Genomic DNA, 207,029 nt, shown 5'->3' with positions numbered 1-207,029 from the left:
GTCGCCTGCTTGTGAAGATGGATCAGCATGGTCGCACCCCGTCCCGAATGTCCCTCAGAACCGATCCTGCCATGAAAAACGCGGATCGCCGAGGGTCTATGTGATCATCCGGGATGGAACAACTATCGCATAGGCACAATCACCTCGCCCATGCCCTCGCCTGTCGCATCTGGGTTGAATCGGTCGTGGGCTTCCTGCGTCTAGATCTCGCCGCTCTTGATCGTTCCCCAAATCAGAGGGCCGTGCCTGTCCAGAACCTTGAAGCAACATCAGCGATTGCGGACATTGAACAGCCTGCAGCGAAGGTCTGAAAAGTCCCGCACAGCCAACATCCACGAAACGCCGCCCCCGCAGATTTCTGCGCGAGCGGTCCTCCGTTAAGCCCCTGTTGCCCTGGGCTCCATCCGGGGCGTTTCAACACATCTGGCAAGGGGCTTGGGTCAATCCCGGTCCCGTGTCTTTGCCCGAAGCGCAATCCGCACAGGGTGCATGGCCCGCAGGGGCGTTTCGGATTGCCAAAGACGCGGGGAGGGTCGTCTCTGGAGGGTCGTCTCTTCAGCCCCGCATCCGCGCAAAGAACCGCTGCAACAGATCTTCCGCCTCTGTCGCGCCGATACCATCATAGACCTCGGGCACATGATGCGCCTGCGTATGGGAAAACACCCGCGCCCCATGCGCCACGCCGCCAGATTTCGGATCCGAGGCGGCGTAATAGACCCGCGCGATGCGGGCGGCGGCAATGGCGGCGGCGCACATGGCACAGGGTTCCAGCGTGACATAGAGATCATGGCCGGTCAGCCGCTCTGACCCGGCGGCGGCACAGGCGGCGCGGATCGCCAGAATCTCGGCATGCGCGGTGGGGTCATGCAACTCGCGGGTGCGATTCCCCGCAAGCGCGACCACCTTGCCAAAGGGATCAACAAGCACCGCGCCGACCGGAACCTCGCCCCGTTCGGCCGCCGCGCGCGCCTGTTCCAGCGCCTTGTCCATATGGGATCTGAACACCATGCCCCCTTCCCTGCCCGGCATTCAACGCTTTCGCAAGCCCGCCTGATCGGCTAAGGCCGGGATATGAGCACCCAACCGCCCCCCGACACGCCCGACACGCCCGAAGGCGACCGCATTGCCAAGATTCTGTCCCGCGCTGGCGTCGCCTCGCGCCGCGAGGCCGAGCGCATGATCGAAGCTGGCCGCGTCAGCGTCAACGGCAAGGTCATCGACAGCCCGGCGCTGAACGTCACCGACAGCGACCGCATCGTGGTGGACGGCAAGCCGCTGGCCGCCCCCGAACCCGCGCGCCTATGGCTGTATCACAAGCCCTCTGGCCGCGTGACCACCGAGCGCGACGAGTTGGACCGCCCGACCATCTTCGACGATCTGCCCGAAGAAATGCCGCGGGTGATGAGCGTTGGCCGCCTCGATCTGAATTCCGAGGGGCTGTTGCTGCTGACCAATGACGGCGCGATCAAGCGACAGCTGGAACTGCCCAGCACCGGCTGGCTGCGCAAATACCGGGTCCGGATCAAGGGCCGCCCCAAGGACGAGGATTTCGAGCCTCTGCGCAAGGGCATCACCATCGACGGAGACAAGTTCCAGCCGATGATCGTCAGCGTCGACCGGCAGCAGGGCGCGAATGCCTGGCTCACCATCGGGCTGCGCGAGGGCAAGAATCGCGAAATCCGCCGCGCCATGGAAGAGATGGGCTTTTCCGTGAACCGCTTGATTCGGATTTCCTACGGGCCGTTCCAACTGGGCACCCTGAAAGCCGGGGCCGTCGAAGAGATACGGCGGCGCGTGATGCGCGACCAGCTTGGGCTCGACAGCCCCGATGACGTGAATACACCGCCCGATGGCGGCCACGCCAAACCGCGCCTGCGCCGCGATGTAAAGCCGGGTGTAAAGCCCGGCACAAAACCCGGCGCGACCCCGTGGGAAAAACCGCGCTCCGGCCCCGGCGGCAAACCCAGTGGCAAACCGGGAAGCGGCAAACCGGGCGGCAAGCCAAGCTACAGGCCCGACGCACGCAGCAGCGGCGGCCCCAGTGCAAAACCGGGCGCAAAACCGGACACCAGATCAGGCCCCAAATCCGGTCCCCGATCCGGTGCGAAACCCGGCCCCAGATTCGGCGCAAAACCGGGGGCAAAACCCGGGGCAAAACCAGACACCAGATCCGGCCCTCGTCCGCAGGGCAATCGCCCGACGAAGCCGCGCCGGGGCTGACATCGCCGCGCGTTGACGCATCAACCCGCCACTTCCCCCTAGCAAGCTCGCCCCGCATCGCTTACCTTTTGACGGTAACGCTAGGCTAAGGGGGCCCGATGTCGCCGACCGGATTGCAGAAAATCGCTTATGCGGCGCTGTTGATACTGCTGTTCGGGGTCGCGTCCGGCTGGCTTGGGGGGCTTTAGGCCATGGCGCAACGCTTTGGTGGAAAATTCAGCCCCGAGCCCGGCACCAATTCCGGAGCAGACCCCACGCCTGACGCGGATGCCCTACCGCCGCGCGGGGCCTATCACGGTGCGCAGATCGATCCGGTCGGCGCGCGGGCCAATCTGCTGTTCCTGCCCGCCGTGCTTTTGGTGTTTCTCTCACTTGGCGGCGGTGCCGTCTCTCTGGTGCTGGGCCTTGCGGCGGCGGGGGCACTGACGCTGGCGGCGTGGCTGTTGCGCGAAGGGCTGCGCGCCGAGGCCGCCTATAGCGCCCGCAAGGTGGCGCGGCGTCCGGCGCTGCCGCGCAAGATGCTGGCAAGCATTTTCACCGGCCTTGGGGCCGGGCTGGCCGCCTACCAGAACGAACCGGGGTTTCTGGCGCCGCTTCTTTATGGCGGGGCCGCCACCGTGCTGCACGGGCTGGCCTTTGGCATCGACCCGCTGCGCGACAAGGGGATGGAGGGGATCGACAGCTTTCAGCAAGACCGCGTCGCCCGTGCCGTGGCCGAGGGAGAGAGCTATCTCTCGGCGATGAGCGAGGCGGTGCGCCGCGCCGGCGACCGCCGGATCGAGGCGCGCGTCGAACAGTTCCAGAAAATCGCCCGCGACCTGTTTCGCACGGTTGAGGAAGATCCCCGCGACCTGACCGGCGCGCGCAAGTACATGAGCGTCTATCTGATGGGCGCGCGCGACGCGACGATCAAGTTCGCCGATCTCTACGCCCGCACCCCCGATCAAAAGGCCCGCGCCGACTACGCTGCGCTGCTGGACGATCTGGAACAGAATTTCACCGCCCGCACCCGCAAGATGCTGACGGACAACCACAGTGACCTGACCGTCGAAATCGAGGTGCTGCGCGACCGGCTAAAGCGCGAGGGCGTCCGCCTTGACTGACCGCAATTCCCTTTCAATGAGGATCCTGTTTCATGTCTGAGAAAACCCGCAAACAGGCCGAGGATACTCTGGCCGAAATCGAAACCGTAACCGCCGTCGTCCTGCCCGACCCCTCCGGCGATCTGGTCGTCCTGGAGGACGCCGGTGAAGAGGTCGGCACCGAAATCCGCAAACGGATGAATGAGATCGACATCGGCGACACCAATTCGATCGTCGCCTTCGGCTCTGGCGCGCAGGCCGAGTTGCAAGAGATCAGCCAAGCGATGCTGTCGGGCGTGCGCAACAAGGATGTCGGCCCCGCCGGCGACAGCCTGCGCACTATCGTCACCGCGATCCGCGGCTTCTCGGTCTCGGAACTGGACGTGCGGCGCGAGCGCAGCTTTTGGGAACGGCTGCTGGGCCGCGCCGCCCCCTTTGCCAAGTTCACCGCCCGCTATGAAGAGGTGCAGGGCCAGATCGACCGCATCACCGACGATCTGCTGAAACATGAACACACCCTGCTCAAGGACATCAAATCGCTCGACCTGCTCTATGGCAAGACGCTGGATTTCTATAACGAGCTGGCGCTTTATATCGCGGCGGGCGAGGAAAAGCTGGCCGAACTCGACCGCAGCGACATCCCCGCCAAGGAGGCGGAGGTGCAGGCCGCCGCCGAAAAAGATCAGGTGATGAAGGCGCAGGAGCTGCGCGATCTGCGCGCTGCGCGCGACGATCTGGAACGCCGGGTGCACGACTTGAAACTCACCCGCCAAGTGACGATGCAATCGCTGCCCTCGATCCGGCTGGTGCAGGAAAACGACAAAAGCCTCGTGACCAAGATCAACTCGACAATGGTCAACACCGTGCCGCTGTGGGAAACCCAGCTGGCGCAGGCCGTCACCATCCAGCGCAGCGCCGAGGCCGCCGTCGCCGTGCGCGCTGCCAATGACCTCACCAACGAGCTGTTGACCTCCAACGCCAAGAACCTGCGCCAAAGCAACAAGATGATCCGCGAAGAGATGGAGCGCGGCGTGTTCGATATCAACGCGGTGAAACAGGCCAATGCCGATCTGATCGGCACCATCGAGGAAAGCCTGCAAATCGCCGACGATGGCAAGGCCAAACGCGCCGCCGCCGAGGCCGAGCTGAAAAAGATGGAGGCCGAACTGCGCGACACGCTGGCCTCGGCCAAGGCGCGCAAGACCGGGCTGGGCGATACCGCCGGCACTGCGGTTCCGGGCTGATCTGCTGATGCGCGGGCTGCGCCACATATCGCACCGGGCGGGCGTTGTTTTGGCCGGGCTTGTCCTGGCCGGGCCGCTGCTGCTTTCGGGCTGCGACGAGACCGGTCCGCGCAGCTCGCCCCTGCCGCAGGCGCGGCCCGCTGCATTGGTGCCGCAAACGCCCGTCCCGCGCACCGGCGAAAGCCGGGATCTGGCGCGCTATTACCGCATCGTGCAGAACGATCTTCTCACCCGTGGGCTGCTGCGCACCGATGGCGGCGGACCGGACACGCCATTCTCTGCCGACGATCTGGTGCGCGATTTCGAGACCATTGCCTTTTTCGACGAATACTCGCGCGGCACCACGACGGCACGCCGCACCCGTGGCTCCGAAGGGGAACTCAGCCGTTGGAGCGCCCCGGTGCGCATCGGCGTGGAATTCGGCGCCAGCGTACAGCCCGCCCAGCGCACCCGCGACGCCAACGACATCACCGGCTATGCCAACCGGCTGGCCAAGATCACCGGCCACCCGATCTCGGTCCTGCGCGATGCCGGCCCCGGTGCGAATTTTCAGGTCTTCGTCGCGGGTGAAGATGACCGCGCCTATTTCCAGACCCGCCTGAAACAACTCATCCCCTCGATCAGCGCCGAGGAACTGGCGCTGTTTCGCAATCTGCCACGCTCGTTCTACTGCCTTGTCATCGCCGTCTCCGGCAGCCGCACCCCCAATACCTATACCCGCGCGGTGGCGCTGATCCGGGCCGAACACCCCGATCTGGTGCGGCTGTCCTGCATCCACGAGGAACTCGCGCAGGGGCTTGGCCTGCCCAATGACAGCCCCGAAGCGCGCCCGTCGATCTTCAACGACGATGACGAATTCGCGCTGCTGACCAACCACGACGAACTGCTTTTGAAAATGCTGTATGATCCGCGCCTGAGACCGGGCATGACCGCCAGTGAGGCGCGCCCGGTCACCCGGATCATCGCCCGCGAATTGATGGGCCAGTCGCTGTGAGCGTCTGGGCCGAAGTGATAGAAAAAGGATCGGTCTAATGGGAATTTTCGACTTTCTCACCGGCGAATTCATCGACGTCATTCACTGGACGGACGACACCCGCGACACCATGGTCTGGCGCTTCGCGCGCGAGGGGCACGAGATCAAGTACGGCGCCAAGCTGACCGTGCGCGAGGGCCAAGCTGCCGTGTTTGTGCATGAAGGCCAGCTGGCCGACGTCTTCACCCCCGGTCTCTACATGCTCGAGACCAACAACATGCCGATCCTGACCACCCTGCAACACTGGGATCACGGCTTCAAATCGCCGTTCAAATCCGAGATTTATTTCGTCAACACCACCCGCTTCAACAACCTGAAATGGGGCACCAAGAACCCGATCATGCTGCGCGACCCGGAGTTCGGGCCAACCCGCATCCGCGCCTTCGGCGCCTATACCATCCGGGTCAAGGATCCGGCCCGTTTTCTGATCGAGATCGTCGGCACCGATGGTGAATTCACCATGGACGAAATCAGCTTTCAGATCCGCAACATCATCGTGCAGGAATTTTCCCGGGTGATCGCGGGCTCTGGCATCCCGGTGCTGGACATGGCCGCCAACACGGCGGATCTGGGCAAGCTGATCGCCGCCGAGGTCTCGCCCGCGGTGGCGCAATACGGGCTCGAGATGCCCGAGTTCTATATCGAGAACATCTCGCTGCCGCCGGCGGTGGAACAGGCGCTGGACAAACGCACCTCGATGGGGCTGGCGGGCGATCTGGGCAGGTTCACCCAGTATTCCGCGGCCGAGGCGATGACAGCAGCCGCCTCCAACCCCGCCGGTGGCGGCATGGCCGCCGGGCTCGGGGCTGGCATGGGGCTGGCAATGGCCAACCAGATGGCCGCGCAACAGGGCCAACCCGGCCCTTGGGGCGCCGCTCCGCAGCAGCAGGCCCCGCAAATGGCCCAGCAGCCGGCGCAGGCTGCCCCGCCTCCGCCCCCGGTGGAACATGTCTGGCATATCGCCGAAGGTGGCCAGACCAGCGGCCCGTTCTCCAAGGCCGATCTAGGCCGGATGGCCGGCGCGGGCGAGCTGACGCGCGAAACCTATGTCTGGACCGCGGGACAGGACGGCTGGAAATACGCCGAGGACGTACAGGAGTTGGCGCAGCTTTTCACCATTCTGCCACCGCCCCCGCCCGGCGTCTGATCCGCCGCTTCCTTTCACCGGAAATATCCCCGCCGGAGGCCTGAAATCCCTATGTCCGACGTCGCCCTCACAGCCCCCGCCGCTGCCGAGCACCGCTTTCCCTGTGACCAATGCGGCGCCGACTACCGCTTTGATCCGGCGCGGGGCCTGTTGGTGTGCGATCACTGCGGCCATGAGGAGGCGGTGGGCACCAGCCCCTGGGGCGGGGCCAAGCTGCGCGAGTTGGATTTTGACGCGGCCCGCGCCGGGCGGCTCGATGCGGGCGAGACCGAGGACACCCGCGTTCTCTCCTGCCCCAATTGCGGTGCGCAGGTCGAATTCGATCCCGCCACCCATGCTGCCGAATGCCCGTTCTGCGCCACCCCGGTGGTCACCGACACCGGCATCAGCCGCCAGATCAAGCCGCGCGGCGTGCTGCCCTTTGCGCTCGACGAGCGCAGCGCGCGCAAGGCGATGACCGATTGGCTCGGGCAGCTGTGGTTCGCGCCCAACGGCCTCAAGGACTATGCCCGCAAGGGCCGCAAGATGCAGGGCATCTATGTGCCCTACTGGACCTTCGACGCCGACACCAAGTCACGCTATCGCGGCGAACGCGGCATCGTATATTACGAGACTCGCACCGTGATGCGCGACGGCAAACGGGTGCAGGAACAGGTGGCCAAGGTGCGCTGGACCCCCGCCGCGGGGCGGGTCGCGCGGTTCTTTGACGATGTTCTGGTGCTGGCCTCCAAAAGCCTGCCGAAACGCTATACCGACGCGCTGGAGCCTTGGGATCTGCCGGCGCTGGAGCCCTACCGGCCGGAATATCTGGCCGGGTTCCGGGCCGAGGCTTATACCGTCGAACTGGACGAGGGCTATACTCAGGCGCGCGACCACATGGCGCGGGTGATCGAACGTGATGTGCGCTTTGATATCGGCGGCGACCGCCAGCGCATCCACAATATCGACACCGATGTCGCCAACGTGACCTTCAAGCACATCCTGCTGCCGGTCTGGCTGGCAGCGTACAAATATCGCGGCAAAACGTACCGTTTCGTCGTCAACGGTCGCACCGGGCGGGTTCAGGGCGAACGCCCCTGGTCGGCGATCAAGATCACCATCGCCGTGGTTCTGGGGCTGATCGTCGCCGGTGGCATCGGCTATGTGGTCGCGATGAACCAGTAAGCGCACGGCAGACAGTCTGCGCCGCGCCCCAGCGCCCCGAAGGAGGAAAATACATGACCCTGGACGATCTTGATGCGCTGATGGCACAGCGTTTTTCCTGCCGCGCCTATCGCCCCGACCCGGTGCCGCGCGAAACCATCGAACAGATCGTCGCCGCCGCCAGCCGCGCGCCCTCGTGGTGCAATGCCCAGCCTTGGCATCTAAGCGTGACCAGCGGGGCGCAGACCGACGCCTTTCGCGCTGCGTTGCGAGAGCAGGCGCAGGCCGGTGGGCATGATCCCGACCTGCCCTTTCCCGACAGCTATCCCGGCGTCTATCGCGAGCGGCGCCGCACCTGCGGCTGGCAGTTGTACGAGGCGGTAGGCGTTGGCAAGGGCGACCGCGCGGCATCAAGCCGGCAGATGATGCGCAACTTCGACCTGTTCGATGCGCCCCATTGCGCCATCATCTCCAGCCCGGCAGAGTTGGGGCCCTATGGCGCGCTGGATTGCGGCGGCTTTGTCACCGGGTTCTGCCTTGCCGCGCGGGCCGCCGGTGTCGCCACCATCCCGCAGGCGGCGGTGGCCTCGTTCGGCCCGTTCCTGCACGAGTATTTCGACATCCCGCAGGATCGGCTGGTGCTTTGCGCGATCTCCTTCGGCTATGGCGTCCCCGAGGATCCGGCCAACGGGTTCCGCACCGGGCGCGCGCCGGTGGCTGATATCGTCGATTGGCGCGGATGAGCGATCCGCTGATCCTGTGTTGCGGCGAGGCGGTGCTCGACATGGTGCCCGCCACGCTGGTCGGGGGTGGTGCCGGCTTTCGCCCGGTCCCCGGCGGCGGTGCGTTGAACTGCGCCGTGGCGCTGGCGCGGCAAGGGGTCGCGGCCGGGTTCGTCGGGGCGTTGTCCAGCGACCCGGCGGGGGCGCGGTTGGCCGCCCATATGCAGGCCGAAGGCGTCTCGCTGGAACTGGCCACCCGAACCGATCACCCCTGCCCGCTGGCGCTGGCGCAACCGATTGCGGGGGGAACCCGATTTGACCTCTATGACAGCGGCAGCGCCGGCGCGCTTTATGCCGCAAGCGATTTGCCCGACCCCTTGCCGGACAGCACCCGTGCGCTGGTTTTCGGTGGCATCAGCCTGATCGCATCCCCGGCGGCAGAGGCGTTTGAAACACTGGCGCGGCGCGGTGCCGACACCCGGCTGATCTGGCTGGACCTCAACATCCGCCCCGGTTTGGTACGCGCGCCCGAGCGCTATCGCGCGCGGCTGATGCGGATGGCGGCGCTGGCCGACGTGGTCAAGGTCTCGGACGAAGATCTATGCTGGCTCGGGCCGGGGGCGCTGGATGATCTGCGCCGCCTCGCGCCGCTTGTGCTGCACACGCGGGGTGAAGACGGCGCCACCGCCCATTGGGCGACACAAAGCCTCACCCTGCCCGCCCCTCGGGTGCAGGCGGTCGATACGGTGGGGGCAGGCGATATTTTCAACGCGGCGGTTCTTGCCGATCTGGCCCGCTCCGGGCTGCTGGCCAAACCGCTGGATCTGCCTGAGCCCACATTGCGCGCCGCGCTCGCCCATGGCATCCGCTGCGCCAGCGACAGCGTCACGCGCCCCGGTGCCGACGCGCCCAAAGAAAAGGAAACCCCATGCGCGCCCTGATCCAACGCGTCAGCGAGGCCAGCGTCACGGTCGATGGTGACATCATCGGAGAGATCGGCTCCGGCCTGCTGGTCCTGATCTGCGCCATGCAGGGCGATACCGAGGCGCAGGCCGACAAGCTTGCCGCCAAGATCGCCAAGCTGCGCATTTTCAAGGACGAGGCCGACAAGATGAACCGCTCGCTGCTGGATGTGGGCGGCGCGGCGCTGGTGGTCAGCCAGTTCACGCTGGCCGCCGATACCCGCAGCGGCAACCGGCCCGGGTTTTCCACCGCCGCCCCGCCAGCGGAAGGCGCACGTCTGTATGAGTATTTCACCGCACAGATGGCGGCGCAGGGGGTCGAGGTGGAGACCGGGCGCTTTGCCGCCGACATGAAGGTCGCGCTGGTCAATGACGGGCCGATCACGATCTGGATGGAGGTCTGAATGGACCGACGCAGCACCGCGCTTGCGCTCTGGCAGGCTGGCGTGGCCGCCGTGGGCGGAGAGGCCGCAACGCGGGCGGCGCTGGAGCAGGGCACCCGCCCCGACCGTATCCTCGCCGTCGGTAAGGCCGCCGGGGCGATGACCCGCGCCGCGCTGGATAGGTTTCCCGGCGTGCCCGCACTGGTCGTCACCAAGGATGGCCACGGGGCCGGGCTGCCCGAGGGGGTGGAACTGATCGAGGCCGCCCACCCGGTGCCCGATGCCCGCAGCCTGCGCGGCGGCAAGGCGCTGCGCGAAGCGGTCGAGGCGCTGCCGGAAGGCTCTGAGCTGTTGCTGCTGGTCTCGGGCGGGGCCTCGTCTTTGGCCGAGGATCTGGCCGGGGGCAACACGCTGGAGGATCTCGCCGCGCTCAATCGCCGCCTGCTTGCCACCGGGCTGGACATCACTGCGATGAACGCAGAGCGGCGTAAGCTGTCGCGGATTAAGGGCGGCGGGCTGCTGGCGCGGTTCCAAGGCGCGCGGGTACGGGTGCTGGCGATCTCGGACGTGCCGGGCGATGATATCGCGGTGATCGGCTCCGGGATCGGCGCCGCGCCCCCTGCCCCCGCCTTTGCCTATGACGCGCAGATCGTGGCCAGCAATGCGCACGCGCGCGCGGCGGCGGCGTTCGAGGCGCGGGCGCACGGCCTTGTCGTTCTGGCGCAGGACGAGGCGCTGCACGATGAGATTGGGGCGCTGGCGACGCAACTGGGGGCGCGGCTGCGCGCGATGGGGTCTGGCGTGATGATCCTGGGCGGGGAGCCAACCGTGGTGCTGCCCGAACATCCCGGACGCGGCGGGCGCAATCAGGCGCTGGCGCTGGCGCTGGCACGAGAGATCGCGGAGCGCGACGATATCACCATCGTCGTCGGTGGCACCGATGGCACCGACGGCCCGACCGAGGCCGCCGGCGGTATCGTCACCGGCGCCACATGGGGGCCGGGCGCAGAGGCGGCGCTGGCCCGCGCCGACAGCGGAACCTATCTGGACAGCAGCAACGCCCTGCTGATCACCGGCCCGACCGGCACCAACGTCATGGACCTGGTCATCGCCCTGCGCGCTTGACAGCTTACCCGTGCAACGTGAACAGTCGGCGCATGGAGGCGACGCCGAACACTCTGCGCGCGATCGAGGAGCTGCCGGATCTGGGAATTCCCCTGTCCGATGGCTGTCGCCTTTCTGCGCGAGTCTGGCGCCCGGGGAATGCGGGCGACGACCCGGTGCCGGTGATCCTCGAATATCTGCCCTATCGCAAACGCGACGGCACCACCGCACGGGATGCGCTGACGCATCCCTGGTTCGCCAAGCGCGGCTATGCCTGCGTGCGGGTGGACATGCGCGGCAGTGGCGACAGCCAAGGGCTGATGGAGGATGAATATACCCAGCAAGAACTCGATGATGCGGTCGAGGTGATCCATTGGCTGGCCGCGCAAGACTGGTGCAGCGGCACGGTGGGGATGATGGGGATCAGCTGGGGCGGGTTCAATGCGCTGCAGGTCGCGGCGCTGCAGCCCGCGCCGCTCAAGGCGATCATCACGCTGTGTTCCACGGTCGACCGGTTTGCCGATGACATCCATTACAAAGGCGGCTGCCTCCTGAACGAAAACCTCGGCTGGGGCGCGACCATGTGGTCGCACTCCTCGCGCGCGCCGGACCCGGCGCTGGTCGGCGAGGCTTGGCGCGAGATGTGGATGCAGCGGCTGGAGAGCGAGCCCTTTCTACCCGCCACATGGCTGCGCCACCAGCGACGCGATGCCTATTGGTGCCACGGGTCGGTCTGCGAGGATTACGCAGCGATCAAGGCCCGGGTGCTGGCTGTGGGCGGCTGGGGCGACGCCTATAAGAACGCGGTGCCGCGGATCGTCGAGAACATCCCCGGTGCCAAGGGGATCGTCGGACCCTGGGTGCACAAATACCCGCATTTCGCCGTGCCCGAGCCGCGCATCGGCTTCCTGCAAGAAGCGCTGCGCTGGTGGGATCGCTGGCTTAAAGGGATCGACACCGGCGTCGAAGGTGACCCCGATTATCGCGCCTATCTGATGGACGGGCTGCGCCCCGCCACTTGGTACGCCGAGCGCCCCGGACGCTGGATCTCTGAGCCCGAGGGCGCGACATCGCATATCCCGATTGAAACGCTGCACCTGAGCGAGGCCGGGCTTTGCGACACCCCCGGCCCGCTTGCCGCGACAGTGCGCTCGCCGCATCATTGCGGCATGGCGGCGGGCGAGTATTGCGCCATCTGGCTGGGCCCCGAGATGCCCGGCGACCAGCGCTGCGACGACGCGCTGTCGGCCTGTTTTGACACCACGCCACTGGCAGCGGATATGGATATCGTCGGCGCGCCGGTGCTGCATCTGCGGCTGCGCGCGGATCGGCCGCAGGCGCAGATCGCGGTGCGGCTAACCCATGTGCACCCGGACGGGGCGTCGGCCCGGATCACCTATGGGGTGCTGAACCTGACCCATCGCGACGGGCATCGCAAGCCGCGCCCGTTGGAGCCGGGAAAAAGCTATGACATCGCCGTCCCACTGGACCAGATCGCCTATCGTCTGCCCAAGGGGCACCGGCTGCGCGTTGCCGTCTCATCGGCCTATTGGCCGCTGATCTGGCCCAGCCCGCAAAGCGCCGAACTGACGCTGGAACAGGGCCGGATCGACCTGCCGGTGCGCCCCACCGCCAGTGGCGCGGACTGCGCCTTTGCCCCGCCAGAGGCAGACGCGCCATGGCAAACCCGCCCGCTGCGCGCAGAAAGCCATATCCGCCGGATCGAGACCGACATGGTCTCGGGCACCGTGACGCTGGTGATCGAGGATGACTTTGGCAAGCACGAGGATCTCGACCACGGGATGATCGGCGGAACCATCGCGCGCGAGCGCTGGAGCATCCGCCCGGATGATCCGCTGTCCGCCCGGGGCTGGTGCCACTGGAGCGATGAACGCGCGCGCGGCGACTGGCAGACCCGGACCGAAACCACCTGCGAAATGTGGTCCGACGCCACGCATTTTCACCTGCGCGCCACACTCGAAGCCTATGAGGGCGAGGTGCGCGTCCACCACCGGGAGGTCGCAGACAGCATATCGCGTGACGCAAACTGACCATTTTCCGGGAATAAGGGTTGCGACACCTCTGTAAATGAGCGACGTTTGACGCAATGGTCAATAAACCTGCGCGTGAGACGTAGAGAACAAAAATGGGAGACCAAAATGCATAACAATCTGAAATTTTTCGCCAACAGCGTCATCGCGGGCCGGATGACACGGCGCGAATTCATGGGCCGCGCGGCTGCGCTGGGCCTGACGGCTGCGGCGGCCAACACCCTGATGTCAAAGGCGGCTTATGCTGCCGGACCTCAAAAGGGCGGCACCATCAAGGTCGGGGTTCAGGGCGGCGGCGCCTCTGACAGCCTTGATCCGGCGCTGGCGGCCAACTCGACCATGCTCCAGATCCTGCGCATGTGGGGCGAGCCGCTGCTCGAACTTGCCGACGAAGGCGGGCTGGTCGGCAAGGTTGCCGAAAGCTACAGTTCGACCCCGGACGCCAAGACCTGGAGCTTCAAGATCCGCTCGGGCATCACCTTCTCGAACGGCAAGCCCGTGACCGCCGAAGATGTGCTGGCCACGCTGGAACGCCATTCCGGCGAAGACACCAAATCCGGCGCGCTGGGTCTGCTGCGCGGGATCAAGAACATGAAGGCCGAGGACGGCGTCTTTGTGCTGGAACTGGATCAGGCCAACGCCGACCTGCCCTATCTGATGGCGGACTATCACCTGATAATCCAACCGAACGGCGGTAAGGACGACCCGACTGCGGCGATTGGCAGTGGTCCCTATGTGCTGAAATCGGCAGATACGGGTGTGCGGTTCGTGTTCGAAAAGAACCCGAACCATTGGGACAGCAGCTTGGGCCATGCCGAGACCATCGAACTGATCGTGATCAATGACGACACCGCGCGCGTCGCGGCGCTGCAATCGGGTCAGGTCGACATGATCAACCGGGTGCCGCCGCGCACCGCCGGGCTGATCGCGCGCGCGCCGAACATCGAGGTGCGGTCGAAATCCGGCCCGGGCCACTATGTGTTCATCGCCCATTGCGACACGACGCCGTTTGACAACAACGATGTGCGCATGGCGCTGAAATACGGCATCAACCGTCAGGAAATGGTCGACAAGATCCTGTTCGGCTATGGCTCGGTTGGCAACGACACGCCGATCAACGCCGCCTATCCGCTGTTCACCGAGCTTGAGCAGCGCACCTATGACCCCGACAAAGCCAAGTTCCATATGAAAAAGTCGGGCTTTGACGGCTCGATCCTGTTGCGCACCTCGGACAACTCCTTTCCCGGGGCACCTGACGCGGCGGCGCTGTTCCAGCAAAGCAGCGCTGCAGCGGGCATCAATCTGGAGATCAAGCGCGAACCGAACGATGGCTATTGGTCGGAAGTGTGGAACGCGAAACCGTTCTGCACCTCGTACTGGGGCGGACGCCCGACCCAGGACCAGATGTTCTCGACCGCCTATCTGTCGACCGCCGACTGGAACGACACACGGTTCAAGAACGAAAAGTTCGACCAGTTGCTGGTCGCCGCCCGCGCCGAGTTGGACGAGACCAAGCGCAAGCAGATGTATGCGGATATGTCGCTGATCGTGCACAATGAAGGCGGGTTGATCTGCCCGATGTTCAACGACTTCGTCGACGCGACCAGTGATCGCGTGATGGGCTGGGGCGGTGGCACCTCTGGCTATGAGCTGATGAACTTCTACGCTCCGATGAGAATGTGGGTGGCCGCCTGACATGGGCTCTGCGTTAAAACTGGTGGCCCAGCGCGTTGCGCTGGGCCTTCTTCTATTACTGCTGGTCTCCGGGCTGATTTTTATCGGCACCCAGTTGCTCCCCGGTGACGTCGCCCAATCCATTCTCGGCCAATCCGCCACCCCCGAGGCGCTCGCCAACATGCGCCGCGATCTGGGCCTGAACGAGCCCGCCCTTACCCGGTATCTCAGCTGGCTTTTCAATGCACTGCAGGGCGATCTGGGCACTGCGCTGACCAATGGTCAGGACATTGCAGACAGCATCTCCGGACGGATGAAAAACACGCTTTTCCTTGCCTTCTGGGCTGCGATCATCGCGGTGCCGCTGGCAATCTTTCTCGGTCTGCTCGCCGTGCGCTATCGCGACCGCTGGCCGGACAAGATGATCTCGGCGGTCACGCTGGCCTCGATCTCGATCCCCGAATTTCTGATCGGCTATGTCATCATGTATGTCGTCGGGGTCAAGCTGCGCTGGTTCCCCTCGGTGGCGATGATCAATGACGGCATGAGTCTTGGCGAAAAGCTGTCGTCCATCGCGATGCCGGTGATGGTGCTGACGCTGGTGGTTCTGGCGCATATGATGCGCATGACCCGCGCCGCGATCCTCAACGTGATGCAATCGGCCTATATCGAAACCGCCGAGCTCAAAGGGCTGAACCGGTTTCAGGTGATCTTTCGCCACGCCTTCCCGAATTCGGTCGCGCCGATCGTCAATGTCGTGATGCTGAACCTGGCCTATCTGGTGGTCGGCGTCGTGGTGATCGAGGTGGTCTTTACCTATCCCGGGATGGGACAATATCTGGTCGATCACGTCGCCAAGCGCGACGTGCCGGTGGTGCAGGCCTGCGGGCTGCTGTTTGCCGCCGTCTATATCGGGCTGAACATGGTGGCCGATATCGTCTCGATCCTGTCCAATCCGCGATTAAGGCATCCCAAATGAGCCGGATTCCCGTTGCCGCCGCGGTCGGCCTGTTCTTTACCGCGCTTTACTTTCTGGCCGCGATCTTCGCGCCGCTGCTGGCCCCCTATGGTGTGGCCGAGGTGGTCGGCGACGTGTGGGAGCCGTCAAGCGCCACGCATTGGCTGGGCACCGACAATATCGGCCGCGATCTGCTGACGCGGCTGATCTATGGCGGGCGCACCACGATCTTCATCGCCACGACCGCCACGATCCTCAGCTTTACCACCGGCGCGACGCTGGGCTTTCTCGCCGCCGTTCTGGGCGGCTGGGCCGATCAGGTGATGTCGCGCGCGATTGATCTGCTGATGTCGATCCCGACGCTGATCTTCGCCCTTGTGGTGCTCTCGGTCATGCCGGTCACCCTGCCGGTGCTGATCCTGGTCATGGGGCTGCTGGATTCCACCCGCGTCTATCGGCTTGCCCGCGCCGTCGCCGTGGACATCAACGTGATGGATTATGTCGAGGCCGCCAAGCTGCGCGGCGAGGGACGGGTCTGGATCATATTCCGCGAGATCCTGCCAAACGCGCTGTCCCCGCTGGTGGCCGAGATGGGGCTGCGCTTCATCTTCATGGTGCTGTTTGTCTCCACCCTGTCGTTCCTTGGGCTTGGGGTGCAGCCGCCCGCCGCCGATTGGGGCGGCATCGTCAAGGAAAACAAGGACGGTATCGTCTATGGCATCCCTGCAGCCCTGCTACCCGCCGTCGCCATCGCCACGCTGGCGATCTCGGTGAACCTCGTGGCCGACTGGATCCTGAACCGAACCACATCGCTAAAGGGAGGGCGCGGCTGATGAGCGACGCAATGCTCGAAATGCGCGACCTGCGGATCGGCGCCACCGCCTACCCCCCCGGCGAGCCGCCGCAGGACATCGAAATCGTCCACGGCATCTCGTTCACCTTGCAAAAGGGCAAGGTGCTGGGGCTGATCGGCGAATCCGGCGCGGGTAAATCCACCATCGGGCTGGCCGCCTTGGGCTATGGCCGTGGCGGGGTGAAAATTACCGGCGGCGAAGTCTGGATCAATGGCCGCGACATCCTCAAGGGCGGGTTGCGCGGGCTGCGCAAGCTGCGCGGCGCCGAGGTCACCTATGTGGCACAATCGGCCGCCGCCGCCTTCAACCCGGCCAAGAAGCTGATGGAGCAGGTGATCGAGGCCGCGGTGCATCACAACCGTTGTAGCAAATCCGAAGCCGAGGCGCGCGCGGTCGAACTGTTTGCCAAGCTCGGCCTGCCCGATCCCGAAACCTTCGGAAACCGCTATCCGCACCAGGTCTCGGGCGGACAGCTCCAGCGCGCCATGACTGCGCTGGCGCTCTGCCCACAGCCCGACCTGGTCGTCTTCGACGAACCCACCACCGCGCTTGACGTGACCACCCAGATCGAAGTGCTCGCCGCGATCAAGGAGGCGATCCGCGACACCGGTGTTGCCGCGCTCTATATCACCCACGACCTTGCCGTGGTGGCGCAGGTCAGCGACGACATCATGGTGCTGCGCGATGGCGACAAGGTGGAATACGGCCCCACCGACCAGATCATCAACGCCCCGCAAGAGGACTATACCCGCGCGCTGGTCTCGGTGCGCTCGATCAACCACGAGGAAAAATCCCCCACGCCCGATCCGGTGTTGCGCGTCTCGGGCATCTCGGCGCGCTACAAGGGCACAAGCTTTGACGTGCTGCACGATATCTCGGTCGATCTGCACCCGGGCCAGACACTGGCCGTGGTGGGGGAAAGCGGCTCGGGGAAATCGACACTGGCGCGGGTGATCACCGGGTTGTTGCCGCCCAGCAAGGGCGAGATCGAGTTTTCTGGCCGGACCCTGTCACCGGCGCTGGAAGGTCGCCCGCGCGAGGATCTGCGCGAGTTGCAGATGATCTACCAGATGGCCGATGTGGCGATGAACCCGCGCCAGACCGTGGGCACCATCATCGGTCGCCCGCTGGAGTTCTATTTCAACATGCGAGGCGCGGAAAAACGGCAGCGCATCAAGGAACTTCTGGAAGAAATCGAAATGGGGGACGGCTTTCTCGACCGCTATCCCGCTGAGCTGTCCGGCGGGCAGAAACAGCGCGTCTGCATCGCCCGCGCGCTGGCAGCCAAGCCAAAGATGATCATCTGCGACGAGGTGACATCGGCGCTCGACCCGCTGGTGGCCGACGGCATTCTCAAGCTGTTGCTGAACCTGCAAAAGATCGAAGGGGTGGCCTATCTGTTCATCACCCACGATCTGGCCACGGTGCGCGCCATCGCCGATTCCATCGCCGTGATGCATCGCGGCAAGGTGGTGCGCTATGGCCCCAAAAGCCAGGTGCTGAGCCCGCCATTCGACGATTACACTGACCTTCTGCTGTCTTCGGTGCCCGAGATGAAACTGGGCTGGCTGGAAGAGGTGATCGCCCACCGCAAGATGGAGAGCGCCGGAAATTAGGCCGGGCGCGGCCCCCTCCGTCCTCTTCTTCTTGGTACAAATACTCCGGGGTCCGGGGCAGCGCCCCGGTCCCTCCTCCAGCCACACCTTCCCCGTCCTCCCCCTTCGCACGATCGACACGGACCAAACCCATGCAAAACAAACTTCTTCTCATCATTCTCGACGGGGTTCCCTGGCGCAATTGGCGCCGGCTGTTTGGCAATCTGGAAGGCTGGATCGCCAATGGCGACGCGCAGGTGTGGAAGATCCGCGCCGTACTGCCCTCGATTTCAGCCAGTTGCTATGCCTCGATCCACACCGGCGTCGTGCCGGCCGAACATGGCTGCACCGGCAATGGCAATGTGTTCCGCCTCAGCCATCCCGACGTGTTTTCCCAGGTCCGTCAGGGCGGCGGCGTGACCGGCGCGGTGGCGCATTCCTTTTGGTCGGAATTCTTCAACCGCGCGCCTTTTGATCTGGTGCGCGACATCGAATATGACGAACCGGACAGCGAAACGATCAACCATGGCCGGTTTCACACCATGACCGGCTATGGGCTCATCAACCAGATGACGCCCTCGGATGTGGATCTGTTCGCCACGCTCACCAACCTGTGCCAGCGGTTCGGGCTGGATTACGGCATGCTGCACACCTGCACGCTCGACAGCATGGGGCACCGGTTTTTCCACGACTGTCAGGAAATGGACCACGCCTGTGCGGTGATGGACGAGATGCTGGCCCCCTTCATTTCAAAATGGCGCGCAGCGGGCTATGAGATCATCGTCACCGCCGATCACGGACAGGACGCGCGCGGCCATCATGGCGGCCGCGACCCGTTGCAGCAGGAGGCGGCGCTGTACTATTTCGGACCGGCAAAGGGCCCGGCTGAGGGGGTGGTTCTGGACCAACTTCAATTGGCACCAACGATCCTGAAACGGCTCGGCGCTCCGATCCCCGATACAATGAAAGCGGCCCCGTTCCTCAGCTGAGGATAAGCTGTGGACAACGTTAGTTAGCAAGTTCTGACAAGGTGTTACGTGAGCGACCTGGCCCGATGACAGGGCGGGTTCAGGTGGTCACGTCGCTAGCTTCTGTGGGTAACTTTCTGACTAGGTGCGTTTCATTGCATTTCGACAGCTGACCTACATCAACCTGTGGATAAAATGACAGGAGATGATCGAAATTGAAAACCCGGCAATCCCCTCGGCCTTCGGTCCGCGCCCGCCAACCCGGTGCCCGCCGTTTAGTCGTAGGGCCAGATCCCCTGCCCCAGCGCCTCGATCGCCACCTCGATCCGCTCGAAACTGTCGCTGGCCCGGGTCGACATGCTGCGCGCGCGCAAAAAGCCGTGTACCAGCCCCGTCTCGTTGATCCAATGGACCTGTCCGCCCGCCGCCCGCAGCAGTTCTGCATAGGCCCGGCCATCATCGCGCAGCGGATCGCAATCGGCGGTCACGATCACCGTGGGCGGCAGAGCGGAAAAATCACTGTCCTGCAACGGGGCGTAGGTCGGATCGCCCACCGGCGCTGCCTGCCCCTCGGCCAGACGGATGTTCTCGTAAAATCGGACCTCTTCCAGCGTCAGCATCGGGGCCTCGGCATTTTCCTGATATGAGGGCGCGCTGCCGTCACCGCCAAGCCCGGGATAGATCAGAACCTGCCCCAGAATCCCGCCAAGCCGCCCGCGCGCATGATGCGCCACGGCGGCGGCCAGATTGCCACCGGCACTGTCCCCGGCCAGCACCAGATCATCGCCAAACGCACGCGCCGCCCATTGTGTCGCGCTCCAGCAATCCTCAAACGCTGCCGGGTGGGTGTGTTCAGGCGACAAGCGATAATCGACCGCAACCACGCGATAGCCGGTGCGCGCGCAGATCTCGCCGCAGACATCATCGTGGGAGTCGAGCCCGCCCACCACGAAACCGCCGCCGTGGAAGTACATCACCGTGCACCCCGGATCGCCCGCGCTATAGATCCGCACCGGCACGCCGTCGGCGACAACATCGCGCGCCTCGACGTCCATCGGTCGGTCCTGATGAAAGGCCCGGCACATGGTGTCATAGGCGCGCCGCTGGTCCGCGATGCTGCCCTCGACCGTGTCTTCCGGATAGCTCTCGGCGGTCTTGTGGATAAAAGCCCAAGTCTGGGCGTCAATCAGCGCCGCATAGTCGCGCGCGCCGCTCACTGCTCCCATTCCCAGGGGCGGGTAAAGTTACCCAGAACATGTGCCACCTCCTCCTCGTCCGCGCCATGGCGGCGCAGCTGCGCCACCAGCCCGCGGGTCTTGTCATCGCTCACCGAGACAACGCGCGCCTGCAGCTCTGCCGCTTCCAGCGCGGCGTCATAAACGCGGGTGATCGCCATCTTGCGCAGATCGGGTTTGAACACCTTGCCCACCGCCGTCTTGGGCAGCTCGTCGAGGATGCCGATGAACTTGGGCCGCGCGGCGCGCTCGTGCACGTGCACCTTGCAATGCTCCATCAGCTCTTGTTCGCTGACGGTCGCGCCTTCGATCAGTTCGACATAGACGCAGGGCATTTCACCCGCATAGGCATCGGGTTGGCCGATGGCCCCGGCAAAGGCCACGGCCTCATGCGCCAGCATCGCCTCTTCGATCTCGCCCGGGTCAATATTGTGGCCGCCCCGGATGATCAGATCCTTGGCCCGCCCGGTGATCCACAGATAGCCGTCCTGGTCGATCCGGCCCAGATCGCCGGTGCGCAGGTATTTACCCTCATAGAACAGATCGACGTTCTTGTCGGCCTCGGTATAGGTATGGCCGGCATAGACCCCCGGGTTGGAGATGCAGATCTCGCCAATCTCGTCGGAGTTGCATTCCCGCGGGCCGTCGGCGGTGCCGCGCATGATCTTCACATCCGTATAGGGAAACGGGATCCCGATCGAGCCGACCTTTTTCTCGCCGTCCGGCGGATTGCAGGAGACGAGACAGGTGGCCTCGGTCAGACCATAGCCTTCGACGATGGTCACGCCCGAGGCGCTTTCAAACCGTTTGAACAGCTCCAGCGGCATCGGTGCTGACCCGGAAAAGGCGGTTTTGACCGACGATATATCCGCATCCACCTTGCGCTGCATCAGCGCCGAAACGGCAGTGGGCACGGTGATGATAAAGCTGATCTTCCAGCGTTCGATCAGTTTCCAGAAATTGTCGAACACGCCGTCGCCGCGATAGCCTGCTGGCGTCGGGAACACCACATGCGCGCCGGAGGCAAGCGAGGCCATCACGATCACGTGGCAGGCAAAGACGTGAAACAGCGGCAGCGGGCACATGATGTTGTCTTTCTCGGTGAACAACATCTCGTGACCGAGCCAACCGTTATAGATCGCGCCGGAGTATTTGTGCTGCGCCACCTTGGGCATGCCGGTGGTGCCGCCGGTGTGGAAATAAAAGCCGACGCGATCTTTGCCGCCATCGTCAAAGGCCAGCTTTTTCGGCTGTTTTGCCAAGGCCTTACTGAAATCCATATAATCGGCATGGGCGACCAACGCCTTGCCTTCCAGCTTGGGCCGGGCCAGCGGCACGATCCAGGATTTCGGCGGGGTGAGGTAGCGGTTGAGGTCGACTTCCAGCACGGTGTCCACGTTCGGGGCGTGGCGCACCGCCTCGACCACCTTTTGCGGCACGTCGGTCTTGGGGAAGGGTTTGAGCGTGACCACGACCTTGGCCCCGGTCTCGCGCAGGATCGAGGCGATCTGTTCCGGTTCCAGCAGCGGGTTGATCGGGTTGACGATCCCTGCGATCGCGCCGCCAAGGATGGTCAGCAGCGTTTCCGTGCAATTGGGCAGGACGCAGGCGACCACGTCAGTTTCACCGATGCCGAGCGAACGGAACAGGTTTGCAGTTTGGCACACCTTTTCGAGCAGTTGCGACCAGGTGAGCGTTTCCGCCTTGTCCTTGGGGCCGGAAAAGATCTGATAACTGACCGCGTTGTTGTTGGGAAACTTATGCGCTGTTCCGGCCAGCATGTGATAGAGAGTCTTGGGCAAATCGCGCTCGCTCCAAGGCATCTCGTTTTCGATGGCAAGCCGATCTTCCATTCCGGCAAACGTCATTCCAGCGTCCTCCCAGACCACCCTCATTCCTTGTCGACAAGGATGATTGGAAACCCCATGAGGCGCAAGGTCAGGCGAGCGGGAAACAGCCCCCCTTGGCGGGTGACGTGACGCCAAGTTCCGTTACGGAACAAGGGGTTTAGGACCCCGGAGATATATTTTGCCGCTCCGGCCACCACGCCAGCCACGGCCCCGAAGGCCCACGTCGGGGAATTTGAGCGCCGTTTTGTACATTTGGCTTCCCCGTCCCCACCGGGGACCCGGGCGCCGAAAGGCCCCTATTGCGCCGCCATCGTTCCGTCGGTGAATTGCAGCCGGGCCAGCCGGGCATAAAGCCCGCCGCTGGCGACCAGTTCGTCATGGGTGCCCATGGCGACGATGCGACCCTCTTCCATCACCACGATGCGATTGGCCTTTTTCACCGTCGCCAGCCGGTGGGCGACGATCAGGGTGGTGCGGCTTTGGCTCAACTCATCGACGGCCTGCTGCACCGCGCGTTCGCTTTCGGCATCCAGTGCGCTGGTGGCCTCGTCCAGCAACAGCACCGGCGCGTCGCGTAGGATGGCGCGGGCGATGGCGATCCGCTGTTTCTGCCCGCCCGACAGCATCACGCCGCGTTCGCCCACATAGCTGTCATAGCCTTCGGGCAGCGCGCTGATAAAATCATGCGCTGCCGCAGCCTTGGTCGCGGCCTCGACCTCGGCGTCGGTGGCGTCGGGGCGGCCGAAACGGATGTTGTCGCGGGCCGAGGCGGCAAAGATCACCGGGTCTTGCGGCACCAGCGCGATGGCACGGCGAAAATCGTCGCGTGTCATGTCGCGCAGCGCCACACCGTCCAGCCGGATTTGCCCCGAGACGGGATCGTAAAACCGCAGCATAAGCTGGATGATCGTGGTCTTGCCAGCACCGGAGGGGCCGACAAAGGCCACCGTCTCGCCCGGTTCGATATGCAGCGACACCCCGTCAAGCGCGGCGACCTCAGGGCGGGCCGGATAGCGGAAGGTGACCCCGTCAAAGGCGATCTCGCCCCGCACCGGGCGCGGCAGCGTCGCGGGTTGGGTGGGGTCCTGCACCGCGTCGTCGGCGTTGAGCAGTTCCACCAGCCGTTCGGTGGCCCCGGCGGCACGCTGCAACTCGCTCCAGATTTCGGAAAGCGCGGCGACCGAGCCCGCAACCAGCACCGAATAGATCAGGAATTGCACCAGCATGCCTTCGGACATGACACCGGCGCGCACGTCGCGTGCCCCGATCCAAAGCACGCCAACGATGCCGGTGAAGACCAGAAAGATCACGATCACGGTCAGCAGCGCCCGGGTCAGGATGCGCCGTTGCGACACCTGATAGGACATTTCTGTCATCTCGGCAAAGCGGGCGCGGCTGGCCCGCTCATGGGTGAAGGCCTGAACCGTCTGCACTGCGCCCAGCGCCTCGCCCGCGTTGCCGGAGGAGGCGGCGATCCAGTCCTGATTTTCGCGGCTGATGGCGCGCAGCTTGCGGCCCAGCACCAAAATCGGCACCACCACCGCCGGCACGATCAACAGCACCATGCCGGCAAGCTTGGGCGAGGTCAGCAGCATCAGCCCCAGCCCGCCGACGAACAGCAGCATGTTGCGCAGCGCGATAGAGATCGAAGAGCCCAGCACCGATTGAATCAGGGTGGTGTCGGTGGTGATCCGGCTCAGAACTTCGCCGGTCATGATCTTTTCAAAGAACTGCGGGCTCATGCCGATCACGCGGTCGAACACGGCCTCGCGGATATCGGCCACCACCCGTTCGCCCAGCTTGGTCACCAGCGCATAGCGCAGCCCGGTGCCCACCGCGAGCAAACCGGCGATGCCAAGCGCGGCAAGGAAATAGTGGTCCAGCAACTCGCCCGAGCCGGTGCGAAAGTTGTCCACCACCCGGCGCACCGCCAAAGGCAAGGTCAGCGACACCATCGAGGTAAAGACCAGCGCGACAATAGAGGCGAGGATCAGCCAGCGATAAGGCCGCATGAAGGGCCAAAGCGCCCCCAGAATCCCGATCTTGCGCGACCGCGCGCGATCCTCCTGTGCGCCGGGTGCGGCGGGGGGGGTGGATCTGGAAGTGGATGCGCGGGCCATGGTGGCTCCTTCATCTTGGGTCGGGTGTATTGGGGGGCGGGCGGCTGGGCCTGCCCGTATGCAGTGGCCCGTTTCATGGCCGCGTGGGCGGCAAGGGTCAAGGGATCAGTTGCCGCGCCAGCCTCCCCGACGGACATGAGCGCGGCGAGGTGACCACCCGGTCGTGACAAGACCGCCGCGTTTACGCTCCGTTTTTCCGGCCTGGACAGGCTTAGATCGGCTGCTTTCGCGTCTTGCGGGTCAGCCGGGCAAGTCCGACGGCCAAAGCCGTATAGCCGAACGCCAGAGCAACCTGCGTTTGTATGGCGCCTGCAATGTCATGCGCCGTGGCCCCCATCTGATCGACAGCGACAAAGGCCGAGATGGCCGAGGACGACGGCACAAGCAGCGACAGGTCATGCAGGTACTCCGGGATCATTTCAACGGGCCAGGAAATCCCTGAGAGAAAGAACAACGGCATCCCCATCACCACGAGGAAGAACACCACCCCTTCGCGCCACGGAATGGCCAGAGCGATGGCAAAACCCATTGCGATGCAGGCACACAGGAACGGCACCGCAAGCAAAAGCAGCGTTCCAAGATCGCCGGTGCGCGGAATGCTATAGAGAAACGGCAGCAACATCTGCGTGAACATGACCCACAGCAGATACAAGCCAAGATAGGCAAGGATCGTGGCCCACATTCGACGACCGGAGGGCAGCTTGCGGCCCGCGTGCAACAGACCGATCCCCATCATAAGGGTCTGTTGCAGGATCAGAACAAAGGCCGCAGGAACCACATAGCTGGCGTAGCCCCCTTGCGGGTTGAACACAGACACGCTGGTCACCGCCACAGGGGACAGCAGGGTGCGCGCGAGACCGTCATCCACCCCCCTCGCGGTGAGGCGCGCGTAATTCACCTGAGCCCCCATCGTGCCCGCCACTGTCGCGACGGCCTTGACCACATTGGAGTAGATCAACAGATAGCTGCCATCACCAAAGGCCGCCACCGGCGAAGGGCGGCTTGCCAGAATGTCCGCCTCGAACCCGTCGGGAATGACAACGACACCGTAGACATCGCGCCGAAAGAACGCGTCCCGTGCGACGTCCATATTGGACACCGACAGGGTGACATCGACCCATTCGGTCACGTCCATCTCGCGCACAAAGGTTCGGCTGGCGCTGGAGTTGTCTTGATCGATCACCACGACGGGCACGTCGCGCAATACCTCACCGACATAGGGCTGCGGATACAGGACGCTATAGATCAGGATGCCGACGATCATCGTGGATCGCGCGTTCTCGTCCCCCAACAGCCTGCGAAGCGCCCCGAGGACGTCGGAGAAAAAGCTGCGCAGCTTGCTCATGCCCTGCCCTCCTGGATGTCGGTGGTTTGGTTTACGGTGGCTTGGGGTTCGGCGGCGAGGTCGGGAACGCCGTTTTCCTCGGCCGCTGGCGTGGCGCGCATGGTCTTGTAGGTCATAATCCACAACAGGCCCGCGAACACCACGAGCTGCGCCAGCAACCACAGCAGAGACGGGATCGAGTATTCCAACGGCGCGCCGCGCAATGTCTGATCGGTGCGCACCTCAAGATAGGGGGTCAGCGGTATGATCGCGGCCCAGCCCTGCGCAAACAGCGTCATGCCAAAGCGCGGAAAGCTGACCCCGGCAAAGCCGAACGACGGCGCAACGAGAAGACCCATCATCCCAAGGCCGTTTGTCGTGTCCTTTGCCAGCAGGGCAAGGAAGGCGCCCAGCGCCTGACAGGCCAGAATGAACATGAACCCGTTGAGGAAGAACACGAAGATATTGCCGCGAAAGCTTGCGCCAAAGAAGCTGAACAGCACCACGTCGCCAATCAGCATCACGAGCGAGCCCATGATGGTATAGGGCAGAAGCTTGCCCAGAATGGCGCGGGTCGGCGTGCCCGACAGCCGCAACAGCCGCGCCATCCCGTTCGACGAATGATGTTCGCGCGAGAACGACAAGACCGCCGTGGCACAGATGAAGATCTGCATCACGGTCGGCATGACCGAGGACAACAGGAACTGGATGTAATCGAGCGAGGGGTTGAACAGCGGGCTTTGTTGCACCGGGATCGGCGTCAGCAAATCCATCGCCACGTCGGTGCCGATGCCCTGCGCCTCGAGCAGGCGCAGCGATACCCCTGCCGAGAAGGTCGCGACCGACGTGCGCATGCTGCGCGCGACGATGCCCCCCGCCGTCAGCAATTGGCTGTTGGAGAAAATCACGATCTCCGGTCGTTGCCCCAGCAACAGATCATGCTCCATCTCGGCCGGGATCATCAGGATCGCATAAGCGCGCTGCGCCACCAGCGCCTGACGCGCTTCGGTGAGCGTCGTAAGCTGCTCGACAACCTCGACATCCGCAGCGGCATCGACCATGCGCACGACCTGCCGCGACAGGGGCGAGCCATCCAGATTCACCACCGCGACGGGCAAATCACGCGGCAGCCCCGGCGCAAAGACCGCTGCCAGTGCGAAGAACAGGATCAGCGGCAGCGGCACCAGCATGAAGGCAAGCGCAGGGCGCGTTGCGATCTGGTGCAATTCCCGCCGCAAGATGCGCCGGAAGCCGGGTGGAAGATGCGGATGTGCCACGCGATCACAGACCGCTGCGGGTCGTGGCGGGCCAATCGACAAGAACGCTCATCCCCGGGCGCAAACCATCGACCTGTTCAACCGGTTCGGCGCGCACCGAAAAGGTCCGAAGATCAAAATCTCCGGTGGCTTTGGTGGCCCGCCAGTTGGCATAGCTGCCCTGAACGTTGATGGCGGTGATCGTTGCATCTATGGACGCTGTGCCCTTGCCCAAGGCCGGCACGCGCACCTCCAACGGCTGCCCGATTTTCAATCCTTCCAGCAGATCTTCGCGCAGGTTGAAGGTGAACCACGCGTGATCGATATCGACGATCGAGATCAGTGGCGCGCCCGCACTGAAAAGCTTTCCCACTTCCGAGGTGCGCGTCGTCACCTCGCCGTCAATGGGGGAAACAACAGTCTTTTCGTCAACGTTTGCCTTGATTTGCATCACATTGGCTTCGGCTTGCGACACCTGCGCGTCGGCAACCGCTTTTTGTTCCGCACTGGCCCCGTTGCGCGCCTGATCGAGATTGGCCTTTGCCGCGGCTTGCGCCTGAATTGCGGCGGTCAGCGCGTTGGCGGATTGATCGAACCCGGCCTGCGACACAACCGAACCGCTGCGCAATTGGGTAATCCTGTCGAAACTGCTTTGCGCCAAGGTCACATCCGCTTCGGCCTTCGCCAATTGCGCCTCGGCTGCGGCAATCGTTTCCGGGCGGGTCGAATAGGCCAGATCGCGATTGGCCTTGGCAACATCAAAGGCGGCCTGCGCGGTCGCAAGCTGCGCATCAAGCTGCGCGCTTTCCATGTTCACCACGATATCACCAGCGCTAACGCGGTCCCCGACACCGACCGGCGTCTGCGACACCCGCGCCGTGATCATCGCGGACAGATCGATGCGCGTCGCCTCGACCTCTCCCTGCACCAGATAGGTCGCAGGCTGACGCACCGTCCAGACCAGATAGCCAGCGGCCGCGGCAACGGCGAGCACAGCGATAACTGCGGTTCTATTCACGTTCATTGATCGACCTCGGGACTCTGGGATACATTTAGGAAAAGAGCAATTTTCTAAATTCATTCCAGCGCGTAAGTCAATGCCAAAATGCACAGCCCAACACGGGGGCATGACGGGTGCATGATGGGCGCATACCTGCCCCGGACCGGTTCACCTTGATTTAGGAAAACATCCGTTTTTATAATAAGGTCCAAGAGGAGCCCGACATGACCGACCAGAAAGCGACCCCGAAAAAGCGGTCCCGAGGCCGCCCGACGCTGCGCACGGAGAAGGAAACTCACGCTCTTTTGATCAAGGCAGCGCGGGCTGCGTTCCTGACCAAGGGCTATTCCGGCACCAGCATCGAAGCCGTGGCAAAACAGGCGGGGATGTCGACGCGCACGATCTACAAGACGGTTTCGAACAAGGCGAGCCTGTTTCGGCTTGTGGCAGACCACGCGATCGAAACCGGGATCGCGCATCTCAACGAGCCCTTTGAGGCGACAACCCCCGAAAGCGCGATTCGGGCATTGGCCCGGGCCTATACGCAGCTTGTGCTCGGCAAGAACGGGGTGCTGACGGCCCGCGCGGTTCTGTCCGAACAAGCCAAGTTTCCAGAGTTTCGCGACAAATTCCTGTCCTCGATCCAACAGGTTGCCGAGGCGTTTGATCGACGTTTTGTGGCGCTTTGTTCCGCTTTGTCGGGCGTTGAAGGGGCCGACGTCGAAGAAGCGGCAGCCCTGTTGCGCAGTCTGATAAATGGCGCACAGAGGGCCGCCATCCTTGACCCCCAGTATGAAGGACCCGCCGCAACCTTGGCAGACTGGTCGGATAAATGCACAGATTTCACGCTCAGGGCGCTCCGTTCAGGGCCGGAGTAACGCCCCTCCCCCGCCCGTCACGCGCGTTTTGTCCCCTTGCAACGTCCCCCTTAAAAAGACGACACCCTTTGCAAGACAGTGACCGATACGACCAAGCTTTCCGGCGCAAACCGGAGGAAGGACCGAGCGATGCCACATGATCACGCCCACGAGCACACCGTCCCGGCCGATCTTGGGCCGGCTTTCCGCTGGGCGGTGGGGCTGAACAGTGGCTATGTCCTTATCGAGGGCGCGGCAGGGTTCCTGACCGAGTCGCTGGCACTGCTGGCGGATGCGGCGCATAACCTGACCGATGTGGCGGGGTTGCTGATCGCTTGGGGCGCGACGGTTCTGGCCAAACGTGTCGGCAGCAGCACCTATACCTTTGGCTATGGGCGCGCCACGATCTTGGCGGCGATGCTCAACGCCGTTGCCATCCTGATCGGCGTCGTGCTGGTGATCTGGGAGGCGGCGCACAGGTTCGGCACGCCGGTCGATCTGCCCGGCGGCACGATCTTGTGGGTCGCGCTGATCGGGATTGCGGTCAACACCGGATCGGCACTGTTGTTCATGCGCTCGCAAAAGGGCGATCTGAATGCCAAGGGTGCGTTCCTGCATATGGCCGCGGATGCGCTGGTGTCGGTGGCCGTGGTGGTGGCCGCCGCAGGCATTCTGCTGACCGGCTGGACATGGCTTGACCCGGTGGTGGCGATTGGCGTCAGCCTCGTGATCGCGATAACGGCTTGGGGCCTGCTGCGCGACTCGCTCAGGCTGGAGCTTGACGGGGTGCCCGAGGACATCGACCGTCAGGCCCTTGTCGACTGGCTGAGCAACCAGCCCGGCGTCAGCAATGTTCATGACCTGCATATCTGGGCGCTTTCGACCACCCGGACCGCGCTGTCGGTTCATCTCGTCTGGACGGGGGAGGACGGCGACGCGTTGATCCACCACCTGTCCCACGAGTTGGAAGAGGATTTCGGCATCAACCACGTGACGATCCAATTGGAGACCGTCGGCTGCGATGCTGCCTTTACCTGCGATGCGCAAGCGCCCGTAGGGGCAAAGGTCGCGGTTTAGACGTCAGCGATCCGCGCAGCCTTAACCCGCAACGAAACGAGTCCCGGGCTTGGGCGGCGTTTCCTGGCCCCCGGCAAAGCATTGCGCCGTCTCCATCCAGCGCCGCGCCACCGGGCCGGAGACCCTGAGCGCCGTATCGGCGATGTTGCGGGTCTGGGTGACCACCTGGGCAAACTCCACCGCCGCGCCTTCGATCAGGTCGGATGATGTCGGATCGCCATAGTCCCAGATCACGCCAGAGGGCGCGGTCAGGCGCAGGCGCGGCATCTGTTCCGGCACTTGCAGCCCCTGCGCCTTGTGCGACCAGCCAAATGTATTCACGCCCAGAACCACGATATTGCGAATCCGCTCAGCCACCGGCCGCGCCACCCCCAGCAGGTCAAAAAGCTCTTGCCCGTGGGCCCATGTCTCCATCTGCCGCGCGGTGATGGAAGAGCGCGCCGACATGTCCGGCCCGGCCCATTTCACCCGCGTTTTGGGATCGACCTGCGCCCAGCGCGTTGCCATGTCGCGATATTGTGTCTGCCATGCCGTGAACAGGGCCGTGCCACGCTGGGGTACGGCGGCATTCTCGAACGTGCGCATGCCGCGTTTCATCATGTCCGGCAGGGCCTTGCCGATGCGGGCGTCGAACTCGTCGGGGTCGCTCAGCGACAGGTCGGCCGCGCGGTTCCAGAAATACAGATGCACGATTACATCGTTCACAGTCCAACCCTTGAACTGGGTTGCGCGCCCCCAATCCGCATCGGGCAGGTCGGCCAGCAACGCCGCCAGCGCCTCGCTCTCATCCAGAAAATCCTGTGCCTGCTGCATGCTCACTCCTCCGGTTCGAATTCGATCATCGCATCAAGGCCCGCCGCGTCGCAAGTAGGGGGGCAGGATCACCGCCCCCCTTGGAACCGCGCGTCAGAACCGCGCCTCGAGCTTGATATAGACGCTGCGGCCGGGCTCGTTCACCTGGGTCAGGGCCGGGTCGAACAGGTTCGATCGGCTCAGGTGGTTGGCATAGGTGCCATCGGTCACGTTGTTGACCCCGGCCAGAAGCACGGCGTTTTCGCTGACCTCATAGCTGCCGAACAGGTCAAGCGTGGCATAGCCCGGGGTCTGGCCGGGATCACGCGACGCGTCGATCCGGGTCTGGCTGGTGGCCCAGTTTACCCGCGCGCCCGCGCGCCAGGCATTCTGGCCGTAGGAGGCCGTGATCTGCCCGTTCAGCGGCGGGATCTGCGCCAAAGCGCGGTCGTCGCTCGTGTTTTGACCATAGGTATAGGTCGCATCGCCCGCGATCATGAAGCCGTTGCGCTCCCACGCCCCCGAAAGCTCGACCCCAGCCAATTGCGCCGTGACATTGCGATAGGTGGTCACACCGGCCACCGAGAAGGCATCGCGCAGGATGAAATCCTCGACATGATCGGCATAGACCGAGGCGTTCATGCTCCAATTGTCGCGCGTGGTCTCGACACCGAAATCAAGCTGGTAGTGTTTTTCCGGTGCAATGTCGGGATTGCCGACCCAATTGCTGCGCGCCATGGCGCGTTCGTTGGCATCCGCCGTGCGGACCGAGCGCGATAGCCCGGCAAACAGGGTTGTCTCGCCGCTGAGCGCATATTCCAGCCGCGCCAGCCCGCCGATGTTGTCCTCGGTCCGGGCGCTGTCGAAGGTGGTGCCATATTGCGCCGTGTAATAGGCGTTGGGCGCCATCAGCGAGCCACCAGGCACCGTGGCCGCCTCACCGGCACTCGCCTTGACGTGGTCATAGCGCAGGCCCAGTTGCAGGGTCGCCCTCGGGCTGAGCTTGGTTTCGGTTTCGACATACAGGCCGGTCTGGGCGATCTCGACATCCGGCCAGATGTTGAACCGCGCCGTGGCCGGGTTCGAGGCTTCGATCATCGGGATCATCACCGGCATGCCGCCATAGGCCATCGCGTTGCGGGTGTTGGATTGATAATCGACCCCGATCTTGGCGGTAGTGGTGCCGAAATCCAGTTGCGCCTCAATCTTGCCACCGGTGGTGTCCGAGGTGGTGGGCGTGCGCATCGCCATCGCGCCCACCGGCCGCAGCGAATAGTTGTCCATCACATGGTCGACCTCGGTGCGATAGAGGTTGCCCTCGATCCGGCGCAGCGCGCCCATGTCCAGATCGATACCACCACGGAAGCGATAGACATTGGTTTCCGAGCGCGGGCTGTCCATGCCAGCCCCGGCAAAGAGCACATCCTCGGCCAGATCGCGTTCGATATCAAAGGCCAGATCCAGACCGTTGTTCGCATAGCCCAACGTCAGCCCGGTGCTTTGCTGATCATAGGCGCTGCGGATTTCGGTGCCGGACCCGTCGGTATAGTTGCCCGCCGAGCGTTTGTCGGCAGAGCCCTTGAGGTAGAACCCCTGCCCCAGATCAAAGGTGACGGTGCCGCCGAATTCGCTGGTGTCGGAGTTCGAGCTGAAACCGGAATGAAACTCCGCTTCCCACGGCTTGTCTGCGGCCAGTTCGGGGGCGTCGCGCTCCAGGATCACGGCACCACCGGTGCCGCCAGGCCCATTGGTTACGCTGCTGTAGCCGCGTTCGACCACCACGCGGTCGGCACGGGACAGGGCGGCGGTGGAGGTCGGCGGGTCCATCCGGTTCGGGCAGCCACCATAGGTGAAGGACCCCGCGTCGATGATGTTGAGCTGGTTCTGCTGCTGGCCGCGAATGATGATCTCAAGCGCATGCCCGCCCATGCGCCCGGCGGTGACGCCGGGCACCGCGCGCAGCGCCTCGCCACCATCTATGCCCGGGGCGACGCTCATGCCGCCGGGGACGAATTCATAGGAGGACGCGCCGGCGACCTCGGTTTCGACATCGACGGTAATAGGCGGCAGCGAGATCAGTTCGCCGTCGGGGTCGGGTCGGGTGGCCTGTGCCACGGCGATGCCGGACAGTGAAGACAGCAGTAAAGCAGACGCGCCCAAGCGCACCGGAATGGTGGAGGTCATTTCATTTCCCTTTGAGTATCGTTGAACATCCGCGCGCCGTGCAGGGTGATGGCCTGCCGGGCTTAGATCGGGCACCGGAGCGGTGCCGAAAACAGGGTTCAGACGGTCAAAGGGGGCGCGCGGATGGCGCGGGTCTGGACGGGCCGCTCCGGGTGGGGCCGCACGCGGGACGCCAGCGGATAGCGGACCGGGTGAAACTCGGCCGCCGCGCAGGCGCGCGCGGGCTGGTCGAACAAGAGCACGGCCCCGACGATGCAAAGCGGGCATTTCGCCCCCTGCGCCGCGACGGGACGCTCTTGCGGAGAGCCATCCGACAGATCCAGCGTGATGGTCTGAAATCCGCCGTCGGCGCAGATGACAACCTCGGCGCCCGCGCTGCCCTGTGCGGTCGAGGGCGGCACATGCATGAGGGCGAACTGGAGCGTCAGCAATAGCGCGAGACCGGCCGGAATGATCCCGCCGATTCCCGCTCTGATTGTTCGCCAGATTCTCATGGCGCGTGTTGTGCACCAACGCATGTGTCCGCTGCAACGCGCAAACATCTCGGTATTGCAATATGGCCACAGGTCCGGTGTCGATTTCATGCGCGCCATGAAGTCCAAAGGCGCGACCAACGCCTGGCGCATCGCCCAAAGGCTGGCGTTTCAGTTCATCAACCAAAGATTATGTCAGCCCGAGGCGCTCGATGCGGCGCTGTACGGGGAACAATTCAAACAGGAAATAGTCGCCGTAACTCTCTCGCCACCAAACACCGAAAGGGAGACCAAAAAGGGGAGTTTTCCGTTCGCGCCGTTACGGAGACAGCGGATATATAAGGAAATTTGTATTTAATGGTGCCCCCACACGGACTCGAACCGCGGACCTACTGATTACAAATCAGTTGCTCTACCAGCTGAGCTATAGGGGCTCGGCGCCCGAATTAGCGACATTTACGGGGCGCATCAAGCATCAATCTGCGCTCAGCCCCGGGGGATCGTCGGCCGGGTCGCTCCCCCTTGGGGGGCGAAGACGTTTGACTGACCCAAGCCAAGGCGCTAACCCAATGGGGATATGACAGAAAAGCCGGGAGCCTGCGCGCGGAATGAAGATCATTTTCCATACCGGAGCCCATTGCACGGATGACGACCGTCTCCTGAAGGCCCTGCTGCGCAACAAGGAAAGCCTGTCACAGCACGGCATCGCGGTGCCGGGGCCGGGGAAATACCGCCATTTGCTCAAGGACACCTTCCACGCGATGAATGCCGGTCCTGCCTCCGAGGGGGCGCGCGATGTTTTGATGGATGCGATACTTGATGATGAGATCGCCGATCGGCTGGTCCTGTCGAACGAACATTTCTTCGGCTCGCAGCGCTATGCGCTGGATGATGGCGAACTTTATCCCGACGGGTCCGACCGGGTCGCCAAGATGCAAGAGCTGTTCCACACCGATCAGATCGAGCTGTTCATGGCGATCCGCAACCCGGCCACCTTCCTTCCGGCGATCCTGCGGAAGGCAAGCGATCAGCGGATCGCCGCAACGCTGGGTCAGACCGATCCGCGTAGCCTGCGCTGGTCGCATCTGTTCCGCCGCATCCGCGACGAGGTGCCCGCGGTCAAGATCACCGTCTGGTGCAACGAGGATCTGCCGCTGATCTGGGGCGAGGTGGTGCGCCGGCTGGCGGGGCTTGCGCTGGACGAAAAGATCGCCGGCGGGTTCGACCTTTTGTCCGATATCATGAACACGGAAGGCATGCAGCGCTTTCGCGTCTATCTGCACCAGAACCCGGTGATGACCGAGGGGCAGCGGCGCCGGGTGATCGCCGCCTTCCTCGACAAATATGCTATCGAGGACGAGGTCGTCGAAGAGCTTGACCTTCCGGGCTGGGATGATGCGCTGGTAGAGGAAATGACCGATATCTACGAGGCCGATCTCGACCATATCGCCGACATTCCCGGCGTTCGGATGATCCTGCCCTAAGCCACCGGAACGGATAAGCCGCGCATGACCGACGCCCCCCTCCCCGAGGTTTCCCCGACGCTGCGATTGCGCGTGCTGTTCGACGGCGGGGGCTGGCTGGGCCCCGGCAAGGCCGACCTGATGGAACTGATCCGCGAGACCGGCTCGATATCGGCCGCCGGGCGGCGCATGGGCATGAGCTACAAGCGCGCCTGGTCCCTGATCGAAGAACTCAACACCATGTTCCGCGCCCCCCTGGTGCAAAGCGTGCGTGGCGGCGCAAAGGGCGGCGGCGCGCAGTTGACCGAAATCGGCGACAAGGTGCTGGCGCATTATCGCACAGCAGAACGGGCCGCAGCCAAGGGCGCGCGCGCGGATCTCGATGCGCTCGCGGCGTTGCGGCCCGATATGTCTGGCGGAAAATAACGCTTGCAATAGGACGTGCCCAAAGCGATATCTCCAAACGGACATATCGAAACTTACCCGGAGGATCCGCAATGCCCCGTCCCCCGCGTGCCGCGCTGCTGTCGCTGTCGCTCGTCCTGTTCGGTGGTGGTGCCGCCCTGCAGGCTGGCACAACCACCGTCTTTGCCGCCGCCAGCCTGAAGAACGCGATGGACGAGGTGGCCGCCGCCTATCAGGGGGAAACCGGCAACCAGATGTTGCCCTCCTTCGCCGGCAGCTCAAAGCTCGCCCGCCAGATTCAACAGGGCGCACCGGCGCAAATCTTTGTCTCGGCCAACCCCGGCTGGATGGATCTGCTGGACCAGGACAGCCTGTTGGCCAAGGACAGCCGCACCGATCTTCTGCTCAATGCCATCGTGTTGATCGCCGGCCCCGGCGCGGAGGCTGACCTTGCCATCAAGATTGACCCACAGACCGATCTGGTCGGCGCATTGCACCAGGGTCATCTTGCCATGGCGCTGGTCGACGCGGTGCCTGCAGGCATCTATGGCAAGGCCGCGCTGACCTCGCTGGGCCTGTGGGACGGTGTCGCCGACCGGGTGGCGCAGGCCGACAACGTGCGCGCCGCCTTGCGGCTGGTGGCCTCGGGCGAGGCCCCGCTCGGCATCGTCTATGCCACCGACGCCGCCGCCGACGCCTCGGTCCGCGTGCTCGATACCTTTCCTGCCGACAGCCACCCGGCCATCGTCTATCCGGCGGCGATCCTCAAAGAGGGCGACAGTGCCGAGACCCGCACCGCTTTCGGTTTTCTCACCGGCGACACCGCGCGCGCGATCTTCTTGCGCCACGGCTTTGGCGTTGCGGGTGACTAGGGCATGAATGATTGGCTCGGCCCCGAGGAATGGCAAGCGGTGGCGCTTTCGCTGAAAGTGTCGTTCTGGGCCATCGGGCTAAGCCTGCCCTTCGGCATCCTCACCGCCTATGCGCTGGCGCGCTGGAGCTTTCCGGGCAAGCAGGTGCTGAACGGGGTGATCCACCTGCCGCTGATCCTGCCCCCGGTCGTCACCGGCTATCTTCTGTTGCTCACCTTTGGCCGACGTGGCCCGGTGGGGGGCTGGCTGGAGCAGGTCTTTGGCCTCGTCTTCGCCTTTCGCTGGACCGGGGCCGCATTGGCCGCCGCGATCATGGCCTTTCCATTGATGGTGCGCTCGATCCGACTGGCAATCGAGGCGGTCGATCCCCGGCTGGAGCAAGCCGCCGCCACCCTTGGCGCGCCGCAGATCTGGGTCTTTGCAACGGTCACCCTGCCGCTGATCCTGCCCGGTGTGATCGCCGGTGCGATTCTGGGGTTTGCCAAGGCGATGGGGGAATTCGGCGCCACCATCACCTTTGTCTCCAACATCCCCGGCCAGACCCAGACCCTGCCCTCGGCAATCTATACCTTCCTGCAAGTGCCCGGTGGCGACACCGCCGCGCTGCGGCTGGTGGCGGTGTCGGTCGTGGTTGCAATGGCGGCGCTGACGGTCTCGGAGATCCTCGCGCGTCGGGCCGCCCGCAGGGTGGCGGGCGCATGAGCCTTGAGGTCGACATCACCCGCCCCCTCGCCGGCTTCGATTTGCGCGTGGCCTTCGAGGCGCCGGGGGGCGTGACCGCGCTGTTCGGTCGCTCCGGCGCGGGCAAGACCACGGTGATCAACGCCATCGCCGGGCTGGAGCGCCCCGCCACGGGGCGGATCACCCTTTCGGGGCAAACCCTGTTCGATGCACAGGCGCGCGTGAACCTGCCGGTGCACCGGCGGCGGCTGGGCTATGTGTTTCAGGACGGGCGGCTGTTTCCACATCTCTCGGTGCGCCAAAATCTCACCTATGGCCAACGCTTCGCGCCACGCGGTGCGACCGGGCCGGGGCTGGACGAGGTGGCCGATCTGCTCGGCCTCGCCCCCCTGCTCGATCGCCGCCCCGGCGCCCTTTCGGGCGGAGAGAAACAGCGCGTCGCCTTTGGCCGTGCCCTGCTGGCACGGCCCAGAATGCTGCTGATGGACGAACCGCTCGCCGCGCTGGACGCCGCGCTCAAGGAGGAAATCCTGCCCTATCTGGAACGACTGCGCGACCAGATCGGGCTGCCAATCCTCTATGTCAGCCATTCCGTGGCCGAGGTGGCGCGGCTGGCCACCAGCGTCGTGGTGTTGGACGCAGGCCGCGTCGTGCGCGCGGGGCCGGCGGAACAGGTGCTGTCAGACCCCACCATGGTACGCCAGTTCGGCCTGCGCGAGGCGGGCGCGGTCCTGCCCGCGCAGATCACCCGCCACCACGGCGACGGGCTCACCGAACTGGCGGTGTCGGGCGGGCGGCTGTTCCTGCCCGAGATGGACCAGCCCGCTGGCACCCACACCCGGGTGCGGATCCTTGCCCATGACGTGATCGTCGCCGATCACGCGCCACTCGGGCTGTCGGCGCTGAACCTGCTGCCGGGCACCGTCGTGACCCTGCGCGACGGTCAAGGCCCCGGCGTGATCGTCCAGATCCAATGCGGCAGCGACCTGCTGCTGGCACGCATCACCCGCCGCTCTGCCGAGGCGCTGCGCCTGGCCCCCGGGCGGCCGGTCCATGCGGTGATCAAAACGGTCTCGATCGCCCGCACCGACGTCGGCGCCGGCTGAAAGCCGCAGGTCACAAACCCTGAAGACAAGGGGCTCACCCCCTCCCCCGGAAAGCAACGGTCGCGCCCCAGATTGCCCGCGCCCCGGCTTCTTCTTGTTACAAATACTCAAAGAAACCGCCTGCCCCCCAGCGAAACGCACAAAGTAAAAGACAGCTTCCCCGGCTGACCTCACCCCACGCGCGCGATGTCTACAGCGCCGATCCGCAAGGCAAGCGCGCGATAGACCGCCACGGCTTGCTCAAGGGCTGCGACGGAAATGCTTTCGTCGATGATATGGGCGTCCGACGGGCGACCGGGGCCAAAGCCAATGGTAGGCAAGCCGCGCCGCCCTGCCGCCTCTGATCCGTTGGTGCAGAACTCATAGCGGCCCGGCTGCGGCGAAAGCCCCAGATCGGTCAGACAGCTCTGCACCGCGCGCACCAGCGGGTGCGTCTCCGGCGTGTGCCAAGCCGGCAGGTCGCGGGGAAAGCGGAATGAAATGCCGGTATAGCTTTGATAATCGCTGGCCGAAACCTCGACCGTGAAGGCCACCGGGTCGATCGGGGCCAGGGCCGCGCGGATCTGCTGCATCACCGTCTCTGCCGTCTCGCCCACGCCGGTGCGCCGATCATAGCGCAGGCTGACCTTTGAGGGCAGCGCCGAGATCGACGGGTACGGGGCGCTGATGATGTCGGTGGGCACCAGCACCATCTTGCCCAGAACCGGGTCGGTCGGCATTTCCAGCGCCGCCAGCGCCAAGGTGGCCCGTGCGGCCAGTTCGATTGCGTTGACCCCACGCTCGGGGAAAGCGGCATGGGCGGGGATGCCCGCCACATGCACCAGCACCTCGACACAGCCACGCTGGGCGATCTTCAGCTCCAGATCCGAGGGTTCGCAGATCACCACGGCCTCGGGGGCATGGGTGTCGAGCACAGGCGACAGCGCGGCGCCCTCGATCACCTCTTCCATCACCGAGGCGCTGACCGCGACGCGATGGCTCAGGTCGCCGGTGCGGGCCGCCTCGGCCACGCCGCAGATCGCGGCGGCCAGCGGGCCTTTCATGTCGGTGGTCCCGCGCCCGTGGATCTGCCCGCCCTGCACGTCGCCGGAAAATGGATCGCGTGACCACAACCCGCTGGCGGGGACCACGTCCATATGGCCGTCGAACAGCAGCTTCACCGGGGCGTCGCGCGGACCGACCAGCCCGGTCACATTGCCCAGATCGTCGGTCACGATCTTATCAAAGCCCAAGGCCTGCATCGCCGCGCGCACCACGTCCGCGACCGGCGCTTCCTGCCCCGCCATCGCGCCTTGCTGCACCAACGCGCGGGTCAGGGTGACCACATCGCAGCCCTGTTCAAACCGATTTGCCATGATCCTTGCCGTCCCTAGGCGTTCGCTGTGCTGGGGTGCGCGGTCAACAGGCTCTCTGCGGTGACTTTGGCGCGGGTGCTGTCACGGGCCTCGGCCCCGTCGCAGATCGGGGTGTAATCGCCGGGTTCGCGGTGCAAGGCAAAGTTGAATACGTTCTCGCGCAGCTCCTTGCAGCGGTCGAGGTCGATCTCTGCGGTGGCAATCTCATCGCCGACCCCTTGCGTCAGGGCGATGATTTCCCCGGTGGGCGCGATGATGCAGCTGCCGCCGATCAGGTCGCAGTCTTCCTCGCGCCCGGCTTTTGCCGTGCCGATCACCCAGCAGCCGTTGGCATAGGCGCCCGCCTGCATCGACAGGTGGTTGTGGAAATCCTGCAGGTGGTCATGTTCGGGGGCCTGCGGGTAGTGCGACGGTGTATTATAGCCCAGCATCACCAGTTCCGCGCCCCGCAGCCCCAGCACCCGGAAGGTTTCCGGCCAGCGGCGATCATTGCACAGGCACATGCCCATCTTGCCGCCCATCGCCTCGTACACCGGAAAGCCAAGGTTGCCGTGCTCGAAATAGCGTTTTTCCAGATGTTGGAACGGGCGCCAGTCCTCGGGGTTGAAGTGCCCCGGCAGGTGCACCTTGCGATACTTCCCGACGATTTCGCCGCTGTCATCGACGATGATCGAGGCGTTGTAACGGTGCTTTTCGCCGCCCTCCTCGATCAGTTCGGCATAGCCCAGATAGAACCCCACCCCCAACCGCTTGGCGGTCTCGAACAGCGGTTGAGTGTCGGCATTGGGCATCTCGGTTTCATAGAAACGGTCGAGCTCTGCCTCGTCCTCGATATACCAACGCGGGAAAAAGGTGGTCAGCGCCAGTTCCGGAAAGACCACCAGCGTCGCGCCGCGGGCGTGGGCCTGTTCCAGCAGCGCGATCAGACGCGCCACGACCGAGGCGCGGGATTCGTCCCGTGCGATCGGGCCAAGCTGGGCGGTTGCGGCAATCAGTTTGCGGCTCATGTTCGTTATCCTTGATTTTGCGCGTGGCCGGCGCGTGTCAGCGCCACCTCCGCGAGCAGGGCAACACCGGGCGCGATCTGCTCGGGCGCGGTGAATTCGGTGATGTTGTGGCTGATCCCGTCCCGCGACGGCACGAAGATCATGGCCGAGGGACAGTTGGGCGCGAACATCTGCGCGTCATGACCGGCACCAGAAGGCATCTGGCGATAGCTGAGACCCAGCCGCGCGGCCCCCTGCGCGACTTGCGCGACCAGATCGGGGTCAAACGCCACCGGTTCGAACCGGGCCAATGTGCGCCGGCTAAGGCTGCAGTTTTCCAGCGCTGCCAGATCCTCGGCATGGGCAAAAAGCCGGGCCTCGGCCTGTTGCAACAGCGCCTCGTCGGTGTGGCGCAGATCGACGGTCAGCGTCGCGCGTTCCGGCACCACGTTGACAAGGTCGGGGGCGAACTCCATCCGACCCACGGTGGCGACCTGCGGCGGACCAAAGTCACGGGCGATGGCGCGAGCCTCCAACGCGACACCGGCAGCAACGACACCGGCGTCGCGGCGCATCGCCATCGGCGTGGTCCCGGCATGGGCCGACGCGCCGGAGATGGTGAATTCGCTCCAGGAAATGCCCTGCACCCCGGTCACCACGCCGATGGCAAGGTCTTCCGCCTCGAGCACCGGGCCCTGTTCGATGTGCAGTTCCAGATAGGCGACCGGCGCCAGCGCGCCAACGGGTTCAGATCCGCGCGCGCCGATCGCATCCAGCGCCGCCCCGACCGTCACCCCGTCGATGCCGATTTTCGCCAGCATCTCATCCAGATCAAGCCCGCCCTGCGCCACGCCAGAACCCATCATGTCGGGGGCAAAGCGCGCGCCCTCCTCATTGGTGAAAAAGGCGACCGCGACGGGGCGGTCGGTTTTGATCCCGGCGTCGTTCAGGCTTTCGATCACTTCCAACCCGCCGAGCACCCCGAGCACCCCGTCATACAGCCCGCCGGTGCCGACCGTGTCGATATGCGACCCCATGACCACAGGCGCGCCATCGGTGCGCCCCGCGCCATCGGGGCGAATGGCCCAGGTATTGCCGATCACGTCGCTATGGACCTCAAGCCCAAGATCGCGAAACCAGCCGGTGACAAGCGCGCGCCCTGCCGCATCTTCGGGCGTGAGCGCAAGACGTTTGCACCCGCCACCGGGCAGCGCACCGATCTTCCCAAGCTCGAAAATCCGCCCCATCAGGCGGTCGATGTTGATGGCGACGCTCATGCCTGCGCCCTCACCGCATCGCCGCTTTTGCCGACAAGGTGTTCATAGACCTCCGGGTCGCTGTCGCCCTCGGTGCCAAAGACCAACACCCGCGAGTGCGGGCCCAGCCCGACCGTCTTGGCGGCCTCGGGATTGCCCATCAGCGCGAGGAAGGCGGCAAGCCCGGCGACGGCGGATTCCCCCGCCACGAGGACCGGATCGCCCGGCAGCGGATCGGCCAACCGGCGCATCATCGCCACCGCATCATCATCGGCGACAGAAACCACGGCGCAGGCCAGTGGTTTCAGAACGTCCCACGCCAGCAGCGAGATTTCACCACAGGCGAGCCCCGCCATCAGCGTGTCGAGATCACCCTCGATGGCCACCGGCCGCCCGGCGCGCAGGCTCTCAAGCCAGCAGGCAGACTCCTCGGGGTCGGCCAAGATGATACGCGGAGCGGTTTCTGCCCCGTAGCGACGACGCAGATGTGCCGCGACGGCGGCTGCGGCCCCGCCGACGCCGGTCTGCATGAACACATGGGTCGGCGGTTCGAACAGCTCATCCGCGGCTTCGGCGGCCATGAGCTCATAGCCTTGCATCACGTCCTTGGGAATTTCGGTATAGCCCGGATAAGAGGTGTCAGAGACCACGAACCAGCCCTCGGCCTTGGCGGTTTCATCGGCCTCGCGGACGCTTTCATCATAGTTTCCGGCGCAGCGGCGCACCTCGGCGCCATAGGCTTCGATCGCGGCCTTGCGGCCCTCGGAAACGGTGGCATGAATGAAGATCACGCAATTGCAGCCAAAGGTGCGCGCGCCCCATGCGACCGAGCGGCCATGATTGCCGTCGGTGGCGCAGCAGACGGTGATCTGCGACAGGACATCGGCGTGGGTGCCGGAAAGGATCTCCGCGACGTCAGGTTCTGCAATCCCCTTGCGCTTGGCGATTTCGCGGCTGAGCAGGCGCAGCACGGCATAGGCACCGCCCAAAGCCTTGAAACTGCCAAGACCGAACCGTGTGCCTTCGTCCTTGTAGCACAGCGCCGCGACCCCGGCCTCTTGCGCCAGCGCAGGCAGGTCTTGCAGCGGCGTCGGCGCATAACCCGGCCAAGCGGTGATCGTCTTTTGCGCCAGCGCGAAAGCGGTGTCGTTCAGCACGGCGTCCTGCTCCGGCCCATAGGGCGCGTCGGGGGCGAAAAACCCGTTCAGCACGAGTTCCGTGGTCGCGCCCTGTCCGAGCGCGTTGTGGTATTTGATGGGGTTTGACATGGGCACTCTCTCTGGTCTTTCGGAAACCGGCCTGCAGGCGGGCTGTACGCAGATAGATAGGTGGGGAAGCTGCAACCGGGCGACCCAACGGGCCGCCCGGAGTATAGGACGGATCAACCGTCGATCAAAACTTGGCGTTTTCCGCCGCGATCGACTCCATCATCGCGTTGAGCAGCGTCATGCCTTCCTCGCCATAGCTCTGTTCGATCAACTCGCGAACGGCAGGCTGGGCCGCTGCGGCGAATTTCGCGATCTCCTCGGAGGAGACGACATTGACCTCCATGGTTTCCATCAAGGCCGGCAGACCTTTGTCAGAGGCTTCCAGCACCCGGCTCATCGAACGACCGGCGTCGGTGGCCACATCCGCCGCCCAGGAAACCAGATACTGGTCTTCGGGGCTGAGGCTGGCAAAGAAGTCTGCGTTCATCGTCCAGATATAGGGGGTGATGATGTGGTTGGTGATCGAGAGGTATTTCTGCACTTCATCGAGGTTGGTGAAGGCAATGGTCGGCACCGGGTTCATCTGACCGTCGGCAACGCCGGTTTGCAGGGCGGTATAGACCTCGGCCCAGGCCAGCGGCAGCGGCTTGCCGCCAAGCGAGGTGATCATCGCCTCATGGGTGGGCAGGGTCATGGTGCGGATGCCCAGCCCCTTCATGTCCTCGACCGTCTCGATCGGGTGTTTGGAGTTGGTAAAGGCAAAGAACCCACCGGAATCGAGCAGACCCAGAACCTTCAGCCCGGTCTTGTCCTCAAGATCAGCGGTAAAGGCGGTGCCAAAGCTGCTGTCCTTGTCGATCACCTGCGAGGCGACGCCGATGTTCGGAAAGGCGAAGGGAATGTCGAAAATGCCCACGGCAGGGAAATACGGCGCCATGCCACCGGAGGAGGAAATCGTGCTTTCCACCAAGCCGGCGCGAACCTGATCGATCACCTCGGCGTCTTTGCCAAGCTGGCCGTTGGGGAACAGCAGCACTTCGATCCGGCCGTTGGAATTCGATTCGACCAGCGATTTGAACACCGTCGTCATGGCCCCGGAGTGGCTGCCAAAGGCTTCCTCGGGGTTCAGATGCGACAGGCGGATGGTGATGTCGGCGGCAAAGGCCTGTCCGGCCAGACAGAGACCGGCCAGCGCGGACGCCGAGAGTTTCCAGAGTTTCATGAAAGATCCTTTCCTGTTGGGAATGTCGTTTGCTGGTGTTGCTTCAGAACCCGAGCAACCTCGGGACGAAGAGGGTAAGATCCGACCAGAAGGCGACGACAAGCAGCACGCCGACCTCGGCCAGGATAAAGGGCCAGAGTTCACGGGTGATCGCCTCGATCTTTTCGCGTGTCACCGAGGACAGCACGAAAAGACAGGCGCCCACGGGTGGGGTCATCAAAGAGATGTTGAGCGCGAGGATGATCATGATCCCGGCATGCACCGGGTCCATGCCGATCTGCACCGTCAGCGGCCCCAGCACCGGGGCAAGAATGATCAGCGTCGCGTTGATGTCCATCACCAGACCGATCAACAGCAGCAGCAGCAGGATCAGCCCGATGATCACGTTGGGATTGTCCGAGATCGACAACAGCCCCTTGGCCACCATCTGCGGGATCTGGTTGAAGGTCATCCACCAGCCAAGGATGGTGGCCGCAGCGATGATCAGAAAGATCACCCCGGTGATGCGGGTCGTGCGCACCGCGATGTCATACAGATCGCGCCAGCTCAGCGCGCGATAGATCACGCCACCGACGAACAGCGCATAGGCGACGGCGATGGCGGCGGCCTCGGTCGGGGTGGCGAAACCGCCAAGGATCGAGCCAAGGATGAACACCGGCAGGATGGCGGCAAAGATGCCTTCGCGCAGCGCCTGAGCGATTCGTTTCAGGCTCGGGCGGGAGGCGCTTTTGGGCAGGTTCTTTCTGCGCGCGGTAAAGGCGATCACCGCCATGCAGATCACGCAGATCAACAACCCCGGCAGGATGCCCGCCGCGAACAGCCCAGAGATCGAAACCCCCATGATCGAGCCGTAGATGATCGCCAGCGTCGAGGGCGGGATGGTCGGCCCGATGATCGACCCGGCGGCAGTGACGGCGCAGGCATAGGCGCGGGTATAGCCGGCCTTTTCCATCGCCGGCACCAGCGTGTTGCCGAACGCCGCCGCATCCGCCGTGGCCGATCCGGTGATCCCCGCGAACATCACCGAGGCCACCATGTTGGAATGCGCCATGCCGCCGCGCAGCCAGCCGACCAACGCATCGGCCAGCTTCACCAGCCCCTGCGTGATGCCAGAGCGGTTCATGATCTCGCCGGCGAGAATGAAGAAGGGCATGGCGAGAAAGGGAAACAGGTCAAGCCCGGCAAACAGCCGGTCCGGCGCCATCGCCAGAAACCGCGTCCCCATCTCGGCAATGCCGATCAGACCGGCGATACCGATGGCAAAGCCCACCGGCATCCCGAAGGCGAGCAGACCGAAAAAGGCGAGAGCGACAAAAAGCGGGCCCATTATTCTTCTCCTACCGGAACGATGCTGGCGCCGGTGGTTTCGGGCGGCTCCGGGTTGAAAAAGTCGCGTATCCCGACAAGGACGATCTGAATGCAGGCGAGCGCCGCCGCCAGCGGCACACCGGCAAAGGGCACGCCCTTGGGCATGCCGTAGATCATCGTCACCCGGGCAAAGCCGCGGATCGTGAAGCCGATGCCATAGAGGAACAGCACCAGAAAGAACCCAAGCGCGAGCAGATCGAACGCCAGCGCCAGCCCGCGCCGCATCTGGGCCGGCAGACGTGAGAACAGGAATTCGACCCCGATATGTTCGCGATGCGCGATACCGCTTGAGACCGCCAGCAATGCCGTCCAGATCATCAGATAGCGCGCAAGTTCTTCCGTGAAGCTCAGCGGGAAGGGCAACAGCCGCCGCGCCAGAATGCCCAGCCAGACATCAAGCACCAGCAAAACCAGCAGCAGAACGCAAAACCGTTCGACAAACCAATTGACTTGGCGGCTCCACTGTCCTGTTTTTTCGGCTATGTCTGTCATGTGCTTGCGCGATCCTGCCGCTGGTGACGCTTGGGGGGCGATATTGCTTGACGTAAGTGAAAACTTATTTTCTTGTGTTATCAAAGTAAGAAAATACGTTTTCTTTGACGAGGATTGCAAATGCCCACTAATGAGGCAGAAATTCGCCCGGAATCGCTCCTGAAGCGTATTCATGAGGCATATTCCGCGCTTCCCGGAGGGGAACGGAAGGTTGCGGATGCGATTCTCAACGCGCCCTCTGAAATGGCGGTCTGGACCGCCTCCGAACTCGCCGGGCATGCCGGGGTGTCCAACGCGACGGTCAGCCGGATCATCCAGCGTCTGGGATATCGCAATTTCGAGGCCGCCCGACAGGATGCGCGCAAACTGCGCGAGATCGGATCACCGCTGTTCATGAACGAAAAGGCGGATCTGGCGCAGGACGACGGCCCCTATGGCGGGTTGGTGCGCGCCGAGACCGAGATCATCGAAGCCACCCTGTCACGGCTTGACATGGCCATGTTGCACGAGGTGGCCGAGGCCATCGCCGGGGCGCGCCAGATCCGCACGCTGGGGTTTCGCAACAGCCGCTTTCTGGCCGACTACTTCACCGCCCAGATCGTACAGATGCGCCCGAACGTGGCGCCCTTGGTGCTGGACGGGCAAACCGTGGCCGAGGGCATCGCGGGCCTTGGCGAGGGTGATGTCGTCATTGTCATTGGCCTGCGACGGCGTCCGGCGCGGTTTTCGCGACTGGTGCAAGCGATCGCAGCGCGCAAGGCGCGGCTTGTGCTTTTGGCTGACAGCAGCCTTCGCGAGGCACCGGCCTATGCCACATGGGTGTTCGATTGCGTGGTCGACACCTCGTGGTCACGCGATTCCTATGTCGGGGCTCTGGCGCTGTTGCGGCTGCTTGCGATCGAATGCGGCACCGCGCTTGGTGAGGCTGGACGCCAGCATCTCAACACGGTCGAAACCCTGCGCGAGGACCTTGACGAACTTGAAATCCTGCCCGGCGCGCTTTGAGCGCCCCACCGGGAAAGCCCTGAAGGCTGGGCAAGGACTGGGCAAAGACTGGCCCGATATACCGCCTACAAAAGACATGCGCCCGCCGACAAGCGACGGGCGCAGACCAGCGCAGCGGGGAAAACCGCACTGGCAACAATTACGCTGGCAACGTATCAGCTTTCGCGCAGCCCCGCCTCGCGCAGCAGCGGCATCACCTTGTCGATGAAGTAGGGCAGTTCATCGCGGAAATTCACGAAGGAAACCGTGGTTCCGGCAAAGCCCACCTCGGCCATGCGCCCCATCTCTTCGGCGATATGTTCGGGTGTCCCAACCAGCGGATAGGTGCCCGCACCGGCCGCAAAGCGCTGACGATAAAGCTGATAGGCCTCCGGGTCGTGCGAACTGGAATTTTTCTGCTTGCCGGCGGTATAGATGTCGAGGCTCTCCTCGTCCGCCATCTGGCGCGAATAATAGTCGTAATAATCCTCGGCCTCGGCCTGGGTCGGGCGGCAGACCACATGGCAGGTGGTGAAGACCCCGACGTCGCGCCCCTGCTCGGCCGAGCGCTTTTTCATGTCTTCCAGCGGCTCGCGCCCCTTCTCGATCTCGGTGAAGGTGGTGAAAAGGTAATCCACCGCCTTCGCCGCGAAGTCCCGCCCCGGCGGCGAAAAGGCGGCGTTCAGCGTCACCGGGCGCGGTTGCTGCACCGGGCGCGGTTTACCCGACACCTTGCTCAACTGGTAATATTCGCCGTCATAGTCGAACGGCGCATCCTCGGTATAGATCCGGTTGATGATATCGAACCACTCCATCCCCTGATCATAGCGGTTCTCGATCATCTTCAGACCGAACAGGTCGAACTCTTCGGGATTCCAGCCGCAGACAATGTTCAGCCCCGCCCGCCCGTTCGAGGCGTGATCCAGCGTTGCCAGCGCCTTGGCCGCGAAGACAGGATGCACCATCGGCACATGCACCGTGGAGAACAGCGCAATCTGCTTGGTGATCCCGGCCAGGGCCGCGGCAAAGGTAAAGGTCTCGTATGACAATTCACGGCTGTTCATCTCACCGCCAAAGCCCTTCCAGCGGGCAATGGGCAGTAGAAAATCCAGCCCGCCCTCGTCGGCCATGCGGGCGACGGCGGCGATATCGTCCCAGGTGGCCGGCCAACGTTCCGGCACCTTGGTCAGTGCCAGCCCGCCATCGGCGTTGAACGAGAAGACGCCGATCTTGAATTTATGGGGGCCCTGCATGGGGTGAACGGCGCGCGCCGGGGTTTCGCTGGACATAGGCTTTCCTTTCCTGTCGCGGACGCTGCAGCCATTGACCCGCACAGGCCCTCCCCGCCGATGTCGACGCGGGAACCATGTAGAGCGTCCTATTTTCTGTATACTTTAAAGAAATGTTTGAACCGCAAGTCAATCATGATATTTCATCCATTCAAGACGAAACCCCACTATTTGGCCAGCTTTTTAACCACGCAGCAACAGGCGGCAGGCTGAATCCGAAGAAATGGGCGAAAAACAGTATCCTGTTTTGACCCAAACGAGAGGATAGACATGGAAACCTTTGGCCAAGACCTGCGCCGGAGCCTCTATCGCGGGCGTGATCCGGCCCGTGCGGTCGACATCCGAGATCTGCGCGCCATGGCGCGGCGGCGGCTGCCGGCTTTGGTCTTTGAATATCTCGAAGGCGGCGCCGAGGAGGAGTTGACGCTCAGACGCAACCGCGCCGCCTATGACGACATCGCCCTGATGCCCCGCATATTGCGCAGGGTGGGGGGCGCCACGCTGGCGGGCGATCTTCTGGGCCGCCCGGCACCGCTGCCGGTGGCCGTGGCCCCCACGGGGTTTAACGGGCTGCTCTGGCCGCAAGGGGATATCGCGCTGGCCCGGGCCGCCGCGGCCGCTGGCCTTCCCTTCACCCAAAGCACGGTATCGAACGACCCGCTGGAGGCGGTCGCGGCGCTGCCCGGCCTGCGGCACTGGATGCAGCTTTATGTCTTCCAAAGTCAGGCTGCCGTAGAGATGTTGCTGCGCCGTGCCGAGGCAGCCGGGTCAGAGGCGCTGGTGCTGACAGTCGACGGCAGCGTGTTCGGCAATCGCGGCTGGGACAAGCGCAGCTATCGTGCGGGCACCGATCCGACACTGGCCCGCAAGCTGGAGATGCTGCGGCACCCACGCTGGATGCTGGACCTGATGCGCCACGGCACGCCAAGGTTCGCAACGCTGGCCGAGGCACTGCCGGACGGGAAATCCGACATGGTCAGCGCCGCAACATGGCTGCGCGAACAGACCGACCCCGATCTCGACTGGGACCGGGTGGACTGGCTGCGCCGGCACTGGCCGCGCCGGTTGATCCTCAAGGGCCTGCTTGCGCCGCAGGATGTCGAAATGGCGATCCGCCACGGCGCCGATGCCGTGGTGCTCAGCAATCACGGCGGCCGCCAACTCGACGGCGCCCCCTCTCCCATCGAGGTTCTGGCGCAAGCCGTCCCGATCGCCAAAGGGCGGCTCAAGCTTTTCGTCGACAGCGGCATCCGGCGCGGCAGTGACATCGTCAAGGCGCTGGCGCTGGGGGCCGACGGGGTTCTGGTGGGGCGCGCCGCGCTTTATGGCTTGGGGGCTGCCGGCACCCCGGGCGCAGGGCGCGCGCTCCACCTCCTGCAGGAAGAGGCAGAACGCTGCGCCGCGCTTTTGGGCTGCCCCAGTCGCGCGGAGTTGGACGATAGCTGCCTGTTTCGGCAGCCGGAATGATCCACCCTCATTGCAACTCGTTTACATAGCGATGCCGCGCGGTACTGGCCTCATGCAGGGCAAGGATCACCGGCGCATTGAGCTGATCATAGACCGTCTCTTCGATCACCAGTATCGGCGCGCCGGGCTCCAATCCCAGCTCGGCGGCCACCTCGGGCGTCGCCGCCTCTGCCGCCAGTTTCTCACGCACGGCCGAAATGCGCAGGCCGCCCGCCTCGATCAAATGGGTGTAGATCAGCGTCGGCATCTCCGCGACCTCACGCGGCACCACCGGGAACCGGGTGGGCGACAGCGTATAGTGATCCAGCATCGCTGGCAGCCCCTCGACCATGCGCAGGCGGTCGATCCTCAGTACCTCCTCGCCCGGCGCGATCCTCAGCCCCGCCGCCTCTTCGCCCGTGGCCGGGCCCGCTGTCACCTTCAGCGTACGTGCCACCGCCCGTTGCAGCCCGCCGTCCAACCCATGCAACCGGAAATACTGCAGCAGAAAGCGCAGACTGATCTGCGGCGTGCGGTCGGTCACCACGGTGCCGGTCTTGCGTCGGCGCGCCAGCAGCCCCTCCTTGGTCAGGTCATTGAGCGCGCGGCGCAGCGTCCCCACCGCCACACCGAATCGCTCGGCCAATTCGATCTCGTTTGGCAGCACCGTGCCCGGCGGCCAGCGCCCCTCGAAAATCGCCTCGGTGATCTGGCGTTTGACCACCTCGTACAGCGGCACGGCCTTGGGCGCAGCGTGCGTCGGCCAGAGGCTGGCGTCAGAAGAGTCATCTGTCATACACGTTCTTGCCTTTCGCTTTTATATATCTTATATAGTAATAAGAAAATCTCTTCAACCAAACCCCAGTCAGCAGCGGGATGAAATCGCATCATGACAGATAATCAAAGCCTGTTCACGTTCTGCGGCAGCGATAGCGCCGGCTCGAAAACCTCGGTCCTGATCGACCATACAGCGCGTGAGCTGGGGCGATTGACGCCGGTGACGATTCAGGCCGCCAATATTGCCCCCTTCATGCAGGTGCGTCTGGGCCAGACCCGCAATGACCTGCCGCCAGAGGCCAGCGCGATCCTTGATGGCATTGAGCAGGCCGATCTTCTGGTGGTGGGCTCCCCGGTCTACAAGGGGTCTTACTCCGGGGCGTTCAAACATGTCTTTGATCTGGTCGATCCGGACCTGCTTCTGAACAAGCCGGTACTGATCTGCGCCGCCGGTGGCGGCCAGAAACATGCGCTGATGGTCGAGCATCAACTGCGCCCGCTGTTCGGCTTTTTTGGCGCCGCCACCGCGCCCATCGCCATCTATGCCGGTGCTGCTGATTTCGCCGAGGGCAAGGTCTGCGACCCCGCGCTGGTCGACCGCATCACCCTCGCGGCCAAGGGATTCGCCCGCATGGCCGGACACCGGGCCGCCGCGCCCGCCACCGGTGCCCCCAGCGCCATGGCGTGCGCAGGCTAACCCCTCCCCCTCGCCACAGGATCTCCAAGATGAAACAGCTCAGACTCGGCCTGTCCATGTTCCGCATGGGTTATCATGTCGCCGCATGGCGCCACCCCGGAAACCAACCCGACGGGTCAATGGATCTGGCCTATTTCCGGGGCATCACCCAAGCCGCCGAAGCGGCCAAATTCGATCTGGTCTTCATGGCCGACGAGCTGGCGATCCGGGGCGCGGACAATCCCGCAGGGTCGCGCTGCCGCTCCAGCCATGTGGCCGAGCTGGAACCGATCACGCTGCTGTCGGCGCTGGCGCCGCTGACCGAGCGGATCGGCCTCGTGTCCACCGGGTCCACCACCTATAGCGAACCCTTCAACCTGGCGCGTCAGGTCCTGTCGCTGGATCACATGAGCGGCGGGCGCGCCGGCTGGAACGTGGTGACCTCCTGGGGCAAGGAAGATGCCCTGAACTTCGGCCATATGGACACGCCAGACTATGACACCCGCTATGACCGGGCGTCCGAATTCGTCGATGTGGTACGGGGGCTGTGGAACAGCTTTGACGCCGATGCCTTTATCCGCGACCAGAAATCGGGGATCTTCTATGACCCCGACAAGATGCATGAGCTGAACCATCAAGGACAATTCTTCAGCGTACGCGGCCCGCTACATATGGCGCGCAGTCCGCAGGGCGAGCCGGTGATCTTCTTTGCCGGCGATTCCGAGGCCGGGCGCGCGGTGGCGGCACGGGCGGCGGATGTGGTCTTTACCGCCAAGCAAGACCTTGCGGATGCGCAGGCCTTTTATGCCTCGATCAAGGACCGGCTGCCCGGGCTGGGCCGCGACGACGAGGATCTGCTGATCATGCCGGGGCTGATGCCCATTGTCGGGCGCACCAAGGCCGAGGCACAGGCCAAGTACGACGCCTTGCAGGCGCTGATCGACCCGCGCGTCGGGCTTGCCTCGCTTTACGACCGGCTGGGGGATCTGTCCGACTATGATCTTGACGGGCCGGTACCAGAGCCAAAAGACCCCGCGTTCCGCAGTCGGGCCGAGGGGATGTACAAGCTGGCCCAGCGCGAAGGCTATACCATCCGCCAACTTTACACGACCTTGGCCGCCGGGCGCGGGCACCGGATGGTGATCGGCACCGGCGAAGAGATCGCCGACGAGATGCAGCTCTGGCTGGAGACGCGGGCGGCGGACGGGTTCAACATCATCCCCACCCATCTGCCCGATGCGCTGAATGATTTCACCGAGCTGGTGCTGCCGGACCTGCAAAATCGCGGGCTGTTCCGTACAGAATACGAGGGCGCCACCCTGCGCGAAAACCTTGGCCTACCGGTGAAATCCCTACGCTGAGGGTTTCGGAGGTCAGCGAAAGCTTCGGGGTCAGCCCGCGAAGCTTTTCCCCGGATTCAGGATGGCCTTGGGGTCAAGCGTTGCCTTCACCGCGCGCATCAAGGCGATCTCGGCCTCGGAGCGGGTGTGACTTAGATACGCGCGTTTGATGGCGCCGATCCCATGCTCTGCCGAAACGGAGCCGCCGCAATCGCGGATGGCGTCATAGACAAAGGTTTTCAGCGCCGTCTCGGCCAATGTATCCGAGGACTCTGGCAGGGCGACCACCAGATGCAGGTTGTTGTCGCCGATGTGACCATAGGTCAGCGCCCGCGCCCCGGGCCAGCGCGCGGCGATCCCCGCCTCAAGCGCCGCAACGGTTTGCGACATCTGGTGCAGCGGGATTGACACGTCAAACGGCACAATGGGGCCAAGGACGGTCGAAAACTCGGCCACGCTTTCCCGAATCGCCCAAAGCCTGCGCCCCTCCTGCACCGATTTCGCCAGCACGGCATCGGTAAGGATCCCCTGTTCCAACGCCTCGCCCAGCGCCTGTTCCACCGTCTCGCGCAGGGCGGTGGCGGCGAACCCCGTGGCCTCGATCAGCACATGCGGACCGCCAGCGGGCAGCGCCAGCGCAACGCCCGCGCCCTCGGACATGCAGGTGTAAAAGCTGGGCCACATCACCTCGAACCCGGAAAGCTGCGGCCCAAGCGCGGCGCGGACATGCACCAACAAGGCGATCACCGCATCGGTATCGGCTGCGGCGCAGAGCGCCGTTTCAGAGGCCACCGGCGCCGGCTGCAGCCGCAGCACACAGCGGGTGATCACCCCCAGCAGCCCCTCGGACCCGATGAAAAGCTGTTTCACGTCAAGACCCGCGTTGTTCTTGATCAACCCCAGCATGTCGCGGATCACCGTGCCGTCGGCCAGAACGACCTCAAGCCCCAGCACGTGGTCGCGGGCCATGCCATAGCGGATCACCGTATTGCCGCCAGCATTGGTGGCAATCACGCCGCCCAATTGGCAACTGCCGCGCGACCCGATGTCGATGCCCAGCATCATCCCGGCGTCCCGCGCGGCGGATTGCGCCGCCTCCAGCACCACGCCGGCCTCTGCCACGATCTGCGCGGCCTCGCCATCCACCGCCTCGATCCGTGTCATCCGTTCCAGCGACAGCGCCACCGCGTCAGCGCGCGGATGGGCGGCGCCGGAAATGCCGGTGCGTCCGCCCTGCGGCACAACCGGGACGCCTTCGGCATGGCAAAGCGCCATCAACGCTGACACCTGTTCGGTGTTGCGCGGCCGCACCAACGCCAGTGGGCGGGTCCGCGGCAACCCGGCCCAGTCACTTTGGTAGCGTTCGGCGATATCATCGCCCAGCGCCACCAGATCGGGGCCAAGAGTGTCGAGGAGCCGTTGCGTGAAGCTTTCGGTCATTGCGTCACCTCCGCTGGGGGCAGCTCCAGCACGATCTTGCCGCGTGCGTGGCCGGAATCGCTAAGCGCCTGCGCGCGGGCGAAATCGGCGAACGGCAAGAGGGTAAGCGCCGGGGTGATCTTTTGCGCCGCGACCAGTTCAAGCATGGCGGACATCGCGACAGGATCGGGAGCGATCTGCACCAACGCGTGCCGGATGTCGCTGCGCAGGGCGGAGGCATCGAACGGCATGGCGTTGAGATAGACCAGCATCCCGTCCGGGCGCAGCACATTTGCGCTGGCCAGATGCACCGCGCCACCCACCAGATCATAGACCACATCGAGATCCGAGAACTCGGCGGAAAAATCGGCCTCGTCATAGGCCACGACATGATGCGCCCCAAGACCAAGCACAAAATCACGGTTGGCCGCCGAACAGGTGGCGAAAACCTCGGCCCCGCGCGCGCGGGCAAGCTGCACCGCCAGATGCCCCACGCCCCCGGCCCCGGCGTGGATCAACACGCGCTGCCCGGGTCGAACATCCGCCACCTCGACCAGCGCGCGCCACGCGCAGATCCCCGCCAGCGGCAGCGCGGCGGCGGCACTTGGATCAACGCGGTCCGGCACCAAAGCAGCACAGGAGACAGGCACCACCACCTCCTCCGCCCAAGCCGCCTGCCCGCGCGCGCTCAGCAGGCAGACGAGACGGCCCAGCCATGCCGGATCGACCCCGGCGCCGACCTCTTGCACGCAACCGGCCCCGTCGCGCCCGGTGCCAGCGGGCAGATCGCCACCCCCAGCCACCGCGCCCAAGGCCCCGGCGCGCAGCTTGCCATCCACCGGGTTTGCACTGACCGCGCGCATCGCGACGCGGATCTCTCCCGGCCCACAGGTGGGGCGCGGCAGATCCACCAGCTCCAACACCTCTGGCCCACCGTGGCGGGCATATTGCACCGCCTTCATGCGCTCAGCTCCTCAACCTGCGGCGCGCGAACGCCTTTCGGCACGGCGGCCAGCAGGCTGCGGGTATAGGGATGCTGCGGATCGGAGAACACCACCTCGGTCTCGCCATGCTCGACGATTTCGCCCTTCGACATCACCAGCACCCGGTCGCAAAGATACCGCACCACCGCGAGATCATGCGAGATGAACAGCATGGAGAACCCCAGTTCTTCGCGCAGACGCAGCAACAGGTTCAGAAGCTGCGCCTGCACCGAGACATCAAGCCCCGATGCGATTTCGTCCGCGATCAGCAGGCGCGGCAGACGACACAGCGCGCGGGCGATGTTGACCCGTTGTTTCTGACCGCCCGACAACTGCGAGGGGTAGCGCGCCGCCATTTCCTGCGACAATCCGGTGTCAGACAGCAAATCGCGGATCCGCACCTCCAACGCCTCCGCCGTCAGGCGCGGCCCGCCGACCTCCAGCGCCTGCGCGACGATGCTGCCCACCTTGCGGCGCGGGTTCAGCGCCGATTGCGGGTCCTGAAACACGATCTGCATCTGTTTCTGCCGCCAGTCCCGAGTGCCGCCATCGGTTCCGATGATGTCGCGCCCCAACAGTTGCAGCGTGCCGGAGGTCGGGGTTTCCAGTCCGATCAAGGTCCGGGCCAAGGTGCTTTTGCCGCTGCCGCTTTCGCCAACGACGCCGACAAATTCCGCATCCCGCACGATGAAATCGGCGGCCTTCAGCGCGTGAAAATGCGACGCCCCGCCAAACAGCCGCCAATTGGTGACAAAGCTTTTGCTCAGCCCGCGCGCCTCAAGGATCTTTTCGCTGCCCCGGGCCGCAACGGCGGGCGCGGGTGGTGGCGTGATCCCCTCGGTGGCGAAGCTTTTCCAGCAGGCCGAAACATGGCCCGGCGCGACCTCTGCCAGACCCGGTTCCTGCGTATGGCAGGTGTCGTCTGCCAACGGGCAGCGGGTGGCGAACCGACAGCCCTTCAGATCGGCGATCGCCTTCAGCCCTGGCATCCGTTCGGGCAGCAGATACAGCCCGCGCGGATCTCCCGTCACATCCGGCACCGCCAATTCCAGACAGCGGGTATAGGGGTGGGCGGGGTCGCGAAACAGCACCTCTGCCGGACCATATTCCGCCTGCCGCCCGGCATAGAGCACGATCACATCGTCGCAAATCTCGGCCGCCAGCCGCAGGTCGTGGGTGATGAAGATCACCGCCGTGCCGTCGCGCTTTTGCATCTCGCCGATCAGGCGCACGATGCGCGCCTGCACCGAGACGTCAAGCGCGGTGGTCGGCTCGTCCGCGATCAACAGGCGCGGACGGCTGGCAAAGGCCATGGCGATCAGCACCCGCTGACACATGCCCCCCGACAACTGATGCGGATAGCGGTTGAGCAACGCGCGCGGCTCATGCAGATGCACCGCCTCCAACTCTGCCGCCGCGCGGTCCTTCCAGCCAGCGCCGCCCTTGCCGATATGCTCCAGATGTTCGCGGAACTGCTGGCCGATGGTCAGCACCGGGTTCAGCGCCGACAGTGGCTCTTGCGGAATAAAGGCGATGTCACGCCCCAACAGGGAGCGGCGCCGTTCGGGCGCCATGCCCACCAGGTCCTCGCCATCAAACAGCAATTCGCCGCCGGTCACGGCAAAGCCGGGCGGCAACAGCTGGGCAATGGTGCGCCCGATCATCGACTTTCCGGCGCCGGATTCACCCACCAACCCCACCGTCTTGCCCGGCTGCAGCTGAAAGGTAAGCTCGCTCACCGCATCAAGCGTCGAAGTCTTTGAGGTCAAGCTGACGGTCAGCTGTTTTACATCAAGAAGGGCCATCTTACGCGCGCTCCGTCTGGGTCAGTCTGGTGTCGAGCGTCCGGCGTAGCCCGTCGCCCAGAATGTTGAAGCCGAACACCGTCACGAAGATCGCGAGGATCGGCAGGACCAGCACCCAGGGCGCCGAATAGATGTCGGCCCGCGCATCCGCGATCATCTGGCCCCAGGCCGGAATCTCGGCGCCCACGCTCATCCCGACGAAGGAAAGGATCGCCTCGACCACCACGGCGACGCCCATTTCAAGGCTCATCAGAGTGATCAACAGCGGCAGGGTGGCGGGCAGGATTTCCCGCGTGATGGTGCGCCAGTGGGAAAAGCCCAACAGCCGCGCCGCCGCCACATAGTCGCGTTGCGCCACCACCATCACATCGCTGCGCAGCACCCGGCAGAACCGGGTCCAGTCAACCAGAATGATGGCAAGGATGACATTCTGCAGCCCGGCGCCCAGCCCCACCATCAGGATCAGCGACAAGATCACCGGCGGGAAGGACAACCAGATCTCGACCACGCGACCGATCACCCAATCGACCCAACCGCCGAAATAGCCAGCAATATGCGCCAGGATCGACCCCAGAACCATCGCCCCAAGCGCCCCGCAGACCGCAACCGTCAGCGCGATACGCGAGCCAAAGATCAGCCGCGACAGCACACAGCGACCCAAGCTGTCGGTGCCAAAGGGAAAGGCCCAGTCGCCGCCCGGCAACCAGACCGGCGGCACCAGAATTGCCAGAATGTCTTGCTCGGTCGGATCGTTGGGCGCCAATAGCGGCGCGAAGACCGCACACAGGACCAACCCGGTGACGATCACCAACCCGGTGATGACGCGGCCTGAGCGGAGCCAGTTGAAACGTTGCGCCATGCTCACGCCTCCCTCAGTTTCGGGTTCAGCACAAGGTAAAGCACATCCACCACGATGCTGATCAGCAGCACCATCACGCAATAGGTCAACCCGACGGTCTGGATGATGGGCAGATCGGCGTTGCGGATCGCATCCACCATCAGATTGCCCATGCCGGGATAGGAAAAGATGATCTCGACCAGCAAGGTGCCGCCGAACAGGAACCCGAACTGCACCCCCATCAGGCTGAGCGTGGGCAGAAAGGCGTTTTTCAACGCGTGACGGATCAGGATGCGGCCCTCGGAGATCCCGCGCTGGCGGGCCTGATGAATGTAATCCTCCTGATAGACGTCCATCAGGCTGGAGCGCAGGATGCGCATGATCGGGGGCGCGGCGGAAAGGCCAAGCGCCACCGAAGGCAGGATCATGTGCCGCAGCGCATCCATGAAGGTCGCCATGTTGCCTGACAGCAGGCTGTCGATCAGCAGGAACCCGGTGATCGTCTCGGGCCGCGCGACCCCCGACCCCAACCGCCCGATAAAGGGTAACAGGTCCAGTGAAACGCCGAACAGCAGCATGAAGAACAGGGCCCAGAGAAATTCCGGGATCGACAGCAGCGCCACCGAGCCCAGATCCAGCCCCACCTCGACCGCGCCGCCACGAGCATAGAACAACCAGAGCCCGCCGAGCACGCCAAAGACGGTGGCGAACCCCATCGCCATCACCGCCAGTTCGATCGTCGCCGGCAGCGTGTCCAGCACCAGTGTGGACACCGCGGTGCGGAAATGGATCGAGGTGCCGAAATCGCCCTGGATCATATCGCCGAACCAGATGCCATATTGCTGGATCAGTGGCAGATCCAACCCCATCTCGATCCGCATGGCGGCAATCTCGTCATTGGTGGCATTGGGTGGCAGCGACATCGCCGCCGCATCCACCGGCAGCAGCCGCAGCACGCAGAACAGCAGCAACGACACCATGATCAGCGTGGGAATGACGGTGAGAAGCCGCCGCATCAGCAGCTTCACGACAGGTCCGGACATAAGGGGTCTCCGGTGAGAGAAAGGGAAAAAGGTCCGACCCCGGCAAGGATCGGACCCGCGTTTCAGGGCTGAGTGATCAGCCCCATTTCATCGAATTGCCCAGCACCCAGCCATTGCGATAGATGCGATAGTCCAGATCGGATTTGCGCACCAAGGTCTGCACGCTTTGCAGCAGCGGGATGGCCGCGCCCATCTCGGTCGCCTCGCGGTTCAGCGCCTGATAGCCAGCGATGCGTTTGGCGTAATCCGGTTCCCCGAACAGGCGCAGCACCTCGTCGCCCGGCTTCTCTGCCTTCCAGGACGAAAACGGCATCTTGGGGTTCAGCAGATAGCCGGTAAAGATCTCGGGATCGCCGGTCGCATTGTCCCAGGAATACAGCGTGGCAGGGGGCAGCTTGTGGCCGCGGTTCAGCTCGAAATACTTGGCGTATTCGATCACCTCCAGTTCGACCTCGATCCCGACCTTTTTCCACATTTGCAAAAGCGCGCGGGCGATGTCGTAGTCCGAGGGGAAATGGCCATTGGTCGTGGCCATCGTGAACTTTGCCGGATTGTCGGCCGAGAAGCCGGCCGCCGCCAGCAGTTCCTTGGATTTCTCGGGATCATAGGCGAATTCATAGCCCTCGACATAGCCCGGCGTGCCCGGAGGCGAGACCACCGACAACGGCACCGCCGCGCCACCGTAGAAAGCCTTGGAAATCGCCGCCTTGTCGATGGCGTGATGCGCGGCCAACCGCAGGTTCTGTTCGGCAAACTCGCCGTCATGGCGCATCTGCAACAGGATCACCCGGGTGATCGCGTTGATTTCGCCGGTCAGCCCTTCGGTCTTGTCCAGACGCAGGGTCTCGCGGACGGGAATGTTGATGGTCAGGTCGGCCTGCCCGGACTGCACCGCCGCGACGCGGGCCGAGGTGTCCTTGATCACATCGACGGTGATCGTCTTGATCTCGGGCACGCCGCCCCAGTAATTTTCGTTCCGCTCGAACACAAGACGGGAGTTCATCTGGTAATCGACCAGCTTGTAGGGGCCGGTGCCGATGGGGGCGTCACGGAACCCGTCCACGCCAACCTCTTCCATATAGGCCTTAGGCACCACATAGCTGCCCATGAAGGCCAGCCATTGCGGCGCGGTCGGTGCCGGGCTGCCAAAGCGGAATACGCCCGAGGTCGGTGAGATCACCTCGATATCGGTAACATGGCGCCAGCTGTTGGCGATATCCAGTTTGTGGCCGGCCTTGATGCGCTCATAGAACGTATAGCGCACATCCTCGGCGGTCATCGGCGCGCCATTGTGGAAGGTCACATCGTCGCGCAGCGTGAAGCTGAGTGACAAGCCATCCTCGGCCAAAGACCATTCGGTCATCAGGCTCGGGATCAGCGTCAGATCCGGATCCTGTCCGACCGGCTGGTCAAACACCAGTTTGAACAGCGGCTGCGCGTCGGGCGAGAACCGCTGGTTCGGATCCCAGGACGGCACGTCCGAGGGCCAGGCGATGGTCACCATATCCCGCCCGGCTTGGGCCAGAACGGCAGAGCCGGGCAAAGCCGCCCCTGCCACCCCGATACCGAGGAGTTGCAGGATATTGCGTCTGTCGAATGTTGTCATTTTTCTTGTCTCCCTGTCAGATTGATCACCGGCAATGCGTTGGCCAGCGTCACGGAATAGCCCGAATTATTTGAGCAGTCGTCTCTTCATCAGATGATGTGTGCAGAGCCCATCTCGCGGCGGCAGCACCCCGGAATGCGCCCGCAGCCGATCAAGCACCGGGCTTTCCATCGCGGCGCAGAACGCGGCGACATCATCGAAACTCACTTCGTTGCCCACCAAGTAGCCAGCGGGCGTTGCACCCTGCGGGCCCCCCTCGATCGGCTCGAAGCCCAGAACGCGGCGAATGCCGGGGAAATCCGCCTGAATCGGCAGATGGCCCGCCAGATATTCGGCAACAAATCCCGGGGCGTCGTCACAGGGCAACCGGTAGCGCACCACATAGCTGACCGCGCTGTCCCGGCTCATATTGTCGCCGGGCAGCGGGGTGCGGTGGCGGCGAAAACAAGCCGCCGAGGCCTGAACACCACCGGGGCGCGCGGCCAGCGCCGCCATCAGGACCGGGGAACCGAGCGCCGCCAACAGATCGGCCCGCTCGGCAAAGCCCAGAACAATCATCGCGGCGGGCACATCGGCATCATGGAACCGTACCGCTGCACCAAGATCCTCGATCGGCGCGAAAGACTCGCACAGAATAACTGCGGGCAGCGCGGCCAGCGCGGCCCCGTGCCGGGCAAGCCATCCGGGCAGCTCAGCCGATTGATCGGAGACACTAAGCTCAAGACCCCACATGACAGATTCCACGCTCCAAACAGTATCCAGTTAAGGCAAGGCTATCTGGGTTTCCCATTGTGTCAAGTTTAAATATGCGCCCCGAATCCACCTTTCCCAACGGGGATTTTGCTGTATTCTCCTGTAAATTCGCCATATTAATCGACTAGACGGGTCGACATCATTCCAGCCGGAGGAAACACGTGACACATAATAGTATACTGTTTTCGAGGAAAAATACGGCATGACAGCGCCCGACTTTGAAAGGATCCGCCCGATCGAAACCGCCAACCGCGGCCAAAGCCTGCGGCGGCAGATCTATCAGGACCTGCGCGAAAAACTTCGGCACGGCGAAATCGGGGTCGATGAAAAACTGGTCGATGTCGACATCGCCAAGGCGGCGGGCGTCTCTCGCATGCCGGTCCGCGAGGCGCTGCTACAACTGACCATCGAGGGCCATCTCGTCGGCACCACCCGTGGATTCGCCCTGCCCAATCTGACGGACGAGGATGTCGCCAACATCTTCGAGGTGCGCAAATTGCTGGAACCGCGCGCGGTGGCGAATGCCACTTACGATCTGGACGATGCCGGGCTGCAACGCCTGCGCGCCGCCGTTGAGCTTACCCGCGAGGCGGTCGCCAAGGGCGACTCCGAGGCGCTGAGCGAGGCAAATATTATGTTCCGCGAAACCTGGATCGCCGCCCTGCGCAACCGGCGCCTTGCCGCGACGATCCTGCGTTTCGCCGATCAGGCCCATGTGGTGCGCCGCGACACGCTGGGCAAACCCGACACCCAACAGGTGGTGCTTGACGGGATGACCTCCCTGCTTGACGCCTTCGAACGGCGCGACGCAATGGCGGCGCATGATCGCATGGTCGCCTTCGTGCACGAGGCCGAGACAAGCTATTTCGGCGGGCATTACGCCGCCAAACAAGACAAACAACCGGGAGACCCCAGTGATGAGTGACATTGCCGCCGACCAATTGCGGTCGCATCTAAAGGCCGGTGAGCCGGTCGAATTGTTCTGGTTCTCCACCGGCTCCCCCGCCTTGGTGGAAATCGCGGCAGCGGCAAAGCCGCAAGCCATCATGCTGGACGCGCAGCACGGGCTGTGGACCCGCGAGGGGCTGGAATGGACCGCCGGCCAGCTGGAAGGGCGGGTTCCGCTTCTGATCCGCACCACCGATCTGGGTGCGCCCGCGGTCACCTCGGCCCTGGATGCCGGCGCCATCGGCGTTCTGGCCCCAATGGTCGAGACCGCGGATCAAGCGCTTGCCTTTGTCGCGGCCGCCCGCTTTGCCCCCGAAGGGCGCCGCTCCGGCGGCGGCATCCGGCCGTTGAAGTCCGATTTTGCCCGTTACTATATGGAATCGCGGGCCCAGACCGTGGTCGGCGTGATGATCGAAACCCGCGCAGCGCTCGAGAATGTCGAACAGATCGCGGCGGTTCCCGGATTGGATTTCCTTTTCATCGGCACCGGTGATCTGGCGCTGTCGATGGGCGAATTCCCCGTCCCCAGCCCCGCCTATGAAGCCGCGCTGACCCATGTGCGCGAGGTTGCCGCCGCCGCCGGGCTCCCCTGCGGGATCTTTACCGGCGATGAGGTCGATGCCCGCCGACGGATCAAGGAAGGCTTCTCCATTGCCGTGAGCGCGAATGATATCAGCGTTGTCGCAAAGGGCTTCGCAACCGCAGCCCCACTGCGCGACACCGGACCCGACCGACCAGCCGCCTGAGCCGACCGGCACATCCCGCCCCCTGACGCAAATCGGCGTTTCGCACCGTTCAGCCCTGTCTTGGACCTCGGGCTTGCGGCGCGACGTCCGCGCTCCCGAGGAACGGCGCGCGGGCGCCGCGGCATCGCGGGCACGTCCAGACCGGCGGCGCGGAAGGGCCCGTCCCCCGGTCATTTCAGGCCAAGCGAACGATCTTGACGCTGCCGGGGCGTCCAGTCGGCCCAGCCCTGCGACCCTATATCCCCCAACGGCACGCCCCTCCGCGCCTTGTCTTTCATGTGGGAAAGCGCGAAAGACAGGGCGCGGAAAGAAGCAGCCGGTCCAAGCTGGGTTGGCTTCGCCCTTACGAACGAGGAATTCAGATGTCGAGTAGCGACCGGATAGCCAGCGACGCCCTGCGCGCCAAGATCACCACCGGCGAAGAGGCGGCAGCCCTTATCCCTTCAGGTGCCACGATCGGGATGAGCGGGTTCACCGGCTCCGGGTATCCCAAGGTCGTGCCCCGGGCGCTGGCCCACCGCATCGAAGCCGAACATGCCGCCGGCAATCCTTTCAAGGTCAAGGTCTGGACCGGCGCGTCAACCGGGCCAGAGCTCGACGGTGCGCTGGCCAAGGCGGACGGGATCGAATTCCGGTTTCCCTACAACTCGGATCCGATCGTGCGCGAAAAGGTCAATCGCGGCGAGATGGATTACTTCGACATGCACCTCAGCCAGGTTGCCCCGATGGTTTGGGAGGGCTTTCTCGGTCCGCTCGACACCGCCGTGATCGAGGTCGCAGGCATCCGCGAGGATGGTTCCCTGATCCCGTCGTCCTCGGTTGGCAACAACAAGACCTGGATCGACTGCGCCCGCCAGATCATCCTTGAGGTCAACAGCTGGCAAAGCCCCCATCTGGAAGGCATGCACGACATCTATTACGGTACGGCCCTGCCGCCCAACCGCGTCCCGATCCCCCTGATCCGGGCCGACGACCGGATCGGCGAGCCCTATCTTCGGTGCGATCCCGACAAGGTGGTCGCCGTCGTCAAGACCGAAGCCCCAGACCGGAACGCCCCCTTTGCGCCGCCCGACCAGACCGCGCGCGCAATCGCCGGGCACCTGATGGAGTTCTTCCGCCACGAGGTCGCCCGCGGACGGCTGCCGCAATCGCTTCTGCCCTTGCAATCAGGCGTCGGCAATATTGCCAATGCCGTTCTTGCCGGCCTGGTCGATGGTCCGTTCGAAAACCTCTCGGCCTTTACCGAGGTTCTTCAGGACGGCATGTTGGATCTGATTTCCTCCGGTCGCCTGCGGGTCGCTTCGGCGACGGCCTTTTCGCTCAGCCCGGACGCGGCGGCGCAGCTCAACGCCGATATGGCGCGCTATCGCGACAAGATCATTCTGCGCCCGCAAGAGATGTCCAATCACCCCGAGCTGATCCGCCGCCTCGGCTGCCTTGCCATGAACGGCATGATCGAGGCCGACATCTTCGGGAACGTCAACTCGACCCACATCATGGGCTCGCGCATCCAGAACGGCATCGGCGGCTCGGGCGACTTTGCCCGCAATGCCTATGTGTCGATTTTCCTGACCCCGTCGATTGCCAAGAATGGCGCGATCTCGGCCATCGTGCCGCAGGCCAGCCACGTCGACCACATCAGCCAGGACGTGCAGGTCATCGTGACCGAGCAAGGGCTGGCCGACCTGCGCGGTCTGTCGCCCAAGCAGCGCGCCAAGGTCATCATCGAAAACTGCGCCCACCCCGAATACCGTCCGATGCTGCAGGACTATTTCGAACGCGCAAAGAAAGGCGCCTATGGCCTGCAATCGCCCTCGCTGCCGGGCGAAGCGTTGAGCTGGCATCAAAGGTTCATGGACACCGGAACGATGCATCTGGGGTGAACATCTGAGCGTCCTGTTCCCTCTCGCGTATCAATCCGGCGGGAGCAGGTCGCGGGAAAACGGGGCCGTTCAAGACGCGGGTTCAAACCTCTGTTGGGAGGCCCCCGACCTTCCGCACGGCCTGAAACAGGGCGACGCCTGACGCCGCCCTGCCCCCCTTACTCCGTCACAGTCAGGCCCAGCATCCGCCACACCTGCATGCCGCCACGGTAATAATGGATCTTGTCAGCCGGATAGCCAGCCTCGATCATCCGCCGCGCCGCCGCCGGTGACTGGCCACACCACGGCCCGTTGCAAAACAGCGCCACGGGCTTGGCGTTGGCACAGTCGAACCCCTCGAAATCAGGTTCGCAGCCCAGTTCGCCCAACCGGTCTGCGGCTTCGGTATAGGGGATGCTGATCGCCCCGGGGATCGAGCCGCCCTCGAAATCGGGCCGCACGCGGCCGTCAACGACCACCGCGCCGGGATCCTGCAACATCGCGATCAGCTCCAACTCGCCAATCGTCGTCACCCCGTCGGCAGGGGTGATCGGTTGAATGCAAAAGGGCGGGCAGGCGCGCGAGGTTTGCGCCCAGACGCCTTCGACCTTGTTGTCGTTGTCCTGGATGCGCGACACCGTCGCGGTTCCCCCCTCGGGCAAGGGCACCTGCGCCTGCATCATGTCCTTGGTGATCCCGACAGGATCAGCCCATGCCGGCGCCGCCAACGCGAGCCCCGCCAATACGCAAACAACTGTTCTCATAGCGCCCTCCCCCTTTTATGTTGCTCCTCAGGCTTTAGCGTACCACATGCACCGCGCATTTGGCATGGCGCACGACTTGTGTCGCGGTCGAGCCCAACAGCAGATCCTGCATTCCGGGCCGGTGCGACGCGACAATGATCAGGTCAGGCTTGTTGGTTTCCGCCCAGTCCAGGATCGAGCGACCGGAATGGCCCTCGATCACCACGGCGCGGGCATTGGGCAGCTTGGCCGCCATCGCTTCCAGCTCGGTCTGAACCGCGGTGCGGGCCTCGGTCAGATAGTCCTCGGGCATATAGGAAATCGCATAGCCCGGGATATGCTCGACCACGTGCAACAGCGTGACCTGCCCCTCGGGCGTTCCCAGAATTTCGGCCAGCTTCATCGGTGCCGTCACATCGCGTTCAGAGTCAAAGGACACTGGAATCAGGATGTTATGATACATGTTGTTCTCCTTGTTCATTTTGTTCAGTCTGCGCCGCGCGGCGCACAACCGGCCTTGATCCACATCATATGGCCCCGTCGGTTGAACCCTGCACGGGAGGATGTTTCAATCCAGAGTATTGCGATTTGGCGAAATTGAAACGCCTTTTCTGCGCAAGCGGAACCACGGCCCCGCCGCTGGACGCGCAAAAGGAAAGACGCCGCGGGACAGGCGCGGGCGGTTCGGCTGCGCTCACCAGACCTTCGACGAGACGACAACCGCCCCGTTGAGCGCGAACACCGGCTAGGGCGCAAGACAAAGGCGCGGGCCCGGAACCATGGACAAAGCCCACACCCAATACGTCACTCAGGGGTCAGCGCCGAAAGATATGCCTCTGCGCTTCAGACCTGCTGGCGGCGGACGGGGCTAACCAGCACAATGAACAGCACAGACGGGCAACCCAGCTCACCCGCCCGACTTACCCAAATGTCGCCGCCACCTCATACATCACCGGCTCGAAACTCTTGCACAGCTCGTTGATCGCGCGGTTGCGCTTGCGCATCTCCGGGGTGCGCAGCATGGCCTGAAAATCCTCGCGCCGGGCCCATTGCGAATAATTGGCAATGCGCGTCTGCGCGTCGTTCACGTGCAACCCCGCCGCGATGAAACCGGGCTGTTTCGAGATGAATACACCATAGGCTTCGGTCAACGCATCCAGAGCATCCTGGCAGGTGGCCGGCGTCATCTCAAAGGTGGTGATGACAGTCTGCACGCTGGTGTCTTTGGAAATATTCGGCATCGTCTTCTCCTCGTTCGAAGTTTCAACCTATCACAGTCGATCCAGCGCCGTCTGCACTTCCTGCACCAACCGCGACACCTCGTCATGGGCGGGGCCTTTCGGGGTCTCCAGCGCGGCGCGCCCCTGCCCCAGCGTCTCGGCATAGGTCACACGGTTGGCCAATACGGTCTTGGCAATCTCGGTGCCCAGTTCGGCGGCCTTGCTGGCGACGTCGGCGGCCAGCCGGGTGCCTGTGCGGGTCCGCGTCAGCACGATCATCGCCGGCACATCTTCGCGCGCGGCAAGATACAGCGCCATTTCCACCGCCCAAAGATCCAGATGCGACGAGGCCACCGGCACCAGCACCAGATCGCTGGCCCGCAGCGCCGGACGCAGATCGCTGTCGGCCTTGGGTGGGGTGTCGATGATGACGATGTCATGGGCCTGCGCCAGCTTGCGCAACTCATAGCTCACGCCCCAGGCCGAGGCGGTGGAAAAGGTGATCTCGGGCGTATTCGCCAGCGCGCCACCGGCGCCGGCCTCCAGCGCCTCCAGCCGGGTCATGAACCAGCGCCCGGCGCTGCCCTGCGGATCAATATCCATCAGCGCCACGGACTTGCCAGCGCGGGCAAACCCCACCGCCAGATTGACTGCCAGCGTGGTCTTGCCAGACCCGCCCTTCTGCTGTGCGACCGTGATCACATGTGCCATCGAGGCCTCCGCATGATGCCGCATCGCAGCATAGTCCAGGCGCGGCACAACGCAAACGAATTCCGCGCCTCCGGCCCTAACAGTTCATTAACCATCTCCCCCGACCCTGCCAGAGAAGGAGCCCAACATGCGCCGCCTTGTCCTGTTTCTGATCGCCGCCCTGTGCACCACCGGCACCGGTGGTCCAACTGCGGCCGGGGCCTGGCTGCGCGAAACCGGCCGGGGATTTCTCTCGACCACCGGCACGCTGCGACAGGGCGACCCCGACGCCTGGCAGGAGGTCTCGATCTCTGCCGAATACGGGCTCGCGCCAAGCCTCACGATCGGGGCCGATATCAACGAACGCCCCGGCATCGCCGGGCACGCGCTGCTGTTCGCCCGGCTGCCGCTGTCGCGCCCCGACGCCCGCGCCCAACTGGCCGCCGAGGCCGCATTCGGCGGCCACCACTGGCGCGCGGCGTGGGATCCGATGTACCGCCTGACGCTCTCCTATGGGCGCGGTTTCACCCTGCGCCGGGGGGCTGCTGGCTGGCTCTCGCTCGATGCCGCCTATGAGCGCCGGCTCGGCATGGACACCCCGATCTACAAGCTCGACGCTACCCTTGGGCTATCGGAACCGGGTCGCCTGCGCCCGATCCTGCAAATGGAAACCGCCCTTGTCCCGGGTCAGCCGCTGACCTGGGCAGTGACGCCCGGCGTCCTTTTCGACAGCCGCCGCGACGCCACATGGCTGCTCGGGGTAGAGCGCAAATCCGCCAGCCGCGACACCCTCGGCCTCAAGATCGCCCTGTGGCGCTGGTTCTGAGCGATCCGGTTGCGCCCTCTCCCGTCGCGCCCTAGACAAGCGCAATGACTGATCCGATCCGCCCCATCCGCCCCACCGATGACGCGGCGCGCCAGATCGCCCGCACCCTGCTGCACGACGCCCGCTTTGCCGCCCTTGCCGTGGTGCTGACGGATGGTGCACCGATGGTCACCCGCGTGGCCTTTGGCCTGTCGCACGCAGGCGCGCCGCTGACCCTCGTTTCCGACCTTGCGGCCCATACCCAAGCCTTGCGCGCCAATCCTGCCTGTTCGCTCCTGATCGGCGAACCCGGGCCCAAGGGCGATCCGCTGACCCACCCGCGCCTGACGCTACAGGCTCGCGCCCGCTTCCTCCGCAAGGGCGCGGAGGGCTACGACGACCTGGCCGCGCAGTATCTGCGCGACCACCCCAAGGCCAAACTTTATATCGGCTTTGCGGATTTCAGCTTTGCACTGTTCTCGCCCAGCGCCGGGCACCTCAACGGCGGCTTCGGCAAGGCGTTCCGACTGACGCCCGCCGATATGGCCCTGCCCGGCTGAAAAGCGGTCTCAGGTAAAACGCGGCCTCAGGTATCAATCCGCAGACTGACCGCGACCTCGCCCTTCACCGCCTCTGACCAGACCAGCTTGACCATGTCGCCACGCGCCCCCTGCTCCAACTCGACATAGGGCAGATCATGCACCGTGTCGCCGCTGCCGGTCTTGACCGCATCCAGCGCCACGATCCCATCGACGCCGCGCGCCCGCGCCTCGAAGGGCAACTCGCCCCCGGCCTCGACGGTCCATGTCTTCGCCGTGCTGCTTTCCTTGTGGCGCACCCGCAGCGGGTTCATCACCTGTGAGGAGACCGCGTGATAGGTATTGCCAGCGAAAGTCACGTTCTTGAACCGGGTGAAATCCAGATCGGCAAAGCTGGTATCGACCCGTTCGGCCCGGTCGATGGTGCCGTTGATACTGCGGAACATATTGCCGGTCACATTCACCCCGTTCAGGTAATGGCCAGACCCATGCGGCTTGATCACGATATAGCTGAACCAGGGCGCCACATCGCCGGACAGAAAGATATTGTCGGCAATGCTCAGCGCGCTGAAGGAAAACCCGCTGACGAAATCAGGCGTGGAATCATGTTCGTTGGTCCACTCGATGAAACAGTTGTCGACGTAATTGCTGGTCAGCGTGCTGCTGCAATAGCTTGCCGTCAGAACCAGCCCACCGGTGCGCACCCCATCCGAGACCCCGTCGCCCTGAAAGAAATGATTGCCTGTCACCACGCTGTTGCTGCCCGCCAGTACCGCGAAATGACGAAACTTCTCGGCCCGGTTGTTGCGCAGCTTGACGTCATTGGCATTGGCGTTCAGCGCGATGGAGCTGCGATCGGCCACGTCCTCGGCATTCTCATCCGACAGGAACTGGCAGCGGTCGATCAACATCCCCTGACAGCCGGTCCCGATCGAGGTCACGCCACGATCCTTGGGCCGGCTGATGAAACAGTCGCGCAGATGAAACGCCACCCCCGTTGCCGCCAGCCGAAGACCGCTGCACAGCCCCTCGCATTGCACCTCCACATCCGAGAGAGAGAACTTGCTCAGATTGGTGAAGCCGCTGAAATCCAGCATGTATTTGAAATCACGAAAGGTGAAGGTCTGGGTGCCCACCGCATCATACAGCGGCGCGCTCAGGGTGATCTCCTGCGCGCCGTTGCGCTTGTCGGTGACATAGACCTCGCGGCCCACGCCAACCCCCTCGACCAGCGCCCCCACCGACACATTGGCCACATTGGTCACATTGCTCAACGTCTTGGAGCTCGACAGCGAATAGGTCGCCTTCGAGGTGACCACATCGGTGCTCCACCCCGCCCCGGCGCTGGCCTCCAACTGACCGTTGCGGATCACCCGGCGGGTGGAATAGCTGCTCTTGTTGGGCACCGCCGCCTGCATGTCGATCGGCGCCGTCACCGTCACCTTGCGCCCGCCCATGTCCAGACTTTCATGATCTGCATTGTTCAACAGCGCCTGAAACGCCTTTTTGAAACCCAGCTCCTCATTGCCGAAGGCGGCGATATAGTGCGGCAGATCAAAGCTTTTAGTCAAAAGCAGCATCTTGTCCGCCGGCATGCTCACCGTGCCCTCAAAAGCCACCTCGGCCTCCAGCGTCACCGTCTCGGCCAGATAATAGCTGCCCGCCGGCACGAACAGTCGGCGGCCATCGGCATCGGCATCGGCTGCCGCAAAGGCGGCACTGTCATCGGTCACCCCATCGCCCCGCGCGCCATAGTCGCGCACATCCACCTGACTCAGCATATCGCGCAGGAAGATGCTGGTGACATCGGTGATCTCGATATCGTCGATGCGCACCACACCGCCGTTGGCCCCGGTCAGGTCGATCCCGAAATATCCGTATTCCGCCGCCATGCCCCAAACCATGTCGACCCCGCCGCGATCCCCGCTGCCGACAATGGCGCGCAGCTCGACCACCTCGCCATAGCTGCTCAGCGTGACCGCCGCCGCGGTCTCGCTCAGCCCGCCCACATGACCGCCGGATTTGCCCGCCCAACCGGCGATCCGCACCGTCGGCAGCGCCCCGCTCAACGCCTTGATCCGCACCGTGATCTGCAAATAGCAGCCCGGGATCAACGGTGTCTTACCCATATGGCGCAGCTGTTGCGTGGTCTCGGTTTTCTGCAGCTCCAGACAACCGGCGAAATCCTGATCCGCAGAGACAAAGGCCGCGTTCACCGCCCCATCATAGGTATCCGATCCCGGCGTGCCGTCGCCGCTCGACCAGACATCCAGACCCTCTGCAAAGACCGGCGGCATCAACACCACGCCCTCAGTAATCGCCTTGTTCATGAAAATCCCTTTCCAACACCCACCCGGAGGCCATTCCGGTCGGCGCAAACGGGTATAGAGAACGGATTAACACCGGCTGAGACCACCGTTACGGTCCCCCCATGACATCCTCTAGGGACACGGACCCATGGCCTATCGCATCACGCGGCGCGACCGCAGCCTGCAAACGGCACTGCGCCGCATCGCGTGCGAGCAAATCGACGCGGCCCTTGCCGAGTTGACAGCGCCGGATGCCGACCCGAACGTGGCGATCCACCAGACCCGCAAGCATTTCAAGAAACTGCGCGGGTTGCTGCGGCTGGTGCGCCCCGGCTTTGACGGTTACGCCCGCGAAAACGCCGTGATCCGCGATCTGGCGGTCAAGATGTCAGGTCCGCGCGACACCGGCGTACTAATCGAAACCCATGACAAGCTGATGATCGACGTCTCCGATCCCGCCCGGTTCGCCCCGCTGCGCGCGCATCTGCTGGCGCAGGCCGCCAAGGGGGCCGAGGCGGACAGCCCACTGCCCGCCGACCTGTGTGCCGATCTTTGTGAGGCGCTGCAGGCGCTGCGCGAGCGGTCCGCCGACTGGCGCCTCAGGGGCAAGGACAGGGCCATTCTGCGTGCCGGCCTCACCCTGACATGGACCCGCGCCGCCACCGGCTACCGGGCCGCGCGCAAAGATCCCAGTGTCGGGGCCATGCACGAATGGCGCAAACGTGTGAAATACAACTGGTACCACAGCCGCCTGCTGCGCGACATCAACGCGCGCCGGATGCAGCCCCACCGCGACGCGGCCAAACAGCTTGCGGGCGTGCTGGGCGATCATCACGACATCGCCGTCTATCTGGACAGGCTCGATCACCTCGCCCGCGCCGTACCGCCCGCCGTCGTCGCCGGGCTGATCGCGGATCTGAAATCGCACGCCATCGACCGCAAAGCGGTGCTAGAGACCCGCGCCTTCGCCCTTGGCAAGACGATGTTGTACAAAAAGCCGGGGAAACTCCCCAAACGCTGGACTCGCTGGTGGCGAAACTGGCGAAAGGGCTAGGCCCTCAGCCCAGCTCCCCGGCCAATGCCTTGTCGATCAAGGCCACCGTCTCGGCAACACCGTAAAGCGCGATGAACCCGCCGAACCGCGGCCCCTGCGAGGCCCCCAGCAGCACCTCGTACAGCGCCGTGAACCAGTCGCGAAGCGGGTCGAACCGCTCGCGCCCAACGCCATAGACGATGGATTGCAACGCCTCGTCCTCGACCGGCCCGTCATAGGCGGCCAAGGCATCACGCAATTCCACCAGCGCCTCGCGCTCAACCTCTGTCGGCGCACGATAGACCCGGTGCGGTTTGACGAAATCCTCGTAATACTTCACCGCGAACCCGGCGGCGGCATCCAGATCGGGATGCGTCTCGGGGCTGGCTTCGGGCGCATAGCGGCGCATGAATCCCCACAGCGTCTGCTTGTCCTCGGCCGAGGCCACCGACGCAAGGTTCAGCAGCATCGCGAACGGCACCACCATATTGCTTTGCGGCACATCACCGCTGTGGATGTGATAGACTGGATTGTTCAGCCGTGCCTTGGCGTCCTGCCCGGCATAGGCGCGCAACTGTTGGTGATACTCGTCTACCGCCTTGGGGATCACGTCAAAGTACATCCGCTTGGCGGTCTTCGGCTTTTGATACATGAAATAGCTCAGGCTTTCGGTGCTGGCATAGCTCAGCCATTCATCGATGCTGATCCCGTTGCCCGAGCTTTTCGAAATCTTCTGGCCGTTCTCGTCCAGGAACAACTCATAGGAGAAATGCTCCGGTTTGCGCTGGCCCAGAATCTCGCAGATGCGGTCATAGATCGGCGTGTTGGTCGAATGGTCCTTGCCATACATCTCGAAATCGACACCCAAGGCCGCCCAGCGCGCGCCGAAGTCCGGCTTCCACTGCAGCTTGACGTTGCCGCCAGTGACCGGCAGCGTCCATTCCTTGCCGTCCTCATCGTCAAAGGTCACGGTATAATCCTGCGCGTTCACCTCCTTCATCGGCACGTACAGAACGCGCCCCGTCTCGGGGTGGATCGGCAGGAAGATCGAATAGGTCTGGCGACGCTCTTCGCGCAGGCTTTTCAGCATCACCTTCATGACGTCGTCGTATTTGTCGACCGCGCGCTTCAGCACCTCGTCGAACTTGCCCGAGCCGTAAAACTCGGTCGCCGAGTAGAATTCATAATCGAACCCGAAGGTATCCAGAAACCGGCGCAGCATGGCGTTGTTGTGATCGCCAAAGCTGTCATGCGTGCCAAACGGGTCCGGCACACGGGTCAGCGGCATTTGCAGATGCTGTTGCAACATCTCCTGGTTCGGCACGTTGCTTGGAACCTTGCGCATCCCGTCCAGATCGTCGGAAAAACAGATCAACCGGGTGGGGATGTCGCAAATCACCTCAAAGGCATGGCGGATCATCGTGGTGCGCAGAACCTCGCCAAAGGTGCCGATATGGGGCAGCCCTGACGGCCCGTAACCGGTCTCGAACAGGACATAGCCCTTTTCCGGCGGCGTCTTCTCATACCGTTTGAGCACCCGGCGCGCTTCTTCAAAAGGCCAGACTTTCGATTGCAGTGCAGCTTCGCGCAGGTCCGACATCATATTCTCCGAAGGGTCTGGGCCGCGCATTCGCACGCGACCATGCGCCGCTACCTATTGTGCTGGCGCTGGCGCGTCAATATTCTGCACTGCAACATGCGCAAGCCAAAGGAGCGCCCCGTGACCAATCCAGACCAGAACGTGCTAAGCGCGCAGGACTGTCTCGTTGCCCTGATGATCGCCGTTTCCGCCTCTGACGAAAACATCCGAACCGCCGAGCTGGTCAAGATTCAGGCCGCGGTCAATCACCTGCCGGTCTTTGCCGGCTATGATATCGACCGGATGAACATCATGTCACAGATGGTGTTTGACCTGTTCGAGCAGGAGGACGGGCTGGACGCCCTGTTCGGCCTGATCCGCGACGACCTGCCCGAACGCCTGTTCGAGACCGCCTATGCGCTGGCCTGCGATGTCGCCGCCGCCGACGGCAAACTGGCCGAGTCCGAACTGCGGCTGCTGGAAGAGATCCGCTATGAGCTGAACCTCGACCGGCTGCACGCGGCAGCGATCGAACGCGGCGCCCGCGCCCGTCACCTGACCTGATCCGCCCCTGCGGCCCCGGTCAAAGCGCATCGGGGCCAGCGACAACACATCACGCCATGCGCGTGGTGTGAGCAAACCTCCGAGCGATCCGGCTCTGGTGTCATCACCGCAGGATCGGCGGCTTGTCCGGGTCGCTGCCCGGGGCGGCGGGGGCGATCCGCTCGGGCATCTGCGGCTGCGGCAGATCAAAGCGCAACCCGACAGCGGCAAGTTTGGCCGTCACCGCCGCCTCACCGGTGAAAAAGCCCACATCCATCGCCCCGGCCTCGATCCCGGAAAAGGTCAGCGCCTCGCTCGCGGCATTGGCCAATGCACCGCGCGCAGGTTCCAGCGCATCAATGAAGCCCAACAAATGCCCGCGCCCACCGGTGGCATCAACGGTGCCCACCAGATACGCCGCCTGCGCCAACCCTGCGGCGGTGGCGAGCTTTGCATCCAAGGCTGCGATCAGCGACTCGGGCAGGCCGGCCGGCGCGGTGAATTCCGCGAACCGCGCCTCGGTCTCTTCCGGCGCGTTGCCCAATGTCTGCTGCAACCAATCCATGGCCTCTGCCGGCACCAGAATTGCGGAGGGCGCAACGTCTAGGTTGAGCCCCAGCCCGATCCCCTGCCCGGCCAACATCTGCGCCAATACCCGCCCCGACAACGCCACATAGGGCGCCGGGTGGCCGGTGAATTGCGCCAGCCGGTCCTCGCGATCAAAGGCCAGCACGAAACGCCCGGCCTCCAGCGTGAACAGCTCGGGCGAGACATTCTCGCCCTGCGCCTCTTCGGTCAGCAACAGGAACAGCTCGGCATCGGCGACCCGTTCATAAAACCGCAGCCGCGCGGCGCCATCCTCGGGCTGGCCTTCCATCGCCGCGTGGGCGGCGTCGATCGGTGTTTCAGCGTTCATCATTCAGCACCTCTTGCACCCGGCTCCGCAGCACCGGCAGCAGCTCGGCCTCGAACCAGGGGTTTTTCTTCAGCCATGCGGTATTGCGCCACGACGGATGAGGCAAGGGGAAGACGCGCGGCGCATGGGCGCGCCACTGAGCCACAGTATTGGTCACCGGGGTATTGGCCCCCATGTGCCAGCGCTGCGCATGCCCGCCCACCAACACCGTCAACTCCACCTTGTCCAGCGTCGCCATCACCCGCCCGTGCCAAGTTCGCGCACAGATCGGCGGCGGTGGCAGATCGGCCTTGCGATCGTTGTAGCCTGGGAAACAAAAGGCCATCGGCACCACCGCCACGCGGGTCCGGTCATAGAAGGTCGCCGCATCCATCCCCAGCCAGTCGCGCAGCCGGTCGCCGGACGGATCCGTGAACGGCCGCCCCGAGGCCTGCACCCGCGCGCCCGGGGCCTGACCGGCAATCAAAATACGCGCCGAGGGGCGAAACCACACCACCGGGCGCGGCACATGCGCCGTCGCGGTGGCCGCGAACCGCTCTGCACACAGGGTGCAGGATTCGATCTCGCTCGCAAGATCCCGGGCCAGATCCGCCGCCTTATCCGCCGCCGTGCTCATTGCTGCTCTGACGCTGCCATAGTGAAAACACCCCTCACGCAAGGTTTCCAAGTTGGAAACAGTATTCCTACCTCCAATTCAGGCCTATCTGCACAGCAATCCAGTCCGCATCACGGCCCGGACGAGGTTCCTTGCCCCATTTCGGCCCTAATCTTGTTGGCTTTTTGTTTCACGTTTCGACATAATGTGGCCAAATTCGGATTGTAGGCCGTTGATACTCCTCTGTGAAGGAGGGCAGGCCAGAGCAAAAGCCAGAGCGCAAAAACAGACAGGGGCCCCCGCGACTGCATCGGCAGCACCGGATAAAAACATGCTTGAATTTGAAAACGTCAGCAAATCCTACTGGACCGGCACCCGCCGCAAAGTGATCCTTGACCAGGTCTCTTTCCGGGTCGAGATCGGCCGTTCGCTGGGCATTCTTGCACCCAACGGCACCGGCAAGACCACGCTGATCAACATGATGGCGGGGCTGGAAAAACCCGACGAAGGTGAAATCCGGCGCGGGTGCAAGATCTCGTTCCCGCTCGGTTTCATGGGCGGGGTGGTCAGCCGGGTTTCCGCGATGGAAAACAGCCGCTATATCGCCAAGCTCTATGGCATGGATCCCGATTACGTCGAGGCCTATTGCCGCTGGCTTTGCAATCTGGGCGAATACTTCGATCAACCGATCGGCACCTATTCGTCGGGAATGCGGGCGCGGTTTTCATTTGCGTTGATGCTGGCGCTGGATTTTGACATCTATTTGATTGATGAGGGTATGCCGAGCACCACTGACGTGGAGTTCAACCGAAAGGCCGGGGCCATCCTGAAGGAACGGCTGCGCACGACCACCATCGTGATCGTATCGCACCAGGCCGCCACACTGGAAAAATTCGCCCGCTCCGCTGCGGTTCTGATGAACGGCAAATTGCACATGTTCGATACCTTGGAAGAGGCAAAACAGCTTTATGACTACGAAACCCAAGGCTAAAAAATTCCGCATCCGCCGCAATCCCGCCCCTGCGCAAAGCACCGCGCCTGAGGGCGCGAGCAGCGGCAGCACCGCCGGCATCGAACCGCCAGCGACAGAGCGACTGCGCCCGCGCGCCGTCCCGACGACGCCAGTGGCGAACGCGGACTCGGCTGCGCCAGAGTCTGCCGCGTCTGCTGCGTCTGCTGCGCGCGCGACCCAAAGCACACCGCCCGAGCCGACCCCAGCCGCCGCCCACAGCGGCCAGGTATCTTCGGCCCGTGAGACCACCACCGAGGCGGCGATTGATGGCATCCGCCGCGAGGGGCTGACCGGGCGCCAGTTGCGCATGGCGCGTCGTGTGGCGCAAAAGCACAATCTGCCGGCCACATCAGATTTCGACGCGGTTCGCCTGCTCCGGCAGCAGGGCATTGACCCGTTCCAGCGCTCCAACATGCTGGAACTGGTGGTGCCCAACAGCGCCGCAGGGCAGCATGCCGACGACAGCCCCCCGAAAGAGCACGTCCAACTGCCGCAGACGGTGCCCGGCGATAAACAGACCCTGCCCTCGACCGAGCTGAGCCCGGCGCAGGAACGCGATCTGGAAATCGGCACGATCCAGCGAGATCTCGCGCGGCGTCGGCACAAGAAAATGGTCCTGTTGATGACCCGGCTGGCATTCTTCGTGATGCTTCCGACGGTCTTGGCGGGCTGGTATTTCTATGCCGTGGCCACGCCGATGTACGCCACCAAATCTGAATTCCTGATCCTCAAGGCGGACAATACCGGCGGCGGAACCGGGCTGGGCAGCCTGCTTAGCGGGACCCAATTTGCCACCAGTCAGGATTCGATCGCTGTGCAGTCCTATCTGCAATCCAAGGACGCGATGCTGCGTCTGGACAAGGACGAAGGGTTCAAGGCGCATTTCACACAAGACTGGATCGACCCGATCCAACGCCTGCCCGAGACCCCGACAAACGAACAGGCCTACAGGGTCTATTCGAAATTCGTGAGCATCGGCTTCGACCCGACCGAAGGCGTGATCCGTCTGGAGGTGGCCGCCGCCGACCCCGAAATCAGCGCCAATTTCGCCCGCTCGCTTCTTTCCTACGCGGAAGACCGGGTGAACCGCCTGAGCGAGCAGAAAAGATCCGACCAGATGCAGGATGCGCTCACCAGTTTCGACAATGCCCAGGAGGAGCGGCGCAAGGCGCAAGAGGCGCTGGTCGGCTTGCAGCAAAAAGGCGCAATCCTTGATCCGGAAGGCGTGATCGCAACGCTGCGCGGACAAATCAACAGAATCGAGATGCAGCTTCAGGAAAAGCAACTCGAACTGGCCGCGCTGATGGACAACAGCCGCCCCAACAAGGCCAAGGTCGATGGCGCGCAAGGGGATGTGCGCCGGCTGGAGGCGTTGCTGTCGCGACTGAACAAACGGATGGTCGATGCCTCTCAGGGCGAAAATTCGCTGGCACAGCTCAGCGTGCGGATCCAGATGGCGCAGGCCGACCTTGCAACCCGCGACATGATGCTGCAATCCGCGCTGCAACAGGTGGAACAGACCCGGATGGAGGCCAACCGCCAAGTGCGCTATCTTACCACCTCGGTTGAACCGGTCGCCAGTCAGGATCCCGCCTATCCGCGCAAGTTCGAGAATACGATTTTGGCATTCCTGATTTTTTCCGGTATCTACCTGATGATCTCGCTCACCGCGTCAATTCTCCGGGAACAGGTAACCTCATAGTCTCATGAAACACGTAGACGTCGCCGGTCTGACGATCGGGAATGATCGGCCATTGACCGTCATCGCAGGCCCTTGCCAGCTTGAAAGCCGTGACCATGCGCAGATGATCGCTGGTCAAATGAAGGAAATCTGCGCCGCCGCCGGCGCGCAGTATGTGTTCAAGGCATCTTACGACAAGGCCAATCGCACGTCGCTTGGCGGCAAGCGGGGCATGGGAATCGATGCCGGGCTCGCGGTGCTTGATGATATCCGCAAGACATTCGCCATTCCGGTGTTGACCGATGTCCACACCGAGGAACAATGCGCCCGCGCCGCCGAAGTGGTCGACATCCTGCAGATCCCGGCTTTCTTGTGCCGTCAAACCGACATGCTGCTTGCTGCGGGACGCACCGGCGCCGTCGTCAACGTCAAGAAAGGGCAGTTTCTCGCCCCTTGGGAGATGGGCAACATCATCACCAAGATCGAGAGCACGGGGAACACCCGCATCCTGCTGACCGAACGCGGCACCTCTTTCGGCTACAACACGCTGGTGGCGGATATGCGATCGCTGCCGATCATGGCGAAAACCGGCTATCCCGTGGTGATGGACGCCACCCATTCGGTGCAACAGCCGGGCGGCCAAGGCGGCTCGTCCGGCGGGCAACGCGAATTCGCCCCCGTGATGGCCCGCGCGGCCGTCGCGCTGGGGGTTGCCGCCGTGTTCATCGAAACCCATGAAGATCCCGACACCGCCCCCTCGGACGGGCCCAACATGATCCCGTTGGACCAGATGGGCGCACTGATCGACACGCTGATGCGCTTCGACGCATTGGCCAAGGCCAACCCGATTGAAATATGAGATTTGAGGACAAGACCGTATGACCCGCCCGCTTTACGAGGTGACGCCCAATACTTGGGATTTTCTGAAACTTCCGATGATCAAGCCGACCGGCTTTCGCGAATATGACGCCCGCTGGAAATACCCGGAAGAGATCAACCTCCCCGGCATGACCGCGCTGGGCCTTGGCCTTGGCACCCAGATGCGTCGCCACGGCATCGCCCCCGTCATTGCGGTGGCCAACGATTACCGCGACTATTCGCTGGCGATCAAGAACGCGCTGATTCTCGGGTTGATGCAGGCCGGCATTCACGTCAAGGACATCGGCCCGGCCGTGTCACCAATGGCCTATTTCGCCCAGTTTCACCTAGACGTACCGGCGGTGGCGATGGTCACGGCCAGCCACAACCCCAACGGCTGGACCGGGGTCAAGATGGGCTTTGAACGCCCTCTGACCCACGGCCCGGACGAAATGTCGGAACTGAAGGAAATCGTGCTGTCAGGCCACGGGGCCCAGGCCCCCGGCGGCGGCTATGAATTCGTCGAAGGGGTGAAAGAGGCCTATCTCGACGATCTGGTCGGCGACTTCAAGATGACCCGCAAGCTCAAGGTGGTCTGCGCCACCGGCAACGGCACCGCCAGCGCCTTTGCACCCGAGCTGTTCGAACGCATCGGCGTCGAGGTTGTGCCCAGTCACAACGACCTTGACTATACCTTTCCCCACTACAACCCGAACCCCGAAGACATGCACATGCTGCATGACATGGCGAAAACCGTGCTGGCCAGTGACGCCGATCTGGCGCTGGGGTTCGACGGGGATGGCGACCGCTGCGGCGTGGTCGATGACGAGGGCGAAGAGATCTTTGCCGACAAGGTGGGCGTGATCATGGCGCGCGATCTGGCCAAGATCTATCCCAACTCCACCTTTGTCGCGGATGTGAAATCCACCGGGCTGTTTGCCTCCGACCCGGAACTGATCAAGCACGGGGCCAAGGCCGATTACTGGAAGACCGGGCATTCCCACATGAAACGCAGGGTCAAGGAACTTGGCGCGCTGGCGGGCTTTGAAAAGTCCGGCCACTACTTTTTGGCCGAGCCGATCGGGCGCGGCTATGATTGCGGCATGCGTGTCGCGGTCGAGATATGCAAGCTGATGGAGCGCAACCCCGACATGTCGATGTCGGATCTGCGCAAGGCCCTGCCCAAAACCTGGTCCACCCCCACCATGTCGCCCTATTGCGCCGATGGTGAGAAATACGATGTGCTGGCCCGTCTGGTGCAGAAACTGGTCGCCAAGCACGAGGCTGGCGAGACCGTCGCAGGCCGCGCCATCAACGAAGTGGTTACCGTGAACGGGGCCCGCGTCATCCTCGACAACGGCTCCTGGGGGCTGGTGCGCGCCAGCTCGAACACGCCCAATCTGGTCGTGGTCTGCGAAAGCGCACAGAGCGAGGACGAGATGCGCGCCATCTTCACCGATATCGACGCGGTGATCCGCACCGAACCCTCGGTCGGCGATTACGACCAGCGGATCTGACGCCCCCGATGATTTGAACAGCGAAAAGGGGCGAGCACCCTCGCCCCTCTTTTCTGGCCTCCTCTTTTTCTGGCCGAAAATACTCTCGCCGAAGGCACGCGCCGCAGGCGCGTTTCCCGGTCCCCATCCTTCCGACCTCAGTCGCTGCCAAACAGTTTCTTGAGCTGTTTGGCAGCCTCATCCTCCAGCCGGTCCTTGATCGCCTCTTCTGTGCTCTGACCGTCCTCGATCGTCAGATTCAGCTTTTCCTGCAGCTTCTCCTTGGCCTTCTGCTCCAGCTTGTCCTTCTGCTCCTCCAACCGCACCTTGGTGGCGGCATCCAGATCAGGGCGGATGCGCGGGTTTGACCACGGCCCGGTAAAGCGCACCGGCACCTGCAACCCGGTGCTGCCCTCGCTCTCAAAAGCGGTCGGGGTGACCAGATAGTCCAGATCACGCGCCCCGAGACCGACGCGCCCGGCGCCGGCGACCTTGAAGCTGGACAACAGCAGCAACAGATCGTCGTTCTGCAGGTTGCCCCCCTCGATCCGATAGCTAGCCTTCAGACTGTCGAACACCGTGGTGCCCCCCGTCACAGCGCCAGAACGGAACAGCTTGTCCAGATCGATCCCCGAGATCACGCCGCGCCCCACCGACAGGCTCCCTTCCCCGGACAGCGACCGCATGATCGCATCCACCGAGGCACCGGAGCCCAGAAACGCGACACGGGCCTCGCCCTTGCCGGAAAACCGATCAATCCCCACGAGGTCGCGCAGAAGCGCGGTCATATCCATGTCCTTGGCGCTCAGATCGCCGCGCACCGAAAAGCCTTTGCGTGCGTTGGCGACAAGCTCTCCGCTCAGGCTGCCGCCAAAGACGGCGGCGGGGTTCAGCTTCAGCACCGCGCGCGACCGCTCCAGCGTCAGCGCCGCCTCGGTCGGCCCCAGCTTGACCGTGCCGGTATCGATGCTCTGTGCGTGCAGCTTGATCACCCCATCGACCAGCCCCAGCGCACTGGCGTCGATCGGGGTCTTGGACCAGCCGTCCTCGCTGCCGCCGCCGCTACTGCCGCTGCCGGTGCTCTCGCCGCCGCCCAGTGCCGACAGATCCAGCGCTCCGGCGCTCAGCTCTGCCACCACCCGCGGGGTTCCGGCCAAGGTCACATCCGCCGCGCCGGTGATTTTGTTCTGATCCAGCACCAGCGCCAGATCGCGCAGCGACAGGCGGCCATCGGCGGTATAGGTGGCATTCGTCGTCAACTCGGCCGAGCGGCCCGCCCCCTTGGGCAAATCCACCGCACCCAGCCCGAGGGCCGACATCAGGGCGGCAGTGTCCGGGCTCTTGGCGGTGACGCGCCCGGCCGCTGCGCCTGCGAGACTGGCCCGCCCGTCAAACTCCAGCCGGGCCTTGCCAAGACTGGCGCTGGCACTCAACGGCACAACCTTGCCGGCCAGCAGCCCCTCCATCGCGGTGATCCGCGCCGTGAGGTCGATCGCCGCCCCGTTGTGGCTGAGCCGCGCAGTCACATCCGCCGCCTCCTGCCCATGGGGCCAGTCCAGAACCAGATCGAGCGGCCCCAAGGCCACCGGCGCCGCCCCGGCATCAGAATAGAACAGCCGCGCGCCGGTCAGTTCCAGCCGATCCAGCGTGATCGGTGGCACCGTGGTGCTGCCGGTCTCGGACGTGGTCGCGGACGCGTCCGTGCCGAACACCCAATTTCCGGTCCCGTCGGCACGGGTGGTCAGGTTCAATACCGGCCGCTCGGCCACGATCCGGGTCACCCGTACCGTCCCCCCGATCAGCGCCGCCGCATCCACGCCAATCGCCAACCCGTCGGCTTGCAACATCGGCTCCGCCCCGGCCCAATCGGCATTGGCCAGCGTCACCGGCCCGGTCTCGGCCCCCAGCACGGGCCAAACAGAGACCTGGACACCGCCCTCGATACGCACCGCGCGACCGGTTTGCGCCTCGATCTGATCGGCAGCGATCTGCGCTATGCGCTCGGACGGCAGAAAAAGAATGCCCACCACAGCCAAGGCCACCGCAACCAGAACGATCGCGATGATGCGAAAAATCCACTTCATTTAATCTTTACCCTCTACTCGAAATTGCGCCCAGCTTAGCCCCTGTACCGCGCGGTGCAATCGCGGCGACACATTTTGCCCCCTTTGCAGTCGGCGCGCGCCCCTTTATATCCGCGCAATGACCAGCAACCCGCCCGAACTACGCCCCGACCTCGCCCCCAAGCTTCGCATGGCCGAAAAGCCGCGCGCGGGTCAGCCCACCATCGGCATGGTGTCGCTGGGCTGCCCTAAGGCGCTGGTGGACAGCGAACGCATCCTGACGCGCCTACGCGCCGAAGGCTATGACGTGTCGCCCGACTATGCCGGGGCCGACGCGGTGATCGTGAACACCTGCGGCTTTCTCGACAGCGCCAAGGCGGAATCGCTCGATGCAATCGGCGAGGCGTTGCAGGAAAATGGCAAGGTCATCGTTACCGGCTGCCTGGGGGCCGAGCCCGATTATATCCGGGAGCATCACCCGCGCATTCTGGCGGTGACCGGACCGCATCAATACGAACAGGTGCTTGATGCCGTGCACAGCGCGGTGCCGCCCGATCCAGATCCCTTTGTCGATCTTCTGCCAGCGGCAGGGGTGAAGCTGACGCCACGCCATTTCAGCTATCTGAAAATCTCTGAGGGCTGCAATCACAAGTGCAAGTTCTGCATCATCCCCGACATGCGCGGACGGCTGGTATCGCGCCCGGCGCACGCGGTGCTGCGCGAGGCCGAGAAGCTGGTCGAAGCGGGCGTGCGCGAACTCTTGGTTATCTCTCAGGATACAAGCGCTTACGGGCTGGATCGAAAGTATGATACCAACCTGTGGAAAAACCGGGAGGTGCGCAGCCATATCACCGATCTCTCGCGCGAGTTGGGTCAGCTTGGCGCTTGGGTGCGGCTGCACTATGTCTATCCCTACCCTCATGTGCGCGAGCTGATCCCGCTGATGGCGGACCCCAAAAGCGGGATCCTGCCCTATCTCGACATCCCGTTCCAACACGCCCATCCCGACACCTTGAAACGGATGGCGCGGCCAGCCGCCGCGGCGCGAACGCTGGACGAAATTGCCGCCTGGCGCGCGATCTGCCCCGATATCACCCTGCGCTCAACCTTTATCGTCGGCTATCCCGGTGAAACAGAAGAAGAATTCCAAACCCTGCTGGACTGGATGGACGAGGCTCAGCTCGACCGGATCGGGTGTTTTCAGTATGAAAATGTCGCGGGCGCACGCTCGAACGACTTGCCCGATCACGTCCCCGGTGAGGTCAAGCAAGAGCGCTGGGACCGTTTCATGCAAAAGGCGCAGGCGATTTCAGCGGCGAAACTCGCGGCCAAGGTCGGTCGCCGCTGTGATGTCATCGTGGACGAGATGGACGATGACGCCGCCACCTGCCGCACCATGGCCGACGCGCCAGAGATCGACGGCAACCTCTTCATCGACGAAGGGTTCGAGGCACTTACCCCCGGCGATATCGTCACGGTAGAGGTCGATGAGGCCAGCGATTACGATCTCTGGGGGCGCATCATCAAGACCTGAGACGCTGAGTTATCCACAGTCCGCAGGGCTGTGGTGTTCATTTCTCAATAATTTCCGGCTTTACCCCAATCTCTGGCAGCTACGCCCCCAGCATCAATGCGGGCGCTGCATCTGGCGCAACTCGGCCAGAATGCGTGCGTGGGCGCAATAGGGCGGCGGCGACGCCGGCCAATCGGTCTGCTGCGCCAGCCATGTCTCGCAGGCGGCGCGGCATCCCCTCACCTGACATTCCGCGATCATCTCGTGATAGTCTGAAACTCTCAGGCTGCCATTGGCAATTGCGTGGTTCAGGTTGACCCCCGCCACCCGTGCAACCGAGCGTGTCAGCCAGAAATGATGATCCGTCTTGTCGTTCTCGTCGGTTTCAAACCCAACTAACATTCTACCCCTCCCTTTTCCGCGCGCGCCTTGGCGCGGACCTCCAATTCCTCGAACTTGCTCAGATTCAGGCAATTCTCAGGGGGGCAGGTCACTTTTTCATGGCTGTCGAGCCAGGCGTCACAGTGATCCGCCCAGTCGCATCCCCGGCAGATTTGAACCATTTCGGCCCATTCCTTTTGACTCAGATCCCCCGCCTCATAGGCGCCGATCAGATCCGTATCCGTCGCCTTGCCCATGCGTCCAACCAGCCGGACATGCGCCATGATCTGTCCCAGTACTGCGGTCATCCGTCCCTCCCCGCCTCAGGCCGCGCCCTGCCGCAGCCGGGCCATCAGGTCACGGTTTCGGCAGTATGCGGGGGCCACCTCGACCCGGGCCGCCACAAGCGACGCACAATGCGCCGGATTGTTGCAACCGGTACAGCGCAGCACGGCATCCGAAATCTCGTCTATCGTCACCCGCCCGGCCAGCGCGGCCTCTTCCAGATCAGCACCGAGCGCGCTGACCATCTGATCCACCAGCGCGGCGTGGCGTTTGAGTGTGTCTCGATCCTGCATCTCCGGGCTCTCCTTGCGCGGGCGGCTACCGCATCAAAATAGCAAACCCGCCCGCAGAGCCCCTTGATGCAGGTCAACCGTTGTTCAACTCGGGAATCTCGAGATAGGCGCGCACCGCGTCCTGCACCCGGCGGAACCGATCGCCGCCCAGTTGCTTGCCGCCATACCAGCGGGTGACGATGATCAGATGATTCTCCAGCCCGGCCCGCTCCAACATGCGCAGGATCACCATCCCGGCCCCGGATTCGCCGTCATCGGACTTGAGCGCGCCGGTCGGCAACACCGCCCCCCATGTGTTATGCGTGGCCTTGGCATAGGCGCGGTCGGCCTTCAGCGCGGCCAGTACGGCGTCCACCTCGGCCCGGCTGCGCACCGGCGCACCGCTGACCGCATAGCGCGAGCCGCGATCGCTCAGGATCACGCCCAGCCGAGTCAGTTCCGGCGGGCTCATCCCGACAGCCCCGGAGTTTGCAGGGCCCGCATGGTTTTCTGCACCACCCAGAGCCGCTCCGCGTTGGGCGGATGGGTGCCAAGGAACCGGTCACCGGGATCGGGCAGCCGGGAAAAATAAGCGGCCCCGCGCAGCGGATCATACCCGGCCTCATAAGCGATCTTCGTGCCAAGCTGATCCGCTTCCAACTCGAAATCCTTGGAAAAGCTGCGCGCGCCCACCGCCGCGCCGATCTCTTGCGCGCGGCGCACCGTCTCGGGGTTGGCCCCGTCTCGTGTGGCGAGATCGCCAAAGATCGCCGCCCCCGCAGCGGCATAGCGCGCCTGCCGGTCGAGATGGCCCAGAATGTGATGCGCCGTCTCGTGGCTAAGGACAAAGGCCAGTTCATCCGCGTTCTCGGTGCTGTCGATCAGCGTGACGGTAAACAGGATCACCGGCCGCCCCAACCGATCGACGGTCTGATAGGCGTTCGGCTCATCGCTCGGGTTCGGATCGACCCGGATCAAAAAGTCGCAAATCACCCCACTGGTGCGGCTGTGGCATTCGCGTTCTGCCACCGGCTCGACCGCGGCCACCACCTCGGCAAAGTTACGCCGGGCGCGCAGCGCCTCCTGCCCCAGCCCCGGCCCAGATGTGGGCACGGTTGCACAGCCAGCGACGAGTAACGCGGCCATCAGCATCAGAATGCGGAACATCGCGCACAGCCTCTTTCCCGGATCATCCGAACCGACCTTAGCAACAGCGCATCAACGTCGCCAGCCCCGCCCTGCGGCGACGATCGCGCTTGCAAAGCCCGGCGCGGAGCGGCACAGTTTTTTCATGTTTACAATCGAACACGAATTCGACGCCACGGTCATCACACTGGTCGACGAGGGCGAGCGCCCCTTGCAGGAGGACGTGACCATCAACGCCTTCGCTGAATGTGTCACGCTCGAACAGCTTGATCCGCGCACCGATCAGGTCCAGAAAATCACCCTGTCACCAGAACAGCTGCACGATCTGGCCGCCGCGCTGGATCTGCCCGAAGGGGTGTATCAGCTGCGTCAGGTGCCCGCCGATCAGGGCGACCAGAGCAGCTGAGGCTTACCCGACATAGACAAACACTTTGTCGCGCGCCGTCTGGCCGCGCCGCAGTTCCAGCCGCGAGGGCGCCACGCCCATGGCCGCAGCAAGCAGCGCCTGCACAGCGGCATTGGCTTTGCCATTCTCCGGCACGACCGTGACCGTGGCGCGCAAGCCATCGCCATCGCGCGTCAGGCTGAGACGCGAGGCCTTGGGGGTGACACGCAGGGCGATCTCGGTGCCCGGTTGCGCCAGATCGCTCAGGTCAGGAAGATCACGGATCTTGGGTTTTGCCATATCCCTCTATAACGCCGGAGCAGGGGCAAGGGCCAGAGGCGACGGCGACGGAGTTGCCGGCCTTCAGAATTCGTGCCCACGCGGTCCGCGATAATAGGCGCGACGCGCAGCACGTTCGGCGGCGCTTAGACCCGGCGTCGGCGGCGCCCCGGCGAATTCCCCCTGACCAAGCGAAGGATCCGGCACAGACACCGGCGCAGAAACAGGTACGGGCGCGTGCACGGGCGTACAGGCCGCCAGAAAAGCCGTCAAACCAATGGCTATGACCCTTTTGCGCATTCCAACTCCGCTCTTTGGACAAGGGGGCCTTTGGACATGGGGGCCGCCCCCTTTGCTGCAATTTATCACCACCAGCCCAAGGTGCGCCACACAATCGCGTGACAGTCCAGCCAAAGGCCACGCAACGCTTTCGCGCCTTTTCCTCTTGAAACTCACCTCCCCCGCCCTGAAATTGGAGGGGAACAATGTAAATAGGTTTCACATATGCCCGATCCGAACCCCGCCGCGCTGGACTTCCTACTCAGCCGCCGCTCGCGACCCGCCAAGACGCTGCGCGCCCCTGCCCCCAGCCGCGAAGAGCTGGAACCGCTGTTGCGCGCCGCCGCACGCAGCCCCGATCACGGCAAGCTGGAACCGTGGCGTTTTATCGTGATCGAAGCTGGCGCGATGCCCCGGTTGGCCGATCTGGCCGAGACCCGCGCCCATGCCCTGCATAAGGACGAGACCGATACGGCCAAGGCCCGCAACCAGTTCGATCAGGGCCATCTGGCCGTTGCCGTGATCGAGGTGCAGAAACCCTCGGAAAAGATCCCCGCTATCGAACAAAGCTATTCCGCCGGTGCGGTCTGTCTGGCGCTGCTCAACGCCGCGCTGGCATCGGGCTGGGGCGCCAACTGGCTGACGGGCTGGATTTCCCATGATCGCACGTTCTGCGAAACCGGGCTGGGTCTGGCCGAGCATGAGCGCATCGCGGGCTTTATCCATATCGCCACAGAAACCAACGCGCCGCCCGACCGCCCCCGCCCCGATCTCGACGCGATCACGACCTGGGTGAGCCAGTGATCTTTCATGCGTTTTTTCTGGCCTTGGGCCAGATCGGCGATCGGCGCTTTCGCAAGGTGCTGTTTCTGGGCATCGGGCTGACTTTCGCGTTGCTGGTGGCGGCCTATGCCGGTTTTCTGGTCTTGATCCAGGTGCTGGTCGGAGAGGAGGCCACCCTTCCCCTGCTGGGCGAAGTGCGTTGGCTGAACGAGTTGCTCAGCGTCTCGTCGTTCTTTCTGATGATCGTGCTGTCGGTGTTCCTGATGATCCCCGTCGCCTCGGCCATCACCTCGATGTTTCTGGACGAGGTGGCGCAGGCGGTCGAGGACCGGCACTATCCGTCGCTGCCACCGGTGCCCAAGGTACCGTTCTGGGATGCGCTGCGCGACACGGTGAACTTTCTTGGTGTGCTGATCGGGGCCAACCTGCTGGCCTTTATCCTGTATGCCCTGTTTCCGCCTGCCGCGATGTTCATCTTCTGGGGGCTGAACGGCTTTTTGCTGGGACGGGAATATTTCACGCTGGCCGCGATGCGTCGGCTGGGGCGCCAAGGGGCAAAGGATCTGCGGGCCCGCTATGTGGGAACACTATGGGCCGCCGGAACACTGATGGCGATCCCGCTCTCGGTGCCATTGCTGAACCTGGTGATCCCGATCTTGGGGGCGGCCACGTTTACCCATATCTATCACCGGATCGCCGCACGCGAGCAACGCGCGCGACCAACCTGACCGACTGGCCTGACCGACTGGCCTGAACAACTGACCCAATCGACAAACCTGCGGTCCCCGGCCTCGGCTGGGGCCGCGTCCCAGTTCAACTTAGTCGAGCGGCGGCATCCGGTGCATCCAGTCGATATCGCGCACCGTGATCCAGCCCGACAGGATGATGGTGGCGATCACGGCCCAAAGCACGGTGGCTATGACAGTGGTGATCCAAGCCTTTTTCTTCAGATGATGATGCTCCGGCGCACCGGCATGAGTCCCCGGCATCACCTCGCCCACGTCCCCTTGCGTTTTCAGCCGGATCGGGATGGCGATGAAGAAGGTCATAAACCAGATGACCGCATAGAGCACGATAGCGGATGTAATCGACATGGGGGCCTCCTTCGGCGCGTGCGGGGTGGTGGCCCGACCCGGGCCACCTCAAAACCTGGGTTCAGACCTGTTCGAGTTCCACCAGACAGCCGTTGAAGTCTTTCGGGTGCAGGAACAGAACCGGTTTGCCATGGGCGCCGATCTTGGGCTCTCCAGTGCCCAGAACGCGGGCTCCGGTCGCCTTGAGATGATCGCGCGCGGCGAGGATATCATCGACCTCATAGCAGATGTGATGGATGCCGCCCGCCGGGTTCTTTTCCAGAAACCCCTTGATCGGGCTGTCCTCGCCCAACGGATACAGCAGCTCGATCTTGGTGTTGGGCAGTTCGATGAATACCACGGTGACGCCGTGATCCGGCTCGTCCTGCGGTGCGCCGACCTTGGCGCCCAGTGCGTTGCGGTATTGCTCAACGGCCGCTTTCAGGTCGGGCACGGCGATGGCTACATGGTTCAGGCGGCCGATCATGGCGGATCTCCTCGCAGCTTGGATTGTGTTTGTCCGGGTTATGCGGGCTCGACAGGCCAAGGGCAAGTGGGCGCGGCATCGAGCCGCGTTAACCCGTCCTTAGCCCGCACGCCCTAGCGTATCGGCAGCATCTGAAAAGGACGCCTGCACATGGACGACACGGACCCCATTGCCCAGCCCGGCCCGCAGGGGGATTCGGGCCGGCCCCTGCTGGGCCTGACCGTATTGGCGGTGGAAGACAGCACCTATGCCGCCGAGGCCTTGCGGCTCATGTGCCTGCGCAGCGGAGCCCGCATTCGCCGCGCCGATTGCCTGAAATCGGCCCGCAAGCACTTGCAGGTCTATCAGCCCACCGTGTTGATCGCCGATCTCGGCCTGCCCGACGGCTCAGGCCTGCACCTGATCGAGGAACTGGCCGCCGCCTCCCCCCGGATCAGCGTGATCCTGGGGCTCTCCGGCGATAGTTTCGGCGAAGAAACCGCCATCGCCGCCGGGGCTGACGGGTTTCTGGCCAAGCCGATCCCCTCGCTCGCCCGATTTCAGGCCGAAATACTTGGTCACCTGCCCATCGCGCTGACCGCCAGCGATTTCGACCTCCCCGAGGTGGGGCCCATCCACCCCGATCCGCTGGCCTATCGCGACGACATGGCCCATGCCGCCGATCTGTTGAGCGACAGCGAACAAGGCAAGATGCTGGACTATGTGGCGCAATTCCTGCGCGGCGTCGCCCGCAGTGCCGAGGATACAGCCTTGGTCGAGGCCGCCAACGGGCTGGCGCAGGCCCGAGCGCAAGGCGCGCCGCTGGCCTCGGCGACGGCGCGGATCGCCGGTCTTGTCCAGCAACGGCTGCGCGAAGCGCGCCCACTCTGAGCCCGGCCCCGCCTGCGGCTCCGGCCCCGACTGCAGAAAGCCACCTTAGCGCAACAGGCGCGGATCGTCGCCCATGTCGAGCCCGGGAAACACGCTGCGCTCCAGCCCCGCCCGGTCCAACCCGGCCACCCCGCGCAGAATCCAGGCGGCGGCGGCCCGCACATCCCCCGTCGGCATCAGGTCGCGCCGATCATACAGCGACGCCTCGTCCAACCCCGGCCAGCGCCCATGCACCTGCCCACCGCGCAAGGCACCGCCAGCCAGCACCATTGCCCCGCCGGTGCCGTGATCGGTGCCGCCGGTGCCATTCTCGTGCACGGTGCGGCCAAACTCGGTCATCGCGACAACGGCGGTCTTGCCCCAGACCTCGGCCCCGACGCCGTCTTTCAGCGTGGTGATGGTCTCGGCCAGATTGCCCAGCGCGCCGCCCAGCACACGGCCTTGGTTGCGATGCGTGTCCCAGCCATTGATCGAGAAAGACACAACCCGGCTATCCCCGCGCAACTGTTCGGCGGCGAACTGGGCCACCGGAACCATGCCCTTGCCAGCGGCGGCGCGCGGCGGCTGCATCATCCCTTCCCCGTCGTCCCCCCCTGCCATGTCCCCGACCACGGCCATCGACGTCCCGCGCGACAGCATCAACGCCTCGGTTAAGGCCGGGTGGAACAGCGGGTCGTCCTGCATCACCATCTCCATCAGGCGTTCCGCCTGCGGGCTCATGCTCAGCTCGGCCTCGGGCGACCAATCGGCCACCGGGGCCTGACCTGCGAGCACCTTCATCTCGCCATGTCCCAGCGCAAAGGCGGTCTGCGCCTCCACCCCCGGCACCAGTTGCAGCATCCGGTTCAGCCAGCCATCCCGCACCATGCCCAGATCGGCGGTGCCGGCTTCCAACAGATCCTGCCCGTCGAAATGGCTGCGCTTGTCGCGATAGGGGGTCGAGACCGCGTGCACAAAGCCCAACTCGCCCCGTGCCCAAAGCGGCATCAGCGGTGCCAGCGCCGGGTGCAGCGCAAAGAATCCGTCAAGATCAGAGGCCCCCCGCGTCGGCCCCCCGGCCAGATCGCGGCGCAGCGCGCCATACCCCGGCGCGCCATAGGGCTGCACCACGTCCAGCCCGTCCATGCCGCCGCGCAGGATGATCACCACCAGCCGGGTGTCCCACGGCGCGGCGGCATAGCTGACCCGGGTCAGGAACGGGCTGGCCGCCGCCGAACAGCCCAGCACAGCGCTGCGGGCAAGAAAGGCGCGGCGGGAAAGCGTCTTGATCATCGCATCCTCCTTTAACGGCGTTGAAACGCCGGGGCCGACAGGATCAGCCCCACCGCCTCGGCCCGGGTTTCGGCCGCGCGCGCGGCAAAGCGGACCGGCTCGGGCGCCGTCGCGCCCAGCGCATCGGTGACGAACTGGCGCGGATCGGGCAGCTCTGGCAACAGCCGGCGCGGCACCGCCATCGCCCAGCGCAACCGCGCCGACAACCCCTGCGGCGTCACCCATGCGGTGTCCTCCTCGGACCACCCATCCGGGCCCGACGGGCGTTGCCAGCTCTGCCCCATCACCCCTATCGGCTGAACCAACAGCCGGTTTGTCTGCCGCACGGGCGCGTCCTGCAAACGGTCCTGCGGCACCGCCAGTGCCCGGCAGGCGGAGGCGACGAAATCAAACGGCGGTTTGACGTTGCCCGGGCCGTCGTCCCAAGCCGCGGGATGCTCCAACATGGCGGTATAGACCGCGCGCAGATCGCCATCGGTGGCCAGAAACCGCGCTGCCATGTGATCGACCAACCCCGAATCCGGCGTGTCGGACACAAAATGTACAGCCAGCTTGCGTGCAATATGATCCGCCGTCGCCGGGTGCACCGCCAAATCGCGCAGCACCTGCAACACCGGCTCCAACCGGGCCGGATCACCACCGTAGCTGCGGCCAAGAACGCTTTCGCTTCCCGGCTCGGCGCGGCGCTGGTTGAACTGCAGCGCGCCGGTCTTGCTGATGCCCAGCCCGGTAAAAAGCTCGGCCAACTGCCGCACGTCTGCTTGGGTATAGGGGCCATCCACCCCCAGCGTGTGCAGCTCCATCACCTCGCGCGCGAGGTTCTCGTTCAGCCCGCGCAGTTTGCTCTGACGTTGGGCATAAACGCTGCCCGGCCCAACCGAGGTTTGCTGGTCAAGATAGGCCAGCATCATCGGATGGGTGACCGCCGCGATCAGAAGATCGGCAAAACGGCCCGACAGGTTGGGTCGGATCGCCGCGTCGATATAGATCGAGGTCGCGCTGCGTTGCGGCGCGCTTTTGCCAACGGTGGTGAAATGATCGGCCCAGAACAGCGCCAGACGTTCGCGCAATCCCTGATCGGTCAGGCTCCAGCGCAACACGGTCTGACCAAAGCCGCGCACCCTATCCTCGTAAAAGGTCCGGTTTACCGCTGCGGCCTGTTTCGCAAACGCCTCGGCCCGCGCACCGCTGGACGTGCGCCGTTTCTTGCGCAGATCCAGCCAATGCGCCCGCCGCGTGATATAGGCGTCATAGGACAGCATCGGAAAACGATCCGCCATCGCATCGGGCCCGTCGAGCCCGGCCAGCAGCACCGACAGCGAAGACGGTGGCGCAATCTGCGGCGACAGACCGCAGCCAAAGCGGATTTCAGCACGTTCTGGGGAAAAGTTCACGTCAGGGGACCACACGACTCAGGTTGCGTCACGTGCTTTTACCCTAACCCGACGCGCGGCCCCGTTCCTAGTAAAACGAGCCGCGCGTTGGTCTGTCTTGCGTCCGTCGGCAAAGCACCGCCGGCGGGCCTAGTCCTCGCGCGGAATAACCCGCAGGCCCAGATCCATCAGCTGATCGCTGGTCGGATCGCTGGGCGCGTTCATCATCAGGTCTTCGGCGCGCTGGTTCATCGGGAACATGATGACCTCGCGGATATTGGCCTCATCGGCCAACAGCATCACAATCCGGTCGATACCTGCGGCGCAGCCGCCGTGCGGCGGGGCGCCGTACTGAAACGCATTGACCATGCCACCGAACCGCTTGCGCACCTCGTCCTCGCCATATCCGGCCAGTTCAAAGGCCTTGAACATGATTTCAGGCCGGTGGTTCCGGATCGCGCCCGAGACCAGCTCATAGCCGTTGCAGGCCAGATCGTACTGATAGCCCAACACCTCCAGCGGATCGCCATCCAGCACGTCTCGTCCGCCTTGGGGCATCGAGAACGGGTTGTGGCTGAAATCGATCTTGCCAGTTTCTTCGTCTTTTTCATACATCGGGAAATCGACCACCCAACAGAACGCAAAGCGCTCCTTGTCGGTCAGTCCCAGCTCTTCGCCGATGACGTTGCGGGCGCGCCCGGCAACCGCCTCGAAACCAGCCGGCTTGCCGCCAAGGAAAAAGGCCGCATCGCCCAAGCCAAGGCCAAGCTGTTGGCGGATCGCCTCGGTCCGCTCCGGGCCGATGTTCTTCGCCAGCGGACCGGCCGCCTCGACGCCGTTTTCACCGGCGCGCCAGAAGATGTACCCCATCCCCGGTAGGCCCTCTTTCTGGGCATAGGAATTCATCCGGTCGCAGAACTTGCGGCTGCCCCCTGTCGGCGCAGGAATGGCGCGGATCTCGGTTCCGTCCTGCTCCAGAAGATTGGCAAAGATGGCAAAGCCCGAGCCCCGGAAATGGTCCGAGACATCCTGCATCTTGATCGGGTTGCGCAGGTCGGGCTTGTCAGAGCCATACCACTGCGCCGCGTCCTTGTAGGAAATCTGCGGCCAGTTCTGATCGACCTTGCGACCGCCGCCGAATTCCTCGAACAGGCCCCGGATGACCGGCTGGATGGTGTCGAACACATCCTGCTGGGTGACAAAGCTCATCTCAAGGTCGAGCTGGTAGAAATCGGTCGGGCTGCGGTCGGCGCGCGGATCCTCGTCGCGGAAACACGGCGCGACCTGAAAATATTTGTCGAACCCCGACACCATGATCAGCTGCTTGAACTGCTGCGGTGCCTGCGGCAGGGCATAGAACTTGCCCGGGTGCTGACGCGAGGGCACCAGAAAGTCGCGCGCGCCCTCGGGGCTCGACGCGGTGATGATCGGGGTCTGATATTCGCGAAAGCTCTGATCCCACATCCGGCGGCGAATGCTGGCCACCACATCCGAGCGCAGGGTCATGTTGTGCTGCATCGCCTCGCGGCGCAGATCAAGGTAGCGATAGCGCAGGCGCGTCTCTTCCGGGTATTCTTGGTCCCCGAACACGATCAGCGGCAGTTCAGCGGCCTGCCCCAGCACCTCGAGATCGCGGATATACACCTCGACCTCACCAGTGGGGAGCTTGGCGTTGATCAGATCGGGCGCGCGGGCCTTGACCACGCCGTCGATGCGCACGCACCATTCGCTGCGCAGCTTTTCGACCCCATCAAACACCGGGCTGTCAGAGTCGCACAGCACCTGGGTGATGCCGTAATGGTCGCGCAGGTCGACGAACAACACCCCGCCATGATCCCGGATCCGATGGACCCAGCCGGACAGGCGAACGGTCTGGCCGACATCGGCGGCAGTGAGGGCGGCGCAGGTATGGCTGCGATAGGCGTGCATCGGGTGGTTCCCCTCGAGCGATCAAAGTGGTCATAAATATCGCGCCGATACACCGCGCCGGACAGCGAAAGTCAAGGGAACAACATCTGCCGCGCCCGGTTTCGCAGCGGTATTGGGAATTTCAACGAGGTAGTGTAACGTTTTTCAGAACAAGGAAACAGCGAACCGGAGAGCCGGAGCTATGCCCATGTGGAAGACCATTTTTGATCGTATGCTGTCGCGCCTGATCCAGACAGGCCAGTTGCGCGTCACCTATCCTGACGGCCAGACAGCGACCTATGGCACGCCCCCCGCCCCTACTGGGGCCAAACGCACCCCGGCCAACGCCCCCCCGACCGAACTTGCCGCGGCGGTCCGGATCGCCGACGAGGCGGCGCTGCGCGCGCTTTGCCTGAACCCCGAGTTGGCGCTGGGGGAATGTTATATGAACAAGACGCTCGAGGTCGAGAAAGACGATGTCGAGGGGCTGCTGCGGGTATTGCTGCGCAACCGTCGACGCACCGACCTGCCGCTCTGGGCGCGGACCTATTCCGCGCTGCGCTATGGCGCGCAGAACTGGCTGCGGCGCAATACGCCGGGGCTCGCCCGCAAGAATGTCGCTCACCATTATGACATTTCCGACGATCTCTACCGGCTCTTCCTTGATGCGGACATGCAGTATAGCTGCGCCTATTTCCGTGACCCCGACCTGTCGCTGGATCAGGCCCAAGAGGCGAAAAAAGCACATATCGCCGCCAAACTTCGGATCGAGCCGGGCATGCGCGTGCTGGATATCGGCTGCGGCTGGGGTGGCATGGCGTTGACGCTGGCGCGCGACCATGGCGCCCATGTCACCGGCGTCACCCTGTCAGAGAACCAGCTCGCCACCGCACAGCGGCGCGCCGCCGAGGCCGGGGTGGAGCACAAGACCGAATTCCGGTTGCAGGATTATCGCGATCTCAGCGACAGCTTTGACCGGATCGTGTCCGTGGGCATGTTGGAACATGTGGGGGTGCCCTTCTTTGGCGACTATTTCGCGCAGGTGGCCAACCTGCTTGACCGCGATGGCGTGGCCCTGATTCATACCATCGGCAGCCACGCTCCGCCGGCGGCACAGTCTGAATGGATCAACAAATACATTTTTCCCGGCGGTTATATCCCCTCATTATCACAGCTTGCCCCGGCGTTGGAACGTTCCGGGCTCTGGACGCAGGATATCGAGATTCTTCGCCTGCATTATGCCATGACCCTGCGCCATTGGCTGACGCGCTTTGACGCCAATTCCGACATCGTGCGGCAAAATTATGATGACCGGTTCATCCGCATGTGGCGCTATTATTTGATCGCCTGCTACATGACCTTTGAAGAGGAACATCAGGCCGTGTTCCAGATCCAGCTTGGCCATCGCCGTGACGCCGTACCACTGACGCGGGACTATCTTTATGCCGACCCTCCCCGCGCCGATGTGCACGAAGCGGCAGAGTAAGTAGCAGAATAAGTAAAAGAGAAAAGAACACCCCAAGGCGCGCCTCCGTCCCCCGGGGAGCGGCAAGACCCTGCTGATCCTCGAAAATTTGAATGAAGTGCGACATGTCAGTCCGTTGCCAGACTCGCCAATTCAAACATACTGGTTCTCGTCGGTGTAATCTCGATTACAGAGTACACTTTTGATTTGTTGTATATTTTATCTCGGTCATCGCACCGGGAGATGGTGCGGCAGCCGTATTTCTTTGGAATGGGAGTCCAAACATGAAAATTTACCTAGGTGAAGACGGCGTTGATGACGTCCTGTCCGGCTCGCTGTTCAATGACCAACTCATCGGTCTCAGCGGTGATGATGTCTTGCTCGGCCATGTGGGCGACGACATTCTCGAAGGCGGCGACGGTAACGACGTGCTGGTCGGCGGCATTGGCGACGACCTGATGCTGGGCGGCGCCAACCGCGATGTCTTTGAACTGACCCAAGGCGATGACACCGCCTTTGGTGGCGACGGCAACGACCATTTTGTCGTGAACGGGTTCGCCGGCGATCATGTGGTGATCACAGACACCGCAGGGAGGAAGGACACGATCGATTTCTCGGGCGGCATTACCGGTGCGCGCATCAACATGAACGCCGGCGCCATCTCGACCGTGGATGATCGCACCATCGAACTGACCGGCCTGTCCGATGATGGGGAGCGGCCGCTGGAAATGGTCCTGCTGGAGGATCTGTCCGGATCGTTCGGCGACGATATCACCACCGTGAGCGGTCTGGCTGACGACCTGATCACGGCGATATCCGGTCTGGCAACCGATGTGGAGCTTGGCCTGGCCAGTTTCATCGACAAGCCGATCTCGCCCTTTGGCAGCACCTCGGACCATGAATATCAGACCGCACTGGGCCTGACCGCCGACTATGACGCTTGGAACACCGCACTTGACGCGCTGGTGCTGGGCAGCGGGTCCGACGGCCCCGAATCGCAGCTGACTGGCTTGATGCAAGTGGCGCTGCGGACGGCAGAAGTTGGCTGGTCCAGCGAAGCGACCAAGGTTGTCGTTCTGGCAACCGATGCCGTTCCGCACTATGCTGGCGACAACCCTGTGGCCCCGAACAATGGCGACGACGTCACCGATGGCCCCAGCAATGACGGCACCGCAGAGGACTATCCGACCCTTGATCAGGTCAAGGATGCCCTGCTGTTGGGCGGGATCGTCCCGGTCTTTGCCGTGTCCGACTTTGGCACCTCGGTCACCGAGGCCTATCAGGACATTGTCGACTACTTCGGCTTCGGCACGGTCGTTGCGCTCAGCTCCGACAGCTCGGACATCATCGACGCGATCGAAGGCGGTATCTCTGAGGCCACCGACACCCTGATCGAAAACGCGATCGGCACCGATTTCCGCGATGTCATTGAGGGCAATACCGCCGACAACCTCATCAAGGGCCGGGCCGGCAACGACAAGATCAGCGGCGGCAAAGGGGCTGACGAGCTCCTTGGCAATGCGGGCAAGGACACGATGTACGGCAACAAGGGCAACGATCTGCTCGACGGCGGTGCCGGGAAAGACACCCTGTTTGGCGGTGCTGGCAAGGACGTATTCCAGTTCAAGGCTGCCAACATGGCGAAGACCGATATCGTCAAGGACTATGTGGACGGCACCGACTCGTTCCGCGTTCTCGACGACATCGTGCACAGCTTTGACGAGATCGGTGTCACCGCCGATGGAAGCGATGTCATTCTTGACCTTAACGGCAACAATTTCGCCAAGGTTCTGAACACCGACGTGGCCGACATCGACGCGTCCGACTTCTCCTTCGGACTGGCATAAGCCGCCGATCCCAGATAAAGTCAAACACTCCGATCCCCCCGCTCCGGCGGGGGGATTTCCATGCCCGGACAGCAGCCCGGACACCCGCTTGGACAGCTTCGCACACCCTGCCATGCAGGCGCGGCGCGCCCCCCTTGCACCTTTCCCTTCCATCCCTATAAAGCGGATCAATTTGAGCACGCCCCGCCGGGGGCGACTCATGCGAACGCGACCAGATTGAAGGAACAGGCCATGCCGAAAAGAACCGACATCCAGTCGATCATGATCATCGGGGCCGGCCCCATCGTGATCGGACAAGCCTGTGAATTCGACTACTCCGGCGCTCAGGCCTGCAAAGCCCTGCGCGAAGAGGGATATCGCGTCATTCTGGTCAACTCGAACCCGGCCACGATCATGACCGACCCCGGGCTGGCCGATGCCACCTATATCGAACCGATCACCCCCGAGGTGGTCGCCAAGATCATCGAAAAGGAACGCCCCGATGCGCTGCTGCCCACGATGGGCGGACAGACCGGACTGAACACCTCTCTGGCGCTGGAAGAGATGGGGGTGCTGGCGAAATACGGCGTCGAGATGATCGGTGCCAAACGCGATGCCATCGAGATGGCCGAGGACCGCAAGCTGTTCCGCGAGGCGATGGACCGGATCGGTCTGGAAAACCCGCGCGCCACCATTGTCACCGCCCCCAAGAAAGACAACGGTCGCGCCGACCTCGAGGCTGGCATTCAGATCGCGCTCGACGCGTTGGACGATATCGGCCTGCCCGCGATCATCCGGCCCGCCTTTACCCTCGGCGGCACCGGCGGCGGCGTCGCCTATAACCGCGAGGATTACATCCATTTCTGCCGCTCCGGCATGGATGCCTCGCCGGTCAACCAGATCTTGGTCGATGAAAGCCTGCTGGGGTGGAAGGAATTCGAGATGGAGGTGGTCCGCGACAAGGCGGATAACGCAATCATCGTCTGTTCCATCGAAAACATCGACCCGATGGGCGTGCACACCGGCGATTCGATCACCGTTGCCCCGGCGCTGACGCTGACCGACAAGGAATACCAGATCATGCGCAACGGCTCCATCGCCGTGCTGCGCGAGATCGGGGTCGAGACCGGTGGCTCCAACGTGCAATGGGCGGTGAACCCCGAAAATGGCCGCATGGTCGTGATCGAGATGAACCCGCGGGTGTCGCGCTCCTCCGCGCTGGCGTCCAAGGCCACCGGCTTTCCCATCGCCAAGATCGCCGCAAAACTTGCCGTCGGCTATACGCTGGACGAGCTCGACAACGACATCACCAAGGTGACCCCGGCCAGCTTCGAGCCGACCATCGACTATGTCGTCACCAAGATCCCGAAATTCGCATTTGAGAAATTCCCCGGCGCCGAGCCTATCCTCTCCACCGCGATGAAATCGGTGGGCGAGGCGATGGCGATCGGTCGCACCATTCATGAATCGCTGCAAAAGGCGCTGGCCTCGATGGAATCGGGCCTAACCGGCTTTGACGAGATCGAGATCCCCGGCGTCGCCGTCGACCCGTGGGAGGACGTGGGCACCGACAAGGCCGCCGTCATCAAGGCGATCAGCCTGCAGACCCCGGACCGCATGCGCACCATCGCCCAGGCCATGCGCCACGGGCTTAGCGACGTGGAAATCCACGGCGTCACCATGTTCGACCCGTGGTTCCTGGCCCGCATCCGCGAGATCGTCGAAACCGAGGTCGAGCTGCGTAAATCCGGCCTCCCGCTCACCGAAGCCGGGCTGCGCCAGCTCAAGATGATGGGCTTCACCGATGCCCGTCTCGGGGCACTGACCGGCCGGGACGAGGCCAACGTGCGCCGCGCGCGCCGCAACCTCGGGGTTTCGGCCGTGTTCAAGCGGATCGACACCTGCGCCGCCGAATTCGAGGCGCAGACCCCCTATATGTATTCCACCTACGAGGCCCCGATGATGGGCGAGGTCGAATGCGAGGCGCGTCCCAGCGACCGCAAGAAGGTGGTGATCCTGGGCGGTGGTCCGAACCGGATCGGTCAGGGGATCGAGTTTGACTATTGCTGTTGCCACGCCTGTTTCGCGCTGACCGACGCGGGGTACGAGACGATCATGATCAACTGCAACCCCGAAACCGTCAGCACCGACTACGACACCTCTGACCGGCTGTATTTCGAGCCGCTCACCTTTGAGCACGTGATGGAGATCCTGCGGGTCGAGCAGCAGAACGGCACCCTGCACGGGGTGATCGTACAATATGGCGGCCAAACTCCCCTGAAGCTGGCCGATGCGCTACAGGACGAGGGCATCACCATTCTGGGCACCACGCCCGACGCCATTGACCTGGCCGAAGACCGCGAACGGTTCCAGGATCTGGTCAACCAGCTGGGGCTGAAACAGCCGGTGAACGGCATCGCCTCGACCGACGAGCAGGCGCTCCAGATCGCTGAGTCGATCGGCTTTCCGTTGGTGATCCGCCCCTCCTATGTGCTGGGCGGGCGCGCGATGGAAATCGTGCGCGACATGGACCAGCTCAAACGCTACATCAGCGAGGCGGTTGTCGTCTCGGGCGACAGCCCGGTTCTGCTTGACAGCTATCTGTCGGGCGCGGTGGAACTGGACGTCGATGCGCTGAGTGACGGGACCGACGTGCATGTCGCCGGCATCATGCAACATATCGAAGAGGCTGGCGTCCATTCCGGTGACAGCGCCTGTTCGCTACCGCCCTATTCCCTGAGCGCCGAGTTGATCGAAGAGATCAAGCGCCAGACCTATGCGCTGGCGCGCGCGCTGCACGTGGTCGGCCTGATGAATGTGCAATTCGCGATCAAGGATGATGAGATCTATCTTATCGAGGTGAACCCACGCGCCTCGCGCACGGTGCCCTTTGTCGCCAAAGCCACGGATTCGGCGATCGCGTCGATCGCCGCGCGGGTGATGGCAGGGGAAAAGCTGTCTAGTTTCGCGCATCGCCCACCCTATCAAAAGGACGCGGATTACGACACGGTGCTGCCGCTGGCCGATCCGATGACACTGGCCGATCCGATGATGCCCTGGTTCTCGGTCAAGGAAGCGGTGCTGCCCTTCGCCCGCTTCCCCGGTGTCGACACCATCCTCGGCCCCGAGATGCGCTCGACCGGCGAAGTGATGGGCTGGGACCGCGACTTCCCCCGGGCCTTCCTCAAGGCGCAGATGGGCGCGGGCATGATGCTGCCGCGCGACGGGCGGGCCTTTGTCTCGATCAAGGATGCCGACAAAACCGCGCTGATGCTTGAAGCCGCCAAGACACTGGTCGAGCTGGGCTTTACCCTGATCGCCACCCGCGGAACGCAAGGCTGGCTGGCCGGCCATGACGTGCCCTGTGCCGTGGTCAACAAGGTCTATGAAGGTCGCCCCGACATCGTGGACATGATGAAGGATGGCGAGATCCAGCTTGTCATGAACACCACCGAAGGGGCGCAGGCCGTCGAGGATTCCAAGGGCATCCGCTCGGTCGCGCTGTACGACAAGATCCCCTATTTCACCACCGCCGCCGGGGCCCATGCCGCCGCTTTGGCGATCAAGGCGCAGGCCGAAGGGGACGTCGACGTGAAAAGCTTGCAGGCCTAAAGACCCGCACAAAGACTGAAAAATGCCCGGCCTTTCAGCCGGGCATTTTTGATTCAGGAGTTGGGCAAGGCTCGGGCCAGCGGGCCAAGGATCAAGAATTTCGAACCGCACGTTGCCTGCGCCCTATGCGCTGTCGCTTGACGTGTCCGCTATCGCATCATCACATAGGTTCCCGGCGCATCGCAGATCGCCTTACCCATTGCAGGCGGTTTGATCTGCTCGCCGGTTTGATGCGCCTTGAGCCAATCGACCCAAGCCAGCCACCACGACCCCTCGTAGTGATCGGCCGCCTCGGCCCAGTCCCCCGCCGGGATAAAGTGGTGATTGGCATAGGCCCGCCCCATCCGGTAATGCCGGTGCGGGTGGCCCGGTTCCGACACCACGCCAGCGTTATGGCCGCCATTTGTCAGAACAAATGTCACCTCGGCGCGGGTCAACTCTCCGGTTTTATAGGCTGATTTCCACGGCGCCACATGATCGGTCTCGGTCCCGACAGCAAAGATCGGGGTTCGGATTTCACGCGGCGTCAACCGATGGCCCTCCACCTCGAACCGGCCGGTGGAAAAATCATTGTCCAGGAACAGATGACGCAGATATTCCGAATGCATCCGATAGGGCATCCGCGTGGTATCGGCATTCCAAGCCATGAGATCGCTGGACTCCGGCCGCTCACCCAACAGGTATTCATGCTGCAACCGCGACCAGATCAGATCATTGGAACGCAACAACTGGAACGCCCCCGCCATCTGCGCCGCGTCGAGATAGCCATTCTTCCACATCATGTCCTCAAGAAAGGACACCTCGCTTTCATTGATGAACAGCGTCAGCTCTCCCGCTTCGCTGAAATCCATCTGCGCCGCCAGCAAGGTCATGCTCGCCAGCCGGTCATCGCCCTGACGCGCCATGGAGGCCGCGGCGATGCTGAGCAGAGTTCCACCCAGACAATAGCCCACCGCATGCACCCGCGCCGCGCCGGTGATGCGCTGCACCTCGTCCAGTGCCGCCATCGGCCCCATCTGGCGATATTCTGTCATCCCCAGATCGGCATCCTCGGCCCCCGGGTTGCGCCAGGAAATCATGAACACCGTGAATCCCTGATCGGTCAGGTATTTCACCATCGAGTTTTCGGGGCTGAGATCGAGGATATAGTATTTCATGATCCAGGCCGGCACGATCAGAACCGGTTCAGGCTGGACCATGTCAGTCGCCGGATCATATTGGATCAACTCGATCAGGTGATTGCGATACACCACCTTGCCCGGCGTCACCGCCACGGTCTCTCCGACGCGATACGCCTCGGGGATCGGCGCCTTTTCCTTCATCAGGGCGCGCTGGAAATCTTCTTGGAAATTGCGCGCGCCCTCGATCAGGTTGCCGCCCTTGGCGTCCCAGGTCTTTTTCATGATCTCCGGGTTGGTGGCGATGAAATTGGCCGGCGACATCGCATCAAGGATCTGGCGCGCGGTGAAATTCACCGCCTTTTCATCGGCAGACGACACGCCGCGCACGCCGGTTGTGGCCGCCTCCCACCATTTCTGCGTCAGCAAAAACGCCTGCTGATAGGCATTGAAGGGCTGTTTCTGCCAGCCCGCATCCCGGAACCTGCGATCATGCGCATCCGGTTCGGCGCAGGGGCTGTGATCATGCTTTAGCCCGCATCGGAGCAGGTAGCGCGAAAAATCGGTCCAGTTCTGCACCGCCAGCGCGCCTAGCTGCCCCTGCTTGCCGGGCGAGGTCGCCATATGCAGCGCCCAGTCCATATAGTGTTGCATCAGCGAGGCTGGCGAAAGCCCGGCCGTCAACTGGCTGAGCGTCGCACGATAAGCGGTGTCGATCATATCCGCCAGCTCGCGCGCTGTGTCATGCTTGGGCTGCGGGTCGGATGTGGCGTCGGAATTGGTCACTTGAAAAATCCTGCCTGTCTCGGTGGCCGCGCCGGGAATATGCGCGACCTTTTCCGGTCCCAGAGTATCTAGTCATGATTTCGGTATTGTGAATCCCACCCCGGCCATTTCGCTAAACTGCGCCCGAACCTGTGCCCCTCGGGACGCAATCGGCGGTCGCGGACCGCGTTTTCCTTGACCCCGATCCCCCCTGCGGCCAAGACTGCGCGAAATCGAGCAATTCCGGGAAAACCCATGCGCCTTACACTCACTCTGATCAGCCTGCTGACCCTCGCCGCCTGTGGTGGTATCCCGCTGGTCCCGCTGATCTGATTCAGGCCCTGCCGATCCAGGCCCTGCCCCCGCGCGCTTGACCTTTGCCCCCCTTTTGGGCCAGATCGTCGAACTGCGCAGGAGGGCCAAAACGTGCATACACCCGCCATTACCGGCACCGGGGTCTATACCCCCGAACAGATCATCACCAATGCCGAACTGGTCACGGCGTTCAACGCCTATGCCGACCGGATGAACGCCGCCAATGCCGAGGCGATCGCCGCTGGCGAGGTTGAACCGATGGCCCCATCCTCTGAAGCCTTCATCTTCAAGGCCTCAGGGATCGAACGCCGTCATGTGATGGACAAAAGCGGCATTCTCGACCCAGAGGTGATGCACCCGCTGCTGCGCCAGCGCAACGACGAAGAACCCTCTGTGATGGCGGAAATGGCGCTGGACGCGGCCAAGGCTGCCCTGGCGCAGGCTGGCAAGACCGCGCAAGACATTGACCTGGTTATCTGCGCCGCCTCGAATATGGAGCGCGCCTATCCGGCGATGGCGATCGAAATCCAAAGCCTGCTGGGGATCGAAGGCTTTGCCTTTGACATGAATGTCGCCTGCTCCTCGGCCACCTTCGGCATTCAGACCGCCGCCGACATGGTGCGGGCCGGCTCGATCCGCGCCGCGCTGGTGGTCAACCCCGAGATCTGCTCAGGCCATCTGGAATGGCGCGACCGCGACTGCCATTTCATCTTTGGCGACGTGGCAACCGCCTGCGTGATCGAACGGATGGACGAGGCCAAAGGCCCCAGTTTCGAGATCCTGTCGACCCGTTGCGCGACGCAATTTTCCAACAACATCCGCAACAACAACGGCTTTCTGCGCCGCTCGCGCCCCGACGGGGTGGCCGACCGCCGCGACATGCAGTTCATGCAGAACGGCCGCAAGGTGTTCAAAGAAGTGGTGCCGATGGTCAGCCAGCATATCGCCAAGCACATGGGCGACACCGGCCTCTCGGGGGGCGATCTCAAACGGATGTGGCTGCATCAGGCCAACAAATCGATGAACGACCTGATCGGAAAGAAAGTGCTGGGCCGCGTGCCAGAGCCGCAGGAGCAACCCAATATCCTTCAGGAATACGCCAACACCTCTTCGGCGGGCTCGATCATCGCCTTTGCACAGAATTCCGACGACATGGCCGAGGGCGATATCGGCCTGATCTGTTCCTTCGGCGCAGGCTATTCCGTGGGCTCGGTGCTGCTGCGCCGCCACGATTGATCTGGGGGCTGCGCGCGCAGTCCTTTTCTGGCCCGAAGTCTTCCGGGTGACGCCCGAACGGGCGGCCCGGGGGGAACGCCCCTGCCCCAGCTGCGCAGTGTAGACCGCGGCGGGGGACGTTCAGTCAGAAAATGACGTCACATGAGAGAAAATCGAACGCGCGCGCCTCAGTCGCTTTCATCTTCGAGGTGCAGCTTCATGTCGATCAGCACCCGTTGCAACAACACGGTCTCGCGCAGCAGCCGCTTGGCTTCGTTCACGGTGATGACGTTGTCCTCCATGGCCTGCTGGTATTCGCTCATCAGCATGGCAAAGCGCTGGCTCAACGCGATCACATCGCTGTTGACACCGCCCCCCTCGGTCGCCGCATTCGGGCGACGGTCGTCAAAGGACAGGGTGATTTTCTGCAATTCCGCCAACGCGCTGGTGACATGAGGGTAGCCGGCCTCTGCCTCCAACTGGGCAACCACGTCCACCGGCATGAACCGGTCCGCATGTTCATCACGATCGGAATAATAGCGCCCGAGCGTCGCCTTTGATTTTCCGGTAATTTCGCATGCCGCCTCGATTCCGACATCCTTGACCAGAGCCTCGGTGTTCCTCTTCAGATAGGTACTCGCTGCCGTCATGCCGCCCGTCCCAGTTTCAGCGCCCCAGTATAGGGGGAAGCGCCCATATGTTTTCCCATTTTCAACTCTTAGTCGACCTGTCATTTTTTTGCTATCCCTCACATTTAGGAGGGCGTTTGAAGAGTGCGGGTGGTATTTTGCATCTGCTGTTTTTTGAGCACGGGACTTTTTGTCCTTCCGTCCCGTTGCTGTGGCCTATTTGGTCCAAGGCATCGCCGTTGCAGGCCTACTCTGTCCATCCCCAGGGCTGTGTTCCGTCCCGGATTGGGTCACCTGCAGCGGCGGTCCCGCCAAGGCCAAGCGTCTTGCCGTCCGCGCGTTCCGGATTTAGACGACCGCCATGGCCAAACTTTACTTCAACTACTCCACCATGAATGCCGGAAAATCGACTGTCCTGTTGCAGGCGTCGCACAACTACCGTGAAAACGGCATGACCCCGCTGCTCCTGACCGCTGATCTGGATCACCGCGACGGGGCCGGGCGAATCTCATCGCGCATCGGCATCGGGGCCGAGGCCGAGACCTTTCGGGCCGGCGACGATCTGTTTGCAAGGATCGCGGCACGGCATGCGGCGCTGCCCCTTGCCGCCATCTTCATTGACGAATCGCAGTTTCTGGAGCCGACCCAAGTCTGGCAACTGGCGCGGGTGGTCGACGATCTGGGCCTGCCGGTGCTGTGCTATGGTCTGCGGGTGGATTTCCGGGGTGAGCTGTTTCCCGGCTCGGCCACGCTGCTGGCGCTGGCCGACGAGATGCGCGAAGTGCGCACTATCTGCCGCTGTGGCCGCAAAGCCACCATGGTGGTGCGTCAGGATGCCGATGGCCGCCCCCTGCGCGAGGGCGACCAGATTCAGATCGGCGGCAATGAGACCTATGTCTCCCTGTGCCGTCGGCATTGGCGCGAAGCGATCGGAGATCGGGCGCCCGATCGCTAAAGCCGGTCAGTTCACCTGATTGGGGATCTCCTCGCCCGCCGCATAGGCGCGCAGGTTTTCCACCGCCATGGCGCCCATATTCTCGCGCACATCAAGCGCGGCGGTGCCCAGATGCGGCAGCAACACCGTGTTTTCCAGCGCGATCAGCGCCGCCGGAACCACAGGTTCGTGTTCATAGACATCAAGACCGGCGGCCCCGATCTGCCCGGATCGCAGCGCGTCAGTCAACGCCACCTCGTCAACGATATCGCCGCGCGCGATATTGACGAAAACGCCGTGCGGCTGCATCGCGGCGAGAACCTCGGCGTCGATCAGATGATAGGTCTCCGGCGTGGCCGGGGCGGCGACAACGATGATGTCGGCCCAGCCCGCCAGTTCGGCCAGCGTCTGCTTGCGCGTGGCAGGAAATTCCAACGCCTTGTCCGAGCGGTTGAAATAGCCGACCTCCATTCCGAATCCGAAATGGCAGCGCCGCGCCACCGCTTGCCCGATCCGGCCCATGCCGACGACGCCCAGTTTGCGCCCCGTCACATGCATCCCCAGCATCTGGGTGGGATGCCACCCCTGCCAGCGACCAGAGCGTACCAGCCGCTCGGCCTCCCCCGCCCTGCGGCAGGCCATCAGGATCAGCGTCATGGCGATATCCGCCGTGGCGTCGGTGACCGCGCCGGGCGTATTCGAAACGGTGATCCCATGGGCGCGGCAGGCGTCCACGTCGATGTGATTATAACCGACCCCGAAATTCGCCAGCATCCTGCAGCGCGGGCGGCCAAAATCTTGCAACAGCTCGGCAGTCACCTGATCGCCCAGGGTGACCATCATGGCATCATAAACGGCAAGGCCCGCGCGCACTTCTGACGCGCTCATCGGTTGGGTGTTCTGCCGCAGTTCGACTTCGAACAGCGCCTCTGCGGCGGCAACGGTGGCGGGCGGCATCGGCCGGGACAACAGGATCCGCATCAGTGCATCCTTGCGCCATCGGGCACCGGTTTGTCCGGCCCGATCAGGACGACACCGCCGGTGTCATCCGACAGACCCAACACCAGCACCTCGGACATGACCTTGCCAATCTGGCGCGGCGGGAAATTCACCACCGCCATCACCTGTTTGCCCACCAGCGCAGCAGGATCGTAATGCGCGGTGATCTGTGCTGAGGATTTCTTTTCCCCGATCTCGGGGCCGAAATCGACCCAGAGCTTGATCGCGGGGGTACGGGCCTCCGGATAAGGTTCGGCGCGGGTCACACGGCCGACGCGGATATCGACCTTGAGGAAATCGTCATAGGTAATCTCAGCCACGCGATAACTCCCGCGATCTGTCAGAAGCCGCCGCAACGGCGCGCCGCAACAACGGCGGAAACCCGGTTTCGGGATCCATCAGCACCTCCAGCGCGGCCTGTGTCGTGCCATTGGGGCTGGTGACATTGATGCGCAGCTGCTCTGGGCTTTCCTTGGCCGCTTCGGCCAGCGCCCCGGCCCCGGCCACCGTGGCCTTGGCCAGCTTCATCGCCAGTTCGGCGGGCAACCCCTGAGCCTCGCCCGCCGCCGCCAGTGTTTCGATCAGGTGAAAGACATAGGCCGGCCCCGAGCCGCTGACGCCGGTCACCGCGTCGATCTGGCTCTCACGTTCCAGCCGCACGGTCTGCCCGACGGCCGAGAGAAGGTCTTCGGCGATATCCAGATCCTCGGCATCCGCGCGCCCGTTGCCGATCAGCGCGGTGATCCCCCGGCCAATCGCAGCGGGCGTGTTGGGCATCGCGCGCACGATCGGCGTCGCCTCGCCCAGCATCTCTTCATAAGTCGCGATCGGTGTGCCAGCGGCGACCGAGATGAACAACGTCGCACCCCCGCCCAGCTGTTTCAGTCCCGGCAGCGCCTCGCGCATCATCTGCGGTTTCACCGCCACCAATACGATGGCCGGGCTTTCCGGCAGCGGCGCATTCAGGTTCACGCCCTGCGCCAAAACCCACTCCGAGGGATGCGGATCGACCACCCAGACCTCGGCCGCAGGCAACCCACGATCCAGCCAACCGGCCAGCATCGCCGAGCCCATCTTGCCGCAGCCCAGAAGCACCAGCCCCTGATCTGCAATGCGCGAGAAATCCATTGATCGCCCCTTCCCGTCCATTTTCCGGTTCGGGGCTAGGTTTACGCGCGGCCGTAGGCCTCTGCAATGGCGGCCTGCATCGCCTGACGTGGGCTACGCCCGCCCCAGACCAACAGCTGGATCGCCGGGTAATAGCGCTCGGCATTCAGCACGGCGGCATTGATCATGGTATCGATCTGCTCCGGGCTGGCGATCTGCCCGCCGGTCAGAACCAGCCCATAGCGATAGACCATCAGCTTCTGGTCGGCCCAATATGTAAAGGCCCCGGCCCAGCACTGATCATTCATCGCATTGAGAAGCTCATACAACCGACCAAGCTGATCCTCGGGCGGGTCCATCTCGAAGGTGCAGACCATTCGCAGCGTCTCGTCATAAGAAGACCAGGCCAAGGTGATCGAATAGGTGCGCCATTGTCCTTCGACCGCCATCGCGATCTGATCATCCCCAATCCGGTCGAAATCCCAATCGTGGGACTCGGCAATATGCTCGACGATGTCGATCGGGTGAATGTCTTCCTCCAGGAAGTGCTCGGAAAGGGCCATGGTGCCACCTCATTTATGGTAGCGGCTGGGGCCTGTAGCGCCCCAAGCGCTAGGTGCCTGCTCAATAGACCGGGGCCAACCCCCTCGCCTATACAAGATATGGTGCGGCCACAGAGCGCGTCTGGCAACCACTAATTTGGGGATAACCCCAATAACTTGTGGAGGAATGCGTATTGGCGTCAAAATATGGCCAGCCCCGCGCCCTTGCCGAGCAATTGGCCCTGTCCCCATGGAAAACGCCGCCCCGCATCGGATCTTCCGGCGCTATTCTGCCCCCCGGCGGCAAGAACCCGACGGGGGGCACAGACGTTTTACCTTGAATTTCAGCCCTTTCACCGACCGACCCCGAGACGGTAGCCAAAACTATAGCCAAGACGGCGGCCGCGCAGCAGCTACTCCAGACTGGCCCGCCGCATCAGGTCGATTACATCCCGCCCCCAGGCTTCCCATGTCAGGCGGGTCTGCGCGTGCTCAAAGCTGGACCGACACAGCGCGCCATAGCGGTGCGGATCATCGCTCAGCGCAAGAATCGCACCAGCCCAGTCCTGCGGCCCCGCCTCCATCGGCATCATTTGCCCATTTTGCCCCTCGACCATCAGCGATCCGATCCCGCCGGTCTGGGTGATCAGCACCGGCGTGGCGTTCGCATTGGCCTCGGCCACCACCATCGGCGTGCAATCTGCACGGGTTGGCAGCACAAACAGATGCGCCTCGGCAAAAAGCTGGTCCAGCCGCGCCGCATCCTGCGGACGGTTCTTGTCCAGATAGCCCAGCCGCTCTGCTCCGGGTGGCAGCGTGAGATGTTGCGGCACATCCCCGACCAGCGACAGCGTCGCCGCCTGCCCGGCGTCGCGCAGGACCGACAGCGTGTCGAGCGCGATCTGACCGCCCTTGCGCGCCCAGTCGTTGCCGACCCAAAGCAGGCGCAAAGGGGCAAGCGGTGGCTTGACGGGCGGGACCGCCGGCATCACCTCCAGATTGACCCCGAAAGGGACCGCCGCGATGCGGGCCGGGTCGGGGCCAAATTCGCTCAGCGCCCGATCCGCCATATAGCGCGAGGAATAGACCGACAGCGCCGCATTGCGCACCAGCTCGCCTTCCCGACGCTCGGCCTCGTCCGAGACCTCAGCGCCATAGAAGGAGCGGATGAAACTGGGGGTCGCATCGGTGACATGAACCATCCCGGGCCCGTTTCGGGGCAGCAGCGCATGCAGCAGATCCGTCGCGGCAAGGCCGATGATCCAATCGAGTCCTGATAGATCAAGCGTGTCCGGATCAAGGGGCCTGTCCCGCCCGAAACCAAACCGGCGCAACAGCGCGCGGCCCGGCGAGGGCGGCCTGTGCGGCCCCAAAACGCGCATTTCAATATCGCTCCGCCGTGCCAAAGCGTGAAACAGATGAAACGCCGTCCCGCTGAACGCGTGGCGATCATAGGGATTATGCTGAGAGAGAAATCCAATCGTAAGACGCGGCTGCACCTGAAACCCTTTTTAGCCCCCAGACGCGCATCGCGCCCGCCTGATCCGCCCACAGTATCCACACCAACGTCGGCGGCAATACATATGCCGGCCGCTCGGTTGATCAGGAGGGCGTCAAAAGGGCGAGGGCCGGGCGTCAGCTCGTTTCAGGGGCCACGCCAGCCTGCAACTCGCGCGTCAAAACCGGCGGATCACTTGTCCAACTTTCCCTCAAGCGCGGCGATGCGGGCGGCAAGCGCCACGTTCTCTTCGCGCGCCTTCTGCGCCATGGTGCGCACGGCGTCGAATTCCTCGCGCGTGACGAAATCACGGTCGGCGAGCCAGCGGTCCATCAGGGACTTCACCGCTGTCTCGGCCTCGTCCTTGGCGCCCTGTGCGACCCCCATCGCATTGGTCATGAGGTGCGAAATGTCGTCCAAGATCTTGTTGCGGGTCTGCATCTGTCGTCTCCGTATCGGGTCCGTATCGAGGTTGCCCCTTATATGGGCCTTGCGCGGCGGCGCGGCAAGGTTGACTTCACACCGCGCTGCCGGGCAAGGAGTCTCCCATGCAGGCTGTACTTCAATTCCCCGATCTCTCGCCCGAGCTTTTCTCCTTCTCCGTGTTCGGGATGGAGTTTGCGCTTCGCTGGTATGCGCTGGCCTATATCGCCGGCATCCTGACCGCCTGGCGGCTGGCGGTGGCCGCTGTGCGGCGCGCCACGCTCTGGGCCGGGGCCACCCCGCCGATGACGCCGCAGCAGATCGAGGATTTGCTGACCTGGATCATCCTGGGGGTGATTCTGGGCGGGCGGCTGGGCTTTGTGCTGTTCTATCAACCGGCGTATTACCTGCAACACCCGGCCGAGATCGTGATGGTCTGGCAGGGCGGCATGGCGTTCCACGGCGGCCTGCTGGGAGTGATCGTAGCCGCTTGGGCCTTTACCGCGCGGCACGGCATTTCCCGGATCGGTGCCGCCGATCTGATCGCCCACACGGTGGCGCCGGGGCTGATGTTGGGCCGGTTGGCCAATTTCATCAATGCCGAGCTTTGGGGCCGCCCCACCACCCTGCCCTGGGGCGTGATCTTTCCCGGAGCGGCAGCGCAGGACTGCCCCGGTGTCGTGGGGCTTTGCGCACGCCATCCGTCGCAACTGTACGAGGCCGGGCTGGAAGGGCTGGTGCTGGGCACGCTGCTGCTCTGGCTGGTCTATCGCCGGGGCGCGCTAAAACGGCCCGGTCTGGTCCTTGGCACCTTTCTGTCAGGCTATGGGCTGGTGCGTTTCGTGGTCGAGTTCGCCCGCCAGCCGGACGCGCAATTCGTCACGCCCGGCAATCCGCTGGGTCTGGCGCTGGAGATGAACGGCTGGGGGCTGACCATGGGGCAGCTGCTGTCGCTGCCGATGATCGCGCTGGGGCTTTATTTCATCCAACGGGCGCGGCGGCGGGACACGCAATGAACTTGGCCGAGCACCTGATCGCCCGCATCCGCGCGGCCGGACCGTTGAGCGTCGCCGACTACATGGCCGACTGCCTGTTGCATCCAGACTACGGCTATTACACCACCCGCGATCCGCTGGGGGCCGGGGGCGATTTCACCACTGCCCCGGAAATCAGCCAGATCTTCGGAGAGTTGCTGGGGCTGGCGCTGGCGCAAAGCTGGCTGGATCAGGGGCGCCCCGCCGCCTTTACCCTGGCCGAACTGGGGCCGGGGCGCGGCACGCTGATGGCCGACCTGCTGCGCGCTGCGCGCGCGGTTCCGGGATTCTGTGATGCCGCCGACCTCTGCCTTGTCGAAGCCTCCCCCCCCCTGCGCGCGGTGCAGGCGGGCACGCTGAAGGATCACAGCCCCAGATGGCTCGACCGGGTGGAGGATCTGCCCGACGACCGCCCGATGTTTGTCATCGCCAACGAATTCTTCGACGCCCTGCCGGTGCGCCAGTTCCTGCGCCGAGGCGACGGCTGGTGCGAACGGCTGGTCGGGCTGCGGGACGGAACGCTCGCCTTCGGGCTGGGGGCCAAAGCCGCGCAACCGGCGCTGGCGCACCGGCTGGAGGACACGCGCGAGGGCGATCTGGTCGAGATTTGCGAACTCGCCGCGCCGATCACCGCCGGTCTGGCGGCCCGAATCACCGCCCATGGCGGCGCCGCGCTGATCGTGGATTACGGTGACTGGCACAGCCTTGGGGACACGCTGCAAGCGGTGCGCGCCCATGAACCGGCCCAGGTGCTGGCCGATCCCGGCACCGCCGATCTGACCACGCATGTGGATTTCGAAGTGCTGGCACAGGCCGCCCGCACCGTAGGCTGCAGCCATAGCCGGTTGACCCCTCAGGGGGTTTTTCTGGAGCGACTGGGCATCACCGCGCGGGCGCAGGCGCTGTCGCGCGGGCTGACCGGTGCGGCGCTTGATGATCTGGTGCGGGCACATCGCAGGTTGACGCACCCGGAGGAAATGGGAAACCTGTTCAAGGTGCTGGGTCTCTACCCGACCCAGGCCACCCCACCGCCCGGACTGGACTCATGACACTGGAAATTCTCACCTCAGACAGCCTTGCCCCGTTGCAGCACGGGTTCTTCACCCGTCGTGGCGGTGCCTCGTCAGGCGTGTTCACCGGGCTCAATTGCGGCGCCGGTTCGTCCGATCAGGCACATGCGGTTGCGATCAACCGCGCCCGCGCCGCCACCGCCTTGGGGATCGACCCCGAGTCGCTGGTGGGGGTGCATCAGGTGCATTCCGCCGATGTCCTGCCCGTCACCGGCCCGCTAAAGGACAAGCCGCGCGCCGATGCGCTGGTGACCGCGACGCCGGGGCTGGCGCTTTCGGTGCTGACAGCGGATTGCCAGCCGGTGCTGTTTGCTGATCCAGACGCCGGTGTGATCGGGGCCGCCCATGCCGGCTGGCGCGGGGCGCTGGACGGGATTCTTGAGGCCACGCTGGACGCGATGGAAGCCTTGGGCGCCACCCGCGCCAATACCGTCGCGGTGATTGGTCCGACCATATCCCAAGCCGCCTACGAGGTCGGGCCAGAGTTTCTCGACACCTTTGTGATGGCCGATCAGGACAACACCCGTTTCTTCGCCAACGGGACCGGGGGCCGCTATCAGTTCGACCTTCCGGCCTATGGGCTGCACCGGTTGCGCCAAGCTGGCATCGGCGAAGCCGAGTGGATTCGCCACTGCACCTATGGCGAGCCGGACCGCTTTTATTCCTATCGGCGCACCACCCACGCTGGCGAGGCCGATTACGGCCGGCTGCTCTCGGCCATCCGCCTCTGAGCCTCGGCGCGCGGCCCCGTCACCGCCCGCCCGCATGAGCAAACACAGCATCCCCAAACCGCCGCATTTGCCCCGGCTCCGCCTCAATATGGCGCGGTATTTCCACGGCTTGGCCCAATGGTTGCCCGAATGGCAACGGATACTCCTCGCAACGAACATGCCGCCCCGGCGGTCTAAGGCAGGAGCATCAGAGCCATGAAACAGAAGTCGCGCTTCATCAAATCCGTCATCGAAACCTCCAAGAGCAGCGCCCCGCGCCTGCCCTGGACCCGCGACAGCCGGACACCGCGCGCCTCTGAAACCCGTGCGAGCGCGTAACGCCCCGAAGGACAGGGCCGCACCTCGGACAGCCAGAATCGGTTACGGCCGAATTGTGGCGGCTTTGTCCAAATTGTGGCGGACTACTCTAGTCCCGGGAAACAATGCGAAGCCCTGCCATGCGATTGACCCCGGCAGGCGCGGAATAGTGGCAATTTTTTGACAATTCTATCCAGATATTGGCATCTCCCCACTTGTACAGATGTTGATCACGATTTTTTCCGTGTCCGTCTGTCGTTGTCGGTGGGGGCCGACGCAGATGCGACCCGTTTAGAAAGGGCCGATGTATGACGATCCCCGCCTCGCTTGCGCGCGCTGCCCGCAATGCCGTTGAGACCAGCCCGATTCTGCAAGACCCTGCCGCGCTGCGCGCCCACGCGCGGCCGCAGCTTCGCCGCTATGAGGTCAGCGTGCTTGCCGCCAATGGCGACATCATCGACAGCCGCCACATCGCCCCGGCGCTGCCACTGTTCGAAACCGCCTTCTCTGCCTTTACCCGTGGTTCGCAGATCGAGACCGAGGCCGGCCCGATCGCCGTCGAGGATCTGCTGCCCGGAGACCGAATCCTGACCCGCACCGGCATCACCCGGACCCTGATGTGGAAAGGCAGCACCCAGATCGTGCCCGGTCGCCCGGACGCCAAGGGCCGCTATCACCCGCTGGTGCGGATCATGGCCGACAGTTTCGGCATGCAATTGCCGATGACCGACATTCTGGCAGGCCCCGCAGCCCGCCTCCTCAAAACCCCGGGACACCTGCGCGAACTGGCGGGCGACGCCCCGCTACTGACCCCGGTGCGCGAATTTCTGGACGGGAACCATGTGATCGAAACCGCGCCGCCGACCGCGGTGCAGCTGTATCATCTTTGCCTTGAACGGCATTCGGTGATCCGGGTTGCCGGTCTCGAATTCGAGACCTATCACCCGGGCACCAACGCGCTACGTCTGGTCAGCCCGACCATGCGCGATGTTTTTCTGAAACTGTTCCCGCATATTTCTGCGATCTGCGATTTCGGGCCTCAGATCCATGCCCGTGCCGGCGACGGCCAGATCGACGCGATCAGCGCCTGATCCCGCTCAGGCAGACCGGCTCAGCCGCTCTTCCAACACATCAAAGGGCACGCCCGGTTCGTCCTTGGCGCCCCGGATCACCAGCGAGGTCTTGACGCTGGCCACGTTCGGCGTGGTCAGCAACTCGCCGGTCAGAAAACTCTGGAACGAGCTCAGGTCAGGGGCGACGCATTTCAGGATGAAGTCGACTTCGCCGTTCAGCATGTGACACTCCCGAACCAGCGGCCAGTCGCGACAGCGCGCCTCAAACGCGCTCAGCTCCGCCTCGGCCTGACTGTCGAGCCCGACCATCGCAAAGACCTGTACCTCGAATCCCAGTTCGCGCGCATTCACATCCGCATGATAGCCACGGATCAGCCCGGACTCCTCCAACGTGCGCACCCGTCGCAAACAGGGAGGCGCAGATATCCCAACGCGTCGGGCCAATTCGACGTTGGTCATTCTGCCATCGCTCTGCAGCTCCGACAGGATCTTGCGATCAATCGGATCAAGTCGTGTTGTCGCCATTGCTAGCACCCCTCGTGTTGCGTTTCTTATAGCAGCGCACCGGCGACGCGCAATAATGTTTCGCCAAAGCGCAGCTCCCTATAACGCTTTGCCCGAATAGACGGCACAAAGCGCTGTGGCGAATAGCCCAAGATGGAGGGGTTTAAGCCCCCGGGTCCGAAGGCTATATGCTGAACCTAACTGCGGCGGCACCGGCTGCCGCGCTGACGATATGCGGGGATATCATGTCTGAGACGCGCCACACCAAGGTTCTGATCATCGGCTCCGGCCCGGCCGGCTATACCGCCGGCATTTATGCCAGCCGCGCCATGCTGGAGCCGATCCTCGTACAGGGGATCGAACCGGGTGGTCAGTTGACCACCACCACCGAGGTCGAGAACTGGCCCGGCCATAGCGAAATTCAGGGCCCCGACCTGATGGTCAACATGGAAGCCCATGCCCGCGCGATGGGGACCGAAATCATCGGTGACATCATCTCTGATCTGGACCTCTCGCAGCGCCCCTTCACCGCCAAGGGCGACAGCGGCACGACCTATACCGCCGACGCGGTGATCCTGGCCACCGGCGCGCGCGCCAAATGGCTGGGCCTACCCTCGGAAGAGGCGTTCAAGGGCTTTGGCGTCTCGGCCTGCGCCACCTGTGACGGGTTCTTCTATCGCGGACAGGAAATCGTGGTGATCGGCGGCGGCAATACCGCCGTGGAAGAGGCACTGTTCCTGACCAATTTCGCCTCCAAGGTCACGCTGATCCACCGCCGCGACGAGTTGCGCGCCGAAAAGATCCTGATCGACCGGCTGATGAAGAACGAAAAGATCGTGCCGCTTTGGCATCATGCGCTGGACGAGGTCGTGGGCGAGGACACCCCCAAGGGTGTGACCGGTGTCAGGGTCAAGGACGTGCGCAGCGGCGACATCACCGAGATCCCTTGCAAGGGCGTCTTTGTCGCCATCGGCCACGCCCCGGCAAGCGAGCTGGTCAAGGATCAGCTTGAGCTGCACAATGGCGGCTACGTCACGGTCAAACCGGGCAGCACCGAAACCAGCGTTCCGGGCGTGTTTGCTGCTGGCGACCTGACCGACCATAAATACCGCCAAGCGGTGACCAGCGCCGGCATGGGCTGCATGGCCGCGCTGGATGCCGAACACTGGCTGGCGGCGCAAGACGACTAAACCCGTTTGCCGCGGTCCGATGGGTCGCGGCGGCGCCTCTCCTTTGCTCGCCACACGCCATAAAGGCTGTGCAGCCCCGGTCGCAGCCACGGTCTCTGTACCGGGCCGCCCTTGACCGCCCGGCGCATCCCACCCAGTCTGGTCCCGGAACACGCGCGAAGGGGGTGGACCTGTGGCAAGCATGCTCTGGCGGGGCAACTGGATCACGCGTGCCCGGATCGGCTCTGGCCTGATCCTGTTCACCTTCGCCGTATTCCACTTTCTCAATATTGGCCTTGGCCTGATTTCCCCGCGCGCGATGGAGGCGATGCAGGACGCGCGCCAGATGATCACCCGAACCGCAGTGGGCGGTGTGATCCTGCATGGCGCATTGCTGACCCACGCGGCGCTTGCGCTCTATAGTCTGGCCAACCGCCGCACCCTGCGCATGCCCCTGTGGAACGCGCTGCAATTCGGCTTCGGTCTGCTGATCCCGGTGCTTTTGATCGCGCACGTGGTGCACACCCGGCTCGCGCATGAGTTGTTCGGCGTCAACGACCGGATGAGCTATATCCCCGTTCTGATCTGGAACACCCCGGATGGCTGGAAACAGGCGCTGTTGCTGCTGCTGGTCTGGACCCACGGCTGTATCGGGCTGCATTTCTGGCTGCGGCTGACCCCATGGTGGCGGCGCAATACCCCTGCACTGGTCGGGATCGCGACCCTGATCCCCGCCTTTGCGCTGGCTGGCTTCATGACCGAAGGGCGGCGGATGCAGGCGCTGTTTGCCGATCCCGCCGCCCGCGCCACCGCGATGGCAGAATTCCACTGGCCCGATGCGGCCACCTTTGGAACACTGATCGCGATCTCGCGCGCCGGGCTGTGGATTTTTCTGGCGCTGCTGGCGCTGGCCGCGATCGTACATTTCGGGCGTCGAAGTCTCCGGCGACGGCGCGCGGTCCGTATCCGCTATGCCGACGGCCCCGAGGTCACCTCGCCGCGCGGATTGACGCTGTTGGAAATGTCGCGGCTGCATGGGGTGCCCCATACCGCGCTGTGTGGCGGGCGCGGCCGTTGCACCACCTGCCGCGTGGTGATCGAGGCCGGCGAAGACCATCTACCGCCGCCGGAACCGGCCGAACGGAACAGCCTGCGCGCCGTGAACGCCGGTCCGGGGACACGGCTCGCCTGCCAGATCCGCCCCACCAACGCCGCCACGGTGTTTCGCGTGTTCCTGCCCGACGGGCGGCGTGGACGCGCCCATTCCAGCCAAGGGCAGGAGCGGCGCCTTGCAATCTTGTTTCTGGACATGCGCGGCTTTACCGCCCGGACCACCGGACAGCTCCCCTATGACGTGGTGTTTCTGCTCAACCGGTTCTTTGACGCCATCGTGCCGCCGATCCTCGCCGAGGGCGGCAGCGTCGACAAATACCTCGGCGACGGGCTGCTGGCGGTGTTCGAGACCGCAGATGAGGGCAGTTCGGCCCGCGCCGCCCTGCGCGCCACATCCCGGCTCAGCGCGGCATTGGCCAAGTTCAATCTGCGGCTCGCAGACGAGGGCATCCCCGCCATCCGCATCGGCGCGGGTCTGCATCTGGGCGAATTGGTGCTGGGCGAAATCGGCGCCGCAGGCAACGCGCCGCGCACCATCATCGGCGATACCGTCAATGCCGCCAGCCGGTTGGAAGGCAAGACCAAGGAGTTGGGTGTCGAAGTGCTGGTGTCGCAGACCGTCCTGCACAGCGCCGGCATCGATACCGACGCGCTGGATTTCGTCACATTGGACCTGCGCGGAGTGGCCACCCCGGTGATCGCCCTGTCGATGGCCAGCGGTCAGGATCTGGCCCCCCTGCTGGTCGATACGGCCCCAGCAGCATGACCCCCTCGCCCCTAGGTCCGACCGCTTTCCGCGGATTGGCGAAATGGTACCACTCCGGCAAAAAATCTCCGCAATATCAGAAATCGGCAAGCATCACTGGACTTTTAACGCCAACCGAGGCTATGCCGCGCGCGACCGGACCAACGGGACCCCGCCCAAAACTGAAACCGAAAGATTTGAAATGACAATGCTTAGTAACCTTACTCCGATCCCGGAGTTGTACGTTTCCTATGATTCAGCCCAAAAACTCAAAGTCGAAGCTGGCGACCTGAAAAGCCTGGATCTGACCCCGCGTCAGATTTGCGACCTCGAACTGCTGATGAACGGCGGCTTCAACCCGCTGAAAGGGTTCCTGAGCGAAGCCGATTACAACGGCGTTGTCGACAACATGCGTCTGGCCGACGGCCAGCTTTGGCCGATGCCGATCACCCTGGACGTGTCGGACGCCTTTGCCGAAAAGCTGGAGCTGGGTGAAGACATCGCCCTGCGCGACCAAGAGGGCGTGATCCTCGCCACCATGACCGTGACCGACCGCTGGGAGCCGAACAAATCGCGCGAGGCCGAAAAGGTCTTTGGTGCCGACGACAGCGCGCACCCGGCCGTCAACTATCTGCACAACACGGCTGGCAAGATCTATCTTGGTGGCCCGGTGACCGGCATCCAGCAGCCCGTACACTATGATTTCCGCGGCCGCCGCGACACCCCGAACGAGCTGCGCGCCTATTTCCGCAAGCTGGGCTGGCGTCGCATCGTCGCGTTCCAGACCCGCAACCCGCTGCACCGCGCGCACCAGGAGCTGACCTTTCGCGCCGCGAAAGAGGCACAGGCAAACCTGCTGATCCACCCGGTGGTCGGCATGACCAAACCGGGCGACGTCGATCACTTCACCCGCGTGCGCTGCTATGAGGCCGTGCTGGACAAATACCCGGCGGCGACCACCACCATGAGCCTGCTGAACCTTGCCATGCGCATGGCCGGCCCGCGTGAAGCTGTCTGGCACGGCCTGATCCGCGCCAATCACGGCTGCACCCACTTCATCGTCGGGCGCGATCATGCCGGCCCCGGCAAGAATTCGGCGGGCGAGGATTTCTACGGCCCCTATGACGCGCAGGATCTGTACCGTGCGAACCAGTCGGAAATCGGCTGCGAAATGGTCGACTTCAAGCACATGGTCTATGTGCAGGAACGCGCCCAGTATGAACCCAACGACGAGATCGCCGACAAGGATGACGTCACCGTCCTGAACATCTCGGGCACCGAGCTGCGCCGCCGTCTGGCGGAAGGGCTGGAGATCCCGGAATGGTTCTCGTTCCCCGAGGTGGTCAAAGAGCTGCGCCGCACCAAGCCGCCGCGCAGCCAGCAGGGCTTTACCGTGTTCTTCACCGGCTTCTCCGGGTCGGGAAAATCCACCATCGCCAACGCGCTGATGGTCAAGCTGATGGAAATGGGCGGGCGTCCGGTAACGCTTTTGGATGGCGATATCGTGCGCAAGAACCTGTCCAGCGAGCTGGGCTTCTCGAAAGAGCACCGCGACCTGAACATCCGTCGCATCGGCTATGTCGCCAGCGAGATCACCAAGAATGGCGGCATCGCCATCTGTGCCCCGATCGCGCCCTATGCCACCACCCGTCGCGCCGTGCGTGAAGATGTCGAAGCTTATGGTGCCTTTGTCGAGGTCCATGTGGCGACCACCATCGAAGAATGCGAACGCCGCGACCGCAAGGGGCTCTACAAGCTGGCGCGCGAAGGCAAAATCAAGGAGTTCACCGGTATCTCGGACCCCTATGATGTGCCCGAGGGGTCCGAACTGCGGATCGAGACCGAGAATGTCGATGTCGACAACTGCGCCCATCAGGTACTGTTGAAGCTGGAACAGATGGGCCTGATCGGCCTGAGCTGATCCACCCAGCAGCGATAGAATCGGAGACGGCCCGGATGAAATGTCTGGGCCGTTTTTCGTTGTGGCCGCGCAGGGCATGTCCGGAGACATGCGCGCCCTGCGGACATAAAATAATGCAGAGCAACACGGCGAGATTGGCCTCAGGCCTCTGCGCCCCTGTCAGAGACTGTTCATAATCGCCTGAGCCGCGCGCCGGTCAATGTCGATATAGGGCTCCAATTCCCCCTGCAAACGGCGCAGATGCGGCAGACGCGCCCGGAAGTCCTCCTCCGAGATGGCCTTGATCGCACGGCGCAGATCCGCCTCGGACTGGCACTGGATGATCCCTTCGGGATCCATGAACCGTTCAAGATTGGGGCAGCCCCAATAGATCGGCACCGTGTTGCACAGCACCGCATCCATCAGTTTTTCAGTAAAGTAATTGGTCTCGCGCACGTTCTCGATCACGACGGAAAAGCGATACGGGGCGAGCCCATCCGCCTTGTGCTCGAACGGGATATACCCGCGCCCCATCACCGCCACGTCCTGCCCCGTGCTGCGCGCCCAATCGACCACCCCATGGCGCAGTTTGTGCCCGCTCGAATCCCGCTTGGCCGAGGCAATCAGCGAACACATCGCGATCTTGTCCAACGGCAGATCGCGCCATTCCGGCACCCATGTGGTGCCCAGCGGGAACAACACCGCGTTGGGAACCGCCTGCAACAATCCCTCGTTGAAGGTCAGGATACGATGAAACCGCCGCCAGGTCAGGCGCAACAGCTTCATATGGCGGCCATGAATGACCTCGGGCTCCGCCATGATCAACGAGACCCGCGCCCGCGTGCCCCAGCGGCGACGAAAATGCATATCGGTGCGCGGATAGACCAGCAGATGGTCGGTGTCCGTCAACTCGCCCACGCGACCGCCGCGCAACCGTTCGGGACAGCCCAGCGGCCAGATCAGGTCGCTCACCGGCACCGTGGACAGTGCCGGCCCCAGTCGGCGGCCATAGGGCAGGATGGCGACAGCAGGGTGTGACATCGCGGCCTCAGTCCATTGCAGCGGGCAAATCGACCTCGCCCGTCATCAATACGAACCCCGCCCCGGCGACACGGATGCCGGTCATCGCCTCAACCGGGCCAAGGCGGCTGACCCGCGCCTGTCCGGGGCGGCCCAGCCAGTGGCCCTGTTCGGCGGTAAAACTCTCGCCCGGCATCAGACCATGGCGCCAAAGATAGGCGGCCATCGCGCCGGTGGCCGAGCCGGTAAAGGGATCCTCGGGCGGGCTGGGCGGCGCCAGAATCAGCCGGGAAAACGTATCGCCCACCTCTGTCGCGCCCTGCAGGGTGACAAGGAAAGGCTCCATCAGGGGGGCACCAGCTTGACCTATTGCAGTGGCCAATGCGGCCATCCCGTCCAGATCAAGGCGCGCCGCACGCAGCGCCTCATGGTCGCGCAATACAGTGATAACAAAGGGCAGCCCGGTCGACACCAGTTGCGGCGGCGCAATGATATCGGCGGGCGAAAGACCGACGGCGGCCGCCACCCGCGCCGGATCGACCTCTGCGCCAAAGTCAGGGGCAATCTGGGTCATTGCGATCCGATCGCCGTCAAGCTGGACAGGCACCAGCCCGGCCCCGGTCTCAAGCGTGATCTCACCGCCTGCGATCATCCCGCGCGCCCGCATTGCGGCCACGGTGGCAATGGTCGGGTGTCCGGCAAAGGGAATCTCGCGATCGGCCAGAAAATAGCGCACCCGCACATCCGCCACGTCGGACGGGCCGGTAAATGTGCATTCCACCAGTGATGTTTCGCGCACAAAACCGGTGCAGACATCCGTGTCCAGATCTGCGCCGCCATGCACGACGGCGCAGCCGTTTCCTCCGAACGCGCGGGTGGTGAACGCGTCGACCCAGTCGAATGGATAGCGACTCAATGCACCGCGACCGGCGCCAGATCGTTCTGTCGTGCCAGCACAAAGGCCATGTGCCGATCCGCCACCAACGCAAGCTGCTGACCCTCGGAATCATGCACCGCATACAGGTGTTCACGACCGCCCGCCTCTGCCTGAACCTCTTCCGGCAGATCGGCGACATCGACCTCCTTCACATAAACGATCCGGTGGCCATCCTGATTGAAATCAAAAGGCGTGTTCATGCCCGTTACCCCTTTCTGATGTTGATGGTCTGCACCACGGTTTCCGGTCTGGCGCGGGTCAGGTCCACATGCAGCAGACCGTTCTCCATGATGGCCTCGCCAACCTCGACACCGTCAGCCAGCACGAACATGCGCTGGAATTGACGGCTGGCAATACCTCGATGAAGGAACACGCGCCCTTCGCTGTCATCGCCTTGGCGGCCGCGGATCACCAGTTGGCGATCCTCGACGGTGATCGACAGATCCTCCTCGGCAAACCCGGCGACAGCCAGGGTGATGCGATAGGAATGGTCCGAGGTCTGCTCGATATTATACGGGGGATAGCCTTCATTCCCCGACTTGGCCGAGCGTTCCAACAGGCGTTCCAACTGCTCGAATCCCAACAGTTGCGGGTATGACCCCAGGGTAAGTTTCGACACGTTTTTCGTCCTTTTTCACCAAAGCGACGGTTCATACGGCCCCGTCAGGCGACCGCATGAGGTAAATATGGGCAGAATGGCGTGGATTAACAAGGGCTAGGCGAACCACTCAGATCGGCGTAGTCTGAACGCGACCAAGGACACAACCCGCGAGTGCCGCATGAACGCCAGAACCGACATCTCGATGAAAACCGACGAGGTGCTGCGCGTCGAGTTGCAGGAGTTCCGCCGCCAGCACCGCGATCTGGACGAGGCCATCTCGGCCTTGGTCGAACGCGCCACCGGCGATCAGATCACCATCAGGCGTCTGAAAAAGCAAAAGCTGCGCCTCAAGGACCAGATCGCCCAGATCGAAGACCGGCTGACCCCAGACATCATTGCCTGATATCATCGTCTAAGCGTCCCAAAGCGCAGATCCCACCGCCCGGCCAAAGCCGCATTGCCTGAGGCTATGATTTGGCTATAGTGCGCGCTCTTTCGCAGCAGACGCGCAGCAAGGGGCGATACATGGCCAAACCTTCCGTGGGCATCATCATGGGCAGCCAGTCAGACTGGTCCACCATGAAAGAGGCCGCCGATATCCTCGACACACTGGAGATCGCCTATGAGGCGCGGATCGTCTCGGCGCATCGTACGCCGGACCGGCTGTGGGACTATGGCAAGACCGCCGTCAGTCGCGGGTTGCAGGTGATCATCGCCGGCGCTGGCGGCGCCGCGCATCTGCCCGGCATGATGGCGTCCAAGACCCGCGTGCCGGTGATCGGCGTGCCGGTGCAGACCCGCGCGCTGTCCGGGGTTGATTCGCTGTATTCCATCGTGCAGATGCCCAAGGGGTTTCCGGTGGCGACCATGGCGATCGGCGCAGCGGGTGCCGCCAATGGCGGGCTGATGGCCGCCGGTATCCTGGCCCTTCACGACGCCGCGCTGGCGCAACGACTCGACGCCTGGCGCGCCGCGCTCTCGGCCTCGATCCCCGAGGAGCCGGTCGATGAGTGAACCCCTTCAACCCGGGGCCGTGATTGGCATTCTCGGTGGCGGCCAACTGGGTCGCATGCTCTCCATCGCGGCCAGCCGCCTGGGATTTTCCACCCATATCTTTGAACCCGGCGCCAACCCACCCGCTGGCCAGGTCGCAGCCCAGGTCACGACCGCCAGCTATGACGACGCGGCGGCGCTCACTGCTTTTGCCGAAACCGTCGATGTGATCACCTATGAGTTCGAGAACATCCCGACCGCGGCGCTCGACCTGCTCGAACCGCTGCGCCCGATCCGGCCCGGTCGGCGCGCCCTGAAGATCAGCCAGGACCGGCTGGTGGAAAAGGCGTTTCTCTCTGATCTGGGGCTGAAAACCGCCCCCTTCGCCGCCGTCGATGACGCCGTGGATCTGACCGAGGCGCTGGCCGAGATTGGCGCGCCCGCGATCCTCAAGACCCGCCGCTTCGGCTATGACGGCAAGGGGCAAGCCCGGATCATGGCCCCCGAGGACAGCGCGCAGGCACTGGCCGACATGGCCGGTGCGCCCGCGATCCTTGAGGGCTTCGTCACCTTCAGCCACGAGGTTTCAGTGATTGCCGCGCGCGGGGCCGACGGATCTGTCGCCTGCTTCGATCCCGGCGAGAACGTTCACAACGACGGCATCCTGCACAGCACCACGGTGCCCGCACGGCTCAGCCCGTCGCAGCGCAGCGACGCGGTGCTGCTGGCCGCCAACATCCTCAACGCGCTGCACTACGTGGGCGTGATGGGGGTCGAGCTTTTCGTCACGCCCGCCGGTCTCGTGGTCAACGAGATCGCCCCAAGGGTGCATAATTCCGGCCATTGGACCCAGACCGGCTGCGCCGTGGATCAGTTTGAGCAGCATATCCGCGCCGTCGCCGGATGGCCGCTGGGCGATGGCCAGCGCCACGCGGACGTGGTGATGGAGAACCTGATCGGCGCCGATATGGACCGGCTGCCAGACCTGGCACGCGAAAGCGATACCGCGATCCACCTCTATGGCAAGGCCGAGGTCAAGCCGGGCCGCAAGATGGGCCATGTGAACCGGGTGATCCGACCACCGCGCTGACTCCCCCCGCCAGGAAGAGAGATCCAGCCCCAACTTCTTCTTGTCCCAAATACTCAAAATCCGCCGCGCGCCCGCCATACTCTCTCTGTGCGGCGGAGCATCAGACCAGGAACCGCGCTGCCATCTCGCCCGCCATATAGGCCACCTGCCCGCCGGAAAAGACCGCGACAACGCGCTGCGTCTGCTCTTCCAGCACCAGAAAATCGGCGCGCTTGCCGGTCGTGAGCGTGCCGCGATCGGCCAGCCCCAGCACCCGCGCAGGCCCGGTTGAAACCAGATCCCAAGCCGCCTCAAACGACAGCACGCCGGTTTGCGCCAGCCGCAGCGCCGCGCGGCGTGGGCTGGGGTAATGATAATCCGAGGCCAGCGCGTCACACAGCCCCTCTGTCACCAGATCCAGCGCACTGACATTGCCCTTGTGCGAGCCGCCGCGCACCACATTGGGCGCGCCCAGAATAATTGCGTCGCCCCCCGCGCGCGCCGCCTCGGCCGCCGCCCGCGTTTCAGGAAATTCCGCAATCCGCACCCCGCGCGCGCGCCACGCCGCGCGGTCCTCGGCGGTCTGGTCATCATGGCTCCCCATCCGCAGCCCCTGCGCCGCCAGCCGGGCACAAAGCGCATCAAGCGCCGCCGGAACATCGCCCCCCCGCGCATGCAGATCCAAAAGCAACTCGAAATGGCGATCTGGGTTGCGCCCGGCCTTCAACGCCTGCCCGGTCAACTGTTTTGGCCTGCGCCCTTCGGCCAGCCGGCTATGCGGCAGATGATCGTTGAACACCACATAGGGCACCTGCCACGCCGCCAGTTGCGCGGGCAGATCGGCGTAGGCGTCCAGCAGATGGGTCTCAAACCGCAGCTGCGGGATCAGGTCGGGCACCACCCGCGCCCGCGCGGCGGCGATAGCGGGCATCACCCGCGCCGCGAACTCCGGCCCGCGCAGCCCCCCCTCCCAGCTGTGAAACTGGGCCATGACGGCGGTGGTGATACCATGGGCAGCCAGCTCTGCCGCCGCCGCCGCGATCCCTTCTTCCAGATCGGTCATCGCGCCCCGGCGGGGGGCGACGTGGCGCTCGAACCCGTCGCCGTGCAGATCGACGATGCCGGGCAGGATCAGGCACCCGCTCAGATCAACCGCGCGCCCGCCACGCTCCTCCACGATCCGGCCTTCGGCGAAAGAGAGCCGCGCGGGCACCAACCCCTGCCCCGGCAGCAGCACCTTTGCTCCGGTCATATCCAACGCCAGCGCGCTCATCGGGTCGGCTCCGACTGTGGGGCGGGCGGACAGTCTCCGGTCAGGCAGATCTCGTCAATCTCGCCCAACAGCGCCTCCAGCCATGTGATCTCGGGGTCGAACCGCCCGGTTTCGATGAAATGCAGCGCCTGTGCGATCACGCGCGGATTGTTCATCATGAAGGTATGGGTCACCGGCAGGGTCAGATGCGCCGCCATGCCGTCCACCCGGGTCTCGGCCACCGCGACCTTGCCATCATCCGGCCCGTCGATCAGCGCGCTGAAGATCGGGTTGAGCGTGTCGGCGCCAGCGATCACGCCAAGCACGAAATCCACCGGCGGCAGGGCACGCGGAATGCTGTCCGGCCCGGTGCCCAGTTGATGGCCTGCGGGGCCATTGATCAGGCCAAAAACCTGCCAGTCATCCAGCTCATCCACCAATTGGCTGCCCTGATTGGGCGGGCCCAGCATCACGACCCGACCCAGATGTTCTGGCCAATGATCAGGCCGGTGATCGCGCAGCCAATAGCGCAGCAGAATACCGCCCATGGAATGGGTCACGAAATGCACCGTTTCTCCGTCACAGTCCGCCACCGCCGCCGGAATGGTCTGCGCCGCCAGCGCCGGGATCGGCAGATCGGTCGAGGGATATCCGGGGCGCACCACCCGATAGCCGCGCCCGCGCAGCACCTCGTCCATGATGGTGAAAGAGGCTTCGGTGCGCGCCAGCCCGTGCAACAGCACGACGCAATCGGCCAGTGCCGGGACCGGCCAGAACAGGAGAAGGAAAAGCAGATGTCGCATGGCCGCCAGATAGGCGCTTTGATGGCGGGAGAAAAGTGCCAAGCGTCTCAGTCGCGCGCCCGGCGCGGCAGGGCCAGCGCGATGCCGCCCAGCACCACCGCCGCGCCAAGAATCAGCCGCACGCCCGGCACCTCGCCCAGCAGCGCCGCGCCCGCCGCCAGCGCGATCACCGGCACGCTCAACTGCACCGTGGCCGCCGTTGCCGGGTTCAGCCGCGGCACCAGCGCGTACCACAAGGCATAGCCCATACCCGAGGTCACCGCCCCCGCAACCGCCGCCAACAAGACGCCCGGAGCCGTCACCGGGGCGGCCGCCTGCCCCCAGAGCAACGGCAGCGCCGTGAGCGGCAGGGCAAGACAGAAATTTGCCGCCGTGGCCGAAAGCGCCGCCGGCTCGCCGCGCCCGCTCAGGCTATAGACCCCCCAACCGATCCCCGCCGCAACCATCCACAGCCCACCGCTCAGCGACACCGGCGCGCCACCGGCGGGCCAAAGGACCCAACCCAGACCGGCAAAGGCGACCCCCGCCCCCGCCACCTGCCGCGTTGAGAGCCGGGCCCCGCCCAATGCGCTCAACGTGAACATGGTGATCTGCACCACCCCGAACAGGATCAGCGCCCCCACCCCCGCATCCAGCGTCAGGTAGGCCGCCGAGAACCCCACCATATAGGCCGCCAGCGACAGTGCCCCGGCCCAGCGCCGCCGGTTCCACAGCGGCAGCGCGTGGCGCCGGATCAGAACCAAGGCGACCAGCGTCGCGGCCCCCGCCCCCACCCGAACGACGGCAAAGGCGGCGGGGCCGATGGCGCCACTGTCCACGGCGGCGCGGTTCAGCAACGAGTTAGCGGCAAAGGCCACCATGGTCAGGGCGACCAGCGCGATCAGGCGGTACATCGACGCGCCCCGCTCAGTATCGCGGCGCCCCCATGACATGATCGGGCAGCAGCCGAATCGCCAGCGCCCCCAACCCGGTCAGCAGCACCAGCAGGACGAACAGCCAACCAAGGAAAGGCACCAGCCCGATCACCCCGGCCGCCAGCGCGCCCACACCCGCCGCCAACGCCCGGTCCGCGATCCCGTCCGGCAAGGCCCGCCCCGCCGCCGAGAGCAACGCAACGCCAAAGGCATAGGCCCCGACCACATAGCCAAAGAACCCGGCCAGCACCGCCAGCAGGAAAAAGGCCGGGGTCAGCAAGATACCAATGCCGGTCAAGGCCACCACCAGCCCGGCCCCCGAGATCGCCGAAAGCGCGACAAAGCCCGCGCCCAGCGTGCGCCCGGGCCGATCAAGGATGCGCCGCCGCATCGCCGCCAGCGCCTCGGGCACCAGCGCCGCGATCAGCGCGGCAACTGCCGCCACCACCAGCACGCCGAACACGAATCCCCCCAGCACCCCGCGCCATGACATCATCTGCGGCCCGTGCCAGTCGCCGCCCCAGTCCTCGCTTTGGCGGCGCTCAATGCGATCTGCCGGGGCGACCGAGGCTGGCACCGTCACGCTTCCCGGATGCGCCTCGTACAGGGTCAACATCCCGGCAACGCGGGCATTGGGGCCAAACGTCACCTGCCGCGCCGTCAGCGCCAGATCGCCGCCGATCGCACTGTCCAGCTCAACCCGTTCTCCGGCCAGCATGGCATAGCCGCCAATATCGCCGACAATCTCCACTTCGGACCCCGAGGCACGCAGATTTCCCGCGACCGGCCCGCGCAGCGTGATCTCTTGCCCGAACAGCGTCGCATTTCCCGCCACAGCCCCGGTCACCGCGACTTGCTGTCCCATCGCATAGGCATTGCCGCCGATATCGCCCGACAGGGTCAACCAGCGCCCCGCCACATGCGCCGTGCCGGCGATGTCAGCGGTTGCGCTCACCCGTTCACCACCCAGAAACAGATCGGCGCGCCCCTCCTCAGAAAAGGTCAGGGTCTGCGCTGCGCGAAAGGCATCGCTGCCAATGGCATAGCGACCGCCCTCTTCATCGGCCAGCGCCGCTGTCGTCAGCAGCACCGTGGTCAGAATGGAAATGAAAAACCGCATATCGAACTCCCCGCAAACACGTCACTCAGGTTAGGCTATACTCAGGTTAGGCTATCCGGCAGATATGACAATTGCGATTGCCGGTTCACGATCACGTCAATCAGGCGGGCACGCGCCGATCCGGGCACACACACCGATTCGGGCAACGGACCGCGCCAAACGCAGCAAAGGCGCCCCAAGGGACGCCTTTGCCTGATTTTCGGTAAGATTAGGGGCGCGGCGCCCCCGGCAGAATTCGCTGACGCGAGTTCGCCGTCTTACATCATGCCGCCCATGCCGCCCATGCCGCCCATGTCGGGCATGCCGCCGCCAGCGCCTGCGCCGTCTTTGGCGGGCTTGTCAGCAACCATGGCTTCGGTGGTGATCAGCAGACCAGCAATCGAGGCCGCATCCTGCAGCGCGTGACGCACTACTTTGGCGGGGTCAATCACACCGAATTTGAACATGTCGCCATATTCGTCGGTCTGAGCGTTGTAGCCAAAGGTCACGTCGTCGCTTTCGCGGACTTTGCCAGCCACCACGGCACCGTCAACACCGGCGTTCTCGGCGATCTGACGCAGCGGCGCTTCCAGCGACTTGCGAATGATAGCGATGCCATTGGTCTGGTCAGCGTTTGCGCCTTCCATACCGATCAGCGCCTTGCCGGCCTGAACGAGGGCAACGCCGCCACCGACAACGATACCTTCTTGCACGGCCGCACGGGTCGCGTTCAGGGCGTCATCAACACGGTCTTTGCGCTCTTTGACTTCGGTTTCGGTCATGCCACCGACGCGGATCACGGCAACACCGCCGGCCAGTTTGGCCACGCGCTCTTGCAGTTTTTCACGGTCGTAGTCGCTGGTGGTTTCTTCGATCTGGGTGCGGATCTGGGCAACACGTGCTTCGATCTCGGCCTTGTCGCCAGCGCCGTCAACGATGGTGGTCTCGTCTTTGGTGATCTGGATTTTCTTGGCGGTGCCGAGCATGTCCATGGTGACATTCTCAAGCTTCATGCCCAGATCTTCGCTGATCACCTGACCACCGGTCAGGATAGCGATGTCTTGCAGCATCGATTTACGACGATCGCCAAAGCCCGGAGCTTTGACAGCCGCAATTTTCAGGCCGCCGCGCAGTTTGTTGACAACCAGGGTTGCCAGCGCTTCGCCTTCAACGTCCTCGGCAATGATCAGCAGCGGCTTTTGCGACTGGATCACCGACTCGAGCAGCGGAACCATGGCTTGCAGCGACGAGAGTTTTTTCTCGTGCAGCAGGATCATGCAGTCTTCCAGCTCGGCAATCATCTTGTCCGGGTTGGTGACAAAATAGGGGCTCAGGTAGCCGCGATCGAACTGCATGCCTTCGACAACAGTGGTCTCGGTTTCCAGACCCTTGTTCTCTTCGACGGTGATCACGCCTTCGTTGCCGACTTTCTGCATCGCGTCAGCAATTTGCTGGCCGATCTCGGATTCGCCGTTGGCGGAGATGGTGCCAACCTGCGCAACTTCGGCGCTGTCGGTCACGTCGCGGGCTGCGGCTTTGATGCCGGCAACCACTTTCGCAGTGGCCAGATCGATCCCGCGCTTGAGATCCATCGGGTTCATGCCCGCGGCCACGGCCTTCATGCCTTCGCGCACGATGGCTTGTGCCAGAACGGTGGCAGTGGTGGTGCCGTCGCCTGCTTCGTCATTGGTGCGGCTGGCGACTTCTTTCACCATCTGCGCGCCCATGTTCTCGAACTTGTCTTCAAGTTCGATTTCCTTGGCAACCGACACACCGTCTTTGGTGATGCGCGGGGCGCCGAAGGATTTGTCCAGGACCACGTTGCGGCCTTTCGGGCCCAGGGTCACTTTCACCGCGTTTGCCAGGATGTTCACACCCTTGAGCATCTTGTTGCGGGCTTCGGTGTCAAATTTGACGTCTTTTGCAGCCATTGCTGTTTTCCTCGTCTAAATTGGTTTCAGGGAAAGGACGATCTCAGGCGATGATGCCGAGAATGTCGCTTTCCTTCATGATCAGCATGTCTTCGCCTTCGACAGAGACTTCGGTGCCGGACCACTTGCCGAACAGCACTTTGTCGCCAACGCTGACCGCCATCGGGATCAGCTCGCCGCTGTCCTTGCGGGCGCCTTCGCCACAAGCTGTGACGATACCTTCAGCGGGCTTTTCTTTCGCGCTATCGGGAATGATCAGGCCGCCGGCGGTTTTTTCTTCGCCTTCTAAACGGCGCACCAGCACCCGGTCATGAAGTGGTTTGAATGCCATCTTTGCAGCTCCTTGAGGCTCAAAGTTCGTTATTGATTTGGGCTCCCCTCGTCTTGGGGGCCGTTAGCACTCACTAAGAACGAGTGCTGACGAGGCATAGCTAGGAAGAGCGCTGGCCCATGTCAATACGAGTCTTTGCGAAAGCCATGTCAGAAAGTCACGTCACGAAGCCACGTCATCCCGTGCCCCAGCTATAGGCCCAGTGCACCAAACCATCGGACCCCGCCGGGGTCAGCGCATAGACCCCCTTCTCCACCCGCTCGAACCAGCCATAGTGATTGTCGGCCATCAGCCGGGTCGCCCCGGCCACGCCGGTGGCGCGGGCAACCAAGGCGCCCTTTTGCGCCCCATGCTCGGCCAGATGCGCCGCGCAGCGCAGCGCATCCTGACGATAGGCGGTGACGATCCCGTGCCGGGTTGCACCGCCCGCATTCGGGTCCCCCTCCAGCCGGTCGAATTCGCGCAGCAAACGCGCAGTACGCGCCTTGGACTTGCGCGGGGCATAGGGGCCGGGATCGCAATGCACCTCGGCCCGGCCATCGCTGCGCACCGTGATCAGCCCGACACCCAGCCGACGGCACAGCGCCAGATTGTCCCGCAGTGCACCGCGCGCGGTGCGCCCGGTGGGACGCGGCACGGCGATATAGACAAGGTCGCTCACCGACTGGCGGGCAATCGCCTGGTGAAACAGGCTCAACGAAAACCGCAGCTTCAGTTCGACGATGACCGGCGGTTCATCGCCGCGCCGCGCCATCACATCGACCGGGCCCACCTCGCCCTTGACGCAATAGCCCTGCCGCTCTAGCAGCGCCTTGATCGGCGGATAAAGATCTTGTTCCCGGCTCATCGCGGCGCACCCTATCCGATCAGATTTCGCGCGTCCAACGCACAGCCGCGCAGGGCAAGAAACCCCACGTGACAAGCGCGGGAGCCCCGATTATAAGCGCGCAAAATCCACCCTCATTGAACAGGACGCGATTATGAGCATTCAAGTCTTTGGCCACAAATCCCCCGATACCGATTCCACCGGCTCTCCGATCCTCTGGGCCTGGTACCTGAACGAGGTAAAGGGCGAAGCCGCCACGCCAAAGCTTCTGGGCGAGCCCAACACCGAGGCCGCCTTTGTTCTGAAACGCTGGAACCTGGACAAGCCCGAAATCATTTCCGCCGTCGCCACCGATGCGCCCGTGGTCATCGTCGATACCAACAACCCCGCCGAACTGCCCGCTGACATCAACGGTGCCGACATCCGTGCCATCATCGACCACCACAAGCTGGTCGGCGGCATCGAAACCAAGGGTCCGATCGACATCACCGTGCGCCCGCTGGCCTGTACCGCAACCATCATGATCGACCTGATGGGCGACGACGCCGCCAAGATGCCCGACGCGATCAAAGGCGCGGCGCTGTCGTGCATCCTGTCCGACACGCTGGAATTCCGCAGCCCGACCACCACCGATCATGACCGCGCCGTGGCGGAAAAGCTGGCCACCGATCTGGGCATCGACATCGCCGCCTATGCCGCCGAGATGTTCGAGGCGAAATCCGATGTTTCCGCCTTCTCCGATGCCGAACTTCTGCGGATGGATTCCAAGGAATACACCATCGACGGCAAGGACTTCCGCATCTCCGTGCTGGAAACCACCGCGCCGAAAATCGTGCTCGACCGCAAGGTCAGCCTGATGGACTCGATGGTCGATGTCGCCAAGGAAGACGGTGCCGATCAGGTGCTGCTGTTCGTCATCGACATTCTGAACGAAGAGGCCACGCTGCTGGTGCCCAACGATCTGGTCAAGACCGTGGCCGAGAAAAGCTTTGGCGCCACCGTTTCAGGCGACACCGTGGTCCTGCCCGGCATCATGAGCCGGAAAAAGCAGATCATCCCGAACCTCAAGGTCTGAACGTCGTTTAAGCGGAGGCGTCCCCAAAGGCGCCTCCGTTCGGTTTTCAACTGTTGTTCCTCCAATGATTATTGTTTTCCTCTTCCTCCTGAACCTCTTTGCCCTCTTCCTGTTCGACTGGGACAAGACCCAGGCCGCCCGCCAAGGGTGGCGCGTCTCGGAGCGCAATCTGCTGTTTCTCGCCCTCTGCGGCGGCTGGCCGGCGCTCAAACTCGGGCAACGGTGGTTTCGCCACAAGACCCGCAAGCAGCCTTTCAAATCCCGACTGAACCTGATGATCGCCCTCAATCTGGTGGCCGTCGCGGCGATCGGGTATGTCGCCGGACCCGAACTGCGGGCGCAGGCCTTTGGCTGGCCCGAGACTTCACTCTCCACCCTGCTGCGCGAATCGCACCCGCAACGCCCCAAGGTCGGGTTTGGACAAGACCGCCCCTCGCAGGGAACGCACCGGTTTTTCCAGCCAGCGCGGAACTGAGCCGCCCCCGCGACAAGCGGCAGGCAGATCAGGATCGGCCACCCCAACAGCCTCAGCACCGACCCAGCAACCCGCCCCTTGCTCGCATCGGCGTCCCAAACTCTTTGGGGGGGCTCCCAACTTTTTCGCTGGAATCCCCACCTTCGATAGGGCACCACAAATCGAAACAAATTAACCGTCGCAGAAGCGCACGTCGGGTCTGAAAAACATCACCGGGCCAGAAACCCAGTCTTTCCAAAGGATTAAAATGCTCAAAAAACTCATTCTCGCCGGGGTGATCGTTCTCCCCGTCGCCGCCTGCGACACTTGGGACACCACCAATATCGACAGGGACTTGCGCAAGGCCCCCGTAGAGGCTGTGCGCGCAGAACAGGTGGAGCTGACCAGCGCGCCGTTCGATGCCGCCCACCAGCAGAAACTGGCGGATCTCAAGGTAACTGTGAACAAGACGACGGCCTTCCATCCGGCCCCGACCGTGGCGATGGTGGAAACCAAACTGCGCGAAGACGCCTCCAAACTCGGGGCAACCAAAGTTGTCGATGTGCGGATTTCCGAACCCCAGATCTCGGCCCTCAGCTGGGGCACCCGGACCGGCAGCGGGGTTGCAGTGAAGCCAAACTAGGCCTTCACAGCGCTCCGCCGCCCACCCTATTCAGGCAATGGCCAAACCGGAACGCGTGGGGCATAAGTGCGGAGAAACACCGCCCCCCACCATCCGCAGGCCCCCATGACCCAGATCATCAACGCCCTTTCCGACATTTCCGACCGCTACGACGTTCTGTTCGTCGATCTCTGGGGCTGTGTGCATGACGGGGTGCGTGCCTATCCGGCGGCGGTTGCGGCGCTGCAGGCCTATCGCAAGGGCGGCGGCACCGTGGTGCTGGTTACCAATTCGCCCAAGCCCCGCGTTGGCGTCGCCACCCAGATGCGTACATTCGGCGTGCCAGACGACGCCTATGACACCATCGCCACCAGCGGCGACAGCGCCCGCGCCGCCATGTTCGAAGGCGTGGTCGGCGAAAAGGTCTGGTTCATGGGCGAATGGGAGCGCGACCACGAATTCTTCGAGCCGATGCACGTGATCCACGATCCCGCCCCGATCACCCGCGTGCCGCTGAACGAGGCCGAGGGCATCGTCTGCTGTGGCCCGTTCGACCCGATGGCCGACCCGGCGGTGAACCGGCCGGAATTCCTGCTGGCCAAGACAAAGGGGCTGAAACTGCTCTGCGCCAACCCCGACATCGTGGTCGACCGGGGCGAAACCCGCGAATGGTGCGCCGGTGCCTTGGCCCGTCTTTATACCGAGATGGGCGGCGAAAGCCTGTATTTCGGCAAGCCGCACCCGCCGATCTATGACCTCGCCCGCCGCCGTTTGATCGAGATGGGCAAGGATGTGCCCAACGCCGCGATCCTCGCCATCGGCGATGGTATCCACACGGATATCGCCGGTGCCATGGGCGAGGATATCGATTCCCTCTTCATCACCGGCGGGCTGTCGGCGCGCGACACCCAGACCACGCAGCAACCGGACCCGCAGGCCCTGAGCGCCTTTCTGGAAACCGAGAAAGCCGCGCCCAGCTTTGCCATCGGACAATTGCGCTAACATAAAAACCGCTTGATTTTCTGCACCTGCAAAGTAATAAAGTTGCCGTGACCTCCAGTTATGGCGCATATTTATTGCGGCTCAGATGAGACAAGAGGACGATATGTTGGACAACCTGCCCCGCGGCACGATCTGTATCGAAGACATCGAGATGGGCATGACCCGCCACCTTCGCAAAGTGGTAACGGACGCGGATATCGAGATGTTCGCGCAGGTCTCCACCGACCGGAACCCGGTGCATCTGGACGACGCCTACGCGCAGGACACCATCTTTGAGGGGCGAATCGCCCACGGCATGCTGACCGCCGGGCTGATCTCGGCCGTGATCGGTGAACAGCTGCCGGGGCATGGCACCATCTATATGGGCCAAACCCTGAAATTCCTTGCCCCCGTGCGCCCCGGCGACACGGTCTATGCCGAGGTCAAGGTGATCGATTTCGACGTCGCCAAACGTCGGGTCAAGCTGGATTGCTTTTGCTCGGTGGATGGCAAGAAGGTTCTGGCGGGCGAGGCCACCGTGCTCGCCCCCAGCCGCAAGTTCGACTGATCCCAGCGCGCCCAAGCGCGTCTTGCGCCCGGCGGCGCGGGACGCTAGGCATCGCCTATGCGGATCATTCGGGACTATCAGTTTGTCGAGCCTCAAGATCGTGGTGCCAGCGCCGCGATCGGCAATTTCGACGGCGTCCACATCGGCCACCAATCGGTGATCCAATTGGCGCGCGCGGCGGCACCACAGGCGCCGCTGGGCATCATCACGTTCGAGCCGCATCCACGCGAATACTTCGCCCCGCAAAGCCCGCCCTTCCGGCTGATGCGTCGCGGCGCACGGGCGCACCGGCTGGAAAAGCTGGGGGTCGAAAAGCTCTATGAGCTGAATTTCAACGCCGCCCTTGCCGGGCTCACGCCCGAGGATTTTGCCCGCACCGTGCTGGCCGAGGGGCTGGGCGTGGCGCATGTGGTTGTCGGGGCGGATTTCTGTTTTGGCAAAGGCCGCGCTGGCACCGCCGACGATCTGGTCCGCTTTGGACAACAGATGGGGTTTGGCGTCACCGTCGCGCCGCTGCTGGAACAGTCCGACAACACCATCTCCTCCACCGCGATCCGCACCGCGCTCAGCGAAGGCCGACCGCGCGAGGCGGCGGCGATGCTGGGCCATTGGCACCGGATCGAGGGGGTCGTCATCGGCGGCGAACAGCGTGGGCGCGATCTGGGCTTTCCGACCGCCAACATGTCGATCGAGGGGCTGCACCCGCCCGCCTTCGGCGTCTATGCGGTGCTGGTCGACGTGCTCGACGGGCCACACAAGGGCAGCTATCAGGGCGCGGCGTCGCTGGGTGTGCGGCCCATGTTCGGCGGCGAGGTTCCCAATATCGAAACCTATATCTTTGATTTTTCCGGCGACCTCTACGGCGCCACCCTTTCGGTCGGGCTGGTGGAGTATCTGCGCCCTGAAATGCAGTTCGAAAGCCTTGATGCGCTGATCGCGCAGATGGATGGCGATTGCGCCCGGTCCCGCGACATTCTGGACAAACGATGAGCGACCCTATCGACAGATCCGGCCTGTCCCCGCGCTTTTGGGAACACAAGCCGCTGCGCAAGATGACCGCCCCCGAGTGGGAGGCGCTGTGTGATGGCTGCGGCAAATGCTGCCTGAACAAACTGGAAGACGAGGACACCGGCGAGGTCGAGCTGACCCGCGTTGCCTGTCGGCTGCTTGACGACACCACCTGCCGCTGCGCGCAATACGAGATCCGGCACCAGTTCGTGCCCGAATGCATCGTGCTGCGTCCTGAAAACATTGACGAGCACGCCTATTGGATGCCGCAGACCTGCGCCTATCGCCTGCTTTGGGAGGGCAAGCCGCTTTTCGACTGGCACCCGCTGATCTCGGGCACGGCGGAAAGCGTACATTCCGCCGGCGTTTCTGTACGGAACCGAACGGTGCCGGAATTCGAGATCCCGGAAGAAGACTGGGACGACTACATCATTGAGGAGCCGACCTGATGTTTTTTGCCTCCGACAATACCGGCCCGGTCCACCCCAAGGTGATGGCAGCCCTGGCGCAAGCCAATACCGGCTATGCCTTGGGCTATGGCGCCGATGCGCTGATGGATCAGGTCCGCGACCGTATCCGCACGCTGTTTGAGGCCCCCGAGGCCGCGGTCTTTCTGGTGGCAACCGGAACGGCGGCGAATTCACTGGCTCTGGCGACCCTCGCCAACCCGTGGGACACCATCTTTTGCTCGCCCGTCGCCCATATCCACGAGGATGAATGCAACGCGCCGGAATTCTATTCCGGTGGCGCCAAGCTGACGCTGGTGGGTGACAGCGACAAGATGACAGCAGAAACCTTGCGCGCCGCGATCGAGGCCGAAGAAACCCGTGGCGTACACGGGCCGCAGCGCGGGCCGGTGTCGATCACGCAGGTGACCGAGCGCGGCTCGGTCTATTCGCTGGACGAATTGCAGGGCCTTACCGCTATCGCAAAGGCGTATGAGCTGCCGGTGCATCTGGACGGCGCGCGCTTTGCCAATGCGCTGGTGGCGCTGGGATGCAGCCCGGCAGAGATGACATGGAAGGCGGGCGTTGACGCGGTGTCCTTTGGCGGCACCAAGAACGGGTTGATGGGGGCCGAGGCGGTGGTGTTCTTTGATCCGGCCAAGGCCTGGGAATTCGAGTTGCGCCGCAAGCGGGGCGCGCATCTGTTTTCCAAGCACCGCTATCTTTCGGCACAGATGGACAGCTATCTGCGCGACGATCTGTGGCTGGAGATGGCGCGGCAGGCCAATGCCAACTGCGCGCGGCTGGTTGCGGGGCTGCGCGCGGCCGGCGCGACGTTCCAGCATACACCGCAGGCGAACATGATCTATGTCGCCCTGCCCCGGAGCACGCACCAGCGGCTCAAGGCCGAGGGCGCACAGTATTACCTCAACGATGGTCCGCTTGAGACCGGCGACGGTGCCGAACTGCTGGGATGTCGTCTGGTGTGTGACTGGTCGATCGGTGCCGATCTGATCGACCGCTTTGTCGCCTTGTTGAAGGACTGACCGAGGGTTAGTTAGTCCCCCGCGCGGGCGAACAGCGCCCGCAGATGCGCGGCCACCTCCGCCGGATGGGTGATCGGCAACATATGCCCCGCGCCCTCGACCACGATGTTTTGCGCATCCGGCAGGCGGCCGGCGATGGCATCATTGATCGCTTTCGTCACCCTATGGCTTTCGGTTCCCCGAAGCAGCAGCGTCGGCATCGTCACCCGGTCAAGCTGGCCCGGCTCCAAGATGCCCGCCAAATCGTCATAGAGCGGCGGGCGGCAGACCTGCACAAAGCGGATGCTGCGGATCATTCCGGCGCGGGCGGCTTCGGGCATCTCGTCCCAGCTGGGCCCTGCCCCGCCCCACATCTCGTTGAAAAGCCGCGCCCCCTCGCCGTAGGCGCCGCGGTCCAACTGCTCTGTGAAAGCGGCGGCATCCGCATCGTGTGCGGCAACGCTCTCGGGGTCGTCCTGCATCGCGAAACAGAAATAGACCGGCTCGAGCAAGGTGAGAGAGCGCACCCGCTCCGGATGGGCGACCGCCAACCGCAGCGCCACCGTGGCCCCAAAGGAATGGCCGATCACATCCATCTGATCGGCCATCTGATCGGTAAGAAAACTCTCTGCGATCTCGGTGATGCGGTCCTGCGGATCGCCGCGCCCGTCCCAGTCAGGGCTGCGGCCGTGGCCCAGCATGTCGAAGGCGGTAAATGTCGCCTCCTCCTCCAGTTGCGCCGCCAGCCCGCGCCAGGCCCCGGACTGCGCCAAGGTGCAATGGATCGCCAGAACCTGACGCGAGCCGTGGCCGAAGTGGCGGGAAAAGACCGGCTGAATCCCCCCCTGCCCGTCCATTACAGCCGCCCGGCGAGCGAGGCGCCCAGATCCTCCAACCGGTCCTGTCCCCAGAACTTCTGCCCCGTATCGGTGATATAGAACGGCGAGCCAAACACGCCGCGCGCGGCAGCCTCTTCGAGATTGGCGCCATAGGTTTCGGCCCCGGCCAGCAGCCCGCTATCGCTCAACGCCGGATCAAACCCCGCCTGCTCCAGCGCGTCGCGAATCACAGCATCGTCGGCGATGTCCTTTTCCTCGGCCCAAGAGGCGCACATGATGTTCTGCACCAATGCGCCCAGATCGCCGCCCCCGGCATTTTGCGCCGCAATGATCGCATAAGAGGAAGGCGCCGGGTTGGTCGGCCAATGCGCCGGCTTGAGATGAAAGGGCAGGCCCAGCTTTTTTGCCTGACGCGGCAATTCCTGCGCGCGATAGTCCAACCGCGCCGGGTGCCGTTCGGCCGGGCTGGTTCCGCCGGTCCGCGGGAACAGCGCCATCAGGTCCACGGGTTTATAGGTGATCGTGGCGCCGTTTTCAGCGGCAATTGCTTCCAGACGCGTCCCTGCAAGATAGACATACGGCGAAAGGGTCGAAAAGAAGTAGTCAATATGGTGTGGCATCTTTGCATTTCTCCTGCCGAAATCTTTGCGCGACCGTAAGGCCATGCTAAGCCATGTCAACATCACGATTCTGTCACACAGACCTTGCTCCCCGAGGAAATCAGCCCATGGCCACTTTGAACGAACCCAAGCTTATCGCTGGGAACGCAAACCTTCCTCTGGCAGAAGCGATAGCGCGCCGCATGAGCATGCACCGGGGTGTCAACCTCGGGCTGGTCGATGCCCGCGTCGAACGCTTCAACGACGGCGAGATCTTCGTCGAAGTCTACGAGAACGTGCGCGGCGAGGACATGTTCCTGATCCAGCCAACCTCGAACCCGGCCAATGACAACCTCATGGAACTGCTGATCATGTCCGACGCGCTGCGCCGGTCCTCGGCATCGCGCATCACCGCCGTGATCCCCTATTTCGGCTATGCCCGTCAGGATCGCCGCACCAAGGCGCGCACGCCGATCAGCGCCAAGCTGGTGGCCAACCTGCTGACCGAGGCCGGGATCGAACGGGTGCTGACCATGGATCTGCACGCGGCACAAATCCAGGGCTTCTTCGACATTCCTGTTGATAACCTCTATGCCTCGCCGATCTTCGCGCTCGACATCAAGGCGAATTTCAAGGAGCAGATGAGCGATCTGATGATCGTCTCGCCGGATGTGGGCGGCGTCGCCCGTGCGCGTGAACTGGCCAAACGGATCAATTCGCCGCTGGCAATCGTGGACAAGCGCCGCGAAAAACCCGGCGAAATCGCCGAGATGACGGTGATCGGCGATGTCACCGACAAGGTTTGCGTCATCGTGGATGACATGTGCGATACCGCCGGTACCCTGTGCAAGGCCGCCGAAGTGCTGCTGGAAAAGGGCGCGAAAGAGGTTCACGCCTATATCACCCACGGGGTGATGAGTGGCCCGGCGGTGGAACGAGTGACCAATTCGGTGATGAAAACCTTGGTCCTGACCGACACGATCGAGCCCACGGCAGCAGTGCTCGCGGCGCCCAATATCCGCATCGTGCCAACCGCGCCGATCTTTGCGCAGGCGATCCTGAACATCTGGTACGGCACCTCGGTCTCGTCCCTGTTCGAGGACAAGACCCTGTCGCCGATCTATGAGTCGCTTTACACGATGGACTGAACCACTTGGCGACGGGCGGTCAGTTGATCGCCCAGTCGTCATCGTGATTGAGCGAACCAATCGCCATCCATGCGACGCGAATACGCGCGATACGCGTGTTCATCCAGGTCCGGAAAACGATCTCGCACCCGTCGGGGGTGATGGTGTCCACCGTCAGTTCGGCGCGGATCGCCGCATCGGTATCCGCGTCCAGCAATGAGATCGAGACCTGTACCGCAGGCGGTGCCCGAAAGGGTTCGCTGAACCGGATGGCCCGACGCCGTTCCCGGGGCCCCGCGCCAGTCCACATTTCACCGCCATCCTCAAAATCGGAAAACAGCGGCACATCGCCCTGGTCGATGCCGATGAGGTGATTTTCAAGTCTTTTCATACCGGTCCGCAGTATTGTTCGCAGTGTTGGTCGCACATCAACACAGCAAGCCTGTTTGAACCGCTGTTGTCAAAATAAAACCGGCCCCAAGACGGGGCCGGTTCAAATAGTGGTCAGGCTGCAAAGCCGTCAGGGGGTCACAGGCTCATGTGATCGCCCAAAGCCTCCATGTCAGCCAGAAGCTTGGCCGCGTCGTCCACGATGCTGGGCGCTGTGCCCGAGGCCGCCTTGGCAGCCTCATGCGCGGTGCGGGCCTCGGCAACCATCTCATCAAGATGAGAACGGGTTACTTCGGTCACCGGGATCGCCTTTTCGGCCAGCACCGACATGGTGTCGGTCCCGATCTCAGCAAAACCACCGGTCACGAGAAACTCGGAATTGCCTTCCGGGCTCTCGATCCGCAGCACGCCCGGACGCAGCGTGGTGATAAGCGGAGCATGATCAGGCATTGCCGTCATGTCGCCATCGGCGCCGGGGATCTGGACCGCGCTCACCTGAAGCGACGCGAGGCGGCGCTCCGGGCTGACGAGGTCAAATTGCATTGTATCTGCCATGAGGGCGCTCCTTAAGCGGCGTCAGCCGCCATCTTTTCGGCCTTGGCGATCACGTCATCGATGCCGCCGACCATGTAGAAGGCGCCTTCCGGCAAATGGTCGTATTCACCGGCGACAACCGCCTTGAACGATTTGATGGTGTCCTCCAGCGGAACCTGCACACCGTCAGAGCCGGTGAACACTTTGGCCACGTCGAAGGGCTGGGAGAGGAAACGCTGGATTTTCCGGGCACGGGCCACGGTCAGCTTGTCCTCTTCGCTCAGTTCATCCATGCCGAGAATGGCGATGATGTCCTGAAGCGATTTGTAACGCTGCAGGATCCCCTGCACGTCACGCGCCACCTGATAATGCTCTTCACCAACGATCTGCGGGTCCATTAGACGCGAGGTCGAATCGAGCGGGTCAACGGCCGGGTAGATACCCAGCTCAGAGATCGCACGGTTCAACACGGTTGTTGCGTCAAGGTGGGCAAACGTGGTTGCAGGCGCCGGGTCGGTCAAGTCATCCGCAGGCACGTAGACGGCCTGAATCGAGGTGATAGATCCGTTTTTCGTGGAGGTAATGCGTTCCTGCATCGTGCCCATGTCGGTGGCCAGCGTCGGCTGGTAGCCCACAGCAGAGGGGATACGACCCAACAGCGCCGACACTTCGGAACCGGCTTGGGTAAAGCGGAAGATGTTGTCCACGAAGAACAGAACATCGGCGCCGGTGGCGTCGCGGAACTGTTCGGCCATGGTCAGGCCGGTCAGGGCAATCCGCATGCGGGCACCCGGAGGCTCGTTCATCTGGCCGTACACCAGCGCGATCTTGGAATCGGGCAGGTTGTCCGGGGTCAGAACGCCGGATTCGATCATCTCGTGGTAAAGGTCGTTGCCCTCACGGGTCCGTTCCCCAACCCCGGCGAAGACCGAGAGGCCCGAGTGCACTTTGGCGATGTTGTTGATCAGTTCCTGAATCAGAACCGTCTTGCCCACGCCGGCACCGCCGAACAGGCCGATTTTACCGCCCTTGGCATAGGGGGCGAGAAGGTCAACCACCTTGATGCCGGTGACCAGAACTTCGGCCTCGGTTGCCTGTTCCGAGAATTCCGGAGCGGGCTGGTGGATGGAGCGGTATTCTTCCGCTTCGATCGGGCCTTTTTCGTCAACCGGGTTACCGGTCACGTTAACGATGCGGCCGAGCGTGGCAGTGCCGACCGGAACCGAGATCGGTTTGCCGGTATCGGTCACAGCCTGACCACGGACCAGACCTTCGGTCGCGTCCATGGCGATGGTGCGCACGGTGCCCTCGCCAAGGTGCTGTGCCACTTCCAGCACCAGCCCCTTGCCATTGTTCACGGTTTCCAGCGCGTTCAGAATTTCGGGAAGGGCGTCGTCGAACTGAACGTCCACGACGGCACCAATCACCTGAGTGATTTTGCCTTGTATCTTTGCCATGTTTCGTCTCCGGTTCTTTTTTTACAGGGCTTCCGCGCCCGAAATGATTTCAATCAGCTCGTTGGTGATAACGGCCTGACGCGAGCGGTTGTACTGGATGGTCAGCCTGTCGATCATATCGCCCGCGTTGCGGGTGGCATTGTCCATCGCGCTCATCCGTGCGCCCTGTTCCGAGGCCCCGTTTTCCAGCAGCGCGCTGAAAATCGCGGTGGCCACACCCTTGGGCAGAAGATCAGCCAGAATGGCCTCTTCGTCGGGCTCGTAATCATAGAGCGTGCTTTCGCCCTCGGCCGTCGCATCGAACTTGGCCGGGATGATCTGCTGCGCGGTCGGCACCTGTGTCACAACGTTGATGAATTCGGCGAAAAAGATCGTCGCTACGTCGAATTCTTCCGCGTCGAAACGGTCGAGGATGTCCTTGGCGATGCCCTGCGCGTCGGCATAGCCCACCCGCTTGACCTCGCCCAGGTCCACATGGCCAACGAAGTACTTGCCGAAATCGCGCTTGATGGCGTCCCGACCCTTCTTGCCAACGGTCAGGATCTTGACCGTCTTGCCCTGGGCCGTGAGCTTTTCAGCATGACCACGGGCCAGTTTGGCGATGTTGCCGTTGAACCCGCCGCACAGCCCCCGTTCGGCCGTCAGAACGACCAGGAGATGAACCTGGTCGCTGCCGGTGCCGCGCAGAAGCTTGGGCGCGCTGTCACTGCCCCCGACCGACGCGGCCAACCCCGCCATCACGGCATTGAACCGTTCAGCATAGGGCCGGGCCTCGACAGCGGATTCCTGGGCGCGGCGAAGTTTCGCCGCGGCCACCATCTGCATGGCTTTTGTGATCTTGCGGGTCGATTTGACCGACTCGATCCGATTTTTAAGGTCTTTGAGACTTGGCATTGCCTTATCTCTCCTTAAGCGAAATCAGCGGCGAACTCGTCGAGCGCGGCTTTGACACGATCAGCGGCTTCGCCTTTGATCTTGGGATCTTCGGTGGTGATCCAGTCCAGCACATCCTGACGCTTGCCGCGCAGATAGGCCAGCAGGCCCGCTTCGTAACGACCCACGTCCTTGACGTCGACTTTGTCAAGATACCCGTTGGTGCCAGCGAAGATCACGCAGACGATCTCGGCGTTGGACAGCGGCGAATACTGCGGCTGCTTCATCAGCTCGGTCAGACGCGCACCACGGGCCAGCAGCTGCTGGGTTGCGGCGTCAAGGTCAGAGCCGAACTGCGCAAAGGCCGCCATCTCGCGATACTGGGCCAGCGACAGTTTCACCGGGCCAGCAACCGAGGACATCGCCTTGGTCTGGGCCGAAGACCCCACCCGCGACACCGACAGACCAGTGTTCACAGCAGGACGGATGCCTTGATAGAACAGTTCGGTTTCCAGAAAGATCTGGCCGTCGGTGATCGAGATCACGTTGGTCGGAATGAACGCCGAAACGTCGCCACCTTGGGTTTCGATGATCGGCAGCGCGGTCAACGAGCCCGAGCCGAAATCTTCGTTCAGCTTGGCCGAACGCTCCAGCAGGCGGGAGTGCAGATAGAACACGTCACCCGGATAGGCTTCACGCCCCGGCGGACGACGCAGCAACAGCGACATCTGACGATACGACACGGCCTGTTTGGACAGGTCATCATAGATGATCAGCGCGTGTTTGCCGTTGTCGCGGAAATATTCGGCCATCGCGGTGGCGGTATAGGGCGCCAGATACTGCATCGGCGCCGGCTCGGACGCGGTTGCGGCAACGATGATCGTGTAATCAATTGCGCCGGTCTCTTCCAGCTTCTTCACCAGCTGCGCAACGGTCGAGCGCTTCTGACCGATCGCGACGTAGACACAATAGAGCTTCTTGCTCTCGTCGTCGCCGGCTGCATCGTTGTACGATTTCTGGTTCAGAATGGCGTCGAGCGCCACGGCGGTCTTGCCGGTCTGACGGTCGCCAATGATCAGCTCGCGCTGGCCACGGCCGATCGGGATCATGGCGTCGACCGATTTCAGGCCGGTTGCCATCGGCTCATGCACCGATTTACGCGGGATGATGCCGGGTGCCTTGACGTCGGCAACGCCGCGGGCTTCGGTCTTGATCGGACCCTTGCCGTCAATCGGGTTGCCCAGACCGTCAACAACGCGGCCCAACATGGCTGCGCCGATCGGAACGTCCACGATGGAGTTGGTCCGCTTGACGGTGTCGCCTTCCTTGATGTCCCGGTCAGAGCCGAAGATCACGATACCGACGTTGTCGGCCTCAAGGTTCAGCGCCATGCCCATGATGCCGCCGGGAAATTCGACCATCTCGCCGGCTTGAACATTGTCGAGACCATAGACGCGGGCAATACCATCCCCCACGCTGAGCACGCGGCCGATTTCCGCGACCTCGGCATCTTGACCAAAATTCTTGATCTGGTCCTTTAGGATTGCAGAAATCTCTGCAGCTTGGATACCCATTTATCCGACCTCTTTCATTGCATTCTGGAGGGAGTCGAGCTTGGAGCGGATCGAGGTATCGATCATCTTCGAGCCGACTTTAACGACAAGACCGCCAATGAGGCTTTCATCGACGGTCGCATTCACATTCACGGTTTTGCCAACGCGTGCGGTCAGGGTCTTGGCCAGCTTGTCGGCCTGCGCCTTGGTCAGCGCCTTGGCCGAGATCACGTCCGCGGTCACTTCGCCACGCTCTTCAGCGACCAGATCGCGCAGCGCGACGATCAGCTGGGGCACAACGAACAGGCGACGTTTCTGCGCCATTAGCGCCAGAGACTTGCGCAACACCTCGGTGACGCCCATCTTTTGCGCCACAGCGGTGATCGCCGCTTCCTGTTCTGCGCGCGCATAGAGCGGCGACGCCATCAGGTCGCGAAGATCGGCACTGTCATCCAGCGCGGCGGCCAGATCGTTCACGCCGGCCTCAAGACCGGCAAGGTCGTTGTTCTCTTTCGCGATCTCGAAGATCGCTTTGGCATAGCGCTCGGCGATACCTGCGGAAATCGAAGCTGGTTCGGACACGTCCACCCTTCCGACAATTGGCCCCGGTTGGCCGCGAGACGGGCGTCCGGGGGCGTGAAAAACGACCCGCCTTTCGGCAGGTCGGAGAAATCAGCGTCGAGATAACAGAGCGCACCCAACCCCGCAACAACCTATAGCGATAACAGCCGATCCCATTCTGTTATTTTTTTCATGTAGTTAGCCAAACTAGAGCCGTTTGCCCGAAAACCGGACAAAAAAAAATGCGGCTTTTGGCTGATTCCTGAGTGAAATTGCAGGCCGATTGGGCACGGATGGCACCCGATCAGGCCGGTTTGGCCAGCCCATCCAGCGCCTTGACCGGACGCCGCGCCAGATCCTTGACCACGGTTCCGCGTGGCGTCGGCACCCGCTTGGAAACCTCGACCATGAGCACACCGCCGACCAGCACCGTCGGCAACCGCCGCCCCATCCGCTCCAACAGCGGGCCAGAGCGCAGCCAGAACCGCCGGGCCGAGGGCGGCTGGTACAGCGCGGCGCGATAGCGCTCGGGCAGGAACTGGTGTTGTTTCAGCTGCACCTCCAACTGGCCCAGCGTATAGGGTCGGCCATAGCCAAAAGGCGTGCGATCACTGCGCGACCACAGACCCGCCCGGTTTGGCACGATGAACAGCGCCTTGCCGCCCGGCCCCAACACCCGGAAACATTCATCCAACAGCTGCGCCGGGCGATCCGAGGTCTCAAGCCCGTGCATCACCACCAGCTTGTCCACATGCCCCGTCTCAAGCGGCCAGAGCGTTTCTTCGGACAGGACCGAAACATTGGGCATCCCCGCAGGCCATGGCATCACCCCCTGCGGTCCGGGCATCAGCGCCACAACCCGGCGGGCCTCCGCCAGATAGGGGCGCAACAACGGCACCGCGAATCCGAATCCCGCAACGGATCGTCCCTTGGCCTCGGGCCACAGATCAAGCATCGCCATGCGGATCGTAGCCTGCGCCGCCCGGCCCAGAGTACTGCGGTAGTAGAAATTGCGCAGATCCTGCACATCGAGATGCATTGCGGGTGCCCGTTCGATCAGCCAATCTGGGGCAGAATAGCAATGACACCCAGCATTGAAAGGGCGAAAGCTCATGCCTTTGGAGATCCTCACCATTCCCTGCCTGTCGGACAACTATGCGTTTCTGGCGCATGACGCGGCCAGCGGCGAGACCGCGCTGATCGACGCCCCCGAGGCGGCCCCGATTCTTGCGGCATTGGCAGACACCGGATGGCGGCTGACACAGGTACTGCTGACGCATCATCACTGGGACCATGTCGAGGGGCTGGCCGAAATCCTCGCAGCCCATCCGGCCAAGGTCACGGGGGCCGCCGCCGACGCCCACCGCCTGCCGCCGCTGGGGGCGCAGGTGTCAGAAGGGGATTGTGTACAGATCGGGGCCGAAACCGGACAGGTGATCGACGTCTCGGGTCACACGGTGGGCCATATCGCCTATTTCTTCCCCGACACCCCCGCGGTCTTTACCGCCGACAGCCTGATGGCGCTGGGATGCGGCCGGGTGTTCGAGGGCACCATGGCACAGATGTGGGCCTCGCTGTCCAAGCTCGCCGCCCTGCCCCCGGAAACCGTGGTCTATTCCGGCCACGAATACACCCAGGCCAACGGGCGCTTTGCCGCGACCATCGATCCGGACAACCCCGCGCTGCAACAGCGGATTCGCGCCATTGCAGCCGCGCGCGAGGCCGGGCGGCCCACCGTGCCCTCGACGCTGGAGCTGGAATTGGCGACCAACCCCTTCCTGCGCGCCGCTGACGCCCGAATTCAGGCGAATCTGGGCATGACGGGGGCTGATGCGGCAGATGTTTTCGCGGAAATTCGCGCGCGCAAGGACAGGTTTTAAGGCGGCACAAAGGCTCAGCGCAGCGTGCTTTCGGCGAAAAGTGATGGCAAAAATGCAGAAAAACCTTGAAGCTGGGGCCCGATCAACCAAACTCTAATACTATAAAGACATGGTTGGCCTTGGAGATCAGGCGCAAGCGCGATCTCCCACCCGACCCAGATAAGAGGAGCACCAACGTGCCTTCATTCTCGAGCACCCTAGAACAGGCCATCCACGCAGCCCTCGCACTCGCCAACGAGCGGCGGCATGAATTCGCGACGCTGGAGCATCTGCTGCTGGCGTTGCTGGACGAACCCGACGCCATCCGTGTCATGAAGGCCTGCAGCGTTGATCTGGGCGATTTGCGCAACACGCTTGTCGACTTCATCGACGAGGATCTGTCGAATCTGGTCACGGATGTCGACGGCTCCGAAGCGGTGCCGACTGCCGCCTTTCAGCGCGTCATTCAGCGCGCCGCGATCCACGTCCAAAGCTCGGGTCGCACCGAGGTCACCGGTGCCAATGTCCTTGTCGCCATCTTTGCCGAGCGGGAATCGAACGCCGCCTATTTCCTGCAAGAGCAGGACATGACCCGCTATGACGCGGTGAACTTCATCGCACATGGTGTTGCAAAAGACCCCGCTTTTGGCGAATCGCGCCCGCTTCAGGGCTCGAACGAAGACGAAGACGACGTGCACAGCACCGCCCCCGAGGTGGACAAAAAGGAAAGTGCCCTTGGCAAATATTGCGTCGATCTGAACGCAAAATCGCGCGAGGGCGAAATCGACCCGCTGATCGGGCGCGATCTTGAGGTGGAGCGCTGCATTCAGGTGCTGTGCCGCCGGCGCAAGAACAACCCGCTGCTGGTGGGCGATCCCGGTGTCGGCAAGACCGCCATCGCGGAAGGGCTTGCGCGCAAGATCGTCAAAGGCGAGGTGCCGGAAGTCCTGTCCAAGACCACGATCTATTCGCTCGACATGGGCGCACTTTTGGCCGGAACCCGCTATCGCGGCGATTTCGAAGAACGCCTCAAGGCCGTCGTGACCGAGTTGGAGGAACATCCCGACGCGGTGCTTTTCATCGACGAAATCCATACCGTGATCGGCGCTGGCGCAACCTCTGGCGGGGCAATGGATGCCTCCAACCTGCTGAAACCTGCCTTGCAGGGCGGCAAGCTGCGCACCATGGGGTCAACCACCTACAAGGAATTCCGCCAGCATTTCGAAAAAGACCGTGCGCTGGCGCGCCGGTTCCAGAAGATCGACGTGAACGAACCCACCGTCGATGACACCGTCAAGATCCTCAAGGGGCTGAAACCCTATTTCGAGGAACACCACGGGGTGAAATACACCGCCGATGCGATCAAGACGGCGGTGGAACTCTCGGCGCGCTATATCAACGACCGCAAACTGCCCGACAAGGCGATCGACGTGATCGACGAGGCCGGTGCGGCGCAGCATCTGTTGCCCGAAAGCAAACGGCGCAAGACAATCGGCACCAAAGAGATCGAAGCCGTGGTGGCCAAGATCGCCCGCATCCCGTCCAAGAGCGTGTCCAAGGATGACGCCGCGGTGCTCAGGGATCTGGAGAAATCGCTCAAGCGGGTGGTGTTCGGCCAGGATCAGGCGATCGAGGCACTTTCCAGCGCGATCAAGCTGGCACGCGCCGGCCTGCGCGAGCCCGAAAAGCCGATCGGCAACTATCTGTTTGCCGGGCCGACCGGCGTCGGCAAGACCGAGGTCGCCAAACAACTGGCCGATACGCTAGGGGTGGAGCTGCTGCGCTTTGACATGTCGGAGTATATGGAAAAGCACGCTGTTTCCCGCCTGATCGGCGCGCCCCCGGGCTATGTCGGGTTCGATCAGGGTGGCATGTTGACCGATGGGGTCGATCAGAACCCCCATTGCGTGCTGCTGCTGGACGAGATGGAAAAGGCGCATCCGGATGTCTACAACATCCTGTTGCAGGTGATGGACCACGGCAAGCTGACCGACCACAATGGCCGGACGGTGGATTTCCGCAACGTGATCCTGATCATGACCTCGAACGCCGGGGCCGTTGAACAGGCCAAATCCGCCATCGGGTTCGGCCGCGACCGCCGCGAAGGCGAGGATACCGCCGCAATCGAGCGGGCCTTCACGCCGGAATTCCGCAACCGTCTGGATGCTGTGATCTCCTTTGCGCCGCTGCCGAAAGAGGTGATCCTGCAGGTGGTCGAAAAGTTCGTGCTGCAACTGGAGGCGCAGCTTCTGGATCGTGGCGTGGCCATCGAACTGACCCGGCCCGCAGCCGAATGGCTGGCCAACAAGGGCTATGATGACAAGATGGGTGCGCGCCCGCTGGGCCGCGTGATTCAGGAGTACATCAAGAAGCCGCTGGCCGAAGAATTGCTGTTTGGCAAGCTGGCCAAGGGCGGGGTGGTCAAGGTGGGAGTCAAGGACGGCAAGCTGGATCTGCGCATCGACGGCCCCGACAAACCCCGTCTGTCGGGCGACAAGCCGCCGTTGCTGACTGCAGAATGATGCGGGCAGCGCTGACCGTCCTTTGTCTTTCGCTCGCCGCGCCCGTCGCGGCGAGCGACCTCGCTTTGACCCTGCCGCTGACCTGCGATCTGGGCGAGGATTGCCATATTCAACAATACGTCGATGCCGATCCCGGCCCCGATGCCCCGGATTACCGCTGCGGCACGCTCAGCTATGAGGCCCACAAGGGCACTGACTTCGCGTTGCGCGATCTCTCGGCGATGGCTGCCGGAGTGCCGGTTCTGGCCGCCGCCCCCGGCGTCGTGATCGCCCTGCGCGATGGCATGGAGGACGGGGTCTATGCCCGCGGCGACACGGCGGCCGTTGCGGACCGCGAATGCGGCAACGGCATGGTGATCAGCCATGGCGACGGCTGGGAGACCCAGTATTGCCACCTGCGGCGCGGCTCGGTTCAGGTCACCAAGGGGCAACGTGTTGCGCGCGGCGCAGTGCTGGGCACGGTAGGGATGAGCGGCAAGAGCCAGTTTCCCCATGTGCATCTCTCGGTGCGCCAAGATGGCAAGGTCATCGATCCCTTTGCGCCAAAGGCCGCACAGTGCGGCGCGACGGTCGGGCCGGATCTGTGGCAGGACACCCCCGTCTATGAACCGGGCGGGCTGATCGCCGCCGGATTCTCGGACAGCATACCCAGCTTTGATGCGATCAAGGCCGGGCGAGCGGCGGTTGATGGGCTGGCCCCGGACGCACCGGCGCTGGTGCTTTATGGCTATGCCTTTGGCGGGCAGACCGGCGACGTGGTCGAGATTGCAATCGACGGACCGGACGGACGGATCATCGCCCATGACATCCAGCTTGAAAAAAATCAGGCACAGCTGTTCCGCGCGGCGGGCAAACGTCAGCCGCAGGGCGGCTGGCCCGCTGGCCGCTATAGCGGCACGGTCCGGATGCTGCGCGATGGCCAGGTGATTGACCGCGAAGAGGTCGCGATCACCATCGACTAAACAGGCTTCAGCACCTGCGCAGCTGTTCCCATCGCAACGGAACAGGTGAACGCCCTATTTCTCGGTCAGTTTCAGCTCGATCCGGCGGTTCTGCGCCCGCGCCTCGGGCGTGTTGGCGGGGTTGATCGGCTGGTATTCCCCGAACCCGTTGGCCGCAAGCCGCCCCGGAGAAATGCCTTGGGCGTCAACCAGATAGCGCACAACGGAGAGCGCACGGGCCTGGCTTAGTTCCCAGTTGTCGGCAAAGTCGGCGCCGGGGCGCACCGGCACGGTATCGGTATGGCCATCGACGCGGATCACCCAGTTGATCTCGGGCGGAATCTCGGCCGCGATGCTGCGCAGGATGCGGGCAATCTTGGCGATCTCGGCCTTGCCGGCTGGGGCCAACTCGGTCTCGCCGGGGGCGAACAGCACCTCGGAGGAGAACACAAAGCGGTCACCCTGAATCCGCACCCCCTCTTGCGTGCCCAACACCTCGCGCAGGCGCCCGAAGAAGTCCGAACGATAGCGCTCCAGATCCTTGGCCTGTTCCTTGAGCTGGTCCGTCTCTGCGATGCGCAGCTTGGCCTCGACCTCAAGCCGCTTGCGTTCCGCCTCTTCCAGCAGACGGCGACGGCGTTCTTCTGAGGCGGCGCGGGCCAGTGCGGTGTTCAGATCCTGACCGAGATTCTGCAACTGCACTTGCTGCGACGTGTCGCGATCCTTGTAGTCATCCAACAGCGCCTGCAGGCTGCCAAGTTGGCCCCGCAAGGCCGCGACCTGCTGGTTGAGCAGCGCGGTCTGCCGCTGCGCCTCGGTCGAAATCGCTTCCTGTTCCGAGAGTTGATCGCGTGCCTTGGCCAACAGGATATCGCGCGCCTCACTCTCCGACATCTGCTCGGCGGCTTGCTGTTCTGCGGTGTCTTTGGCGGCCAGTGCGACAAGCAGACGGCGCTGCAATTCGGCGCGGTCGCTGCCGGCGGATTGTGCCTGTTCAAGCGCCTCCAGCGCCTGCGCCAGCCGTGCCTCGACGGTGGCGCGATCCTGCCCCGCCTGATCGGTCGCCATCTGCGCCGCGCTTAGGTCTGCTTTGGCCTGCGCCAACTCGGCCGCCAGCGCGTTCACCTTATCGTCGCCCTGCGCCTTCACCGTCTCCATCTGCGCCAGCACACGCTCCAACCGCGCCGCCAACGCGTCGCGATCGGCGGCACCGGTCTTTGCGCTGTCCAGATCGGACAGCGTCGTGAGCAGTTCTTGGTCCAGCGCATCGCGCGCCGCCTCGGCGGCGGCCAGCAGGGTCAAGGTATCCTCTGCCGCCTTGCGCTGGCGTTCCAGATCCATCGTCATGGCGGTCAGTTCAGCATCTGAGGTCTTCAACTTGTCGCGCAATGCTTCGGCGGCGGCGGCCTCGGCCAAGCGGGCCTGCTCCTCATCGCTGAGTTGGCTTTCCAATTCGGTCAGCCGTCCGGTCAGCGCCTGCGCCTCGGCCGCCTGATCCGCGCCCTGCTGGCGCAGATCGGCCACCATGGCCTCAAGCGCCTCGCGCCGGGCGGCGGCGAGACGGGCGGCCTCGACCTGTGCGTCGATTTCCGCGCGATGGCTGGCCAGCGCGAGGTTCAGCGCCTCTTGTTGCGACACCAGAGTCGCCTTTTCATCCGTCAGGGCGGCGATCTGGCCTTGGGATCGGGTCTGCTCCGCCAAGAGGCTAGCGACCTGCTCCTCAAAGCTGGCGATGCGGCCCTGCGCCGCGTCGAGCGCCGCGCTTTGCTGGTCGCGCTCAGCGGTGAGCGTGGTGATGAGCGAGGCGCGCTGGTCCAGCTCGGCCTTGGCCTGATTTAGACCGTTGCGGGTTTCGTTCAACGTCGCAGTCAACGCCCCCATCCGCGCAGAAAGCTGGGCGTTGGTCCGCTCTTCAAGCCCCAGCGCCGACGCCAGCGCATTGACCTCGGCCGAGAGCGCGTCCAACTCGGTTTCCTGTCCGGTAATGGTTTCGCGCAAAACGAACATCACCATCATGAAGATGGTCAGAACGAACATCAGGACCAGCAGCAGCCCGGTCATCGCATCGACGAACCCGGGCCAGATCGACCCTTGGAAGCGTTGACCCGTGCGGCGCGACAGGGCCATGCCCTAGGCCTCTGACTCGTCGGTCTTGATCGGCCGTCCGGGGCGGCCCGGTCGAGCCCCCGGCACGCGCGACGGGGCCAGAGACGGCGCCAACGCCTTGATCAGAATGTCGATATCCTTGCGCAGCTCGGCCATGCTTTCCTGACGACCGGCGGAAATTTCTTCGAGGATGCGCAGCATCTGCACGTCGATCGAGCGCAGCCGCATCCGGCTTTCGGCGTCCATCCCCTCGCCCGTGCTCTGTTCACGCATCACCTCGATCAGGGTTTCTTGCCCCAGCGCGACCCGTTCCAACGCGGCCGAGGTGCTTTCGCCCTGATCAAGACGCTCGTTCATCTGCCCGATGGCGTCCACCAGATCGCCCAGTTTGCGATCCACCACGGCGCGGCTTTCGTCGGACTGCGTGAAGGTCTGTTGCAGCGCTTCTATCTGGCCGGACATATGATCGATCACCCCCTCCATCACAGTGGACGCGCTCTCGCCCTCTTCGCCCGAGGAAAAGCCCAGCCGCGTGATCGTGGACAGCCATTCCTCCAGCTCGCGATAAAAGCGGTTCTGGCCGTGCCCTGCAAACAGCTCCAGCAAGCCCACCAAAAGCGACCCGGCCAGCCCCAGCAGCGAGGACGAGAACGCCACGCCCATGCCGCCCAGTTGCGCCTCCAGCCCGGTCATCAGCCGGTTGAATACCGCGACCCCCTCCTCTCCGTCTTGCGGGGCAAGGCTGCGGATGGTGTCAACGACGGCGGGAACGGTGGTGGCAAGACCATAGAATGTCCCAAGAAGACCGAGGAATATCAAGAGATTGACGATATATCTGGTAATCTCGCGCGCTTCGTCGATCCGCTCTGCAACTGAATCCAGGATCGAACGCGTCGAGCTTGAGTTCAGCTGCATCCGCGCCCCGCGCGAGCGCAGCAGCGAGGCCAGCGGCGCCAAAAGCTGCGGCGGGCCAGCTTTCTGGTTGAGATCCCCGGCGGCGAAGCTTTCGATCCAGCGCACCGATCCGATAAGCTGGAACACCTGCCAGAAACAGGCCAGCACACCGATCAGAAAGACCCCGGCGATAAACCCGTTGAGATAAAGGTTGGCCAAAAATACCGGCAGCACCCGCGGCAACGCGACAAAGGCGCCGAAGCCTGCGAGCCCGAAGGCGGTCAGCATCAATATGATCTGACGCACCGGCTGTGAGAATTGGGGCCGGGCTTGGCGGTCTCGCTGCACCATCTTGCGGGCGTCCTGGTTTTCTCTGCTCTGCGGCAAGCCTATATAAAAACAACAGGCAAGGCCAAGGGTTTATGCAGTCAGGGCCCGCACCCGCCCGGCCAACCAGTCCAGATCCGGGTCATTCAGCCCGATTTCGGCCAAATGACTGGCGGTATTGAAAAGATACTCGGTATTCGGCCCGCGCCCGCCCACCGCACGGGCGATGATCCGCGCCTGATCCTCCAGCGGCAGACCGCCGCAATATTGATCATGGTCGGGGTCAATCACATAGGTCACCGCCCGCGCCGTGCCGCCGCAGCGCAGATGCACGTCGAGCTGTTTTTCCAGATAGGCCGAAGAGATCAACTCGCGTTCGCGCAGATAGGCGAGCGTGCGCTCTTCCTCTCCTTCGGCGACGGCGAGCGCCAGCCCGCTACATTGTGCGCCCGCAGCGGCGTCCAGCGCCAGCACCAGCCCCGGCTCCTCCTCGGTGCCGCGATGATGGATCGAGCGCATGCAGAAGGAGCGGTGGTACTCAGGCAACAGCGCCACCTCGCGCCGGGCCACCTGAAACCCCGGATTCCACAGCAGCGAGCCATAGCCGAACACCCACATGGTCATGCGTTTTTCCCTTGCCGAATTCGACCCGTTCCAAGCCTCGAACCACGGACGCGAAAAGAGCGTATTTTGGGGCGTGCTAACGGCAATAGGGGCCGCCGCGATAGCGGGCGATATCAACGTGAAAATGATCCCGGTGATAGCCATTGGCCTCTGGCCCCAGAACGGTGCCGAACGGGCCGCAGGCCGCTTTCCAGACTTTGCGCAGGGGGCGCAGCGTGGTGCCCTTCTGCCAGCCTTTCAGCACGGTGATCACTTCGCCGTCGCGCATGGTAAAGGCCGAAATGTCGATCGCCTGCGCGTGACCATGTTCCGACAGTTTGGCGCCGGGCTTGTTATTGCGGGTGCGGCAGGAATAATGCGCCGCAACCCGCATCTCAACCACCGGGCCACGCTTGCGAAAGGCGGGTTTCACGCCCCGTTCCACCCATGTTTTGAGCGCGCGGGCAGTGTCGCAGGTCATGATCGACTGTTGGCTCAGCCGCACGCCGGCCACTTCACGCACCCGCACCGCATCGCGGGCCCCACAGCCGCGCAGCTTGCCCGTCACGCGACCAATCTCGTCGCCCTGAATGTCGATATCGCCGCAGACCGATCCCTTGCGTCGCCGGAGCCGTTTGAGAAACACCTTTTGCTCCAGCCCTTCGGGACGCAACACCGGCAGCGGTGAGGCCTCCGGGCTCAGGAACGGAAGGTTGGCCGGGCGCGCGGCAGCGCTTGTTACCTGCGCCGAGGGCGGGCGCGGTTTCGGGGCGCGACGGGTCACGCTGAGCGGCGTGGCGGGCGGCTCGCCAACAGCAGCACCGCGCGCCAGCGGGCGCAGCGAATGATCAGGCGCGCGGGCGGTGGCGGGCAGAGCCAGCAGCGCCAGCCCCAGCACAGCGGCCATGCCCAGACCTCTCATGTCCCGGCCTTCTTGGCGCGGCCGAAATCGGGCGCATCAGTGTCCTGTCCGGCCTCGATAATGCCGCGCCGGATGGCGCGGGTGCGGGTGAAATAGTCGAACAGATGCTGGCCGTCACCGATACGAATGGCGCGTTGCAACGCGAACAGCTCTTCGGTGAAGCGCCCGAGAATTTCCAGCGTCGCCTCCTTGTTGGTCAGAAACACGTCGCGCCACATGGTCGGGTCGGAGGCCGCGATCCGGGTGAAATCCCGAAAGCCAGCGGCGGAGTATTTGATCACCTCGCTGTCGGTGACCCGGCGCAGGTCGTCGGCCACCCCGACCATCGTATAGGCGATCAGGTGCGGCGCGTGGCTGGTGACGGCAAGGACCAGATCATGATGCTCCGGGTCCATCTCATCGACATTCGCGCCCATCCGCTCCCACAGGGTCCGCAACCGCGCCAAGGGTTCGGGGGCGCAGTTTTCGACCGGCACCAATAGGCACCAGCGATTGTCGAACAGTTCGGCAAAGCCGCTTTCGGGGCCCGAATGCTCGGTTCCTGCCAGCGGGTGGGCGGGGATGAAATGCACATCCTTTGGCAGTTCCGGTCCCACCACCTCGATCACATGCTTTTTGACCGAGCCCACATCGGTCACCGTGGCGCCGGGTTTCAGGGCCTTGGCGATCTCACGCGCGACCGTGCCCATGGCCCCGACCGGCACCGCCAGAACCACAAGGTCTGCGCCTTCGACCGCCTCGACGGCACTGTCACAGACCCGGTCGCACAGCCCGATCCGGCGGGCGGTGTTGCGGGTCTCCTCACTGCGGGCATAGCCTGTCACTTCGCCCGCCAGCCCGGCCCGTTTGATCGCCCAGAACATCGACGAGGCGATCAGCCCCAGACCGATCAGGGCGATGCGGTCGTAGATCGGCGCGCTCATGTCCGTTCCCGCCATTTTGTCAGGGTTGCGATCACGCGGCCGGTCTGTTCCGCGTCGCCCACGGTGATGCGCAGCGCCTCGGGGAACCCATAGCCGATGACCCGGCGCACGATGATCCCGTCCGCCTGAAACACCTGGTCGAGCGCCGCCGCCTCAGCCGCGTCGGCAAAGCGGGCCAGCACGAAATTGGTCTGGCTGTCATCGCAGGCCACGCCCAGTTGCCGCAGCGCGCCGACAAGCCGCGCCCGTTGCTGCACGTTCAGCGCGGCGCAGGTCTCGACCCAATCGCGGTCACGCACGGCGGCCTCGGCGGCGGCAAGCTGCACCACCGACAGGTTGAAGGGTTGGCGGATACGGGTCATCACGTCGATCAAATTCTTCGGGCCATAGCCCCAACCGATCCGCAGCCCGCCCAGACCATAGATCTTGGAGAACGTCCGCGTCATGATCACGTTGGGCTGATCCGAGGCCAGACGTGTGCCACCGTCAAAGCCTTTGGCATATTCAGTATAGGCCCCGTCGATCACCAGCAGCACATCCTCGGGCAACCCATCTGCCAGCCGTTGCAGATCCGCATCGGGCAGAAGGGTGCCGGTCGGGTTGCCGGGGTTGGTCAACAGCACAATGCGGGTCTTGTCGGACACCGCCGCCAGAATGGCGTCCACATCCACCACCCGTTCGGCCTCGGGCACGCAGACCGGGGTCGCCCCGACCATATGGATCAGCACCGGATACATGGAGAATCCATGCGCGGTATGGATGATCTCATCCCCCGGACCGGAAAACGCCTGACAGATGAATTGCAGAACCTCGTCCGAACCGACGCCGCAGATGATCCGCGCCGGATCAAGTCCGTGCACCTCGCCAATCGCCTCGCGCAGCGCGGCATGATCGGTCGAAGGATAGCGGTGCAGGTTGCGGGCCGCCTCGGCCAAGGCGAGCTGCGCCGAAGGCGGCGCCCCCAGTGGGTTTTCGTTCGAGGACAGCTTGAGAACGTCGTCCCGACCGTCGATCGTGGCCTTGCCGCCCTCATACAGGGCGATCTCCATAATACCGGGTTGCGGGGCGATTTTCGTCATCTCGGGGCTCCTTATCGGGCCTGTTCTATCGCCCCCACCGATCAGAGGAAAGCGATTTAGGCCCCACCGCAGCCCCCCCGGGCAAGCGCAAGCGCGCAGTAGCCGAAGGGGGGAGCGTCCGAACATGGCGCGCACATCCCAGACCGGGAAGCTCTTGGCGCACAGGCACATCACTGCAACAGATGTGAGCCAGCCCAAAATGCAGAAAAGCCGCCCCGACAGGGCGGCTTTCCAATATCTGTCTTGCAGACGTCCGAGGCCCGGAGAACCGGGCCGTCCGGATCAGTTCTGCGCGTAAAATTCGATGACCAAATGGGGTTCCATCTGGACCGGGTAGGGAACATCGCTCAGACCCGGGGTGCGCACGAAGGTCGCTTTCATCTTCGAGTGGTCGGCCTCGACATAATCGGGCACGTCGCGCTCGGGCAGTTGGGTGGCCTCAAGCAGAACGGCCATCTGGCGGGACTTCTCACGAACCTCGATCACGTCGCCCTCTTTCACACGGTAAGAGGGGATGTTCACGCGGTTGCCGTTCACCAGCACATGGCCGTGGTTCACGAACTGACGTGCGGCAAAGACGGTGGGCACGAATTTGGCGCGGTACACGACAGCGTCGAGGCGACGCTCCAGCAGGCCAATAAGGTTCTCACCGGTATCGCCTTTGACCCGCTCGGCCTCGGCAAAGATGCGGCGGAACTGCTTTTCGGTCAGATCGCCGTAATAGCCCTTCAGCTTTTGCTTGGCGCGCAGCTGGATGCCGAAATCGGACAGTTTGCCCTTGCGGCGCTGGCCGTGTTGGCCCGGGCCATATTCGCGGCGATTGACCGGGGATTTCGGACGACCCCAGATGTTTTCACCCATCCGGCGGTCAATTTTGTACTTGGCAGAGGTGCGTTTGGTCACCGTCTGATCTCCTTCTTTGGACGAGGCCCAAGGGCCACTATGAAGGGCGTTGTCCTTTTGGGGCTTCCCCCATGACAGGCGTCCCCTTGCGGGGGCCACCAACACCAATGAAGCCGCGCTTATAGCGGGGGTGCGGGGGGAGTCAATGGGCAGGAGCCGGTCCCTTGGCGATCCGGTGCCAAACGAGGCCAAAGAAGAGCCTGCGCCGGGTTCTGGACACGGCTTGGCCCGAAACACCCGATGACCTTATGCCGCCTCATGCATCAGGATCGCGGCTTCTGACTGGCTGAGATTGCGCCGTGCAAAGGGTCCATAACGATGCGGATCGTCCTCCAGCCCCGGCTGATGCCCCAACAGGCGCGCCCGGTCCTGTGGGCCCAAGGTGCCCAAATCGGCATTGGCGGGATGAAAGCTTTCGGTTTCCACCCCATTGGCCACAAGGATCTCGTGCGTGGGCAACAGGAGGTGCACATAGGTCACCTCGCGCACGGCGTGATCCTCGATCACCGTGGTGCCGTTGACCAGATCGCGGGCGGCGACCAGCACCTCGTCGGTATTGAACAGCGCATGTGCCGCCCTGCCCCGCACCAGCATCCGATGATCGGGCGACACCAGCAGTTCCTGATCCGGGCGCTCGATCCCCAGCGCTCCGGGCCGCAACCGTACCGGGCGGAGATGCGGCATCACCTGCAACCGCGCGCCGCTGATCCGCCGGCTTCCGACCCACATCACCGGCTGTGCGCCGTTGTCGCGGGTCAGCACATGTTCGCCCTCGCGCAGATCCTCGACCCGGCGCAGCCCCTTGGGCGTTTCCAACCGGGTGCCCGGCGTGAAACAGATCACCCCGCCACGGGTATCAACCACCGGGCGCGGCATCTGCCCGGACAAAGTATGGCGCACCACCCAGAGATCGGTGTGGCGCGGCGGCATCATGTCGAGGAACATCAATAACGGCGGCCGCCCCGGCCCCGATTCAATCACGGTGATCGTATAGCTGCGGGCCCCATCGGTCACGACGAAATACCGCTCCATCAGCGGGTCGTCGACCTCCACAGCCGACAGATCGGTGATGTTGCGCACAACAGCACCGACCAAGCGCCGCACTGTGCGCGCCGCACGTTTTCGGATCTCGGCTTCTCCGTCCGCCCCGTCCAGTCGCAACAGCCCATTTGGCCCGTCCACGCGCACGGTATCCCCGCGCCACGACCACGCCGCACCCACATCGAGCGCCCCCACGGGCGCATCTTCAAGCCCGTCAATCTCTGTCTGCGACCAGGAAATGACAAACGTGCCGCGAAAGCCCGTCTTCATCTGCCTATATGCCTGCCTTAGTTTTTTAATTGCCCAAAGACTAACAAACCGGTTTCATCATAGGAAGGCATTTTGATTTCCAAGGCTTAGACTGTGTTCTTTAAGTGTCAGATCGCTTGCGGCAAGGCCAGCTCTGCGCTCTGATGGGCGGGCTGGCTGCTCTGGCACAGAGAGCCATGAGCGACAGATGAAGGGAGACATGAGATGAGCAAGCCCCCCACCCTGCACGCGCAGATGACCAGCTGGCGCCATGACCTGCACCGCCATCCGGAATTCGGATTCGAAGAGATCCGCACCGCGGCCTTTGTCGCGCAGACCCTGCGCGGCTTCGGGTTGGAGGTGGCCGAAGGTGTCGGCGGGACCGGCGTTGTCGCCACGCTCAAACGCGGCACATCCAACCGGGCCATTGCCCTGCGCGCCGATATGGACGCGCTGCGCATTACGGAAGCGACCGGTGCGGGTTGGACCTCGCAAAGCCCGGGTTTGATGCACGCCTGTGGCCATGACGGCCATACCGCCATGCTGCTGGGCGCGGCGCGGCTGCTGGCCGAAGACGGCGGCTTTGACGGCACCCTTCGGTTCCTGTTCCAACCGGCCGAGGAATGGGGGCGCGGCGCGCTGGCGATGTTGGACGACGGGCTGTTGCAGCGATTTCCCTTTGACGAGATCTATGGGTTGCACAACATGCCGGGCCTGCCGGTGGGCCATGTGGAGACCGGCCCCGGCCCCATCATGTCGGCTGAGGACAATTTCGAGATCGTGCTGCGTGGTCAGGGTGGTCATGCCGCGCGCCCACAGGCCGGGCGCGAGGTTCTGTTGCCCGCCTGTGCACTGGTGATGGAGTTGCAGACCATCGTCTCCCGCCGTCTCAGCCCCGCCGACATCGCCGTGGTCTCGGTCACCGAGTTGTTGACAGACGGTACCCGCAACGCGCTGCCGGGTCTGGCGCGCATTCTGGGCGACGCGCGCAGTTTCCGCGCGCAGGTCTCGGACCGGATCGAACAGGAGATGCGCCGCATCGCTCAAGGCATCGCGACGCTGCACGCGCTGGAGGCCACGCTCAGCTATACCCGCGAGTTCGTGCCGCTGGTGAATGACGCAGCCCTTGCGCAAGAGGTGCTGGAGGCTGCGGCCACAGTCGCGGATCATGTGGCGCAACCGGACCAGCCGGTGACCGCGTCAGAGGATTTCGCGCGGTTTCTCGACCATGTGCCCGGCTGCTTTGCCTTCATCGGCAATGGCGAGGGGTCGGCCCCGCTGCACAGCCCGACCTATGATTTCAACGATGCTGCCCTGCCCTATGGGGCGCAATTGCTTGCGGCGATTGCACGGCGGCGGCTGCCCGAGGGGTAATCGGCCAACCGCACCGGGAGATATGTACGAGGACAAGGCCAAGGGCGCAGTCAGAAATCCCAGTCGTCGTCCTCGGTCGCCACCGCCTTGCCAATGACATAGGAAGAACCGCTGCCAGAAAAGAAATCGTGGTTCTCGCTATCGGGCGACAGGGCGGCAAGGATCGCGGGGTTTACCTCGCAGGCCGGCGCCGGGAACAGCGCCTCGTAACCGAGATTTTGCAGCGCCTTGTTGGCGTTGTAATGCAGAAACGCCTTTACGTCCTCGGTCAGGCCGAGATCGTCATAAAGTTCTGCCGTATACTGCGCCTCGATATCATAGAGGTCGAACATCAGGGCAAAGGCGAAATCCTTTAGGGCCGCGCGCTCTGCTTCGGGCAGACGTTCGGTTGCGCGCTGGAACTTGTAGCCGATGTAATAGCCGTGGATCGCCTCGTCGCGGATGATGAGCCGGATCAGATCGGCGGTATTGGTCAGCTTGGCGTGGCTGGACCAATACATCGGCAAGTAAAAGCCGGAATAGAACAGGAAGCTTTCCAGAAACACCGAGGCAATCTTGCGTTTCAGCGGGTCGGCGGTGGCGTTGTATTCCTGCAGGATCAGGCGGGATTTGGCCTGAAGATGCGGGTTCTCTTCGGACCAACGGAAGGCATCGTCCACCTCTTTGGTGGAGCAAAGCGTCGAGAAGATCGAGGAGTAGGACCGCGCATGAACCGCCTCCATGAAGGCGATATTGGTCAGCACCGCCTCTTCATGGGGGGTTTGGGCATCGGGCAGAAGCGCGGGCGCTCCAACCGTATTCTGAATCGTGTCCAACAGGGTAAGGCCGGTGAACACACGAATGGTCAGCGCGCGCTCGTCATCGGTCAAGGTGGCCCAGCTTTGCACGTCATTGGACAGCGGCACCTTTTCGGGCAGCCAGAAATTGACGGTCAGGCGATTCCAGACCTCAAGATCCTTGTCGTCCTGAATACGGTTCCAGTTGATGGCACGGGGTATGGCGGCGGCGGGCATGGCGGCGGCGGTCTGGTCTTTCATGTCGGTCTCACAATGTGCAGGAAACGCAGCCATCGACTTCGGTGCCCTCAAGGGCACTCTGGCGCAGGCGGATGTAATAGATCGTCTTGATGCCCTTCTTCCACGCATAGATCTGGGCGCGGTTGATATCGCGGGTCGTGGCATCCGCAGGAAAGAACAGGGTCAGCGACAGCCCCTGATCCACATGCGGGGTTGCGGCGGCATAGGTGTCGATGATCGCCTCGGGGCCGATTTCATAGGCATCGCGGTAGAAGTCCAGATTGTCGTTATTCATGAACGGTGCGGGATAGTAGACGCGGCCGATCTTGCCCTCTTTGCGGATCTCGATCTTTGAGGCGATCGGGTGGATCGAAGAGGTCGAGTTGTTGATGTAGCTGATCGAACCGGTGGGCGGCACGGCCTGAAGATTGCGATTGTACAGCCCGTGCTGGATCACCAAGGCGCGCAGCTTGTCCCAATCGTCACGGTCGGGAAGCTCGATGCCATCGAACAGCCGCTTCACCGTCTCGCTTTGGGGCAGCCAGTCGCGGGTCGTATAGGTGTCAAAGAAACGGCCATCGGCGTAACGCGACGCTGCAAACCCTTTGAAGCTGTGCCCGTGCTCCTGCGCCAAAAGGTTGGAGGCGCGGATCGCGTGATAGGCCACGGCGGCAAAATAGACCGAGGTGAATTCGACCCCCTCGGGGCTGCCATAGTGGATGCGTTCGCGCGCCAGATAGCCATGCAGGTTCATCTGGCCCAGCCCGATGGCGTGGCTTTCATCATTGCCGCGCCGGACCGAGGGCACGGAGTCGATCGCCGACATTTCCGACACCGCCGTGAGCACCCGAATGGCGGATTCCACGGTCTGGCCGAAATCGGGGCCGTCCATGGTTTTCGCGATATTGAGCGACCCAAGATTGCAGGAAATATCGGTGCCCATGTGATCATAGCTCAGATCATCATGAAACGTGCTCGCCTCGCTTACCTGCAGGATTTCCGAGCACAGGTTGGACATGGTGATGCGGCCCGCGATGGGGTTGGCGCGATTCACCGTGTCTTCGAACATGATATAGGGATAGCCGCTTTCGAACTGGATCTCGGCCAGCGTCTGAAAGAATGCCCGCGCGTTGATCTTTTTCTTTCGGATCCGTTTGTTGTCGACCATCTCGGCGTATTTTTCCGTGATCGATATCTCGGAAAACGGCACGCCATAGACACGTTCGACGTCGTGGGGAGAGAACAGATACATGTCCTCGTTGTTCTTGGCCAATTCGAAGGTGATGTCGGGGATTACCACGCCAAGGCTCAGGGTCTTGATGCGGATTTTCTCGTCTGCGTTCTCGCGCTTGGTATCGAGAAACTGCATGATGTCCGGGTGGTGCGCGTTGAGGTACACCGCCCCCGCGCCTTGCCGCGCGCCCAACTGATTGGCGTAGGAGAACGAATCCTCAAGCAACTTCATCACCGGGATCACGCCCGAGGACTGGTTTTCGATGCCCTTGATCGGGGCGCCGTGTTCGCGGATGTTGGTCAGCATCAAAGCCACACCGCCCCCACGTTTGCTGAGTTGCAGCGCCGAATTGATGCCGCGCCCGATGCTCTCCATGTTGTCTTCCAACCGCAGCAGGAAGCAGGAGATCAGCTCGCCACGGCTTTGCTTTCCGGCGTTGAGAAAGGTCGGCGTTGCGGGCTGAAACCGACCCGACAAGATCTCATCCATGACGCGCATGGCCAGATCCTGATCGCCGCGCGCCAAGGTCAGCGCCACCATCACCACGCGATCCTCATAGCGTTCAAGATAGCGTTGCCCGTCGCGGGTTTTCAGCGTGTAGGAGGTGTAATATTTGAACGCGCCCAGAAAGGTCGGAAAGCGGAATTTGCGGGCAAAGGCGGCCTCCCAGATCTGGTGCAGGAAGGGGCGTGGATAGGCCTCGAGGACTGAGGCCTCGTAATAGCCTTCGTCCACCAGATAGCCCAGTTTTTCATCAAGCGAGTGAAAGAACACCGTGTTCTGGTTCACATGTTGCAGAAAATACTGCCGCGCGGCCGTCTTGTCGGCGTCGAAACGGATGCGTCCTTCGTCGTCGTACAGGTTCAGCATCGCGTTCAGCGCATGGTAATCCAGCGCTATGTTCACACCATCGTCGAGCATTCTGCCCTCCAAAATTCATCAAGCCCGGCGCGCATGCGGGCAACGTCAGTTTCAGTTCCGGCCAGTTCAAAGCGGTAAAGCACAGGCACGTTGCATTTGGTGGCAATCACATCGCCAGACCGCGCAAAGGTCACGCCGAAATTGCGGTTTCCAGCGGCAATGACACCGCGCAACAAGGCGCGGCGCGCTGGATCGTTGAGAAACCGGATCACCTGTTTCGGCACCGCCCCGCGCCCTTCACCGTCGGCATAGGTGGGGCAAATCAACACAAAGGGGCGAAGGGGCGCGGGCATCACATCGTCCGGTCGGATCGGAATGCGCTTTGCCGGTAGCCCAAGCGCAGCGACCAGACGCGCGGTATTGCCCGAAGCCGAGGAATAAAAGACCAGCCCGGCCATTTTCGTCAGCCAAGTTGGCTGATCATGTCGGGACGAAAGCCCGCCCAATGCGCATCGCCCGCCACGACCACAGGGGCTTGGCGATACCCCATCTCGGTGACTTCCTGCATGGCGGTCGCGTCCTGCGTCAGGTCAATGACGCGATACTCCAACCCGCGCATGTCCAACGCGCGCGTGGTCGCGGTGCATTGGACGCAAGCGGGTTTCGAATAGACGGTGATAGCCATGCTCTTTTCCTCGTTTTGTGTGCAGCAAGGAAACAGGGACGCGCCGGTTTTGACCCAGACAGGGACTTGACCGTAAACACGCCCCCGGACCCTCCGTCCGCGGTTGTCGCATCGTGCTTGGGCAGGTCTCCTGGCTTACGGCTCGATCATTCTGGCCCGCCTTCCCGGCGCATCTGCACCAGTGGGTTTCGGGCCATCATTTGCCGCTTACAGTTGCGGGGGCAGCGCCGGTATCACACCGGTTTCCCTCTTAGCCTGCGACTCACGCCGCAAGACCCAAAGCAACTACATATTGGGGCACAGGGCGGTCGAGTGTCAATATGGAGCTTTGCTCGCCAGATATTTTTACACCCCCGTCCGTTTCTGACCGGCATTATTGGTCGGCATTATTGGCCGGCAAGGTCAGCCTGTGGCCCCAAATCGGATCGCGCCGGAGCGATCAGCGCTGTGTCAAAGACACAAGGATGCACCGCAGGTCATTGCTAGCTGAAACATCCGGCGCCCCATCTCGCAATAGACATGTATCGCCAGCCGTCGCCATGGCGTCCGGCCCCAAGGACAGCGTCCCCTCCAGCAGGTGAACGGCATAGGTTGTATCAGTCGCACAGCTCAGGTCAGCAGAGGACAGACCCGATACGACCCGCATTTCAGCCACGATCCGGTCGGGATCGTAAATCAGGTTGAAATCCTCGATCGGGCCATCCAGACAATATCCCATGATCTCGGTCTCACCGGAAAAACGAACCGGCTGAAATGGCAGGGCAGCGATCTCGGCCTCCGGACTGACCAGTCGCAGGCCCTGACCTTTGATGACCGTCAGAATACGCTCCAGACCTTCGAACTTTGAAAACGGGCCGTCGACCTTCACGGCCGCAAGACTCAGGCGCCAGACCAGCTTGTCGCCGGTGCGAACGCAATGCACTTCCCGCGTTGTACCCTGCCCGTTCTTCCACGGCATGGTCTCATAGTCTTTTTGCGCTATCACTTGCATATCGAGCGTCACCCGTTCCGTTTCGAGTCTCTGCGCACGTGTTAGCTTGGCTTGGCGCTGATGCACACATCAAATGATGGAGGCGTGACGCCTTGAGGATGCAGAGCGTCGCCCCCGAACCGGAGGCCTTGGTTCAGCACCCCCTGCAAAAGCTCTGCTTCAATCGCAGTTGGCCCTGAGCGCGCAATCGCATCGTTTCTCAGCGCCCGCGCTTTTTGCCACCATCAAGCAAAGCAAACGACGCATTGGAGCGAAAGTTATGAAAGTCGGATTCATCGGCCTTGGAAACGTGGGCGGCAAGCTGGGGGGAAGCCTGTTGCGCAACGGACTCGATGTGACGGTATTTGACCGCAAGCCAGAGCTGGTGGCAGACTTCGTGGCGCGGGGCGCGACGCGGGCGGCTGACGCGAAGGCGATGATGCGCGACTGTGACGTGGTCATCACCTGCCTGCCCTCGCCTGCGGCCTCTGCCGCCGTGATGGACGAAATGCTGCCGGAAGTCGGCCCCGGCAAAATCTGGCTTGAGATGTCCACCACCGACGATGCCGAAATCCGCCGTTTGGCCGCGCTGGTCGACGCGCGTGGCGGCACCGCCGTTGACTGCCCGGTCTCGGGTGGGTGTCACCGGGCGGACACCGGCAATATCTCGATCTTTGCAGGCTGCGACCGCGAGACCTTTGAACGTGTCGTGCCATTGCTCAAGACGCTCGGGCGCCGGGTCCTGCATACCGGTCCGGTCGGGTCCGCGTCGATCCTGAAGGTGATCACCAACTATCTCGCCACCGCGAACCTCGTGTCGGTCTGCGAGGCGCTTGTCACCGCCAAGGCGGCGGGGATGGACCTCAACACCGCTTACGAGGCGATCAAGATTTCCTCAGGCACGTCTTTTGTGCACGAAACCGAAAGTCAGGTCATCCTCAACGGATCGCGCGACATCTCCTTCACCATGGACCTTGTCGCCAAGGACATCGGGTTGTTCCAGTCGATCGCTGATCGCACCGGTGTTCCGCTCGAAATTTCCCCACTGCTGAACGAGATCTTCCGAGATGGTCAGGACCGCTATGGCCCGCGCGAGTTGTCGCCCAACATCATCCGCCGCCTTGAAGACGCCACCGGCCTCGACATCCGCGCCCCCGGCTTTCCGCCCGAAATGGTGGACGACGAGCCCGAGGAGCTGGGCTATGAAGTCGTTCCGACCGGAGCCATTCGCCCGACAGCGGGTTAACCCGGCGCGAGGCGCGCATGCGCCCTTTCGGTATGACCCGTCGCGCCATCCTCAAGGATCATCTCTGCCGCCCGCATCGCCAGCATCATGGTCGGCGCATTGGTGTTGCCAGAGGTCAGCGACGGGAAGGCCGAAGCGTCGACGACCCTAAGCCCGGCGACCCCGTGAACCCGCAGCCGGGAATCGAGCACGGAGTCCGTCGGCCCGCGCCCCATCCGGCAGGTCGATGTCGGGTGAAACACGGTGGAGGCACGGTCGCGAAAATCCTGCATCAGCTCTTCGGGGTCGGTTTGCCCCGTCGCGGGCAGCAGCCGTTCGCAGGTAACGCTGGCCAACGACGGCGCAGCGGCAAGGCGATTGAGGATCTCCAGCGCCCGGCGGGCTCCGGCGCGGTCGTGTTCGGTGGCCAGCGAATTGGCGTGGATGATCGGCGCGGCATCGGGATCGTTCGAGCGGATGGCGATTTCGCCCCGGCTGTCGGGGCGACAAAGCTGCGCGCTGAGAAGAAAGCCGGGATCGCGATCCAGCACCGGCTGGCCCGAGGGCGACATCCCGTAAGAGACAGGATTGCAATAAATCTGCAGATCGGGCGTCGCTCGATCCGGGCTTGACCTGACGAAGCCGCCGACCTGATTCACCGGCACGCTGAGCGGCCCGCGCCGCGTCAGGACATAGCGCAGCCCGGCCCAGAGCCGGGGCATCCTGCGCCCCAGCACATTGTTCAACGTGGGCTCGGTCGCGCGAAAGAGATGCGATATTGCCAGATGATCCTGCAAGCCCTTGCCAACCTGACCCAGCGCATGACACACCTCGATCCCGTGATCGCGCAAAAGCGCCGCCGGGCCGATCCCCGAGAGCTGCAGCAGTTTCGGCGAATTGACCGCGCCCGCGCTCAGGATCACTTCACGCCCGGCGCGCAGCGCGGCGGTTTTGCCCCGGTGGCGCACTATGATGCCGGTGGCGCGGCGCCCGTCAAAGGTGAGGCGCAGGACCGTGGCCTGCGACATGACCCGCAAGTTCGACCGGCGTCGCGCCGGGGCGAGGAAGGCGTCCGCCGCAGAAAAGCGCAGGCCGCGCCGCACGGTGCTGCGATAATATCCGACCCCTTCGGCTGTGGTTGCGCTGAGATCTTCGCACTGCGCCCAGCCGCATTCAGCGGCCGCCGCGAGGAAGCGTTTGGAAAACGGGTTCATCTGCGCGCGCAGGTCGCTGACGCAGAGCGGCCCCTCGCCACGTTGGCGCGGCACACCTGTCGCGTCGGGCTCAAGGTGGCGCTCCATCCGCTCGAACGCCGGGCGAACGGCCTCCCACGACCAGCCATCAGCGCCTTGACGGTCCCAACCGTCGAAATCTTGCGGCAGGCCACGGATATAGGCCATGGCGTTGATCGAACTGGAACCGCCGATGACCTTTCCGCGCGGCCAATAGACGGCGCGCCCGTTCAGCGCCGCGTCCGGTTCGGCATGATAGCCCCAGTTCACCCGTGGATTGGCGAAGTTCACGCCATAGCCAATCGGCACCTTGATCCAGAACCGCTTGTCAGAGCCGCCGGCCTCGACCAGCAAGACCCTGTTGCGCCCGTCTCGGGTCAGCGCTTCGGCAAGGGCGCAGCCAGCAGAGCCTGCGCCGACGATAATGTAGTCGTAGATCGTTTCATCCATGCCGTCGCAAGCCCCGTTTTGACCGCCAGATGACACCGCAAAGCGCCCGCGCGTTCAAACAACCGCTGTTGCGGCAATGGGGCGGTTTCCCTTGAGGCTTGCGATGCTTGATGCGCTTTGGCGCCCGGATTAGACTGCCGCCATAAGCGACACCGCCCGCGTTCGGCGAAATTCCATAGGTGCCCTATCCGAATTCCCCATGTCACATGGTTGCGCGCCTTCGAAGCGGCGGCCCGTCACAGCAGTTTTTCCGACGCTGCGGGCGAGTTGCACCTGACGCCGGCTGCCGTCAGTCAGCAGATCCGCCTGCTTGAGCAGCACTTGGGGGTGCAGCTGTTTCACCGCCTGCCGCGCGGCGTCGCCCTGACCGATATGGGGCAGGCTTATGCGCTGCCGATCCGCAAATCCTTCAGCGAGATGCAGGAGGCGACCGAGGGGCTTTTCACGGTTCGACGCAAACGCAAGGTACGCGTACGCGCCTCGATCAGCTATGCGACGTTGATCCTCGCCCCCCGGCTCAAGGGCTTTCACGATCGCCATCCCGATATCGAGATCGAGCTGTCGACGGCGGTCTGGTCCGACCGGATGGACGACGAGACGATCGATCTTGATATCCGCTATGGCACCGGCCACTGGGACGAGCGCGACATCTGGCAGCTGAGCCATGAGGTCGCCATGGTGGTCTGCCATCCCGACCACGCGCGCGCCTTCGGCGATACCCCGCAGCTTCAGGATCTGCTTGGGGCCGGGATCGTGCCCGTTCTGGGCTCCGAGGTCGAATGGAGCCGGTTTGCGGATTATTTCGGTCTCGACCTGTGTCCACCGCCCATCTGGATGAAGGCGGATTCCTCGCTGATCGCCTTGCAGACGATCTCGGCCGGGTTCGGGACCGCGCTGATCCACGAAAGCTTTGCGCAGCCCTTCCTTGACCGGGGGGATCTGGTCTCGCCCTTTGAATACCGCCTGCCGATCCGGCAGGCGTATTTCCTCGTGGCGCGGGAGGGCTACCGGAAGCATGACGAGGTGGAGGCATTTCGCAACTGGATCCTCGACCCTGACGCCGCTGGGGAGGTGCCGGATCTGCCCGCCGAGGGGTGACGCGTTTGCCATCGCATGACGAAAGTGGGTAACCCCCGGTTGCGTCTTCATCCGGGGCCTATGACTGAGCACAGAAGCCGATTATGGGCACAGCCGCAGTGCCGTGACCTTGGCCATGCACCCGGGTTTCATCCCTTTCGCCGGATGCTCCCGACCAGTTCGACCGCCTCGGCCAGCGTGTTGGAAATGGTGCCATACTTGCGCAGGTTGCGGTGCAGCAGGTCAAGCCGTTGGTCGGTCTCGTCAGTATCGACCACGATTTCATAGTCGATCCGCACCATCTTGGGCGGGCTATCCTGCCGCACCCCATGCAGGCTGATCTCCATCCCGCGCAGGTCGAACTCCAACATCGGCACTACCCGTTCCGTCCCCTTCAGCATACAGGCAGCAAGGCTCGCCAGCAGCATTTCAGCCGGGTTGAAGGCATCAACACGGCCCGCCATATCGGTGTCGAGCACGATCCGCGCCTCTTTCGCGCGCGCCTCGGAACCATGGCTGTCGATGCGGCGGGCCGTGACGGTATATTCAAGCATGTTTTGTGGTCCTTGAAGGGATGTTCGGGGCGGTGCAGCCATGCCGCCGTACGTCAGCGGGCAAGGGGCGCACCGCCCCGCTGGCTCATGCGGTAAGCCATTGCTCCAGCTTGGTCTCGTCTGGCAGGCCACCGGCATGCACCAGTTTCCCGTCCACCGAGACCCCCGGCGTGGACATGACACCCGCCATGGCGATGGATTTGGCATCGGTGACCTTTTCCACGTCGAGCTCAACGCCCAGCTTGGCACCTGCTGCGCGCACCATGGCTTCGGTGGCTTCACAGCGTTTGCAGCCGGGGCCGTAGATCTTGATGGTTTTCATGATGTGTCCTTTCAGGAGATTGGGTCGACCGGAAGACCGGTCGTCAGAATGTGAACCTGACCAGAGGCGTCAGAGAAGAAAGTTGAACAGAAAGCCGGTGGCAAGGATGCCCGAGGCAACAACCGCGATGAAGATGGCGATCAACCGAAGCGTCAGCACCTGCTTGAGGATAATCATTTCCGGCAGCGACAGCGCGATCACCGACATCATGAAGGCCAGCGTTGTGCCAAGCGCCGCGCCCTTGCCCAAAAGCGCCTCGACGATGGGAATGACACCGGCGGCGTTGGTGTACATCGGCACGCCGATCACCACGGCCGCAGGCACCGACCACCAAGCGTCGCCGCCCATGATCTTGAGCATCATCGCCTCGGGGACATAGCCATGGATCGCCGCGCCCAGCGCGATACCGGCAAGCACCCAGATCCAGACCTTCCCGACAATTTCCCGCACCTGCTCAAGCCCGACCTTCAGCCGATCGACCAAAGTCATCTTTTCGTCCAGAAGATCGCCGACAGGGCCGGCATTCATCTCGCGCACCCAGTCTTGCAGATACCGCTCCAACCCCATCTTGCCCATCACATAGCCCGCCAAGGTGGCGATGGAGAATCCGAACACCAGATAGATCGTGGCGATTTTCCAGCCAACCAGACCATACAGCAGCCCAAGGCCCACCGGCCCGACCATCGGCCCGGCGATCAGGAACGAAAACGTCACCCCCAGCGGAATGCCCGCCGAGACGAAGCCGATGAACAACGGCACGGAAGAGCAGGAGCAGAACGGCGTCAGCACGCCCAGAAATGCCGCCAGCGGATAGCCCCAGATTTGACGTTTGCCCGCCAGAATGGCGCGGGTCTTTTCCGGGCTGAACCAACTGCGCAGCACGCCGGTGACAAAGACGATACCGGTCAGCAACAACAGCACCTTGGGCACGTCATAGGCGAAAAACGCGATGGCCTGCCCGGTGTGACTGTTACGCTCAACCGGAAACAGCGAGGTGACCCATTCCGAGACCGGGATCAATTGCCCGTAGACCAGCCACAAGACGACAGCCGCGACGGGAACCCCCACATACCAGAGCCAGTCCGGCACGCCGCGTTGAGGGGGGATATTGTGGGTTTCTGTGGTCATGCCATTTCCTGTTCGAGTGATTTTTCAGCTGCCAACACGGCGGTAATGACCGTCATGATTTCTGGGGCAAGATCGGGATTGCGCCGAAAGCGCACCCATTGCGCATCACGCCGGTCAAGAACGAGGCCCGCTTCGCGCAGCACTTTCATATGGCGCGACATGCGGCTCTGACTGACGTCAAGGCGCTCCATCAGTTCACAGACGCAATGCTCGCCCCCGTCCCAGATGATGGCAAGGGCGGCGCGGCGGGTCGACTCACAAAGGGCGTTCAGAATCTCTTGCATAGGTTTACTTATGCGCTAATCAGCATATGCGCCTTGATCCATATCAAATAGGTCAGCGCCGAACCCTTCTCACCGGAAGGGTATCGACGGAAGATCCGGCGCCCCCTTGATGACCTGCGTGGCGGGGGTCGCATTGCCAGCCCGTGCCATCATGAAGGTCTATCGCGGGGCGGTCGCTCCAAATGGTCCAACGACATCAGGAACGCGGGCACCTGTCGGCTGGCCGTTGGCACAGGTCGCGCCCCGGTCTTTGCCCCTCTCGGTATTTACCTTTCCCGATCCTTTGCGCCTCGGCAGCCCCGTTCTTTCGCGCGCGTCTGCTCCGTCGCGGTGAGAGCCCCCTCTTCAGACGAACGGATTTTACAGGCAAGACGGGTCAGAAGCTGGCGATGGGTCGCCCTTGAAGGCGATGTGCAAAACCCTGTTTTAACTCCAGTATTTTCAAAAACAGCCCGGGTTTCGAAGCTTCACCAAAGCGGGCGCAAAAAGGCCCGAAAATATTAGTCCATTCAAAAATTTGTTTTATCTAACAATTTATTGTATCTAGCTTCAAACGACGGGTCTGGGGACATGTTCCGGATCCGATGCGCACCTTGAAAAGCCACGGAGAACGCCCCTTGACCGAGACCATGCTGGCCGCCGTCCTTCACGACTACGGATCACCGCTAAAGGTAGAGCGGGTTCCCAAACCCCGCCCCGGCCCCGGTCAATTGCTCCTCCGTCTGGAGGCCTCGGGCGTCTGTCATTCGGACGTCCACGTCTGGGCCGGCCGCTACCCCCTCAACACCCGGCCAGACCCGTTCATCCTTGGTCACGAAGGGGTCGGCGTTGTCGAGGCGATAGGGGCCGAGGTCACAGGCTGGTCGATCGGCGAAAGAGCTGGGGCCGCCTGGCTTCACGACACCTGCGGAACCTGCGCCGAATGTCGCGCGGGGCTGGTGAACTTCTGTCAGTCGCAACGGGCGCACGGGCTGGATGTGCCCGGCACCTACGCGCAATACGTCGTCACCAATGCAAAGTTCACCGCCCGTGTGCCAGATGGCGACGCTGCCAAGCTGGCGCCGCTGATGTGCGCCGGGCTGACCGCGTATGGCGCAATCGAGCGGGCCGCGTTGGGGCCGGACGAATGCTGCGCCGTTTTCGGCTGCGGTGGTCTGGGCCAATATGCGATCCAACTTGCCAAGCGGCGGGGCGCGCGCGTGATCGCGGTGGACCGCGATCCGGCCAAACGGACCCTTTCACAGGAAAACGGGGCGTCGATCACCGTCGACGCATCGAATGCCGCCGAGATCGACAAGCTGAGAGCCAGCGCGGATGTGTGCATAAACTTTGCGCCGACAACCGCGACCTGGCAGCCAATGCTGGACATGGTGCGCCCTCTCGGACGGGTGATCGCTGCGGCAATGGTCTCCGATCCGGTGTCGCTCAATCAGGAATGGCTGACCGGTTCTGGGATCACCATCACCGGAACCTCGGTCGGGACGATGCCGCAGATGGATGCGGTGATGCAGGCGCAAAAGACCGATCCGCTCAGCTCTACAGTCACAGAGATACTGCTTGGCGAGGCCAGCCGCGCGCTGCGTGAACTGGCCGACGGCACAGCCCCGGCCCGCTACGTGATCCGATTTTGATCCTTTGGGCCCAAAATCGCGATCCCATGAAAACACACCAACAGGAATTGGAAAACATGCGTAAGATTTCGAAACCACGTGCCGCCACCTCTGCTATCGCCTTGGCCGCCATGCTTGCCGCAGGGGGCGCGTCCGCCGCCGAGCTTGGCGATGTCGACACCCCCATCAAGCTTGCCGTGCTGGAATGGACCGGGGCGCAGTTGTCAACGCAACTGGCCGGCATGGTGCTGACCAAGGCCGGCTATTCGGTCGAATACGTGCCGGCAGGCAGCTTTCCGCAATATTCGGGGCTGTCAGACGGCACCCTGAGCGCCACCATCGAGATCTGGAGCAACAACGTCGGAGATATCTATCCGCGGGCGCTCGAGGCTGGCGATATCGAGAACATAGGCTCGCTTGGGCTCGAAACCCGCGAAGGCTGGGCCTATCCCAAGTTCATGGAACAGATCTGTCCCGGGCTGCCGGACTGGACCGCGCTGCAGGACCCTGCCTGTGTCACCGCGCTGACAACCACCGACACGCTGCCAAACGGGCGCTTGCTGGACTATCCCGCCGACTGGGGTTCGCGGAGTGGGGAAATCATCGCCGACAACGCCCTCCCCCTGACCGCGATCCCGGCCGGGTCTGAAGGTGCGATGCTGGCCGAACTGCGCGCCGCCGAGGCGACGCAAAGCCCGCTGTTGCTTATGTTCTGGGCGCCGCACCACGTTCTGTCCGAGATCAAGGTCGGTTGGGTCGATATGCCCCCCTGCACCAGCGATGATCCGGACGACTGCATCCAGCCGCCCGAGGTCGAAAAGGTGGTCTGGTCTGGGTTCAAGGACAAGTGGCCGGCCGGCTATGAGATCCTGAAACAGTTTCAGGTGATGTCCCCAGATCAGGAGCGGATGATGGCTGCAGTCCTTGAAAAAGGCGACTCTCTAGAAGACGTCGCCGCCGGTTGGATTGCGGAAAACCAGGACGTCTGGCAGCCTTGGCTCGACGCCGCGCTCGACTAAGGCGATCATCCTTCGCCCGACCCGCGTCCCCACGAACGGAGCCCCAATGCGTCCCTCTCTCGCTGCGAAACCAGGCCCACAGCCCGTCAAGATCGCTTGCCGGAACCTTTGGAAAATCTACGGCCCCCCGCTGAAGCGCGACTTGGCGCCAGGCCCGGGGGCCGATCCCGAAGATTTTGCGCAAGCCTTGCGGGCGACCGGTCGTATTCCAGCTTTGATGGATGCCAGCTTTGAGGTTCACGAGGGCGAGATATTCGTCATCATGGGGCTGTCCGGGTCGGGCAAATCGACGCTGATCCGCTGTCTCACGCGGCTGATCGACGCCGAGTTCGGCGAGGTGCGGCTGGACGGTGAAGACCTGATGGCGGCCAAGCCCCGGGATCTGATCAACATCCGTCGCCACAAAATGGGGATGGTGTTCCAGAACTTCGGTCTGATGCCGCACCTGAACGTTCTGGACAACGTGGCCTATCCGCTGAAGCTTCAGGGGCTGACCCGATCAGAGCGCGAGGCGCGCGCCCGGCAGATGATTTCTCTTGTTGGCCTCGAGGGGCGGGAAGACGCCCTGCCCCACCGACTGTCCGGCGGCCAGCAGCAGCGCGTCGGCATCGCGCGCAGCTTGGCGGTGGAGCCCGACCTCTGGTTTCTGGACGAGCCCTTTTCGGCGCTCGACCCCATGATCCGGCGCCAGATGCAGGATGAATTCCTCGACCTGCAGCGGCGCCTGCACAAGACCATCGTTTTCATCACCCACGACATCGCCGAAGCCTGCCGTCTGGCCGACCGGATTGCGATCCTGCGCGACGGTCGCATCATCCAGATCGGGACTCCGGCGGATCTTTTGCTGCGGCCCGCCGATGACTATGTCGCCAAGTTCACCGCGGATATCTCACCGTCCAGCATCCTGCGCGTCGGCGATATCGCCGAACCAGGGCAAGACACCACCGGCGCGCGCGAGGTCGCCGCAGACCAGCCGGTGGAGGCTTTGCTGGCCGATATCGCCACCGGAACAACCGAGTTCTCTGTCCTGCCTGCCGGAAAATATGGTGGTGGCACCCTGTCCGCCGCCCGCGTTCTGCGCATTCTGGCGCGGCAAAACGATGGGACGGATGGGGCCTGACATGATGTCCAGACTCCGCCTTTCGGGCACCGCGCTCTGGAGCCTTGCGCTCTTCGTCTGCCTCGCCTTGGTCCTGCTGGCGCCGCTGTTGCCCTGGATCGCCGCCTTTCCCCGCGACCTGCAATTGCCGCTGGCCGACTGGGCGAACCTTGTCCTGAACCCGGTGTTCTCGACACTCCAGCCGCTGGGTCGGGGGTTCGCCTCGGGGATTGATATTCCGCTCAGGTGGCTGCGCGATTTCCTGCTGTTTGTGCCTTGGCCCGCCTTCGCATTCCTGCTGTTTCTGGTCGCACTGCGCATGGCCGGGCCGGGGTTTGCGGTGTTTGCCATGGTGACGCAGATCTACATCGTCGCGGTCGGTTATTGGCCGCAAACGATGAATACCTTCGCCATCGTACTGCTGTCGCTGCCGCCCGCGATCCTGATCGGTTTCGCCCTTGGTGCTGCGGGGCATCGCTGGCCACGGCTGGAGGGCCCGTTGACTGCGCTGCTTGACCTGATGCAGACCTTTCCCGCCTTTGCCTACCTGATCCCGCTGCTGATCGTCTTCGGCTTCGGCCCCGCAGCGGGCATGATCGCAAGCGTCATCTTCGCGATCCCGCCGATGGCGCGCAACACCATCGTCGGCCTGCGCGAGGTGCCCGTGGTCACCTTGGAAGCCGCCGTGATGAGTGGGGCGACCCCAACCCAGTTGTTCTGGACCGCAAAGCTCCCCGCCGCGGCGCGTCAGCTTCTGGTCGGCGTCAACCAGACGACCATGGCCTCGCTGAGCATGGTGATCATCGTGGCGATCATCGGTGGCTTCAACGATATCGGCTGGGAAGTGCTGTCCGCCATGCGCTCGGCAGAGCTTGGCCGCAGCCTTCTGGCCGGTGTTGTCATCGTCGCTCTGGCTGTCACGCTGGACCGGATCACCCGCGCTTTGGCGACTGGGTCCCCCAATGGTGTGCAACTGCTGCCTGACCGCGCCTTGGCAGCTGTCTTGGGCGTGGTGCTCTGCCTTGCCGTGGTTTTGCGGCTGGCGCTGCCCGGGCTGGACCTGTTGCCGCCGGGGGTGGGATTTGCCACGGCGAAAGCCTTGGACGCTCAACTGCTGGACTTCGTGCGCTGGAGCGATCCGGTCTTCTCGGCCCTGCGCGACGCGCTGAACTATGGCGTCATCCTGCCGCTGAGGATCGGATTTGCCGCATCGGCGAGCCCGATGGTCTGGGGCTTCACGCTGCAGCCCTGGATGATTGCGGTGTATTGCATCGCAATAGCCGGGACCGCCCTGCTGCTGTTTCGCCGTCCGGCCTGGGCTCTGCTGGCCCTTTTCGCCGGGCTTGTATGCTATACCGGGCTGGCGCAGTTTCCCTGGCCCTGCGTGGTGATCATCGCACTGTTGGGGGCCGCTCAGGTTCGGGGCCTTGGCCTTGTCGCGGTGGTGCTCATCGCGACCCTGATGATCCTGCTGTCGGGCATGTGGCAGCCCTTTGTGCAGTCGCTCTACCTGACCGCAATCGCGGTATCGATCTGCGTCGTGATCGGCGGCATGATCGGCATCGCAGCGGCCGAGAATGACCGGGTTTCAAGGATCGTTCGCCCCATCAGCGACACGCTGCAAACCCTGCCGCAGTTTGTCTTCCTGATCCCGGCGCTGATGCTGTTCCGGGTCGGCGAGTTCACCGCGCTGATCGCGATTGTACTTTACGCGATCGTGCCGCCGATCAGATACGTGGAACACGGCCTGCGAGGTGTCCCCGGACACCTGACGGAAGCGGCGGTGCAGATGGGGGCCAACCGCTGGCAATTACTGCGCGACGTCAAGCTGCCGCTGGCGGGGCCGGCGATCCGGCTCGGGATCAACCAGACCATCATGTACGCGATCTCGATGCTGGTCATTGCGGCCCTTGTCGGAACCCGCGATCTGGGGCAACAGGTTTATGTCGCGCTCGGGAACGCAAACTCTGGTCTCGGTTTCGTCTCGGGCCTGTCAATCGCCTTGCTTGCCATTATCGCGGACCGGATGCTGAGAAAAAGCTGAATTTGTTGAGGACTGCCATGCGCGACAAGATCATCCCTGCGGCCCGCAGGCCCATCGGCCGGACGCGCATCGAGGATCTGCGACGTCAGGAACTTATCGACGCCGCGCACCGGGTGTTCCTGCAGCATGGGCTCGGCGGTCTAACGACCACCCGGATCTGCAAGGAAGCCGGGATGTCGCAGGGGATTCTGGCCTATTACTTCTCGGGCAAGGACGAGGTGCTCTTTGCCATGGTCCGCAAGAACAACCGGGTCCTGTTGGCGCAGGTGGTCGCGAACATGCGCGATGCAAAGACCCGCTGGGATCGGTTGAACGGGATTATCGAGGGCAACTTTCCCCTCAGCCATTTTGAGAGCGCGACAGCCTCGGCCTGGCTGTCGATCTGTGCCGCCTCGCGACAGGACCCACGCTTTGCGCGCCTGCAGCAGGTGTTCTATGCGCGGCTCGCCTCCAATGTCATCTCGGCTGTGGTGCCGGTTCTCGATCATGGGACCGCGGAACAGCTGAGCTATATCATCGGCGCGCAGATCGACGGGCTTTGGCTGCGCCGCGCAAGCGATGAAAACATGGCGCGGGAAAAGGCCGTCGCGCTTGTCCGATGGGGCGTCAGCACCATCATCGGGCCCGAGAAGGTCGCCGCATTGAAAGCCGCCGGGACTCAATAGGCCCGCCCGACCCAGCGCCTGAGGGGTCTGCAAGCGACCTGCCCTCCAGCCGTGACCGGGGGTTACTGCGCTTCAACCTCTGCGGTGACCCACTCCAGAAAGGTATGCGTATCCTGAGACGGATGGGTGGGGGTGGTGACGTAATAGGCGGTGCCAAGATCGATCTCTCCGCCCGGCCAGCAGCGCAGCGCCCCCTCGCGCACGGCGCGTCCGGTGATCGATTTCCAGCCCAGCATGAGCCCGCGCCCGGCCAACACGGTCTGCGCCGCCTGCACATAATTGTTGAAGCTCTGCCCGCCACTGCGCGGCAGCTCGATGCCACGGGCTTGCAGATAATCCTCCCAGCCGGCCCAGTGCTGGCTGTGCGGGCTGCGCACATGAATAAGCGGCGCGGTTTCCATCCGCGCGCCCTCGGCCAGCAACCGCTCGATCAGCGCCGGTGCGCCGACCGGGCAGACCCGTTCATCAAAAAGCTTTGTGGTGCGCCCCTCGCGCCAGCCTCCGGTGCCATAGCGAAAGGCCACATCCACCCCCGGGGCCAGCACCGGCAGATCGGTGGCGGGGGCTTGCACATTCACGGTGATGTCCGGATGGCAGGCATAAAACCCCGGCAGCCGCGGCATCAGCCAATAGGTCGCCACGCCCAAGGTGCAGGACACCGTGACCTGACGTTCCCCACCCGCATGCAAGGCCCGGATATCCTCCAGCGTTGTCGCGATCCGGCCAAGCCCTTCGCGCACCGCCCGCGCCAACAGATCGCCGGTCTCGGTTAGCCCCGCAGGGCGGACAGACCGGTCGATCAGCGGCACCTCGACGTAGTCTTCCAATGCGCGCAAGGCCTGACTGACCGCCGGTTGCGTCACATTCAGATAGGCCGCAGCCTCCCGCATGGAGCCATGACGAGAGAACGCCTCGAACGTGACGAGCAAACGAAGGGGCGGCAGGCGTTTCATGCGGCGATAACTTAATCAGTGGGTTATATTGAGTTCATCGTAACAGATCTGCCTGCGCGGGGAAATTCGTGAAATCATCCGGGGCGCGACCCCCTTTCATCCCCTCAGTCAGATGCGATCAACCAGATGAATACAATCACTTATCCCGTAGCAGCCTCGCCCCTTGTCACCCTCGGCGAGCGCGGACTCGACATCACCCTCGGGGATGGCAAGACGCATTACTTCAACTACTATTGGCTGCGGGACAATTGCCCCAGTTCGTTCAGCCCGGTTACCCGCGAGCGCAGCTTTGACATCTTCCACCTGGACAGCGCGCCGGTTCCGGCCCGCGCCGAGGTCGAGGGCGACGTTCTGGTGATCGATTGGACGGGCGAGGATCATGTCACCCGGATGCCGCTGGGTTGGCTTGAAACCTATAGCACCGGCAACTCGCGCCCCGATCCGGCCGACTTGCCGCGCCAAGCCTGGTATGGCGACCACTACGCGGATGTGCCGCGGTTTTCGCAGCCCCGGCTGCTTGCCGACCCAACCACCCGCGCCGCCTGGATGGAGGCGATGCTGGTGCATGGGTTCACCATTCTCACCGATATGCCGGACAGCGATCAGGGCCTGACCGAGACCGCCGAGATCATGGGCAGCGTGCGCCCGACGTTCTTTGGCACCTATTTCGATGTGAAGACCCATATCAACCCGACCAATACGGCCTATACCGCTGCCGCGCTGGAGCTGCACACCGACACCCCGGCCGAGGAATACGCCCCCGGGGTGCAGTTCCTGCATTGCCGCGCCAATAGCGTCGCCGGCGGCGAGAGCCTGTATGCCGACGGTGTCGCCGTGGCCAATGACTTTCGCACCCGCGACCCCGAGGGGTTCCGCCTGCTGAGCGAGGTCTCGATCCCGTTCTTTTGCGAACATGATACCTATGATGCCAGATCGCGTCAGACGGTGATTGAGCTTGATCAGCATGGCGAAGTCTCGGGCCTGACCATCAGCCAGCACATGGCCGATATCTTTGATCTCGACCAAAAGCTGCTTGATGAGTATTACCCGGCGTTCTGCCGTTTCGGTCGGATGCTTCAGGAAGATCGCTACATGATGCGGTTCCTGATGAACGCCGGGGAATGCATGGTGTTTGACAACCACCGCATCGTGCATGGCCGCGCCGCCTATCAGGCCACAAGCGGCGATCGCTATCTGCGCGGCTGCTACGTGGATCGGGGCGAGATGCGCTCGACCTATCGGGCGCTGGTGAGCGAGGGGCGGTTCAAGGCATGAATGCTCCCGCGATACGGGCTGATCCCACCAGCGCGCTGCGGCAGGATCTGTCGGACGCCCTGCGCATCTGTCACGCCCTTGGCTGGAGCGAGAGCGTTGGAAACCATTTCAGCGCCGCAGTCTCAACCGATGGGCAGCAGTTCCTTCTGAACCCGCGTTGGCTGCATTTTGCCACCGTTGCGCCGCAGGATCTGCTGTATCTGGACAGTCGCGATACAGACGTCCTGTCCCGACCCGACGCGCCGGATGCTTCGGCTTGGTGCGTTCACGGAACGCTGCACCGGCGCGCCCCGAACGCGCGGGTGATCCTGCACGCGCATTCGCCTTATGCCACGGCTCTGGCCTGCCTGAAGGACCCCACCGTGGTGCCCATCGACAACAACACGGCGCGGTTTTACGGGCGGACCGCCTATGATCTGTCCTTCGGCGGCATCGCCGATGCCGAAGAAGAAGGCGAGCGGCTGGCAGACGCCTTGGGCGACAAGCAGGTGCTGGTGATGGGCAATCACGGCATCACCATCGTGGGCGAGACCGTGGCCGATGCGTTCGAAGATCTCTATTTTTTCGAGAAGGCGGCGCAGACCCTGATCCTCGCGCGTTCCAGCGGTGCGCCGCTGGCGGTGTTGTCGGATGCGGTGGCGCAGAACACGGCCGATGGCTGGCGCGCCTATCGCGGCATGGCAGAGCAGCATTTCACCTATCTTCGCAGCGTACTGCCGGACCTGCCCAGCGCGCCACACTAGGGAAGAACGATAAAGGCCGGCACAAAGGTGCCGGCCTAAAGTCGAAACAGCAGCCGTTCACGAAGGCCCCTTCCCGCATCGGGGATCGGAATTCAGGGACGCTCCCCCACGGCACCGCCGCAGCCTTCTGCGATACGCCCGTCATGGGCCCGGGCAAGGCGAGTCAGCGCCGCGGCCACCTCAGGCTCGGGCGGGCAACTCCGCCGGGTTGTCAGATCGGTATGAAGCAGCAGGGTCTCGATCGTAGCGACCAGCCCATCGCCGGTCATGATCCGGTGGAACAACCGCATCTTCTTTCCCTCTGCGGCGATCACCTGCGTGGTCACGCTCAACCTCTCGCCGCACTGCACCTCGTCGAGATAGCGGATGCGACTGTCCACGGTGAAAAAGCTTTTGCCCGCCGCGATATAATCGGGGCCTGCGCCGACGATACGCATCAACCCATCGGTGGCCCAGCTGCCCAGTTCCAGATAGGCGGCCTCGTTCATGTGGCCGTTGTAATCGGTCCAGGTGACCGGCACGCAACGGCTTGCTGTGACCGGCAGCCCGTCGATTTCACCGCCCTCCGGCAAGGTTGCCTCATGCGCCAGGATCACCTCTCCGGCGCCGCTGCCCTGCTGGCGCAGGCCGCGCAGGATGGCGACGAGGTTGTCGTCCCTGAGGCGTTCCAGCTCTGGCACGCTGCGCCCTGCGGCCTGCTTATCCGATTGCGCTGCGATGGTGGCGACCAAGGCATCATCGAGGTCGGGCACATCCGTAAGGCGCGACCAAGGCCACGACAACGACGGGCCGAATTGTTCCAGATAGCTGGCCATGCCGGCCTCACCCCCGGCGATGCGATAGGTCTCGAACAGACCCATCTGCGCCCATCTCAGCCCGAAGCCCATGTGGATTGCCGCATCAATCTGTCCGGTGGTCGCAATGCCATCGCGCACCATCCACAGCGCTTCGCGCCAGACCGCTTCTTGAAAGCGGTTGGCGATAAAGGCGTCGATCTCGACCTCCATCTGCAGCGGGTACATGCCAAGGGCGCGCACCACCGGTTCAGCGCGCAGGCGCAGATCAGCCGGGCCTGACAGCTCCACCAGCGGCAGCAAATAGACCGGGTTGAACGGATGCACGACCACCACCGATGCGCCCTTGGCCCCCAGATCAACCGCTTTGAATCCTGAGGTCGACGAGGCGATAAAACCGCCCTCGCGCAACGCGGGGACAATCTCGGCATAGACAGCGTGCTTGAGATCAAGCCGTTCAGAGACGCTCTCCTGCACCCAGTCGGCGCCTTCGACCGCAGCCGCGATGGTGTCGTGGAAGGTCAGCTTGCCTTTTGCCGGCAGCGCCCGGTCGTAAATCCCCGGAAGCGACCGGCTGGCATTGTCGAGAACCGAGGCGATCTTGCGGGCGGCGTCCGGGGCCGGGTCGAACACCGCCACGTCCCAGCCGTTCAGAAGAAACCGCGCCGCCCAACCGCCACCGATGACACCGCCGCCGATGATTGCAACCCGGCTCATGCCAGATCCTCCGGCACCCGTTTGACCAGTCCAAGCTCGGCGCGCACCTCGTCCGGGCCCATCAGGCCCACCCCCATGCGATCGAGAATACCGACCGCTTTTTCAACCAGTTGCGCATTGGTGGCCAGAACGCCGCGTTCGAGATAGATATTATCCTCCAACCCCACGCGCACATTGCCACCCGCCAAAGCCGCCGCCGCCACATAAGGCATTTGATCGCGCCCCAGGCTAAAGGCGGACCAGGTCCAGCCCGCAGGCACGTTCTGCACCATCGACAGAAGCGTCAGAAGGTCATTGGGCGCGCCCCATGGAATGCCCATGCAAAGCTGGACCAACGCCGGATCGGCAAGAATGCCCTCTTTCACAAGCTGCGTCGCAAACCACAGATGACCGGTATCGAAGGCCTCGATTTCAGGCTTCACCCCCAGTTCGGTCATCTGCCGCCCCATGGCACGCAGCATGTTGGTGGTGTTGGTCATCACGTAATCGCCATCGCCGAAATTCATCGATCCGCAATCAAGCGTGCACACCTCGGGCAGGCAGGCCCGGATATGGGCAAGCCGTTCGGTGGCACCGATCATGTCGGTGCCGGAGGCATCCAGATCCATCGGGGTTTCGGCATCGCCAAAGGTCAGATCCCCGCCGATCCCCGCGGTCAGGTTCAGCACCACATCGACATCCGCGTTGCGGATTCGACGGGTCAGATCGCGATAAAGCTCGACATCACGCACCGCCGCCCCGGTCTCGGGATCGCGCACATGGCAATGCACCACCGCGGCCCCGGCTTTGGCGGCGGCGATAGCCGCCTCTGCGATCTCTTGCGGCGAGCGCGGCACCAGGCGGCTTTTGTCCTGGGTTGCCCCTGCCCCGGTGATGGCGGCGGTGATGAAGACCTTGCGGCGCATCTTGAGTGGCATCTGACGTCTTTCCCTGATCTTAGCGGCCTTTCCAGACCGGATCGCGTTTCTCGGCAAAGGCGCGGGCGCCTTCCTTTTGGTCTTCGGATCGATACAGCCGTTCTACGGTTTCGAACTGGCTGGTCGTGATGCGGTTCATGGCGTCCTGAAACTTCATGTCCTCAGCCGCGCACACGATCTCTTTGATCGCGGCGAAAACCAAGGGCGGGCCTGCGGCAAGATCATCGGCCATCTTGCGGGCCTCGCTCATCAGCGCATCCGCCGGCAGAACGCGGTTGATCAACCCCCACCCCTTGGCCTCACCCACATCGAACCAGCGCCCGGTGAACAACAGCTCCATCGCGATGTGATAGGGGATGCGCTTGGGCAGTTTCAGCGTTGCAGCATCGGCCACGGTGCCAGAGCGGATTTCGGGCAAGGCAAAGGTGGCATGCTCCGCCGCAAGGATAATATCGGCCCCCAAGGCCAGCTCCAGCCCGCCGCCACAGCAAATCCCGTTCACCGCAGCGATCACCGGCTTGTTGAGCCGGGGCAGCTCTTGCAAGCCGCCAAAGCCACCGGGGCCATAATCGGAATCCGGCGCCTCGCCCTCTGCGGCCGCTTTCAGATCCCAACCCGGACAGAAAAACTTGTCGCCCGCCGCCGTAAGGATCGCCACCCGCAGGTCGGGATCGTCGCGAAACGCCAGAAACGTGTCGCCCAACTCGCGGCTGGTGGCTGCGTCGATGGCATTGGCCTTGGGCCGATCAAGCGTCACCTCCAGCACCGCGCCTCGGCGCTCCACACGGATATTCTTGGTCATGTGATGTCTCCCATCCGGATGAGGGCATCCGCAGCAACGGCACCGGAGGGCCGACACATGAGCGGATTGATTTCGAGTTCCTGAAGCCTTGTACAATGGGTTTCGGCAAATCCCTGCAAAATCATCACCGCATCAAGCACGGCCTCGATATCCGCCGCCTTGCGGCCCCTGTAGCCGCTCAGCAATGCGCCGGTGCGCAACCGGGCCAGCGCCAGACGCACCTCGTCCCGGGTGGACGGGATCAGCAAGGACACCGTATCGTTGATAAGCTCGGTCAAAATCCCACCAAGCCCCAGGGTCAGAACGAATCCATGCGCCGGATCGCGTGTGATCCCCACGAGCAGCTCGGCCACCGTGTCGGTTACCATTTCCTCGATCAGATAGCCGTCGCAGCGCATGGCAAGCGCCGCAGCCTCGACCGCGTCCGCGCTCATCAGGTCCAGCGCCACGGCCCCGGCCTCGGTCTTGTGCGCGACCCCCTCGCCCTTGAGCACCACGGGGAAGCCGATTTCGATCGCCCGCTGCCCGGCCTCTTGCGCTGAGGTGGCGCGACAGGCACGCGGCACGGCCAACCCTGCCCCGGAAAGCAACGCCTTGGCCTCGGCCTCGCCATGCAACCGCACGGCGCTGTCGGGCCCCGGCAAAAGCACTTTACGCGCAAGCGGGCCCACCTCAGCGGTCTCGCCGCCGAACACCGCGGCGGCGGCAATGGCCTGCACCGCCTCGCGTATTCCGCAAAGCGGCACGACGCCGTTGGCGATAAGCGTCTCACAGACCTCTTCGGGCAGCCCCTCAGACAGCAGCGACACCGCTGCCATCGGGCGCCCGTTTGTCGCGCGCGCCGCCGCCAGCGCATGGATAACCATGTCATAATCGGGCGCGGTAAAACGGTCAGGACGCGGCAGATCAAGCACGACACAGGTCAACGCCTGATCGCCCAGCCCCAAGGCCGTGAAACAGGCCGTCAGGGCCGCCTCGTCGCCCCAGATATAGGTGTTGTAATCGAGCGGATTGGCCAGCGCGACTTTCGGCCCAAGCACCGCACGCAGCGCCTTGGCCTGTGCGGGGGTGAGCGGCGGGAATTCAAGCCCGGCACGTTCCCCGAGATCGGCCATCAGCGAGGCCTCGCCCCCGGAGCAGGAAGCAGAGGCCACGGTTCCGCTTGGCAGCCCGCCGGTCAGGTGACAAAGCTTCAGTGTTTCCACCAGTTCGGCGGGGGTCTCGACCTGTGCGATACCAAACCGTGTCAGCAGCGCCCTTGCGCCCGCGTCACTGCCCACCAAAGACGCCGTATGGGACACCACCGCCGCCTGCGCCTGTTTCGAACTGCCGACCTTGAGCGCGACGATAGGCTTGCCCAGCGCGCGCGCATGCTCTGCCAGCGCCTCGAATGCGGCCAGATCCGTGATCCCCTCGATGTGCAGCCCAAGCGCCGTAATGCGCGTATCGTCCAACAGCGCCCGGCCAAGATCGGCCATCGAAGATTGGGCCTGATTGCCCACGGCCACGACGCAGGCCAAGGGAAGGCCGCGCTGCTGCATGGTCAGGTTGATCAACACGTTCGAGGACTGCCCGATCACCGCCACCCCGCTGTCCACGGGGGACAGCCCGTGCCGATCCGGCCAAAGCGCCGCGCCATCAAGCATATTGACGAAGCCATAGCAGTTCGGCCCCAAGATGCGCATGGGGCCCGCCGCCGCGACCAGCTGCGCCTGCAACGTGGCTGCGTCGGCAAGCTCGGCGCTGGCCTCGGCATATCCGGCAGCAAAGCAGACAGCGCCGCCACAGCCCATGTCCGCAAGCGCGTTCACCACCTCGATCGTTGCCACCCGATTGACACCGACAAAGGCCGCATCCGGCACACCGGGCAAGTCCGCGAGCGAAGGATAGGCGGGCACCCCCGCCACTTCGGTGCGGGTTGGATGCACCGGCCAGACCGGTCCGGTGAACCCGGTTTGACGGCATTGCGCGACCACCGCCGCGCACCAGGCGCCGCCGCCGATCACCACGATGGCCTGCGGAGACAGCAGCCGGGACAGCGGCTCCATCTCAGGCTCCCAACGGTCGGAAGATTTCCCGGCTGATGATATGACGCTGAATTTCCGAGGTGCCGTCCCAGATCCGCTCGACCCGCGCATCGCGCCAGAACCGCTCGATCGGGAAATCCTCCATCAGCCCCATGCCGCCATGGATTTGCAGCGTGGCGTCTGTGACCCGCGCCAACATCTCCGAGGCGTAGACCTTGGCCGAGGCAATCTCTCGGTTGGCGGGCAATCCCTGATCAAGGCGCCAGGCGGCCCCCAACGTCAGGAAATCCGCAGCGTCGATCTCGGTGATCATGTCGGCGATCTGAAAGCTCACGCCCTGAAACTTGGCAATAGGTTGCCCGAACTGGTTGCGCCCGGCGGCATAGTCCACCGCATGATCGAACACACGCCGCGCCCGACCAACCGCCATGGTGGCCACCGTGATGCGGGTGGCATAAAGCCATTCGTTCATCACATCAAAGCCACCGTCGACCACGCCCAACACCTGCGCATCCGACAGGCGGCAGTTGTCGAAATAGAGAATACAATTCTTGTACCCCCGGTGCGACACCGAGGTATAGCCCTTGGCCACCTCGAACCCCGGCGTCCCGCGATCCACCAGAAAGCAGGTGATGCGTTTCTTGGGGCCGCGCGGGGTTTCATCCACGCCCGTCGCCACGAATACGATGAAGAAATCCGCGTGATCCGCGCCAGAGATGAAATGCTTGGAGCCATTCAGCACCCAGTCCCCACCGTCCCGCACCGCCGAACATTTCATGCCCCGCACATCCGATCCCGCATCCGGTTCGGTCATCGCCAGCGCATCCATGCGTTCGCCGCGCACCGCAGGCATGAGATAGCGCTCGATCTGATCCCCTTGGCACGCCATGAGGATATTCTGCGGCCGTCCAAAGAAATGGGTCAGCGCCATGGAACCACGGCCCAACTCGCGCTCGACCAGCGCAAATTCCAGATGGCTCAATCCGGGTCCACCGACGCTTTCAGGAAAATTCGACGCATAAAAGCCAAGGTCAATGACCTTGCGCTTGATCTCCTGCGCGATTTCCTGCGGCACTTCACCGGTTTTCTCAACCAGCGCCTCATGTGGGTAAATCTCGTTTTCCACGAAGCCGCGCACCGTCGAGACGATCATCTCTTGCTCGTCAGTCAGTCCGAAATTCATCTTCATCCCCTTGAATGACTGCCGCTAAGTTGAGAGGTTTCGTTTGGACAGATCATGCAGAACAGGCCCCAAATCATGCAGAAGAGAACAAAATCTTCGACGCCCTTCGAAATCGGCGTTCTTCTTCTTCCGGCGTTCTCAAATCACTGCCTTGCCAACGTGATCGAGCCGCTGCGGGCGGTGAATTTCCTGAGCGGCGAGATCCGCTATCGCTGGCGCTATTTCGGGCTGCAAGACGGGGAGGTGCGCTCGTCGAGCGGCTTGACCGTGCGGGTGGACAGTGCGCTCGATCGGGCCGAAGGGGGGGATTACCTTTTCGTGATGCCAAGTTACGATGTCCGGACCCATGACACCTCGGTTTGTCATCGCGCCCTTCGGAGCGCGCGCAAGCGTTTTGTGCATCTGGTCGGTCTGGATACCGGCAGTTGGCTGCTGGCGGGCGCGGGGCTTTTGGACGGGCGGCGGGCAACGATCCACCGCGAAGAGCAGATCGCGCTGGCCGAACGGTTTCCCGAGGTTTCGGTGCTGCCTGACCGGGTGGTCGAGGATGGGGACATCCTGTCGTGCGGCGGTGCGCTGACCAGTTTCGAGCTGGTCTTGCGCCTGATCGAACAGCATTTCGGCGCCTTGATGCGGCTGGAGGTGGGGGCGCTGTTTCTCGACGGCAGCACCGAGGTGCCGGGGACTGGCCCCACCCCGACTGGCCCCACCCCCCTGCCCGGCCGCACCGCAGAAGCCGCCATGGCGCTGATGCTGCGACGGATCGAAGCGCCGGTCCGGATCGAAGAAATCGCGGCCGAACTTGGCATCTCGCGCAAAGCCTTGGAGCAGCGCTGCCGGGCCCGCTATGGCATCAGCCCGCGCGCGCTTTACCGGGCGGTGCGTCTGCGCGAGGTCCGCCGGCTTGTCGAGACTACGGTGCTGTCGGTGGCCGAGATCGCCGTGCGCTGCGGCTATGGCGATCCTAGCGCCATGACCCGTGCCTTCAGAATGGAATTCGGCCTACCCCCCCGGGCCCTCCGGGCGCAGCGGGATCTGTCGCAAGGCTGATCTCGCTCACCCGCCTTTCTTCATCCCACCATAAAGACATCGTAACGCGTTGTTTTCCCCAATATCTGGTGGGAACACTTGCGTATGCCTGCGATCGGATCGGCCTTCGCGGGCCATTTCAAAACCACCCGATTGCGCGCCACCTCAAGCGCCACCCGCATCAGATCAACGGCATCCTCATCCGTCCCGACAATCTCGCGGACTTGGCGCAATTCAAGCTTCACCAGCGCCGAGGTTTTGCGTTCGGGATGCATCGGATCGACTAGGATCGCCTCCGCAGACAGCTCGGGCAACAGGTCCTTGGCATCCCCTTGCAAGAGAGTCATGCGGCCGATGATCTCGCGCAGCTCGCCGCCCTCTTGTGCGGCCCGGTCCATGCCGTCTGCCAACAACGCATACATCTTTTCTGACCGCTCGATCATCGTGACCTGTACGCCCAGTGACGCCAATAAAAACGAGTCACGGCCCAAGCCCGCCGTTGCATCGATGATCGTCGGCGTCTTGCCCGCACGCAGCCCCATCGCCTTTGCCAGCGCTTGCCCGCGCCCGCCGCCAAAGCGGAGCCGGTGCGCGACCGCGCCGCTGACGAAATCGACCCGCAATTCCCCCGCATCCCGCTTCATGCTGTGTTCATCGTGCTGTCTGGCTCATGCTGCAAAATTCACAAAAATGTCGCGCCAATCTTCCAGAATTCCTTGCTCCGATAAAGGGGCGGATTACACAAGATCGGCTTTGATGCACAAATCGGAGAATGCCCCTGCGCCCCCCTTCCCCGGCCAGACCTCTCCCACGGCCTTTGTGAGGGGTATGGCAAGTGCCCAGTCGCTGTTGCGCGCGGCGCGGCGTGCCATCCGCACCCCACACGGGCCTCGCGACCGGCAAATGAGCGACAGGTCTCGCATCATAGTGTGGACCGGTTTTACATCCGAACGAGAGTACCTTAATCCTGTAGCAGAAGCTTTTGGGAGATATCGTCAATGAACGCTCGGATTTGGGTTTTGGGGTGCGCAGCCTTGTTCATTGCTGCCTGTGATGATTTCCAGGGCACGAACAGCTCTCCAGCAGATGGCATTCTCAGAGAGCTGCCAGAGGGCGTTCGGGCGATCGCGGCCCCGAACCAGAACTTGTCCGCTGTGCGCGTGGATCCGGCAGATGGGTGCTATGTCTATCGTTATGCGGGCCCGGTCGAAACAACGTACCTGCCACTGCGAACCGTCGAAGGCAGCCCGATCTGCACCCGTGCCAGCGATGCGCCGGTGGCGGAGTAATCGGCCAAGGCTTTTGCCTGTGTGCCGGCCAGCACGGCGGCGCTGGCCGTCTCAGCTTTTCGCAGAAACCATTTCTTCGGGCGGGTACAGAAACGCCGTGGCCCCGGTGTTCACGTGATCGTAAAGACCGTTTATGTGGGCCATGATCATCCGCACACAGCCAGAACTCGCCCGGCCACCAATCGACCTTGGGCTGGGCGTGCCGTGGATACGCAAGTAGGTGTCGCGATTGCCGACATAAAGATAGAAAGCGCGTGACCCAAGCGGGTTTGACGGCCCGGCGTTCATCCCGTCTTCGTGTTGCGCATATAAATGCGGGTCGCGCTTGATCATCGCGGGCGTCGGTGTCCATGTTGGCCACTTCGCCTTGCGCCGGATTGAATACGTGCCCGGTTCGTACAGATCGCCGCGCGCAATGGCGACGCCATACCGCATCGCGGTGCCATCGCTACGGATATGATAGAGATAGCGCGCTACGGCATCGACATGAATGTCCCCCGGCGTCAGGCCCGGATTGGCTTCGACGAGCCGGGGCAAGAACCTGTCCGGAACCCCCCAGGGGTTCGACGTCCCGGGATCATAATTTGCCGGTGTTATGCGCGCGTCCCATGCGCTCCACTTTGACCTGTCCGTCGTGGCGGCCGCCGCAGACGACACGGCAAGCGGCGCTGAAAACAAGGCCGCCGTCGACCCAATAAAGTGGCGTCTGGTCAACATGGATTCGCACTCCTATCCTAGTTTCGGTTAGGCAAGTCCCCGGTTGCGATTTAACGCCCGGTTCCCTGCAAGGCCAGTAACATACATGTGTATGCGCGGCGGTGTTGCAAGTTTCGCCCGGAATGCCCGTCTCGACAGCAGGGGTGTCCCAAGCGCGATCAGGTCATCAACTGCAACGGCTTAGCACCCCCTGCGGCTGGCGATCCGGTCTTTGCAACGCAGCGGGTTTTCGGGGGCGCACCTGCCGCGCGGCAATAAGGCTTGCACAAATCCGATGTTGTCGCCATGCAAGTTGGGGTGAGCCATTCAATAGATCCTGCATCCCCGTCCTTGACGACCCTCGGCTGGTCGCCGTTTTTTGCCGACCAGCTTGACCCTGACGAGGCCGGTCTGGCCGGGATGCGCATTGCAACCGTCCATCGCTCCAGACTGACGGCTGAATCCGAAACCGGCCCGGTGCGGCTGACCCTTCCGACAAGCGTCAAAACGACGGATTTTGCTGTTGGGGATTGGGTTTTGGTAGAACCCAAGACGCAGACACTGGTCCGGCGGCTCGACAGGCAGACGCTATTGCAGCGGCGCACCGAAGGCGGGCGGCCCCAGCAACTGATCGCGGCGAATGTGGATACGCTGTTTGTTGTCACCTCATGCAATGACGACTTCAACCCTGCGCGGCTTGAACGCTATCTGGCCCTTGCGAATGAGGCCGGAACGAAACCGGTGATCGTCCTGACCAAGATCGACCAGGCGGCGGATACGGCCCCCTATGTTGCGCAGGCAGCCGCGCTTCAACGCGGGTTGGACGTGGTTCAGGTCAATGCAAAGACCCCGGAGGCGGCACTGGTACTGGCGCCATGGTGCGGCCCGGGACAGACGGTTGCCCTTGTCGGATCATCCGGGGTGGGAAAATCAACGCTTTTGAATACGCTGTCGTCCAAATCGCCCGAGGACGCACAGGCGACGGGAGGCATTCGCGAGGACGATGCCAAAGGGCGCCACACGACCACGTCACGCTCGCTCCATGCGATCAAGGGCGGAGGAATGGTGATCGACACGCCGGGAATGCGCACCCTGCATGTCAGCAACATTTCGGACGGGCTCGACATGGTGTTTGCCGAGATCTCTGAACTTGCGCCCGCTTGCCGCTTCAGCGATTGCACCCATGACCACGAGCCGGGCTGTGCGGTTCAGGCCGCGATCGCAGCCGGAACGCTTGATCCGGCGCGCCTTGATCGGTGGCGCAAACTTTTGGAAGAAAACCGAACCAATACCCCGGTCGAAACAGGCCCCCGCGGCAACAAGATCCTGAAGACGCGCGGCAAACGCCGCTGATGCGACCTGTATTTGATGGTGAACGGACCTGAGCACACTTGGGGTCGTGTGCGGCTATCGTGGGGCCGGTGCAAGCCTCAGATGGCACGCGCGCTCGCTGCCGCACGCAAGTTGAGAGGTCACCGCGATGGGTTTTACAAATCAGCGATTTTGCGTCCAAAGTGTACCATCAACCGCGCGCCGGTACCCGTGTCGATAAAGCGCGTTCATATAGACAGACGAAAAACGTTTCGATGGATCATAGACGATACCGGAATTCGGATTGATCGACGTGACTGAACACTGCAACCCATTTTCGCGCGCGAACAGTTGTGTCGCGTTCACGGCAAGCAGGGCGTTTGCCCGCCCCGTTGTCGTGAGGGCTTGCTGCGAAATACTCAGGGCGGATCGTGCTACGGTCACAGGGGCGGGGTTGAGCGTGTTGTTGATCAGCAGAAAAATGCGCCCCCCCTCCAGCTTTTCATTGGGGGTCGTGAAGGCAAAACTCGGAACGGCGAGAAACTGCATATGAACGCCACCGTCGATGTGCGTTTCGGTATAGGTCTGCCCGTTCGAGACATACCTCAGATTGACCGGCGGAAAGAGCCCGGGGAGCGCGGCAGACGCGCGCAGGATGCTGCGAAACAGATCGTAATATCCAGCTTCGGCAATGGCCCCCATATCCCAGACCGAGGCCCGCGCGGACTCAAGCTCTGACGTCACGATAAAGAGGCTGTTGCCCGCTGCGTGCCGATCCGCAATGGCCCGCAAGAACGAGGGCGGCGTATAGTCCAGGATCAGTTCGACAAGAGGCGTTGTGTCGTAAAGCGCGTCACTGAAAACCGCCTGCAAAGGCCGCATGCGCATAATATCACTTGCATCATGTTCCGTGAAAATCCGTCGGAGATCATCGTCATGATCCGGCCCCAGAAATGCGAACGGGGCGATCAGCGCCCCGGTGGAGACCCCCGTCACCAAGTCGAAATCGGGTCTGTCACCGCGCACGGACCAGCCGACAAGCGCCCCGGCGCCAAAGGCCCCATCCTCGCCGCCGCCGGACAGCGCGAGCACGTTGGGTCCGCCAGAGGATTGGGGTCTGCCCAGATGTTGCTGCCATTTTTCTGACGGATCATCGGCAAACAGGCGAAACCGCGACAGCGGATCTGTCTTCGGGGTTGCGCTCAGCAGGGAGGACGATGGAGCGCCGCCAGTGCAGGCCATAAGCGTACTTGCCCCGAGGCCCAGCAGAAAGTGTCGCCGCCCAAGACTGCCAGAGGTTTTATCTCGTTCGGTCATTGTGGTTTTCCGATCCAAGCCGGGCAATTGGATTTGCCCGGCGGTATCTTTTGCCTGCGGATTGCATCAGGCCTGAAATGGCGCGTCCGGTGTGTCCCCTTCGACAATACCGAGAGGCATTTCCGGACGCGCTTTCACCGGGCTGTGGTGGGTCACCGTGTCCATCAAAGAAGGCGGGTCTCGGCCAGCGAAAAGACGATGGTCGAGGCAAACAGATCCACGGGCGACTCTATGAGGGGACCCACGAGCTTGCCTTTCGAGGTGTTTGCAAACCTCTAACCGGGGACGCGGATTAGCCCTTTTTCGGCCCGTCTGCGGGAACGCAGGCCAAAGGCACATCAGACTTGGGGGACATGCATTTGCCTTGCACCGCACCGCCGTCGCGATCTTTGAACGAACAGGCCGATTGCGACTTTGCAGACTTGCACGCGTCAAGGGCTTCGCGTGGCGGGCGATTGCCGCGCGCCCCCTGTTCGGACGGGGCGGATTGGGCAAGCATGATGCCTTGATCCACCGCAGAATCCCCCTCGGCGCGGACGCCCGAAATGTTGAGAACGCCTATGAAAATTGCCCCCAAGGTCAGCACAAGAAGGGCATTTTTATTGCCCTTGATGCGGGGGGCCGTCGATCTGTAGATGGGAATTTTGCGGTTGGCAGCAGACTGCGCACGGATCGATCTGAACTTCTCAATAAACATCATCGTCTCCTGTATTGGCGTTGATTCGCCATTCACAAGACGATTTTCCACGTTCTTTGAGGAGTGCGTTTGCAGCAATTATGCAGCGAGAATGCAGGCGGCGGAAAAACCCCCGCTGTCCCATTTTTAGCTCAATACCCAGACGGGAAAAGTATGTGACCGCTTAGCCGTCATAGGCATACCCCACGCCATAAACGGAGCGGATCGGGTCCCACGTGCTGACCAATGCAATTTTTCGACGCATGTTGCGGATGTGGCTATCGACCGTTCGATCGAACACCTCGGTGTCATCGGGAAAGGCCAGCGACAGCAGTTGATCGCGCGAAAACACGCGGCCCGGACGCGCGACAAGCGATTGCAGCAACGCGAATTCCCGCCGCGTCAGGTCAAGCTGGGCACCATCGATTGTCGCCTGCCATTTGTCGGGATCGATTTTCAACCGGGCGTCGGTCTTGGACAGATCGGCTTGCCCCCCAGCGGGCCGTCGTCGCAATACCGCTCTTATCCGGGCAACCAGCTCGCGCGGGGAATAGGGTTTGCACATGTAGTCGTCCGCGCCCAGTTCAAGCCCGAGCAAGCGGTCGATCTCTTCTACCTTGGCGGTTGTCATGATGATCGGCACGTCTGATATCCGGCGCAGCTCGCGGCAAATCGTCAAACCGTCCACCCCAGGCAGCATCAGGTCGAGGATTACCAAGTCATAGTGTTGCGCATGCGCCATCTCGACGGCACCTGTGCCTTCGGCAAGCATGTCGACCCCCATGCCCGCCGCGATCAGGTAGTCGCGCACGACTTCGGCAAGCGTGATTTCATCTTCCACAATCAATATGCGCGCCGCAGTCATGCAACCCCCTTCGGCAGGCGTATGGCAATTTGCAACCCGCCCATATCAGATCGTCCGGCAGAGATGGTACCGCCATGCGCCTCGATTATGGTCTTGCAGACCGAAAGCCCCAATCCGGACCCGCCATATGCCCGCGATCTTGAGCCTTCGACGCGGTAAAAGCGGTCAAACAACCGCGGCAGATCGGCGTCAGGCGGTGTGGGCGGGGTATCATCGACGGTGAGGCGTGCGAACCCCTTATCCAGATGCAGGCTCAGACGCACCCGGCCCGGCGCATCCGTATATCTGCACGCATTCTCAAGCAGGTTATCAATGACCTGTCCGATCTGCCCCCGGTCGCAGGCAACCCGCATCTGTGGCGGCAGATCAAGCTCCAGATCAATTCCTTTTGCCGCCAACTTCGATCGCGCCGTCTCGGCGGACTGTCGGGCAATCTGCGACAGGTTTTCCAAAGAACGCTCCGGCGCCAACTCGGCCTCGCGTGCATAAGACAGGGTTTTGAGATCCTGCACGAGGCGCGACAGCCGCATGAGGGCCGCATGCATTTCGGTCAGTGTCTTGTCATCCGGCTGGCGGATTCCGTCCTGAAGCGCTTCGATCTGGGCACGCAGCACCGCGAGGGGTGTCTGCAACTCATGGCTGGTGTTTGAAACCCATTCCCGCTCGGCCTTGGCCGTCTGTTCCAGCGTCGCGGCCAAGGTGTTGTAGTGGCCGATCAACTGCCCCAATTCGTCGGTGCGGTCCTGCTTGATCCTTGATGCGTAATTGCCCGACGCGAGGGTTTTGGCGCCGGTCTCCAACCGCCGGATCGGCACCAGCAACTGGCGCGCAACCCCGTAAGCCGCTACCGCAGAAATGCCGATAGCAATCAAGGCGGACAAGAAAAGAGAGAGATACTGACCGCGCAGGAAAAAGGTGCTGCTTGCATTTTCCGAATTTATGGGCGCGTACAATCCGATGTATCCCAGCAGCCCCGCGCCGGTACACCCTTTGTCTGCGCAGATGGGACGGCTTTCAAACCGTGCAGACCGTTCAACCGGCCCCGCAATCTGGACGCCAGTCGCGTCAAGCAAAACGAGCCGATCTTCAAGCCGCATGTGGCCGCCGCGGGGGCCCGGCGGGGGCCGCCGCCCCAACATCGGTCCGGGAGGTGGACCGAGGGGCAAGCCAAAATCCAAATTGGCGGGCGTAACATGTGCATGCACAAAATCACTCCACCGCCTTGGATCGCCGACAAAATCGGGCCAGCCGCCGTCTTTCTCGGCAACCAAGGCGGCCGCCAAATCATCGAACCGCGCCAGTTCCCCTTTGAGCAGATACTGCGAGAACCCCTCGCGCATCGAAAACGCGACCATCAACGCCATCACCATGACGACCAGAACAGCGGTCGCCCCGATGGCCGCGAATATCTTGGCGAACAAGGACTTACGAATAAGGTTCATATCAATATTATGACATGAAATTATGCAGATAGAATGCAGAGATTTCGTGATCGCGGCAAGCGGTCCTGCGGCGCCCCATACAGGCTGGCTTGGTCGCTCGAGCAACGATAGATTGTTCCACGATCAAACACTGACCTATCGCAAAATCGGCTTTGTCTCGCACATGGGTCAACGGGGTCAGTTTATGCTGCAATTTGTATGAACGCCAGGAGTGTGCCGGGTGTTCGCCCCCCCACCGTTCAACTTGGAAAATCTACGCCCAACTTGACGGATCAAGCCGGAACAGGCTTACCAACTGCTGGTAAACCGCGGCCTCTTCGTGCTTGAGGAATGCCGGTCGTTCGAAAAACACCTCGACCGCGACCGCAAAGAACTCTTCAGGTCCAACCGTGCCGTAAGCGTCAAATGCTGTCTTGTGTCCGTTATCGACATTTCGAACGTGTCTTTTGAACGCACTGACAAAGACACGCTCCCAAGCTGCAAAACTTTGATCCATGTTCAGGACCGGAACCCCGTCTGTATGGCCTGACAAGTCGTCGATTTGATGCGCGAATTCATGGAAGACGACGTTGTGACCGTCTTTGGGGTCGCTGGCGCCGTGTTCCGCATCCGCCCAGGACAGAACCACAGGGCCGCGCGGCCAGCTTTCGCCCACGCGCACCGTTTCGCCCTCGGTCACGACATAGCCGTTGTGTCTTTTTGTTTTCGATTTGAAGGCGCTTGGATAGACTAGAATGGTGTGAAGGTTCTCGTACCAGGTGTCGGTATTCGCGACGAGAAGGCAGGCTTGCGCCGCAATCGACAGCCGCATCTCTTCAGTCACCTCCAGCCCGTTGCACCCGACGAATTCGATCTGGTCCAGAAAGACGTTGATCTTGCCTTCGAGCTTCTCGCGCAAGTCGGTCGGAAGTTTTCGCAGCAGAGGAACCGATGTTTCGACGATGCCTCGTTGATCGGCAGACAGCGCCGAGGCCAAAAGCCGCGCGCGGGCCCGTCGTCTCGACCAGAAACGAAAACCAAGAGCACCCGCGCCGAGAAGCAAAAGGACGATGAAGATCAGCATGGGCTCTTGGTACGATGACCTCACATCTTGGGGAAGCACAATAGCGTTCGGGGCGTGGCAAAAAGTGGTGAGGGCGCCCCGCCCTGAATCCGACAAGAAGCGCGGTTCACCTATCGCCCACCAAGGCGCCCAAACGCGCGTCAGTGGAAATCGCGGCTCGGGAACAATCGCTTGGCCTGATCTCGCGGGTGCATGGCGCGGGGTTGTGGCCGTGATCTGGGGGCGTCGTCGGCTTGCGGGACCGTGAGGCCCACGGCGTCATCCATCGGGTGGCCGAGATCGCTAAGGGCGTGCGACACGTCCTCGACGCTCTGCGCGATGATATGTACGATAATGCCTTCGCGTTGTACTGTGCCGGTGACGCGCAACAACCGCCCGCCCATGACCGCGCGGCGGAATTTTTTGTAAATCTTGGGCCAGACCACCACGTTCGAGACGCCGGTTTCATCCTCAAGCGTCAGGAAGACCACGCCCGAGGCCGTGCCGGGACGTTGGCGGGTGATGACCAGGCCGCAGACCGAAATCCGCGCCCCAGAACCCTGCCCCCCTGCCCCCCGCCCCAAAGACACGTCAGGCAGCGCGGCGTGAGGCGTCAGCCCGGCCATCTGGGGGCGCAAAAGCTCCATCGGGTGCGCTTTGAGCGAGAGCCGCATGGCGACGTAATCCTCGACCACCTCTTCGCCCAGATGCATCGCGGGAAGATCGACGGCAGGTTCCCGGATGCCCTCGCCCTCGATCGGATCATTGAACAACGGCAAGGGCGCGTTGCCCTTGATCGCCTTGACCGCCCAAAGCGCATCCCGGCGCCCCAGCCCCAGACCGGTATAGGCGTCGGCTTCGGCCAAACGCTCCAACACGGCGGGGCCAATCCCCGCACGCAGCCACAGCGCCTCGGGGTCGGGATAGCCATTGCCCCGCGCCGCCACGATCCATGCAGCATCTTCCTCGCGAAAGCCTTTGATCTGGCGAAATCCAAGACGCAGGGCCAAACGGCCATCCGAGCGGCGCACCAATGTGTTGTCCCATTCACTGGCATTCACGCAGATCGGGCGCACCTCGATCTGATGTTCGCGGGCGTCGCGGACAATCTGGGCGGGGGCGTAAAACCCCATCGGCTGCGCGTTCAGCAACGCACAGGCAAAGGCGGCGGGATGGTGACGTTTCAGCCATGCCGAGACATAGGCAAGCATGGCAAAGGCGGCGGCATGGCTTTCGGGAAACCCGTATTCGCCAAAGCCCTCGATCTGGGAAAAGCAGCTCTCGGAAAAGGCGCGGTCATAGCCGCGCTCCACCATGCCGCTGATGAATTTGTCGCGCAACTGGCCGATCGTGCCCATCCGCCGAAACGTCGCCATCGACCGGCGCAGCCTGTCTGCCTCGGAGGGTGAAAACCCCGCAGCGACCACTGCGATCTGCATGGCCTGCTCTTGAAAAAGCGGCACACCAAGGGTTTTGCCAAGCACCTTTTCAAGCGCCGCAGAGGGGAACGACACCGCCTCCTTGCCCTGCCTGCGATTGATATAGGGATGCACCATGCCGCCTTGGATCGGTCCGGGGCGCACGATGGCCACCTCGATCACCAGGTCGTAGAACGTGCGGGGTTTCATCCGTGGCAGAAAGTTCATCTGTGCGCGGCTCTCGACCTGAAACACCCCGATGGCATCGGCGACACAGAGCATATCAAAGGTTGGCGTATCCGCTTGCGGCACGGTCGCGATGCTGTAGCGCGGGCCGCCGTGTTGCGCGATCAGATCAAAGCTTTTGCGGATGCAGGTCAACATGCCGAGGGACAGAATGTCGACCTTGAGAATGCCGAGCGCGTCGATGTCGTCCTTGTCCCACTCGATGATGGTGCGATCCTCCATGGCGGCATTCTCGATCGGGCACAGATCATCCAATCGATCCTTGGTGATGATAAAACCGCCGACATGTTGGCTCAGATGACGGGGAAAGCCGATGATCTCGCCGATCAACTTGATGGTCAGCGCCAGACGCGGATCAGACATATCAAGGCCAAGCTCTTTGACTCGCTCAGGGTCCGCGCCGCCATTGCCCGAGCCCCAAATCTGCCCTGACAGATTGGCGGTGACGTCCTGCGACAGCCCCATGACCTTGCCCACCTCGCTGATCGCGGCGCGCGTGCGAAAATGGATCACCGTGGCACAAAGCCCAGCCCGGTGACGGCCATATTTGGCGTAGATATGCTGAATGACCTCTTCGCGGCGCTCATGCTCAAAGTCGACGTCGATATCGGGCGGCTCGCCGCGATGCTCGGACACGAACCGCTCCACCACCATGGTGATGGTCTCCGGGCTGACATCGGTGATGCCAAGGAGATAGCACAGGATCGAATTGGCGGCAGACCCGCGCCCCTGGCACAAGATCCCCTGCCCGCGGGCGAATTGCACGATGTCATGCACCGTGAGGAAATAGGCGGGAAAGTTGAGCAATTTGACCAAGGCCAGTTCCTTGGTCATCTGCGCGATAGCGCTATCGGGTGCCCCGTTTGGATAGCGGGTTGCAAGGCCCGCGCGGGCCAGTCGCGCCAGACGGTCTTGCGGCGGCTCATCCCCCGCGATCTCGTCGGGGTATTCAAAGCTTAACTCACTTAGGCAAAAGCTTGATCTGGCCGCGATCTCAACCGTGCGGCGCAGGGCGGCGGGATGACGGGAAAACAGCCGCTGCATGTCGGCCTCGCCTTTCAGGCGGCGCTCGGCGTTGGGCAGCGCGCGTGTGCCGATGTCGTCGATGGTGATGTGGTTGCGCATACAGGTCAGCACATCCGCCAATTGGCGACGCGCGGCGTGATGCATAAGGACGTCCCCCACGGCCACCATCGGGGCCGCGGTGCGCTGCGCAAGGCTGGCGCAGGCGTCAAAGTAGTGCTGATCGCTGCCGTCATAGCGCGGGGCCGCGCCCAAGAAGACATGCGCGGGAAAGCATTTCTTGAGCGCGAGGATATCCGCCTTGCTGCCGTGCACTGTCGTTTGCGGCAGGGCGATCAGGGTCATGCCTGCGCAGCCCTGCTGAAGATCGTGCAGGTCCAGATAACACGCGCCCTTGGGCGCGCGCCGTTTGCCAAGGGTCAAAAGCCGGGTCAGCCGGGCATAGCCCGCGCGGTCTTGCGGCAGGGCGATCCAATGGGTGTCGCTGTCGCGCAGGATAAGCCGCGCGCCTACGATCAGCTTGGGCAGCGGCACGGTCTCCCCCAACTCGCGTCGCAATTCCTTGAGCGCCGAATAGGCCCGCACCACCCCCGCGAGCGAATTGTGGTCGGTAAGCGCCACCCCCGCCAACCCAAGGGCCGCCGCCCGTGTGATCAATTCCTCGGGGTGCGACGCGCCGCGCAGAAAGGTGAAGTTCGACGTGACGCAAAGTTCGGCATAGCCCGGATCAAGCGAGGGATTGCGCGTGGTCATGCGAACTCTCCCTGCACAAACCAACCGGGATTTTGTGGCGTGTAAAACACCCACAAACGCCGCCCCTGCGCGGTGTCCAGCTTCCAATAATCGCGCAGGCCAGAGCGCCAATTGTCGTCGGGCAACCACCATTCGGGCGCGATGCGTTCCGGCCCCGTGGACCGCCGCGTGGTCAAAGCCATGCGCCGCCATCGAAAGTGGCGTGGCGGGCGCGGGCCTGTCGCGGTGATGGCTTCGGGGGCAAACAGACGCAAAGGGCGCGGGCGCAATGTCACCCACGGCCCCTGCGCGGTGCTATAGGCGGCCGGGGCAATCTGAAAGCTGCGCTCGGGGATGTGGCTGTCGGCAGGCAGAAACCGTTGGATGTTCTCCAACCCGATACGGTTGCCCAGACGCGTGATGAGATCCTCCAACCCGTCGCTCCGCGAGGGTGTGGCGGAGGTGATTTGTGTCTGCAGCAAGCGCTCGACTTGCGTGGCCTCAAGGCGCAGGTGATCAATACCAAAGCCGGCATCGACGGCACCGACACCGCGCTCAAACAGCGGCAAAATTCGCGTGGCGTCGCGCATCGGGGCGGCAAGGCGCAGCTCGATTTGCTGGGTGCCTTGGTCCACCAGGCGCAGGCTCAACTGCAGACGCCGCGCGCCCATGTCCTGATCTTTGAGTTTGGCACAGAGCCGCTCCAACAGCCGCGCGGTGCCCGCCATCACATCGCCGCTCAGACCAATCGGTTCGGGCAGCGTCATGCGCACCCCGTAGTGCGGCGGCTCCGTGAGCGGAGAAATCACCTCATCCCGCGCGCCCATGGCCTGATCAAGGCGCAGCGTAACATCGGGGCCAAAGCGGCGGGCGATCGTGGCGCGGGGCAAGGCCATGAGATCCCCAATGGTGCGCAGACCGAGCCGTTGAAGCGCGGTGTCGGATTTGGCATCCAGCCGCAAGGCCGCAACCGGCAAGGATGTCAGACCTTCGCTGGCGCGGGTGGTCGCACCGTAGTGGGTCAAGGCCCAAGCCGCGCCACGTGTCTCCGCCGCCGCGATCTGAACGCTCAACCCGGCGCGCTCAAGACGGTGACGCATATCGTCAAGCATCGCCGCCTCGCCATTGAACAGATGCTCCGCCCCCGCGATGTTGAGCATCAGCCCGTCAGTGCCATCCAACCCCACCCAGGGACAGTAGCGCTTGCTCCACCGTGCGAGCATCTGCAAAAACCGCGCATCTGCCTGCGGGGTGGCGGGGCGGCTTTGCATGTCGGGGCAATAGGCCCGCGCATCAGAAACCCCCATACCGCGATGCAGGCCCCGGGCCTCGGCGGCGCGGTTCAGGCAATAGATGCGATCGGTGTTCTTTTCGTGATGCGTGAGAACAAAGGGGCGGCTGTCGCCTGCGGCCCCGATCGCACAGGCGCGCAGAACCCTGTCACTGGGCAACCGAGGAAACCACATTGATACGACGCGTTTGCGCATCCCACTTCACAGTCCACGCTGTTAATGTTCCTGATTTGTTCTTTATAATTTCCCACCGCTGCAGAGTCGAGTCCGGCGCATGGGGATCGGCATCAAAAACGGGGGTGCAGCGCCAACGGGTCTGCGCGGCATTGCTGCCCATGCCTTCGGGGATGAGACACACCCCGGTGGACTTGCCCTGTTGCGCGGCCAGTTGCAGACGCCGCCCTTCCGTAAGGCCAATCGGCTGCGTGAGCTCCAGCACGACCAAGGTGACGCTGCCTGAACGCAAAGCCTCTTCGGCGGCGGCAAGGACATCGATGTGACTGGGCGCAAGCGCCACGAGGACATTTTGCGGGTCCATATAGGAGGCAAAGCCCATGGGGTTGATCTGGTCCCCAAGCCATGCCTCACGCACCCAAAGCACCGCCCCCCCCAAGCGCGCCCCAAGCGCAAAGGCAAACGCCGATGCCGACGGCCCGCACACCTCATGGGTGCGGGTGGTCATGGGGGGGAAGTGGGTGTGGAGGTCAAGCATGGCGCAGATCATACACCATGCGATGCGGGATGCACGTTCTGGACTGTTGCCTGACGCTGACCGACCCGAACCGCACCGAATTGATGGCGCGCTTTAAATCCGCCTGATCGGTCTTTGAAAGGAAACGGACGATGGCCATGACCCAATCCCGGGCGCGGGCTCTGTTGCTGACACTGGCGGGGCTTTGGTATGCGGCCCTGTTGCTGCTGCCGCAGGCCGTCGTCCTGACCGGGTCCATGCTGGTGTTCATCCTGCTGATGGGCGAGTTTCTGATCCCCGGGATCCTTGGCGGCGGCAAGGTGTTCTTTGTCGGCAACGCGCTGGTCGATCTGTTCCTGCAATCGCGCAACTGGGCCTTCGGGTCCGCAGTGGCGGTGGCGCTGGTGGTCATCATGCTGATCATTGCGGCGTTCTATACCAAGGCGATGAATCGCTTTTCTGCCAGCCGCGACGATGTCGCCTTGATGTGAGATGCCTATGAAACTTTATGCCCTGGCGGTCTACGCCTTTCTCTACCTGCCAATCGGCATCATCGCACTGTTCTTCCTTCTCGGCCGACCGCTCGGCCTCGTCGATGCAGGGGTTCTCGCTGCACTGGTAGCCTCAACATGGCACGCTCTGCGCACCCGGTTAGAAAGTTCCACAGAATACATCTCCCGGCCCTCAGCTTCCGCCTCGGGCATCAGAATGGCGGACTTTTACTCCGCGACGGTCAGATAATTCGACCGTTTCCATGGCCCAGTTTGCCTCCGGGATTCACATCCCCTGGCCTCGGAACTTTCAGCCCCCGGCGCTCACCAAGCACCGCCATCCCCGAAGAGATACGGCAACTTCTTGATCGCCGCAGACAAGGGCGCCAAGGGTTTTTCGACGCGACGGTAACTGTGGCTCTGGAGACATTTTGCTCTTGCTCGCGCATGGACACCGGAGAAGGAGGTGTGAGAAACCGACGACCCCATGGGAAAAAAGAACAAACGATTCGGATCAGCAAAACCAGATAGCAGCTGCGAGCACTTGAGCGCGAGACCCAGATTTGGACCCGCTTCGCTGATCACCATCCCGGCCAGCGCCCTCTGGAAAGCGCAGCATGAATAGGCCTGAAAGAAGACCGCGCTCGCTCAGCAAGCCCAGAAGTCAGAGGCCCTTGCACAGTGAACGGCCACTACAGAAGTTGCTACACGAACAGGAAGTGGTCTGCGTCCCGCAACACATCAATGGTTGTATTCAGAACAGTGATTTCTGTTTCTGCAAAGTGCAGAACGACATCGTCCCCGACCTGTGCGAATTCAATCTGACCGAGGCGCCCTGCGCCGTTGACGATTTCAATCACGTCCTCTCCCTTGCCGAAATCCGTGATGACATCTGCCCCCGAGGTCCGCGCAAAGATAAAGACATCAGCTCCCTTGCCACCCGTCAGGGTATCATCGCCCTTGCCGCCTTTCAGGCGATCATCTCCCAGCCCTCCGAAAAGCCTGTCATCGTTCTTTCTACCGAACAGCGCGTCGTTGTCCGCCCCGCCGCGCAGAATGTCATCCCCCTTGCCGGCAAAGATTTGGTCATTGCCCTGCACGCCGACAAGCCGGTCGTCACCTCTCCAGCCGTGCAGCGTGTCATCGCCCGTGCCGCCGAAGAGAATGTCGTCGTTGAAGCCGCCGATCAGGACGTCATCCCCTTCCAGACCAAAGATCTGATCCGCGCCACCGCGCCCCCGTAGATAGTCATCCCCGCTGGTCCCCGACAGTATCTTGTCGGCCCAGATCACCGCATCGGTCGTTGCGCTGATTACGGACTCTGCCGTGCCTTGCGCATCGGTATAGCTGGCGGTGACGGAAAGCGCCGCGCCGACATCGGCCTGGGTCAGCGTATAGCTGGCCGCCGTTGCGCCGGTGATCGCGGAACCGTCGCGCAGCCATTGGTAGGCGACGAGGCCGAGCCCATCCTCATCGGCCAGGGTGTTGCCAGCGGTGAGGGTCTCATCCTCGACCGGTGTGCCAGTGATGGTCAGATCACCGGTGGGGGCATCATTGAGGTTGGTGACGGCGGCGGTGGCAGCACTTGTGATTGTTTCCAGCGCGCCAAGTTCGTTGGTATAGTGAGCGACTAGAGTGATTGCAGTGCCAACATCTGCCTGGACCAAGGTATAGGTGCTGGCGGTAGCGTCAGTAATGGTAGTGCCGTTGCGCATCCACTGATAGGAAATCGGCCCGAAACCGCCGTCATCTGAAAGCGTCGGAACAGCGGTGAGGATCTGATCTTCGGTCGGTGTGCCGATGATGCTCAACGTCCCGGGCGCCGCGCCGTCCACCCGCAGGGCGAACTCCGACGACAGCCCCGAGAGGCTCCCGGCCGCATCGCGCGCCTGCGCCGTCACCGCATAGCTGCCGTCCGACAAGGCCGTGCCGCTGTGATCCAGGTTCCAGTCGCCCGCGCCATCCACCGTCACCGTGCCAATCGACGCCGCGTCGAGGAACACCTCGACCTGCGCCCCGGCCTCGCCCGTGCCGCGGATCACCAGCGTGGCGTCCGAGGTCACCCCGTCGCCCGCCGTCCCGGTATCATCGCTAATGCCGGTGACCACGGGCACCCCGGGGACCGCGCCGTCCACCCGCAGGGCGAACTCCGACGACAGCCCCGAGAGGCTCCCGGCCGCATCGCGCGCCTGCGCCGTCACCGCATAGCTGCCGTCCGACAAGGCCGTGCCGCTGTGATCCAG

Annotated in this window: 198 protein-coding genes, 1 tRNA gene, 1 pseudogene and 1 riboswitch; of the genes and pseudogenes, 89 read left to right on the top strand and 111 right to left on the bottom strand. The window is 63.4% G+C overall.

What is annotated here, in order from left to right:
* Positions 1–555 precede the first annotated feature (555 nt).
* Positions 556–1,008 (bottom strand): nucleoside deaminase, encoded by a 453-nt coding sequence (locus E1B25_RS14725; RefSeq protein ID WP_132830278.1) that lies wholly within the window; start codon positions 1,006–1,008, stop codon positions 556–558.
* 63 nt (positions 1,009–1,071) lie between these two features.
* Here E1B25_RS14725 and E1B25_RS14720 point away from each other — a divergent pair, with 63 nt between their 5' ends.
* From E1B25_RS14720 to E1B25_RS14645, 16 genes are all read left to right on the top strand, one after another.
* Positions 1,072–2,220, top strand: coding sequence for a pseudouridine synthase (locus E1B25_RS14720; RefSeq protein ID WP_132830277.1), 1,149 nt, complete (start codon positions 1,072–1,074; stop codon positions 2,218–2,220).
* A 191-nt stretch (positions 2,221–2,411) separates the two neighbouring features.
* Positions 2,412–3,323, top strand: a complete 912-nt coding sequence (locus tag E1B25_RS14715; RefSeq protein WP_132830276.1) for a 5-bromo-4-chloroindolyl phosphate hydrolysis family protein — start codon at positions 2,412–2,414, stop codon at positions 3,321–3,323.
* A 32-nt stretch (positions 3,324–3,355) separates the two neighbouring features.
* Entirely contained in the window at positions 3,356–4,546 is a 1,191-nt protein-coding gene (locus E1B25_RS14710; protein ID WP_132830275.1) for a toxic anion resistance protein, read from the top strand.
* Between the two features lie 7 nt (positions 4,547–4,553).
* Entirely contained in the window at positions 4,554–5,540 is a 987-nt protein-coding gene (locus E1B25_RS14705; protein ID WP_132830274.1) for a DUF2927 domain-containing protein, read from the top strand.
* A gap of 37 nt (positions 5,541–5,577) precedes the next feature.
* Positions 5,578–6,726: an SPFH domain-containing protein gene (locus E1B25_RS14700; protein WP_132830273.1), complete on the top strand. Its 1,149-nt coding sequence runs from the start codon at positions 5,578–5,580 to the stop codon at positions 6,724–6,726.
* A gap of 51 nt (positions 6,727–6,777) precedes the next feature.
* Positions 6,778–7,890: a TFIIB-type zinc finger domain-containing protein gene (locus tag E1B25_RS14695; RefSeq protein WP_132830272.1), complete on the top strand. Its 1,113-nt coding sequence runs from the start codon at positions 6,778–6,780 to the stop codon at positions 7,888–7,890.
* 53 nt (positions 7,891–7,943) lie between these two features.
* A complete protein-coding gene (locus E1B25_RS14690; RefSeq protein WP_132830271.1) occupies positions 7,944–8,612 on the top strand; it encodes a nitroreductase in 669 nt (222 codons plus the stop codon).
* Positions 8,609–9,532 carry a carbohydrate kinase family protein gene (locus E1B25_RS14685; protein ID WP_132830270.1) on the top strand — a complete coding sequence of 308 codons (924 nt, stop codon included), beginning with the start codon at positions 8,609–8,611 and terminating at the stop codon, positions 9,530–9,532. Before E1B25_RS14690 ends, E1B25_RS14685 begins: the two co-directional genes overlap by 4 nt.
* The gene (gene dtd, locus E1B25_RS14680) at positions 9,520–9,957 is read left to right on the top strand and encodes a D-aminoacyl-tRNA deacylase (RefSeq protein WP_132830269.1); all 438 of its coding nucleotides are present in this window, start codon (positions 9,520–9,522) and stop codon (positions 9,955–9,957) included. Before E1B25_RS14685 ends, dtd begins: the two co-directional genes overlap by 13 nt.
* Positions 9,958–11,061 (top strand): glycerate kinase type-2 family protein, encoded by a 1,104-nt coding sequence (locus tag E1B25_RS14675; RefSeq protein ID WP_132830268.1) that lies wholly within the window; start codon positions 9,958–9,960, stop codon positions 11,059–11,061. It abuts the gene before it with no gap.
* 32 nt (positions 11,062–11,093) lie between these two features.
* Positions 11,094–13,091 carry a CocE/NonD family hydrolase gene (locus E1B25_RS14670; protein ID WP_132830267.1) on the top strand — a complete coding sequence of 666 codons (1,998 nt, stop codon included), beginning with the start codon at positions 11,094–11,096 and terminating at the stop codon, positions 13,089–13,091.
* Between the two features lie 108 nt (positions 13,092–13,199).
* Positions 13,200–14,786: an ABC transporter substrate-binding protein gene (locus tag E1B25_RS14665; RefSeq protein WP_132830266.1), complete on the top strand. Its 1,587-nt coding sequence runs from the start codon at positions 13,200–13,202 to the stop codon at positions 14,784–14,786.
* A 1-nt stretch (position 14,787) separates the two neighbouring features.
* A complete protein-coding gene (locus tag E1B25_RS14660; RefSeq protein WP_132830265.1) occupies positions 14,788–15,744 on the top strand; it encodes an ABC transporter permease in 957 nt (318 codons plus the stop codon).
* Complete coding sequence (locus tag E1B25_RS14655) at positions 15,741–16,556, top strand: ABC transporter permease (protein ID WP_132830264.1); 816 nt, start codon at positions 15,741–15,743, stop codon at positions 16,554–16,556. Before E1B25_RS14660 ends, E1B25_RS14655 begins: the two co-directional genes overlap by 4 nt.
* Complete coding sequence (locus E1B25_RS14650; RefSeq protein ID WP_132830263.1) at positions 16,556–18,193, top strand: ABC transporter ATP-binding protein; 1,638 nt, start codon at positions 16,556–16,558, stop codon at positions 18,191–18,193. The genes E1B25_RS14655 and E1B25_RS14650 overlap by 1 nt, the downstream gene beginning before the upstream one ends.
* A 131-nt stretch (positions 18,194–18,324) precedes the next feature.
* A complete protein-coding gene (locus E1B25_RS14645; protein ID WP_132830262.1) occupies positions 18,325–19,161 on the top strand; it encodes an alkaline phosphatase family protein in 837 nt (278 codons plus the stop codon).
* 254 nt (positions 19,162–19,415) lie between these two features.
* On the opposite strand, the gene E1B25_RS14640 is transcribed toward E1B25_RS14645, so the two are convergent.
* The 6 genes from E1B25_RS14640 to E1B25_RS14615 form a co-directional block, all read right to left on the bottom strand.
* Complete coding sequence (locus E1B25_RS14640) at positions 19,416–20,366, bottom strand: alpha/beta hydrolase (protein WP_132830261.1); 951 nt, start codon at positions 20,364–20,366, stop codon at positions 19,416–19,418.
* Complete coding sequence (locus E1B25_RS14635) at positions 20,354–22,243, bottom strand: acyl-CoA synthetase (RefSeq protein WP_132830260.1); 1,890 nt, start codon at positions 22,241–22,243, stop codon at positions 20,354–20,356. The genes E1B25_RS14640 and E1B25_RS14635 overlap by 13 nt, the downstream gene beginning before the upstream one ends.
* 278 nt (positions 22,244–22,521) lie before the next feature.
* Positions 22,522–24,345 carry an ABC transporter transmembrane domain-containing protein gene (locus E1B25_RS14630; protein WP_132830259.1) on the bottom strand — a complete coding sequence of 608 codons (1,824 nt, stop codon included), beginning with the start codon at positions 24,343–24,345 and terminating at the stop codon, positions 22,522–22,524.
* A 211-nt stretch (positions 24,346–24,556) separates the two neighbouring features.
* Entirely contained in the window at positions 24,557–25,690 is a 1,134-nt protein-coding gene (locus E1B25_RS14625) for an ABC transporter permease (RefSeq protein WP_206338553.1), read from the bottom strand.
* On the bottom strand, positions 25,687–26,859 hold the full coding sequence (locus tag E1B25_RS14620; protein WP_206338552.1) for an ABC transporter permease: 1,173 nt from the start codon (positions 26,857–26,859) through the stop codon (positions 25,687–25,689). The genes E1B25_RS14625 and E1B25_RS14620 overlap by 4 nt, the downstream gene beginning before the upstream one ends.
* A gap of 91 nt (positions 26,860–26,950) precedes the next feature.
* Positions 26,951–27,949 carry an HlyD family secretion protein gene (locus tag E1B25_RS14615; protein ID WP_132830257.1) on the bottom strand — a complete coding sequence of 333 codons (999 nt, stop codon included), beginning with the start codon at positions 27,947–27,949 and terminating at the stop codon, positions 26,951–26,953.
* A gap of 200 nt (positions 27,950–28,149) precedes the next feature.
* Between E1B25_RS14615 and E1B25_RS14610 the strand changes: the two genes are divergently transcribed.
* Both E1B25_RS14610 and E1B25_RS14605 read left to right on the top strand, forming a co-directional pair.
* Positions 28,150–28,803: a TetR/AcrR family transcriptional regulator gene (locus E1B25_RS14610; RefSeq protein WP_132830256.1), complete on the top strand. Its 654-nt coding sequence runs from the start codon at positions 28,150–28,152 to the stop codon at positions 28,801–28,803.
* A gap of 129 nt (positions 28,804–28,932) precedes the next feature.
* Entirely contained in the window at positions 28,933–29,859 is a 927-nt protein-coding gene (locus E1B25_RS14605; protein ID WP_132830255.1) for a cation diffusion facilitator family transporter, read from the top strand.
* A gap of 21 nt (positions 29,860–29,880) precedes the next feature.
* On the opposite strand, the gene E1B25_RS14600 is transcribed toward E1B25_RS14605, so the two are convergent.
* The 3 genes from E1B25_RS14600 to E1B25_RS22170 form a co-directional block, all read right to left on the bottom strand.
* Positions 29,881–30,672, bottom strand: coding sequence for a TIGR03084 family metal-binding protein (locus tag E1B25_RS14600; protein WP_132830254.1), 792 nt, complete (start codon positions 30,670–30,672; stop codon positions 29,881–29,883).
* Positions 30,673–30,765: 93 nt separating this feature from the next.
* Positions 30,766–32,835: a TonB-dependent receptor domain-containing protein gene (locus E1B25_RS14595; protein ID WP_165937627.1), complete on the bottom strand. Its 2,070-nt coding sequence runs from the start codon at positions 32,833–32,835 to the stop codon at positions 30,766–30,768.
* 98 nt (positions 32,836–32,933) lie between these two features.
* Positions 32,934–33,329 (bottom strand): DUF2946 family protein, encoded by a 396-nt coding sequence (locus E1B25_RS22170; protein ID WP_425358937.1) that lies wholly within the window; start codon positions 33,327–33,329, stop codon positions 32,934–32,936.
* Here E1B25_RS22170 and E1B25_RS14590 point away from each other — a divergent pair.
* Positions 33,286–33,666: a hypothetical protein gene (locus E1B25_RS14590; RefSeq protein ID WP_132830252.1), complete on the top strand. Its 381-nt coding sequence runs from the start codon at positions 33,286–33,288 to the stop codon at positions 33,664–33,666. The two genes, E1B25_RS22170 and E1B25_RS14590, sit on opposite strands and share 44 nt — an antisense overlap.
* Here E1B25_RS14590 and E1B25_RS14585 read toward each other — a convergent pair.
* A tRNA-Thr gene (locus E1B25_RS14585) sits at positions 33,667–33,742 on the bottom strand. It abuts the gene before it with no gap.
* A gap of 174 nt (positions 33,743–33,916) precedes the next feature.
* On the opposite strand from E1B25_RS14585, the gene E1B25_RS14580 reads away from it, so the two are divergent.
* The 5 genes from E1B25_RS14580 to modC all read left to right on the top strand — a co-directional run bounded on the left by E1B25_RS14580 (position 33,917) and on the right by modC (position 37,835).
* Entirely contained in the window at positions 33,917–34,792 is an 876-nt protein-coding gene (locus tag E1B25_RS14580) for a hypothetical protein (protein ID WP_132830251.1), read from the top strand.
* A gap of 24 nt (positions 34,793–34,816) precedes the next feature.
* Positions 34,817–35,197 (top strand): winged helix-turn-helix domain-containing protein, encoded by a 381-nt coding sequence (locus tag E1B25_RS14575; RefSeq protein ID WP_132830250.1) that lies wholly within the window; start codon positions 34,817–34,819, stop codon positions 35,195–35,197.
* 71 nt (positions 35,198–35,268) lie between these two features.
* Positions 35,269–36,048 (top strand): molybdate ABC transporter substrate-binding protein, encoded by a 780-nt coding sequence (gene modA / locus E1B25_RS14570; RefSeq protein ID WP_132830249.1) that lies wholly within the window; start codon positions 35,269–35,271, stop codon positions 36,046–36,048.
* Between the two features lie 3 nt (positions 36,049–36,051).
* Positions 36,052–36,750, top strand: a complete 699-nt coding sequence (modB, locus tag E1B25_RS14565; protein WP_132830248.1) for a molybdate ABC transporter permease subunit — start codon at positions 36,052–36,054, stop codon at positions 36,748–36,750.
* Entirely contained in the window at positions 36,747–37,835 is a 1,089-nt protein-coding gene (modC, locus tag E1B25_RS14560; RefSeq protein ID WP_132830247.1) for a molybdenum ABC transporter ATP-binding protein, read from the top strand. Before modB ends, modC begins: the two co-directional genes overlap by 4 nt.
* A 170-nt stretch (positions 37,836–38,005) precedes the next feature.
* Here the strand turns inward: modC and E1B25_RS14555 are convergent, their stop codons facing one another.
* The 7 genes from E1B25_RS14555 to E1B25_RS14525 all read right to left on the bottom strand — a co-directional run bounded on the left by E1B25_RS14555 (position 38,006) and on the right by E1B25_RS14525 (position 45,722).
* Positions 38,006–39,190 (bottom strand): YgeY family selenium metabolism-linked hydrolase, encoded by a 1,185-nt coding sequence (locus E1B25_RS14555; protein WP_132830246.1) that lies wholly within the window; start codon positions 39,188–39,190, stop codon positions 38,006–38,008.
* 14 nt (positions 39,191–39,204) lie between these two features.
* A complete protein-coding gene (locus E1B25_RS14550; RefSeq protein ID WP_132830245.1) occupies positions 39,205–40,197 on the bottom strand; it encodes an N-carbamoyl-D-amino-acid hydrolase in 993 nt (330 codons plus the stop codon).
* Between the two features lie 5 nt (positions 40,198–40,202).
* Positions 40,203–41,453, bottom strand: coding sequence for a Zn-dependent hydrolase (locus tag E1B25_RS14545; protein ID WP_132830244.1), 1,251 nt, complete (start codon positions 41,451–41,453; stop codon positions 40,203–40,205).
* Positions 41,450–42,700: a diaminopropionate ammonia-lyase gene (locus E1B25_RS14540; protein WP_132830243.1), complete on the bottom strand. Its 1,251-nt coding sequence runs from the start codon at positions 42,698–42,700 to the stop codon at positions 41,450–41,452. Before E1B25_RS14540 ends, E1B25_RS14545 begins: the two co-directional genes overlap by 4 nt.
* 124 nt (positions 42,701–42,824) lie before the next feature.
* Complete coding sequence (locus tag E1B25_RS14535) at positions 42,825–43,862, bottom strand: DctP family TRAP transporter solute-binding subunit (RefSeq protein WP_132830242.1); 1,038 nt, start codon at positions 43,860–43,862, stop codon at positions 42,825–42,827.
* Positions 43,863–43,905: 43 nt separating this feature from the next.
* Positions 43,906–45,189: a TRAP transporter large permease gene (locus E1B25_RS14530; protein WP_132830241.1), complete on the bottom strand. Its 1,284-nt coding sequence runs from the start codon at positions 45,187–45,189 to the stop codon at positions 43,906–43,908.
* A complete protein-coding gene (locus E1B25_RS14525) occupies positions 45,189–45,722 on the bottom strand; it encodes a TRAP transporter small permease (protein WP_132830240.1) in 534 nt (177 codons plus the stop codon). The genes E1B25_RS14530 and E1B25_RS14525 overlap by 1 nt, the downstream gene beginning before the upstream one ends.
* Before the next feature lie 120 nt (positions 45,723–45,842).
* On the opposite strand from E1B25_RS14525, the gene E1B25_RS14520 reads away from it, so the two are divergent.
* Positions 45,843–46,727, top strand: a complete 885-nt coding sequence (locus E1B25_RS14520; protein ID WP_132830239.1) for a MurR/RpiR family transcriptional regulator — start codon at positions 45,843–45,845, stop codon at positions 46,725–46,727.
* A gap of 155 nt (positions 46,728–46,882) precedes the next feature.
* Here the strand turns inward: E1B25_RS14520 and E1B25_RS14515 are convergent, their stop codons facing one another.
* The gene (locus tag E1B25_RS14515; protein ID WP_132830238.1) at positions 46,883–47,995 is read right to left on the bottom strand and encodes an LLM class flavin-dependent oxidoreductase; all 1,113 of its coding nucleotides are present in this window, start codon (positions 47,993–47,995) and stop codon (positions 46,883–46,885) included.
* Positions 47,996–48,108: 113 nt separating this feature from the next.
* Here E1B25_RS14515 and E1B25_RS22165 point away from each other — a divergent pair, with 113 nt between their 5' ends.
* Together E1B25_RS22165 and E1B25_RS14510 are read left to right on the top strand one after the other, a co-directional pair.
* On the top strand, positions 48,109–48,246 hold the full coding sequence (locus tag E1B25_RS22165) for a hypothetical protein (RefSeq protein ID WP_165937625.1): 138 nt from the start codon (positions 48,109–48,111) through the stop codon (positions 48,244–48,246).
* Between the two features lie 19 nt (positions 48,247–48,265).
* A complete protein-coding gene (locus tag E1B25_RS14510) occupies positions 48,266–49,462 on the top strand; it encodes an alpha-hydroxy acid oxidase (protein WP_132830237.1) in 1,197 nt (398 codons plus the stop codon).
* Between the two features lie 7 nt (positions 49,463–49,469).
* Here the strand turns inward: E1B25_RS14510 and E1B25_RS14505 are convergent, their stop codons facing one another.
* Positions 49,470–50,237, bottom strand: coding sequence for a GntR family transcriptional regulator (locus E1B25_RS14505; RefSeq protein ID WP_132830236.1), 768 nt, complete (start codon positions 50,235–50,237; stop codon positions 49,470–49,472).
* A gap of 93 nt (positions 50,238–50,330) precedes the next feature.
* On the opposite strand from E1B25_RS14505, the gene E1B25_RS14500 reads away from it, so the two are divergent.
* Positions 50,331–50,915: an NAD(P)H-dependent oxidoreductase gene (locus E1B25_RS14500; RefSeq protein ID WP_132830235.1), complete on the top strand. Its 585-nt coding sequence runs from the start codon at positions 50,331–50,333 to the stop codon at positions 50,913–50,915.
* 29 nt (positions 50,916–50,944) lie between these two features.
* Positions 50,945–52,255: an LLM class flavin-dependent oxidoreductase gene (locus tag E1B25_RS14495; RefSeq protein WP_132830234.1), complete on the top strand. Its 1,311-nt coding sequence runs from the start codon at positions 50,945–50,947 to the stop codon at positions 52,253–52,255.
* 30 nt (positions 52,256–52,285) lie between these two features.
* Here E1B25_RS14495 and E1B25_RS14490 read toward each other — a convergent pair whose 3' ends face one another.
* From E1B25_RS14490 to E1B25_RS14460, 7 genes are all read right to left on the bottom strand, one after another.
* Entirely contained in the window at positions 52,286–53,674 is a 1,389-nt protein-coding gene (locus E1B25_RS14490) for an FAD-binding oxidoreductase (protein ID WP_132830233.1), read from the bottom strand.
* Positions 53,671–54,615, bottom strand: coding sequence for an NADP-dependent oxidoreductase (locus E1B25_RS14485; RefSeq protein ID WP_132830232.1), 945 nt, complete (start codon positions 54,613–54,615; stop codon positions 53,671–53,673). Before E1B25_RS14485 ends, E1B25_RS14490 begins: the two co-directional genes overlap by 4 nt.
* On the bottom strand, positions 54,612–56,441 hold the full coding sequence (locus E1B25_RS14480) for a dipeptide ABC transporter ATP-binding protein (RefSeq protein WP_132830231.1): 1,830 nt from the start codon (positions 56,439–56,441) through the stop codon (positions 54,612–54,614). Before E1B25_RS14480 ends, E1B25_RS14485 begins: the two co-directional genes overlap by 4 nt.
* 1 nt (position 56,442) lies before the next feature.
* Positions 56,443–57,300 (bottom strand): ABC transporter permease, encoded by an 858-nt coding sequence (locus E1B25_RS14475; RefSeq protein ID WP_132830230.1) that lies wholly within the window; start codon positions 57,298–57,300, stop codon positions 56,443–56,445.
* Positions 57,301–57,302: 2 nt separating this feature from the next.
* Positions 57,303–58,322, bottom strand: coding sequence for an ABC transporter permease (locus E1B25_RS14470; RefSeq protein ID WP_132830229.1), 1,020 nt, complete (start codon positions 58,320–58,322; stop codon positions 57,303–57,305).
* 76 nt (positions 58,323–58,398) lie between these two features.
* On the bottom strand, positions 58,399–59,928 hold the full coding sequence (locus E1B25_RS14465; protein ID WP_132830228.1) for an ABC transporter substrate-binding protein: 1,530 nt from the start codon (positions 59,926–59,928) through the stop codon (positions 58,399–58,401).
* Between the two features lie 66 nt (positions 59,929–59,994).
* Positions 59,995–60,672, bottom strand: a complete 678-nt coding sequence (locus tag E1B25_RS14460; RefSeq protein WP_165937624.1) for an EthD domain-containing protein — start codon at positions 60,670–60,672, stop codon at positions 59,995–59,997.
* Positions 60,673–60,883: 211 nt separating this feature from the next.
* On the opposite strand from E1B25_RS14460, the gene E1B25_RS14455 reads away from it, so the two are divergent.
* The 3 genes from E1B25_RS14455 to scpC all read left to right on the top strand — a co-directional run bounded on the left by E1B25_RS14455 (position 60,884) and on the right by scpC (position 64,258).
* Positions 60,884–61,606 (top strand): GntR family transcriptional regulator, encoded by a 723-nt coding sequence (locus E1B25_RS14455; RefSeq protein WP_132830226.1) that lies wholly within the window; start codon positions 60,884–60,886, stop codon positions 61,604–61,606.
* Entirely contained in the window at positions 61,599–62,375 is a 777-nt protein-coding gene (locus tag E1B25_RS14450) for an HpcH/HpaI aldolase family protein (protein WP_165937623.1), read from the top strand. Before E1B25_RS14455 ends, E1B25_RS14450 begins: the two co-directional genes overlap by 8 nt.
* 362 nt (positions 62,376–62,737) lie before the next feature.
* A complete protein-coding gene (gene scpC / locus E1B25_RS14445; RefSeq protein ID WP_132830224.1) occupies positions 62,738–64,258 on the top strand; it encodes a succinyl-CoA:acetate CoA-transferase ScpC in 1,521 nt (506 codons plus the stop codon).
* Between the two features lie 158 nt (positions 64,259–64,416).
* Here the strand turns inward: scpC and E1B25_RS14440 are convergent, their stop codons facing one another.
* The 4 genes from E1B25_RS14440 to parA all read right to left on the bottom strand — a co-directional run bounded on the left by E1B25_RS14440 (position 64,417) and on the right by parA (position 66,911).
* Entirely contained in the window at positions 64,417–65,001 is a 585-nt protein-coding gene (locus tag E1B25_RS14440; protein ID WP_132830223.1) for a rhodanese-like domain-containing protein, read from the bottom strand.
* A gap of 34 nt (positions 65,002–65,035) precedes the next feature.
* Positions 65,036–65,443 carry a universal stress protein gene (locus E1B25_RS14435; RefSeq protein ID WP_132830222.1) on the bottom strand — a complete coding sequence of 136 codons (408 nt, stop codon included), beginning with the start codon at positions 65,441–65,443 and terminating at the stop codon, positions 65,036–65,038.
* 457 nt (positions 65,444–65,900) lie between these two features.
* A complete protein-coding gene (locus tag E1B25_RS14430; RefSeq protein ID WP_132830221.1) occupies positions 65,901–66,221 on the bottom strand; it encodes an antibiotic biosynthesis monooxygenase family protein in 321 nt (106 codons plus the stop codon).
* Positions 66,222–66,251: 30 nt separating this feature from the next.
* A complete protein-coding gene (gene parA / locus E1B25_RS14425) occupies positions 66,252–66,911 on the bottom strand; it encodes a ParA family partition ATPase (protein WP_132830220.1) in 660 nt (219 codons plus the stop codon).
* A 127-nt stretch (positions 66,912–67,038) separates the two neighbouring features.
* On the opposite strand from parA, the gene E1B25_RS14420 reads away from it, so the two are divergent.
* Positions 67,039–67,716, top strand: a complete 678-nt coding sequence (locus E1B25_RS14420) for a hypothetical protein (RefSeq protein WP_132830219.1) — start codon at positions 67,039–67,041, stop codon at positions 67,714–67,716.
* Between the two features lie 44 nt (positions 67,717–67,760).
* Positions 67,761–68,255, top strand: a complete 495-nt coding sequence (locus E1B25_RS14415) for a HugZ family pyridoxamine 5'-phosphate oxidase (protein WP_132830218.1) — start codon at positions 67,761–67,763, stop codon at positions 68,253–68,255.
* A 26-nt stretch (positions 68,256–68,281) separates the two neighbouring features.
* Here the strand turns inward: E1B25_RS14415 and E1B25_RS14410 are convergent, their stop codons facing one another.
* The gene (locus E1B25_RS14410; RefSeq protein WP_132830217.1) at positions 68,282–70,564 is read right to left on the bottom strand and encodes a glycosyl hydrolase family 28-related protein; all 2,283 of its coding nucleotides are present in this window, start codon (positions 70,562–70,564) and stop codon (positions 68,282–68,284) included.
* A gap of 127 nt (positions 70,565–70,691) precedes the next feature.
* Here E1B25_RS14410 and E1B25_RS14405 point away from each other — a divergent pair, with 127 nt between their 5' ends.
* On the top strand, positions 70,692–71,597 hold the full coding sequence (locus E1B25_RS14405; RefSeq protein ID WP_132830216.1) for a CHAD domain-containing protein: 906 nt from the start codon (positions 70,692–70,694) through the stop codon (positions 71,595–71,597).
* Between the two features lie 4 nt (positions 71,598–71,601).
* On the opposite strand, the gene E1B25_RS14400 is transcribed toward E1B25_RS14405, so the two are convergent.
* Positions 71,602–73,176 (bottom strand): lysine--tRNA ligase, encoded by a 1,575-nt coding sequence (locus E1B25_RS14400; RefSeq protein WP_132830215.1) that lies wholly within the window; start codon positions 73,174–73,176, stop codon positions 71,602–71,604.
* A 96-nt stretch (positions 73,177–73,272) separates the two neighbouring features.
* Between E1B25_RS14400 and E1B25_RS14395 the strand changes: the two genes are divergently transcribed.
* Positions 73,273–73,719 carry a tellurite resistance TerB family protein gene (locus E1B25_RS14395; RefSeq protein WP_132830214.1) on the top strand — a complete coding sequence of 149 codons (447 nt, stop codon included), beginning with the start codon at positions 73,273–73,275 and terminating at the stop codon, positions 73,717–73,719.
* A gap of 103 nt (positions 73,720–73,822) precedes the next feature.
* Here E1B25_RS14395 and E1B25_RS14390 read toward each other — a convergent pair whose 3' ends face one another.
* The gene (locus tag E1B25_RS14390; protein WP_132830213.1) at positions 73,823–74,614 is read right to left on the bottom strand and encodes an SseB family protein; all 792 of its coding nucleotides are present in this window, start codon (positions 74,612–74,614) and stop codon (positions 73,823–73,825) included.
* Positions 74,604–75,230 carry a uracil-DNA glycosylase family protein gene (locus E1B25_RS14385; protein WP_132830212.1) on the bottom strand — a complete coding sequence of 209 codons (627 nt, stop codon included), beginning with the start codon at positions 75,228–75,230 and terminating at the stop codon, positions 74,604–74,606. The genes E1B25_RS14390 and E1B25_RS14385 overlap by 11 nt, the downstream gene beginning before the upstream one ends.
* Positions 75,231–75,540: 310 nt before the next feature.
* Between E1B25_RS14385 and E1B25_RS14380 the strand changes: the two genes are divergently transcribed.
* Genes E1B25_RS14380 through E1B25_RS14365 form a run of 4 tightly spaced genes read left to right on the top strand, consistent with a single transcriptional unit; the run spans position 75,541 to position 80,277 of the window.
* Entirely contained in the window at positions 75,541–76,200 is a 660-nt protein-coding gene (locus tag E1B25_RS14380; protein ID WP_132830211.1) for an ABC transporter ATP-binding protein, read from the top strand.
* Positions 76,178–77,923, top strand: a complete 1,746-nt coding sequence (locus E1B25_RS14375; RefSeq protein ID WP_132830210.1) for a capsule biosynthesis protein — start codon at positions 76,178–76,180, stop codon at positions 77,921–77,923. The genes E1B25_RS14380 and E1B25_RS14375 overlap by 23 nt, the downstream gene beginning before the upstream one ends.
* 4 nt (positions 77,924–77,927) lie before the next feature.
* Entirely contained in the window at positions 77,928–78,761 is an 834-nt protein-coding gene (kdsA, locus tag E1B25_RS14370; RefSeq protein WP_132830209.1) for a 3-deoxy-8-phosphooctulonate synthase, read from the top strand.
* A gap of 19 nt (positions 78,762–78,780) precedes the next feature.
* Positions 78,781–80,277 (top strand): phosphomannomutase/phosphoglucomutase, encoded by a 1,497-nt coding sequence (locus E1B25_RS14365; RefSeq protein WP_132830208.1) that lies wholly within the window; start codon positions 78,781–78,783, stop codon positions 80,275–80,277.
* 137 nt (positions 80,278–80,414) lie between these two features.
* Here E1B25_RS14365 and E1B25_RS14360 read toward each other — a convergent pair whose 3' ends face one another.
* Positions 80,415–82,340: an AsmA family protein gene (locus E1B25_RS14360; protein WP_132830207.1), complete on the bottom strand. Its 1,926-nt coding sequence runs from the start codon at positions 82,338–82,340 to the stop codon at positions 80,415–80,417.
* A 118-nt stretch (positions 82,341–82,458) separates the two neighbouring features.
* On the opposite strand from E1B25_RS14360, the gene rimO reads away from it, so the two are divergent.
* Positions 82,459–83,853, top strand: coding sequence for a 30S ribosomal protein S12 methylthiotransferase RimO (gene rimO, locus E1B25_RS14355; protein ID WP_132830206.1), 1,395 nt, complete (start codon positions 82,459–82,461; stop codon positions 83,851–83,853).
* Positions 83,854–83,946: 93 nt separating this feature from the next.
* On the opposite strand, the gene E1B25_RS14350 is transcribed toward rimO, so the two are convergent.
* From E1B25_RS14350 to E1B25_RS14330, 5 genes are all read right to left on the bottom strand, one after another.
* On the bottom strand, positions 83,947–84,234 hold the full coding sequence (locus E1B25_RS14350; RefSeq protein WP_132830205.1) for a DUF6455 family protein: 288 nt from the start codon (positions 84,232–84,234) through the stop codon (positions 83,947–83,949).
* Positions 84,228–84,521, bottom strand: a complete 294-nt coding sequence (locus E1B25_RS14345) for a DUF6455 family protein (RefSeq protein ID WP_132830204.1) — start codon at positions 84,519–84,521, stop codon at positions 84,228–84,230. Before E1B25_RS14345 ends, E1B25_RS14350 begins: the two co-directional genes overlap by 7 nt.
* A 15-nt stretch (positions 84,522–84,536) precedes the next feature.
* The gene (locus tag E1B25_RS14340; RefSeq protein WP_132830203.1) at positions 84,537–84,791 is read right to left on the bottom strand and encodes a DUF6455 family protein; all 255 of its coding nucleotides are present in this window, start codon (positions 84,789–84,791) and stop codon (positions 84,537–84,539) included.
* 73 nt (positions 84,792–84,864) lie between these two features.
* Positions 84,865–85,242, bottom strand: a complete 378-nt coding sequence (locus tag E1B25_RS14335) for a YigZ family protein (protein WP_132830202.1) — start codon at positions 85,240–85,242, stop codon at positions 84,865–84,867.
* A complete protein-coding gene (locus E1B25_RS14330; protein ID WP_132830201.1) occupies positions 85,239–85,937 on the bottom strand; it encodes a M48 family metallopeptidase in 699 nt (232 codons plus the stop codon). The genes E1B25_RS14335 and E1B25_RS14330 overlap by 4 nt, the downstream gene beginning before the upstream one ends.
* A 124-nt stretch (positions 85,938–86,061) precedes the next feature.
* Here E1B25_RS14330 and E1B25_RS14325 point away from each other — a divergent pair, with 124 nt between their 5' ends.
* Positions 86,062–86,322: a hypothetical protein gene (locus tag E1B25_RS14325; protein ID WP_132830200.1), complete on the top strand. Its 261-nt coding sequence runs from the start codon at positions 86,062–86,064 to the stop codon at positions 86,320–86,322.
* Positions 86,323–86,325: 3 nt separating this feature from the next.
* Here the strand turns inward: E1B25_RS14325 and E1B25_RS14320 are convergent, their stop codons facing one another.
* Positions 86,326–86,601, bottom strand: a complete 276-nt coding sequence (locus E1B25_RS14320) for a DUF167 domain-containing protein (protein WP_132830199.1) — start codon at positions 86,599–86,601, stop codon at positions 86,326–86,328.
* Positions 86,602–87,084: 483 nt separating this feature from the next.
* Between E1B25_RS14320 and E1B25_RS14315 the strand changes: the two genes are divergently transcribed.
* Positions 87,085–87,663 (top strand): nitroreductase family protein, encoded by a 579-nt coding sequence (locus E1B25_RS14315; RefSeq protein WP_132830198.1) that lies wholly within the window; start codon positions 87,085–87,087, stop codon positions 87,661–87,663.
* On the top strand, positions 87,660–88,370 hold the full coding sequence (locus E1B25_RS14310) for an EI24 domain-containing protein (RefSeq protein ID WP_132830197.1): 711 nt from the start codon (positions 87,660–87,662) through the stop codon (positions 88,368–88,370). The genes E1B25_RS14315 and E1B25_RS14310 overlap by 4 nt, the downstream gene beginning before the upstream one ends.
* 90 nt (positions 88,371–88,460) lie before the next feature.
* On the opposite strand, the gene E1B25_RS14305 is transcribed toward E1B25_RS14310, so the two are convergent.
* Both E1B25_RS14305 and mce read right to left on the bottom strand, forming a co-directional pair.
* Positions 88,461–88,736 (bottom strand): DUF1467 family protein, encoded by a 276-nt coding sequence (locus E1B25_RS14305; protein ID WP_132830196.1) that lies wholly within the window; start codon positions 88,734–88,736, stop codon positions 88,461–88,463.
* A gap of 61 nt (positions 88,737–88,797) precedes the next feature.
* Positions 88,798–89,202, bottom strand: a complete 405-nt coding sequence (gene mce / locus E1B25_RS14300; RefSeq protein WP_132830195.1) for a methylmalonyl-CoA epimerase — start codon at positions 89,200–89,202, stop codon at positions 88,798–88,800.
* A gap of 150 nt (positions 89,203–89,352) precedes the next feature.
* Between mce and E1B25_RS14295 the strand changes: the two genes are divergently transcribed.
* A complete protein-coding gene (locus tag E1B25_RS14295; RefSeq protein ID WP_132830194.1) occupies positions 89,353–90,072 on the top strand; it encodes a response regulator in 720 nt (239 codons plus the stop codon).
* Positions 90,073–90,117: 45 nt separating this feature from the next.
* On the opposite strand, the gene E1B25_RS14290 is transcribed toward E1B25_RS14295, so the two are convergent.
* The 3 genes from E1B25_RS14290 to aspS form a co-directional block, all read right to left on the bottom strand.
* Complete coding sequence (locus tag E1B25_RS14290; protein ID WP_132830193.1) at positions 90,118–91,344, bottom strand: DUF1501 domain-containing protein; 1,227 nt, start codon at positions 91,342–91,344, stop codon at positions 90,118–90,120.
* Positions 91,345–91,355: 11 nt separating this feature from the next.
* Positions 91,356–92,738 carry a DUF1800 domain-containing protein gene (locus E1B25_RS14285; RefSeq protein ID WP_132830192.1) on the bottom strand — a complete coding sequence of 461 codons (1,383 nt, stop codon included), beginning with the start codon at positions 92,736–92,738 and terminating at the stop codon, positions 91,356–91,358.
* Positions 92,739–92,867: 129 nt separating this feature from the next.
* The gene (aspS, locus tag E1B25_RS14280) at positions 92,868–94,646 is read right to left on the bottom strand and encodes an aspartate--tRNA ligase (RefSeq protein WP_132830191.1); all 1,779 of its coding nucleotides are present in this window, start codon (positions 94,644–94,646) and stop codon (positions 92,868–92,870) included.
* Between the two features lie 187 nt (positions 94,647–94,833).
* Here aspS and E1B25_RS14275 point away from each other — a divergent pair, with 187 nt between their 5' ends.
* From E1B25_RS14275 to carB, 3 genes are all read left to right on the top strand, one after another.
* The gene (locus E1B25_RS14275; protein ID WP_132830190.1) at positions 94,834–96,111 is read left to right on the top strand and encodes an SAM-dependent methyltransferase; all 1,278 of its coding nucleotides are present in this window, start codon (positions 94,834–94,836) and stop codon (positions 96,109–96,111) included.
* 263 nt (positions 96,112–96,374) lie between these two features.
* Positions 96,375–97,937: a hypothetical protein gene (locus E1B25_RS14270; protein WP_132830189.1), complete on the top strand. Its 1,563-nt coding sequence runs from the start codon at positions 96,375–96,377 to the stop codon at positions 97,935–97,937.
* A 231-nt stretch (positions 97,938–98,168) separates the two neighbouring features.
* Entirely contained in the window at positions 98,169–101,528 is a 3,360-nt protein-coding gene (gene carB, locus E1B25_RS14265; protein WP_132830188.1) for a carbamoyl-phosphate synthase large subunit, read from the top strand.
* A gap of 149 nt (positions 101,529–101,677) precedes the next feature.
* Here the strand turns inward: carB and E1B25_RS14260 are convergent, their stop codons facing one another.
* Positions 101,678–103,432, bottom strand: coding sequence for a PHA/PHB synthase family protein (locus E1B25_RS14260; protein WP_245510724.1), 1,755 nt, complete (start codon positions 103,430–103,432; stop codon positions 101,678–101,680).
* A 405-nt stretch (positions 103,433–103,837) separates the two neighbouring features.
* On the opposite strand from E1B25_RS14260, the gene E1B25_RS14255 reads away from it, so the two are divergent.
* Entirely contained in the window at positions 103,838–104,962 is a 1,125-nt protein-coding gene (locus E1B25_RS14255) for a beta-ketoacyl-ACP synthase III (protein ID WP_132830187.1), read from the top strand.
* 167 nt (positions 104,963–105,129) lie between these two features.
* Here E1B25_RS14255 and E1B25_RS14250 read toward each other — a convergent pair whose 3' ends face one another.
* Positions 105,130–105,591, bottom strand: a complete 462-nt coding sequence (locus E1B25_RS14250) for a hypothetical protein (protein WP_132830186.1) — start codon at positions 105,589–105,591, stop codon at positions 105,130–105,132.
* 340 nt (positions 105,592–105,931) lie between these two features.
* Here E1B25_RS14250 and E1B25_RS14245 point away from each other — a divergent pair, with 340 nt between their 5' ends.
* Complete coding sequence (locus E1B25_RS14245) at positions 105,932–106,525, top strand: thymidine kinase (protein ID WP_132830185.1); 594 nt, start codon at positions 105,932–105,934, stop codon at positions 106,523–106,525.
* A gap of 6 nt (positions 106,526–106,531) precedes the next feature.
* Here the strand turns inward: E1B25_RS14245 and E1B25_RS14240 are convergent, their stop codons facing one another.
* The 6 genes from E1B25_RS14240 to E1B25_RS14215 all read right to left on the bottom strand — a co-directional run bounded on the left by E1B25_RS14240 (position 106,532) and on the right by E1B25_RS14215 (position 111,091).
* On the bottom strand, positions 106,532–107,485 hold the full coding sequence (locus E1B25_RS14240) for a 2-hydroxyacid dehydrogenase (RefSeq protein WP_132830184.1): 954 nt from the start codon (positions 107,483–107,485) through the stop codon (positions 106,532–106,534).
* Complete coding sequence (locus E1B25_RS14235) at positions 107,485–107,823, bottom strand: tRNA-binding protein (RefSeq protein ID WP_132830183.1); 339 nt, start codon at positions 107,821–107,823, stop codon at positions 107,485–107,487. Before E1B25_RS14235 ends, E1B25_RS14240 begins: the two co-directional genes overlap by 1 nt.
* Positions 107,816–108,631, bottom strand: coding sequence for a pyrroline-5-carboxylate reductase (gene proC, locus E1B25_RS14230; protein ID WP_132830182.1), 816 nt, complete (start codon positions 108,629–108,631; stop codon positions 107,816–107,818). The genes E1B25_RS14235 and proC overlap by 8 nt, the downstream gene beginning before the upstream one ends.
* A 41-nt stretch (positions 108,632–108,672) precedes the next feature.
* Positions 108,673–109,173: a type III secretion system chaperone family protein gene (locus E1B25_RS14225; RefSeq protein WP_132830181.1), complete on the bottom strand. Its 501-nt coding sequence runs from the start codon at positions 109,171–109,173 to the stop codon at positions 108,673–108,675.
* Between the two features lie 392 nt (positions 109,174–109,565).
* Positions 109,566–110,534, bottom strand: a complete 969-nt coding sequence (locus E1B25_RS14220; RefSeq protein ID WP_165937622.1) for a glycosyltransferase family 4 protein — start codon at positions 110,532–110,534, stop codon at positions 109,566–109,568.
* 308 nt (positions 110,535–110,842) lie between these two features.
* A complete protein-coding gene (locus E1B25_RS14215) occupies positions 110,843–111,091 on the bottom strand; it encodes an accessory factor UbiK family protein (RefSeq protein WP_132830179.1) in 249 nt (82 codons plus the stop codon).
* Between the two features lie 107 nt (positions 111,092–111,198).
* Here E1B25_RS14215 and lgt point away from each other — a divergent pair, with 107 nt between their 5' ends.
* The 5 genes from lgt (at position 111,199) to E1B25_RS14195 (ending at position 115,296) form a co-directional block, all read left to right on the top strand.
* Entirely contained in the window at positions 111,199–112,089 is an 891-nt protein-coding gene (gene lgt, locus E1B25_RS14210) for a prolipoprotein diacylglyceryl transferase (RefSeq protein ID WP_132830178.1), read from the top strand.
* A complete protein-coding gene (locus E1B25_RS14205) occupies positions 112,086–113,156 on the top strand; it encodes a class I SAM-dependent methyltransferase (RefSeq protein WP_132830177.1) in 1,071 nt (356 codons plus the stop codon). Before lgt ends, E1B25_RS14205 begins: the two co-directional genes overlap by 4 nt.
* Complete coding sequence (pgeF, locus tag E1B25_RS14200) at positions 113,153–113,908, top strand: peptidoglycan editing factor PgeF (protein ID WP_132830176.1); 756 nt, start codon at positions 113,153–113,155, stop codon at positions 113,906–113,908. Before E1B25_RS14205 ends, pgeF begins: the two co-directional genes overlap by 4 nt.
* 195 nt (positions 113,909–114,103) lie before the next feature.
* Positions 114,104–114,226: a hypothetical protein gene (locus tag E1B25_RS22750; protein ID WP_280960250.1), complete on the top strand. Its 123-nt coding sequence runs from the start codon at positions 114,104–114,106 to the stop codon at positions 114,224–114,226.
* 287 nt (positions 114,227–114,513) lie between these two features.
* Positions 114,514–115,296 (top strand): Hint domain-containing protein, encoded by a 783-nt coding sequence (locus E1B25_RS14195; RefSeq protein ID WP_132830175.1) that lies wholly within the window; start codon positions 114,514–114,516, stop codon positions 115,294–115,296.
* A gap of 6 nt (positions 115,297–115,302) precedes the next feature.
* Here the strand turns inward: E1B25_RS14195 and E1B25_RS14190 are convergent, their stop codons facing one another.
* Complete coding sequence (locus tag E1B25_RS14190; RefSeq protein ID WP_132830174.1) at positions 115,303–115,803, bottom strand: Lrp/AsnC family transcriptional regulator; 501 nt, start codon at positions 115,801–115,803, stop codon at positions 115,303–115,305.
* Positions 115,804–116,027: 224 nt separating this feature from the next.
* On the opposite strand from E1B25_RS14190, the gene trxB reads away from it, so the two are divergent.
* The 3 genes from trxB to E1B25_RS14175 all read left to right on the top strand — a co-directional run bounded on the left by trxB (position 116,028) and on the right by E1B25_RS14175 (position 120,730).
* Entirely contained in the window at positions 116,028–116,972 is a 945-nt protein-coding gene (trxB, locus tag E1B25_RS14185) for a thioredoxin-disulfide reductase (protein ID WP_132830173.1), read from the top strand.
* 181 nt (positions 116,973–117,153) lie between these two features.
* On the top strand, positions 117,154–118,830 hold the full coding sequence (locus tag E1B25_RS14180; RefSeq protein WP_245510725.1) for an adenylate/guanylate cyclase domain-containing protein: 1,677 nt from the start codon (positions 117,154–117,156) through the stop codon (positions 118,828–118,830).
* Between the two features lie 181 nt (positions 118,831–119,011).
* Positions 119,012–120,730 (top strand): bifunctional sulfate adenylyltransferase/adenylylsulfate kinase, encoded by a 1,719-nt coding sequence (locus tag E1B25_RS14175; RefSeq protein ID WP_132830171.1) that lies wholly within the window; start codon positions 119,012–119,014, stop codon positions 120,728–120,730.
* 159 nt (positions 120,731–120,889) lie between these two features.
* Here the strand turns inward: E1B25_RS14175 and E1B25_RS14170 are convergent, their stop codons facing one another.
* Genes E1B25_RS14170 through E1B25_RS14155 form a run of 4 tightly spaced genes read right to left on the bottom strand, consistent with a single transcriptional unit; the run spans position 120,890 to position 123,285 of the window.
* Positions 120,890–121,750 (bottom strand): glycosyltransferase family 10 domain-containing protein, encoded by an 861-nt coding sequence (locus tag E1B25_RS14170; RefSeq protein ID WP_132830170.1) that lies wholly within the window; start codon positions 121,748–121,750, stop codon positions 120,890–120,892.
* 7 nt (positions 121,751–121,757) lie between these two features.
* The gene (locus E1B25_RS14165) at positions 121,758–122,645 is read right to left on the bottom strand and encodes a PhzF family phenazine biosynthesis protein (protein ID WP_132830169.1); all 888 of its coding nucleotides are present in this window, start codon (positions 122,643–122,645) and stop codon (positions 121,758–121,760) included.
* A complete protein-coding gene (locus E1B25_RS14160; RefSeq protein WP_132830168.1) occupies positions 122,642–122,866 on the bottom strand; it encodes a DUF1150 family protein in 225 nt (74 codons plus the stop codon). The genes E1B25_RS14165 and E1B25_RS14160 overlap by 4 nt, the downstream gene beginning before the upstream one ends.
* Before the next feature lie 5 nt (positions 122,867–122,871).
* Entirely contained in the window at positions 122,872–123,285 is a 414-nt protein-coding gene (locus E1B25_RS14155; RefSeq protein WP_132830167.1) for an Hsp20 family protein, read from the bottom strand.
* Between the two features lie 160 nt (positions 123,286–123,445).
* Here E1B25_RS14155 and E1B25_RS14150 point away from each other — a divergent pair, with 160 nt between their 5' ends.
* The 3 genes from E1B25_RS14150 to E1B25_RS14140 all read left to right on the top strand — a co-directional run bounded on the left by E1B25_RS14150 (position 123,446) and on the right by E1B25_RS14140 (position 125,350).
* Positions 123,446–123,670 carry a YdcH family protein gene (locus E1B25_RS14150; RefSeq protein WP_132830166.1) on the top strand — a complete coding sequence of 75 codons (225 nt, stop codon included), beginning with the start codon at positions 123,446–123,448 and terminating at the stop codon, positions 123,668–123,670.
* A gap of 122 nt (positions 123,671–123,792) precedes the next feature.
* A complete protein-coding gene (gene purE, locus E1B25_RS14145; RefSeq protein ID WP_132830165.1) occupies positions 123,793–124,281 on the top strand; it encodes a 5-(carboxyamino)imidazole ribonucleotide mutase in 489 nt (162 codons plus the stop codon).
* Entirely contained in the window at positions 124,274–125,350 is a 1,077-nt protein-coding gene (locus E1B25_RS14140) for a 5-(carboxyamino)imidazole ribonucleotide synthase (protein WP_132830164.1), read from the top strand. The genes purE and E1B25_RS14140 overlap by 8 nt, the downstream gene beginning before the upstream one ends.
* Positions 125,351–125,450: 100 nt before the next feature.
* On the opposite strand, the gene E1B25_RS14135 is transcribed toward E1B25_RS14140, so the two are convergent.
* The 7 genes from E1B25_RS14135 to E1B25_RS14105 form a co-directional block, all read right to left on the bottom strand.
* The gene (locus E1B25_RS14135) at positions 125,451–126,602 is read right to left on the bottom strand and encodes an alpha-D-ribose 1-methylphosphonate 5-triphosphate diphosphatase (RefSeq protein WP_132830163.1); all 1,152 of its coding nucleotides are present in this window, start codon (positions 126,600–126,602) and stop codon (positions 125,451–125,453) included.
* Entirely contained in the window at positions 126,599–127,384 is a 786-nt protein-coding gene (locus tag E1B25_RS14130; protein WP_132830162.1) for an esterase/lipase family protein, read from the bottom strand. The genes E1B25_RS14135 and E1B25_RS14130 overlap by 4 nt, the downstream gene beginning before the upstream one ends.
* Positions 127,385–127,431: 47 nt before the next feature.
* Entirely contained in the window at positions 127,432–128,277 is an 846-nt protein-coding gene (locus E1B25_RS14125) for a DMT family transporter (protein ID WP_132830161.1), read from the bottom strand.
* A 13-nt stretch (positions 128,278–128,290) separates the two neighbouring features.
* Positions 128,291–129,418, bottom strand: coding sequence for a DUF8173 domain-containing protein (locus E1B25_RS14120; protein ID WP_245510723.1), 1,128 nt, complete (start codon positions 129,416–129,418; stop codon positions 128,291–128,293).
* 257 nt (positions 129,419–129,675) lie between these two features.
* Entirely contained in the window at positions 129,676–131,328 is a 1,653-nt protein-coding gene (groL, locus tag E1B25_RS14115; protein ID WP_132830160.1) for a chaperonin GroEL, read from the bottom strand.
* 43 nt (positions 131,329–131,371) lie between these two features.
* A complete protein-coding gene (locus E1B25_RS14110) occupies positions 131,372–131,659 on the bottom strand; it encodes a co-chaperone GroES (protein WP_132830159.1) in 288 nt (95 codons plus the stop codon).
* Between the two features lie 175 nt (positions 131,660–131,834).
* Positions 131,835–132,506 (bottom strand): DUF2161 domain-containing phosphodiesterase, encoded by a 672-nt coding sequence (locus E1B25_RS14105; protein WP_132830158.1) that lies wholly within the window; start codon positions 132,504–132,506, stop codon positions 131,835–131,837.
* Positions 132,507–132,639: 133 nt separating this feature from the next.
* On the opposite strand from E1B25_RS14105, the gene E1B25_RS14100 reads away from it, so the two are divergent.
* The 8 genes from E1B25_RS14100 to E1B25_RS14065 all read left to right on the top strand — a co-directional run bounded on the left by E1B25_RS14100 (position 132,640) and on the right by E1B25_RS14065 (position 138,685).
* A complete protein-coding gene (locus E1B25_RS14100; RefSeq protein ID WP_132830157.1) occupies positions 132,640–133,560 on the top strand; it encodes a manganese-dependent inorganic pyrophosphatase in 921 nt (306 codons plus the stop codon).
* Between the two features lie 64 nt (positions 133,561–133,624).
* A complete protein-coding gene (locus tag E1B25_RS14095) occupies positions 133,625–134,035 on the top strand; it encodes a DUF1294 domain-containing protein (protein ID WP_132830156.1) in 411 nt (136 codons plus the stop codon).
* 247 nt (positions 134,036–134,282) lie between these two features.
* Positions 134,283–134,657 (top strand): hypothetical protein, encoded by a 375-nt coding sequence (locus E1B25_RS14090; protein ID WP_132830155.1) that lies wholly within the window; start codon positions 134,283–134,285, stop codon positions 134,655–134,657.
* Positions 134,658–134,762: 105 nt separating this feature from the next.
* Entirely contained in the window at positions 134,763–135,638 is an 876-nt protein-coding gene (locus E1B25_RS14085) for an HAD family hydrolase (RefSeq protein ID WP_132830154.1), read from the top strand.
* A 103-nt stretch (positions 135,639–135,741) separates the two neighbouring features.
* A complete protein-coding gene (locus E1B25_RS14080; RefSeq protein WP_132830282.1) occupies positions 135,742–136,185 on the top strand; it encodes a MaoC family dehydratase in 444 nt (147 codons plus the stop codon).
* 57 nt (positions 136,186–136,242) lie between these two features.
* Positions 136,243–137,175, top strand: a complete 933-nt coding sequence (locus E1B25_RS14075) for a bifunctional riboflavin kinase/FAD synthetase (RefSeq protein ID WP_132830153.1) — start codon at positions 136,243–136,245, stop codon at positions 137,173–137,175.
* On the top strand, positions 137,172–137,642 hold the full coding sequence (locus E1B25_RS14070; protein WP_132830152.1) for a YcgN family cysteine cluster protein: 471 nt from the start codon (positions 137,172–137,174) through the stop codon (positions 137,640–137,642). The genes E1B25_RS14075 and E1B25_RS14070 overlap by 4 nt, the downstream gene beginning before the upstream one ends.
* Positions 137,642–138,685, top strand: coding sequence for a threonine aldolase family protein (locus tag E1B25_RS14065; protein ID WP_132830151.1), 1,044 nt, complete (start codon positions 137,642–137,644; stop codon positions 138,683–138,685). Before E1B25_RS14070 ends, E1B25_RS14065 begins: the two co-directional genes overlap by 1 nt.
* Before the next feature lie 11 nt (positions 138,686–138,696).
* On the opposite strand, the gene E1B25_RS14060 is transcribed toward E1B25_RS14065, so the two are convergent.
* Together E1B25_RS14060 and E1B25_RS14055 are read right to left on the bottom strand one after the other, a co-directional pair.
* On the bottom strand, positions 138,697–139,521 hold the full coding sequence (locus E1B25_RS14060) for an alpha/beta fold hydrolase (protein WP_132830150.1): 825 nt from the start codon (positions 139,519–139,521) through the stop codon (positions 138,697–138,699).
* A complete protein-coding gene (locus tag E1B25_RS14055; RefSeq protein ID WP_132830149.1) occupies positions 139,521–140,123 on the bottom strand; it encodes a 2-hydroxychromene-2-carboxylate isomerase in 603 nt (200 codons plus the stop codon). Before E1B25_RS14055 ends, E1B25_RS14060 begins: the two co-directional genes overlap by 1 nt.
* Positions 140,124–140,230: 107 nt before the next feature.
* Here E1B25_RS14055 and E1B25_RS14050 point away from each other — a divergent pair, with 107 nt between their 5' ends.
* Positions 140,231–141,250: a ribose-phosphate pyrophosphokinase gene (locus tag E1B25_RS14050; protein WP_132830148.1), complete on the top strand. Its 1,020-nt coding sequence runs from the start codon at positions 140,231–140,233 to the stop codon at positions 141,248–141,250.
* A 19-nt stretch (positions 141,251–141,269) separates the two neighbouring features.
* Here the strand turns inward: E1B25_RS14050 and E1B25_RS14045 are convergent, their stop codons facing one another.
* From E1B25_RS14045 to E1B25_RS14015, 7 genes are all read right to left on the bottom strand, one after another.
* Positions 141,270–141,620: an H-type lectin domain-containing protein gene (locus E1B25_RS14045; protein WP_132830147.1), complete on the bottom strand. Its 351-nt coding sequence runs from the start codon at positions 141,618–141,620 to the stop codon at positions 141,270–141,272.
* A gap of 137 nt (positions 141,621–141,757) precedes the next feature.
* Positions 141,758–142,174, bottom strand: coding sequence for a F0F1 ATP synthase subunit epsilon (locus E1B25_RS14040; protein ID WP_132830146.1), 417 nt, complete (start codon positions 142,172–142,174; stop codon positions 141,758–141,760).
* Positions 142,175–142,185: 11 nt separating this feature from the next.
* Positions 142,186–143,610: a F0F1 ATP synthase subunit beta gene (gene atpD / locus E1B25_RS14035; protein ID WP_132830145.1), complete on the bottom strand. Its 1,425-nt coding sequence runs from the start codon at positions 143,608–143,610 to the stop codon at positions 142,186–142,188.
* Positions 143,611–143,631: 21 nt separating this feature from the next.
* Positions 143,632–144,504, bottom strand: a complete 873-nt coding sequence (locus tag E1B25_RS14030; protein ID WP_132830144.1) for a F0F1 ATP synthase subunit gamma — start codon at positions 144,502–144,504, stop codon at positions 143,632–143,634.
* A gap of 14 nt (positions 144,505–144,518) precedes the next feature.
* Positions 144,519–146,057, bottom strand: a complete 1,539-nt coding sequence (atpA, locus tag E1B25_RS14025) for a F0F1 ATP synthase subunit alpha (protein ID WP_132830143.1) — start codon at positions 146,055–146,057, stop codon at positions 144,519–144,521.
* Positions 146,058–146,618, bottom strand: coding sequence for a F0F1 ATP synthase subunit delta (locus E1B25_RS14020; RefSeq protein ID WP_132830142.1), 561 nt, complete (start codon positions 146,616–146,618; stop codon positions 146,058–146,060). It abuts the gene before it with no gap.
* Positions 146,619–146,901: 283 nt separating this feature from the next.
* Complete coding sequence (locus tag E1B25_RS14015) at positions 146,902–147,636, bottom strand: methyltransferase domain-containing protein (protein ID WP_132830141.1); 735 nt, start codon at positions 147,634–147,636, stop codon at positions 146,902–146,904.
* 73 nt (positions 147,637–147,709) lie between these two features.
* On the opposite strand from E1B25_RS14015, the gene gloB reads away from it, so the two are divergent.
* The 3 genes from gloB to E1B25_RS14000 all read left to right on the top strand — a co-directional run bounded on the left by gloB (position 147,710) and on the right by E1B25_RS14000 (position 151,940).
* A complete protein-coding gene (gene gloB / locus E1B25_RS14010; RefSeq protein WP_132830140.1) occupies positions 147,710–148,477 on the top strand; it encodes a hydroxyacylglutathione hydrolase in 768 nt (255 codons plus the stop codon).
* 176 nt (positions 148,478–148,653) lie between these two features.
* On the top strand, positions 148,654–150,978 hold the full coding sequence (gene clpA / locus E1B25_RS14005) for an ATP-dependent Clp protease ATP-binding subunit ClpA (RefSeq protein WP_132830139.1): 2,325 nt from the start codon (positions 148,654–148,656) through the stop codon (positions 150,976–150,978).
* Positions 150,978–151,940 (top strand): M23 family metallopeptidase, encoded by a 963-nt coding sequence (locus tag E1B25_RS14000; RefSeq protein WP_132830138.1) that lies wholly within the window; start codon positions 150,978–150,980, stop codon positions 151,938–151,940. The genes clpA and E1B25_RS14000 overlap by 1 nt, the downstream gene beginning before the upstream one ends.
* Positions 151,941–151,994: 54 nt before the next feature.
* Here the strand turns inward: E1B25_RS14000 and E1B25_RS13995 are convergent, their stop codons facing one another.
* From E1B25_RS13995 to E1B25_RS13960, 8 genes are all read right to left on the bottom strand, one after another.
* Entirely contained in the window at positions 151,995–154,046 is a 2,052-nt protein-coding gene (locus tag E1B25_RS13995; protein WP_132830137.1) for a peptidoglycan -binding protein, read from the bottom strand.
* Positions 154,047–154,049: 3 nt separating this feature from the next.
* Entirely contained in the window at positions 154,050–155,270 is a 1,221-nt protein-coding gene (locus E1B25_RS13990; protein WP_245510722.1) for a biopolymer transporter ExbB, read from the bottom strand.
* 69 nt (positions 155,271–155,339) lie between these two features.
* Positions 155,340–155,870, bottom strand: coding sequence for a gamma-glutamylcyclotransferase (locus tag E1B25_RS13985; protein WP_132830136.1), 531 nt, complete (start codon positions 155,868–155,870; stop codon positions 155,340–155,342).
* A 76-nt stretch (positions 155,871–155,946) separates the two neighbouring features.
* Positions 155,947–156,771, bottom strand: a complete 825-nt coding sequence (locus E1B25_RS13980) for an extensin-like domain-containing protein (RefSeq protein WP_132830135.1) — start codon at positions 156,769–156,771, stop codon at positions 155,947–155,949.
* Positions 156,768–157,694, bottom strand: a complete 927-nt coding sequence (locus E1B25_RS13975) for a prephenate/arogenate dehydrogenase family protein (RefSeq protein ID WP_132830134.1) — start codon at positions 157,692–157,694, stop codon at positions 156,768–156,770. The genes E1B25_RS13980 and E1B25_RS13975 overlap by 4 nt, the downstream gene beginning before the upstream one ends.
* Positions 157,691–158,773: a histidinol-phosphate transaminase gene (hisC, locus tag E1B25_RS13970; RefSeq protein ID WP_132830133.1), complete on the bottom strand. Its 1,083-nt coding sequence runs from the start codon at positions 158,771–158,773 to the stop codon at positions 157,691–157,693. Before hisC ends, E1B25_RS13975 begins: the two co-directional genes overlap by 4 nt.
* A 282-nt stretch (positions 158,774–159,055) precedes the next feature.
* Positions 159,056–159,676 carry a 30S ribosomal protein S4 gene (rpsD, locus tag E1B25_RS13965; protein ID WP_132830132.1) on the bottom strand — a complete coding sequence of 207 codons (621 nt, stop codon included), beginning with the start codon at positions 159,674–159,676 and terminating at the stop codon, positions 159,056–159,058.
* 246 nt (positions 159,677–159,922) lie between these two features.
* The gene (locus tag E1B25_RS13960; protein WP_132830131.1) at positions 159,923–160,987 is read right to left on the bottom strand and encodes a Hint domain-containing protein; all 1,065 of its coding nucleotides are present in this window, start codon (positions 160,985–160,987) and stop codon (positions 159,923–159,925) included.
* Between the two features lie 204 nt (positions 160,988–161,191).
* Here E1B25_RS13960 and E1B25_RS13955 point away from each other — a divergent pair, with 204 nt between their 5' ends.
* Positions 161,192–162,340 (top strand): M20 aminoacylase family protein, encoded by a 1,149-nt coding sequence (locus tag E1B25_RS13955; RefSeq protein ID WP_132830130.1) that lies wholly within the window; start codon positions 161,192–161,194, stop codon positions 162,338–162,340.
* Between the two features lie 50 nt (positions 162,341–162,390).
* Here E1B25_RS13955 and nrdF read toward each other — a convergent pair whose 3' ends face one another.
* The 5 genes from nrdF to E1B25_RS13930 all read right to left on the bottom strand — a co-directional run bounded on the left by nrdF (position 162,391) and on the right by E1B25_RS13930 (position 167,127).
* Entirely contained in the window at positions 162,391–163,377 is a 987-nt protein-coding gene (gene nrdF / locus E1B25_RS13950) for a class 1b ribonucleoside-diphosphate reductase subunit beta (protein ID WP_206338551.1), read from the bottom strand.
* 7 nt (positions 163,378–163,384) lie between these two features.
* Positions 163,385–165,511, bottom strand: a complete 2,127-nt coding sequence (gene nrdE, locus E1B25_RS13945) for a class 1b ribonucleoside-diphosphate reductase subunit alpha (RefSeq protein WP_132830129.1) — start codon at positions 165,509–165,511, stop codon at positions 163,385–163,387.
* Positions 165,493–165,909 carry a class Ib ribonucleoside-diphosphate reductase assembly flavoprotein NrdI gene (gene nrdI, locus E1B25_RS13940; protein WP_132830128.1) on the bottom strand — a complete coding sequence of 139 codons (417 nt, stop codon included), beginning with the start codon at positions 165,907–165,909 and terminating at the stop codon, positions 165,493–165,495. Before nrdI ends, nrdE begins: the two co-directional genes overlap by 19 nt.
* Positions 165,910–165,914: 5 nt before the next feature.
* Positions 165,915–166,136, bottom strand: coding sequence for a glutaredoxin-like protein NrdH (gene nrdH / locus E1B25_RS13935; RefSeq protein WP_132830127.1), 222 nt, complete (start codon positions 166,134–166,136; stop codon positions 165,915–165,917).
* A gap of 103 nt (positions 166,137–166,239) precedes the next feature.
* Positions 166,240–166,431, bottom strand: a riboswitch (cobalamin riboswitch).
* Between the two features lie 144 nt (positions 166,432–166,575).
* Positions 166,576–167,127, bottom strand: coding sequence for a HutD/Ves family protein (locus E1B25_RS13930; RefSeq protein ID WP_132830126.1), 552 nt, complete (start codon positions 167,125–167,127; stop codon positions 166,576–166,578).
* A 259-nt stretch (positions 167,128–167,386) separates the two neighbouring features.
* On the opposite strand from E1B25_RS13930, the gene E1B25_RS13925 reads away from it, so the two are divergent.
* Positions 167,387–168,352 (top strand): NAD(P)-dependent oxidoreductase, encoded by a 966-nt coding sequence (locus tag E1B25_RS13925; RefSeq protein ID WP_132830125.1) that lies wholly within the window; start codon positions 167,387–167,389, stop codon positions 168,350–168,352.
* Here E1B25_RS13925 and E1B25_RS13920 read toward each other — a convergent pair.
* Positions 168,349–170,013: a GMC family oxidoreductase gene (locus E1B25_RS13920; RefSeq protein ID WP_132830124.1), complete on the bottom strand. Its 1,665-nt coding sequence runs from the start codon at positions 170,011–170,013 to the stop codon at positions 168,349–168,351. The genes E1B25_RS13925 and E1B25_RS13920 overlap by 4 nt on opposite strands.
* A gap of 210 nt (positions 170,014–170,223) precedes the next feature.
* Between E1B25_RS13920 and E1B25_RS13915 the strand changes: the two genes are divergently transcribed.
* Positions 170,224–171,111 carry a LysR substrate-binding domain-containing protein gene (locus E1B25_RS13915; RefSeq protein ID WP_245510721.1) on the top strand — a complete coding sequence of 296 codons (888 nt, stop codon included), beginning with the start codon at positions 170,224–170,226 and terminating at the stop codon, positions 171,109–171,111.
* A 128-nt stretch (positions 171,112–171,239) separates the two neighbouring features.
* On the opposite strand, the gene E1B25_RS13910 is transcribed toward E1B25_RS13915, so the two are convergent.
* The 4 genes from E1B25_RS13910 to E1B25_RS13895 all read right to left on the bottom strand — a co-directional run bounded on the left by E1B25_RS13910 (position 171,240) and on the right by E1B25_RS13895 (position 173,378).
* Positions 171,240–171,644: an OsmC family protein gene (locus E1B25_RS13910; protein WP_132830123.1), complete on the bottom strand. Its 405-nt coding sequence runs from the start codon at positions 171,642–171,644 to the stop codon at positions 171,240–171,242.
* Positions 171,645–171,729: 85 nt separating this feature from the next.
* Positions 171,730–171,966 (bottom strand): thioredoxin family protein, encoded by a 237-nt coding sequence (locus E1B25_RS13905; protein WP_132830122.1) that lies wholly within the window; start codon positions 171,964–171,966, stop codon positions 171,730–171,732.
* 69 nt (positions 171,967–172,035) lie between these two features.
* Positions 172,036–173,094: a permease gene (locus E1B25_RS13900; RefSeq protein ID WP_132830121.1), complete on the bottom strand. Its 1,059-nt coding sequence runs from the start codon at positions 173,092–173,094 to the stop codon at positions 172,036–172,038.
* Entirely contained in the window at positions 173,091–173,378 is a 288-nt protein-coding gene (locus tag E1B25_RS13895) for an ArsR/SmtB family transcription factor (protein WP_132830120.1), read from the bottom strand. Before E1B25_RS13895 ends, E1B25_RS13900 begins: the two co-directional genes overlap by 4 nt.
* 617 nt (positions 173,379–173,995) lie before the next feature.
* Here E1B25_RS13895 and E1B25_RS13890 point away from each other — a divergent pair.
* From E1B25_RS13890 to betI, 5 genes are all read left to right on the top strand, one after another.
* A complete protein-coding gene (locus tag E1B25_RS13890; protein ID WP_132830119.1) occupies positions 173,996–175,009 on the top strand; it encodes an alcohol dehydrogenase catalytic domain-containing protein in 1,014 nt (337 codons plus the stop codon).
* 56 nt (positions 175,010–175,065) lie between these two features.
* Positions 175,066–176,007: an ABC transporter substrate-binding protein gene (locus tag E1B25_RS13885; protein ID WP_132830118.1), complete on the top strand. Its 942-nt coding sequence runs from the start codon at positions 175,066–175,068 to the stop codon at positions 176,005–176,007.
* A gap of 142 nt (positions 176,008–176,149) precedes the next feature.
* Positions 176,150–177,127, top strand: a complete 978-nt coding sequence (locus E1B25_RS13880; RefSeq protein ID WP_425358936.1) for a quaternary amine ABC transporter ATP-binding protein — start codon at positions 176,150–176,152, stop codon at positions 177,125–177,127.
* Between the two features lies 1 nt (position 177,128).
* Entirely contained in the window at positions 177,129–179,150 is a 2,022-nt protein-coding gene (locus tag E1B25_RS13875) for an ABC transporter permease (RefSeq protein WP_165937621.1), read from the top strand.
* 17 nt (positions 179,151–179,167) lie between these two features.
* Positions 179,168–179,815 carry a transcriptional regulator BetI gene (betI, locus tag E1B25_RS13870; RefSeq protein ID WP_132830115.1) on the top strand — a complete coding sequence of 216 codons (648 nt, stop codon included), beginning with the start codon at positions 179,168–179,170 and terminating at the stop codon, positions 179,813–179,815.
* A gap of 62 nt (positions 179,816–179,877) precedes the next feature.
* Here betI and E1B25_RS13865 read toward each other — a convergent pair whose 3' ends face one another.
* Entirely contained in the window at positions 179,878–180,768 is an 891-nt protein-coding gene (locus E1B25_RS13865) for a LysR substrate-binding domain-containing protein (protein WP_132830114.1), read from the bottom strand.
* A 126-nt stretch (positions 180,769–180,894) separates the two neighbouring features.
* Between E1B25_RS13865 and E1B25_RS13860 the strand changes: the two genes are divergently transcribed.
* Together E1B25_RS13860 and E1B25_RS13855 are read left to right on the top strand one after the other, a co-directional pair.
* Entirely contained in the window at positions 180,895–182,043 is a 1,149-nt protein-coding gene (locus E1B25_RS13860; RefSeq protein ID WP_132830113.1) for a TauD/TfdA family dioxygenase, read from the top strand.
* Positions 182,040–182,786, top strand: coding sequence for a class II aldolase/adducin family protein (locus E1B25_RS13855; RefSeq protein WP_132830112.1), 747 nt, complete (start codon positions 182,040–182,042; stop codon positions 182,784–182,786). The genes E1B25_RS13860 and E1B25_RS13855 overlap by 4 nt, the downstream gene beginning before the upstream one ends.
* A 92-nt stretch (positions 182,787–182,878) precedes the next feature.
* Here the strand turns inward: E1B25_RS13855 and E1B25_RS13850 are convergent, their stop codons facing one another.
* Genes E1B25_RS13850 through E1B25_RS13830 form a run of 5 tightly spaced genes read right to left on the bottom strand, consistent with a single transcriptional unit; the run spans position 182,879 to position 189,226 of the window.
* Positions 182,879–184,297 carry a carnitine 3-dehydrogenase gene (locus tag E1B25_RS13850; RefSeq protein WP_132830111.1) on the bottom strand — a complete coding sequence of 473 codons (1,419 nt, stop codon included), beginning with the start codon at positions 184,295–184,297 and terminating at the stop codon, positions 182,879–182,881.
* On the bottom strand, positions 184,294–185,214 hold the full coding sequence (locus E1B25_RS13845; protein WP_132830110.1) for a beta-keto acid cleavage family enzyme: 921 nt from the start codon (positions 185,212–185,214) through the stop codon (positions 184,294–184,296). Before E1B25_RS13845 ends, E1B25_RS13850 begins: the two co-directional genes overlap by 4 nt.
* Positions 185,215–185,233: 19 nt before the next feature.
* Positions 185,234–186,016, bottom strand: a complete 783-nt coding sequence (locus E1B25_RS13840; protein ID WP_132830109.1) for a carnitinyl-CoA dehydratase — start codon at positions 186,014–186,016, stop codon at positions 185,234–185,236.
* On the bottom strand, positions 186,013–188,064 hold the full coding sequence (locus E1B25_RS13835; RefSeq protein WP_132830108.1) for an acetate--CoA ligase family protein: 2,052 nt from the start codon (positions 188,062–188,064) through the stop codon (positions 186,013–186,015). The genes E1B25_RS13840 and E1B25_RS13835 overlap by 4 nt, the downstream gene beginning before the upstream one ends.
* 1 nt (position 188,065) lies before the next feature.
* Positions 188,066–189,226, bottom strand: coding sequence for an acyl-CoA dehydrogenase family protein (locus E1B25_RS13830; protein WP_132830107.1), 1,161 nt, complete (start codon positions 189,224–189,226; stop codon positions 188,066–188,068).
* 75 nt (positions 189,227–189,301) lie between these two features.
* On the opposite strand from E1B25_RS13830, the gene E1B25_RS13825 reads away from it, so the two are divergent.
* Entirely contained in the window at positions 189,302–190,276 is a 975-nt protein-coding gene (locus E1B25_RS13825; protein WP_132830106.1) for a GlxA family transcriptional regulator, read from the top strand.
* Positions 190,277–190,296: 20 nt separating this feature from the next.
* Here the strand turns inward: E1B25_RS13825 and E1B25_RS13820 are convergent, their stop codons facing one another.
* The gene (locus E1B25_RS13820; protein ID WP_132830105.1) at positions 190,297–190,899 is read right to left on the bottom strand and encodes a class I SAM-dependent methyltransferase; all 603 of its coding nucleotides are present in this window, start codon (positions 190,897–190,899) and stop codon (positions 190,297–190,299) included.
* A gap of 390 nt (positions 190,900–191,289) precedes the next feature.
* On the opposite strand from E1B25_RS13820, the gene E1B25_RS13815 reads away from it, so the two are divergent.
* Positions 191,290–191,544 (top strand): hypothetical protein, encoded by a 255-nt coding sequence (locus E1B25_RS13815; protein WP_342635598.1) that lies wholly within the window; start codon positions 191,290–191,292, stop codon positions 191,542–191,544.
* Positions 191,545–191,595: 51 nt separating this feature from the next.
* On the opposite strand, the gene E1B25_RS13810 is transcribed toward E1B25_RS13815, so the two are convergent.
* Positions 191,596–192,261 (bottom strand): L,D-transpeptidase, encoded by a 666-nt coding sequence (locus E1B25_RS13810; protein WP_132830103.1) that lies wholly within the window; start codon positions 192,259–192,261, stop codon positions 191,596–191,598.
* 285 nt (positions 192,262–192,546) lie between these two features.
* On the opposite strand from E1B25_RS13810, the gene rsgA reads away from it, so the two are divergent.
* Positions 192,547–193,593 carry a ribosome small subunit-dependent GTPase A gene (gene rsgA, locus E1B25_RS13805; RefSeq protein ID WP_132830102.1) on the top strand — a complete coding sequence of 349 codons (1,047 nt, stop codon included), beginning with the start codon at positions 192,547–192,549 and terminating at the stop codon, positions 193,591–193,593.
* A 141-nt stretch (positions 193,594–193,734) separates the two neighbouring features.
* On the opposite strand, the gene E1B25_RS13800 is transcribed toward rsgA, so the two are convergent.
* The 4 genes from E1B25_RS13800 to E1B25_RS22160 form a co-directional block, all read right to left on the bottom strand.
* Positions 193,735–194,868: a patatin-like phospholipase family protein gene (locus tag E1B25_RS13800; protein WP_132830101.1), complete on the bottom strand. Its 1,134-nt coding sequence runs from the start codon at positions 194,866–194,868 to the stop codon at positions 193,735–193,737.
* Positions 194,869–195,160: 292 nt separating this feature from the next.
* Positions 195,161–195,565, bottom strand: coding sequence for a hypothetical protein (locus E1B25_RS13795; RefSeq protein ID WP_132830100.1), 405 nt, complete (start codon positions 195,563–195,565; stop codon positions 195,161–195,163).
* Between the two features lie 163 nt (positions 195,566–195,728).
* On the bottom strand, positions 195,729–196,409 hold the full coding sequence (locus E1B25_RS13790) for a response regulator (RefSeq protein ID WP_132830099.1): 681 nt from the start codon (positions 196,407–196,409) through the stop codon (positions 195,729–195,731).
* Positions 196,406–197,290 carry an ATP-binding protein gene (locus E1B25_RS22160; protein ID WP_165937620.1) on the bottom strand — a complete coding sequence of 295 codons (885 nt, stop codon included), beginning with the start codon at positions 197,288–197,290 and terminating at the stop codon, positions 196,406–196,408. Before E1B25_RS22160 ends, E1B25_RS13790 begins: the two co-directional genes overlap by 4 nt.
* A gap of 318 nt (positions 197,291–197,608) precedes the next feature.
* Between E1B25_RS22160 and E1B25_RS22155 the strand changes: the two genes are divergently transcribed.
* Positions 197,609–197,869, top strand: a complete 261-nt coding sequence (locus tag E1B25_RS22155) for a hypothetical protein (RefSeq protein ID WP_165937619.1) — start codon at positions 197,609–197,611, stop codon at positions 197,867–197,869.
* A 235-nt stretch (positions 197,870–198,104) separates the two neighbouring features.
* Here the strand turns inward: E1B25_RS22155 and E1B25_RS13780 are convergent, their stop codons facing one another.
* The 4 genes from E1B25_RS13780 to E1B25_RS13765 form a co-directional block, all read right to left on the bottom strand.
* The gene (locus E1B25_RS13780) at positions 198,105–198,914 is read right to left on the bottom strand and encodes a M90 family metallopeptidase (protein ID WP_132830097.1); all 810 of its coding nucleotides are present in this window, start codon (positions 198,912–198,914) and stop codon (positions 198,105–198,107) included.
* A 140-nt stretch (positions 198,915–199,054) separates the two neighbouring features.
* On the bottom strand, positions 199,055–202,333 hold the full coding sequence (locus tag E1B25_RS13775; RefSeq protein ID WP_132830096.1) for an error-prone DNA polymerase: 3,279 nt from the start codon (positions 202,331–202,333) through the stop codon (positions 199,055–199,057).
* Entirely contained in the window at positions 202,330–203,778 is a 1,449-nt protein-coding gene (locus E1B25_RS13770) for a Y-family DNA polymerase (protein ID WP_132830095.1), read from the bottom strand. The genes E1B25_RS13775 and E1B25_RS13770 overlap by 4 nt, the downstream gene beginning before the upstream one ends.
* Positions 203,753–204,286: an ImuA family protein gene (locus E1B25_RS13765; RefSeq protein WP_245510719.1), complete on the bottom strand. Its 534-nt coding sequence runs from the start codon at positions 204,284–204,286 to the stop codon at positions 203,753–203,755. Before E1B25_RS13765 ends, E1B25_RS13770 begins: the two co-directional genes overlap by 26 nt.
* Before the next feature lie 230 nt (positions 204,287–204,516).
* On the opposite strand from E1B25_RS13765, the pseudogene E1B25_RS13760 reads away from it, so the two are divergent.
* Positions 204,517–204,786, top strand: a pseudogene (locus tag E1B25_RS13760) (ABC transporter permease); the annotation flags it as partial.
* A gap of 7 nt (positions 204,787–204,793) precedes the next feature.
* Positions 204,794–205,036 carry a hypothetical protein gene (locus tag E1B25_RS22560; protein WP_245510717.1) on the top strand — a complete coding sequence of 81 codons (243 nt, stop codon included), beginning with the start codon at positions 204,794–204,796 and terminating at the stop codon, positions 205,034–205,036.
* Between the two features lie 454 nt (positions 205,037–205,490).
* On the opposite strand, the gene E1B25_RS13750 is transcribed toward E1B25_RS22560, so the two are convergent.
* Positions 205,491–207,029, bottom strand: a 1,539-nt coding sequence (locus E1B25_RS13750; RefSeq protein WP_132830094.1) for a calcium-binding protein, incomplete at its 5' end; no start/stop codon positions are given.

It is taken from the genome of Antarcticimicrobium sediminis (assembly GCF_004348975.1).
GTDB lineage: Bacteria > Pseudomonadota > Alphaproteobacteria > Rhodobacterales > Rhodobacteraceae > Antarcticimicrobium > Antarcticimicrobium sediminis.
The sequence above is the reverse complement of the archived record's forward strand: the minus strand, read 5'-3'. Positions and strand labels throughout refer to the sequence as shown.

What these genes read in the sequence shown, in the direction of transcription:
- E1B25_RS14590 (WP_132830252.1), top strand. Translation starts at nt 33,286, where the DNA reads ATGATCCCGCCGATTCCCGCTCTGATTGTTCGCCAGATTCTCATGGCG.
- E1B25_RS13800 (WP_132830101.1), bottom strand. Translation starts at nt 194,868, where the DNA reads ATGACCGAACGAGATAAAACCTCTGGCAGTCTTGGGCGGCGACACTTT.
- E1B25_RS14070 (WP_132830152.1), top strand. Translation starts at nt 137,172, where the DNA reads ATGAGCGACCCTATCGACAGATCCGGCCTGTCCCCGCGCTTTTGGGAA.
- E1B25_RS14095 (WP_132830156.1), top strand. Translation starts at nt 133,625, where the DNA reads ATGATTATTGTTTTCCTCTTCCTCCTGAACCTCTTTGCCCTCTTCCTG.
- E1B25_RS14500 (WP_132830235.1), top strand. Translation starts at nt 50,331, where the DNA reads ATGACAGATAATCAAAGCCTGTTCACGTTCTGCGGCAGCGATAGCGCC.
- E1B25_RS14600 (WP_132830254.1), bottom strand. Translation starts at nt 30,672, where the DNA reads ATGCAGCAGGCACAGGATTTTCTGGATGAGAGCGAGGCGCTGGCGGCG.
- E1B25_RS14690 (WP_132830271.1), top strand. Translation starts at nt 7,944, where the DNA reads ATGACCCTGGACGATCTTGATGCGCTGATGGCACAGCGTTTTTCCTGC.
- E1B25_RS14250 (WP_132830186.1), bottom strand. Translation starts at nt 105,591, where the DNA reads ATGACGGCAGCGAGTACCTATCTGAAGAGGAACACCGAGGCTCTGGTC.
- E1B25_RS14125 (WP_132830161.1), bottom strand. Translation starts at nt 128,277, where the DNA reads ATGTACCGCCTGATCGCGCTGGTCGCCCTGACCATGGTGGCCTTTGCC.
- E1B25_RS14470 (WP_132830229.1), bottom strand. Translation starts at nt 58,322, where the DNA reads ATGTCCGGACCTGTCGTGAAGCTGCTGATGCGGCGGCTTCTCACCGTC.
- E1B25_RS14710 (WP_132830275.1), top strand. Translation starts at nt 3,356, where the DNA reads ATGTCTGAGAAAACCCGCAAACAGGCCGAGGATACTCTGGCCGAAATC.
- E1B25_RS14085 (WP_132830154.1), top strand. Translation starts at nt 134,763, where the DNA reads ATGACCCAGATCATCAACGCCCTTTCCGACATTTCCGACCGCTACGAC.
- E1B25_RS14555 (WP_132830246.1), bottom strand. Translation starts at nt 39,190, where the DNA reads ATGGCAAATCGGTTTGAACAGGGCTGCGATGTGGTCACCCTGACCCGC.
- E1B25_RS14305 (WP_132830196.1), bottom strand. Translation starts at nt 88,736, where the DNA reads ATGTCGATTACATCCGCTATCGTGCTCTATGCGGTCATCTGGTTTATG.
- lgt (WP_132830178.1), top strand. Translation starts at nt 111,199, where the DNA reads ATGCAGGCTGTACTTCAATTCCCCGATCTCTCGCCCGAGCTTTTCTCC.
- E1B25_RS13840 (WP_132830109.1), bottom strand. Translation starts at nt 186,016, where the DNA reads ATGACCAAGAATATCCGTGTGGAGCGCCGAGGCGCGGTGCTGGAGGTG.
- E1B25_RS14000 (WP_132830138.1), top strand. Translation starts at nt 150,978, where the DNA reads ATGCGGGCAGCGCTGACCGTCCTTTGTCTTTCGCTCGCCGCGCCCGTC.
- purE (WP_132830165.1), top strand. Translation starts at nt 123,793, where the DNA reads ATGGCCAAACCTTCCGTGGGCATCATCATGGGCAGCCAGTCAGACTGG.
- E1B25_RS14705 (WP_132830274.1), top strand. Translation starts at nt 4,554, where the DNA reads ATGCGCGGGCTGCGCCACATATCGCACCGGGCGGGCGTTGTTTTGGCC.
- trxB (WP_132830173.1), top strand. Translation starts at nt 116,028, where the DNA reads ATGTCTGAGACGCGCCACACCAAGGTTCTGATCATCGGCTCCGGCCCG.
- E1B25_RS13975 (WP_132830134.1), bottom strand. Translation starts at nt 157,694, where the DNA reads ATGAGCGCGCCGATCTACGACCGCATCGCCCTGATCGGTCTGGGGCTG.
- E1B25_RS14105 (WP_132830158.1), bottom strand. Translation starts at nt 132,506, where the DNA reads ATGAGCCGGGAACAAGATCTTTATCCGCCGATCAAGGCGCTGCTAGAG.
- nrdE (WP_132830129.1), bottom strand. Translation starts at nt 165,511, where the DNA reads ATGCTCGACGATGGTGTGAACATAGCGCTGGATTACCATGCGCTGAAC.
- E1B25_RS14050 (WP_132830148.1), top strand. Translation starts at nt 140,231, where the DNA reads ATGGCCACTTTGAACGAACCCAAGCTTATCGCTGGGAACGCAAACCTT.
- E1B25_RS14080 (WP_132830282.1), top strand. Translation starts at nt 135,742, where the DNA reads ATGTTGGACAACCTGCCCCGCGGCACGATCTGTATCGAAGACATCGAG.
- E1B25_RS14040 (WP_132830146.1), bottom strand. Translation starts at nt 142,174, where the DNA reads ATGGCAGATACAATGCAATTTGACCTCGTCAGCCCGGAGCGCCGCCTC.
- E1B25_RS14620 (WP_206338552.1), bottom strand. Translation starts at nt 26,859, where the DNA reads ATGCTGGTGCCGCTGCCGCTGATCCTGTTCTTCGCACTGGCAGCGGTC.
- E1B25_RS13830 (WP_132830107.1), bottom strand. Translation starts at nt 189,226, where the DNA reads ATGAATTTCGGACTGACTGACGAGCAAGAGATGATCGTCTCGACGGTG.
- E1B25_RS14510 (WP_132830237.1), top strand. Translation starts at nt 48,266, where the DNA reads ATGGAAACCTTTGGCCAAGACCTGCGCCGGAGCCTCTATCGCGGGCGT.
- aspS (WP_132830191.1), bottom strand. Translation starts at nt 94,646, where the DNA reads ATGCACGCCTATCGCAGCCATACCTGCGCCGCCCTCACTGCCGCCGAT.
- E1B25_RS13995 (WP_132830137.1), bottom strand. Translation starts at nt 154,046, where the DNA reads ATGGCCCTGTCGCGCCGCACGGGTCAACGCTTCCAAGGGTCGATCTGG.
- E1B25_RS13875 (WP_165937621.1), top strand. Translation starts at nt 177,129, where the DNA reads ATGATGTCCAGACTCCGCCTTTCGGGCACCGCGCTCTGGAGCCTTGCG.
- E1B25_RS22170 (WP_425358937.1), bottom strand. Translation starts at nt 33,329, where the DNA reads ATGAGAATCTGGCGAACAATCAGAGCGGGAATCGGCGGGATCATTCCG.
- E1B25_RS14475 (WP_132830230.1), bottom strand. Translation starts at nt 57,300, where the DNA reads ATGGCGCAACGTTTCAACTGGCTCCGCTCAGGCCGCGTCATCACCGGG.
- E1B25_RS14530 (WP_132830241.1), bottom strand. Translation starts at nt 45,189, where the DNA reads ATGGGCCCGCTTTTTGTCGCTCTCGCCTTTTTCGGTCTGCTCGCCTTC.
- E1B25_RS22750 (WP_280960250.1), top strand. Translation starts at nt 114,104, where the DNA reads ATGAAACAGAAGTCGCGCTTCATCAAATCCGTCATCGAAACCTCCAAG.
- E1B25_RS14695 (WP_132830272.1), top strand. Translation starts at nt 6,778, where the DNA reads ATGTCCGACGTCGCCCTCACAGCCCCCGCCGCTGCCGAGCACCGCTTT.
- E1B25_RS13790 (WP_132830099.1), bottom strand. Translation starts at nt 196,409, where the DNA reads ATGACTGCGGCGCGCATATTGATTGTGGAAGATGAAATCACGCTTGCC.
- E1B25_RS14675 (WP_132830268.1), top strand. Translation starts at nt 9,958, where the DNA reads ATGGACCGACGCAGCACCGCGCTTGCGCTCTGGCAGGCTGGCGTGGCC.
- E1B25_RS14655 (WP_132830264.1), top strand. Translation starts at nt 15,741, where the DNA reads ATGAGCCGGATTCCCGTTGCCGCCGCGGTCGGCCTGTTCTTTACCGCG.
- E1B25_RS14245 (WP_132830185.1), top strand. Translation starts at nt 105,932, where the DNA reads ATGGCCAAACTTTACTTCAACTACTCCACCATGAATGCCGGAAAATCG.
- E1B25_RS13810 (WP_132830103.1), bottom strand. Translation starts at nt 192,261, where the DNA reads ATGTTGACCAGACGCCACTTTATTGGGTCGACGGCGGCCTTGTTTTCA.
- groL (WP_132830160.1), bottom strand. Translation starts at nt 131,328, where the DNA reads ATGGCTGCAAAAGACGTCAAATTTGACACCGAAGCCCGCAACAAGATG.
- E1B25_RS22165 (WP_165937625.1), top strand. Translation starts at nt 48,109, where the DNA reads ATGTTTGAACCGCAAGTCAATCATGATATTTCATCCATTCAAGACGAA.
- E1B25_RS14485 (WP_132830232.1), bottom strand. Translation starts at nt 54,615, where the DNA reads ATGAAGGCGGTGCAATATGCCCGCCACGGTGGGCCAGAGGTGTTGGAG.
- E1B25_RS14435 (WP_132830222.1), bottom strand. Translation starts at nt 65,443, where the DNA reads ATGTATCATAACATCCTGATTCCAGTGTCCTTTGACTCTGAACGCGAT.
- E1B25_RS14175 (WP_132830171.1), top strand. Translation starts at nt 119,012, where the DNA reads ATGACAATGCTTAGTAACCTTACTCCGATCCCGGAGTTGTACGTTTCC.
- E1B25_RS14720 (WP_132830277.1), top strand. Translation starts at nt 1,072, where the DNA reads ATGAGCACCCAACCGCCCCCCGACACGCCCGACACGCCCGAAGGCGAC.
- E1B25_RS14225 (WP_132830181.1), bottom strand. Translation starts at nt 109,173, where the DNA reads ATGGCCCTTTCCGAGCACTTCCTGGAGGAAGACATTCACCCGATCGAC.
- E1B25_RS13850 (WP_132830111.1), bottom strand. Translation starts at nt 184,297, where the DNA reads ATGAGCCGGGTTGCAATCATCGGCGGCGGTGTCATCGGTGGCGGTTGG.
- proC (WP_132830182.1), bottom strand. Translation starts at nt 108,631, where the DNA reads ATGGATTTCTCGCGCATTGCAGATCAGGGGCTGGTGCTTCTGGGCTGC.
- E1B25_RS14100 (WP_132830157.1), top strand. Translation starts at nt 132,640, where the DNA reads ATGAGCATTCAAGTCTTTGGCCACAAATCCCCCGATACCGATTCCACC.
- E1B25_RS14540 (WP_132830243.1), bottom strand. Translation starts at nt 42,700, where the DNA reads ATGTCAAACCCCATCAAATACCACAACGCGCTCGGACAGGGCGCGACC.
- mce (WP_132830195.1), bottom strand. Translation starts at nt 89,202, where the DNA reads ATGATCGGCCGCCTGAACCATGTAGCCATCGCCGTGCCCGACCTGAAA.
- E1B25_RS14055 (WP_132830149.1), bottom strand. Translation starts at nt 140,123, where the DNA reads ATGCCACACCATATTGACTACTTCTTTTCGACCCTTTCGCCGTATGTC.
- kdsA (WP_132830209.1), top strand. Translation starts at nt 77,928, where the DNA reads ATGAAACACGTAGACGTCGCCGGTCTGACGATCGGGAATGATCGGCCA.
- E1B25_RS14215 (WP_132830179.1), bottom strand. Translation starts at nt 111,091, where the DNA reads ATGCAGACCCGCAACAAGATCTTGGACGACATTTCGCACCTCATGACC.
- parA (WP_132830220.1), bottom strand. Translation starts at nt 66,911, where the DNA reads ATGGCACATGTGATCACGGTCGCACAGCAGAAGGGCGGGTCTGGCAAG.
- E1B25_RS14685 (WP_132830270.1), top strand. Translation starts at nt 8,609, where the DNA reads ATGAGCGATCCGCTGATCCTGTGTTGCGGCGAGGCGGTGCTCGACATG.
- E1B25_RS14415 (WP_132830218.1), top strand. Translation starts at nt 67,761, where the DNA reads ATGACTGATCCGATCCGCCCCATCCGCCCCACCGATGACGCGGCGCGC.
- E1B25_RS13770 (WP_132830095.1), bottom strand. Translation starts at nt 203,778, where the DNA reads ATGTGGTTTCCTCGGTTGCCCAGTGACAGGGTTCTGCGCGCCTGTGCG.
- E1B25_RS14420 (WP_132830219.1), top strand. Translation starts at nt 67,039, where the DNA reads ATGCGCCGCCTTGTCCTGTTTCTGATCGCCGCCCTGTGCACCACCGGC.
- E1B25_RS14150 (WP_132830166.1), top strand. Translation starts at nt 123,446, where the DNA reads ATGAACGCCAGAACCGACATCTCGATGAAAACCGACGAGGTGCTGCGC.
- pgeF (WP_132830176.1), top strand. Translation starts at nt 113,153, where the DNA reads ATGACACTGGAAATTCTCACCTCAGACAGCCTTGCCCCGTTGCAGCAC.
- E1B25_RS13885 (WP_132830118.1), top strand. Translation starts at nt 175,066, where the DNA reads ATGCGTAAGATTTCGAAACCACGTGCCGCCACCTCTGCTATCGCCTTG.
- E1B25_RS14205 (WP_132830177.1), top strand. Translation starts at nt 112,086, where the DNA reads ATGAACTTGGCCGAGCACCTGATCGCCCGCATCCGCGCGGCCGGACCG.
- E1B25_RS14275 (WP_132830190.1), top strand. Translation starts at nt 94,834, where the DNA reads ATGTGGAAGACCATTTTTGATCGTATGCTGTCGCGCCTGATCCAGACA.
- E1B25_RS13990 (WP_245510722.1), bottom strand. Translation starts at nt 155,270, where the DNA reads ATGGTGCAGCGAGACCGCCAAGCCCGGCCCCAATTCTCACAGCCGGTG.
- E1B25_RS14270 (WP_132830189.1), top strand. Translation starts at nt 96,375, where the DNA reads ATGAAAATTTACCTAGGTGAAGACGGCGTTGATGACGTCCTGTCCGGC.
- E1B25_RS14640 (WP_132830261.1), bottom strand. Translation starts at nt 20,366, where the DNA reads ATGGGAGCAGTGAGCGGCGCGCGCGACTATGCGGCGCTGATTGACGCC.
- E1B25_RS14110 (WP_132830159.1), bottom strand. Translation starts at nt 131,659, where the DNA reads ATGGCATTCAAACCACTTCATGACCGGGTGCTGGTGCGCCGTTTAGAA.
- carB (WP_132830188.1), top strand. Translation starts at nt 98,169, where the DNA reads ATGCCGAAAAGAACCGACATCCAGTCGATCATGATCATCGGGGCCGGC.
- E1B25_RS14240 (WP_132830184.1), bottom strand. Translation starts at nt 107,485, where the DNA reads ATGCGGATCCTGTTGTCCCGGCCGATGCCGCCCGCCACCGTTGCCGCC.
- E1B25_RS14405 (WP_132830216.1), top strand. Translation starts at nt 70,692, where the DNA reads ATGGCCTATCGCATCACGCGGCGCGACCGCAGCCTGCAAACGGCACTG.
- E1B25_RS14325 (WP_132830200.1), top strand. Translation starts at nt 86,062, where the DNA reads ATGTTTACAATCGAACACGAATTCGACGCCACGGTCATCACACTGGTC.
- E1B25_RS13895 (WP_132830120.1), bottom strand. Translation starts at nt 173,378, where the DNA reads ATGCAAGAGATTCTGAACGCCCTTTGTGAGTCGACCCGCCGCGCCGCC.
- E1B25_RS14580 (WP_132830251.1), top strand. Translation starts at nt 33,917, where the DNA reads ATGAAGATCATTTTCCATACCGGAGCCCATTGCACGGATGACGACCGT.
- scpC (WP_132830224.1), top strand. Translation starts at nt 62,738, where the DNA reads ATGTCGAGTAGCGACCGGATAGCCAGCGACGCCCTGCGCGCCAAGATC.
- atpA (WP_132830143.1), bottom strand. Translation starts at nt 146,057, where the DNA reads ATGGGTATCCAAGCTGCAGAGATTTCTGCAATCCTAAAGGACCAGATC.
- E1B25_RS14295 (WP_132830194.1), top strand. Translation starts at nt 89,353, where the DNA reads ATGGACGACACGGACCCCATTGCCCAGCCCGGCCCGCAGGGGGATTCG.
- E1B25_RS14315 (WP_132830198.1), top strand. Translation starts at nt 87,085, where the DNA reads ATGCCCGATCCGAACCCCGCCGCGCTGGACTTCCTACTCAGCCGCCGC.
- E1B25_RS14525 (WP_132830240.1), bottom strand. Translation starts at nt 45,722, where the DNA reads ATGACAGACATAGCCGAAAAAACAGGACAGTGGAGCCGCCAAGTCAAT.
- rimO (WP_132830206.1), top strand. Translation starts at nt 82,459, where the DNA reads ATGACCAGCAACCCGCCCGAACTACGCCCCGACCTCGCCCCCAAGCTT.
- E1B25_RS13900 (WP_132830121.1), bottom strand. Translation starts at nt 173,094, where the DNA reads ATGACCACAGAAACCCACAATATCCCCCCTCAACGCGGCGTGCCGGAC.
- E1B25_RS14075 (WP_132830153.1), top strand. Translation starts at nt 136,243, where the DNA reads ATGCGGATCATTCGGGACTATCAGTTTGTCGAGCCTCAAGATCGTGGT.
- E1B25_RS22560 (WP_245510717.1), top strand. Translation starts at nt 204,794, where the DNA reads ATGAAACTTTATGCCCTGGCGGTCTACGCCTTTCTCTACCTGCCAATC.
- E1B25_RS14700 (WP_132830273.1), top strand. Translation starts at nt 5,578, where the DNA reads ATGGGAATTTTCGACTTTCTCACCGGCGAATTCATCGACGTCATTCAC.
- dtd (WP_132830269.1), top strand. Translation starts at nt 9,520, where the DNA reads ATGCGCGCCCTGATCCAACGCGTCAGCGAGGCCAGCGTCACGGTCGAT.
- E1B25_RS14450 (WP_165937623.1), top strand. Translation starts at nt 61,599, where the DNA reads ATGAGTGACATTGCCGCCGACCAATTGCGGTCGCATCTAAAGGCCGGT.
- E1B25_RS13955 (WP_132830130.1), top strand. Translation starts at nt 161,192, where the DNA reads ATGAGCAAGCCCCCCACCCTGCACGCGCAGATGACCAGCTGGCGCCAT.
- E1B25_RS14385 (WP_132830212.1), bottom strand. Translation starts at nt 75,230, where the DNA reads ATGAGCACGGCGGCGGATAAGGCGGCGGATCTGGCCCGGGATCTTGCG.
- E1B25_RS14520 (WP_132830239.1), top strand. Translation starts at nt 45,843, where the DNA reads ATGCCCACTAATGAGGCAGAAATTCGCCCGGAATCGCTCCTGAAGCGT.
- E1B25_RS14030 (WP_132830144.1), bottom strand. Translation starts at nt 144,504, where the DNA reads ATGCCAAGTCTCAAAGACCTTAAAAATCGGATCGAGTCGGTCAAATCG.
- E1B25_RS14645 (WP_132830262.1), top strand. Translation starts at nt 18,325, where the DNA reads ATGCAAAACAAACTTCTTCTCATCATTCTCGACGGGGTTCCCTGGCGC.
- E1B25_RS14440 (WP_132830223.1), bottom strand. Translation starts at nt 65,001, where the DNA reads ATGAGAACAGTTGTTTGCGTATTGGCGGGGCTCGCGTTGGCGGCGCCG.
- E1B25_RS14625 (WP_206338553.1), bottom strand. Translation starts at nt 25,690, where the DNA reads ATGAGCAAGCTGCGCAGCTTTTTCTCCGACGTCCTCGGGGCGCTTCGC.
- E1B25_RS13820 (WP_132830105.1), bottom strand. Translation starts at nt 190,899, where the DNA reads ATGAAGCGGGATGCGGGGGAATTGCGGGTCGATTTCGTCAGCGGCGCG.
- E1B25_RS14090 (WP_132830155.1), top strand. Translation starts at nt 134,283, where the DNA reads ATGCTCAAAAAACTCATTCTCGCCGGGGTGATCGTTCTCCCCGTCGCC.
- E1B25_RS14180 (WP_245510725.1), top strand. Translation starts at nt 117,154, where the DNA reads ATGCTCTGGCGGGGCAACTGGATCACGCGTGCCCGGATCGGCTCTGGC.
- atpD (WP_132830145.1), bottom strand. Translation starts at nt 143,610, where the DNA reads ATGGCAAAGATACAAGGCAAAATCACTCAGGTGATTGGTGCCGTCGTG.
- E1B25_RS14015 (WP_132830141.1), bottom strand. Translation starts at nt 147,636, where the DNA reads ATGCATCTCGATGTGCAGGATCTGCGCAATTTCTACTACCGCAGTACT.
- E1B25_RS14610 (WP_132830256.1), top strand. Translation starts at nt 28,150, where the DNA reads ATGACCGACCAGAAAGCGACCCCGAAAAAGCGGTCCCGAGGCCGCCCG.
- E1B25_RS14550 (WP_132830245.1), bottom strand. Translation starts at nt 40,197, where the DNA reads ATGAGCCGCAAACTGATTGCCGCAACCGCCCAGCTTGGCCCGATCGCA.
- E1B25_RS14430 (WP_132830221.1), bottom strand. Translation starts at nt 66,221, where the DNA reads ATGCCGAATATTTCCAAAGACACCAGCGTGCAGACTGTCATCACCACC.
- E1B25_RS14575 (WP_132830250.1), top strand. Translation starts at nt 34,817, where the DNA reads ATGACCGACGCCCCCCTCCCCGAGGTTTCCCCGACGCTGCGATTGCGC.
- modC (WP_132830247.1), top strand. Translation starts at nt 36,747, where the DNA reads ATGAGCCTTGAGGTCGACATCACCCGCCCCCTCGCCGGCTTCGATTTG.
- E1B25_RS14220 (WP_165937622.1), bottom strand. Translation starts at nt 110,534, where the DNA reads ATGCGCGTTTTGGGGCCGCACAGGCCGCCCTCGCCGGGCCGCGCGCTG.
- E1B25_RS14650 (WP_132830263.1), top strand. Translation starts at nt 16,556, where the DNA reads ATGAGCGACGCAATGCTCGAAATGCGCGACCTGCGGATCGGCGCCACC.
- E1B25_RS14160 (WP_132830168.1), bottom strand. Translation starts at nt 122,866, where the DNA reads ATGAACACGCCTTTTGATTTCAATCAGGATGGCCACCGGATCGTTTAT.
- E1B25_RS13985 (WP_132830136.1), bottom strand. Translation starts at nt 155,870, where the DNA reads ATGACCATGTGGGTGTTCGGCTATGGCTCGCTGCTGTGGAATCCGGGG.
- modA (WP_132830249.1), top strand. Translation starts at nt 35,269, where the DNA reads ATGCCCCGTCCCCCGCGTGCCGCGCTGCTGTCGCTGTCGCTCGTCCTG.
- E1B25_RS14130 (WP_132830162.1), bottom strand. Translation starts at nt 127,384, where the DNA reads ATGCGACATCTGCTTTTCCTTCTCCTGTTCTGGCCGGTCCCGGCACTG.
- E1B25_RS14380 (WP_132830211.1), top strand. Translation starts at nt 75,541, where the DNA reads ATGCTTGAATTTGAAAACGTCAGCAAATCCTACTGGACCGGCACCCGC.
- E1B25_RS14605 (WP_132830255.1), top strand. Translation starts at nt 28,933, where the DNA reads ATGCCACATGATCACGCCCACGAGCACACCGTCCCGGCCGATCTTGGG.
- E1B25_RS14290 (WP_132830193.1), bottom strand. Translation starts at nt 91,344, where the DNA reads ATGATCAAGACGCTTTCCCGCCGCGCCTTTCTTGCCCGCAGCGCTGTG.
- E1B25_RS13860 (WP_132830113.1), top strand. Translation starts at nt 180,895, where the DNA reads ATGAATACAATCACTTATCCCGTAGCAGCCTCGCCCCTTGTCACCCTC.
- E1B25_RS13905 (WP_132830122.1), bottom strand. Translation starts at nt 171,966, where the DNA reads ATGAAAACCATCAAGATCTACGGCCCCGGCTGCAAACGCTGTGAAGCC.
- E1B25_RS14545 (WP_132830244.1), bottom strand. Translation starts at nt 41,453, where the DNA reads ATGAGCGTCGCCATCAACATCGACCGCCTGATGGGGCGGATTTTCGAG.
- E1B25_RS13795 (WP_132830100.1), bottom strand. Translation starts at nt 195,565, where the DNA reads ATGTTTATTGAGAAGTTCAGATCGATCCGTGCGCAGTCTGCTGCCAAC.
- E1B25_RS13780 (WP_132830097.1), bottom strand. Translation starts at nt 198,914, where the DNA reads ATGCTGATCTTCATCGTCCTTTTGCTTCTCGGCGCGGGTGCTCTTGGT.
- E1B25_RS13980 (WP_132830135.1), bottom strand. Translation starts at nt 156,771, where the DNA reads ATGAGAGGTCTGGGCATGGCCGCTGTGCTGGGGCTGGCGCTGCTGGCT.
- E1B25_RS13765 (WP_245510719.1), bottom strand. Translation starts at nt 204,286, where the DNA reads ATGACCACCCGCACCCATGAGGTGTGCGGGCCGTCGGCATCGGCGTTT.
- E1B25_RS14340 (WP_132830203.1), bottom strand. Translation starts at nt 84,791, where the DNA reads ATGCAGGATCGAGACACACTCAAACGCCACGCCGCGCTGGTGGATCAG.
- E1B25_RS14345 (WP_132830204.1), bottom strand. Translation starts at nt 84,521, where the DNA reads ATGACCGCAGTACTGGGACAGATCATGGCGCATGTCCGGCTGGTTGGA.
- E1B25_RS14495 (WP_132830234.1), top strand. Translation starts at nt 50,945, where the DNA reads ATGAAACAGCTCAGACTCGGCCTGTCCATGTTCCGCATGGGTTATCAT.
- E1B25_RS13845 (WP_132830110.1), bottom strand. Translation starts at nt 185,214, where the DNA reads ATGCCACTCAAGATGCGCCGCAAGGTCTTCATCACCGCCGCCATCACC.
- nrdH (WP_132830127.1), bottom strand. Translation starts at nt 166,136, where the DNA reads ATGGCTATCACCGTCTATTCGAAACCCGCTTGCGTCCAATGCACCGCG.
- E1B25_RS14725 (WP_132830278.1), bottom strand. Translation starts at nt 1,008, where the DNA reads ATGGTGTTCAGATCCCATATGGACAAGGCGCTGGAACAGGCGCGCGCG.
- E1B25_RS14595 (WP_165937627.1), bottom strand. Translation starts at nt 32,835, where the DNA reads ATGACCTCCACCATTCCGGTGCGCTTGGGCGCGTCTGCTTTACTGCTG.
- E1B25_RS14195 (WP_132830175.1), top strand. Translation starts at nt 114,514, where the DNA reads ATGACGATCCCCGCCTCGCTTGCGCGCGCTGCCCGCAATGCCGTTGAG.
- E1B25_RS14400 (WP_132830215.1), bottom strand. Translation starts at nt 73,176, where the DNA reads ATGTCGGACCTGCGCGAAGCTGCACTGCAATCGAAAGTCTGGCCTTTT.
- hisC (WP_132830133.1), bottom strand. Translation starts at nt 158,773, where the DNA reads ATGACGAAAATCGCCCCGCAACCCGGTATTATGGAGATCGCCCTGTAT.
- nrdF (WP_206338551.1), bottom strand. Translation starts at nt 163,377, where the DNA reads ATGAAAGACCAGACCGCCGCCGCCATGCCCGCCGCCGCCATACCCCGT.
- nrdI (WP_132830128.1), bottom strand. Translation starts at nt 165,909, where the DNA reads ATGGCCGGGCTGGTCTTTTATTCCTCGGCTTCGGGCAATACCGCGCGT.
- E1B25_RS14395 (WP_132830214.1), top strand. Translation starts at nt 73,273, where the DNA reads ATGCGCAAGCCAAAGGAGCGCCCCGTGACCAATCCAGACCAGAACGTG.
- modB (WP_132830248.1), top strand. Translation starts at nt 36,052, where the DNA reads ATGAATGATTGGCTCGGCCCCGAGGAATGGCAAGCGGTGGCGCTTTCG.
- E1B25_RS14665 (WP_132830266.1), top strand. Translation starts at nt 13,200, where the DNA reads ATGCATAACAATCTGAAATTTTTCGCCAACAGCGTCATCGCGGGCCGG.
- E1B25_RS14465 (WP_132830228.1), bottom strand. Translation starts at nt 59,928, where the DNA reads ATGACAACATTCGACAGACGCAATATCCTGCAACTCCTCGGTATCGGG.
- E1B25_RS14330 (WP_132830201.1), bottom strand. Translation starts at nt 85,937, where the DNA reads ATGTTCCGCATTCTGATGCTGATGGCCGCGTTACTCGTCGCTGGCTGT.
- E1B25_RS14515 (WP_132830238.1), bottom strand. Translation starts at nt 47,995, where the DNA reads ATGTCCAGCGAAACCCCGGCGCGCGCCGTTCACCCCATGCAGGGCCCC.
- E1B25_RS13930 (WP_132830126.1), bottom strand. Translation starts at nt 167,127, where the DNA reads ATGCAAGTGATAGCGCAAAAAGACTATGAGACCATGCCGTGGAAGAAC.
- E1B25_RS14335 (WP_132830202.1), bottom strand. Translation starts at nt 85,242, where the DNA reads ATGAGCCCGCCGGAACTGACTCGGCTGGGCGTGATCCTGAGCGATCGC.
- E1B25_RS14375 (WP_132830210.1), top strand. Translation starts at nt 76,178, where the DNA reads ATGACTACGAAACCCAAGGCTAAAAAATTCCGCATCCGCCGCAATCCC.
- E1B25_RS14065 (WP_132830151.1), top strand. Translation starts at nt 137,642, where the DNA reads ATGTTTTTTGCCTCCGACAATACCGGCCCGGTCCACCCCAAGGTGATG.
- E1B25_RS14480 (WP_132830231.1), bottom strand. Translation starts at nt 56,441, where the DNA reads ATGGCCCTTCTTGATGTAAAACAGCTGACCGTCAGCTTGACCTCAAAG.
- E1B25_RS14505 (WP_132830236.1), bottom strand. Translation starts at nt 50,237, where the DNA reads ATGACAGATGACTCTTCTGACGCCAGCCTCTGGCCGACGCACGCTGCG.
- E1B25_RS14135 (WP_132830163.1), bottom strand. Translation starts at nt 126,602, where the DNA reads ATGAGCGCGCTGGCGTTGGATATGACCGGAGCAAAGGTGCTGCTGCCG.
- E1B25_RS13835 (WP_132830108.1), bottom strand. Translation starts at nt 188,064, where the DNA reads ATGGAGCCGCTGTCCCGGCTGCTGTCTCCGCAGGCCATCGTGGTGATC.
- E1B25_RS14635 (WP_132830260.1), bottom strand. Translation starts at nt 22,243, where the DNA reads ATGACGTTTGCCGGAATGGAAGATCGGCTTGCCATCGAAAACGAGATG.
- E1B25_RS14140 (WP_132830164.1), top strand. Translation starts at nt 124,274, where the DNA reads ATGAGTGAACCCCTTCAACCCGGGGCCGTGATTGGCATTCTCGGTGGC.
- E1B25_RS14455 (WP_132830226.1), top strand. Translation starts at nt 60,884, where the DNA reads ATGACAGCGCCCGACTTTGAAAGGATCCGCCCGATCGAAACCGCCAAC.
- E1B25_RS14660 (WP_132830265.1), top strand. Translation starts at nt 14,788, where the DNA reads ATGGGCTCTGCGTTAAAACTGGTGGCCCAGCGCGTTGCGCTGGGCCTT.
- E1B25_RS13925 (WP_132830125.1), top strand. Translation starts at nt 167,387, where the DNA reads ATGAAAGTCGGATTCATCGGCCTTGGAAACGTGGGCGGCAAGCTGGGG.
- E1B25_RS14390 (WP_132830213.1), bottom strand. Translation starts at nt 74,614, where the DNA reads ATGAACGCTGAAACACCGATCGACGCCGCCCACGCGGCGATGGAAGGC.
- E1B25_RS14045 (WP_132830147.1), bottom strand. Translation starts at nt 141,620, where the DNA reads ATGAAAAGACTTGAAAATCACCTCATCGGCATCGACCAGGGCGATGTG.
- E1B25_RS14120 (WP_245510723.1), bottom strand. Translation starts at nt 129,418, where the DNA reads ATGCGGTTTTTCATTTCCATTCTGACCACGGTGCTGCTGACGACAGCG.
- E1B25_RS13825 (WP_132830106.1), top strand. Translation starts at nt 189,302, where the DNA reads ATGCAGAAGAGAACAAAATCTTCGACGCCCTTCGAAATCGGCGTTCTT.
- E1B25_RS13865 (WP_132830114.1), bottom strand. Translation starts at nt 180,768, where the DNA reads ATGAAACGCCTGCCGCCCCTTCGTTTGCTCGTCACGTTCGAGGCGTTC.
- rsgA (WP_132830102.1), top strand. Translation starts at nt 192,547, where the DNA reads ATGCAAGTTGGGGTGAGCCATTCAATAGATCCTGCATCCCCGTCCTTG.
- gloB (WP_132830140.1), top strand. Translation starts at nt 147,710, where the DNA reads ATGCCTTTGGAGATCCTCACCATTCCCTGCCTGTCGGACAACTATGCG.
- E1B25_RS13910 (WP_132830123.1), bottom strand. Translation starts at nt 171,644, where the DNA reads ATGCTTGAATATACCGTCACGGCCCGCCGCATCGACAGCCATGGTTCC.
- E1B25_RS14630 (WP_132830259.1), bottom strand. Translation starts at nt 24,345, where the DNA reads ATGGCCCGCGCATCCACTTCCAGATCCACCCCCCCCGCCGCACCCGGC.
- E1B25_RS14060 (WP_132830150.1), bottom strand. Translation starts at nt 139,521, where the DNA reads ATGGACGGGCAGGGGGGGATTCAGCCGGTCTTTTCCCGCCACTTCGGC.
- E1B25_RS14535 (WP_132830242.1), bottom strand. Translation starts at nt 43,862, where the DNA reads ATGAAACTCTGGAAACTCTCGGCGTCCGCGCTGGCCGGTCTCTGTCTG.
- E1B25_RS13855 (WP_132830112.1), top strand. Translation starts at nt 182,040, where the DNA reads ATGAATGCTCCCGCGATACGGGCTGATCCCACCAGCGCGCTGCGGCAG.
- E1B25_RS14670 (WP_132830267.1), top strand. Translation starts at nt 11,094, where the DNA reads ATGGAGGCGACGCCGAACACTCTGCGCGCGATCGAGGAGCTGCCGGAT.
- E1B25_RS22155 (WP_165937619.1), top strand. Translation starts at nt 197,609, where the DNA reads ATGCACAAAATCACTCCACCGCCTTGGATCGCCGACAAAATCGGGCCA.
- E1B25_RS14190 (WP_132830174.1), bottom strand. Translation starts at nt 115,803, where the DNA reads ATGGCGACAACACGACTTGATCCGATTGATCGCAAGATCCTGTCGGAG.
- E1B25_RS14320 (WP_132830199.1), bottom strand. Translation starts at nt 86,601, where the DNA reads ATGGCAAAACCCAAGATCCGTGATCTTCCTGACCTGAGCGATCTGGCG.
- E1B25_RS14410 (WP_132830217.1), bottom strand. Translation starts at nt 70,564, where the DNA reads ATGAACAAGGCGATTACTGAGGGCGTGGTGTTGATGCCGCCGGTCTTT.
- E1B25_RS14350 (WP_132830205.1), bottom strand. Translation starts at nt 84,234, where the DNA reads ATGTTAGTTGGGTTTGAAACCGACGAGAACGACAAGACGGATCATCAT.
- E1B25_RS14365 (WP_132830208.1), top strand. Translation starts at nt 78,781, where the DNA reads ATGACCCGCCCGCTTTACGAGGTGACGCCCAATACTTGGGATTTTCTG.
- E1B25_RS14360 (WP_132830207.1), bottom strand. Translation starts at nt 82,340, where the DNA reads ATGAAGTGGATTTTTCGCATCATCGCGATCGTTCTGGTTGCGGTGGCC.
- E1B25_RS14715 (WP_132830276.1), top strand. Translation starts at nt 2,412, where the DNA reads ATGGCGCAACGCTTTGGTGGAAAATTCAGCCCCGAGCCCGGCACCAAT.
- E1B25_RS13920 (WP_132830124.1), bottom strand. Translation starts at nt 170,013, where the DNA reads ATGGATGAAACGATCTACGACTACATTATCGTCGGCGCAGGCTCTGCT.
- betI (WP_132830115.1), top strand. Translation starts at nt 179,168, where the DNA reads ATGCGCGACAAGATCATCCCTGCGGCCCGCAGGCCCATCGGCCGGACG.
- E1B25_RS14490 (WP_132830233.1), bottom strand. Translation starts at nt 53,674, where the DNA reads ATGACCGAAAGCTTCACGCAACGGCTCCTCGACACTCTTGGCCCCGAT.
- E1B25_RS13960 (WP_132830131.1), bottom strand. Translation starts at nt 160,987, where the DNA reads ATGAAGACGGGCTTTCGCGGCACGTTTGTCATTTCCTGGTCGCAGACA.
- E1B25_RS13775 (WP_132830096.1), bottom strand. Translation starts at nt 202,333, where the DNA reads ATGACCACGCGCAATCCCTCGCTTGATCCGGGCTATGCCGAACTTTGC.
- E1B25_RS14615 (WP_132830257.1), bottom strand. Translation starts at nt 27,949, where the DNA reads ATGAACGTGAATAGAACCGCAGTTATCGCTGTGCTCGCCGTTGCCGCG.
- E1B25_RS14170 (WP_132830170.1), bottom strand. Translation starts at nt 121,750, where the DNA reads ATGTCACACCCTGCTGTCGCCATCCTGCCCTATGGCCGCCGACTGGGG.